The following is a 230,686-nucleotide window of genomic DNA, read 5'->3' on the forward strand; positions in this document are numbered from 1 at the left end:
AAGTCAAGCTGCCGAATGGTGATGTCGTTGTTCGTTATGTCACACCGACCGAAACCGATTTTATTGCTTCAAGCTTGATTGATACGAAAGTTTTAAACAAGCAAGATCAGGCAATCGGCCAGATCAAGGACATTATCATCCGCCAGAATAATGTAGCGGGCATTGTTGTGGGTGTTGGCGGTTTCCTTGGCGTTGGCGAGCGCTACGTTGTGGTTGACCCGACAAGCATTTACATGCGTCACGAGAACGGAGCATGGAAGGTTGTCGTCAATGTCACCAAAGAGAGCCTGATGGCTGCGCCCGAATTCAAATATGAAGAGCATAAGAAGCTCTGATATAACAATTCTTTAGGTGAACTCTTTCCTATCGAAAGCTTGTTGTTTTTCTATGGCCAAGAGTTGAACAAAAGCCATCCGGAAAAATTTCCGGACGGCTTTTATACCATCAGTTTTCGAGATCCTCCCGAAAATATTAGAACCGGATTGTTTATCAAAAAACAGCCGGAAAATGAGCAACACCGGTGCGATTGGTTGTCAGGAGATCAGGAATTATGCTTGAAAAGCATGACATCGCCATCTTCAACAACATAATCCTTGCCTTCGTCTCGTGCTTTGCCCGCTTCTTTTGCCGCAACTTCACCACCAAGATCGACATAGTCCTGATAGGCAATCGTTTGCGCGCGAATAAAACCGCGTTCAAAATCGGAATGGATAACGCCTGCCGCCTGCGGGGCTTTGGTGCCACGTTTGATGGTCCAGGCGCGGGTTTCTTTCGGGCCGCAGGTAAAATAGGTAATAAGATCAAGGAGATGATAGCCCGCGCGGATCAAGCGGTCGAGCCCCGGTTCATGAAGCCCCAGCTCTTCAAGATATTCTTTGGCTTCCGCATCCGGCAACTGGGCAACTTCTGCCTCGATTTCAGCCGAAATAATAACACTTTCAGCACCTTGTTCGGCGGCCATTTTCTCGACAGCTTTCGAAAAATCATTGCCTGTTGCAGCATCGCTTTCGGCAACATTGCAAACATAAAGCACCGGTTTTGAAGTCAACAAATTGAAGGAATCAAGAATTTGCCTATCATCGGCGGAAATGTCTTTGATAAGGAGCCGCACCGGCTTGCCATTTTGTAAAAGCTTCAAAGCCGCTTCCATCATCGGAAGAACAGTCAAAGCTTCCTTGTCTTTGCCGGTTGCGCGTTTTCTCATTTGCACAATACGCCGCTCGAGACTTTCAAGATCGGCAAGCATCAATTCTGTTTCGACGGTTGCTGCATCCGACACCGGATCAATCCGGCCTTCGACATGGGTGATATCTTCATCAATAAAACAGCGCAGCACATGCACAATGGCATCGACTTCGCGAATATTGGCCAAAAACTGGTTGCCTAGTCCTTCGCCCTTGGAAGCGCCGCGAACAAGGCCGGCAATATCGACAAAGCTGATGCGCGTCGGGATAATTTCTTTTGAACCGGCAATCGCTGCAAGCTTTTTTAACCGCGGATCGGGGACAGCAACTTCACCGGTATTCGGTTCGATTGTGCAAAAAGGATAATTAGCAGCCTGAGCCGCAGCCGTTTTTGTCAAAGCGTTAAACAGTGTGGATTTGCCCACATTGGGTAATCCGACGATACCACATTTAAAACCCATGGAAATTCTCGCAATCCGGTAAGCTTTTCAACATGACTGGTTCTATAGCACGTTTTTTAACAGAAACCAGTTAAAGAGCCTATTATGATGCGAAAAAGATACAGCTCATAGATTTTTCCAAGGCTTCTCGTTTTTGCCAAAAACTTGCCTATTTTAACCATTGGCTAAACTTTCAGTGTTAGCAACAATCCGATATTTTGTATGGAGTTATCATGAGGCAACTGTCTCGGCGTACATTCATCATTGCAGCACCTTTGGCTCTTGTGGGCTGCGTAAGCAATCAACCTCAAGTTGAACAGTCATGGCCGGTTCCGGCCGATATCAAAGCGCTCTATGGTCCGGTGATGAACGAACCTTATCCGCTTCCGGCTGTTGATATGAGCAAGATCAACCCGAAATACTGGCGTCAGGAAGTGGCATTTAACGGGCCTTATTCACCCGGAACGCTGGTTGTCGATACGCAGGCACGTTTCCTCTATCTCGTTCAGGAAAACGGGCGTGCACTGCGTTACGGCGTCGGCGTCGGAAAAGCCGGTCTGGCACTCGAAGGTGAAGCCATCGTACAATATAAACGCATGTGGCCGATGTGGCATCCGACACAGGATATGATGGAGCGCGAACCCGACCGTTATGGTCATCTCGGCGATGGTATGCCGGCAGGGCCGGATAATCCGCTGGGTGCACGCGCACTTTACCTTTTCAAGGATGGTCGTGACACATTGTTCCGGATTCATGGCTCCCATGAAGAATGGTCAATCGGCAAGGCTGTGTCGAGCGGGTGCATACGCTTGCTCAATCAGGATATCATCGACCTTTATGGCCGGGTACCCGAAGGAACCCATGTTATTGTTCTACAACATAACGAGCAGGGGCTTTCCTGATCATCTCAAACAAAAGATAACCCATCGGCGGATATAAAAGTTTTTCTTGTCTGAAACGGGTTTGATTTTGATAATCAAAACTGTCGTCGCTATCCCGTTGCGGCTTTATTAAGCTCGTTCACGATAGCTCCTAAACGCCGATAGGGCGCTATTTCAGATAGGCCAAGAGTTTGACAAGCAATGCTTCGGGGTTTTTCTGATGATAGCTGGAACGCGTTATTTGCCAGAAAGCCCGCATTTTAAAATTGGGGTATAGCGATTTATCAGAGTCGTTAAGTCATATCACTTTCGCCTCTTATCAACTTGGTTACAGGCGTTTTGCGGTGATATTGTGAAGGCACTGTTCGAAAATTTGTTTTTTGCGGCTTATCATTTTTGTAACTTATTATTTTCTGCGAATTAAACAAAAGGGATTGTCTATTGCCTTGGTTAGCTCGCTTTTCGCCTCCTTTCTTAAAAATGGCAGAAAAAGTAAATTCCAGCAGGCTTTCATGTCCAATTTCCGGCTTCTGTCATGTCAAAGCGTCAGTCGGTGATTGATGAATCATCATGGCTGCCAACATGGCCCGCCGTATCAAAATAGAAATTGGAACGGGTAAAGCCCCGACAAGTCAAGGCCCGACAATTTAAGGATTTTGACAGTCAAATACCTAGCGCAATACATTATTCTATTTTCCGCCAAGTTAAGAAAAATTCCATTGTCAGCGTTGGCAGGTGAAGATTACCGTGAGGCCGGATATAATCTTTTCGTGTTTGCGGGCTATCCGCTTCGACCGTGTCACGGGGCTCACTTTTTGACTAAAGCCAAGCCGCACATTTTATCGCGTGTATTCGCTTTCAGATGAGTGAAGCGAATTGATCTAGTCATTATTTTTGAACAGTTTTTTTAACATGTCGGCCATCGGGCCGGTGGCAGGAAGCTCTTTTGCCTTGTGCGGGCGGGCTTGCCGGATGTGGCTTTGGCTTTTGGGCTTGTCGCCGCCAGTTTTGTGTTCGTTTCCAGTTTTGTGCTCGTTTATTGTTTCACTCTCGTGAGCCAATGATATACGGTTCATAAACAGGCTGTCTTTGCCGTTTACGAGCAAGCCGAGATTGTCAGCAAGCGATTGGAGAAGGGGATCAAGCCATTCATGATCGGCTTTGGAAAAATTACCGAGTACGTGGTTTGTCACTTGTTCCTTTGATGGGGGATGGCCGATGCCGACACGAATGCGCCGGTAATTATTGCCGCAATGGGCGTCAATCGATTTGATGCCGTTATGGCCGCCGCTGGAGCCGCCGGTTTTGACACGCAATTTTCCGGGGACAAGATCAAGCTCGTCATGAATGACAATGATGTTTTCCGGTTGCAGCTTGTAAAAGCGCATCGCTTCGCCAACAGCCTGACCGGAAAGATTCATATAGGTTTGAGGTTTGAGAAGAAGGACTTTTTCGCCTTCTATCGTTCCACTGGAAACAAGTGCGTTAAACTTTTTATTCCACGATGAGAACTTGTATTTGCGATTGATTTCGTCAACCGCCATAAAACCGATATTGTGCCGGTTATCCTGATATTCGATACCGGGATTGCCGAGACCGGCAATAAGCAACATGGATGAACCTCACTTGCAAAGAAAAGGCGGAAAAAATTTTCCCGCCTTTTTTAAAAAAATTATTCAGCTTTTTCTTCAGTTGTCTCAGCAGGTGTTTCTTCTGTTGCTGCTGTGGCTTCATCAGTTGCCGGTGTTTCATCTTCAACAGGCAATGCAACAGGAGCTGCAATGGTTGCAATGGTGAAATCGCGGTCTTTGATGAGCGGCGTAACACCTTCCGGCAATTTGATGTCGGAAATGTGGACGGAATCACCAACTTCCAAACCGGTAAGATCAACCTTGATAGCTTCCGGAATGTGGTGAGCCGGAACTGCAAGTTCGACTTCGTGGCGAACAATGTTCAAAACGCCACCGGTCTTGATGCCGGGAGCTTCTTCCTCGTTGAGGAAGTGGACAGGAACATTGACGTGAACAACCGATTTCTCTGTAACACGCAAGAAATCGACGTGCATCGGGAAGTCACGAACCGGATCAAGCTGGAAATCGGTCGGCAAAACTTCAATCTTCTCGTTGCCGACTTCGATTGTGGCAATCGTTGTGAAGAATGCGCCACCATGGATCTTGTAAAAGATATCCTTATAGGGAAGAGCAATAGAAAGTGCCGGCTTTTTGTCGCCGTAAATAACTGCTGGAACAAGACCGTTGCGGCGAAGGTGACGAGAGGACCCCTTACCAACCCGTTCGCGTGCTTCGGCCTTGAGTGTGTAAACTTTACTCATGGCTTAAGTCCTTTTCAAAAATTGGAGATCCATGCGGGGAACTTTCAACAGCTCCGGACATGAATATGGAAAAAGGCAAAGATTATCCCTTAATCCATTCCGCGTTGCCTCCAAGGGTGTCGACGCGGATTGGGGTGCTATAATGGAAAGATTGCGAGCTTGCAAGAGTTGTGGGAAAAAATGACGTTTTTTCCACCTTTCGGCAAGGAAATGGTAAAAGGAACCATGCGAAAAGAATCAACCACATTTTATAAAGCGGGTCTATTTCTGTTTCAAAATCCCATTTGTCATGTGATGGGTCGGCAATGACGGTCGATATCAATCTCGGAACCATCTTTGAACGCGGAGCGCTCAAGGGCTCGAAAGTGGCGAGCCTTGATCTGGAAGAATTATTGGCAACCCGCTTATTGGTACAGGGCAATTCCGGCTCGGGAAAATCGCATTTGTTGCGCAGGCTTCTTGAACAAAGTGCCCATTGGGTTCAGCAATGCGTGATCGACCCTGAAGGCGATTTTGTTACGCTTGCTGACAAGTTCGGTCATGTGGTTGTTGAAGCACAACGCACCGAACTCGAATTAACACGTATTGCCGCGCGTGTGCGCCAGCATCGCGTGTCCGCCATTTTGAATCTGGAAGGGCTTGATACCGAGCAGCAAATGCGTGCTGCTGCGGCCTTTCTTGGCGGGCTTTTTGATGCTGAACGCGATTATTGGTATCCGCTTCTGGTGGTGGTTGACGAGGCGCAATTGTTTGCACCCGCTGCCGCTGGTGATGTTTCGGACGAAGCGCGCAAGCTTTCGCTTGGTGCCATGACCAATCTCATGTGTCGTGGCAGAAAACGCGGACTTGCCGGTGTTATTGCCACCCAGCGTCTTGCAAAGCTTGCAAAAAATGTTGCCGCCGAAGCTTCCAACTTTTTAATGGGGCGCACATTTCTTGACATTGATATGGCGCGTGCTGCCGATCTGTTAGGTATGGAGCGCCGTCAGGCGGAAATGTTCCGCGATCTTGAACGCGGTCATTTTGTAGCGCTCGGTCCGGCCTTGTCGCGTCGCCCGCTTCATGTGGTCATTGGCCCCGTGGATACGGCTGCCCGTTCGACAAGTCCGAAGCTTGTTCCTTTGCCGCAAGCGCCGGTTGACGCCGAAGACCTGATTTTTACGCCTTCACCTGAAGAAATGATTATGCCGGTGCGCCGTACACCGCCGCCGACACCTCCCAAACCCACCAATGAATTATTGGAAGAGCTGGTGCGCCAGAAACAGGAAGAGCCGCAAGAACCGCAAAGCCTCTTTCCTGAAATTGACGAAAAGGAACGCGAAGCCGAACTTGATGTGGTGCTGCGCGAAATCGTTGATGACAAGGATTCCTCTTTCCGCTCGATTGCAGTGCTTTATCAGGATTTTCTGGTGCGTTGTCGAATTCATCGTGTTCAGGGTGAACCGCTTGATCTTGCCCAATTCAGGCGCAAGCTTGCTGTTGCACAGGCTGCTATTGACGAAGATATGGCTGCAAGTGAAACCTGGCAAAAGGCTTTAGCGCTTTCCGAAACGCTGACGGATGATATTCAGGGTGTATTTTTGAATGTCGCCGAAGCTGCGGTAAGCGGCAAGCCTTGCCCCTCCGATGCAACGCTTGCCCGCCTTTATGGTACCCATTCGCTAAGCCGTGCCCGTCATCTTCTGACCTATTTCGAAGAACGCGGGCTTTTGGTGGTAAGAACCGATTTCGGCGGTAAACGCATTGCCGCTTTTCCCGAACTTGGGCTTGAAACATTACCGGGAGATCCCGAAGCACCCGATAATCTCGTCAGCAAAGAAGATGCGGCAGAATAGCAATTTTTTGAGCTGACAATTATTCGACAATCTTTTTGTGTCGTGCCGAACGAGGATTTTTTGGAAAATTCCTGATTGCTCTTCTGGTTGGTCGTTTTGTAGAAAACGGGCACAATAGGCGCGATCATGATAGCACTGTAAAAAAATGCGGTGATAAGCAAAGTTTTGTCGTGGGGGGGAAGCGTGAATAATGCTTGCCGATTATCTGGTCTTGATGACTGAGGGCAAAAAGAGGCCGGAAAAATTTTGAATGATGACGTGCGCTATTTGAAGCAGCGTCGCATATCGTCAGATGTTTGTTTTTTATCACGTAAAAAGCTTTTAACGGATGAAAAATTGAAATTTAAAAAAACTGGCGGGAGGCTTGGGAGAGATAAAAGGGAAGAGGTTTTCTTCAAGCTTTTTGACTTATCGGAGAAAGTTTAGGCATTTTAACAAAATTATGAAGAGGTTGGAGACAAAGCAAGAATATCTGGACTATCCGGCAAAACCGGTTTAACAAAATGTGGCAATGAACCGGAAAAAAGAGTGCTAATGAACCGGAAAAAGTTCAGCCGATCAAACAGTCCGGTTTTGATAAAAGGCCGCAGAAACAAAATCTCTGCGACCCTTTTTTCGTTAACAAATGAAACTTTTAATCAAACAGGCTTGAAACCGATTGTTCGGCAGCTGTGCGCGAAATAGCTTCGCCGATAAGGTCGGAAATGGGCAGAACACGGATATTGGGTGCCTGCTCGACTGCGGGGGTCGGCATAATAGAATTGGTAATGACCAATTCTTTAAGCTTTGAAGCAGTGATGCGGGCAATAGCCCCGCCCGAAAGAACGCCGTGAGTTATATAGGCGGTGACGCTTTTTGCGCCTTTTTTCAAAAGGGCTTCGGCTGCATTGCAAAGTGTGCCGCCGGAATCGACGATATCATCAAGCAAAAGACAATCTTTTCCTGAAACGTCACCGATAACATTCATAACTTCCGATTCGCCCGGCCGTTCGCGGCGTTTGTCGACGATGGCAAGCAAGCAATCCAGACGTTTGGCAAGAGAACGGGCGCGAACCACGCCACCGACATCCGGCGAAACAACCATAACATTTTTGAGGGAATAGTTGTTTTTGACATCGCGTGCAATGACGGGAACCGCATAAAGATTATCGGTCGGAATGTCGAAAAAGCCTTGTATCTGGCCGGCATGAAGATCAAGCGTCAAAACGCGGCTTGCACCGGCTTCTGTCAAAAGATTGGCAACAAGCTTGGCCGAAATCGGTGTTCTTGGACCGGGTTTGCGGTCTTGTCTTGCGTAACCGAAATAAGGAATAACGGCTGTAATGCGGCGTGCCGATGCACGACGAACCGCATCAATCATGATGAGCAGTTCCATCAAATGGTCATTGGCGGGATAGGATGTCGACTGGATGAGGAACACATCTTCACCGCGAACATTTTCGTGGAGTTCAACAAAAATTTCCTGATCGGCAAAGCGTCTCACCGTTGCTTTACCCATGGGAATGTTGAGATATTTTGTTACGTCTTCGGCAAGGCGTGGGTTGGAATTGCCGCAGAAAAGTTTCATGGCTTGGCCTCTGGCTCTAAAGAAAACAGACTTTCTGCGTGCGGTTTTAACTTTTTGTTATCAGATTGCAAGGGTTCAAATTGTCACTTCGGCCTTTTTCTATTTGACTGTTTTGTTTTTGCACCGTTTATGAAATGATATTCACAAGTTGCAAACAATCTTCACGTCCATCGGCCTTTTTTATCAACTGTAGAAAAGCAAACTGTTATTATCCGCATTAAACGGCTTGCGGGGAAAATAGAATGCTTTTTGCCGTGGCGTTTTTAAAAAAACGGATTTTCTTTAAAGACAAAAGATTTGAACCGACGCAACCATTAAAAACGAACCCGATCATAAAGATCAGGCGTGACCGTGCTAGTAATCGGCTTTTGATTGGTCGCCATTGAGGCCGGCTAAAGGGCCTTGCTTTATTTTTCCGGTGCCTCATAGCAGAAAAATGGCCGGAACCAACGACGGAATTTCATTATCCAATCTTTGTCCGAATGATGCAAAATTGATTGTTGAATGCTGACGTTTCATCAGAGGCCGAAAAAACGGAATAGCCAGACAAGATTAAGAATGGGGTTGATGCAACAATTGGAATTCGTTGAACCCGCACCAACGCATGAACACAGGCTCAACCAGGAACAAGTTTATTCGAGTGTGATGACCGATATCTGGCGGCCATAATCCGGCTCGTCACGATGTGTCTTGCGACGATAGGAGAAAAACCTTTTCTCGTCACCATAAGTACAAAGCTTCAGGCAATTGCCATGAACGCCGGCATCATCAAGACGGTTTTGAACGAAGTCCCAAAGGTTGAAGAAAAAATGCTCGAAACGGCCGGATGGAACAAAGAATTTCTCGTATGAAGCACATTCATTGACAAAAGTCTCATAAAATTCTTTGCCAACTTCATAATGTTTCGGGCCAATCGACGGTCCTAATGTTGCAACAATATCATTCCGTTTTGCACCCAATGTTTCCATTGCCGCAACGGTGTTTTCGACAACACCGGCGAGAGCACCCCGCCAACCGGCGTGGGCAGCGCCGATCACATGTGCTTTCGGGTCGGCAAACAGCACCGGTCCGCAATCTGCCGATAAAATGCCGAGCGCCAGTCCCTTTTTGTTGGTCACCAATGCATCGGCACGGGGGCGTTCACCTTTTATCGGTTCATTGACGATCAACGCATGCGGGGAATGGATTTGATAGAGATTAACGAGGTTTTCCGGTTTTACCCCCATATAGTCGGCAACAATAGCGCGATTTTTTTCGATATTTTCTTTATCGTCATTAGAGCCGCGCCCGAGGTTCAAGCTCTCGTAAATGCCGCGTGATACACCGCCCTGACGGGTAAAAAAAGCGTGGCGGATACCTTCTTTTTCCAAAACTTTAAGGGATGGTGAAAAAACAGGCGATGGTGATAGTAACATGTGAGCGACCATTGTTATTTCGTCGGCTTATCGTGGCGTTTTCAAAACCGGTTGTCAATTATGGGAAGTATTATTGGCAGTAAACAACCGGTGAAGACCTGTTTTACTGTCGCTTAAGGAAAGTACTTTGAAAAGTTTTCCCATTTCTTCGGGAGCTGCCAATCTTTCAACATCAAGGCGAATTTTTTCCTGTACAGTCGGGCTTTTATTGGCGCCGAGCTGGCCTGCACGCTCGATCAGTCCCATGCCAGTCAGAAATGCGCCTTGTGTGATGACGTCTGATAGAATGCCGTGGCGTTTTGCAATCATTTCTAACGAAGAAAAATCGACATGGCTGGTCAAATCATCTTTTCCCGGCGCGGAAAAAACATTTTTGAATTTGTGACGGGATATAGCCTGTAACGTATCCCCATAGGGAAGACCGGTGCTGCCATAATCAATAAACAGTGCCGAGCCCCGCGCCGTTGAAATATGTTTTAAAACCTGTTCCACAAATTGGATTCTTGCGGGCGAAAGCTCCAAGACCGAACCATCCGGCAAATCCTGATATTTTTTCGGTAAATTTTTCCGATCAAGCACATTGTGACCGACGGCAAACTCCAGTTGATCGTTGTCGTCTATTCCAATAAGCCGTTCGTGCCATTGACCGTCGATTTTGACGAATTGGTCTATCGGCAAAGCATCAAGAAATTCGTTTGCTACAAGAATGAGCGGATCGTCGGGGAGTTTATCGAAATCCTTTAGCCAATGGATTTTATCATCATAAGAAGAAAGAGCCTGTTTTTGAGCTTCTACAAGCTTGTCGGAGGTTTCGACCATGAATACATTCGACGCTTTAAAACATTCGGGCGAAAGTTTTGCAACAACACGCAACAAATCCTGCATGAGTGTGCCGCGGCCCGGTCCCAACTCGCAAAGGCTGAAGGATGACGGTTTGTTCAACTGATTGAAAGTTTCAATCGCCCAGACACCGATAAGTTCGCCAAACATCTGGCTTATTTCAGGTGCGGTAATAAAATCACCTTCTTTACCGAACGGTGTTTCATGTTTGTAATAGCCGTTTTGATCGTCGCTCAAGGCCAGTGTCATGAAGGTACTCACCCGCATCGGTCCCTGAAGGGCAATCAGTTCGCAAATTTTTGTTTTAAGATCAGCCATCGTTTTTTATCGAATGAAGATCGGCCTTGTTTTTTGGAGCGTATTTGAAAGCCCGCCAAATGGCATAAAGGCCGAATAACACCATGGGAAGCGACAATGCCATGCCATAGGTAACGCCGGTGTTGGAAAAAACACTGCTGAACCATTCCGGATCTTCACCGGGTACGCGGAATATTTCCGAAATCATGCGTGCTATACCATAGCCGAAAATGAAGGTGCCTGAAACAATGCCGGGCTTGCGCAAGGCTTTGAATGCAAAAACAAGAATGGCAAGCACGATGAACAATATGAGCCCTTCCATCAGCGCTTCATAAATCTGGCTCGGGTGGCGGGGAAGATAATCGGGATCACGCGGAAAACAGACTGCCCATTGAACATTTGTCACGTTGCCCCATAGCTCCTGATTGATAAAGTTACAAATGCGCACCACACCAAGGCCGACAGGCACACCCGCAGCGATTGTATCAAACATCGTCCAAATGCCGATTTTGTGTTTTACGGCAAACCAGATCATGGCGATAATGGTGCCGATCAGCCCACCATGAAAGGCCATGCCGCCGTCCCAGACGGCAATGATTTCCGCCGGATGGCTGAAATAATATTGCGGATCCCAGAATAAAACCTGCCCGAGACGCCCGCCAACGACAACGCCGATAGCTGCCCAAACCACAAAATCACCCAATAATTGCGGGGTCATTGGCGGGGTTTCATTGTACCAGAGCGATTTGTGTTTTAACAAAAAGGTGCCATACCACCAGGCAAAAAGGATGCCGATAACATAGCCAAGGCCGTACCAATGAAGTGCAACCGGTCCGATTTCTACAATGATTGGATTGAGAAAATCGGGAAATGCAATGGCGGGACAGTTGGGCAAATCGTTCATGACAAACTATTCAATCCTGAATTTTTGTAGCCGAAAATGACCGAGGAACGGGTTCCGGTCAACCCTCTATTGCTTGTAAAGTCAATTGTCAGCTTTTAAAAAAATCTGAAACCATAGGAAGTGGCGTAAAGGACCGTTGCAACTTTGACTCTAAAATCATGCGGTTAAAAGCTTTTATGTTTTTTAGCTAAAAAGTGTTTTTATGTTTATGTTTTGCGATGTGGGGACAAAGAGATGACAAATCGCCTATCCTTATTTTAAAAAAATGTTCTATATGTTAGCCTGAATTGATTTTTTAATGGGCGTCTAAACAGTTTTAAAAAGGATAGGCCAAATGAATAATGGACCCAATCGTGTTCTTGATGAACTTGCAAAGTTGATGACCGATGCAGCCGGTGCTGCACAAGGTGTGCGCAAAGAAGCCGAAACCGCTTTTCGTGCCCAGGCGGAACGTGTTCTCAATAAATTCGATTTTGTTCATCGTGACGAGTTCGAGGTTGTCAAGGAAATGGCCGCCAAAGCACGCGAAGAAGTCGAGGAACTGAAAAAACGTCTGGATAAACAGGAAAACAAATCGGGTTCGAAGGCAAAAACCGCTTCGACTTCACAAGAAGAGCACGAAAAGAAAAAATAATCCCCAGTTTTTATTGGCTGTGAATAAGTCAGAAAAACGCTTAATCCAGAATCTGTTAGGACGGGTCGGACTTTTGTTTCCGGCCCGTTTTTTTATTCTTGAACAGCTTTTTGAATCAGGGGGACTAGCGTTCGCAATTTAGATCAATACACTGAAAATTAAAGATGATTCGCAAAGAAGCCGAAACAGAACAAATGGCAATATTTGCGTTTTATGCAGTTGTTGTGCGTTTTATGCGTTTATGATTTTTGCGGGTAACTTGAACCGTGCGGCAACGCACGGGTGGTATTTTTCGCCGGAATTTTTCTTGCGGAAATGCGCTTTTGGAATTGAGGAATGAAATGAGGCTTGCCGTAGGCAACTTGGAACGGGATCGCCACCCTGTCGATTTGATCGAGCAGGTAGCCAATGGTCATGATTGGTCATTTGAAAGAACGGCCGAAGACGAAATAACAATTTGTGTCGAGGGCCATTGGGCGACTTACCATATTGCGTTCTCGTGGATGGAAAATCAGGAAGCACTGCATCTTGCCTGTGCATTCGATATGTCTGTTTCGCAACAAAGACGAAAAGAACTTCTCAAACTGGTTCTGGCAATCAACGAAAAATTGCTGATGGGGCATTTTGATTTCTGGGAAGATTCTTCGTCGGTCATTTTCCGGCAGGCATTGTTGCTTTCGGGTGGCTTGCATCCGTCGAACGCACAAGTGGAAAACCTGCTTGTCAATGCTCTTGATGTTTGCGAAACGCATTATAGCGCTTTCCAGATGGTGGCGTGGTCTTCCCTTTCAGCAGAAAATGCACTGCAATTTGCTTTGTTCGAAACAAAGGGAAATGCCTAATCGGATAAAGTGTTTGGCAGGCAGTACAAGGAGTTTGTAAGGTGGCAGAAATCAGTTTTGATGATTTTTTAAAGGTTGATATCCGTGTCGGGAAAATTATCGAAGCGAAGGCTTTTCCTGAAGCACGTAAACCTGCCTACAAACTCAAAATCGATTTCGGCAAAGAGATCGGCGTCAAACTTTCATCAGCCCAGATAACTGTGCATTACAAGCTCGACGAGCTTGTCGGTCGTGAAGTTCTATGTGTTGTCAATTTTCCGCCGCGCCAGATCGGCCCGTTCATGTCGGAAGTTCTCACTCTTGGTCTGCCTGATGAAAATGGCGCTGTTGTGCTTCTTGAACCGTCAAAAGAAGTTCCCGTTGGCGGGCGCATATTCTAGAAACAGCAATGCATCGGATTTTTGCAATGCGAAGCGGGTTAATCCAGCCAACCGTGCCACTTGAATGACCAACACTTGAACCAATAGCATTTTGCTTGTGGCCGAGTGAACCGATTACACTTTGTGATGATGGTCGAAGGTCAATGATCGGCATAGCACAACGATTGATCGAAGCGGTGGTGGTTTTGTGTCTTTGGGGGGCTTAAAAAAATCGGTCGCTACATTTTCCAGTTGCCAATTTTTTTTATCAGCGCTTCGAAAATAACAGTTTTCACTATCCGAAATAACATTCGAATGTAAGGATGAGTGGCGCAAGGATAAGTGGTTCGCGGGCAAACTGTTCCCGTCATTGCTACACAAGCCCGCCATCGGTAACCACTGCCGAACGGCATACGAACTGCTCTTCATGGCACGCGTGGCCTGTCATTAACAAGGAACGTTTAATGACAGGGGCAAACGGCCTTCGTCATTCATAAAAATATTAATTTGGTCGTCAGGGAATAATTTTAAGTTGCTGGTGCGACAGTTCTTCCTGACACCGCTTGCCATCACGTGGTCACAAGCGGGTAACAGGAAATAGTTGCGCAAACGGTTTTTTGCCCGTTAAGCTGAAGCCAAGCCCGAGCTTCTATTCTCTGATAGCCATTATTTCCTGATAAGCTCGAGCCAAAGCGTGTAACGAAGTGCCGCTTCTTATTTTTTTGATTTTTTGCCGATGTTATCAGGCAAATCCTTGAGCTTGGTGGAAGCAAAATCTTCAAGCTCGTCTTCTGTCATGGATTGTTCCATTTTTTTGGAAGCCCCCTGCAAAGAGCTCACCGGTCTTTTGCCGCGTTTGGCCGCGAGGGCTGCTCCGGCTGCCTTCTGCTGGACTTTGGAACGTGCTGGCATGATGATTTCCTTTCTCAAAAGAACAGATACATAAGATTGAAACAGTAAAAGAAAGCCGATCTCACTTTCTTCGAGACTGTTTCGAAATGAAATGCCTGTTCTTGTGCATATCGGGCGCTAGAGAGGAATTTCAACAATGACGCGCAAGCCGCCGGTCGGGCTATCACCCAGTACAATATTGCCGCCGTGGCTGCGGGCAATATCCTGTGCAATCGAAAGGCCAAGGCCTGTGCCACTGGCATCCTGATTGCGTGCTTCATCAAGCCGGAAGAACGGCTTGAACACTTCCTCTCGCATATTGGCAGGAATTCCCGGCCCGTCATCGTCGATAATGATGACGAGGTCATCGTCACCATGGACAATGGCCACATCGACGTTTTTGGCATAACGGAAACTGTTCGAGACAAGATTGCTGACAAGCCTTGAAAAAGCCTTCGGTTTCAATTGTACGAGAGGCGATCCTTCCATGTGATAGACAAAGCCGCGATCGCGCAGTTTCGCATCCTTTTGAAGGGTCTTCATCAATTCGCCCAAGTCGAGCTCGCCGACATTTTCGGTTCCCTCGCCACGGGCAAAGGCAAGATAACCTTCCAGCATGTTCTGCATGTCGGCCACGTCCTGTTCAAGGGGCGTTGTATCGAAGCTTCCCTTTGCCAAAGCCAGTTGTAATTTGAAGCGGGTTAAAATGGTGCGCAAATCATGGCTGACACCGGAAAGCATCATTGTGCGTTGCTCGATCTGGCGTTCAATGCGCTTGCGCATGCGCAAAAATGCAGTGCCTGCGCGGCGGACTTCTTCGGCACCTCTCGGTTCGAACCCTTCCGGTAAAGGCAAGCCGCGCCCGAAACTATCGGCCGCAGCGGCCAGCTGCTGGATCGGTTTGATCTGGTTTCTTAAAAAGAAAATAGCAATAATCAATAAAACAAGCGCTGTGCCAACCATCCAGCTCAAGAAAATACCGGTGTTTGATGCATAGGCTTGCGAGCGCATGGCAAATACGCGCAAGACATGGTTATCAAGCCGGATGCGGATTTCCACAAGGTCGGAATCTCCCACTGTGTCAATCCAGAACGGGCGGTTGATCTGGCGGGTGATTTCTTCACTTAAGAAATAATCGAGAATAGCAAAGAAAGGTTTCGGGCCGGGGGGTGGTAATGGTTCGGGCGGCAATATTGATATGTTAAGCCCCATGCGTTGCTGGGCAATGCGCGTAATATTGTTGTAATTATCGTCTTGCGGATAGGTTTCGATAATGTCGATAATGGCGGAAATATCACGAACAACGGCCGTAGACAGGCGTTCGGTTACCATCTGCCAATGCCGTTCCATGAAAACATAGGCAATAACCGATTGCAACAACACCATTGGCGCAATGATGATGATGAGCGAGCGCGCATAAAGGCGCTTTGGCATTTTTTTTGCCAGCCAACGCCCAAAACTATTGATAGGCCCGGCCATTGATCATCCTACTCGATTGAAAGTTTGTAACCGACGCCGCGCACCGTTTGCAAATAAACCGGATTGGCAGGGTCTTTTTCGATTTTGCGGCGCAACCGGTTGATCTGCACGTCAATTGTGCGTTCACCAACTTCTCCTTCACCGGTGGCGAGTTTGTGGCGCGGAATGGTTGTGCCCGCATGTTCGGCAAAGATTGACATAATTTCCTGTTCGCGATCTGTGAGCTTTATGACTTCGCCGGATTTTTTCAGTTCTTTCTTGGCAATCGAAAATGTATAGGGTCCAAAAACCAGTTGCTCTATCTTCGGCTGTCCATTGGTATTACCGCGACGCAAAATAGCATTGACGCGCAGTAAAAGTTCGCGCGGGTCGAACGGTTTTGGCAGATAATCATCAGCACCCGCCTCAAGCCCGTCAATACGGCTATCAGTTTCAGATAAAGCTGTAAGCATGAGAATGGGCACGGTTTTTGTCTGGCGTAGTGACCGCGTCAGCGAAATGCCGTTTTCACCCGGCATCATGACATCGACAATCAAAAGGTCAAAATCAAGTCCGGCTAATTTGCGGCGTGCGTCATCAGCGTTTGCAGCAACCGAGACACGAAAACCGTTCTGGACAAGATATTGCGACAAAAGGCTGCGTATACGCGTATCATCATCAATAACCAGAAGATGGGGGGCGTCATCAGAAAGCTTTGTTGTTTGGTCTGTCATTTTACCTATCCGAATTGAAAAGAGTTTATCGGAAGAATCCGCCTCTGTCGAGAGAACCGGCTTTTTATTGCTCCCAATTTTAGGCTTTTACGTGACAGGACAAAAACGATTGCAAGCCTATTAATTCCGCGTTGCGTGGTCCGACTTCTTTTTTATGTGAATTTCTTTGGTAAGGGGGCGCGGGAAAAAGGCTGTTCAGTAACGAATTTAAAAACGATGATTATGTCTTCACCTAACATTCGCCTTCGGCTTTTAAAATCGCTTTTGTCATGTTTGTAAAGGCTCGAAACTGTTAAGCGCCCGCACGGCACTGTTAAAGGCAAAATATAGATAATCGCTCGGGAAGACGGGCGAGAGGTGTTTTGGGCTGTCCCGTTATAACTCTTGATATTCTAAAGCTTGAAGTCGATATAAATTTAAAATTCCTGCAACCTATTGTCGAAAGTAATTGAATGGGAAAGCTCAAAGCAACAATCATACCGGTCACTGTGTTCCGGCAAAATTGCACTCTCCTTTATGATGATGAAACAATGCGTGGCGTGCTTGTTGATCCCGGTGGTGATTGGCCGAATGTCGCCCAAGCAATAAAAGAAACTGGCGCCCATGTTGAAGCCATATGGATCACCCACGCCCATGTCGACCATGCAGGCGGAGCAATGGAGGCCAAGGAAGCTCTTGGTGTTCAAATCTACGGTTCCAACATTGCCGATAAACCGCTCATGGAAAATCTGGTTATCACAGCACGGGATTACGGAATGAAAGGCGTGCGTAATTGTGTTCCTGACCATTGGCTTGAAGAAGGTGATGTTGTGGATTGCGGTGGCCATAAATTCGAAGTCTTCCACACACCCGGTCATGCACCCGGTCACGTCATCTATTTCAATAAAGAAGCAAAATTGGCCTTCGTCGGTGATGTGCTTTTTCATAATTCGATCGGCAGGACAGATTTTCCCTTTTGTTCTTATTCGGATCTTATGCGCTCGTTGAAAGAAAAGGTTTTGCCATTGGGGGATGACGTTGTGTTCATCAGCGGGCACGGTGAAATGGGCACGATCGGCGAAGAAAAACGCCATAATCCGTTTTTACAAGATATATGAGACGTGAAACAGTCCGGGCTTCAAGATCAAATAGCAAGTGTTTTTGTACTTGCTGTGTCCTCTGCTGACACCGGACTTATAAAAATCGGCGTGTCTCATAGCTTTCCCCGGCAGATAGCATCCGTAATCATTTGATGGCAGAAAATATCCCGCGTTTACTCGCGCCCGCATTCAATCATTCCAGAGGCCTTCCAGCGATTGATTGAACGGCTGATGCCTTTTCGGTTAAAAATTATAACTTCATATGCTTGGGAGATGCGGTCGAATTGATGCTGTTTATCAGGCATTATTTTGAGATCAAGCATTGTTTCGAAGAGGGGTAAAAAAATACCCGACGCGAGGCCGGGTATTTTCTTTTAATCGGATTCCTTCAAATCAATTGGCGTTACAAAAATGGTTGAGACCATCAACGCCACGATATGTTCCAGTCCGCGGATTGAACGAGCGGTATTTGTGCGAGCAATAGGCGCGCCAACCCGGTGTCCAAGGCTGATAAATCGGCTTGTAAGCGGCAGGTGCCGGCGGATAATAGGGACGGGCAGGTGCATAATATCTTGGTGCTGCCGGATAATAGGCCGGAGGCGGGGGCGGAGCCTGATAAATGACCTGAGGTTGTGACGGTTGCGACAAGGCGCTGCCAATCAGCGCACCGGCTGCAAGGCCGACGACACCGGCAGCAACTGCGTCTCCGTGATCGTGATGATGATGGTGGTGATCCCAATAACGCGGACCACCCCAATAACCCGGACCACCCCAATAGTGGTCATGTGCTGATGCGCCAGCAAGCGGGGCCACAACCATCACTGCCGATACGGCAGAAAGCATTGCCAATTTTGCAAAATTTTTCATGGTTGAACTCCTTTGAATTCGGTTCATGAAAACAATTCTATGTCTCATTTTCTGAACGCAGCCTGAACGCTGCTTGTGACTTTCTTATGGTAAATAAGATATTTAACATTTTTTTCCATCACAATTTATATTTTTTTGTTACAGAAAATTTGTCAAAAAAAAACCGGATCGCGAGACCCGGTTTAATGGATGAACGGTCCGGGTTCATCCGATAACTGTGATATTGACCGCTTTCGGACCTTTGCCACGACGGTCAGGCTCGGTGTCGAATGACACTTTCTGTGCGTCGGTAAGTCCAGTCAAACCTGAAGCCTGAACGGCCGAGATGTGCACGAAAATATCAGCGCCACCATCATCCGGCTTGATGAACCCGAAACCTTTATCGTTGTTAAAAAACTTTACTTCCCCGGTCTGTGCCATAGAATGTTTCCTCATTCAGTTACCTGTCGCAACAGGTTTCATAATAAACGCCGCCCCACACACCATGCGCAAAACGGCTCATGCAGGCAGTTCTTGAAGTCTGGAAAGCACTCTATATTACCAGCTTGCAACCGACGGTTACCAATTGAAACCAATATTTCTATTGGCAAAGTGGCTCCGGTTTTACCGGAAATCCAGTTGTTACCAGCCCAAAACTTATAGCGGTTTTGGCACGCCTGTTAATAGTCTTCCAATGTTCGTAAAATGCCCGAACCCGCATAGATTGTATTAAATTCTTGAAATTTGCAAGAGTTTTTTGAATTTATTCTTTAAATTGATTGAAATTAATAGTTTAAATTTTGTCTAAACATAAAGAGACGCAGTTCCATACCCGTTTTTTAAATCGTTATAAAACCATCAAGAGAGGCGATTTGCACTTTTAAAAAGTCGTAAAGCTTGTCCGGTTTTAACCACTTGTTTTACCGATAATTGCGCTTTTTGAGCTCTGAAACAGGAAAAAAGAAGCGTTTTAATTTGAGCGCTTTTCTAAAAACCGTATCAACAGCGATGATGCCGGACCGAAGTCAATTTCAAACAATTGTTTTTATTTCCGGAATTTTTGAACAGAATAAAATATATAATGAAATCATACGGATAATTATATTTTTCACATGAAAAAGCGCGGGAGATCAAAAACGTCCCAATCAAATTTGATAAAAAATAAGTATAATTATGCCTTTTCTTATGAAGAATTATCCAATTCTTTAAATCGATCTAATTATACGATAAATGCGTTTTTCATTTTTTTTAAAAATATTTTTCACGGTAAGCGGCTGTTCAAAGTGGCAAAAGGAAAGATTTACACAAGAATTCACCCTCTCGGTACTATGCCTACTCGTGTAGGAGAAGAGGCCAAGGGCGCTTAACGCCCCGGCCTTCCGGTTTTTCCGGGACGACGGCGTTTGCGTGCAACTTCCACAGGGTCTTCGAAAGAGCCCAAACCAATACGTTCGCGCTTGATCGGTTTTGCACTTTCACCGAGCGGGACTTCGGTACGTTTTACGGTCATTTCATCAAGCGTATTTTTTCTGAACTTTCCGTTTTTCGGGTTTGGTTGGAGAATCCCGACATCCATATTCGGCCCCATATGGTCAAGGTCGGGTTTGGCGAAAAGTCCCTTTTTATTGGCTTTGTCTCGCGACAGTTCGCCACTCTCGATTGTCTTCTCGACATTGCGGGTCAACGGATCATCGGAAATAGCAAGCTCCGTCTGCTGTAAGCGCTTGATCTCGTCGCGCAATTTTGCCGCTTCCTCGAAATCAAGATCGGCAGCCGCGTCGCGCATCAATTTTTCCAGATGTTCGATATGGGCAGCAAGGTTGTTGCCAACCATATTGCCAGCCTCGGCAAATTCGGAAATATCGGCACGAACATGGTCGCGCTCGTAAACCGAGTCGAGAATATCGGCAATGTTCTTCTTCACGCTTGATGGCGTAATGTGGTGTTCGATATTATAAGCCTGCTGTTTCTCGCGACGGCGTTCTGTTTCCGCCAGCGCTCTTTCCATCGAGCCGGTTTGGTTATCGGCATAAAGGATAACGCGGCCATCGACATTTCTTGCAGCACGGCCGATAGTCTGGATAAGCGACGTTTCCGAACGCAAAAACCCTTCCTTGTCGGCGTCAAGAATAGCAACAAACCCGCATTCCGGAATATCTAGGCCTTCACGCAACAGGTTGATGCCGACAAGCACATCGAATGCGCCCAGACGCAAATCGCGGATAATCTCGATTCTTTCCAATGTATCAATGTCGGAATGCATATAACGAACACGGATACCCTGTTCATGAAAATATTCGGTCAAATCTTCCGCCATACGTTTGGTAAGAACCGTTACCAGACTACGGTAGCCTTGTTCTGTGGTTTTGCGGATTTCACCAAGCACATCGTCAACCTGATTGCGGGCAGGGCGCACTTCTACCGGAGGGTCTATCAACCCTGTCGGGCGAATGACCTGTTCGGCAAAAACGCCGCCAGCCTGTTCCATTTCCCAAGCCCCCGGCGTTGCCGAAACAGCAATGGTTTGGGGGCGCATGGCGTCCCATTCCTCGAAACGTAACGGGCGGTTATCCATGCAGGAAGGAAGCCTGAAACCATATTCGGCCAATGTTGCTTTACGGCGGAAGTCTCCGCGATACATGCCACCGATTTGCGGAATGGTGACATGGCTTTCATCGGTAAAGATTATGGCATTATCGGGGATATATTCAAACATGGTTGGCGGCGGTTCACCCGGTTGCCGACCTGTCAAATAACGCGAATAATTTTCAATGCCCGCACAACTACCGGTTGCTTCCAGCATTTCAAGATCGAATGTGGTGCGCTGCTCAAGCCTTTGGGCTTCAAGCAGACGTCCTGCCTTGTTCAATTCGGCCAGACGGTCACGAAGCTCTACTTTTATGGATTTGATGGCCTGATTAAGTGTCGGACGCGGCGTAACATAGTGCGAATTGGCGTAAATTTTAACTGATTTCAGATCACCGGTTTTTTGCCCCGTCAACGGGTCGAATTCGGTAATTGCATCAATCTCGTCACCAAACAAGGAAATGCGCCATGCGCGATCTTCCAAGTGGGCAGGGAAAATCTCGATCGTGTCGCCTCTCACACGGAACGAGCCGCGCACGAAATTAATGTCCTGCCGGCGATATTGTTGCGCAACAAGGTCGGCGAGAAGCTGGCGCTGGTCGAGATGGTCGCCCACCTGCATCTGGAATGTCATTGCCGTATAGGTTTCAACTGAACCGATACCGTAAATGCAGGAAACCGAAGCGACGATAATAACATCATCACGTTCAAGAACCGCACGGGTTGCCGCATGGCGCATCCGGTCTATCTGTTCATTGATCGACGATTCCTTTTCGATATAGGTGTCTGAGCGCGGCACATAGGCTTCCGGCTGATAATAATCATAATAGGAAACGAAATATTCCACCGCATTGTGCGGAAAGAAATTCTTGAACTCGCCGTAAAGCTGTGCTGCCAAGGTTTTGTTCGGTGCAAGAATAAGGGCAGGGCGTTGTGTTTCCTCAATGACTTTCGCCATCGTATAAGTTTTGCCCGAGCCGGTTACGCCGAGTAGAACCTGTGTGCGGTCACCATTTTTGATGCCTTCCACAAGGTCTTTGATCGCGGTTGGCTGATCGCCGGAAGGAAGAAACGATGTCTCCATTTTGAACGGAATCCCGCCTTCCGATTTTTCCGGACGGACAGGGCGATGTGGCGTCCACAATTTGCCGTTTTTAAACAGCGGATTTCCTGAAGAAATGAGCTTGGACAATGCCTCGACGGTCGCCGTTGCACCGCCGGTGGAAATTTTTGACGCGTCTTCAAGCCCGACATCAAGTCCGGCCACGGGGTTAAGGCCGGCCGCAGCACGCTGCTTGGCTGTCGCTTTGCCACCAATCGAAGTGCCGCGCGCTGTACGGGCCCCCTTTGTCGAGGCTTTTTTGGCCTTTACCGGTTTTTTGACTGGCTTTTCGGCAGCCTTATTAATATCGGCTGCCCAGTCTGCTATAGACCCGGTTGCTGCCGCTGCAATATTTTGCTTGCCGGCTTTCGTGGGGGACTTTTTTGCCCCTGCGGATTGATGGTTTTTAGCTGATGACGTCATGATAGAACAATATGGTATTTCAGCCGGAAAATAAAAGGCAATAGCTTAATTTTGTTTGTTTTGTTCATACAATTTTTTACCTTTTGATTTTCTTGATATTTAACAATCAAAAGCGGGCTGGAACATGTTTTGTCTTCTTGAAGCAAAAAGAAATTCCGTTCCATGTTTCTGCGCCGTGAAGTTTTCAGACGACTTATTTCACTTCCATCAAAATTGAACACGGTTCATAAGCACTTGAATTTTGCCAAAACCGGATGTTGCAGGACAAGGTGTAACAATAAACTTTGAATAGTCCTGTAAAATGCGGCTTGGGTAAAGCGCAGCCATAGTAAAGTTTAATTAGAATTCCTTCAGACCGCGCTTGGTAAGTGGGATATCTGCTGCTCTCAAAGAGGTAACAATAAAGGATGAAACCATAAAGGGGCTTCTTTTCCACGCTCCGGTTTACTGTATCGGGCTTAGGTAAGATGGTCAAAACAGGTGTTTTCAAGATCGGATGTTGAATGACGATAAGCGACAAAGTGTTTGAAATGAGGGTAAACAATGACCCACACGGAAAATCAGGTCGCCAAAAATCGGTCGCCAAAAATCGGCCGCCAAAAAACCGGTTGCCAAAAAACCGGCCGCCAAAAACCGGCCGCTTGTCACCAAAACGGCCGGTATAATCAACGTAACGGATAAACCTAGCGTTTGATATCGGGAAAATCTTCCCCGAACCCGCCACCAGGTGCGCTGCCGCCGGGTCTGATATCGGGGAAGCCTCCGCCATGAGAAGGCGGTGGAGTTGCCGGTCTACCCCCACCAGGTTTGATATCGGGAAAACCACCACCGGATCCACCATGAGAAGGCGGCGGGAAGCCTGGTCCACCGGAGCCACCACCAGGCCCACCTGCCGGAAAGTGGCCTCCCGGTCTGCTACCGGGGTAATGCCCATCTGGACCGCCATGAGGAGGCGGGGGCGGCATCCCCGGTCCCGGTCTGAAAGGTGGCGGGCGCATGCCCGGAGGCGGGCGGTGCGGCCTGTCAAATCCCCAATGTGGAGGAGGTGGTGGCGGCGGACGATGATCTCCATGCCAGTGATGCCTGCGATAATGACGGTAATACCAGTCATCATCGTCGTCAAAATAACCACCACCGATAATGACATTATATGTCGGAGAAGGACGATTATAGCTGTTATAAACAGCCTCGCCGTTGCGGAACGCAAGATATGAGGCAGAAGCCCAACCGATACGCGGGCCATAATTGATTTCACACCAATTGCCCGAACATCCGCGCACGCCGACGATTTCACCCGGCGGAATTGTGCCGCGGATAGCATAGGCTGTGCTTGGCCCATCTCTGAAATTCAAAGGCGCGGTTACAAGTGCATCCAATGCCTGCGCTGCCTGTGTCGTTAACAAAAAAGTACCAAACAGCAAGGAACCGAGTATTTTTCGCATTTTACCCTCACGTTCAAGGGGTGAATTTGTCATGGCGTTTTCCTCGCCGATTATTATAGGCTAATTTAAGCGAAATTGTAGCGAAGAGAAAGTGCCCGACAGGAAATCTGAAAATCAAGTTTTGTTAAGAAATGTTTATTCCGCCGCAAGCAATAGCTGTTTTATATGGTGTCGGGCGAGGCGATAATCAGGGCACAATCAAAAGAAAATTTTGGATGAAAAATCTTTTTCCTATGCTATATAATAAGAAGCTAAAAGTTTAGAGACGGGTTCCGGGAGGAGTTCCGGAGGCCGTTTCTTTTTGTTTTCGACGCAAAAACGCGGGAAGGAAAGGATACGATAATGGAAAAATATCCGATGACGACCGGAAGCTATGAAAAGTTGAAAAAAGAGCTTCACTGGCGTCAACATGAAGAACGCCCCCGTATCATTGAAGCAATCGCCGAAGCGAGGGGCCATGGCGATCTTTCGGAAAACGCCGAATATCATGCTGCAAAAGAAGCCCAAAGCCATAATGAAGGCCGCATAGCAGAACTTGAAGACTATGTTACATGTGCCGAAGTGATCGACGTTTCAAAACTCACCGGAGACAAAGTCAAATTCGGTGCAACTGTCAAATTGATTGACGAAGACACCGAAGAGGAAAAAACCTACCAGATCGTCGGTGAACAGGAAGCCGAAGTAAAATTGGGCAAAATCTCTATTTCTTCGCCGATTGCCCGTGCATTGATCGGCAAGGAAAAAGGTGATTCTATAGAAGTGAATGCACCGGGTGGTTCACGCTCTTACGAGATTTTATCCATTGAGTTTATCTGATCGGTTGTTCAATGCGTGTGTCGGTTGACGAAACGGACGTGATTGCGCCCAATTTCAAAAAGCGTTTGTCGGGTGTGACATCGACAATTGTGCAACTCATTCCCTTGCAGCGCAAAAAAGGCATACGCATTTCTACCATTGGACCCGGTCTGCCGGATAGTTTGCCATCTCTTGGTTATTCAAGTTTACTGAAACTCTGGAAACGGCCTGATGGCAAACCGTTTCGCATCTGGCATGCGCGGCGCAATGTCGAAATGGTGGCGGGTATTCTGCTGCGCGACCTTTTGCACATGAAGCTGAAGCTTATTTTTACTTCTGCCGCGCAACGCCATCATAAGCCTTTTACCAATTGGCTTATCAGAAGAATGGACAAGGTTATCGCGACAAGTGCCCGTTCCGGTTCGTTTCTTGAAGTGCCCTATCGGGTCATCATGCATGGCATAGATCTTGACCGGTTTACCCCGCCTGCAACATTTGAAGATACATTCCAATCGGCAAAAGTTCCCGGCAAATATGCAGTCGGTTGTTTCGGGCGCGTACGCCATCAGAAGGGAACCGATCTTTTTGTTGATGCGATGATCGAATTGTTGCCCCATTATCCTGACTGGACGGCCATTATTACCGGCCGCACCACTGCCGAACACAAAGATTTTGAAAAAGAACTGGAACGTAAAATTGCCGCTGCCGGCCTTCAAAAGCGCATTCTTATACTGGGTGAGGTTGATGATATACGCGTCTGGTACCGGCGCGTAACGCTTTACGTTGCACCATCGAGAAACGAGGGGTTCGGGTTGACACCGCTTGAAGCTATGGCTTCCAAAACCGCTGTTGTGGCAAGCGATGCAGGTGCTTACCAGGAACTTGTCACAGAAGGCACGGGAACAGTGGTTCCCGCTGGTGACGGCAAAGCTTTGACAGAAGCGATAAAGCCCTATCTGGCAGACCCTGAAAAAACCATTGCCATGGGCGAAAAAGCCTTAGAGCATGTGCAGAAAGACTTTCCCCTTGATAAAGAAGCAAGCTCGATAGACGAAGTTTATCAGGAAGTTTTCACGCAAAAATAATGCAATAGTTCTTTAGTTCGCGCTGAAGTTAACGGGACTATAGCCTGAAAAATAGCCTCGAGCGCTGGGCGAGAAAGAAAAGTGATGTTTTCCGTGTGTCGCTTCGCGTTTTTTAAAGAATAAGCGGTGGCTCGTCTTTGATGACGCGAATGGTAAGTGCAGTGCGCACGGAACCGACATTGGAGGCAGCTGTCAGTTGCTCAATGACAAAAGTCTGGAAGCTTTTAAGATCGGGTGCCACACAGTGAAGCAGAAAATCCGATTCACCTGACACCATCCATGCTTTTCTGACAAGAGGCCATTGATAGACCATTGCCGCAAAACCACGTAAATCCGCATCGGACTGGCGGTGCAAACCGACAAAGCAAAAAGCCACGAGATCCTGACCGATCATGGCACCATTCAGAATAGCCTGATAGCCTTTGATAATGCCGTCCTGCTCAAGGCGTCTGACACGACGCAGACATGGCGGTGCCGAAATACCGACTTTCGAAGCAAGCTCGACATTTGTCATGCGGCCATTGCTCTGGAGTTCTTTGAGTATTTTCCAATCGATTGAATCGAGATCGGCTTTAATCTGCATTGGGCGTTACTTCACTATTGTTCAATTGAGTGTCTGTCTATCACCGGTTAGGAAAAACGTCACGTGATAAAATCATTTTCTCCAGAATGCCGGCGTGAAAAGAATAATAACCGTAACAATTTCGAGGCGTCCTGCAAACATAAGAGCACTTAAAATCCACAATGCGGCGTCTCCGACTGTGGAAAAATTCCCGTCAGGGCCAATTCTATCACCAAAACCGGGACCGACATTGGAAAGGGCGGTCAATGCACCGGTAAAAGCCGAAACAAAATCAAGGCCGGTGAAAGAAAGCAACATGGCTCCGATCACAAGCGAGGCCATATAGAGGCTTAAAAAAAGTAAAACCGTCTGGGCAAGGTCACCGGAAATATCGGTTCCGCCATAGCGCACTTTGACAACTGTGTTCGGTGAGAGAAGCCGCGTCATGGCGACGCGTGTGAAACGCCAAAGAATTATAAGACGGTTAATTTTGATGCCACCCGATGTTGACCCCGCACAACCGCCAATAAATGATGCGATGAAGAAAAGGCCGATAGCGAAGGGGCCCCACAACAGGTAGTCTTCAGCGGCGTAACCGGTGGTGGTTATCACCGAAACAAAATGGAAAATCGCATCAAGAAATGCGTGATGAAACGAAAATCCGAACTGGAAGCGCAGCCAGATTGCAAGTGCAAAACTTGCAACGAGAACGATGGCCAGAAAAACAACAACCTGCGGGTCGGCCAAACGCCTTGAACGTTCAGGCAAAACAAGTTTGACATAAAGAATAAAGGGGAGCGAAGCGAGCAACATAAAAATTGTCGCAATGACCAGCACCGAAGGCGTTTTGGAAAAATAGCCCAGAGACGCATCATGGGTTGAAAAACCGGCTGTCGCAATTGTTGTCATTGCGTGATTGACTGCGTCGAACATGGTCATGCCGACTGCGAAATAAGATAGCATACATAAAAGCGTGAGCCCGAGATAGGCAATGATAATGCCATTGGCGATCTGGTTGACGCGTGGCAAAACTTTTTCTGCACGGTCGGATGACTCCATATTGAAAAGCTGGATACCGCCAACTCTGAGCGAAGGCAAAAGCAGTAAGGCCAAGGCGATAAACCCGATGCCGCCAATCCAGCATAAAAGTGAACGCCATAGAAGAATGCCCCGCGGCAGCCGGTCAAGTCCGGTAAGTACGGTAGCACCGGTGGTGGTAATGCCGGAAACGCCTTCAAAAATGGCCGCTGCAAGTGACAAGGGCAGTCGAGAAAAATAAAGTGGCATCGCACCGAGCACACAGCCGGTAACCCACAAGCAGACTGTCAGCAAAAATCCGAGTCGTGCCGAAAAGCGGCAATTCGCGCCATTGGTTGCAAGCAGGATCAGCGTTGCAAAAGCAATGGTTGTTGCAGCCGACCGGATGAATACAACCCAGTCGCTGTTTCCTGCCCGCAAATCGGCGAGAGCAGGAAGTAACATGGTTATACCCAGGATCAGCGCAAAACGTGCGCAGACATTGCTGACAAATCGAAAAATGGCAAACCTCGGGACTGAAATGAAGCTTAAGTAAGTGTGTTATGCAATCGTCTACTATTTTATATAAACTTTACCCCGACTGACAATCGCTAAGTTTCACAAAATGTCATGCCTTGTGATTTAATTCGTCAATCTTCTCGACCGCCTTGCAAAAGTCGACTTTAAACCATAAATCAATTGGCAGAAACAACTTCGGAGAAACGCTAGTTCGCGGCTTTTTCCTAAATCGATTTATGAAAGTGGAGTTTCATGTCAGCGCGCCATATTCCTGTTTTGATCGTCGGTTCAGGTCCTGCCGGTTATACGGCTGCAATTTATGCGGCACGTGCCATGCTCAAACCTGTCATTGTCACCGGTCTGCAACAGGGTGGCCAATTGACCATTACCGACGAGGTCGAAAACTACCCCGGTTTTGTAGATCCGATTGGCGGGCCCGACCTTGTCGAGAAAATGGCCAAACAGGCGGTAAAAATGGGAACCGAGCTTGTTTATGACATTATCACCAAGGCCGATCTTTCAAGGCGTCCTTTCACGCTTCACGGTGATTCAGGCACTGTCTACACTTGTGATGCGCTCATCATTGCAACCGGTGCACAAGCCCGTTGGCTGGGATTGGAAAGCGAAAAAACTTTTATGGGCGGTGGTGTTTCAGCCTGTGCAACATGTGACGGTTTTTTTTATCGCGGTAAAGATGTAGTTGTCGTCGGTGGGGGCAACACAGCCGTTGAAGAAGCGCTTTATCTTGCAAACCTTGCAAAAACCGTAACTGTAGTGCATCGGCGGGATTTTTTCCGTGCCGAAAAAATTATGCAGGAGCGTTTGTTAAAACGTGATAATGTACGGGTGATCTGGAATCATGTGGTCGACGAAATCGTCGGTAATCCGCCAAAACCACCTATGGGGGCAACAGTTACCGGTGTGCGTCTTAAAGACACTTTGACCGGAAAATTCAGCGAAATTGAAGCGCAAGGCGTCTTTATTGCTATCGGTCACGCGCCGGCGGTCGAGCTTTTCGAAGGACAATTGCGCCAGAAACCCGGTGGTTATTTATGGACAGCACCGGATTCAACGGCAACCAGTGTCGAAGGCATTTTTGCCGCCGGCGATGTTGCCGATGATACATTCCGTCAGGCGGTGACAGCTGCCGGCCGCGGGGCAATGGCTGCCATTGAAGCGGAACGTTTTCTGGATGAACAGGCCGATTTGAAGGCGGTCGGGAAAGCCGATTTGAAAGTGGCCGGAAAATAGGTCTGGTCGGGTGGGTGGTAGTCACGCTCACGCCGTTAAGATTAGCAGATGTAACCGTTAAAACATTGAGAAGCGGTTTTAACAATTGAGGAGATATGTCGGTGGCTGCGCCGTTGGATTGGGACAAGTTAAGAATTTTCCACGCCGCCGCCGAAGCGGGTTCGTTTACACATGCTGCGCAAACGCTGCATATGTCTCAATCGGCGATCTCGCGGCAAGTTTCGGCGCTTGAACAGGATGTTGGCGTGCCGCTTTTCCAGCGCCACGCACGCGGACTTATCATGACAGAGCAGGGCGAAATTCTTTATCGCACCGCCCATGATGTGTTGATGAAACTTGAAAATGTCCGCTCCAAGTTGAGTGAAAGTCGCGAAAAGCCGACTGGCCACTTATGTGTGACAACGACATTCGGCTTGGGCTCCGGATGGCTTGTCCAGCGTATACCGGAATTTGTCAATCTTTATCCCGATATCCAGATTCAGCTTTTGCTCGATGACGAGGAACTCGATTTAACAATGCGCCACGCCGATTGCGCCTTGCGTTTGCGCCAGCCCCAGCAGCCAGACCTCATCCAGAGACGGCTTTTTACCGTGCATATGCATGTCTATGCATCGGCCAATTATCTGGCCAATCACGGCAAACCGACACAGTTGGAAGAACTTGATAATCATCGCATTTTGTCATTTGGTGAATCGGCGCCGAGTTATCTTGCCGGTTTGAACTGGTTGGAAAGTGCCGGCCGTAACGACGGGTCACAACGTATTCCGTCTTTACAAATCAATAATGTGATTTCCATTAAAAAAGCGGCTATGAAAAATCTTGGTATCGCCGTTTTACCGGATTATATCATTGCGCCTGATGACGGGCTGATAAGGCTTTTCCCCGATCTGACAGAAATACCTTCCTTTGACACGTTTTTCTGCTATCCGGAAGCGCTCAAAAACTCGGCCAAGCTTAACGCATTTCGCGATTACATCTTTGCAAAATCGCGTAACTGGTCATTTTAACCGGGCAGTCCGAATTCCATTATAAGACATGTGTTCCAAGAAAAATCTCCGCATTTTTCTTGAAAATCCTTCATCCACATAAGAGCGAAATAATCTCGCGCTCCGTGACTATTTTTGATTTGGTAATGTTTTAATTTTGGAAGGGAGTGGGCATGTTATTTGTGAAGTGTATATTCTTAAAAATCGCTGTCGGTAAAAAGAAATAGCAATGAACCCATTCTGATACGTGCTACTTCTTTAAGCTTGAATTGATTGTTTTCTATGCAAAATTTGGAATATTTTTGTGCCGGACGTCTAGCGCACTATTTATGCCATTTGTGATCAGATCGATGAATGTGATTTAATAAGCTGTTGTTTTTCAATAATAAAAAATAAAGGTTTGCTTTTTTGTGGCATTTTCAAGGCTGAGCTATGCACTCAGCGCATAGCTGTCGTGCTTAAAATTTGGTTGTTGAATGCCTAAAAAAAGTGCATATTACAAACATCTCAAGAAGACGTCTCCTCCCATTGCGTTTCTTGAGTGTTCCCCTCTGGAGGTTTTGTCAGATCGACTTTAGTCTCTGAAACCTTCAAACTTCAGCCGGACATTTGTCCGGCTTTTTTTTGCTTTTTCTGTTTTATTCTTTCGGCTGGTCTGCATCGGCTTTTCTTTTTGTCAGTGAGAGATAGTGAACGCGACTATTTCCAGTTAAACTTCCAAAGAAAATAACGCTACGCAGGTGCTTTTAACTGCTGGACTTTAAAACGCGGATAGACTGGCAGTTTCGGCTTATTTCCCGATAGGTGCTGTTTCAACTTGGACAAGCGGCAATAGTCCGTTTTCCACGGGACAACAATGTTAAAGTGGTAATGGTATTTTCCGGTAAAGAAATATCAAGAGGTGACTGTTTCCATACTACAATATTACCATTCGCGAATGGTGCCGGTTATCAATCACACTCAAAGCAAGGGGGGGGAGAAATATTGGCTTTTCATCCAACGCTGAACTTTAAAGGAAACTGTTCAACGAAAACAGAACCCCCTGCATTTGTTATAGCAGGTTGTTTTTGAGTCTTTACCGACGATCAACGCACCGTTCCATATGATTGGTTCATTGCTTCGGGACAATGCGATAACGTATTTTATCATGATAGTATCTTCACGCCTTCGGCGTTTACTTTGACAGGTCTTCGACCTTCCATGCTTGAAACGGTAAATATTTTTCTTTTGGGGAGAAGCTTGGCATTACATTCAAAAAAAACCGCCTTCGGAAAAGGCGGTTTTTGAGCGTTTTATGTCGGTGGAAACCTCTAGCGCAAGCTTGCGCAGAAGCGTTGAATGCGCCGGCAAGCTTCTTCCAGAAGTTTTTCAGAAGTTGCATAGGAAATACGGAAAGCCGGTCCAAGACCGAAAGCAGCACCGTGAACAACCGCAACGGCTTCTGTTTCAAGAAGAGCCGTGACAAAATCTTCGTCAGTCTTGATGACTTTGCCTTCCGGTGTTTTCTTGCCAATCAGTTTTGCGCAGGAAGGATAGACATAGAAAGCGCCTTCCGGTGTGGGGCATTCAAGGCCGTTTGCCTGATTGAGCATGGAAACCACGAGATCGCGTCTTGCCTGAAAGATCGCTTTGTTTTTTGCAATGAAATCTTGCGGTCCGTTCAAGGCTTCAACTGCAGCCCATTGCGAAATCGAACTTGTGCCGGATGTCTGCTGGCTCTGGATTGTTTCCATAGCCTTGATAAGCTCGACCTGACCTGCGGCATAGCCAATACGCCAACCGGTCATTGCATAGGCTTTCGAAACACCGTTTACCGTCAATGTGCGCTCGTAAAGCTTGGGCTCTACCGCTGCAGGCGTAGCAAATTTGAAATTGTTGTAAGTGAGGTGCTCATACATGTCATCGCTCATGACATGGACATGCGGATATTTCAAAAGAACATCGGTCAGTTTTTTCAATTCGTCATGGGTGTAGGCAGCACCAGAGGGGTTGCAAGGAGAATTGAAAACGAACCATTTTGTTTTATCGGTAATGGCAGCTTCAAGATCTTCCGGCTGGAGTTTATAGTTGAACTCTTTTTTTGCATCGACAAAAACCGGCGTTCCATTATTGACAGCAACCATTTCCGGATAGCTCACCCAATATGGGGCAGGGATAATAACTTCATCGCCCTTGTTCAGTGTTGCCATGAAAGCGTTGAAAAGAACCTGCTTGCCGCCCGTACCAACGATGATCTGCTGCGGCTTGTAATCAAGATTGTTTTCACGTTTCAGTTTTTGAGCAATGGCTTGGCGAAGCTCCGGTATACCGGCAACAGGAGTATATTTTGTTTTGCCCTGATGGATTGCCTCGATAGCAGCATCTTTAATGTTATCAGGTGTGTCGAAATCAGGCTCTCCGGCACCGAGTGAAATCACATCACGACCAGTGGCCTTGAGGTCACGGGCTTTTTGAGCAACAGCAATAGTTGCAGAGGGCTTGATACGGGATAGCGTATCGCCAATGAATGCCATTCTATTATCTCCTCAGATTGAATAAGCAATGCACTGATTCTTGCATTTGAAGAACATTATACCAGCAATAGTAAATCTATGTCTCATGCGCCTTGAAAGTGCAAGAATTCTCTTCATCAATTTATTGTAGAGAGCACAGAACTATTATCGAAACCGGTGTATTTTTTTCAAGTTTCGCTAAAAGTCCGGATAATTTCCTGCACCTTTATTTTTTTAAATTGTTCATCCTTGCCGCATAATCGTTGCTGCAACTGAACGACGCGTTCCCCTTTGTGCGGAACATGCGTTTGCTAATAAATTCCCGCTTTATTCCCTTTTATCAACGCGGGAAAAGATGTCATCAAAGCGTTTCTTTGCAATGCCCGGCTGCTTATGGTCGCGATAGGATTGCGGCAAAACCTGATCGTCACCCACTTTAATCAACATAATCATACCCATGGCATAATGGGGAATACATTTGATGCCATAAAAGCCCGGCTTATCGAAAGTCACTTGCAGTTCTTCATCGATTTTGCCTTTGAAGGGTGTTGCCCCTTCCGGTATCATATCATCAATCGTTGCAGCGTTATGACTTTTTTGGGTGGCAATAAATTTTACGGAATCACCCGGTTTGATTTTAAGATAATCCGGCTCGAAAACCATGGCGCCACTTGCTCCCCGATTGAGCATTTTTACCTCATAGGTTTCGGCATTTGCAGTCGAGATAAAGGCGAGCAGAGCAACAAAGGCAAACAGTTTTTTCATTTTTCATCCTTTCAAGGAAAATTAAAGCAGGTAGCGTATATGGGGCCTACCGTTTTCAAGCATCTCTATTTCAGCATTGGCATGGAAATTGGTCAATATTGTTTCCTTTGTCAAAACCTCTTCCGGCTTTCCCGAATTTATCAATCGTCCGTGTTGAAGCAAAGCAATGCGATCGCAAAACATGGCTGCATGATTGAGGTCGTGAAGAGCAATCAGCACAGAAAGGCCGAGTTTTCGAATGAGGGAAAGAATTTCCAGTTGGCAACCGATATCAAGATGATTTGTCGGCTCGTCCAGAATGAGGATGCGTGGTTTTTGTGCCAATGCACGCGCAATATGAATGCGCTGTTTTTCTCCGCCCGAAAGGCTGTTCAGGAAACGCTTTTCAAAGCCTTTCATATTGACTTTCAAAAGTGCATCCTGCAACGCTTCCTCATCTTCCGGAAGCCATGGTGAAAATAGGCGTTTGTGTGGTGTGCGGCCGATTTCTAAAGCATGGCGTACGTCGATGCGTTCATGCGGTTCGGCCTGCTGTTCGACAAAGGCAATTGTTTTGGCAAGTTTGCGTCTTGACCAGTTGGGAAAAACAACATTGTCAAGGCTTAAACTCCCCTTTGTCGGTGTGATGAGGCCTGCAAAAACCGACAGAAGCGAACTTTTGCCTGCGCCATTCGGGCCGATAATGCCTAAAATTTCCTGGTCTTTCAATGTGAGCGTTACATCATCAAGAATGGTGTGACGGTCGATTTCAAGTGATATGTGTTCTCCGACAAGCATATCAATTTCCTTTCTGCCGCAAAAGCAACAGGGCAAAAAGTGGTGCACCGATCAATGCGGTGACAATACCGACCGGAAAAGCAAGACCGGGCACGATAATGCGCGAAATAACATCGGCTGCAATCATAAAAAGCGCACCGATAAAAGCGGAAGCCGGTATCAGCAGCCGATGGCGCACACCGACAATAAGACGGGCAGCGTGCGGCACCACCAGTCCCACAAAGCTGATTGTACCCATAATCGAAACCATGACGGCGGTGACCAGTGCCACGACAGTAATGAGTAACATGCTTACATAATGGACAGAAATGCCGAGCGATTTTGCAGCACGCGAGCCGAATACAAAGGCATCCAATATGCGGGAAAAGGCAACGAAAATCAAAAATGCGACAAGTGTCAAAGGAAAAGCGAGCGCCGCATCGCTCCACCTTGCGCCGGAAAGATTACCGATCATCCAGGCAAAAATATTCGAGCGTCCTTCAAGGGGTGTAAAGATCATCAATATGAGCGCCGTCAAAGCATTGAACAGCATGGCGCTCGCAATACCCGCCAGAATAATGGCGGTTGCATTGCGACCGGAATGATAGGCGAGGAACACAACAAAGAAAAACGATAACAGACCACCGATCAATGCACCCGTTGAAAGTGACAGAATACTCAAATTCATGCCGAAAGCGGTAACCAGTGCCGCACCTGTTCCCGCACCCGACGAAATGCCGAGAAGATAAGGTTCGGCAAGGGGATTTCGCAACAAGGCCTGTAAAATAACCCCGCACATGGCAAGACCGGCACCACAACAGGCGCCCACGACTGCACGCGGCAGGCGCCACAGCCAGATAACCCGACTGTGGAATATATCCACTTCATAACCGCTATTGAACAAATGATTGGCAATGGTTTTCAAAAAAGACGAAAACGGAATCGCAATCTCGCCAATTGCTGCACCTGCAACAATTGCGCATAGCAAAAGCCATATGCAGAAAAGCCAGATGATAATGGTGCGGGGCAAATGTGTCACTCTTTTGTGTCACTCTTTTAGAAGACGAAGTTCGACAATGGCATTTGCCAGTTTTTCGATACCGTCAATGGTGCGCATGGTTGTGTTCATGGATTGCACGTCGATGCTGACAAGGCGATCATTTTCGACAGCCGGTAGAAGTTTTGTAACGGGGTCTTTCTTCAAAAAATCACGTTTCACGACAACATCATCGGCAGGAAAACGGCGACGATCCATTTCGGCAAGAACAATAATGGTAGGATTTGCTTTCACAATGGTTTCCCACCCCACGGTCGGCCATTCATAGTTGGATTCTATAATATTTTTAATGCCGAGAATTTTCATAATATAACCGGGTGCACCAAGGTCTCCGGCAACATAAGGGTCAATATCAAGATCGGCACTGGAATACCAGAAAACCGCGCTGATTTTGCCCTTGGGCAAGTTTTTGACCTTGTCGATTGCAGCCTGTTCGCGCTCCTTCAAGTCATGAACAAGTTTCTCTCCTTTGTCCTGAACATTGAAAATCAATGCCAGTTCGGAAATTTCCTGATAGATCAGATCCATAGTGAAAGGGGCTGTGCGCAAACCGTCACTGCCGGCAAGGTTGTCTTTTCCTACGCAATCGGCCGGCGCTGTATAAACCGGAATTTCAAAATCTTTAAATTGGTCATAGGTTGCCGCACTTCCCGCAGGCCCGATAACCCATTCCTGATGACTTGCGACAAGATCGGGTTTTTCGGCAATGATGCTCTCGAAACTTGGAACATCATGGGAAAGCATTTTGACGTTTTTGTTGACTTCGGTAAATTGTGGCAAAACCGGCGAATACCAGAGCGCTGTGCCTTTGACCTTGTCGGATAGCCCCAAAGCATAAAGTATCTCTGTTGTATTCTGGCCGACCGAAACAACGCGTTCCGGTGCTTTGTTAAAAACAAGTGTGCGGCCGCAATTTTTTACCGTTAACGGATAATGCGTTTCGTCAGCAAAAGCATTGCTATGAACAGCAATGGAAACACAGCTTATTGCCGCAGCCAGAATGATCGTCTTCAAATGCATGGTTTTCATGAGTTTACTCTTCTCGTTTAAAGCCGGTGCAAAGCCGTTTTATGAGGACTTTGCCATTTCACGGAATTGAAGTGATTGACGGCGGGCGGCCGGAAATTTTTCAAGCCTGAAAAAGCGCAGCTGCAAAACGAAAAAAGCACTCTCTGGCGAAAAAGACTTGAAGAAAATGCCTTAGATAAAGTCGGGTGTGAAAAAGCATTTATAATCATTGTTCTAAAGTTACAAATTTTTTCAGTTCCGAACTTTTCTGTTTTGGACTTTTTACTTCGGGTCTTTTCACAATCAGAATAATTTTGTTTCAATAGGTCATTTTTACCTTCTCTCCGCTTTGAAAAATGCGAGCAAAACACTTCCAAACTTTTTTGTTTTGAAAAAAGCAGCAAGAGATAAAAGAAAAAACTCTGTCGTAACAATTGTTTTGCTCGAGCAATCAAACCGGACAAGATTATCCGGATGAGCGTGCGAGTGGCGACAAAAATGACGCCTGATTGGATTGCCATGATGACCTTTCCTTTGCACCCACCGTGCGTTAGGGCATTTTATTAACGGGCTTTTAAAAAGCCCATGATTGACGGCAGGTCTCCTGGCTCGCGGCATTTTTATGCACCTTTAACCTTCCCGCTTTCGCAGTGGCCGGGTAAAACCCTTAAAAAAGGTGCTGCCGTTTACAGTTGCGGGGGCAGCCACGGCTGAAATCCCTTGAGTGAGGTCGATTTTTCCGTGTTCCCTATTATTCCCCTTTTGAAGACATCCTGAAGGGGAACCGTCAATAAAATTTATAACTTATCTAAATATAAGTGCAAGCGTGTTGTTGAATTTCCTCGGTTGAACGGGAAATAGTTTAAATGTGCCATTCGGATCATCTTTGAGTGATTGAATGAGTGTCCGAATTCCGGATTAAAAAAAATAGTAAATTCGGAACGAAGTGGCATCAGAACGAGGTAAAAAGTGTGGCAAAGGGGGAAAAAGAGCCATGGGCATAAACGCCGGAAAAGATAAAACCCGAAACGATAATGCCCATTTTTTTCGGGGTTCGAGCTTATTCTTTGAATAATCGGCAAAAAGTTTAGAGGTTTTGAATAGGGGTAAAATCACGCCCGCCGGAAATTGTAATAGGGGAGTGGCGAATGCATCGGGCTTACGATGAAATTAAAGCTAAAAATTGAAAAAGCTCCACCTCGAAAAAGTGGAGCTTTTAAAAACCTGTTTCTTTTATATCCGATTTTGAAATGCCGATAAAACGTTCTGCCGTTTTAGACAAGCATTTCAATTACAGATATTAAAGAGCTGAAAGATTACCTGCAGCAGATTTGCCGGAACGGCGATCCTGTACAACTTCATAAGAGACCTTCTGGCCTTCATTCAGACTGCTCATGCCTGAGCGTTCAACGGCTGAAATGTGCACAAAAACATCTGCACCACCATCATCAGGTTGAATGAAGCCGAAGCCTTTTGTTGTATTGAACCACTTAACTGTTCCTGTAGCCATAGGAAACTCCTGTAATAAGAAATGATTGCATCAACACGTCTTATGTTGATACTTTGGATAGATCGAAATTTAGAAAGGGGAGTTTCGTTAAATAGTGCTTGCTGCACGGTTAAGAAAGTCGCACAACCGAAAATTCGATTGGCGCTTCATTAGACCCTCTCGAAAAAGAAAGCAAGTTGAATTAATATTAAATTTGAAAGCGTTGTCGCTTTTGCTATTTTGATTGCCGACGCTATCTGGTGTATAAAGGGCGGTCATTTTTTTAATTGTCGTCAGAATGTCGCGATTGTCGTAAAAGGGGATTTGAGTGAATGGCCAAAAAAGGCAGCGATATAGACGACAACATGCCTGATAATCCGGTTGATGCAGCTCCCGGTTCACTGCGTGAAGGCATTGTCAAAAATACCCGTTTTTCCCATCAGGCGAAGATCCTTTATATTGCTTTCTGGCATTCGCATACACGCAATACGTTGATTGCGACATTTCTGGGTATACTCGTGCTGATTATTTTAATCGGCCGCGGGCAATTGCAAATCAATGAATGGACAAAGGATTTCTGGAATGCGATCAGCCGCAAAGATTTGCACGAATTCGTTTTCCAGCTCGGTGTGTTCTTTGTCATTGCCTCGGTTCTGTTGATTTTCAACATTATCCAGACTTTTTTAAACCAATATCTCAAAATGAAATTGCGTGAAGGTTTGACCGACGATCTTATCAGTCAATGGATGCAACCAAAACGCGCATTTCGTCTGACAATGGCTGGCGAGGTTGGTGTCAATCCCGACCAGAAACTCCATGAAGATGCCCGACATCTTGCTGAATCAACCGCTGATCTTGGCATCAACCTGTTGCAAGCGAGTGTCACATTGATCATCTTCATTCCGACATTATGGGCAACAACGGCGGGTTTTGTTTTCAGTTTTTCAGGCTATAGTTTTCCGCTTCCCGGTTACATGATCTGGGCAGTGCTCCTCTATGTCGGTGCGGCATCTTTCCTTACATGGTTTGTTGCGCGTAATCTGGTGACGATCAACGCCAACCGTTATGCGCGCGAGGCAGATTTGCGTGCCGCTTTGATGCACACCAACCGCTCGATTGATTCGATAACTCTGATGGGGGCGGAAAAGGACGAGAAACGCTATCTTGATGGCCGTGTGCAAAATGTTTTGAACGCTATTTGGCATATCGTTGTCGCAACGACAAAACTGACAGGCATTACCGCCGGTTATGGCTGGGTATCGAATGTTGCTCCCTATATAATTGCTTCGCCGATCTATTTTGGTGGAGGCATTGATCTTGGAGGTCTTCAGGCTGCTGTTCAGGCCTTCAATCAGGCGCACCAATCATTGCGCTGGTTTGTCGACAATTATGGTGCTCTGGCCGATTGGCGCGCAACAATGCTGCGTGTTGCAACATTCAGGCAGGCTGTTGTGCAAATGGATGGTGTCGACCGCCTGAAGGGCGAGCATATCACGGTCAAAACCAATGATTCCGATATTATGACCTTTGACAATCTGTTGATCCGCACAGCCAATGGCAAATTGACTTTGACACCGGAAAATCTGGCAATCAAGCGCGGGCAAAACACGCTGATCTATGCACCGCAAGATGTTGATAAAACTATTCTATACCATGCGCTTGCAGGGCTCTGGCCGTGGGGGCAAGGCACTGTAGGGCTTCCCAATTCAGGTCTGCCCAATTACATTCCCGACGCACCTTATATTCCGCCGGGCACATTGCGCACGGTTCTTCTCTATCCCGCGACAAATAAAAATCCGACAGATGAAGAAATCGAACGCGCTCTCGAAATCACCGGTTTGAGTGATTATTTTTCCGCGCTTGATGAGGAAAACGTCGATTGGGAAAGACGTCTTAATGATGTAGAACGCCGTTCGATCGCTTTTGCCCGCGTGCTTCTTACAGAACCCGAGTGGATCGTTGCCAATCAGGTGATGGACGGTATTGACGAAACTGTACGAAAACGTATTGCCTCGGTTGTCTTCCAGCATTTGAAAAATACAACTTTTGTCTATATCAGCCGTCGCAATGACGAAAGTTATCTGTTCGACGTGATTGTGGAAGTAAAATTCGAGCCTTCCGAACAGGCTTTGTCAAAGAGTGAAAAAGAAATGCCAAAAAGTGAGCCGACGGATGGCACTTCGGAAGCTCAAACGATAGACACTGAAAAAACGGGCAGCGAGACCACAAAGGCTTCAGAAACTTCGCCTGCAAAAGAAACAGATGAAGAGCCAAAAAAATAAGCCTGGAGATTTGGCTGCTGCTAAACAAAACGGAAAGCCGCTGTGAGGGGCAAAAACGCAAAAACCATTTCTTTTTTGGTCGTTATTCTTATGTGCGGTGGTTTTGTAGAAGTGTCCGTTGCGGATAGCAGTGTTTTGACCAGTGGGAAGCCTTTTACTCATTCAAGAGCAGCCTCAACATCACGCAAAAATAACTTAGCGGCAAGATTGCTGCAACTCAACGATCAGCATTCAAAAACGGCTTTTTTAAAAAATGCTTTTTAGTGAAACGTTGTCCAAGTAAAGTTCTTTTCCGAAAGCTATTTTGAAAGAGAAATGCTTTTAGCGTTTCAAGCGCGCCCCGTGTAATAGGGCCGCGCCCGTATATTTTCATGAACTTCGAATCAAACTTGAAAAGGAGGGAGACGCAAAAGTCCGCTCGGGCAAGTTGTGTTTTGGCCGCTTATCAAGAATGCAATGAAGACCGGCGACATCAAGCGCTATGCGGTTTTAAAAATGCGCCAACAGGCTTTTAGACCGGAGCTGCCGGAAGCAGCCTCGGCTATTTTTTGGGGGGGTAAAAGAGCACCATAGCCCGAGTTATCCCGAGAAAAGTGTTGGAAACATAATTGAGGCCTGAGGCAGAAAGCCAAACAAGTGTTGAAGTAAAGTGGGGGATATCGAACGGGAAACTTTTGGATAAGCAGGCTATTCCTTGAATAACATTATAAACCGTGAAGAGTGCTGTAAATCATGCACAGAATTATGGATGCTGGCTCGCGGGAGAAGACGAGGGGGCGGGTGAGAGAGTTTTTCAAAGTGCCGGATAATATCTTCATTTCCGGTTTTAAAACTTACCAGCCCCAGAACATCAGCCACCATGCATAGACAATGGGGACACAAGAAAGAGCAAAGAGGAAAAAGCTCAAATATTTGCGCAACAGATTCGCTGGTGTTCTTTGTAAAATTCGTGCCGCTAGGTAAAGGCTCCAAAGTGATGTCAAAGCGAGAATGAAAGCACGTGCGTCGGAAAGCCACCAGAAGGTCACACCGTCATACATCAAAAGCTTGACTGTCGTTGCTGAAAGCCCCAAAAATATGCCAGCTGCTGCCAGTGGCAAAAACGCTTGTGCCAGATGATGAAAGAGTGTTGGCGAACGCATAAGCGAGGCAATAGCCCACAGAATGAGCGTTAAAAATGTGCCGAAAAGCACGCCGCTTCCCAGAATGTAACTTGCAACACAAAAACCGTCCACCCAGTTGAAGCTGTCATTATTGGCAGGGTGGTTTGTCAAAATCCACCACGGAGCTGTCGGGTCAAGTGGCCAGTAAATATCATGGTTGACGAGCCATTCGGCTATCGCCTGTTTGAAGGTTACAAACCACGGGCTTACAGTCCATGTAAACGCACCGATCGCAACGCCGATCATGCCGAAAAGCAGTAGCCTTGCTTCCCATGGATTGACGTGTTTATCGCCACCATAGACGACGACTTCTTCCATGACCGAGCGCGGCTTTAACGCCACAGCATCACGAAAACCGGCACAACGCGCACACATATGACAGGCGTTGACGCCATGAAGCTGATGAATATTGATCATTGGCGGGCAATTCGGGTTTTCCTGACGGGCTCCACAATAATGCGCCCATTTTTCCTGATCAGTCTTGAACGAAATAGGAGCAAGGCGGGAAAGCAGGTTGAAAACGCCATTAACGGGACAAAGATAACGACACCAGACACGCGTACCTTTACCAAAGAAAAAGCCGATGGTCATTGCCGCAAGCGTCGAGCCGCCCAGAATGAGAAGCGCTGCTTCCGCATAATCGTAAACGCTTATCAATTGCCCATAAAGTGTCGTGAGAATAAAGGCGACAGTCGGCCAACCACGCCATTTAAGCCAGCGCGGAATGTTGTAATTACGCCCGACCTTGCGGCTGGTATATTCGGCCAAAGCACCTTCCGGGCAAAAAACTCCGCACCACAAACGTCCGATGAACAGCATGGAAAGAATAACGAATGGCCACCAGATTCCCCAAAATACGAATTGGGCAAAAAGAACAAGATTGCCAAGGATATGTTCCTGACGTGGTGGCAGCGGCAGGAATGGCGGGATGACAAGCAAAAAAAGATAAATGGCAACAACACACCACTGGATAGACTGGATCACTGTTCTATGACGTTGCATAGAAGTGCCCAGTTTATAAATGGCAGTGGAAAGAATGCGTGACATTTGTTTTAAAAATTTTGTTTCAGGAAGTTTTCAACGTTGGACGGGCGACAGTTTTCCCCGGTTTCCTGTTGCAAAGAACAATGGCTGCAACCCAGTAGATCGCCAATACAACGACTTGCATCAAAGACGGTTCCGCATGGTAACCTGTAAGACCTGTCAATGTGCTGTTATCGGGAATGAGCCAGCTTGTGCTCCACAACGGATCATCCATGAAGCTATATAGCCATTCCGGTAAATCATAAGCGGAAATTTGTGCTGCAGCTTTATCAAATGCGGTGATAAGCAATCCCCCGCCAATGAGCAGAAGGACGAATTCACTTCCTAAAAAGAACCATCTCCACGGTATGATTTTGGAAAATTTTTGCAAAAGCCAGAAGGTCAACAGCGCCAGAATAAAGCCCAGCACACCACCCAGAATGAACATACCGAGCGACGCGCCATTTTGTTGCGCACCGACACCGGCAAGGAACACCACCGTTTCCGATCCTTCACGGGCAACGGCAATCATGGCAAGAAGCATAATGCCAAAACCACCGGAAGTTTGCAGGCTTTCGGCTGCTTCACGTTCCAAAGTATGTTTCATCGAAGCACCGTGGTGATGCATCCAGACAATCATTTGCATAATGAGAAGGGCAGCAACCGCCATCATGGCGGTGAAGAACCATTCCCCGCCGGGGCCGGCAAACCATGTGCCTGCAACGTAGAAGAGAACGGCAAGAAGACCGGCAAGAACCAGCCCCAAAGCTGTTCCCGTCCACAACCGGTTTTTAAGGGTTAAAAGATTTTCGCGCCGCAACCACGTATAAAGGATGCCGATAACGAGTAGCGCTTCAATGCTTTCACGCCAGACAATGAAAAGAGGTGCACCCATTTTCTGCTCTCCTATTTTACGTTAATGTCAAAACCGGCCATATCCATGTGAAATTCGTCAATAAAATGGTAGCTTCCGGCTTTAAGCGGATGAATAACAACAAAAGATTCAACACCGGCACCTAAAACTTTTTCGACCCGCATGGACAGGTTTTCAAATTCCGCGGGGCCTGAACCGATATTTTTGACTGAAATCTTGAAACGTTGCCCTGCCGGAACCTCGATTGATTGTGGTTCGAAAACGCCATCTTTGATGGTGACATTATAGACCGACATTTCATCCGCTCCGGCAAAGAGGGGAAAAAGACAGAACAACAGAACCAATATTGCACGCATAATAAAACCCTTTTTAACCGAAACAGGCTTGTCGATCTAACGCTTGCCTTTCAAGAACAAGAATGTTGCCTGCTAAAACGACCCCGTTAAAAAGCAAGACCGGCTGTGGAGGTCACAACGGCCGGTCTGCTCGGAGGGTTACTTGTAATTGTGGACGATCGAAAGTAAACCCCGACTTGACAAACAGGTCCCGATCTTTGGGGATAAGGTCAAGAAAAAAGACCTTATCCGCTGATAATTTCAGGCAAACGTTTTTGCCTGTTTCAAAATTAATCAATAACCGCCTTTTTTGCCGGTTCCTGCATAAGTGAAGTCATATTCAACCACACATTTGTCGAACCATGGGCCAACGCCGGTTTCCTTGTCGACATGGCGGCCGAACATTGATTCTTTTGAAGGCGGCAAAATCGTGTATTTCAAATGATATTTGCCTGCGCCATCAAGCTTGATGTTTTCTCCATAGTGCGGGCCATCATTGGCAACCATCGGGTGAAAATGGCCGCTCAAAGGCTCTTTTGCACCTTCCTTGGTCAATTCATAGGAAACCTGAAGATAAGGTGCCCATGCACCTTCCGGAAGGCCGTTCTTGTTGTCTTCTGTTGCATGAATATCAGCCTCGAGATGGATATCCGACTTGGCCGCCGCGAGCATAATGCCTTCCGGTTCCATTTCGATCGGTTGCAGATAGACAGCTGCAATTTCCAAACCTCCGCAATGCTGTGGTTCGCCAATCGGGTATTCCACAGCCAGAGCCGGTGTTGCAAATAGAGTGCAGGAAGTAGCCAAAATAAGTTTGTTTAAACGCATGATATATCCCTCAGAATAAAACATGACTATATATATCATCTTTTATTGAAAGCGCAAATTCAAAATTTACCAGAATTATCAAGTTCATTGATAAAACTTATAAATAACGCAAAAATTTTCTGGTGAATTTTAATTTATTAATTTAAATTTTTGCGAAAATTGAATGATTAGCCGACATAGTTACATCATAAAAAACGTATATCATAATATAAAAATTTTATAGAAAATATTGATAATAAAATTATGAAATAATTATCATTGATAAAATAAAAAACATGAATTGATAAATTCGGAAAATATCATTTCTATATTTTTTAATAAACAAAGTTTACTGATTATTCCACTTTTTTTCGAGAATAGGGATATGGATGACGTAAGTACGAGAAAACCTGAAACATGTTTCGTGCGCGATAAAGGAGCCGACGGGGTAAATGCACTTACGTTACGGAAATAAAAGTCGCAAAAAATAGAAAAGCGTCACGGATATCGGAATGTAAAAGGGCAAAAGTTGAAAAAATAAATGAACAAGAATTTTCGGGCTATCTAATCCTGTTTTCAAAAAACGGGAAATATGAATTTTTTAACCCGTAGAAACACGACTGAGACATCAAACAATGGTGTTTTGGAATGATCGACTGGTAATCAAGAAACAGCTGGAAAACAGAGCGGAACAGGGAAAACAAAAAAGATAATGCCGTTAAAAAATGCCGCGGCAAAAGCGTTTCTCACTTTTGCCGCGGAAAAAAATTATTCGGTATATTCTTGCAGAGAACGCACCTCGATCGTGCCATTCTGCAAAGCCTCAATTGCATCGACAACGGATACAGCACCCGACATGGTGGTGTAATAAGGCACTTTTTGCATCAATGCTGCCCGACGCAGAGACTTTGAATCGGAAATTGCACTGGCTGTGTCGGTCGTATTGAAGACGATCTGAACCTGACGGTTGCGGATGGCATCCTCAATATGCGGACGCCCTTCAAGAACTTTGTTGATCTTCTTGGCCTTCACGCCATGCTGTTCAAGAAATTTTTGCGTACCTGTTGTTGCAAGAATGGAAAAACCGAGTTTTGCCATGCGCTTGACGGCGCCAAGCACGCGGATCTTGTCATCATCCTTGACTGACACAAACAATGTGCCTTCACGTGGAAGATCGTTACCTGCGCCAAGTTGTGCCTTGGCATAGGCAAGGGCAAAGCTGTAATCAAGCCCCATCACTTCGCCAGTCGAGCGCATTTCCGGCCCTAGCAAAGTATCGACACCCTGGAAGCGGGCAAACGGGAAGACAGCTTCTTTCACAGCGATATGCGGTTTTTTCTGAACTTTGGGGTAACCGCCATAACGATTGACAGCGTTTTCAAGTTTATCACCCGTCATAATGCGAGCGGCAATCTTGGCGATCGGCCGTCCGATTGTTTTGGCAACAAATGGAACCGTGCGGGAAGCGCGCGGGTTTACCTCGAGAATATAGATAACGCCTTCCTTCACGGCATATTGCACATTCATCAAACCGCCAACATGAAGCGCTTTGGCAAGCTCAATCGTCTGGCGTTTCAACTCTTCAACGATTTCGGGCGATAATGTGTGAACCGGAAGCGAACAGGCCGAGTCGCCCGAGTGGATGCCCGCTTCCTCGATATGTTCCATAATACCGGCTACGAAAGTATCTTTCCCATCGCACAGGCAGTCAACATCAACCTCGATTGCATTGGTGAGGTAGGTATCGAAAAGAAGAGGATTCTTGCCGAGCAAAGTATTAATCTGTCCGGTTTTGTCATTCGGGTAATGGGCTTTGATTTCTTCCGGCACCAGTTCGGGAACAGTGTCTAGAAGATAGGATTGCAAGTTGCGTTCGTCATGAATGATCTGCATAGCCCGCCCGCCAAGCACATAAGAGGGGCGCACAACCAGCGGGAAGCCCAGATCATTGGCAACAAGGCGTGCCTGTTCAACCGAATAGGCAATGCCGTTTTTGGGCTGCGTCAGATCAAGCTTGATGAGCAATTTCTGGAAGCGGTCGCGGTCTTCGGCAAGATCGATTGCATCCGGCGACGTACCAAGTATCGGAATGCCGGATTTTTCAAGCGAGGCGGCAAGTTTTAGCGGCGTCTGGCCACCGAACTGGACAATAACACCAACAAGCTCGCCTTTTTCTTTTTCCGTTTCTAGAATTGATAGCACATCTTCGGCAGTCAACGGTTCGAAATAAAGTCGGTCGGACGTATCATAATCTGTCGAGACAGTTTCCGGATTGCAATTGACCATAATGGCTTCATAGCCGGCATCATGGAGTGCAAAAGCTGCGTGACAACAGCAATAATCGAATTCGATACCTTGTCCGATACGATTTGGTCCGCCACCAAGGATAACCACTTTTTTACGGTCGGATACATCGGCTTCCGAACGCATCTTGCCGGCGAAAGGAACTTCGTAAGTCGAATACATATAGGCTGTGGGCGAGGCAAATTCGGCAGCACAAGTATCAACACGTTTATAAACCGGTTTTACATTAAGCTCATGGCGCGCTTTTGTGACTTCTTCTGTCTCCAGGCCAGTGAGGCTGCCAAGTCGCGCGTCGGAAAAGCCCATGGATTTGAGCATACGGAAATTTTCCGCGTCTTTCGGCAGGCCTTGTTCGCGCACGCGTTGTTCCATATCGACAATAGATGCGATCTGTTCAAGGAACCAGGGGTCAATTTTGCTGATCTGGTGGATTTCGTTTAACGACATCCCCATGCGCATAGCCTGCGCAACATAACGCAAACGGTCAGGTGTCGGTGTGCCGATCGCCGCACGGATGGCATTTTTCTCGTCGCCTTCTGCGTGTTCGGGAATGGCAATGTCGTCAAGACCGGTCAAGCCGGTTTCAAGACCGCGCAAGGCTTTTTGTAAAGATTCCTGAAAAGTACGGCCGATTGCCATAACTTCGCCGACCGATTTCATCGCCGTTGTCAAAGTATGCGAGGCACCGGGGAATTTTTCAAAGGCAAAACGCGGGATTTTCGTAACAATATAGTCGATTGACGGCTCGAACGAAGCCGGTGTGGCTCCGCCGGTAATGTCGTTTTCCAATTCGTCCAATGTGTAGCCGACTGCAAGTTTTGCCGCGACCTTGGCAATCGGAAAACCGGTGGCTTTCGAGGCGAGAGCGGAAGAACGCGAAACACGCGGATTCATCTCAATCACAATCAGCCGGCCGTTTTCCGGATTGACCGCAAATTGCACATTGGAGCCGCCGGTTTCGACGCCGATTTCACGCAAAACCGCAATCGATGCATTACGCATCATCTGATATTCTTTATCGGTCAAAGTCAGAGCCGGTGCGATGGTAATTGAATCACCGGTGTGAACGCCCATCGGATCAAGATTTTCAATCGAGCAGACAATGATGCAGTTGTCTTTCTTATCGCGTACAACTTCCATCTCGAATTCTTTCCAGCCCAGAACACTTTCTTCAACAAGCACTTCTGTGGTTGGCGAGGCTTCAAGTCCGCGTTCGATAATTTCGTAAAATTCCGAACGGTTATAGGCAATGCCGCCGCCTGTTCCGCCAAGTGTGAAAGACGGACGGATAATTGCCGGAAGCCCGACTACGTCAAGAGCTTGTCCGGCTTTTCCTGTGGCATGGGCAATGTAACGCTGCTTGCGGTCGCTTTCCCCCAGATGCCAATCATGTTCAAGTTTTTCAAGCGCTTTATCAAGCGCATCGCCTTCAAGTTCGGCAATAAGTTTGTCGCGCATTGCGTCGTGGCGTTTACGGTCCTCTTCCTTGATTTCGGTTGCGTTGGCAAGCATCGACTTTGGTGTTTCAAGCCCGATTTTTGCCATAGCTTCACGGAACAATGCACGGTCTTCGGCTTTGTCGATTGCCTTGGCATCAGCACCGATCATCTCGACATGATAGCGTTCGAGAACACCCATGCGTTTTAACGACAAAGCCGTGTTCAACGCGGTTTGGCCACCCATGGTGGGAAGCAGTGCATCCGGCTTTTCCCGGGCAATAATCTTGGCGACAACTTCCGGTGTTATCGGCTCGATATAGGTAGCATCGGCGAGGTCAGGGTCTGTCATGATTGTCGCCGGATTGGAGTTGACCAGAATGATCCGGTAGCCTTCTTCCTTCAAGGCTTTACAGGCTTGCGTTCCCGAATAGTCGAATTCGCAGGCTTGACCGATGACAATAGGTCCCGCACCGATGATGAGAATGGATTTTATATCTGTGCGTTTTGGCATGGCAGCATCCTATCGCAAACACCCGCGCAGAAAAAAACTGGCAGGTTCAACATTTCTTTTTTTAAGGCTAAGCCTGCCTTATAGGTAAAGTCGACAGGAAAGTAACCCCCTAAATTTTGCTTTTCCTAATTTTTTTTGCTTTACTGTCAGGGGAGCCTTCTCTTCTTGGAGGAAGAAGTTATATGCTCTTTAATGAAATAAGCACTGGGAGAGAGGCTTATGCGGTGGGAAGGTGGAAGGCAGAGCGACAATATTGAAGATCGTCGCGGCGAGAAAACGAACGGTGCAAGTCCGGTTTTTCGAACAGGTTTAAGCGTCGTCGGTTTTGCCTTGTTGTCGCGTGGCGGTTTCACGGGAATTTTCATTCTTGTTGTTATTTTTCTGGGGCTCAGCTTCTTCGGCTATAGTCCGACACGTTTTCTATTCGGCGATGGAGCGCTGGTGAATGAACATAGAGCGCCATTTGGCGCAGCAAAAGCGCCGCTTCAAACCAATGACCGGCGTAGCCTTTTTATTGCAACGGTTCTCGCCGAAACAGAAGATACGTGGGGCGAGATTTTCTCCCGCCACAATGCCAAATATAAGCTACCGATCCTTGTGCGTTTTACCGGCGCTATCGATTCGCCATGCGGGCTTGCAAGTACAGCCGTTGGCCCTTTCTATTGTCCTGCCGATCAAAAGCTTTATCTTGATGACGAATTTTTCGACAAATTGACGACCCATTTTAAAGCACCGGGAGAATTTGCCCAAGCTTATGTCATTGCCCATGAAGTCGGCCATCATGTGCAAAATTTGACCGGTGTTCTCGACCGGATGAATAAGAGAAGGGCAAGCGCCGATACGTCGACTGCCAATGCACTTTCGGTAAAAATCGAATTGCAGGCCGATTGTTATGCCGGCGTGTGGGCGCATTCAACCGAGGATGACGGAATTCTTGAAGAGGGTGATATCGGCTATGCATTGAATGCAGCGGCAAAAATCGGTGATGATACATTACAAAAACGGACGCACGGATATGTTGTGCCTGATAGTTTCACTCATGGAACTTCTGCACAACGCGTCAATGCTTTCAAAACCGGTTACCAATTGGGAAAAATGGAATCATGTGACGGATTTTAAAAAATCCACGTTTGAGAGATTTCGTGAAGTTGAAAGACTTTCTATCCAGTATTTTTGCGCTGTCTCCTAGACGTGGTCGTCATCATCCGGTTTTCGCATGCGCGTTCAAGGGTATCTCGTGTCTTTCATAAAGTGACCGGCACAAATCACGGGGTGATGAAAATAGCAAGCAACCATCTTCATCCGAAGGCGGGCTTTAAAACATTTTGGCGTGCACACTTGTGTTTTGTGCGTCGGCAAACATGACCGTTTAAAAAGGCCAAAAATATTAGGGAAAATATCGCCGGTTCAAGCATTTGAAAAGTCTTGATCTTTTACGAAATAGTATAGAGAGCCTCATTGAGGTGCGTTTTTCCCCTTTTCTATTTTTCCCAATAGTCCTATTAGCAATTTCTTGTATAAGCATGGAAATTCGTCATGTCGCAAAGTCTCGATGCAAAATTTGTTCACAAGGGACTTGTTCTGGTCTTCATCACGCTGTTACTGGATATTATCGGCATTGCGATCATCGTGCCGGTTATGCCGGAATATTTAAGCCAATTGACCGGCGACAGTATCAGCCGGGCTTCGGTTGATGGCGGCATTCTGCTGATGGTCTATTCGACCATGCAGTTTTTGTTTGCCCCCTTTATCGGCAATCTTTCCGACCGCTTCGGACGCCGACCAATTTTATTGTTATCCATTATCACCTTCGCGATAGATAATTTTATCTGCGCCATTGCGTGGAGCTATTCCATGCTCTTTATCGGCAGAATTCTTGCCGGTGTTAGCGGCGCGAGTTTCTCGACCTGTTCAGCCTATCTTGCCGATATTTCCGACGATAACACGAGAACACGCAATTTCGGACTTATCGGTATTGCCTTTGGCGTCGGCTTCTTTTTAGGGCCATTGATCGGTGGCGTTTTGGGCGAAATCGGCCCCCGTATGCCGTTTTATTTTTCAGCAGGACTTTCGCTCGTCAATTTTGTTTTTGCCATGTATATGCTGCCGGAAACTCTGCCAACGTCACTGCGCCGCCCCTTCGAGATCAGAAGGGCAAATCCGGTAGGCGCTTTGCTGGAATTGCGCCATTATCCCACTGTGCTTTGGGTGGCACTTGCCTTCTTCCTCTATTGGCTTGCCGAGGCGGTTTGGCCGTCAACTTTGGCTTTTATGGCGAAAGAACGTTATGGCTGGAGTGAATTTTCTATCGGTTTCGCCTATGGCGTTTTTGGCATCGGCCAGTGCATCATAATGGGATTGCTCTTGCCTTATATGACAAGGCATTTAAGCAACTGGAAAATCTCGATGATCGGGCTTATCTTCGCGCTCGTCGGCATGGTCGGCTACACCTTCGCCTTTGAAGGCTATATGCTTTATGTCGTTTACCTTTTTACTATGCCGGAATATATCGCCCACGTGCCAATGCGCTCGATTGCTTCCTCCCAAGTTCCAGCCAATGCGCAAGGTGCCCTTCAAGGCGCTTTGACATCAATAACCTCGATTACGTCGATGATCGGGCCGGTATTCTATACGTCGGTTTTCAGCTATTTCACCAGTGACAGTGCGCCGTTCAAATTTGCCGGAGCCCCTTGTGCAACTGCATTTTTCGTGTTGCTTGCAACAACACTGGTTTTCGGCTTTTTTGTACGTGAAGATAAAAGCCCGCGTTTAACGACATATGAACTTGTGCGAGATCGCGATAACGAGAAAGCGGAAGACAGGTAATTGCGTTAAAAACAACCTCGAAAAGCTCTACATCCCGTTACAAATGTCGAGATCAACTGTCAGAGGTTTCAGACGCTATCACCGACGTTTTTAAAAGCGGAAGATAGTCTTTCTTTGAAAAAGCTCGGAGCAACACTTTTCGGATTTAAAAAGACGAACGAGTTTGTTGAAGATATCGAGATAACCGGCCTCAAAAAACAAACGGAAAAACACGGCAAAAAAGACTGCGAAATGAGGAACGGAAAATGCAGTGTGCTGCGATAGGAGTTGATTGAAGTTCTTTACGATTAAGGAGATTTTTAGCCCGAAGTAAGTTAAGTCCTATCAGGCTGCAGTCTTGAATCTGACGAGGTTATCCTGAATTCAAGGGGAGTAATGTTTGAAACGAAGGTTCACCGCATCAGCAAACAGGTTTCAATTGCTGGTGGCAAATTGAACGGGACAAGTTGAATGAGGAAGAGAGGGCAGTAAAAACACTGTTTTTCCTACTTTTCAGATAAAGCCAGCAAATCGATATTATTGAAAACATTATTGAATACGAAAAAACCCGCTTTTCAGCGGGTTCTCGATTATTTTAAATCTGTCGGAAAGCCAATCCGGAAGCGGTCAATTACGCCGCTTTTTTATGTTCGCGGATCATCTTTGCAAATTGCTGGAAGAGATAATGGCTATCTTGTGGCCCCGGCGAAGCCTCGGGGTGCTGTTGCACCGAAAAGACCGGCTTGCCGACAAGCCTGATACCACAGTTTGAACCGTCAAACAGCGAGATTTGCGTTTCTTCTACCCCTTCAGGAAGGGTTTTTGCGTCAACTGCAAAGCCGTGGTTCATGGAGACAATTTCCACCTTACCGGTTTCTTTATCCTGTACCGGATGGTTTGCGCCATGATGGCCCTGATGCATTTTGACAGTTTTTGCACCCATTGCCAAAGCAAGCAATTGATGTCCAAGGCAAATGCCGAACATCGGAATACCTGTCTCGACGAGTTTTTTAATCATCGGAACAGCATATTCGGCCGTTGCAGCCGGATCACCGGGGCCGTTTGACAAGAAAATACCATCAGGATTTAAAGCTAAAATTTCTTCCGCCGTGGTTTTTGCAGGAACGACGGTGACACGTGCTTCAAGTCCGGCAAGCAGGCGCAAAATATTGCGCTTTACGCCATAATCGACGGCAACAATGTGAATGTCTTTTGTCTTTTCATGACCATAGCCTTCATTCCATACCCATGGCGTTTCATCCCATTCGGATGATTGGCCTTCGGTTACATCCTTTGCAAGGTCAAGCCCGACCAAGCCGCTCCACTTGCGAGCGCGTTCTTTCAAAGCCTCGACATCAAAAACGCCGTTCTTGTCATGGGCAATCACTGCATTGGCAAGACCTTTTTCGCGAATAAGCGAGGTCAAGGCACGTGTATCAATGCCGCAAAGGCCAATGATGCCGCGCTGGGAAAGCCATTTGTCCAGACCTTCGGCCGCACGATAATTCGAAGGGTGGGTAATATCGGCTTTAAAAATTGCCCCCACAGCACCGCTGCGTTGAGCCGGTGTAAGGTCTTCGATATCTTCGGCATTGACGCCGACATTTCCAATATGCGGAAAAGTAAATGTTACAATCTGGTCGGTATAGGAAGGATCGGTGAGGATTTCCTCATATCCGGTCATAGCAGTATTGAAGCAGACTTCAGCTTCAATGGAACCTGTTCTACCCAAACCTTTACCTTCAATGACGGTTCCGTCTGCTAATACCAAAAGCGCAGTGGGTTTCGTGGTGCCCCAAGGTAAAGTCGTTTTTGCTGTATTAGTCATCGCTCACTCTCAATTAAACGTTGGTTTAAAACGGCGCGTTTATTGTTCGCACTAAAAAGCCGCAAGCAAATGGCATCTGCTGGGCGTTCGAGTTTTCCAATCTTCGGCTAAGGTTTGTGATATAGGAGCTTTGATCGGTAAGGTAAAGAGCAATGGAAGTCTTTTTCAAGGCTTTTTCCATTATTTTTAACGCACTCCATTGCATGAGTGACGGCGATTTTGTAGACCAAGACAAATTTCCACAGGAGTGAACAGAATTATGTTGCGTGATGACATTAATAATGCGTTGAAAACTGCTATGAAGGACCATGATAAAGCCCGGCTTTCAACCCTTCGTCTTATCAATGCAGCCGTCAAAGACCGCGATATTGCCAATCGGGGAGAAGGCAAACCCGCCGTTGACGACACCGAATTGCAATCCATTCTCGCTAAAATGATCAAACAGCGCGAGGAGTCGGTAAAGCTTTATAATGAAGGTGGACGGCCGGAGCTTGCAAAAGCCGAAAGCGATGAAATTGCTGTTATCCGTGAGTTTTTGCCGCGTCAGCTTGATGAAAACGAGGTTCAAAAAGCAATTGCCGAGGGGCTTGAAGCAACCGGTGCGGAAAGCTTGCGTGATATGGGCAAAGTTATGGCATGGCTCAAAGAACGCTATAACGGCCAGATGGACTTTGCAAAAGTTGGCAGCACTATTCGCGAAAAGCTGAAATAATTCCAGCACTTTCAAGCCGGTTAAAAAATCAGCCGGAGTTTTCAAACTCTTTAAATAAAGCCATTTGAAAATGACTTGCAAAAGCACTTCCATAAAGGCACCTTTTTCGAAGGTGCCTTTTTTCATTTTTCTCCTAAAAATCCCGGACGACCGACAGAGAATAATCAGCCAGTCTTTGATCGGGTTTTAAACAAAATAAAATTTTACGAGCGTATCAACCGGCCAAGCCAGATCAGAATGCAGGCACCGATAAAGCCGGAAATCAGATATCCGAAACCACCGGCGAAAGTAACGCCGAAAAGACTGAATATAAAACTTGCGAGCGATGCGCCCACAATACCAAGAATGATATTCACAATAAGGCCGGTGTTGCTTTTCATAAATGTTTTTGCTGCCCAGCCAGCCAATCCGCCAATGATGATCGCGGCAATCCAACCTACACTTGCGTCATGCATAGATATCTCCTTCAATCGGAATGAATTTTAATGAAAAAGGTTAGGGCGCGCGTTTTCTTCTTCAAGTATCTTGAAAGTTTCTTCTTGTCTTGAAGCCCTTGTCGGCAAAAGTGCAGTGACAAATGGAAATATCAGCGAAGGGAATTTGAAAAACCAATTCGAGGTGGTTTTGGAAAGGTTAGGCTGATTTTATTTCTCTTTTGAAGTGGAAAGACGAGGCTGTCATATTTCTGGAGTGACCAGACTTAAACGATATAATGAAGCGGATATTTCCTAAAAATTCGGGCAATTTCCGTTCCTGCCGTTTGATCACATTTTAAAACAAATGCTTAACCGTCTTTTCAGTCGGGGTGTTGGATTCAACTGCAACAATGTTTAAGTTAATAGGACTGGAACCGGAGACGACAAGAAGTAATGCGTTTTTCACCCGATTTTCTTGACGAAATTCGTGCACGCCTGCCAATTTCAACAGTGGTTGGCCAGAGGGTGAATTTCGACCCGAAAAAAAGTAATGTTTCTCGTGGTGATTTCTGGGGGTGCTGCCCCTTCCATGGCGAAAAAACGCCGAGTTTCCATTGCGAAGACCGGAAAGGCCGTTACCATTGCTTCGGCTGTGGGGCAAGCGGAGATATATTCACTTTTGTGACCGAGATTGACGGTATCCAGTTTCCCGAAGCGGTCGAGCGTTTGGCAAATCAGGCGGGTGTCCGGATGCCGGCTCGTGACAAGGATGCCGAGAGACAGGAAAAGATCAAAAAAGACCTTTATGATGTCATGAGCCTTGCAGCGAGTTTTTTTAAAAGCAAATTGTATGCGCAAGAAGGGGCTTTGGCGCGAAGCTACCTTGAGGGGCGGCAAATGCCGAAAGCAATGATTGACCGCTTCCATATCGGTTTTTCGCCGGATGCACGTGACGCCTTGAAGGACGCACTGATTGCCAAGGATATTTCATTAAAACAGATGGAAGATTGCGGGCTGGTTGTTGCAGCCGATGATGGCACGGCACCTTATGACCGGTTCAGAAACCGCATCATGTTTCCGATTGCCGATTTACGTGGGCGCATTGTTGCCTTTGGCGGGCGCGCAATGGACAAGAATGTACGGGCAAAATATTTAAACAGTCCGGAAACAGTGCTCTTCCATAAAGGCAAAATGCTTTATAATGCAGCCACTGCCAGAAAAGCCGCACAGGCGAAAGCGCAAGAAAGTTCAAAACCTATCTATGTTGTTGAAGGTTATATGGATGTGATTGCCATGGCCAAAGCCGGTGTCGACACTGCTGTCGCCCCGCTTGGCACAGCTTTGACCGAAGACCAGATTGCACTTTTATGGCGCATGACACCTGATCCGGTCTTCTGTTTTGATGGTGACGACGCGGGTGTTCATGCAGCTTTTCGGGCAGCCGAGCGCATTTTGCCGGTTTTGAAAGCCGGCGTTTCTGCGCGTTTTATTCTATTGCCCGGTGGCAAAGATCCTGATGATATTGTCAAAAACGGTGGGGCGGATAGTTTGAAAGTCGAACTGTCGAAATCCATTCCGCTTGCCGAACTTTTATGGCGTAAATACACTTTCGGCCAGCAATTCGAAACGCCGGAAGCACGCGCCGCTCTCGAGCGCGAAATCAAGTCGGTCATTTTTACAATCAAGGATGAAAGTTTACGGCATTATTATTTACAGGATCTACGCGATCGGCTGCGCAATCTGTTTCGTCCGGCTTTTTTCAAGAATAATGGCAAGAATTATCGTGGTAAGCGGAGTACGAACATAATTGGCGGTGGTCCGAGTGCCAGCCTTGCCAATTCCAATCTGGTCAAAAATTCGACAAGTTTTATTCCCTTGCGTGAAGCTGCAATATTGATGACCTTGGCCTCCCATCCCGAGCTCTGGTATGAGGATTTTGAAACTTTGGCAAAGCTCGAGTTACAAAATCCTGCACTGATCGGCCTTCATCGTGCTATGCTTGAAATAATGGGGGAATGGCAACCCGATGATGCCAATGCCATGATGAAGCTTTTGAAACAAAAGGGGCAGGAGCAAATCCTCAACCGGATTCATGATCTTTTAAAAAATCTTGGGTTCCGCTGTGCTTTTGCCGAAGCGCCGATTGAAGATGCAAGAGAAGCTTTAAAGCAGGCTGTGTACTTGCATCTGCGTGCGCATAACCTACATAAGAGGTTGCGTGACATTGAAGCCGAGCTTTTGGAAAAATCGGATAGCAGTATGTTCACCTTGTTGGGTGACGTAAAAGCAGAGCTCGAAAAGACCGAGGCCGTGGAGGCTTTGATAGATGGTTTCGGACGATGGAAAGAAGACGAATCAGAACCGGATGAGTCGGAAAAACAATAAATGATTCGCTTTTTTGTCGCGAATCAGCCACGAAAGCCCAGATATGCTATAACGAGCGAAAAATCAGGTTAAGGAAGACAGTGCGATTCTAAAAGCGGGTAACGTGTTTCTTAAATGTGAAACGGCGGTCGCACAAGAGCTATGGAACATTTAGGGACGATTGGTGTTGAAGAAAACTCAGGCAGGATTTGACATTATCTTAAAAAGAAATTCTCCTACATTAATCTTTTTTAAAAATCGGCTGCTCTAAGAAGCTTTAAGGATTGGTAACGGGACGCAGATATTGCGGGCGAATTCAGCCAGAAATGGCGGCTTGAAGAGTAGCCGGAAAATGGCTGTGGGTTAAGAATGAGTAGAAAGTTGCAAGACACAATTTTTCAAGTGTGCGATGTGACCGAGCGGAGTTAACACGGAATGGCAACAAAGGTAAAACAGACAGAAAATGCAGAGACCGAGCGCGAAGGTAGCGGCGATGGTCCTCTTTTGGATCTGTCCGATGATGTCGTAAAGAAAATGATCAAGGCTGCGAAGAAGCGCGGCTTTGTCACAATGGATGAATTGAATGCTGTTCTTCCGTCAGAAGAGGTGACTTCCGAACAGATTGAAGACACAATGGCCATGTTGTCGGACATGGGCATCAATGTTGTCGAGGATGACGAAGAAGCCGAAGCCGAAAATGCATCGGAAGAAGAAGAAACCTCTGAAGGCGGTGAGCTGGTAGAAGCCGGTGGTCGTGCTCTGGCAACGACATCAAAACGCGACCAGAATGACCGGACAGATGATCCGGTGCGCATGTATTTGCGTGAAATGGGCGCTGTCGAGCTGTTGTCGCGTGAAGGCGAAATTGCTATTGCCAAACGTATCGAGGCCGGTCGCGAGACGATGATTGCCGGCTTGTGTGAAAGCCCGCTTACATTCCAGGCTTTGATTATCTGGCGTGAAGAGCTCAACGAACAGCGAATTCTTTTGCGCGAGATTATCGATCTTGAAACCACCTATGCCGGCCCGGAAGCAAAACAGGCACCTGTCATCGAGCATATCGAGGATTTGAAGCCGAAGGAAGAAGCGCCGCGCCGTGTTGTCCACGATGATGACGACATTACCGATGTTGGTGGCGAGACGGTCGAACCGGAAGAAGACGACGAGGATGATGACGAAAACAATCTTTCGCTCGCCGCAATGGAAAACGAACTTCGTCCGCAAGTTATGGAGACATTGGACTTCATCGCGGATACTTACGCAAAATTGCGTAAATTGCAGGATCAGCATGTTGAAAGCAGTCTGGCTGACCATGATGAAGGTGCACTCACTCCGGCGCAAAAGAAAAAATATAAGCAGCTCAAGGATGATCTGGTCAAGGCTGTTAAATCATTGTCGCTCAACCAGAACCGTATCGAGGCGCTGGTCGAACAACTCTATGACATTAATAAACGTCTGGTAAAAAGCGAAGGCAAGTTGAAACGTCTTGCCGATTCCTATGGCGTCGGTCACGAGGAATTCCTGAAACAGTATCAGGGCCGTGAAATGGACTCCGACTGGATCAATTACATTTCCACATTGCCTGCCCACGGCTGGAAGGAATTTGCTACACGTGAGGCAAAATCCATTCAGGATTTGCGCAGCGAAATACAGATGTTGGCACAGGAAACGGCTATTTCCATTGGTGAATTCCGCCGCATTGTCAATCAGGTCCAGAAGGGTGAACGGGAAGCTGCCATTGCCAAGAAGGAAATGGTCGAAGCCAATTTGCGTCTGGTTATCTCGATTGCCAAAAAATACACCAATCGCGGTTTGCAATTCCTTGATCTTATTCAGGAAGGCAATATCGGCTTGATGAAAGCGGTCGACAAATTCGAATATCGTCGTGGTTACAAGTTTTCCACATATGCAACATGGTGGATCCGTCAGGCTATTACCCGTTCGATTGCCGATCAGGCACGCACTATCCGTATTCCGGTTCATATGATCGAGACGATCAACAAAATTGTTCGCACCTCTCGTCAGATGCTGCATGAAATCGGGCGTGAGCCGACACCGGAAGAATTGTCGGAAAAACTTGCAATGCCGCTTGAAAAAGTGCGCAAGGTTCTGAAAATTGCCAAAGAACCGATTTCTCTTGAAACACCTGTTGGTGATGAGGAAGACTCACATTTGGGCGATTTTATCGAAGACAAGAATGCGCTATTGCCGATCGACGCCGCCATTCAGGCGAATTTGCGCGATACGACCACCCGTGTTCTTGCCTCGCTCACCCCTCGTGAAGAACGCGTTTTACGTATGCGTTTCGGTATCGGCATGAATACAGATCATACTTTGGAAGAGGTCGGCCAACAGTTTTCGGTTACTCGCGAACGTATCCGCCAGATCGAAGCGAAAGCATTGCGCAAGCTCAAACATCCGAGTCGTTCGCGCAAGTTGAGAAGTTTTCTTGATTCTTGATTATTGTTAAAAAGGCACAGAGCCCGAATGGTTCTGTGCCTTTTCATTCTAATGTTCGGGATAAATCCATGTCATTTTTGCAAAAGCTTTTTGGTAAATCTCCACGCACTTCGAGTGAAAACGCAGAAATTGACGGCGGCCAGACCGAATATAAAGGCTTTATCATTTCGGCGACACCTTACAAAAATGAAGGCCAGTTACAAAGTTGCGGCGTTATTTCGAAAACCGTTAATGGCGAAAAAAGGGAATACCGGTTTATCCGTGCCGACCGTTTTACCAACCTTGATGATGCCGTTGCCATGATCCATATCAAAGGCCGCCAGATTATCGACGAGCAGGGCGAGCGAATTTTTAAATAATATATCCGCTTTGTGTTTCATAAACTGGCATGGATCTTACCTCGGTTTAGCAATCCATCTAACCGGTTCCGGTTTATCATGCTATCAACGTCCGGAAAAACCAGCTGAAAGATTGTGACGTGGATAAAGCTCCTTTTTTTAAAACAAAAACATTGGAACAAATGACTCCCGAAGAATGGGAAAGTCTTTGCGATGGTTGCGGGCTTTGCTGTTTGCAAAAGTTGGAAGATGAAGACACTGGAGAAATCTTTGTAACCGCTGTTGGCTGTCGGTTGCTTGACGCGAAAACCTGCCAATGTAGTGATTATCAAAATCGTAAGTCCATTGTTCCCGATTGCCTTTATCTTGACATTGAAATGGTGCGCTCGGTGCGCTGGTTGCCGGAAACTTGTGCCTATAAGCTGGTTGATGAAGGGAAAGACCTGCCGTCATGGCATCACCTTGTTTCACATAATCGGGAAAGTGTGCACGAAGCCCATATTTCCGCCCGCGATAAAATTCTCGCCCATGAAGATGATCTTATTTCGGATGAAGATTATCTTGATTATATCATCGGCTCGATTAACGGCTGACGGTTAAGACTTCGCAAGCGCTTATTCTTCCTTCTGCTTGTCGGAATATGTCTTTTGAAGAAACGCTTTAGATCTGGAAAAAGAAAATTCCTCCGAAAATCACAAAGACGATCGGCGGCTGAAATGAAGATTTGTTGAAGACTTAAGAGCTTTTCGGAATTTTCGAGCAGAAAGCCCGACAGTTCCTGTATATACCCAATTGACCCCTTATGAAAATACCCCCCTTTGTCCGAAAACTCTCAGAATTTTTAAGGAAAGAAAAATCCTTGAAGGTTGGTCTCGGATTGAATGCCACGCTTCTTTATGGTGCGCCTCATAAGTGACGCGTGTTCTTGTCCGGTAAGGTTGGTATTCGCAACGGCTCTCGCTTGTAAATGCCCTACCATATTGACCGACGAGACCAAGCCACTGACTAACTCTATGGCCGTTTTCCCGATAAATGCTATTCCGAAATATGAACAATAAAGAACAGCGTCAGAAGCGGTTGTCATTATTGTTCGATAGCAAATGTCATTGTCACATTGACCTTGTAATCAAGTTCGCCGGAAGAAAAATTTGTTTCATTCCGATATGCTGTGGCACCAGCCGCCATAAGACGCGGCATCATCATATTGCCTCCGTTGTCTTCAGCAATAGTAACGACGTTTCCAAGTTTTACGTTTGCGCTTTCAGCCAAAGTTTTGGCCTTGGCTATGGCCTCAGCCACGGCTTTTTTCCTTGCATTTATAAGGTAAGGCTTAGTATCGGCATTTGTGAACGTAATACCGTTTACAGAATTGACGCCCAACTTCATCGCTTCATCAAAAATCTTTCCGGCCTTGTTTATATCGCGCACACGCACGCTCAAACTATTGGAAACACGATAAAGAGGCGTATTTGCTTTTTTGGTTTTTTCATTTTCCTCGACACGGTAAATTGCAAGTCCCGAAGTCATCAGATCCGCATTTTCGATACCATCTTTCTTGAAAGCATCAAGAACCTTGTTCATCGTTCCATTATTGGCATTCATCGCAGAATCTGCAGTTTCGCCTTCAGTCTCGACTGCAAGATTGATAATCGCAATATCAGGTTTTGTCTGCTCGTCTCCTGTTGCCTGAACGACAATCACAGGTTCTGTTTTGTTCATATTTATAGATTCCGCATGAAGCGTGAACGGCAAGGCAACACATAAAAGGCCGGCAAGCATTGCCGCAGTTTTTGTATAATGAAAATAAAATTTTGTCATTGTCGTCCAAGCCTCGTTTTCAATCATTTGTTATCATTTAAATAGAGTTTTGCGGGCGAGATAAAAGCTTGAAGTGCTAAAATTTTCAAAAAGGTGAATAAGTTGGCACGGGGGCACTTGTGTTGACAAAATTTTTAGGTTATTGCGGGGCTTCCGTGGGGCCTGTAGCTCAATTGGTTAGAGCCGGCGGCTCATAACCGCTTGGTTGGGGGTTCGAGTCCCTCCGGGCCCACCATCAATAACTTCTCCATTTTGTAATTATAGATAGAGTCATCTCGAGCTGGAATTCGCTTGCTCTTTGTTGAGATTGATTAAATTTCTTATTATGTGATTATGAGCATTTAATTTTGCTTGTTAAGTTACAAGGTTGTCAATCAGCTTAGATTTTGACGGCACTGTTTTGTGGAAAATATGAAAAAATTTCAATTAAAACTGAAAAATATTCCGTTTCCTAGTTCCTATTTAAAACGGATATGTTGAAATTAACAATTGACGACGCCACTTCAGTGGCTAGAATTCTTTTTTCAGAAAGAATTCGCATTGTTTATATTTTCACTTTTTATTTGAGTTAAATTATGTCTCGAAAAATATTGCGCGATATTCCTGTTTCGGAAGATTCTTTTTCTGGACATGGGCACAAGAGAACAGCTTCGGCTTTAGCTAAGACAATAAGGGGATTTGGCGACGACACTTGTGCGATCGGATTGGAGGGGAAATGGGGGGCAGGAAAGTCAACGATTATTGAATTAGCTCGACAGGAACTTGATAGCGACAAAAATGAAAAAAAATACCGAGTTTTCACTTTCGACCTCTGGTCCAATCAAACATCCAATTTTAAGCGTTCTTTCTTGGAGGCATTGTTAAACTGGATTAAAGAACCATCGAATGGTCTCTCTACCAGTGAAGAAAGCAAGATTAATAAGATTTATGATACAATTCGGGGAAAAACTATCAATACCCGAACGACAAATCATAAAATTTTCGATCCATTTGGCATAATTTTTATCATTTTTGCATTGTTTTTGCCGCTCATTTATCAGTGGCTGGGACCAGAGGCCTTAACGGATAAAGCTAATCATGTCATTCCAATATTATGTATGACCAGTATTGTGGTAATTGGGGTAATATTTGTTTGTCGAGTCCTCTACAAACGTTTTAATGAGAACAATAAAAGCTGGATTACTACAATTTCTGAAGCAATAACAATCTTCTCACGAGATGCGGAAACGACTCATGAAGAAAAGACTATAAGAGAACAAGACCCTTCACAAGCCGAGTTTTATGAAACATTCCAAAATTTATTGGATATATATCAAAAAGAAAATAGAAGAATAGTTATTGTTTTTGATAACATAGATCGTTTAACAAAATCCCGTTTAATTGATGCATGGTCGGAAATACGGACTGTTTTAAATGACAATTCCAAGCAAGGAACACAAATACAGAACATAGTGGCTGTAGTACCATATGATAAAGATCATGTTTTATCAGCATTTTCGAGAAATAATACATTTGAAGAAAAACAGAGTACGTTACCCAATGACGATCTTATAAGAAAATCTTTTGATTGTGTCTTTCATGTATCACCGCCGGTGATATCTGATGAAGCGAAATTTTTCAAAGAAAAATTTCGAGAGGCGGGTGGAGCCCAATATGACCATGTTGCCGATCATTTGCACGAAATATTTTTATTATCTATTGCCGAGCAAACTTTTCCACCAACACCAAGACAAATTATTCATTTCATAAATGAAGTAATGATGTTGAGAGACCAGTGGGAAAAAATCCCGATACTTGATGTGGCTGTATTCGTTGCAAATGCGGAAAAATTATATAAAGATCCACTTCTTCTGCAAAAACCAGGTACTATTAAACCTCAATATATAGCCTTAGCAGATTCAAAGGATCTATTCAGAAATTTAGCAGCATTGGCTTATAATGTTGATCCCGAGTTAGCATTCCAAGTGTTGTTATACAAAGATCTAAAAAATCTTTTTACAAAACCGAAATCCGATAAACTTGAAGAGCTTTTGAAATCACCTGGCATTCCTGAAATGTTACGTAAGTTCTTTGAAGAAGAAGTAAATGACTGGATAAAATTAAAGAAGTTCGAAGAATATGGAAATGCTGTTGAAAACCTAAAGCTGAAAGAAATTTCCGATAAACTGAGAAACATTTGTAGCCCTTATTTGATAAATAATCTTGCATCACTGAGCAATCTTGATTGGGGGAACCTAGAGCCCGCTAAGAAGATTTTATCGACGGTTTCCTTAGTTGAAAACAAAAATATTGAATATGTTGTTGAACAAATAAATATTTGGCTAAAAAATAGCATCGCTGGTTACCTACATTCAAATAGCGGAGCCCATGATATTCTATGGTCACTTAAAGTAATGAAATTGGGGAAATCATTTGGGAAACTCATTGGAGAATTGAATAATAAATTACAAAAGAAGTTTGAGACGCCGGAGAATAACAGTAAAGCTGATGATCTCATCAAAAATTTTAGATGGTTAGATGGGCTTCCTGAGCTTGATATTGGTGTGGCTGTTTCGTGGGAGAAGACTAATCTTAGTTTAGCTGATTTAGGCTTTGACCCGAATGAAGCGATATGTCGTAGATTTGTTGAAATGCTAGGCTTTGAGAGTGAAGATATGTCGAAAGCTCTCCACCAATTGATTCCTTATTTTACGGATGAAGAGCTAATTACAATCATACATTCTGCGAGCAAGTTTATTACCGGAAAAAAGGCAGATGAGGTTATAAATCATATAAATATCATTGCATTTATATTGGAAAACAGGTTTATAAAAAACGAAAGTTTACCTCAGGAATTTATTAGGATGGTAAACAGTGGTCTTCCTCTTTTAGTGGCATACACCAATTATCAAAAAGACAATGTTCATCCTGATTATGTTGCTGCTGCCTTAGATATATATATCAAAGTTCATCCTGATTTGTCGGTTAATCAAATCAGTACGGTTGGCACACAGTATGGCGGATTGATAAATGAAAAACAATGGATAAAAGAAGTTAAAAACGATAAAGAATTTTTGCCTGAAATTATCCAAAAATTGGGCAAATTTGTTAACAGCCAGTTGTTAAACACAACTTTATTGAAAGAGTTGATAGATGGCACCGATAAAGAGATCTTTAACGTTAAAGTAATAACTGCCGTTGCCTCACGCGATGAAATTACCCCGCCAGACACTCGGATGTTTATATTAAATTATGCGAAACTCAAAGAAAAATTGCCTGAGAATGTTATAGAACGGTTTTTGGCAGTTGTCGGACAAAATTTAGATTCTTCAATATTTCAAAGCCTCGGTTTGCAAGACATTTCTCCTGATCTTGTCAAAGATATTTTGTTGTCCAAAGAAAAAGGCTGGAAGGAATTTCTGGATTGGCTGGATATGCAGTTCAAAGATACTCAACAGGAGGAGTGGGCGAAATATCTCTCGAACCAACAAGATGTAATAGATATTTTTTCATGTACTTCTAAACGGCGTTCAAAGAATAAAATTGGCAATAGTTTTGCTCATTTAACAAATGCTGTCGTTTCTCATTGTGTTGATATTTGTGTAGTTGACAATCATTCGACCGTTAATTTCAATGATTTGTATGGTGAACTTACGAGTGGGGATAAGGCGACTGTAGGTATGAACTTTCTTGAAGGTCTGAAAGAAAAAACGACAACTGCAGGTGGGATCGTTAAACTTTGGGAGAATTGTCCGCAAATTCTCGAAAAACTAAACTGGAGTCATGATAAAAAAACTATTGTTCGTCGCTTAATAGGTACGATCATTACAAGTTCATTCATAGACAGAAAACAGCTCGTAGAAACTCTATGTGAACATTTGGACGAATTCGTTTCGAAATTAGATAAAGATACTTTCGACGAGTTTAAGCAGCGGATAGACAATGCTTACGTTGATTTGAAAGAAAAAAATGATGAAGCTGGTTTAGCAATCATCAAACAAATCGGCGAACAAGTTGGTATGCAGCTTGGTGAAAAATACCGGTTAAAAAAGCCTGACAATTCGGAGCCGGGTCTCAACTCTGAACTTGGAAATTCACATGATGAAGAAAAATAGACTAGTTTTTCCTTTAAATTCTAAACAGTCATAAAAAATCGATTTGTTCGCCCATCTTTCGAAACGAAATTATGTGCGAAAAGCTGGTAAGCAAAGTTTGCTTAAAGTGATTTTTGGAATCGGTTGGATTCTAGCAGTTTCTCGTCGGGGATTGGGAATAGGCGTTAATCAGTATTGGAACGTGTTGGCAATAAAAGCAAGAAGAAAATAAGGCGACACCAATAACTGATCTGGCTCGGATTGATAGAAAATTCTCTGACTATAAGCATTCAAAAACAGGCCTCTAAAACTCCGATTTTAAAAGCCGGTGACTCTCTTCAGATTTGAAGTTGAAATCCTTGACTCTGGTTCCTGATGGGAACATCACATTCGTGCAAAAGGAGTCAGAAAAGTGAATGAACTAAGACAAAAAGACTATCAACAAGACGAAATTGACCATCTGATTGCTGATTATAATGGTGATGTTAAAACCTTGATTTCAAGGCTTTTGGACGAGCGTCAAATGCTCATCCGCCAAGTTGAAGTTGCTGCCTGTGCCATGTCATTCGGTTATGGGCGCGGTTGGAAACCGAAAATTCCTGTAAAATGAGTCTTTAGTGTTCGCCCCTTTTTCCGTTGCGGTGCCTTTTATTTGAAGCCCGCAAATTCTATGCAAAATGTCGGGGTCAGTTTATTAAAAGAGCGTGGCGTCTATCATTAATAGGCTCGCGCTCTTTTTCGTTTCTCATTTTGAAAATAGGCATCAGGCGCGCTTCAAATCCAGAGGGGACTGCTAAACATTGAAGTTGAAAATAAAGCTTCATTTCAAGTTTGTAATTGTCGGTTGTGGTTCTGTGGGAATTTCGGATTTTTAAGCAGTTTTTCTGCAATTGTCCCGAACGGTATTTTTATAAAAACTATCTGAAAAATCCCGAATTTTGTTGTCGAGGGCGGCATAACTGCTTTTGCCATGATGAAAAATAAACTGCGCCACTTTTGAAGGTTTGCAGAAAAATGGTACAAAAGTGCGGGTGAAAGAGGAAGACGCAGATAACAAACACGTTGGCGACAAGTGAGTTCGTAAAGCTCAAGTTTGCGACAATTACGTTTGCAACGAGCGGGTTTGGAAAAAGCAAGTTTAAAACAATCAAGTCGGAAGCAAGCGAGCTGGTAAATTCTTGAAAGGGAAGAAACGGTTATGACTGTTTGATGAAATATTATTTACCCAGAACTTCATTATAAAGATGAAGATCATTAAGCATTTTATGAAGACGTTTCATATTTTCTTTGCGGTTCAATGAACGGATATAGGTTCTTAAACGCAAGATATTTCTTTCTCCCAATCCGTCGATCATGACAAATTCATAGTGGTTATCGCGCCATGACAGAACCAGATTATCGGCATGAAAGCTCGTGAGAACAACAGGCGAAGTTTCAGCCCAATCACTTAGCGCTTTCAACTCGGGCACATAATGTTTTATATCGTCACCGATATCGTTGATGGTTCTGGCTGGCGAACCGTCCTTATCTTTTTCGATTTCGCAAACCATGCCCCAGCCGAGATCGGTTCTTACGATGCCCAATGTTGTCAGCACATGCGGAGTCTTAAGATTTGTATCGAAATTCAACCGCATGGTTTCGAGAAACTCGTAAATGTTATAGACATTCTCGCGTAGCTGTTTGAAGCGTTTTTTTAAAGCATTGTATCGTTCATACCGTTCAGCCCACCGATGACGCACAATTTTTACGATGAGGTCCGGATTTTGCGGATGCCGGAATATCACGCGGTGCCGACCGTTATCGAATAAAGGGGGTTTATCTTTTAGCTCTAGAATTCCCGAAATCGTCATTTTTTGCTTGGCTTTTGGTTGGTTAAACCTGTTTACGAGTTGTTTCTATTTGTCTTTACATCCTATTTACAAGGTCGTCACTTTATTTATTTGGCCATTATATGAAGATAAGTGGAAACTGAAGCTATAATATTTGGAGTTCAAAATAAATCGACAAAGACATTCACGTTATCGTTATTCCTTTCATAAGCTCAATGATTGGGCAATAGCAACGAGCGGAGTTGAAATGGGGAGGAGGTACGGTTAAGCAATATTTGCATCAGACATAAGTGTTGTTGGTTACAATGTTTTTTGAGAACAGTTTCTTTATTTAGCCCGAAATAGTCCGGTTTGAGTGTAAAAATGCGGGAAAGATCAAATCCCGTTAGAGGAGCGCGGGTGATAGCCGGACAGGCCGACTGAAGAAAAGCTATCGGTTGAAAATTTTCCCGAACAGGGCGGGAGCGCGGTTTTTTATATCTCGGGGTACTTAAAAATATGATCACCCGAACAATCTGTTGAACAGTCATGTCCTTGCCCTCGAACAAAAATACTCATACCATCAATTATGATGATGCAATTGTTTTTTTCAAACCTTGTTGAACGGGAAAATCGCAATAGATGGGGGTAAGGAGGAATATAAAGATGAAACTTTCAGATAAAAGCCTTTTGAAAGACAAATGCCTGATTAATGGACAATGGCTTTCGGCAAAAAACAATGAAACGATTTCTGTTACCAATCCTGCAGATGGTGAGGTTGTCGGCAATGTCCCTTCGCTTTCAGCGAATGAAGTCGAAACGGTTGTAGAGGCGTCGAATGCAGCATTTCAACAATGGAGAAAGCTGACAGCAGCGGATCGTTCGAAAATTTTGCGCAAGTGGTTTGACCTGATGATTGCCAATGCCGATGATCTTGCAATGATTATGACTAGCGAGCAGGGTAAACCATTGAAAGAAGCAAAGGGTGAAATCCTTTATGCTGCCTCGTTTGTCGAATGGTTTGCCGAGGAAGCCAAGCGGACTTATGGTGATACCATTCCTTCCCCGCAAGCCAAACAACGCATCACGGTTATCAAACAGCCTGTTGGTGTAACGGCTGCCATCACACCGTGGAATTTTCCCGCCGCGATGATCACGCGGAAAGCTGCACCCGCACTTGCGGCAGGCTGCACCATGATCGTGCGTCCGGCAAGTCTGACACCGCTTACCGCACTTGCCTTGGGCGAGCTTGCAAATCGTGCGGGCATTCCTGCCGGCGTTTTGCAAATTATTACCGGTAAATCATCTACAATCGGAAAAGTGCTGACAGACAGCAATATTGTTCGAAAATTATCCTTTACCGGTTCGACCGAAGTTGGGCGGACGCTGATGGCCGAATGTGCGCCGACAATCAAGCGAATTTCGCTTGAACTCGGTGGTAATGCACCTTTCATTGTCTTTGATGATGCAGATCTTGATGAAGCGGTTAAAGGAGCAATTGCTTGCAAATATCGCAATGCCGGTCAAACCTGTGTTTGTGCCAACCGTCTTCTGGTTCAGGAAGGGATTTATGACGCATTCACAAAGAAACTCGAACAGGCGGTCAAGGCTTTGAAAATTGGCGATGGACGCAAAGCTGATACGGATATCGGACCGATGATCGAAGAAAGTGCACTGAAAAAAGTCGAAGATCATATTGCCGACGCTGTCAAAAAAGGTGGCAAACTTGTTTGCGGAGGAAAGAGGCTTGGTGGGCTGTTTATGGAACCCGCCATTGTTACCGGCGTCACGCAGGATATGCGCTTTGCGCATGAGGAAACCTTCGGGCCGGTTGCACCTTTATTCAAGTTCAAAACCGAAGAAGAAGCAATTCGTATGGCTAATGATACAATTTTCGGCCTTGCCGCCTATTTTTACACACGCGATTTCAGTCGTGCCATCAGAGTAAGCGAAGCGCTTGAATATGGTATGGTCGGCCATAATACCGGATTGATTTCCAATGAGGTTGCGCCGTTTGGCGGCGTCAAACAATCCGGCCTCGGGCGGGAAGGTTCAAAATACGGAATAGAAGAATATATGGAAGTCAAGTATATTTGCAGTGCCCTTTGAGGACTATCGGTTTAATCCTTAATGGACTTCAAGTTCTTGAAAAAGAGCCACATATCAACTCTTGTGGCTCTTTTTAAAGGGTAAGTTGCAGGCCATTCGGGAATGGGTGAGGAGGAAGAAATGCAAGAGTTCAGTTTCAATGCGGTACCTTCGCTGACTGTCGAATGGGGCGGTGCACAACGTTTGGGAGAATTTGTCGAACGCCATTATCAAGAGCGCAAAGCTCTTATTGTCACTGATAGCAGTCTTCATCAATCGGGCGTTCTGGAACAACCGAAATTGTCTTTGGAACAGGCAGGATTCAAAGTTGCTGTGTTTGACAAAGTTGTTGCCGATCCACCGGAAAATATTGTGCTTGAATGCGTTGAAAAAGCAAAAGCGGCAAGCATTGACATTGTTATCGGCTTCGGTGGCGGCTCATCTATGGATGTTGCCAAACTTTCAGCGGTACTTATCCGTTCCGATCAAAAATTGCAGGATCTTTACGGCATCGGAAAAGTTAAGGGCAAGCGTCTGCCTTTGATCCAGATACCAACAACAGCCGGTACCGGTTCGGAATCGACCAATATTACGATTTTAACCACAGGCGAAACAACCAAAATGGGTGTTGTTGCCAATGAGCTTTATGCCGATCGTGTTCTTCTCGATGGTGAGCTCACGATTGGTTTGCCAAAACTTCAAACAGCAGCAACCGGTATTGATGCAATGGTTCATGCTATTGAAGCCTATACCGGAAAATTGAAGAAGAATCCGCTTTCCGATGCTTTCGCCCGTGAAGCCTTAAGATTGTTGTCGGCAAATATTGTAACGGCTTGCAATAATGGACATGACAAGGAAGCGCGGCAGGCGATGTTGCTTGGCGCAAATCTGGCAGGTCAGGCTTTTGCAAATTCGCCGGTTGGTGCAGTTCATGCTTTGGCTTATCCTTTGGGCGGTCATTATCATTTGCCACATGGTCTTACCAATGCGCTTATGCTCGGGCCGGTTTTAAGGTTCAATATGAAAGCAGCGGCTCATCTTTATGCCGAACTGGGTGATGTTGTCGGGACGCACACAAAAGGCACCGAGATAGAGCGTTCAAAAGCCTTTGTCGAGTTTATGGAAAAATTGATGAGTGAAACCGGCGCACCACGCCATTTGAAGGAAGTCGGTGTTACAGATAACAGTTTGGCATTGTTGGCAAGCGATGCGATGAAGCAAACAAGATTGCTCGTTAACAATCCTGTGGAAGTTACCGAAGCGGATGCTCTCGAACTTTATCGGCAAGCTTTCTGATAAAAGCTTTCTCTCCTGTTGATGTGAAAACAGTCTTATAAACCGCTAAAAAATGGGTTATGAGATTTTTTGCACCTTAAACAGCGGATGAATAGCAGCTTGCCGTTTTTTGCTGAAATCGACGTGTCGAAAATATTTTCGCGATCAGACGGCCAATTGCATCACTTTGTAAGTGATTATTTTGTTTCGAGCTTTAGATAGCAGTTTGATGTTCTTCCATTCATGACAACAGTTTTTATCGTTTATTGGACGGTCAAAACGATAAAATTGTTGACGCTCTAAAAGCCTTTTTGCCATTATGGCTTCAAGGAGAAGAACAAGAAGGCGCAAAACAACAAGGATGAGGGGCATTCATAAACGCCATGGAGATTAAGATTCACACAAAGCGTGTGGCAAGACGGGCAAGCTCGACGGGAAAAATGGGCTGGTAAATCGGGCTGAGCTTTTTTGTCACCGGATCCAAGACAATGAACAGGGTTGTGTAACGCAAAAAGAATGTGGGTGAGGAGGGGTAAAAGCAGAATACCTGCTGACCTCTTTCGCCGGAGCACTTGAAGTAAATTTTTGAGGGAAAGAAAACGGGCAAACAAGCGGGGATGTTTTACCCGCCTTTTTTGTTGTGATGCCCGTTATCTTGAATTCGATTTAGAAAAATCTGCTATTTTTATCCGTTTCTTAATCTACCGACTGATTGACTCCAATGTGCGACCACGCGTTTCTTCTCCTAGCACAATAATAATGATAGCGACCGCCAGAAGCACGCCGGTAAACATTATGAACACGCTCGAAAAAGCATTTGCACCGGCTGTCATCATTTGCGTGACGACCATCGGGGCAACAATGCCGCCAACCCGTCCGATAGCGGAAGCCCAACCGGAACCGAACGCACGAATATTGGCCGGATATTGCTCGGGCGTATAGGAATACAGAACGCCCCATGCACCGAGATTGAAAAACGACAACAAACATCCCCACAAGATGATGAGGCCATCCGATGACGCCTGACCAAAAAAGTAAGCGCATATGGCACAAGCAGCAATGAAGCCCGATAGGGTTGCTTTGCGTCCCAGCTTTTCAATCAACCAGGCTGCAGCCATGTAACCGGGAAGCTGTGCCAGAATAAGGATCAAAGTGTATTTTGATGATTTGACAATGCTGAAGCCGTGTTGTTCCAACAGGCTCGGAAGCCATGTGAAAATGCCGTAATAGGAATAGACAATGCCGAACCATATGAGCCACAGCATGATTGTGCGTTTGGCAAGACCGCTAGACCATAATTGAGTGAAAGATACGTTGTGCTTTTCGGCAACGGGGGCAACTTCAATTTTTTCTACGACCGGAATGCCTGCCTCTTTTTCAAGGCGGCACACGATTTTATGCGCCTCTTCGATACGCCCGCGATTGATGAGGTAGGGGATAGATTCCGGAATTTTTCGCCAGATATAGAACACATAGAGCGCTGGAATGCCGCAGAGAATGAATGCTATTTGCCAGCCATAAGCCGGAATGACAAAAAATGCGACCAACGCGGCAAGTAACCAGCCCAGTCCCCAGAAGCTTTCCAACAAAACGATGAAACGCCCGCGTACGCGCGCCGGTACATACTCACTGACGAGACTGACAGCAACCGGCAATTGACCACCGAGACCGAAGCCGACAACAAATCGGAAAACCAGAAGCCACGACAAATCCGGCGCAAAACCACAAAGGGCAGTTGCTATACTGTAGACAACCAGTGTCGTGGCAAAAACTGTTTTACGGCCGATTCTGTCGGCAATTCCACCTGCTAAAACAGCGCCGATTGCCATCCCTACAAAACCGATACTGACAACCCAAGCCTTTTCCGGAGCTGTCAGCTGCCAACTTTGCGACAAACGAGGCATGATAAAAGCGATAAGGCCGGTGTCCATAGCATCAAACATCCAGCCCAAACCCGTAACCACCAATAATCGGTAGTGAAAACGTCCGAGTGGCAGACGTTGAATACGCGAAACGAGATCCATTATTCCCTCTTCCCTAAATTGAAAATCATGATGTGAGTTTTGCTTTATAAACAACTTTATATAATTATCAATTAATTTTAAATATATATGAATATAATATTTGTAAAAATATTATAAATATAAAAATTATAAAAATTATAAATTGTAAAAATAAATTATATACTCCATTTTATTCGTATTTTTATATTAATATTCTGTTTTGTACGTATGATAGGAAGAAGTGACGAAACTTCGATCAAATGATCGTATCGGCACTGATAAACCCGCTTATACCCGCAAAACAGCATAATACTTTAAATGAAAATAAGGTTTAAGAAAAGATAATTCGTGGAAAATACCACAGCCAAAATGTAGAAATGAACAAGAAAAGGAAAACTTCGGGAAGGTGATACTGAGTGACGCAATCCAGTTATTCCAAAATTGAAATATATATATTAAAATTTTATAAAATATAATTTAAGTAAAATTTCTATAATAATAATTTTGATTAATTTATTATAACAAAAAATATAATAATATGTATTTTTATTATTACAATAATGATAAATAATTAATATTTTTGTAATTTGTTCGCTACGTTTTTAATTAGGTGAAAAACTAAAATAAAAGGTGTTCCCGACAAATATAGGAGGCTTCAAAGAGCGGGAGGAACAATCAATTATTCGGGAAGAGTAGAACTACCGAATAACAGAACTCACAACTCAAACAAAAATTTGCAACGTTAGTGAGATATTGGTGGAACGCAAAAGATGCGTTTCAAGCTTGGCCAAATAATTTGGTTGACACTTGAAATCGTGTGGGCGCCGTTCTAGCGAACCTCGACAGGCACGGTGAGTGAGCTATTCCAACCCTCCGGAGGTGTCGGAATAGGGCTTGATTTTTTGACGATTTGCAAAGCCAGATCATCGATAGCGTGATCACCGGAAGAGCGTGACGTGCGGGCGCTGGTAATGTTGCCTTTCTGGTCGAAACTGAAAGTAACATAGGATGTCGAACGGTTGGATGTGGCCGGTTTTTTCGAACGCGAAGCAATGAGCGCGATACGACGTTGTACCTTGTTCTGCCATGAGGAAACGAGCCGTCCGTCACCACCGAATACACGATTGGTTGTGGGCGCTGCATAGGTTGGCCCTTTCTTTGCAACAATTTCAGGCCCCGAGGCCTTTTGCGAAATGTCGGCCTTTTTAACGTCTTTTTTGGGCTCGACTTTACGCGCTTCAACTTTCGGCTTTTTGACTTCTTTCTTCGGCTCCGGCTTTTTTACCTCTTCAACCATTTCGGATTTTTGTGGTTCGGGCTCGGGCTTTGCCTCTTCTTCTTTCGGCTCTACCTTTTCCTCTACCTTCTCCTGAACCGTTTCTTCTTTAATAACTTCGGAAACATTTTCCGTTTCGGGTGCCATCGGCTCTTCGGCAAATTCAAGCATGATTGCCTCTTGCCCACCTCTTACAACATTGGGATCTCCGCGCATGGCACTCGCCCAAAAGCCCAAACCTGTGTAGACAGAAAGGACAAGGATAGTAGCTCCCACCCAAAGCGGAAGATTATTCGGTTCATGTGTCTCTAAATTCGTCATTTATACGCTGCACCCGAAAGCTCGCAAGTCTGATAGCCGGAGCCGAAATCCTTTACAACCAACAGTATTTTTTCATAAATCCTGTTTTTCATGGTCTTATTGTTTTTCCATAATTGAATGACAGAACTTCCCGATTTTGACCCGTTTGATTGCTTTGCAACAATTCAACAGATTAAGCCAACTAAAGCGTCAAAGTTCGTTGTCATCAATGCGCAATCCATTATCTCTTTTCATCCAGCGCATCTTACAAAATTTTTCACATCGCTTAAGATAACAAGCCACCTGCTGCCCGTCGCAATGCAATTTTTACTCTTTAATCATCTGGATGAAGTGAAGTCACCGTCATTCCTTCTGGTTCCATTTTCCTATTTGTGGATGGTCAAAAAGCCAAGCTTTCAGGAAAAACAAAAATACATGATATTTTTAATCAACTTAAATATTTTGCCTCCCTTGTCAAGTGACTTTGTCGTTTGCTTTTACGTTTTGGAAGTGAATAAGCTTGTGATTGATAAATGTTTGAGGGACTGAACGAGACACCATTTTTAATATGAGGAAAGGGTCTTCTTCCAAAGATAGACTGTATAAAGCAGGCCGCTTACCACAAAACAGGCGGCCACTATCATAACATATGTTTTATTCGGCCACATGCTTCATAAGCTTGTGGAAAAGAGCTGAAGTTTTGCAGTTCGTAAACCCCGATAAATTTTGAAATGCCTATCAGCAAGATTTAATTTCATTGTACTTTTTCAAAAAATTCCAGCACCGTACCGGTTGCGTATTCGGGAGCGATGACAATGTGTTTTTTGTTTATCTCGTTGAATGGAATTGCACTTAATTCAAGTGCACGCTTTGTCTTACCAAGATCGTTTACGTAAATAGCAAGACCGGCATAAGCATTGCGAGCGATTTTTTCGATAACGAAGAACGGGAAATGGTGTTGATAACTTTCCTCTGACAGTATTCGGATGTTGGCCGAATTTTTTCCGGTTGTAACAACGACACTATCATCTTCCTGTTTGACCTTTCCGTCTTTGAAAAGACGTGCGTAGCGTTCTCCGGCCTCTTCCGGTGAAGATGACAATAAAGTTATAGCCTTAAGGCCGATGGCGCCGTTTTTGTGTATCATTAATTCGGGCTGCCAAACCATATCGCGGCTTTTGTGTTCACACATGAATACCTGTCCATTCGGCACTTCGCTTTTTTTAAAAGCGACTGTGGAAAACGCAGCAATACCTGTTTTTCCATCAGGTAACTCTACCGGTCTGGAAAAATTTTGCACCTCGGTTATGTCAAAACCTAATTCGGCAAGACTTTCTTTCGTTGAAAGTGCGCTGCCGATACGTCCGGCTATAGCGTAAAGGCCTTCGCCATATGTTTCGAGGTTATGTTTTTTGTCGCGATTGGCTGGCGTTTCTTCTACAATGCCTAAAAGTTCAAAGTAATCGTCGGGAAATACAACCGTATAATTGGCTGTGCCTTGTCCTTTGCTATGAAGCCCGCGTGGTGAAAGGGTAAAACCCAGCCGGCGAAAGCAATCAGCGCTTTTTTCAAGATTTTTTGCCAATATGAAAACGTGGTCTATGCCTTTTACCGGATGATGATCGGCGGCAGATGATGATCCATCGGCCGGCGTTGAGATGTCATCCGGTTTTACAGCTTTTGACGATTTTTGTGAGTGAGGCATTATTTCATCCTGATTTTCCGTTTTTTTCGAAACTATCACGGAAAATTCAATGCAAACGAGCCAATTTCATGCCGAATTGCCCGAGTTTTTGGATAAAATTTCCTTAGCGTTGCCGGTTTTTTAAAAATCTATATCCGGAAAATGTCGAGCTTCTTCCCTAACTCCAGTGCGACAAAGTAGCAAAATTCTTGAAAGGCATGCGTCCTCGGCTCTCAGAAAACAATCCTGGAATCAAATCAGAAAAATCGGGTTCCAACATCGATTAACGTGGCAGGTATTCAAGTGATTGAAAGGGAGCATTGGCGCTCGTCATAGCGGAGCGTGTGTTGTCATAATAATATGTACTTTATCAAGATTATCCGCTTCTTTTTATCGTTAACGCTCAATCCTGTCCGCGAAGATTCGATCAAACAATACTGAACGCATCCTTCCGTTTTGTCGCAAACAAACCGGCGGAAGTTTTGATGCAAAGAGCTTAAGAAATATGTTTTTCAATTTTTCATTAAGAACAAATTCCACGAGTATTAATTTCCAATCATTCAAATGGATAAAGAATAATTTTTTAACTTTTTGAAAAGTTCAAAAGTGGCATCCGTTCAAAAATTCAACCGTGGCTTTATTCTTGTGAGCCAATAAATGTTCAAACCGTTCAGGTGTATTGTGAGAGATAAGTGTGAAATTATCTTGAACAACAAGATGTAAGGTCACTTGGGCGGAGTTGAAAGAAAAAGAGAGAGTGAAAATTTAAAAAAGGCGCAACAAACCGAAGGACTGCACCGAAATGAAAAATTTGATAAAAAAATTGCTTATTGCTTCATCTGTTGTTTCTGTCCTATCCGTTGGCATGTCGGCGCTTAGGGCAGAAGAACCGGTTGAGGGTGGAACACTGATTTATCTGGACAAGCAGGTGCACACCAATCTTTATTCGCCTCTTGCCGGTACCTATACAAATGGCGGCATTCTCAATCAGATTACCGACCGTCTGACTTATCAAAATCCACAAACGCTTGAAATCGAACCATGGCTCGCCACGTCATGGTCGTTCAATGACGACAAAACCGTTTATGAATTCAAATTGCGGCAAGGTGTAACCTTTTCTGATGGTACCCCGCTTGATGCAGCAATTGTTGCCAAAAACTTCGATGCTTATGGCCTTGGCAATAAAGATTTGCACCAACCGGTTTCGGAAGTGGTGAACAATTACGATCATAGTGAAGTTGTCGATCCTTTGACTGTGCGTTTTTATTTCAAACGCCCATCACCGGGATTTTTGCAGGCAACCTCGACAATCAATTCAGGAATTGTTTCACCAAAAACATTGGCACTTTCCTTTGATGCGATGGGAAATGCAACGAAAATCATCGGCACAGGACCATTTTATGTCGAAAGTGAAACCCTCGGCAAAGAGATCATCCTGAAGGTTCGCAAGGATTATAATTGGGCACCGGAAAAATCGCCCCATCAGGGGCGCGCTTATCTTGACGAGTTGAAATATCTGACTGTTCCGGAAGACAGCGTGCGCATTGGAGCTTTGATTGCCGGACAAGCCAATTTTATCCGGCAGTTGCAAGCCTATGACGAAGAGCGTGTGAAAAAGTCGGGAAATATTGTCTATTCGGTTGGCACGCGCGGCATCAACAATTCGATAATGTTTCGCCCCGATAATGAACTTGTAGCCGATTTGAAAGTAAGACAGGCACTGCGGTTCGCCACCAACAGGCCGGAAATTCTCAAAACGCTTTATTCTTCAAATTATCCGTTGGCCACATCTATTATGGCACATAATGCGTTCGGTTATTCAGATCAAAGTGCAAAACTTCAATTCGATCAGGCAAAAGCCGAGGCGCTTCTTGATGAAGCCGGTTTCAAAAAAGGGCCGGATGGAATTCGTGAAAGAAACGGGAAGAAGCTTGTTCTTGCAGCTTATGAAGCCGTCCAGCAGCCACAAAGCAAAGCGATGTTGCAACTGATTGCCCAACAGTGGAAGCGAGTCGGCGTTATTTTGAACGTCAAAGCTTATGACGGCACCAATGCGGTGATTGACAATCTTGATCCGCAAAAAACACCGGTTATGCCGCATATGGTCGGGCGGGCCGACCCTGATGTTTTAAAAAGCCTGTTTTATCCTAAAAATCGCGACGCGCTCTTACAAAAAGGTGGTTTGAGTGACAAAGTGGTTAGCTTTGTTGATAACAATCTGAACAAACAGCTGGAAGATATTTCGGCAGAAACCGATCCTGTCAAACGCAATGAGGATGTAATTGCTGCAACCGATTATATTCTCGATCAGGCCTATGCCATTCCGATTTTTGAAGAACCACAGGTCTATGGCGGCTCGGTTAAAGTCAAAGGTGTCGGCTTTGAATCTGTTGGTCGCCCGAGTTTTTATAATAGCTGGATAGAAAAATAACATTCCCCACGCCTCAAGCCCCCGCTTTGAAAAACCCATAAAAACTGTTTTGAAGCGGGTGGCAAATTTAAAAGCGGCTTGTTGAAAAAGGTGGTTTTAAAGTCGGCCATCCCAAAAACAAAAGTGCAGGCAATGTGTTTGAAGCTATCTATCGGTTCTCATTTAAAGGTTCAGTGCGTTTTATCGGGTTTGCGTTTTAACGCGTCTCTCGTCGAAAAATCCAAGACCGGATGAGAGGACGAGACCAGAAAACCAAGAAGGTTTATAATGCTAAAAATCGGTTTCTATCGTCTTTTACAAGCCATTATAGTGCTCTGGGCGGCTTTTACTGCGACTTTCATTTTGTTGCAAATTCTTCCCGGTGACGCAATTTTAATCAAGTTCCTCAATCCGGAATACGGGTTGAACGCCAGTGAAATTGCTAATTTGCGCACCAATTACGGCATTGATGAACCTAAAATTATTCAATATTTCAAAACGATAGGTAATTTTTTACACGGAGATTTCGGCTATTCGGTGCAGGCTGGCGTTCCGGTTTCCGATCTCATTGTAACAAATTTGCCAGCGACTTTGAAACTTGCCGGTTCGGGATTTCTAGCCGCGTTGATACTGGCTTTTCTCATTGCTCTCTTGTTCAGTTTTTCTCCATTCCAGTGGCTGCGCAACGTATTTTTCAACTTGCCCGGTCTTTTTCTCGCAATCCCTCTCTTCTGGCTCGGTATCGTGTTTGTTCAAATATTCTCTTTCTATCTGGGGTGGATTTCGGTCATTGTTCCCGGTCCCATAGAAGCAATGATTTTGCCGGTTGCTGCTTTAGCCATTCCGATTTCTGCTCCAATTACACAAATTTTGATGCGTTCTCTTGATGAAATGGAATTAAGCCCGTTCATAATGGTATTGAAATCGAAAGGGGCTTCCCGTCTTCGTATTCTTGTTTGCCATTGTTTGCGCAATTGTGCGCTGCCGGTTTTGACAATTGCGGGACTGCTTTTCGGCGAATTGATAAGTGGTGCGGTGGTAACCGAAACGGTCTTCGGTTTGAACGGCATCGGCAAAATAACCGAACAGGCCGTCCGCTCTCAGGATGTCAGCGTGCTTCAAGCCGTTGTCGTGGTCTCGTCGGCTGCTTTTGTATTTATCAATCTCGTTATTGACCTGTTTTTTCCGTTGATTGACCCGCGGCTTAAACAAAAAAGCTGGAGGCGTTAAATGAGTAAAAGTAACTTGGTTGACATTCCAAATTATTCTCAAAACACAAAATTTTGGACGATCAAACGGAAAGACCCCGGTCTTTTCATTGCTATTGCCGTTCTCGTTGTCGCATTTCTGTTCGTCATTATGCCGTCTCTATTTACCTCTTATAGTCCGGTTGACGAAGTGGGCGAGCATTTGAGCGCGCCTGATTTTGCCCATATCTTTGGCACGGATGAATTGGGGCGCGATCTTTACGCGCGTGTTGTTTACGGTGCCGTCCATTCATTGAGCGGGGCTTTGGCTGCAGTTGTCTTTGGCTTCGTTTTGGGCGGTTTTCTGGGAATGGTTTCGGGAAGTATCGGCGGCCTTATCGACACAATTATCATGCGCATTGTCGACGTACTTTTATCCATTCCCTCACTCCTTTTGTCATTAAGCGTAATAACTCTAATGGGGATCGGGAGTTTACAAGTTGCAGTAGCTGTCGGCGTTACGTCTGTAGCAGGTTTTTCAAGGCTTATGCGAGCAGAAGTGGCACGTATCAAAAGTCTTGATTATATAGAGGCAGCCTATGGTTCAGGTGCGACATTTTTTGCTGTTATACGCCGTCATATCCTGCCCAATGCGCTTTATACTGTTATGAGCTATGCAGCATTGCAATTCGGTCATGCTTTGTTGCAAATTGCCACGCTGGGGTTTCTCGGGTTTGGTGTCCAGCCGCCAACACCCGAATGGGGGCTCATTACCGCCGAAGGGCGCAATTATATTGCAACCGGTTGGTGGTTAACGACAATTCCGGGACTGATCACAATTGCCGTGGTCCTGAGTTTCAATCGCATCAGCCGCTTGTTCGGCGCGAAGGGCAGGTGGTGAAAATGTCGCTTCTTGATGTTCAAAATCTTTCTGTTTCCTATTTTGATAACGGGCGTTGGAACGAGGTAACGCACAATGTTTCGTTCAGCCTCGAAAGTGGCGCGGCCTTGGCACTCGTTGGCGAATCGGGTTCCGGAAAAACCACAACGGCGCAAGCAATACTCGGACTCTTGCAAGAAAATGCACGCATTGAAAATGGCAAAATTTCTCTGAACGGCGAGGATCTCGGATGCTTTTCAAAATCCCGTCTTCAAGCTTTACGCGGGAAAGTTATGAGCCTTATTCCGCAGGATCCGTCTTCTTCGCTCGACCCGTTGATGAAGATAGGCAAGCAGATCGGCGAAATATTTCGCATTCATAAAGCTTGCCCGTCTTATCTTATAAAGTCGCGCGTGGTTGAACTTTTAAGCGAAGTCGGGCTTGATGAACCGGAACGGCGTGCAGAACAATATCCGCATGAATTGTCTGGTGGAATGCGGCAACGTGTTTTAATTGCTATAGCAATTGCACTAAAACCCCAACTCATTATTGCTGATGAACCCACTTCGGCACTTGATGTCACAGTGCAGAAACGTATTCTCGACCTTATCGATGATATCCGTGTCAATTCCGGTGCATCGCTTCTCATCGTCACGCACGATCTTGGCGTGGCATCCGACCGGGCTGATAAAATTGTTGTTATGAAAAGTGGCCGTGTTGAAGAAGCAGGTGAAAGCCAGATTGTCCTGTCATCGCCGAAAGCCGATTACACAAAAAAGCTGGTCGCCAATGACCCATCTTTGACGCTTGTTCCGGCACGTTCTAAAAAAACAAACAATGACAAAACCATCGTCGAAGTTAAAAACCTTGTAATCGAATATCCGGGTAAACAATCATTCCGCGCAGTGGAAAATTTATCTTTCAGCGTAAAACGCGGCACGACACACGCAATTGTTGGTGAATCCGGTTCAGGAAAAACCAGCACAATTCGCGCGCTTTGTGGCTTTATCAAACCGGCAAGCGGGACGATTACGATTGACGGAAGCGATATGGTTCATCTTAAAGGTGAGGAACTGCGCCATTTCCGCCGCCGTATCCAGCTTGTCTCGCAAAACCCGTTCGGCTCGCTTGACCCGCATTATACGATTGGCAAAATTATCGAAGAACCTTTGCTGAACTATCCCCATGAGGATAAGTCGAAGAGGCGCGCCCGCGTTATGGAGCTTCTTGATCAGGTGGAATTGCCAAAAAGTGTATTTGACAGACTACCAAGGGGGCTTTCCGGCGGGCAACGCCAACGTGTGTCCATTGCCCGTGCGTTGGTTCTTAATCCCGATATTGTCGTTCTTGATGAAGCAGTGTCTGCATTGGATGTCACCGTGCAAGCACAAATATTGTCGCTTCTCGACCGGTTGCAGCGGGAACATACATTGACTTATGTTTTTGTCAGTCACGATTTGTCGGTTGTTCGCCAGATATCCGACAGCGTGACAGTGCTACAACATGGCCGCGAGATTGAAGGTGGTGATGTGGAAGAGATATTTGTGCGCCCCCGCGACCCCTATACGAGAGATCTGATTGCCGCAATTCCGGGCAAGAAAAATGCGCTCCATCAATCTCTTCTCGCGGCACAATTATAATCGGCTTTTTGATGCAGATACTCATCGCCGCATTTAATGACAAATGAATGGCTTTCAGATCAACAACCGAAAAGCTTTTTTCTGAAATAAAAGCCGGCGTTGAAAAAAACCGCTGTCCTGCCGGAGAGGTATGCGGGCTTTCAATCCGGTTATTTTCATCCCGTCGCCAAAAACTTTATCTTTATCAAATAAGCTTTTAAACAAATCGCTTTCACGCGCATTCTCCGTTTTTATTTAGCAGTCTGTTGAATGAAAATCAGTCGGTCGGGGTAGGGAGAAATTTTTGAAAAATGGGGTAGGGGGCGCCGGATTAAATGAGAAGATTAAGTGCTGCATCCGGTCTTTCGGTTTTAAGAGTAGGTTCGTCGTAAAATCATGAAGGTACAACACAAACGCGAAACATCATCTTTCTTCAGAGAGTTTCAGGCGATTTAACAATCGGCAAAATTCTTGGAAACAAATTTTCCGGTTCGCAAAAAATGTCTTGAGCCTCACGCAAAGGAAAAGCGGATTAATGGGAATTCTCCTTTGTTATTCATCTAGGAGGCAAGATTTATGAAAATGATTCAAGCAAATTAACTAACTGTTTGAAATAAATAAAGTTTTATAAAAATACGACAGTTAAAATGTAACGTAGAAAGCTAACAATACCGGAATAAAATAGTAGGTTTCGAAAGTTTTTGACAAAAAAATTGCCTGATCGACTACGTTTTCAGGCTCATGTTTTAATATGAAATCCAAAACTTTTGTTGAAAATATCGCAGTTGTGACTGTATGCCATTTGAAATGAATAGCGTTAAGCGTTATAAAACAGATGTCAGATTACGTTGTTCGCTAGACGTATAATTCGTATGATGATGGAAAGTAATATAGCTAAAACGTTGTGTAAGCTTGCGCTGGGGGTGTTAGTGCGCGAACCCTTTGCGGCGTTGAAGATATTTTACATTTTTTTCTCTGCCTTCGGGTGTTTTAGTCGTGTAAGGAAATTTTTCAATGAAAAGATGTATGTCTGTCTTGGCTCTGTCATTGCCACTGACAGCTTTCGCGCTATCGACGGCTGCTTTTGCTGCAAGTAGCGAAAAGGCTTCCCCCCAAGAACCGCAATCTTTATCGGTCGAGATTTACAGAGCCACAGAAAACGGGCTTGGTCATCAAATAGGGCAAGTCACAATTACCGAAAATCGCTATGGTCTGGTGTTTACTCCTGATCTTAAAGAATTGAAGCCGGGGCTTTACGGTTTCCACGTTCACACCAATCCGGATTGTGGACTGGGCGAGAAAGACGGCAAAGTTGTTGTTGCCGGTTTAGCCGGCGGGCATCTGGATCCCCAAAAGACCGAACATCACTCCGCACCTTGGGATGACAGCGGGCATCTTGGTGATTTGCCGCCACTTTATGTTGACGAAAAAGGCGATGCCAAATTGCCGGTTCTCGCACCAAAGTTGAAAAAACTTTCGGATGTGCGTGGGCATTCATTGATGATCCATGTCGGTCACGACAATTATGCCGATCAGCCGGAACCAATGGGTGGTGGCGGCGCCCGTTTCGCTTGTGGTGTTATCCGCTAATTTTAACTATCCAAAAGGCTCCTGATAATGGAGCCTTTTTGTTTATTCTAGGCGGCATTGTCTGATAGCAGCAGTTTTTGAAAAAATGCCGCGCACGAAGTTGCTCTTTTTTCTTTCCCCCATTTTCTCACAGCTATCTTCCCTGTTATCATTGGAATGGTTGTGACTGGACAACTTGCGCCATCATCGCGCTTTTTCACGATGATTTTGAATTTTTCTATTAAATGACCGGTGCACTGGAAAACGGTTTTCGGCACTTCGTTTCCAATTTTTCTATATTTTCTTTCGCTTTGAACAGGGTAGAGAAGGCTGTTCTTCTCGTAGTTAAAATTTTTCGGCAAAGAAGCGACGTTGAAAAGTGTTTTTCCGCCGTCTTTATAAACGGTTTTTTAGGAAAATTTTTACAAAAGTTTTTTAAATTCTGTTTTTAAAGTTATGCCGTTTTGACTTTTCCTGTTTGGCCTCGAAAAGCTTAGCTGTTGCCAACGATAATCTCGTTTGGAACATATTTTGCCGCTTCCCGTTTAGATAGCAAACCTGCAATCGACGATTGCCACTCCACAAACATCCTATGTGGCGAAACAAGTTAGCGCGAAATAGAACCGAGAAAGGGAAACAATGGGCGTTTTTATGGGACGTGATCTATTTTCTGCGCCCACGCAATTGCGTGAGCTACGTGAGCGCGCCGGTTTGTCATTGGAAGAATTGGCAAAAAGCCTCGGGCTACAAAGTGCCGAAGAGCTTGGGGAGTATGAAGATGAAGAAAAAGAGTCAATTGGTTACTTTTCCACCGAACTTACAGAAAAAATGGCTCGCATTCTCATCGGCCTCGGCAAGCCAGCTATTCGTTCGGATGAAGTCTGGGCCTTGTCCATGCCGGACGCGCGCACAAGGTTACTTGCCAATCGTAAGGAAGCTTACAATGAAAGCGTGACCGTGCGTATTCCACCGGAAATAGTAACCGGCCAATTGGCGGCCAATATTATGGAATTGGCGGCTGAAAATGCGGAATCTACCGGAAAGTCGAAGGCTTCAAAAAAGCGGAATGAAAAAACGGTTAAATCTTGCCCCAAGAACCGCCGAAAAAATGGCGACAATGCCGATAGTCCGAAGAGTGACAGGAAGCCGAATGAACAACAAAAATTCAGCCAGTCGAAAGAAAATGCTATGAAAACACATTACCAACCGCTTGTTGTCGATGCGCCGTTCGAGGCTGAAAACGACAGTCGTTTCAACAATGTTGAAGACAACCTTGTAGATTTCGAACAAAACCGCATTTTGCCGGTTTATGGACAGACTGTTGCCGGTGAACATGGCGAGTTCGACCTTGACGGAAATATACTATACGAGGTTGCGTGCCCACCACAACTCAACCATGCGGTTAACGCTTATGCTTTGGAAGTATCGGGCGAAACCATGTGGCCACGGTATCAAGATGGAGAGATCGTCTATTGCGACCCGACACGCCGCGTGAAAAAAGGTGATTTTGTGGTGGCACAAGTTATTGCAGATGATCATTCGGCGGCACCGAAAGCATTTGTAAAAATGTTCTCTCACCATACAGATAAAGAACTGGTACTCGAGCAATTCAACCCGCCAAGAAAACTCGTTTTTCCACATGAGAAAGTGTTATCCGTTCACACAATTACTTTCTCGGGCACAGCCTCGGCTGAAGTCCTTTAGTAGGCTTTGCATTAAAGAATTCCGAATAATTTTTCTCTACCAACTTTTCTCTCTTCTGTTTTTCTCCTTATGTATTCATTCAGGTTTGAATGCAGAAAAACAGGAGGGGGGATTTGTATCTTTTGACGGCGCTTTGCGGGGATTTTTAAGATATTATTCTAACTTATTGAAAGGAAATATTTTTTTAGTAAACTCTTAATTGATAAAATGATTCAGTTTTTCTTATTAACTTATTGTTAACCATAGAAATTAACTGTTTCTTAAAACTTTGTTTAAGCACTGCGGCGAAAGCTCCGATATCAAGGCCTTATCAGGAAAACCGGTTAAACAGGCCGACCGAGCCTGATGAGCAGAGACAAGCCTTGTTTTTACGCCATTTGTGATCACAGATTTTTAATTTTTGGTGACAGGTTTGAGGTGGCAAAGGCTTTCTGATCTTTTGCGCACCGCATATTTTTTCGCTCAAAAGAGTTGCGATGAATGAGGTGAGAACTTCATTCATCGCTGGCCGTTTTTTTAAGTTTGAAGACCGTACTTTTGACGCTTGCGATGTTTACGGTGTCAGAACCAATGATGTAGTTGAAACAAAAACGGTCTAACAACGAAGCTGTTTTGATTTGGCAAAATACTGAAGGCGGAACGGGTTTTTGAAAACCATTTTTATCCATCATATTGTTCGCAATGAACTGCCGATCCGGTCATCTTGACGAAAGACTTGCTCATTGTTCTAATAATGACGGTTTGTAAATTTTTTAAGCGAAATTGAAAATTTCCAGTTTACTCGATTTTTCGATTTGCGTGGTGAAGCCATCTATCAGCTATCAATATCATTGTCATCGAGAAACGCTTGTTCATCCGGCTTTGTTTTGCGTCCAACAATTTTATTGCGTTGTGGAAAGCGACCGAAACGCTTGATAATGTTATGATGGATTTCCGCTTCAGTCAGTAAATCTTGATCATTAAGAGACTTGAACAATTTAATACTTTGTTCCTGATCGGAAAGCTTTTCGGAATGTTCAAAAGGCATATAAAAAAAACCTCGCAGGTCTTTTTCTATACGCTTGTCAGCGTCATTCTCGACAGCAAGCCGTGCAATTTTTAGCGCATCATGATCACTACAAAAAGCGCGGGGGTCATTGTGAAACATTTTGCGTGGAAACTGGTCGAAGATGAGGGCGAGAGCCAAAAGACCTTCATCGGTTTTTTGCCATTCTCTCAATCGGCCTGAAAGTGCCGTTTGCCAAAGCCGGAAAAATTTTTCGTGAATATTTTTGCCAAAACTGTCGTCTTGACCGAACCATTTGTTTCGTCCGGCATCCACCCAGAACTCTATAACTTCGTTCGGTTCAATTTGCTGTGTACCCATTCATGTATCCCCCTGAACATCGGGCATCTTCCAGAACCTGTATAATGCACGCGAAATTAACTGATGAAAAGAGAAAATAATAATAAACAGGGTTTATTTTGGCGGTTATGAGTTGATGTTTCGTAATTTACAAAAGTAAACGTCAATTGAGGTTAGCATAAATTATGTTTTAAAGGTTTCAGGCATTACGCATGTATTTTAGAATGAAGTAACTTTAAAAGAGATCACTTGATCGCCGTTCGGGACAGCGAATAATCGTTTTAAAGGCTTGCTATTTTTTAATGCTTTTTAACTGTCGTGAAATCGTCTTTTCATGAAGCCGGATTTTTAAGCAAATAACTAATCGCATGTTTAATGCGGTGTCGAAAAAAATCCTCGAATTTTCTGCCGAAGAGGAGGGGCTTGCCGTCAGCCGGTTCGTTAGAGAAATATCGGGTGGTTCAAATAAACAAAACAGCGTCATTATCTCTTATGGCTTTTGATTGGAAAGTTCGTATGGCAATTCAGGTGAAAATACGTGCAGAACCGGATACACGACTATTTCCGTCCCAATAATCGTAAATGGTTGGCCTTTGCACATTGTATAAACGTCATCATGAAACGGATATTGTACTGAGATCACATGTTCGTGAACATAAAACGCATATGTGATTGGTATCCTGCTACCGCTTTTCCTAAGTGAAAACCAAGAGATGTTCAGATGTCAAAATCGGATGATCTCTATAAAAGCCGGATAGCCTGATCAGATGAGAGCTATCCGGAATAAAAAGGAGAGTTTAAAATGAAAAGATTAATGCTTGTCGCATCCGCTTTGCTGTTAGGTGTAAGCAGTGCTTTTGCTGCCAATGGTTTTGGTGATGGTAGCCGGGTTAACCAATATGTTCCAGGTCATTCTGCAAATGTTGCGAATGAACAGTTCAAAGGGAAAGACAAGGCCTATTTCTATCGTGGCGATGGTTCGGTTGAAGACTCCTACTATCCGGGGCGTCATCTGAACTCTCCTGTTTCCCGGCATGGTGTGAGTGATCAGGAAATGCATAACTTTGGTGATGGTTCGCCAGTAAACAATAATATGTAATTTCATCATTGCTGCGATTCTTGAAAACCCGGAGGTGTCACCTCCGGGTTTTTGTTTGCGATTTTTGATTATGGCTTTTAAAGTCGCATTCATAGAACCGGAAAAACGGGAGAAAATGGGATTATGACAAAAGTTCTGGTATTGGGTGCAGGCGGGATCGGTGGCTATTTTGGCGGTCGCTTGGTAGAGGCGGGAAAAGATGTAACTTTTCTTGTGCGTCCAAGACGGCAAAAAATACTTCTCGAACATGGATTGCGTATTGAAAGTCCGGCCGGAAATTTGAAAACGCCGGTCAAAACGCTGACCAATGAAGAACTCGTAAACAGGGTTTTACAAGGTGAAACCTATGATTATGTTTTTCTCACAGCAAAAGCCTATGATCTTGATAGTGCAATCAATTCAATACGCCCGGCTATGGGCAAAGACACTGTTCTCGTTCCGGCACTCAATGGTCTTGCGCATATTGATCGACTGAATAAAGAGTTTGACAGGAAAAATGTGCTGGCGGGCTCGGTTATCATCCAGTCGACACTGACGCTAGACGGAATTGTTTTGCATTTGAATGATGATGCAATCGGGTTGTTCGGCTGCCAACAAGGGGGAAAGGACGAACGGGCAATTATTTTTGCAAATCTTTTTGACGGTGCAAAAGGAGTGCAAGTGCATGCTGTTGAAAATGCAATGCAACGCATGTGGAATAAATGGGTTCGCCTTGCTACGCTCGCCGGAATGACATGCCTGATGCGTGCAAATGTTGGCGAAATCAACCGTGCTCCGGGCGGGCAAGAAGCTATGACAGAATTTCTGGAAAAAAATAGCGAAATAGCGAAGGCGGCCGGTTTCCCTCTGCATGAGGGTGCAAGCAACGATATCGGCATTTTTTTCAAGGATAAACAGTCTTTGGCAACTGCATCTATGTTGCGCGATATTGAAGCCGGACATCAGACGGAAGGAGATCACATACTGGGTGATCTGTTAAACCGTGCCCAGCACTTCGGTATCAACCATCCGCTTCTTTCATTGGCTTACACAAATGTTAAAGCTTATGAGCAGCGTCGCCTTTCCGGTCGCGACAGGAAAAACTGATGCCGCGGTTCTCCGGGAGATAATGTTTGAAGAAGCAAAAACCGGTCTCATGATTGTGTCCGTTATTTAAGGCGAAGGAACCATAAGCCGGACGCATGTTACATTATATCGACTGACGTGCATCTGGCGTTGCTCGAAGCTTTTAGGCACATTGTGTATTAACGGGGGCGGGACAAAACCTTGCATTTATAACTCTTACCGGTGTTTATGACGCTTAATCAAAGGGCAAGACAAACTGCACGAAGTTTAAAACTTACGGCGCAATGATTTTCCATCACGTTCCTCACAAAAAAGAGCGGGCTTATAAAGCCCACTCTTTTGAAGAAGATCTATCTTTATCCAATAATATGGCTTCGGCAATCATGGCAATGTTTCGCGGTGCCAGTCGATTGTCAGCTTTTCCTTGAATGCAAAACGCAAAATATGCTGATCGAAAATGCCCTCGGCTTTAATCGCTTCAAACTCGTTAGGCGACATGATTTGCACCACAAGAGAGGATTTTTCAGCAAACATGTCAATCGTGACATCGTCGGAAAAAGGAATATGGGCTTCCTTTTCAGAAGATGTCATATCCGGAAATTTGTGACTCCAGTGTTTTGCAAGTTGTTGAAGATATTTATTGGCATTTTCTGTCTCGATAATTGCACGCGAGCGGATTGTCATTTTATTTTCCTTCAAATTCGCTTGTCATTCCCCGTTCATGTTAGATAGGTATTATTTTTTGTATCAGTTATAGATTTTTTTAAAAATAACGACGCTTTTGTTTGTCGGGTTCTTTCACGCTCGCTGATAACGAGTGAAGAAATCTACTGTTCCTTGAGTGACAATTCTTTTTGCTGGAATTACCTTACTCACTTGAACCGGCTGGCAGCCAACCATTCTCTGTCAACCGGTTCCAATCAAATTTACCGGAAGTCTTATCTTTTTATCGAGAGAAGAAAGCCCTTTATTCCGCTGGCTTGAATTCGGCCTCGATAATCAGATTAACATCGTCACTCAACGGGCCTTCAAGCTCGTTCACACCAAAGTCACTGCGTTTGATTACGGTTTTTGCAGAAAAGCCGAGTGCCGGTTTTTTGGTTATCGGGTGCGAGGCAATCGTGCCGTTCAAGGTCACATCAAGCACAACCGGTTTTGTAACACCGTGAAATGTCAGATTTCCGGTAACTTTACCGGTTTTTTCGCTCGTTAGCTCGATCGCAGTCGACTGGAAGGTGATGCTGTTGAATTTATCGGCATCGAAAAACATCTCTCCGGCAATTTCATCATTAAATTCATTCGGAGTCTTGGGATAGTTTGTATCGACCGATTTCGGGTCTATTGTGACATGCAAAACCGATTTTTCAACATCATTTGCATCAAGATCAAGTTTTGCTTCAATTTTGTCAAAGCGCCCATAATAATTGGAAAGGCCGAAATGTTTTATGCTCCAGAGTAAATTTGTGTGTGCTGCATCGGAAACATAGGCACCGCCCGGAATATCAAGCTTGGCTGCATTTGCTGCCGGGCTTGCAAATAAAATACCGGGAATAATCATTGCAGCCGCAATTTTTGTCTTATTGATAAACATAATATCGCCTCCGTAAATATGTAAAATTTTATTTTAGATAGCTTAGCCGTTTTGAAACATGTTGGCAGTGTCAACACTTACGACAGAATGTTTTTGTTTCATTGACAATATAATATTTCATCAAAAATTCAATTATTATAATATGATATATATTTATTATAAAAACTATTTAAAATTAATTATATTCAATTTTTGTTTGCATAGATATTTTTATGTAAATAATTAATAAATATATATGAATGTATATAAAATTTCATATCAATTTTTTAACATTCAATTATAAATACATTGAATTAATATCATTATGGAATAACTATATACGATATCAATGATATATTGAAGCAAATTTCGATTTAATTTTTTGGTAAAACTGTGTTTTCACGATTCATCTTTAAAAAATACCACCTGGCGAGAGCCGTTTCATGAAAGTCGGGGGGCAGGATGGCAGCTCATTTAAAAAATACTGTCGCGTGCAATGTTTTTGGAATTTTTTTTAACAAGACAGAAAATAACCGTAGGTTGTTTGAGACAAGCTGTTAACCTTCACCGATATTGAGGGAAAAAGCCCCTTGCGTTTTGTTTGTTATGTTTCCATATACACATTGTTTGTGGATCTTTAGTCATGAACCGGTAAACGCCAAGAGCCTTTAAAAGGCTGCTGACAAGAGGGATTATAATGAGCGTTTTACGCTATTTTACCGGCGCTTTTATTTTTACAGTTGTCGGTCTGAGCCTCGGTATGTGGCTTGGCTATGTCGAAACAGGTTCGACAAGTGGCATATTTGAATATCTGTTCATTTGCTGTGTCCTTGGTGTTCTTGAAATTTCGCTGTCATTTGACAATTCCATTATCAATGCACGCATTTTGCGTGATATGAGCCCGGTTTGGGAACATCGCTTTCTTACTTGGGGCATTGTCATTGCGGTTTTCGGGATGCGCGTCGTTTTTCCGCTCATTGTGGTGGCGTGTGCGGCATGGATAAGTCCGTGGGAAGCGCTAAAGCTTGCTATTTGGGAACCCCAACATTATGCCGACATCATGACAAACGCACATGTCGGTATAGCCGCATTCGGTGGTACTTTTCTTTTTATGGTTGGGCTTAAATATTTCTTTGATCCCGAGAAGGATACGCATTGGATTTTATTTCTTGAAGGGCGCGCCAAGAAATATGCGTCCATCCATGGTATCCAGATTGCCATTACACTTGTTCTTGTGCTCATTTTTTCCAGCCTCGTAAAACCGGAAGACGACCATACATTTCTGGTCTCGGCAATTTATGGCTTACTTGCGTTTATTGCTGTCGAAGGCTTGGGCGTGTTGATGGATGCCAGAAAACACACGATGGAAAATGTCTACAAGGGAGGTGTTGGCGCGTTTATCTATCTGGAAGTGTTGGATGCAAGCTTTTCTTTTGATGGTGTTATTGGCGCCTTTGCGCTTTCCACCAATCTTTTTGTTATTGCAATTGGACTCGGGATTGGTGCTTTCTATGTCCGTTCAATGACAGTGCTTCTTGTTGATAAAGGGACACTTGCGCAATACCGCTACCTTGAACATGGGGCTTTTTACGCCATTCTGGTGTTGGCTTTCATTATGTATTTGCAGACCATTATTCACATACCGGAAGTCGTTACCGGCGTTATCGGAATGGTGTTCATTTTGTCCGCACTTTATTCTTCTATCCGGTTCAATCGCAATCATCCTGATTGGCATCTGAATATTCCGAAAGATTAGACGAGAGAAAAAAGTTCAACGGCGTTACCCGCATTCGTAATGCCGTTGTTGGTGATTAATCAGCTTCATTTGTCTTTCGTCTGCTTTAAGTGATCCATATAAAGTTGGTGCGTTTCGCTTAAAACATCGTCACGCCTTTTCCGTGCGACCAGACATTCAATGATTTGGAAGAAGTTAAACCTTTTAAGGCGATCGTCAGGCTGAAAGCTGCCGATAATTGTTGTAACCGGAATAACGCCTGCCCAAATCGAGGCGGTATAATCTTCCTCGTTGTCTTGAGGTCCCGACGCGCGCATTTTTGCTGCCGCTACGTCAATTCGTAATCTCGTTGACAGGCGCGCCGTTACTTTTGTTGAAGAAGCTTTGGCCAATTTTATTAATGGCGGCCACTACGCGCGCCATTTGCGCCGTTCAAGCAAAATTGTCAAAAAGAATCGGGATGCTCTGGTTAAAGGATTGAAAAGCGGAAAAGGGAAAAATCTCATGCATCTCACCGCGCCACGACAAGGGCTTCATCTGGCTCTCTTACTTGATAAAAATATCAACGATGTCACATTGGAAGCCAAACTGCAAAAAGCCGGATTTGCAGTTCGTGCAATATCGCGTTATCGCCGGAATGCACGTGAAAACGGCCTGTTTATTAGGCTATTTGGACTTTTTACCCGAACTTTATGACCAAGCAGGCAAAACGATTTCTGATATCGTCGGTAATTACCAATAACTGTAATTGGTTGTTTTTGACACTCTCGAACAGTTACGACCGCTGAGGGCAGAATGAAGATTATAAAGTGGTTTAAAACAGGCTTACGTGCAATAGATCTTGAAAAGTGAGAGGTAAAACTTAAGCAAGTGATGATTGGGTGAAGAGAGATCAGACAAATGGATATTCTTCCCCCGATATTAATCCATTACCTATGTTTTTCCGGACTGTCTTCGAGTTTTTAGGCCAACAAAGAGCGCTATAAATTTAAAAAACGTGGGAAGGTGAAAAATATAAAACAACAGAACGGAACGTAACCAACTCTAAAACTCCTTGGCACGCTCTTTGGTATTGCCGAAGTCTTTAACGGGACAATTTTATGATTGCCCCGTTTTGACTTTTTTGGTTGGTGGATATTGAACGACTCCAATTTTAAAATCCAAGCGATGGTTTGCAAATGCAATATCGTTCCGAAGTTTTTTGCCTTTAAAGTTTGGTTGACGGAGGTACATCATCCTTCATTGTGGTCACAAATTCAGGGCGCGGAACGGGCTCTGCTTCCGGTAGAGGCGTTGGATTTTGCGGCAAAGGTGGCTGAGGGTGAGCCGGTTTATTAGGCGAATGGTCGGGAGTATGCTTATGGGTCGCCGGATGATGTGGTGCCGGATGAGGTGCGGGTCTATTGGCTTCAGTTTCCAAGCTACCATTTGCAGGCACAAGACTATAAAATTCACGTCCGATGATGATGAAGACAAAACCGATCAGTCCCAAAAAGCCTAGGGAAAGGTAAAGGAGTGTGAAATCGCGAATAGGGGTGTCAAAGAATGTGGCTTCGGCGATTGCTTTTAGATTGGCCGAGACAATGATTGCTGTTGCAAGCGGAGCGAGAAACACCAACACAACGCCGACCCACCCCAGGCCCGTAAATCTTTGCCGTATCAATGTAAATGACAGGTTCGATAATGTTGGCCGCGACTGGCTTTGGCCGGAGAGTGACTGGGTGCTTACGAGTGAATAGAAGAAATATATAAGCACAATTGATGCAATAAAACCTAATATCAAAAATATTAGAGCCATTTTAGGTATCCCTCTCTATAATGAACTTTAAAAAGAATATAGAAAGGTTTTGGATTGTGTCTATAAAATTGATCAATGTACAAGAATAATTCGGGATCTATTTGAATAATCGAAAATTGCTTCTTTGAATATTTTTTATTTGTTTGATGCTCATAAAACTGAATTCATACTTCAAGAGAAAGAAAACGCACTTGACAAAACCCGTATTGAAAAACGTGTAGTCCCTACGTAAAAGGTCGCAATTTGAAAACTTTATATAAACAGCAGAAAAATAACAGCCCACGAGAAAAACGCTGTTTTGTTAAAGTTATTGATCGGGATAATGAATATTGGTGCCAATCGCGTTATGATGTCTTGGCCCGCCTCTGTTTTATGGGAAATTCTCTTAAGACTTTGTTTCCGCTGGCGAAAAGGGTGTTTGCCCGCAAAAATCTTTAAAACTTTAATTTTACCGGAAAGGATAAAATTCCCGAATGGAAAACAGGGGGAAATAGGTTTTTTAACAGTTTCAGCAACCGGTGATGATGCGTTTCATGGACACTTGCGGTTTTCAATGCTATTCAATCTCGCGTAGCATTAGAACAAAGTTATTTAAATGAAACTATCTGTCGTCATTCCCTGTCGTAATGAAGCTGAAAATTTGGCCTTTCTGCTTGATGAAGTCGATAATGCCATGAAAGGACGCGATTACGAGATTCTCGTTGTAGATGACGGTTCGACCGACGACACACCCAAGGTGTTATTTGAACGTATGAGCGAAGGTAAACCTTTGCGCCATATCCGCCATGATCGCTCGGCCGGGCAAAGTGCTGCAGTGCGTTCGGGTGTCTTTGCAGCCTCCGGTGATATTATACTGACAATTGATGGAGATGGGCAGAACAATCCCGTTTATTTGCCGAAGCTTGCCGATGCACTTATTGCAGCAGGGCCGGATTACGGGCTGGCGGCCGGCCAACGTTTAAAACGCACCGATACTAAGTTGAAACAGCTTTCCTCCAAGCTTGCCAATAAATTGCGGCAGGCAATTTTGAAAGATAATACTCGTGATTCAGGGTGTGGGCTCAAAGCAATCCGTACAGAGCTTTTTCGACAATTGCCATTTTTTGACGGTTGGCACCGTTATTTGCCAGCGCTGGTTTTGCGTGAAGGTTTTAAAACCACGCATATTGATGTGGTTGATCGCCAGCGTGTCCATGGCCATTCCAATTACGGCATTCTTGATCGCGGACTGCGCGGCATTCTTGATCTCTATGGTGTCTGGTGGTTGCGTCGGCGGCGCAAAGTGGTTCCCAAAGTGACGGAAATAAAGGCAAAGGGCGAAAAATGAGTGGTATTTTCTCACAATTTACCCAATGGTTGCATGATGTCTTTGTCGCGCAATGGGATGGCTGGATTGTGCTTGGCTTTATTGCTCAGGCACTTTTTATGATGCGCTTTGTTGTGCAATGGCTTGCTTCCGAAAAAGCCAAAAAAAGTGTTATGCCGGTTGCCTTCTGGTTTTTTTCACTTGGCGGCGGCACGCTTCTGCTCATATATGCAATCCGGCAAAAAGACCCTGTCTTTATCGCCGGTCAAGGCTTGGGGCTGATTGTTTATATCCGTAATCTCTGTTTGATTTATCGGGAAAAGAAACACAAACAGGCAAATTCCTAAAAAAATCAGGCCGGTACATAATACCGGTTACACCTGCAGCACGAGCAAACGAGATCATGTTCGTTAACAAATGAGAACGGTTCATGTGCCAAATGCTTTATGCATAGAGCATTTGCATGAGGAGGGGTACTCTTTTATCCGGAAAGCCGGTTTTAAAGCATCGTCAAGGCAGGTAAAGATAAGAAACGATACGTTTGACATCGCTTCCGCCACCAAAGCCGATTTCTATTTGTCCGGTTTTTCCTTCGGTTGGCAGGCCGGCTTTTTTAAGAACATTGCGTAAATCGTCCGGCAGCTTACCGTTTCCCGACCAGAGCACCATAAGCGGAGTTTCAAGCCGTTCTACTACAAATGGTGAACCGATATGGATTGTTTTCAATGTCGGGTCCAACAAGCGCAAATTTCCGGGCAATTGCGGATGACGTGCAAACACCATGGAAAATGGTCCTGCGGCACGAAGTTGTTGGTCAAGTTTTGGATAATCAAATAGCTGTTCGGGCGGGTCAAACCGGTTATAGGCAGTCGCTATATTGAGATAAAGCACAAAGGGGACAACAAGTGCCGCAATAGCACCGGCTATGCCGAAAGCACGCACATATTTCAATGAATAGCAAAGCCGCGAAAGAACGAGGGCAAAATAGGCCGGTGCAAGAAAAAGCAATGGCTGTAACCAGCGGTCTTTGACATTGGTAATGCCTAAAACAATTACAAGGCCGATAATGAGTAGAATTCCGAAAAGCAGAATATGATAAAGGAGATGCTCTGCCTTGTTTTCTTGCCTAGTGGTCAATTGTGAAACTTTTGCATTGGAAAAGGTGTGGAGGCCTGCAAGAATCAGCGCAATAATGAGGGCAACAGAAACAAAGCCCAGACTGGCAACAAAGAAATCGGCAAGTCCCGCAAGCCGGTCAGAAAAGAAATTGCCGGTTTTACCCATTGCAAGCTTGTTTGCCCGTGCAACAACACTTGCCGGATGAGCGAACATATAAATGAAAGCCGGTGCTATCGCGATCAGGGTTGTCAGAATAGCCGCCGGAAAATAGCGGTTTTTCAACGTGCTGCGAAATTCGGCTGTCAACGCTGTGCCGCCGAAAAGAGCGACGAGAAAAAGCGTACCGTTATATTTGCCCAAAATGGCAGTTGCGCATGCAAGTCCGAGAAGAATTGCCCGTCCCCAGGAAGGCTTCCGCGAAAAAAAACAGAATGCGAGAAATGTATAGGCAGAGCCGGCTGTTCCCATGATGGAATGGGTAAGTGCGCGTTGCGATTCCCATCCAATCTGGGGTAGCAAAAACATTGCAAGCATGGATGCACCGGCAACGACAGGACGCACATGAAGAAGGCGCAAACCGAGATAGACGGAAAGAAATGTCGTTGCAAGAAGGCCGAATTTGATAATTTGCAACCAATAAAAATGTAGCCCGAAGAGCTGTTCGACGCCGAAGGCAATCCATGTATAAAGTGGCGGTTGGGAGCCGCCATAGCCCCAATTCCAGAAACTGATATTGGAAGCAAGCTCCGCGTCATCAAGACCGGCACCTTGCGACAAAAGAGTAACGAACAGTGCTTCGAACGCAAAATAAAGAATGATGAAGCAAACAGCAATCGTGCCGTAATCCGGTTTATTATTTGCCATCACACCATCCTTAATTTGCTTGGCAGCATATCAATTAACGCGTTATCGTTGGACAATACCAGCAAATAAACGGGCGTGCGCACCGTTCTTTTGGTTATCTTTGCCTTAATCAACGCCCGATTGACATATAGTCGAGGTCTATATCCTCGAATTCTTCCTTTTTGTAAATATTGCGAAGATCAATGATTTTTCCACCTGGCATCAGTTTGGCAAGTTTTTTTAAATCAAGAGCACGATAGGCATTCCATTCGGTGATAATTGTCAAGACGGCAGCACCTTTGGCCGCTTCATAAGGAGAAGAACACCAGACAATATTGTCGAGAACTTTTTTGGCTTGCTCTTCACCTTCCGGATCATGCGCGCGGACGGTCAAGCCCGCCTCTTGTAAAACCTTGATAATCGTCAAAGCAGGGGATTCGCGAACATCGTCGGTATTGGGTTTGAAAGTAACGCCCAACACAGCAACAGTATCGGCGTTTCTTTCTTTTGCGGCTTTTATGATACGTTCACCCATTTTTACTTTGCGCTCTTCATTGATTGAAATAACGGTTTCTATCAATTGCTGGGGGGCGTTGTAATGAAGACCGGTCGCGGCAAAAGCGCGCGTATCTTTCGGAAAACACGAGCCGCCGAAGCCCGGTCCGGCATGCAAAAATTTGGAACCGATGCGTTTATCCATTCCGATAGCCTGGGCAACTTCCTGAATATTGCCACCGGTTTTTTCGCATAAATCGGCAACCTGATTAATAAAGGTAACTTTCATTGCAAGGAAAGCGTTGGCTGCATATTTAATGAGCTCGGCATTTTCAAGCGAGGTGATGACAAGCGGGGTTTCGCGCAAATAAAGCGGCCGATAAAGTTTGCGCATTGTGTCTCTTCCGCGCTCGTCCTCGACACCGACAACGACTCTGTCCGGACGCATAAAGTCTTCAATCGCCGAACCTTCGCGCAAAAATTCGGGATTGGAAACCATAGAAAAATGGATATCCGGACGAATTTTTTCCATACGCTTGCGTATACGGGAATTGGTTCCAACGACAACAGTGGATTTGATAACGACAACGGCGCCATCCTTCATGGCTCCCGCCACCTGATCGGCAGCTTGCTCGATAAAGTGCAGGTCGGCTTCACCATCGCCGCGGCGTGAAGGCGTGCCGACAGCAAGAAAAATTACATCGGCTTCTTTGACACTGTTTTCGAGATCAGTCGAGAAAGATAGGCGTTGTTCCTTGATGTTTCTCAGCATCATTTCGTCAAGGCCAGGTTCGAAAATTGTGACTTCGCCTCTGTTCAGTCGCGCGATTATGTCAGCATTGGTATCAACACATGTAACATCAAAACCGAATTCGGCAAAACACACGCCAGAAACCAGCCCGACATATCCGCTACCGATCATGGTAATTTTCATTAAAGTCTTCCTTGCAAATTAATCTTGGTATTTGATATGACTGTTTTTATGTGACTGCAACCGTCGACCAGGGGAAATAAGGGGAGAAAAAATGGCTGGTGAGGCACTGATTGTTGTGGATGTGCAAAACGATTTTCTACCCGGCGGTGCGCTGGCAGTTCCGGATGGTGATCTCATTCTTCCGACGGTTTATGCACTGATGATGCGCTTTGACCATGTCGTTCTCACGCAGGATTGGCATCCGCAAAACCATCAAAGTTTTGCCTCCAACCATCAGGGATTTTCTCCATATGATACAATTACCGTTGATTATGGTCCGCAAACACTTTGGCCGGATCACTGTGTACAAGGTTCTAATGGCGCGGCTCTCCATGGTTCGCTGCCCGTTGATAAGGCTGAAATGATTATCCGCAAGGGTATGGATCCGGAAATAGACAGCTATTCGGCATTTTTTGAAAATGACCGGAAAACCCCGACAGGGTTACGTGGCTACCTCAAAGAGCGTGGTTTGAACAAGCTTACATTCTGCGGTTTGGCAACCGACTTTTGTGTAGCCTATTCGGCACTTGACGCCAAAAATTGCGGCTTTGAAGTGTCGGTCGCTCTTGCCGCCTGTGCCGGAATTGATCTTAACGGTTCTCTCGACCTGATGCTTAAGACGATGAATGATTCCGGTGTCGAGCTGCTAATGGGTGCACTTTAGACCAAGGGGTGGAGTTTCCTTATTCAGTAAAGTGCACTGACTTATCGTCGTGATAATGCAATTCTGTTCGGGTCAGCTTAAGTCTATCGGGCAAGTGTCTGTTTTTCAAAATCGGAAATTGCCACTTGCTGAAAATGAGCGCTCGGTGACGAAACCTCGTTGTTGATGAGCTGTTTTCAAACATACCGGATTATTAAGGATAGTTCAGGCTCATCGACCCATTTGCATAATCGGCGTGAAATCAGGATATTTTATCATTCCTCCTGTTGAAGTTTGTAAGATGCTTCAATTGAAAAAGGAGAGGGCAGTTTTCGACATCAGAGTTTGAAACAACAATAGAATTTTATCTCATGTCTTTTTGGTAAGACAATGTCTCGAATAGCTCGATGATAACGGGCTATAAGTTCGAAAAGTGATGCCCTCAACTCGTTCCACTCGAAAGCTGATATTCCGGTTAAAACTTTTTTTACAATTTCAACTTCTTGGCAGGCGCCTTGCGCAGCGGTTAAAGATGCTTTTGACGAATTTGTCTGTTGCATCAATACGATCGCGATTCGTTGAATATTGTTGTTCCTGATAGGCAAGGGTAACAATTTTTCTGTAAACCGGCTCAAGCATTTTCTGGTGCTCGGGAGATTGTTCTTTCAAACCGTTAAGAACAAGCCCCATGGCCTTTTCTATCGGCACACCGCTTTGACGAACCATCATGACAGAGCGGCCGACCTCTGCAACATCTTTGCATGGAATGTCGGTTTCCTGTGAAAAAGCAGTTAATGGAAAAAGAACAAAAACAAAAAAGACGCTAGCAAAACGCATCAAAGTCTCCTGATCGAAAGCGGGGTTCTGTTTGAAACGGCATATGAACTTGAAAAACATTTTATCCAGCTAATGAAGTTAAGAAAAGTCATGTCAAGAGGCACTTTTCCGTCCGCTACCCAAAAAAATTGAGATTTCCTGCTGCGGTGTTTTCTCGTCGAGCCACAAAACCATATTCGCCAATCGAGGCAAATATTGTTTCGATTTTTCTGCAAGATAAAGCCAATCCCCGATTGTAAGCGAAAAATAATCCGCAACTGAAAGGACTTTATGCAATTGTCTCATCAGACGTGGACTGTATACATCCGACCCCATGCGCCGCTTTTCATTTTTTAACCAAAGCCGTGTCGCAAAGTATCGCCAGTTGCTATAATTGTCCGGCCTATCAAGAACAAGTTTCGCAAACCGGCCTTGAGCAAGTGCGGGGATAGCCCAAAATCCCAAGGGAAACGGTGCGTAAACAATGAAATTGTTTTGTGGTCTTGCCTTTTCAAGAAAGATATTGCGTCCAATCCTGTACTGTTTCTTTTCTTGTTCAGAAAATGCTGAAGGTATTTTAAACAAACTGTCGGGCACAAGAAGGAGATTGTCGCTTTCGGCCGAGCTTCCTGTCTTGCCATCGCGATCGAAAACGACCGGCGGCATCAGGTTTTTTTCAAGCGTTAGCTGGTTCTGGACCTTAAGCATTTTTCAACGTGTTTTCATTCACTTTGCTGGAGATATCGAAACATCAAATTTGTGTTTTATATTCTTATTTGTCGAACTTGAAAAAACAATGCCATTATTTAAAAAATCCGGCTTGCCGGGCGAATAATGCAAAGTTTTGTTTTGAAGCTTTCTAAGCCTCATTGTAGCACCCGATTTAAAAGGGGAGGGATAGCAGCGCATTAAATCCCTTTTAAAAAACAGAAAATAGGAAGACGCGTTCCACATCCGCCTGGTTTTAAGAGGTAACAATAACAGCAGATTTATTCGGGTCGGGGGAAGAGGGGTATTATACCCGCCCAAGATAAAAGGGGATAAGCGATTTCGAACCTTTTTGCCTTGACTATAGATTGCCGACCTCGACTCTTTCGGTTAAAAGACAGAAACAACATGGTTTTGACACAGTGTTTTCAATAAAACGCTTGTAAAGGGAAAATGCGAAAAAAGCATTTCAACTCCCGTCAATCAAGGAATGGAAGAATATATATGGCGCGGCAATTTATCTATCATATGGCTGGTCTTAGCAAATCCTACGGCAATAAAAAAATTTTGGACAATATCAATCTGTCTTTCTATCCCGATGCAAAAATAGGTATTCTGGGACCAAACGGCGCTGGTAAGTCGACGATTTTGCGGATTATGGCCGGCATTGACAAAGAATTCACCGGTGAAGCTTGGCTTGCCGAAGGTGCTACTTGCGGATATTTGCCACAAGAGCCGGTTCTCGATGCGACAAAAGATGTCCGTGGAAATGTGATGGAAGGCGTTGCCGATAAAAAGGCAATTCTTGACCGCTATAATGAATTGATGATGAACTATTCTGACGAAACCGCCGAAGAAGGTTCAAAACTTCAGGATATTATCGACAGCCGCAACCTGTGGGATCTCGATTCACAGGTGGAAATGGCAATGGATGCGCTTCGTTGCCCGCCCGCGGATGCCGACGTTTCCAAATTATCGGGTGGTGAAAAACGCCGCGTCGCTTTATGTAAATTATTGTTGCAACAGCCTGATCTGTTATTGCTTGACGAACCGACCAACCATCTTGATGCCGAAACCACAGCATGGCTTGAAAAGCATTTGCGTGAATACCCGGGTGCAGTTCTCATCATCACCCACGATCGCTATTTCCTTGATCACGTAACCGGCTGGATTCTGGAGCTTGATCGTGGCCATGGCATACCTTACGAGGGTAATTATTCAGCCTATCTGGAAGCCAAAGCCAAACGTCTTGCACAGGAAGGACGTGAAGAAGCTGCCCGCCAGAAGGCTTTGACACGTGAACAGGAATGGATTGCATCAAGTCCGAAGGCTCGGCAGGCAAAATCGAAAGCGCGTATCAAGGCTTATGACGAATTGGTCAAGGCTGCCAATGACCGCCGTCCCGGTGAAGCGCAAATCATCATTCCGGTTGGCGAAAGATTGGGACAGGTTGTCATTGAAGTTGAACATTTAAGCAAAGGTTTTGGCGATCACATGTTGATCGACGACCTGTCTTTCAAATTACCGGCAGGCGGCATTGTCGGTGTTATCGGTCCTAACGGTGCCGGTAAAACAACATTGTTCAAAATGTTGACGGGGCAGGAAAAGCCGGATTCCGGGACAATCCGTATTGGTGACACAGTCAAAATGAGCTATGTCGATCAAAGTCGTGATGCACTCGACCCGAATAAAACAGTCTGGGAAGAAATTTCCGGTGGCAACGATATTATCAAACTAGGCAAATATGAAATGAATAGCCGTGCCTATTGCGGTGCGTTCAACTTCAAGGGTGGTGACCAGCAGCAAAAGGTTGGCAACCTTTCGGGCGGTCAGAGAAACCGTGTGCATCTTGCCAAACTTTTGAAAGAGGGCGGCAATGTTTTGTTGCTCGACGAGCCGACCAACGATCTTGATACCGAAACGCTGGCAGCTTTGGAGGAAGCTCTCGAAAACTTTGCCGGCTGTGCCGTTGTTATCAGCCACGATCGTATGTTCCTTGATCGCTTGGCGACACATATGCTGGCTTTCGAGGGTGACAGTCATGTGGAATGGTTTGAAGGCAATTTTGAAGAATACGAGGCCGATAAAATACGCCGTCTTGGACCGGAATCCGTCAATCCGAAACGGGTCACTTACAAACGTTTGACACGCTGAGGTTCGTCATGCTTTCAAGAAACATTATCGTCGGGTTTCGATTTTTATGAGAGAAGAAGCGGGGTTTCCCCGCTTTTTTCATTTTTCCCTGTTTGATCGATTGCTGCCAATGTCGGTGTCGGCCATTTTGCCAACATTTTTACCTGTGTGATTTTCAACCGCGAGACGAAACCATAGAATAAAAACCGGATATAATCCCGATAAAGATCGGCAACAATTTTTCCGGTTAAAATAAATCAGCAGGCTTTCCGGCCGTTCAGGCTTTATCCATTCCTTTAAAATGAAAAAATCTATTCGGTTAAAACCGACTAAGAGAAGGCTGGAAAACTCGGTTATGAGAGATGAGTTAGATGGAAATGAGTTTCGTCAAAATTGAAGCTGTACCAGCCTATTAAAAGCAGGATAAAGGATTTTAAAAACAGCCGTGAAAAAAGCGGTTGAGGCACTCGAAGTACATCTATCCATCCCGACGAACGGTGAAAGAACATGCACAACCCGATATGGTCTTTTCAGATGGATGATGCGAATGAACACAACCGGTGGAGGTTTAAAACCAAGCGTTTTTCACGTTTGAAGAGAAATTCGGACTATATGGGGAATTTTTGACTTTATGGGTGTCTTGACCGCAAAAAGTGGTAAACTGGTTTCACTGCCCGATAAGACAATGGAGAAAATTTATGCAAGATTGGTCAGCACAAGATTATTTGAAATTCGAGGATGAACGTTTAAGACCGGTACATGACCTTGCCAATGCTGTTCCTCTGAAAGAGGTAAAAACCATTGTCGATCTTGGTTGCGGCCCGGGCACTTCAACCGAAGTTCTGTGCGAGCATTGGCCAAGAGCCAAGGTTTCGGGCTTTGACTCTTCTGCCGAGATGATCGCCAGTGCGAAGAAGCGGTTGCCAAAAATCGAATTTACGGTTCAGGATATTGAAAAATGGTCTCCGGACAGCGATGTCGATCTATTATTCTCGAACGCTGTGTTCCAATGGCTGCCAGATCATATTGATGAGATGAAACGGTTGGTCTCTGCCATGAAAAGCGGTGCAGCACTGGCCGTACAAATGCCGGATAACCTGTTCGAGCCACTTCATCGGGCAATGATTCACGTTGCCGAAGACAAACGTTGGAATGATCGTATCGGTGCTGTAGCACGGGAAAAACTCCCGAATGTCTCTGTCTATTACGATGCTTTGAAGCCGCTTGTGCGCTATATTGATATTTGGCAGACAATCTACAACCCGATTATGGAAAATCATGAAGCGATTGTCGATTGGGTGAAAGGTGCAGCCTTGCGGCCGTTTCTGGCTCCATTGAACGACGAGGAAAAGCAGGACTACCTTGCTCTTTATCTTGAACGCATTAAAAAGCTTTATCCGACACAATATGACGGTAAAGTGCTTTTGCGTTTTCCGCGCATGTTTCTGGTGATGGTGAAATAGAAAACAATCGCGATTGTTCTTCTACCGGAGTGATCCCGCCAGGTCAGTGAAGTTTGGAAATGGAAGAGCCATAAACATTTATGACTCTTTTTTGTTGCCCAGCAGACCTAATTCCGCGAATGAAGCTTGCCATTTTAGGGGAATTATTTATTCGGCTAATTAAATGTGATAATATTTTATTGAAAGTGTGGGGCAAATTATTCGTCGGTCATATTGAAATGTTTATCGTCCAAAAGATCACAACCTAAAACAAGAAGATCGCAACACAAAAGAGTGGTGAAAACCGGTCAGCATTTGTAATTATGTCTATAGTTGACAATAGCTGAAATACATTGTCTCAATAAAATTCTTTAATAAACAATATGAGAATTAAATAATGATATATTATTCCAAGCGTATCCACTTGAAATTAAATAATTTATTTTTATAAAATTCTGATTTTATCAAACAAATATGCTTACTCGGCGCTGAAAAAGACAAAACGCATAAAACAAATGAGAAAATAATGTGAAAGCGTTGTTGATTGTTTTTTATCAACGACTAATTGATTCGGAATTTATTGCTAGGGGAATTTATATTTTTAACGGGAATATGGATAGAAAAGGCAAAAAGAGATTCTGTTACTGTTGCATAATTGTCTTTCTGCACAGAAAAATTATCCCGAATGCACTCCAGAAGCTTTTAATAACGCATTTGAAGTTAAAAATACTTTCCATTTAATTAACCTTCTATTAACCACGTTGTACGAGAAAAATACCAGCGGTCAAACGTATCGCAATAACGAGGTTTCTAGACATCAAATGAAATACTTCTGGCAACAAAAAACGGGGCTTGCAGCGGCTCTCGGCATTTTGGGCTTTGGGCTTGTCGGCTGTGCAACGACACCTGCTCCAACAGTAGTGCCGAACGACAATGTAAACGTTGCACCGGCAAAACCGGTTGTCACGTCAACTTTGCTTGGCACCCAATCGGTTTATGACCGTTATGAGCAAACTCCTGACGAGCCATTTAAAATTCCACCGGTTACAGTGAAGATTCCTGAACAATACGAGCGCACGGTTGTTCCTTATCCGACCACCGAGATTCCCGGAACCATTATTGTCGAACCGGAAAATCACTATCTTTACCTTATAACGGGCGACGGTCAGGCTATTCGCTATGGTGTCGGTGTCGGTGCTTCCGGTCTTGGCTTCCATGGTGAAGCGAGGGTTCAATTCAAGCGTAAATGGCCGCGCTGGATCCCGACTGCCGATATGGTCCAGCGTAAACCCCAACAATATAAGCGTTTTGCCGATGGTGTTCCCGGTGGCTTGCATAGCCCGCTTGGCGCCCGCGCGCTCTATCTCTTCCAGGGAAATACCGACACTTATTTCCGTATTCATGGCACAACACAACCTTCAAGCATCGGCAAAAATGTGTCAGCAGGCTGCATCCGTATGTTGAACAAGGATGTTGTTGATCTTTTCGAGCGCGTACAGATCGGCTCAAAAGTGATTGTTCGTTAATTTTTCCTCACAAGCGGTTCATTTGAAAGGGCGGTTTTCCCGCCCCTTTTTCTTTTCCTACGTCGATTGTTTTTTTTAAAACATGTCTCATCGGTTCACAGGATTATATTTTTGCTTATGAAAGCATCAGGCTGGATTTTTAAGCTTTGATAGCCTCACTTATTATCTTCGATGAGGTGATTGAAAAATCACGATGCGATCAGACAAAAGTCCGAATTGTTGCTGATTTTCGTGTAATCCCCATTTTCTCTATGCGATTGGCTAATATCGCTGAAGTCGTTCAAGCGTGTGTTACAATTTGTCTTCTACGTCGACAAAACGGGTTGCCCGCCATTCTGTCAGTTTTTCGTTAATATCATCAATGACAAAAAACCGTGCCGAGTCTTTATCATATCCCTCGTCACGCAATTCATCATAATTTGTGTAATTGTGTCGGATATAGGCAACAGCCGACAGCCAAACCGCAATAGAGGGGGGAAGATGTTTCATATGCGGACTTAACGATGCAGACCTGATCGGTTCGCTATCGGCATAGGGGGCTTGCGGTATCAGTAGCGTCAATTCTTTTGCAACAGCGCGTTGTCTCTTCGTTGTCATGGACAAATAAAAAATTGAACTTGTTTTCTTGTCAAACAGATTTTTGTCATTTGCGTTTATATAAGCTTATAGGTCAAAATATAAAAACAGTTGCACCCACAAACTAGGTTACAATTTTCCATTGATCAAAGGGAAGATTTGCTGCTTTCCATACTCCCGAAAAGCAATTCCTACTTTTAAGATAAAGCTTTTTTGAAAAACAATGTTGGGCCAATCAACAGCCCGAACAGTACTAAAACGGGATTTTTGAAAAATTTAACTGTATGTAGATCGGTAAGCGCTTCCCGAAACAGGGTAAGAAAAACAATTGAAAAAACGGTGCTGAATAACTTCTTTTTATAGGTGTATAAACTCCTTTTTCGCGAAGATTATCTCGGGTTGCATCGCATGGCGATATTCCGTCTATCAAGCAAAACGGCTTCGGATAAAACATGTCCCGACGCAAAAAGATATGTATTGAAGGGGAATTTTCCGGTGTTTGTGGGCATAAGTAATCTCTCTGCTTGACATTTGTGAAATATATAAAGATATCTTTATGTCTACAAGAGCGGAGAAAAGTCATGGTTCGCCAATTGGCGTTGAATGAAATGGTAGACGTATTAAAGGCGGTTGCTGAAACAACACGTTTGCGCATACTGTTTTTGTTGGATAAGGGCGATCTGACGGTTTCCGACATTACAAAAATTCTGGGTCAATCGCAGCCACGTGTATCGCGTCATTTACGGCTTTTAACGGAAGCCCGTTTGATCGAGCGTTATCAGGAAGGTGCATGGGCCTATTTTTCTTTATCTTCTTGTTCGTTACGTCGGGAAATGCTGAAAATAGTGCTTCAACATATTGATGTTGAAGACAATCTTATTAACGCGGATTTGATGCGGCTTGGTGAAGTCAAGAAAGAGCGAAGCCGCGCTGCGGCTGCCTATTTTTCCAAAAATGCGCACGACTGGGATAAACTCAGATTGCTCCATGTGCCCGACAACACTGTCGAACAAACCATGGTAGAACTTGTCGGAACAACGCCGTTCCAATCCATGCTCGATATCGGCACAGGTACCGGATCTTTGTTGAAGCTTTTTGCGCCCCTTTATACACGGGCGATCGGCATTGATAATAATCGCGATATGCTGGCTGTTGCACGCGTCAATCTGGATAAGGCAGGCGTTTCGAACGCTCAGGTCAGGTTGGGAGATGTGGCCAATTTGCCGGTCGAGAAAGAAACGTTCAATCTCGTCACTATTTATCAGGTTCTACATTTCCTGTCGGACCCTGAAGTTGCAATCTTTGAAGCGGCGCGCGTCATGCGACCGGGGGCGCGGCTCATTATTGTCGACTATGCTCCGCATGAACTTGAATATTTACGCGAAAAATATGCTCATGTGCGTATGGGATTTTCCGATTCCCAAATGGAATACTGGCTTGATAAGGCCGGCTTGACATTGGAAAAAACTTTGAGTTTTCAACCCCAACAAAATGGCAATACAAAAGGGCTCACACTCAAGCTGTGGCTTGCCCGTGATCCACGTTTGTTGATTGCCAGAAAAACAACATTTCTAACGGAGACCGCTTAATGTCTGCCCCATCACTTTCCCGCCGCCCCGACTTGGGCGACAAGCTGAAGGTTTCATTTGAATTTTTCCCGCCAAAAACGGAGAAAATGGAAGAAATGCTTTGGCAAACGGTCAAACGTCTTGCACCATTAAAGCCGGAATTTGTTTCGGTAACTTACGGGGCAGGCGGCTCTACGAGGGAGAGGACCGGCAGAACTGTTGAACGTATCATTAAGGAAACACACCTTAATGCAGCCGCGCATTTGACATGTGTTGATGCAACACGCGAAGAAGTCGACGGCGTGGCACGGCAATTTGCTTCCATGGGGATTCATCATTTTGTTGCGCTTCGTGGTGATCCAAGCAACGGAGCGGGCGGGCGCTATCATCCCACTCCGGGAGGTTATGCCAATGCGGTTGAGCTCGTTGCCGGTTTGAAAGCGATTAATCCGGATTTCGAAATCACCGTTTCGGCATATCCCGAAAAACATCCCGAAAGTCCCGATTTTGCAACCGATATTGATCTCCTCAAACGTAAAATAGACAATGGTGCGACAAAGGCCATCACCCAATGTTTTTTTGATAACCACTTTTATGTAGATTACATAGAAAGAGTGCGTAAAGCCGGTATCTATATTCCGATTTTACCCGGCATATTGCCAATCCATAATTTTTGGCAGGTTAAAAACTTTTGTTCGCGCAATGGCACGCATATTCCTGATTGGCTGGCACAACGTTTCGAGGGGCTAGAGAACGACCAGAAAACACATGATCTTGTTGCAGCCGCCGTTGCTGCCGAACAGGTTCTTGATCTTGTCGAACACGGTGTTGAAGATTTCCACTTCTACACGCTCAACCGTGCCGATCTCGTTTATGCCATATGTTATCTCATCGGCATCCGGCCTGAAGCTGCGCTTAAGGCAAATAACGCCAAGTAGTGAGGCGTGGTTTAAACGTTTATTGCAACCGGTAACGTCGGACGCGGACGCACGCCCGTCCCCGTCTGTCTGATTGAATTAAAGCCGGTGCAGTAAAATGACGGTTGCCTGATTTCATGATAACAGCGGCAGTTTTCAAGTTTTCATCCGCTGGTGTCGGGTTTATTGGCACGTTGTTGCTTGGCATGGACGGATTTCGGCGAACCACTTTGGTTAGTATTTCGGCTTTCTCGCTGTTGCAGGCACAAGAGTGTTTTTCAAACGGTTTTTAAATTCGCATTCCGGATTGTTGCATCCGAATGGCAATGTTTAACCCGGAACCTTGTTGCTTAAATGGGATAATTTTCTATCAAAAGAGTTATATTAAACAAAATTGCTTCATTATAATACATTTTAGACATGATTTTATCATAATGGATATAAAACGAGTAAAAAATTCTTAAAATGAAGAGATAATTTTTGCTGCTTTCTTGCTATCGGACGCTGTATCAGTCATATCAATCATGCGCTGTTATAAAAGTGCAAGAGATTGATTAACAACCAGGGAGACCGAGACCCCCCGCAACGGATTTCCCTTGGTTGAGGCCCGACTGGAGCTTGCTCCGGTCGGGTTTTATTTTAAGTATTCTGAGCTAAAAAGTTCATGCTCCCGGCACCCGGAATTATTCTGTTTGCCCTTTGAATGATCCTTTCGGGGTTTTGAATTTGTCTTTAAAATGGTTCATGGCGTTTCAGGTGTCATTATTGCAGTCAATGTTCCCGATAAGTGGATAAGTGCTGACGCTTTTTCCTTTCCTCCGGTGTCGCATTTTTTATGACATCTGACAGTTTATTGGCATCGATTTCAGCGAATTCAAAACGCGATTTTGCAGTCTTTTTGAAAGTGCTGAAATCATGACCCATCGGAAAAATGATTGAGTTCAAGCCTTTATGCGACGACGACGAAAATTTACTTTTTGCAAAGCTGACAAAAGAAGCATTAAAGGCTCTAGAAGGTAACGTCATTTAACGTAAAAAATCATCCAGCACGCGAAAAAGGCAAAATGCATCTGTTGAAGAATCATGGAAATTACAATTAGCGGCAAAGATGCTTGTAAGATGAAAAGGGCAGGGAGGAACCGTATAGTTCCGGAAATGAATACATAAAGCCTTCAACTGCCAATCGTATAAATGCTATCCCCAAAAAAACAAATTCCATAACAAAAACGGGCAAAAATACCCGTCTTGAGATGAGTTAAGTACACTCTTTTTTTGACCACATGGAATGCGGTTCTAAAGCCGGTCGAGCAATTCTTTTGTCGGCCAGGAATCGGCAGGAAGTCCCAAGCGGAGCTGTTCGGTCCGCACCGCGTCGCGTGTCAGGATCCCATAAACCCCGTCGACCTTACCCATATCATAACCGCGATCGGCAAGCTTTTGTTGCAATTGCTTCATTTCTTCAGTGTTCAACCCTGGTTCAGGATGGCCGATGTCAAAAGCCGGTGCACCGGCAAGGCGCGAAGCGAAATAGGCAACGGTCGTTGCATAGACAATCGATTTGTTCCATTCGACAAAAATATCGAAATTGTCATAGGCTAAAAATGCAGGCCCCTTTCGGCCCATTGGCAACATAAGTGACGCATCCCCGTTATCAGGTCCTAACGGGCCGTTAATGCCGGTAACGCCCCAACTGGTCCATTGTGAATGGGGTTTGCGATTTTGTCTGATTGCTTCTTGCCATGGCAAATCATCGCGGGTGAGGCGCACCTCTTCAAGCCACGGTTCGCCACGCCTCCAACCAAGATCGCTCAACATATGGGCCGCTGTCATGACGGCATCGGCAACAGACCCTTTAAGGTCGATTTTACCATCGTCATCGCCATCAACACCCCGTTCCAGATAGTCCTTCGGCAAAAGTTGCATTTGACCGATTTCACCAGCCCATGCACCGGTCGTATCGGCATTGACGACTCCCTGATCGAACAGTTTTAAAAGTGCAATCAATTGCGGGCGGAACAATTCCGGCCGTCTACAATCATGGGAGAGGGTGAAAAGGGCATTCAAAGTATCGAAATTGCCCTGAACCGCACCATAATCGGTTTCTAGCCCCCAAAAGGCTGCAATGACGGGGCCAGGAACCCCGTATTTTTCCTCCGCCTTGGCAAAAACGTCGGAATATTTTTGTAAGTTTTCCTTTCCCTTTTTCAAACGCGCTTCAGGGATGACCCGTTTTGAAAATTCCGCAAATGTGAGATTGAAAATAGCTTGCCCGTTATCACGGTCGATGACCTTCTGATCAATCGTTGCTTTTTTGAGTTCGTCGATCGCGTGTTCGCTTACACCCGCTTTGCGGGCTTCATCAGCCACATTCTCTCTGAATGTTTCGATTGGCGTGCCGCAGGCCTCGCGCGCAACTTTGGTCGCGACATCATCAGTCTGGGTTGCCGCCTCAGGTCCTTCAGCTTGTGAAAGCGGGCAGAAAACTGTCGCAAACAAGAATGTCGAAGCTGCCAGAATTGCTTGTCTTGTCTTGAACATTTATCCTCATTCCTGCACTTTATGACGTTTAAAATGTCTTGTACCATTTTTTATCAGAAATAAAGAGGCATGCGTAATTCGTTTGCAAGTCAAAGCGATATTTGCCCGCTTAAGTAACACGATGTTTGCCCATTGTCTGATTGATATTATTTTCCCGAAACATATTTTTGCCATTCGTCGCGGCTGCCGTAAAAGACGTTGATGTCGGCATCGCCCTTGATACCGGGAACACGCCCCGTTCCGGTGTATTGCCAGAATGTCCAGGGATGGGTGCCGTATTTTTCTTGCGGATGGCCGGCGACTGACCGGAGCCAGAACGAATAACCTTTGATTTGCGACAGGCCGTTCCGATCGAAGAAATCGACCGTCGTATAGATGATGGGTTTCTTGCCATAATATTTTTCAACAATGGATAGGAAGACCTTCATTTCACTACGAACAGTCTCTGCTGGTGGCCGGATTTTGCACGTCGGTGAAGAATCGTTCCACTCCATATCAAGAACCGGCGGCAGGGCTGTCGGGTCCTTCGGTACATTTCTGATATACCATTTGGCTTGTTCGGAAGCCGGCCGACAATAATAGAAGAAGTGATAGGCGCCGCGCGGCATACCGATTTCTTTTGTCCCATCCCAATTGTGGAGAAAATTGTCGTCTACACGGTCGCCGCCTTCTGTTGCTTTGATAAAAGCAAAAGAAATACCGCTATGTTTGACTGCTGCCCAGTCAACTGCCTGTTGATATTTCGAAACATCGGTTCCGTGAATGGGGTAATGCCATGGGGTAAGCTCGGTCCAGTCATGAGGCTTGCGATCATCAAAGCGGGGAGCATTGATTGGTCCCTTGGGTGTTGTGCCGGATGGTGGCACGATATCGCCAAGATCATAAGACAAGGAAGTGCAGCTTGTAAGCAACAGAGCCGAAGCAATTGACGCCAGTAATGTGCGCGCCATTTTTTTTAAATTATCTTTAAACAACAATTCGACACCTATCGGGCTCTAAAATCACTGTTCACCATTGCTAAAAATAGTAAAAGAATGGCATATAAATAAAAACTTTTGGAAAAAATATGAAGAAACTTCGTTGGCGTCGCATCATCGGTCTTGTTATTCTCCTCATTGTCGTCATTGCCGGCTTGTGGTGGGGATATTCATATTTTTTCAAGGATTCCAGTGAAATAAACGGGGAAAAGGGCCTTCCTGAAGGGGCAGCCATAAGTTTGCCAAAAGTGCCGCTTACACCATCGGATATGACGCAAGCACAAAAACAGGATGTCATCAATAAATTCATGGAAGACGCAAAAGCATCTGCCTTGAAAAGTGGTCAGAGTGAAGAACAGGCGGAAAATTTTGCACGTGAAGCGGGTGAAGTTGCCCGTCAGGCAATGAACCGTCCTTCCACAGTTGACGGGGATAAAGAACAATAACAGTCAACTTCATTCATATCGCTTCGTAGTATCAATTATCGGCCTTGGCCAAATAGTTGTTAAGGCGCCCGATCAAACAGAACAGTCTTATTAACTTCAAATTCAGGAAAACGGAATGCCTTCATTATGGACACGTATTGGCGAGCTTATCAGCAACATTGCTGGCGACGCATTGAATGCTATTGTCGAACGTGTACGTACCTTCTTTGAAGGGGATCCTGAAACACGCAGACAGGTTGCATTTTCTGTTGCCATGATTGCTTTATCGGCAAAAATGGCAAAAGCTGATGGTGTTGTAAGCGATCCCGAGGTCAAAGCATTTTATGAAATCTTTTCGGTTCCCGACCACGAGTTTCATAATGTCGAACGCCTTTATAACCTCGCCAAACAGGACATTGCAGGCTTTGACGTCTACGCGCGTCGCCTGTTTCGGCTTTGTCAGGAATCCGACTGTCAGGGACAATTATTGGAAGATGTTCTGGAAGGCCTTTTCTATATTGCCAAATCGGATGGTGTAATCCATCAGGACGAGCTCTTTTTTTTGCGAGAGGTTTCCGATATTTTCGGCTTTTCTCGTGAGCAGTTCAGGGTAATCAGCGCACGTCATGCTGTTGTCGGTGAAAGTGATCCGTGGCTGGTTTTGGGCCTCAAAAAAGGCATAAGCTTCGAAGAAGCACGCAAACACTACCATGATCTCGTGCGCGAACACCATCCTGACAGGGTTATGGCACGCGGTTTACCAAAGGAATTCCTGGCTATTGCCAATGAGCGTCTGGCGGCTATTAATAACGCATGGGCTATCGTGCGTGAGGAGTTTGTTACAGTATGAGTGCAGAAACTTTCAAAGCGGATTATCAGGGAGCAACTGTGTGCCCTTCGCCTAATTTTGAAGAGCGCAAAGATGGCGCCAAACCGCAATTTCTTGTTCTTCATTATACGGGCATGGAAAATGCCGAAAGTGCCGAACGCCTTTTATGTTCGCCGGAAGCAAAGGTTTCAGCGCATTATGTTGTGGAAGAAGACGGGAAAGTTGTGCAACTGGTTCAAGAGGCTTATCGCGCGTGGCATGCCGGTGAAAGTTTCTGGCGCGGTGTCACAGATGTTAATTCCCATTCTATCGGTATTGAGATTGTCAATGGTGGACCTTTGTTGAACTTTCCCGATTATCCGGAAAAACAGATTGAATCGGTCATCAAACTTTGCAAATCGATTATCGAAAAATATTCAATTGAAAAACGGAATGTGCTTGGCCATTCCGATATTGCACCGCATCGCAAAAGTGACCCGGGTGAAAAATTTCCATGGGAAAACCTTTTTAAGGCCGGTATTGGCCATTTTGTGCGTCCGGCCGCAATTTCCGGTGGACGCTTCATGACCAATGGTGAAAGTGGCAGACCTGTTGAAGCCTATCAGTCAATGCTTGCGCTTTACGGTTATGGCATTGATATCACCGGTTCTTTCGACGAACGTACGCAACTGGTAACAAAAGCCTTTCAACGCCATTTCAGACCACAAAAGGTTGACGGTGTTGCGGATGTCTCGACGATTGATACACTTCATCGCCTGCTTGGCACGTTGAAAAGCCTCACCTGAAGCGTAAGGTTCTTAAAAATATAGCCGGAACAATTTAACGTCTATGTTTCGAGCGAATTAGGAAACCTCATATATTCGCAAAACTTATAGTGTTTTTCACTATCCCGCTTTTATTGGACTGGTTATGCCGGGATTAATGCGATCTCATTATATTAAATGATATCGTCTTGATCTTTTAAATTTATCTATTGTCATAATTATAAAATTAACTAGTTTTAAAGGTAGCTCAATACCAAAAATATATACTTTTTATATTTCGTTTTTTGAAAATAAATTTTCAATTTCTGAAATCTTATCAACTAAGTCTTTAAGTTCTGTCCTTTGCTTAAAAATATGATCTGCAGCGGAGGCTGTCTTGGCTTTTTCATTGACACCACAGCCGTTACCTGTATGCCCGCCTTGCGCCATAAAGTGTCGCTTGAGGGCTTGATAAAATCGGGTTTGACTGACGAAGATGTGCTGCATCGCTTATTGAAATGCTGGAATAATTGTATGAAACCGAAGGCACATTGTAGCGTATTCGCGTTTTCCTTTCATTTTTAGGGATGCAAATGCGCCAGGCGCAGTGGAATGAACTCCAGCCTAAAGGTCAGCTCGGCACCCGCCGCGCTGTTTTGTTTCCATAAAAGGTAATTTTCACTTTTGGGATGTATTGTTTGATTGAAGAACACAAAAGTGGTGTGGCGTACCTTACAGAGTTATGCCGGCAAAAGCCTGTTTATAAGAATGTTTATCGTCCTTTCAAATGAAAATACTATTCATCCGGCGTGCATCGTAGCCTCCGGTGAAATATGCATTTATAGATTGTTATTGGGCGACGAGAACTATTCCATCCGCACCTATTGAAGAGGAAGTTGTGAAGCCGGAACATAAGAGGCCGCTCAGGTAATCTTCGTGGCCTGTCTTCGATTCACGGCTTGAAATTGATAAATGCCACTCAAAACAGAGTGATACATTCCTATTATCTTATCAGGTGCCCTGATCTGATAAACAGATTCAAGTTCAGCACGATCTGTTAATGTCGCGCATTGATTTGAGGCCGATAGTTTTCTAACTTCTCGTTACTAAATCTGCCACATTGTTTACTCTTTTTAGCCACCATTTATTGAATTTCATAAGCGGAAGAGCAGCCAATATTGATGATATGAAAGAAACAAAAAAGGCAATGAATGGTGCGCTGTTCGGAAAATCATTATGGAATACCAAAAATATCCAACACCCTAGTGAATAGACGATAGGGATGTGTATAAGATAGAGAGGAAACGAAAGTTCCCCAAGGAAACTGAAAAATTTTAAAACTGAAGGGTTCCTATTTATGATGTCCAAATTGTAGAAAATCGCGATCAGAATCATTCCGCTAACAATGTAGAAATATCCCCTTTTTTCTCCCACAAGGCTATACATCCATTCAAAATAACGAACATCCTTTCCAATGAAGTTCATAAAATAGATTGCTATCAAGACAAGTATGATCTTCAAAACTGAAGGGATGCTGTATGTTTCCGGCAGGAACTTCGATAATGTAATACCGGCAATAAGACCCATATACGTGTAATCTTGGTTGATAATCACACTTGTTGCCAGAAAAACAAACATTAGAAAAATGTAGTTGTTATTTTTGATTGATGACAATAGTGCTAAACTGAACACTACGAAACTGCCTATAAATTCAATCTTCATTGTCCACAGGCTGCTATCATAATATCTATCACCTCGAACAAACGTATAAAATGCGCCTTCCAGTATAGCATCGGCTAACTTGGGCTGAAAATTTTGTCCGTGAGAGTTGGAAAAATTGTAGAGCCATTGTGAGCCCACGATTTCCCCCACTTCGCGATACCTATATAGTTGTAAAACAAACAATAAATAGGAAAATAATACGGTAACGAGAACTGGCCCCATAAGTCGTGGAAGCCGCTTAATCGCACTTTTGTAAATGATTTTAGCGTCCCCGATTAAAAAGAAACCACGGGTCAAAACAAAGCCCGACAGCACGAAAAATATAAAAACCGATGCATGACCATTATATATGAAATACAAAATTTTGGCAGCATTATTCGTCGCATCACGAGTTTGTGGAAAGAACGACAACATGCAGTGCAACAAAAGAACTGCAATGGCCGCAAGTCCGCGCAAACCGTCAAGACTTATATTTCTTTTGTGGCCCGCCATTTATCATCCCTATTACAATGCGAGTTTTATAAAAATCCGGAATATTCTCAAGCGATCACAAGCGTATTTTACGCCGTATATCTAAAGCCAAGTTATTGCGAGTCATTGGTATAAGGTAAATGAACTTATTATAGCAAGTCTTGAAAGAATTTTTGAAACACATTTGAAGGAGGCGTTCGTAAGTAGCAATTAAGCACACAGCATTAGCAATGCTTTGATGGGATACTTAAAACACAAAAAACAGTCTTTCCTAATTGAAAACTTGGTCAATTGCAAAAACCGACCTCACATGTTGCAAGGTCGCGTATCAAGTTAAAGCTGCCGCGTTTCAAATGTCATTCCGATCTATCTTAAATATCGTGACGCACTACAAATCCGTAACGTTTCTTCGACCATAAGGCAGGGGTGAAACTTGTCATAGTTTTGCTATCCGTCGTAAAACAATCAATAGTTTGTTTTGCTTTTAGCCAATCTTCTTTGTCGGATTTAAAAAAACAGCTTAACCGATATTCAGGCCGAATTTTAAAATATTTCATGGACATTCAAGGGGGCAGAACGGTCGGCTTTTGTATCGTCTCAAGTCGTTATTTCGCATGCGAAGCCTGTCTTATGGCATTTGTAAAGTTTAGCAATCGAGTGACCGAAATGACCCCTATCGCCTTCGGTTTTCCGGAATTTTTGTTTTTCAGGTTTTTTAAAAATAGGACTTTGTTCCTTTCAGGAGCGGTTCGCGGAGAGTTTGGCAATGAAGCAGCTTTTATTGGTTTGCAGCAGATTGTTTTTGTTTTATAAAGAGCCCGTCAGTTGGTCGGGCAGCCGCGCCTTCTCAATACCGAAAGGTGAAAGGTGAGGAAAGTCCGGGCTCCATGGAATAACGGTGCCGGATAACGTCCGGCGAGGGCAACCTCAGGGAAAGTGCCACAGAAATATACCGCCTGTTCAAACAGGTAAGGGTGAAAAGGCGGGGTAAGAGCCCACCGCGCATCCAGTAATGGATGTGGCAAGGTAAACCCCACCGGGAGCAAGACCGAATAGGAATGACACGCGAGCTTTGCTTGCAGCCGATTTCCGGGCCTGTCATTCGGGTAGGTTGCACGAGACGGGTGGTAACATCCGTACTAGATGAATGGCTGTCACGCGGAATTTTTAATCAAATTTCGCCATACAGAACCCGGCTTACAGACCGACTGACATTTTTCATTATTTTGTTATAGAATGAATAATCACAACATTTTTGTCTAAAACCGATTGACGGGATAATGCCTTTAGAGCTAATGCAAAGCATTCGCAATTAGAAAGTTTTGTTGCATGTCTCTTCAAGATGATAAATTTTCCCGTAAGTCCTCACTCACCGAACGGACGTCGGAAGGCATTTCTGCAATGCTTGCCGGCAAGCGGAAGGGCGGACGTACATTTCTTCTCATGGTCGGGCCTGCCGTTATTGCTTCGATCGCCTATATGGATCCGGGTAACTTTGCGACCAATATTCAGGCCGGATCGGGCTATGGCTATACATTGTTGTGGGTTGTGTTGCTCGCCAATCTGATTGCCATGTTGTTTCAGGCACTGTCGGCTAAAGTCGGCATTGTAACCGGCCGTAACCTTGCAGAGCTCTGCCGTGATAACCTGTCAAAGCCTGTTGTTGTGGCTATGTGGATTATCAGCGAGATCGCTGCAATGGCAACCGATCTTGCCGAATTCCTCGGCGGTGCTATTGGCCTTGCCTTATTGTTCAATTTGCCGCTCATCGTCGGTATGATTATTACCGCGATTGTTACCTATGCGCTTCTGATGATTGATAGCCGCGGTTTCCGCCCGACGGAAATTCTGATCGGTATTCTGGTTTCGATTATCGGTCTTTGTTATCTTATTGAAATGGTCATAGCGCCGGTTGATTGGGAAGCTGCGGGGTTGCATCTTTTTACTCCGGAAATGCCTGATGCCAATGCTTTGCTTATTTCCGTCGGCATTATTGGTGCCACGGTTATGCCGCATGCGCTTTACCTTCACTCCGGCCTCACGCAGGCACGTGCCAAAGTCCAGAGTGACAAGGATCGTCGCCAGCTTGTGCGCTATTCCAACCGCGAAGTTATTGTTGCTCTTGCTATTGCTGGTATGGTCAATATGGCCATGGTCATTATGGCGGCAAGTACGTTTCATGGTGCGCATAACGACATTGCCGAAATCGATCAGGCCTATTACACATTGACACCGCTTCTCGGTATCGGTGCAGCAGGCGTTTTCCTCGTTTCGCTGATTGTTTCGGGTATTTCAAGTTCGGTTGTCGGCACGATGGCAGGACAAATGGTTATGCAAGGTTTTGTCGGCTTCTACATACCGATATGGGTTCGCCGCCTAGTTACAATGATTCCTGCCTTTATCGTTGTGGCGCTTGGCGTCAACTCGACCGAAGCGCTGGTTGTCAGTCAGGTTATTCTTTCAATATCACTACCTGTCCCTATGATTGCGCTTCTCTACTTTAGTGGTCGCAAATCCATTATGGGGCAATTTTCCAACGGTATTGTTACCCAGATCGTTGCCATTCTTTCGGCAATTGTTGTTTTGATACTGAATTTTGTATTGCTCTTCATGACATTCGGTTTGATACCGGAAATTTCGTGATTGATGAGCCCGATCCTAACACTTCGTTAAGCATAACTGTGCGATAAAGAAGATTGACGCATTTTGACCAATTGAAAAGTCAGAATGCGCCAATCGATTTTTAAACGTGCTGTTAAAAGATAACGATGCCAACTGTTAAGGATACTGTTTTTAAACGTCATATCCCTGTTTTACTTGAACCTGTTCTTGCGGGAATGGATGCTTGCGCCGGTAAAACAATCATTGATGGCACGTTCGGTGCAGGTGGTTATTCGCGCGCACTTCTTGATAAAGGAGCCAATGTCATTGCACTTGATAGGGATCCTGAAGCTATCCGTGATGGTGAAGCTCTGGTTGAAGAGTATCGTCCGCGATTGAAACTCGTTCATACAGAATTTTCCAATCTCGGTCATGTGACAGAAGATAAAGTTGACGGTGTTATTCTTGATATCGGCGTTTCGTCCATGCAGATTGACGAGGCAGAGCGCGGCTTCTCGTTCCAGAAAGATGGCCCCCTTGACATGCGTATGTCGGAAACGGGCTTTAGCGCAGCCGATGTTGTGAACACTATGAAGGTGAATGACCTTACACGTATTTTCGGTCTTCTCGGGGAAGAGCGCCATGCGGCACGCATTGCCAGAATGATTGTCGAAAGGCGTGAGAAAAAACCGTTTTTGCGGACGTCTGATCTTGCAGATGCTGTCGAGACATTGGTGGTGCGCAAACCCGGCGAGCATATCCATCCGGCAACAAGAATTTTTCAGGCCTTGCGCATTTACGTCAATGACGAGCTTCAGGAATTGGCAAAAGCGCTTGAAGCTGGCGAAGCGGTGTTGAAGCCGGGCGGGCGGCTTGGTGTTGTAACCTTCCATTCACTTGAAGACCGCATGGTCAAAAAGTTTTTTGCTTTCCGGTCAAAAGCGCGCGCGCAATCGCGTTATTTGCCGGTTCAACAAACTGAAAAGCCGACATTTACGCTAAAAGTCAAAAGCGGCATTACCGCAGATGAAGCGGAGCTCGAATTCAACCCCCGTTCACGCTCGGCACGTTTCCGTTTTGGCATCCGCACAGATGCCGACATTGCACCTCTTGATAAATCAATATTCGGACTTCCTGAACTAGCCCGATTTAATGCCCGAACTGATGCCCGAAATGATGGTAATGGAAAATGACAGTTTTTCGTACATTTGATATGATCTTGGTGGCTATTATGATTTGTGCAGCCGGTATCACCTACAAGGTGAAGTACGACGCACTGAAACGCATTGGTGAAGTCCAGCGTATCGAACGACAAATTGTTGCCGAAAAAAACACCATCAACCTGCTGCATGCCGAATGGGCAATGATGATAGAGCCAGAACGTATGCAGGTATTGGCCACCCGTTATCAGGACCAACTCGGATTGCAGGTAACCGAACCCCGCCAGATTATCAAGTTGCAGGATATACCGGAACGGCTGCCAGACCAGATCGAAAATCTGATCAAGGATGACGAGCTTGAAGAAAAGAATTCGCTGCTTGCCCGCAACGGCAACGCGAATATCGATAATATCGCAACAGGAAGTGTCCGGCCATGAAGTTTATTCCGTTTTTGAAGCGTAAACTGAAGGCACCTCTCAATCGTTATGAAGAGTTGCAAAAGGCCGAATATCGTTCACGCAGAACCCGCCGCCGACTGATGGTGGTGGTGAGCTGTTTCTTATGTGTTTATGCAGTTATTTTTGCCCGTCTTATCTATTTTGGTATCAAAGGTGGCGAGATAGAAGAAGCCTCCGGCCCCGCGGTCGAACAATCGGCAGCCCGTCCAGATATTCTTGACCGTAACGGACGGCTTCTTGCAACCGATTTGAAAACTTATTCGCTTTTTGCCGAACCGCGCCGCATCATTGACGTTGATGAAACAATCGAATTGATTTCAACGGTTCTGCCCAATCTTGATTGGCAGGAAACCTATAAAAAGCTTAAAAAGAAAACCGGTTTTGCCTGGATTCAACGCGGGCTCACGCCAAGTCAGAAAGAGCAAATTATGGCTCTTGGTATTCCCGGTGTCGGGTTTCGCACGGAAGTGCGCCGCTTCTATCCGGGTGGACCAACAGCTTCCCATATTCTCGGTATGGTCAATGTCGACAATCAGGGCACGGCCGGTATGGAAAAATATATCGACAATGCGGGTTTAAGCGATTTGCGTGCAGCCGGACTTGCCGACGAAACGTCACTTGAACCGGTAAAACTTTCAATCGATATCCGTGTTCAGGCTATTATGCGTGATGTATTGGCAGACGCCATGCAAAGATATCAGGCAATTGCCGCCGGTGCAGTGGTTATCAATATCCACACCGGTGAAGTGCTTGCCATGGCTTCCATGCCCGATTTCGATCCCAACAATCCGGTCGATGCACTTAAAAAAGATCGCCTTAACCGGATGACAGCCGGTACTTTCGAAATGGGGTCGACAATTAAAAGTTTTACCACCGCAATGGCGCTCGACTCGGGAAAATTCCAGCTGAACAGCGTGATTGACGCGTCAAAGCCGCTTGCTGCCGGTCGTGGACATTTCATCCGTGACTTCCACGGTAAATATCGTCCGTTAACCGCTTGGGAAATTTTCATCTTTTCTTCCAATATCGGTTCGGCAAAAGAAGCGTTGACAATCGGCATTGACGGGCACCGCGAATTTTTAAAAAGAATGGGACTTCTTGACCGTATGACGACAGAACTTCCCGAAGTTGCCCGTCCGGTCGAGCCGAGGCGTTGGAAAACTGTCAATTCCATGACCATTGCTTTCGGCCATGGCATGATGACAACACCTCTACAAACCGCGGTCGGCGCAAGCGCCTTGATGAATGGCGGCAGGCTTATCGAACCGACATTTTTAAAACGCACAGCCGAAGAGGCGGAAGAACACTCCAAACAGGTTGTTTCACCGGAAACGAGCCGCGACATGCGTTATCTTTATAAATTGAATGGAGATATCGGTTCGGGGCGCCGAGCCAAGGTTGAAGGTTATCGTGTTGGTGGCAAAACCGGTACTGCTGAAAAAGTCGAAAATGGCAAATATTCAAAAACCAAACGGTTTAACGCCTTCCTTGCGTCTTTCCCGATTGACGACCCGCAATATGTTGTTTTGACAATTATTGATGAACCAAAGGCAGAAGAAGGAAAGTTTGGCGCAACTGCCGGTTTTAACGCAGCCCCGATGGTTGAAAAGATCATTCACCGGTCTGCAACTTTCCTTGGTGTAAGACCGGATTTCAAAGAAGAATATGCACCTGTTCTCGCTTCTTCCGGCAACCAAAAGTTGCCTGAGACGTCGTTCAATGATTAGGCCGAAAGGGGATAACGCATGAAACTTGATCAACTTTTGGGAAAAGCATGGGATTCATCCCTTTCTTCGGTTGAAATCAAGGGTGTTACAGCCGATTCACGAAAAGTATTACCCGGATTTCTGTTTGTTGCACTTAAAGGCAATAAGGGAGATGGCGGCGTTTATGCGGAGGATGCAGCAAAACGCGGCGCAGTTGCAATTCTAACCGACCATGATTTTAAACTGAAGTCGAAAAAAGTGCCGGTTTTGCGAGTTCCCGATGCACGTCACGAGCTTGCCATTGTTGCTGCACGGTTTTTTGGCAAGCAACCCGACACAGTTGTGGCCGTTACCGGCACCAGCGGCAAAACATCTGTGGCGTCATTTACGCGCCAGATCTGGAAGGATGCCGGTTTTGCAGCAGCAACGATCGGCACTATCGGTGTTATTACACCGACAAGAAACGAATATGGCTCACTCACGACCCCCGATCCGGTAAGATTACAACAAACAATGGCCGAACTTGTTGACGAAGGTGTGACCCATGTTGCCATGGAAGCGTCTTCCCATGGCATAGATCAATGCAGGCTTGACGGGGTGAAATTGAAAGCAGCAGCCTTTACCAATCTCGGTCGTGACCATATGGATTATCACCCGACTGTCGAGGATTATTTCAGGGCGAAAATGCGTTTGTTCGACACACTTTTGCCGAAAGATGCACCGGCCGTCATTTTTGCCGATGACAAGTTTTCGGAAGCGGCAATCGAACATGTCAAACGTGCAAAACGGAAAGTTCTGACCGTCGGTCGCAAGGGCGATTTTATCAAACTCCGTCATGTCGAGCATCAACGCTCACGTCAATTTGTCGATTGCATTGTCGATGGAGAGGTTTTCGAGTTCACCTTGCCACTTGCAGGCGATTTTCAGGTTTCCAACGCGCTGGTTGCCGGCGGGCTTGCCCTTGCAACCGGTGTTTCTGCTGCAGCGGTATTCCGTGCACTTGAACGGTTGCAGGGAGCACCGGGGCGTCTTGAACTTGTCGGTACAACAAAAGATAAAGCGGCAATCTATGTTGATTATGCCCATAAACCGGAAGCGCTGGAACAGGTTTTGCTTGCTGTAAAAGCATTCACCACCGGAAGAGTGATTGTGGTGTTCGGCTGTGGCGGTGACCGTGACAAGGGTAAACGCCCGATTATGGGAAGAATCGCTACCAAATATGCCGATATTGTTATTGTGACCGATGATAATCCGCGCACTGAAAATGCTGCCGAAATCCGTAGAGAAATTATGGCAGCAGCAAGCGGTGCCAAAGAGATCGGGGATAGACGCGAAGCCATCCGTTATGCCATTTCTCTGCTTCAGAGCGGCGATACATTGGTCGTTGCCGGAAAAGGGCATGAAAAGGGCCAGATTATCGGAACCGAAGTCCATCCTTTTTCTGACCATCAGGAAATAACGGAGGCCTTGGAAGGACAGCATAAATGATGCCATTATGGACGAAAGCCGAGTTACAAAAAGCAATTGATGGCGAGGTTATCGGCAATTTGCCGGATGAGTTGTCAGGCGTTTCGATAGACAGCCGCACCGTAAAGCCTAACGAAATCTTTTTCTGTATCAAGGGCGAAAAACTCGACGGCCATGATTTTGCGGCGAAAGCTGCCGAGGCCGGCGCAGGCTTGTTGATTATCGAAAAAGCCCACAAAGCGGATCTCCAAAAGCTTGGCGTACCAATGATAGCGGTTAATGATGCGCTGAAGGCATTGGATGAGCTTGCAGTGGCAGCGCGGGCAAGATCAAGCGCAAAAATTATTGCTGTGACCGGATCTGTCGGCAAAACGACGACGAAAGAAGCATTGCGCCACTGTCTTGGAGCTGTCGGAAAAGTTCACGCCAATCCTGCGTCGTTCAATAATCAGTGGGGGGTACCGCTAACCCTTGCCCGTATGCCAGCCGATACAGATTACGGAGTGTTTGAAATCGGCATGAACCATTCTGGTGAAATCCGTCCATTGGTAAAAATGGTGCGGCCTCACTTAGCCATTATCACCAAGGTTGCGGCGGTGCATCTGGGATTCTTTTCAAGTATCGAGGAAATTGCAACTGCCAAAGCGGAAATTTTCGAAGGTGTTGTCAAAGGCGGAACAGCTCTTCTTAACGCAGATGATGATTTTTTCTATTTTCTTTCCGATAAAGCTAAAGCCTGCGGGATTGAAAATATATTGAGTTTCGGCGAAGCCGATTTTGCTGATTACCGTTTGGAAAAACTCCATATGTTGGCCGACTGTTCAAGTATGAGTGTGAAGATTGGTAACGATGAAGCCATGGTGAAAGTAGCCGCTCCCGGGCGCCATATCGTGCAAGACTGTCTGGCAGTGCTCGGCGCATGTGATTGCGTTGGTGCCGATATGGCACATATCGTGATGGCAATGGCAACTTTTAGCGCCGAAAACGGGCGTGGTGCGCGTTATCATCTGGAACTGCCATCGGGCGGTACATTCACGCTGATTGATGAAAGCTATAACGCCAATCCCGCTTCGATGCGGGCAAGTCTTGAACTTTTGAAACAAGCAAAAACCGGTGCACGCGGGCGGCGCATTGCCGTGCTTGGCGATATGCTCGAACTTGGCAAATATAGCGAAAAACTTCACCGCGAACTTGCCGAACCGGTTTTTGCCTCGGGTGCCAATCCGGTTTATCTCATCGGTCGTGAAATCGAACCTCTAAGAGACGAGCTTACCAAAAAGCTCAAAGTCTATTTGAAAGAAAATGTCGAAGAGATTATCCCTCTCATTCTCAAAGACATTCATGATGGTGATGTCATCATGGTCAAATCATCGAATTCTATTCGCTCTTCGCGTGTTGTGTCGGCTTTGCTCGAACGTTATAAGAAAGCCAATTGAAAGTTAAAAAGGCCAAGCTTCCATGTTGATGTATTTTTCATCACTGACCGATATTCTGCCCGGTGTCGGTGTGTTCCGCTATATCACATTCCGCACCGGTGCGGCTTTGCTAACGTCGGGACTTATTGTTTTTCTGTTCGGACCAAGCATTATTGCTTCGTTGAAAGTGCGTCAGGGCAAAGGCCAGCCAATCCGTGCCGATGGCCCGCAAACCCACTTCAAAAAAGCCGGTACACCGACAATGGGCGGTTTGATGATTTTAAGCGGCACGGTGGTTTCTGCACTTTTATGGTGTAACCTTGCCAATATCTATTTTTGGGTTGTGCTTCTCGTCATGTTGGCGTTCGGGGCAATCGGCTTTTATGATGATTATCTCAAAGTTACCAAACAAAGCGAAAAAGGCTTTTCGGGAAAAGCCCGTCTGACACTGGAATTTATCATTGCTATTGTTGCCTCCGGCGTCATTATGCATACAGAATCAACAGGTCTCGCACTTCCTTTTGTCAAAGATTATTTGCTCAATCTTGGTTGGTTTTTCATACCCTTTGCTGCTTTTGTCATGGTGGGATCCGGTAACGCGGTCAACTTCACCGATGGTCTTGATGGACTTGCTATTGTTCCGGTCATGGTTGCCGCTTCGTCATTTGCGCTCATCGCCTATTTGTCCGGCAATATCAATTTTGCCGATTACCTGCAAATCCATTATGTTGCGGGTTCGGGGGAACTTACCGTTCTTCTCGGCGCTGTTGTCGGAGCGGGACTAGGCTTTTTGTGGTTTAATGCGCCGCCGGCTGCGATTTTTATGGGCGACACCGGCTCGCTTGCACTTGGCGGCATGTTGGGTGCTGTTGCGGTTGCAACCAAACATGAAATCGTTCTTGCTGTCATTGGCGGATTATTTGTTATGGAAGCACTCTCCGTCATCATTCAGGTGTTCTGGTTCAAATTGACAGGAAAACGCGTTTTCCTCATGGCACCGATTCATCATCATTTCGAGAAAAAAGGCTGGACTGAAAGCCAGGTTGTAATACGCTTCTGGATTATTTCGATTGTACTTGCCCTGATCGGTCTTTCAACTCTCAAACTGAGATAAGCAAAATGATTATAGTCAATTCTTTCAAAAATAAAAAAGTAGCACTCTTCGGACTCGGTGGTTCGGGTGTTGCAACAGCAAAATCGCTTCTTGCCGGTGGTGCGGAAGTTCTCGCATGGGACGACAAGATGGAGACCGTCGAAAAAACGCGGGGCCAGAATATACCGGTGAGCGATCTTCATAACGTCGATTGGTCAAAAATTTCGGCTCTCGTTCTAGCTCCCGGAGTGCCGCTCACCAATCCGGAACCCCATTGGACAGTCAAACTTGCAAAAGCTGCCGGTGTCGAAATTATCGGCGACATCGAACTATTTATTCGCGAGCGCAACGCTTATCTCAAACATCATAAACTTTCCGACGAGGATATGCCATTCATTGCAATTACTGGCACCAATGGCAAATCGACCACAACAGCACTCATCAATCACCTATTGAACGAGAGCGGAAAATTGTCGGAAATGGGGGGCAATATCGGCACCGCTATTTTGTCGCTTGAAGCATTTGAGAAAAATCGTTTTTATGTGATCGAATGCTCGTCTTTCCAGATTGATCTCACCCCGTCCATCAATCCGACAGTCGGCATTCTTCTTAATATCTCGCCCGATCATATCGACCGGCACGGGACATTTGCGCATTATAGCGAAATCAAGAAACGGCTGGTAAACGGCGCGAAAACGGCACTCGTTGCGGTTGATGATGAAAACTCGACAAAAATCTATGAAGAGCTTTTAAACGCCCGTCATAACGTTTTGCCGGTATCAAAAGACAAGGTATTGAAGAGCGGATATTATGCTGTTAAAGACGAGCTTTTCAGTGTGGAGAATGGCAAACCGGAAGCACGTTTGTCGCTTTCCGGAATTTCCTCGCTTCGCGGCAGCCACAATGCCCAGAATGCGTTAATGGCACTCGCCACCCTTGATATTTTGAAAATAAAACCGGTTGAATTGCAGCGGATCTTTGCCTCCTATGTCGGGCTGCCGCACCGTATGCAGCAGGTCAGAAAAATCGGCAATGCTCTTTATGTCGACGATAGCAAGGCAACCAATGCCGAGGCCAGTGCACCGGCACTTGCCACCTTTGACCATATTTACTGGATTATTGGCGGTCTTGCAAAAGAAGGCGGCATTACCGCGTTGAAAGATTATTTTCCAAAAATCCGTAAAGCCTATCTCATTGGTGATGCTGCGGAAGATTTTGCCCGCACTATCAACGGAGCATTTCCGATTTCAATGTCGGGAACACTGGAAAAAGCTGTTCAGGAAGCCCATCAGGATGCGGGGGCAGACAAAGCCGAAGAAGTGGCCGTTCTGCTTTCGCCTGCTTGTGCAAGCTATGATCAGTTTAAAAATTATGGCGCTCGCGGTGATGCCTTCAAGGCTTTTGTAAAAGCGTTGTAATCTCCGCTTTTGTTTCTACTATATTTTATGGCTTCGGTTTAAGAACGCTGAAGCCATTTTTTTTGTCCAATAATTAAAAAGTTTAGCCGACGTTAACCAACCGGAATCCTTTTCGGCGTAATTTCCATGGGCGAATGAGCAAAAGTTGTGCTTGACTGGATGATAGTGACAAAGGGGTTGAAATGGTTTCTCGTGCCGACCGTGGACCGATAGCCAATTGGTGGTGGACAATAGACCGGCCAATTTTGGCAGCCTGTCTCATGTTAATGGGGCTTGGCATTATGCTTTCCTTTGCTGCAAGTCCCACTGTCGCCAGCAAAATCGGTATTGCAGACAGCTTCTATTTTGTGCGTTGGCACATCATTTTCAGCTTCCCCGCACTTTTTACGATGATTTTTGTTTCCTTTTTTACTCCGCGCAACATTCGCCGGTTTTGTGCACTGCTATTGCTTGTAACGCTTGTTCTATTGGTCGCAACCTTATTATTCGGAGCTGAAGTCAAGGGGTCGAGGCGGTGGATTTCCGTACTCGGCGTTTCTGTGCAGGCATCCGAATTCATGAAACCGGCTTTCGTCGTTATGTCGGCATGGCTTTTTTCCGATCAGACCCGTAAAAATGGCATTCCCGGCTTTTTGCTTGCCATTATTCTTTATGCAACATGCGCATGCCTTCTGGTGCTTGAACCCGATATCGGGCAGACAATGCTGATCAGCGCCACTTGGGGCGGCTTGTTCTTCCTTGCCGGTGTGCCGATTTTCATCATTATTCTGTTCATCGGGCTTGCAATTGTTGGCGGTTTTGGCGCCTATCTTTTTGTTCACCACGTTCAGGAACGTGTCAACGGGTTTTTGACCGGCGAAGGCGATACTTTTCAGGTGGATGTCGGGCGTGAAGCCATTCTTCACGGCGGCTGGTTCGGGCAAGGGCCGGGCGAGGGTACTGTCAAACGGATTGTTCCCGACAGTCACACCGACTTTGTATTTTCGGTGGCTGCGGAAGAATATGGCATTGTTCTTTGCCTGCTGATTGTTGCACTTTTCGCCTTCATTGTTATCAGATCCATGAAAATTGCCATGAATGAACGGGATTCGTTTACACGCTTTGCCATTGCCGGCATGGCTATTCTGTTCGGTTGCCAATCCATGATCAATATGGCAGTGAACCTGCACTTGATGCCGCCAAAAGGCATGACTTTGCCATTTATCTCTTATGGCGGTTCGTCTATGGTGGCCATTGCGATTTCCATGGGAATCTTGTTGAGCTTGACGCGCAGACGCCCTGAAGCAAGGCTTTCCGCGTCGTTACCGACAATTATGCCGGCGGTGTGAGATGACTGATAAAAAAACAATTGTTCTGGTTGCAGGCGGCACCGGTGGCCATCTTTTTCCTGCTGAAGCTTTAAAAGGCGAACTCGTCCGGCGGGGCTATGATGTCCATTTGATTACCGATGACAGGGCGAGACGCTTTGTACGCACATTTGACGATGATCATGTGCATGTCATTCCCTCGGCAACCATAACGAGCAAAAATCCTTTCGCAGTTGCACGAACGCTCTGGCAACTCTTGAAAGGTGTGCGCGCATCACGGCGACTATTCAGGAAATTGCGGCCGGTTCTTGTCGTCGGATTTGGCGGTTATCCCACATTGCCACCGCTTTATGCCGCAAAGTCGATCGGTTTGCGTGCTTTTATCCACGAGCAAAATGCAGTGATGGGGCGCGCCAATAAAGCTTTGGCTGCACGGGTTGATGCGATTGCCGGTGGTTTTCTTGAAGATGAAGGGCAGTATAAAGACAAGATTGTTGTAACCGGCAATCCGGTGCGCGACGCGGTGATTGAAGCCTCAAATCAGCCATATCACCCATCTGACGGCAATGATGTTTTCAATCTTTTGATTTTCGGTGGCAGTCAGGGAGCTTCATTTTTCAACGAAGTTGTACCGGCGGCGGTAAAACTACTTGGCGATGATGTCAAAAAACGCCTCCATATTGTCCAGCAGGTCAGGGGCGACGATAAGAAACTCCTGGAAACTTATCGGAATCTCCAAGTCGAAGCCGAAGTTAAAGAATTTTTCGAGGATATGCCGAAGCGTATTGCCGATGCACATTTTATTATCGCACGGTCGGGCGCTTCTACAGTGTCGGAAATTGCAGCAATCGGCCGACCCGCTTTGCTTGTTCCTTATCCTTACGCACTTGATCACGATCAGGCAGCCAATGCTGCGAGGCTCGCGGCAACAGGTGCCGTTAAAGTGATGCAGCAGAAAGAACTTGATAGCCACGAGCTTGCAAAAATGATTGATGCTGTTGCCAAAAATAGCACTCTTCTCGTTACACAGGCAAAAGCTGCCAAAACTGCAGGTCATAGAGATGCCACAAAAAAATTGGCAGATCTTGCAGAAGCATTGGTGGCGGGCAAAACAGTGAAAGAATATAAAGAAGGAGAAACTTCATGAAAATGCCCTTGAGTATTGGCCTTATCCACTTTGTAGGAATTGGGGGCATAGGCATGAGCGGTATTGCCGAAGTGCTCCATAATCTTGGTTATAAAGTTCAAGGTTCCGATCAGGCGGACAATGCCAATGTCGAGCGTTTGCGCGCCCATGGAATAAAAATTCATGTCGGCCACAGTGCCGATAATCTTGGGCAGGCGGAAGTTGTCGTTGTTTCAACGGCTATTCATAAAAATAATCCGGAATATATTGCAGCCAAAGAACGGCATTTGCCAATTGTCCGTCGGGCTGAAATGCTTGCCGAATTGATGCGTTTCAAACAGGCTGTTGCCATTGGCGGTACGCACGGAAAAACCACGACCACGTCACTCATCGGCACGCTTTTGGAAGCCGGTAATATGGACCCGACTGTGATCAATGGCGGTATTGTCAACGCTTATGGTACCAATGCTCGTATGGGGGAAGGTGATTGGATGGTGGTCGAAGCCGACGAAAGCGATGGTACATTTTTGAAACTTCCTGCCGATGTTGCGGTTGTTACCAATATTGATCCTGAACATCTCGACCATTACGGCACTTTCGAGGCTGAACGTGAGGCTTACTTGCAATTTGTCGAGAATGTCCCCTTTTACGGTTTTGGCGTCATGTGTCTTGATCATCCGGAAGTGCAAGCATTGGTGAGCCGCATTGATGATCGCCGCGTTATTACTTACGGCTCCAACCCGCAGGCGGATGTGCGTTTTCTGAACCACCATATGGAAGGCCCGAAATCGCATTTCGATGTTGTCATCCGCTCGCGTAAAACCGGCGCGGTTATCGAGATGAAAAATCTGGTTTTGCCAATGCCTGGCCGTCATAATGTTCTTAATGCCACGGCAGCCATTGCTGTTGCCCACGAACTTGGCGTTTCTGATGACGCCATTATCAAAGGATTGGCGGGCTTTGGCGGTGTCAAACGCCGCTTTACCCATACCGGTAGCTGGAACGGAGTGGAAATTTTCGATGACTATGGACACCATCCGGTTGAAATAAAGGCTGTGCTCAAAGCTGCTCGTGAGAGTGTAAAAGGTCGTGTGATTGCTATTGCGCAGCCTCACCGTTATACACGCCTTCATAACCTTTTTGACGAATTTGCCACCTGTTTCAATGATGCCGACACAATTCTCGTCGCTCCGGTTTATCCGGCCGGAGAAGACCCGATCGAAGGTGTCAACTCGAAAGCTCTGGTTGACCGCATCAAAACTGCCGGCCACCGTGATGCTCGTTATATTGCCGATCCGAAGGAAATCGCCCCGATTGTCAGAAAAATTGCCAAGCCCGGTGATTATGTTGTGTTCCTCGGGGCTGGCAATATTACCCAATGGGCATATGCTCTCCCCAATGAATTGGCAGATCTTGATAAAAAATAAGTTTTAGTCAGATGATAGATGGCGAAGCACTTTTAAAGCGGTTGCAACCTTCTCTTGAAGGTATAAGAGGGCGAATTCACCCGAATGTGGATATGAGCAAAGTCACCTGGTTTCGCGCCGGTGGCCTTGCCGAGGTCTTCTATCAACCGGCAGATGAAGCCGATCTTGCAGCTTTTTTACAAAAATTGCCGCGTGATATACCGATAACAATTGTCGGTATCGGTTCCAATTTGCTGATACGTGATGGCGGCATTGCCGGTGTAACAATCCGCCTTTCGGCCAAAGGTTTCGGCGAAACCCAGCAAGTTTCTCAAACGCGTATTTTTGCCGGTGCGGCAACGACCGATAAAAGGCTTGCTTCTGTTGCCTTTGAGGCGGGAATTTCAGGCTTTCATTTTTATTGCGGCATACCGGGTGGTCTCGGTGGAGCATTGAAGATGAATGGCGGTGCAAATGGCGGTGAAACAGCGCAACATGTTGTTGAAGTCTATGCACTCGACCGCGAAGGAAAACGCCATATCCTCAATCTATCGGATATGCACTATTCCTATCGTCAATCAAAAGTCGACGATGGTTTGATCTTTGTTGGAGCACTGCTTGAAGGCCAAAAAGGTAATAAGGAAGATATCAAGAAAGCCATGGACGAGGCTATTCGTCACCGTGAAGAGGTTCAACCGATCCGCGAAAAAACCGGTGGTTCAACCTTCCGTAACCCGGAGGGCACGTCGGCTTGGAAAGTCATTGATGAAGCAGGTTGCCGTGGTTTGACAATTGGTGGTGCCGAGATGAGCACCATGCACTGCAACTTCATGATCAACACCGGCAATGCAACTGCCTATGATCTCGAGCTTTTAGGCGAAACAGTAAGGAAACGAGTGTTTGAAAAAACCGGAATTAACCTCCATTGGGAAATCAAACGTATAGGCCAATTTGTGACCGGTAAAGAAGTCAAGCCATTTGTGCCGTCTCCTTCAGATAACGCATAAATAATGGAAGGATGAGCTTATTACGATAGCTCGTTCAGTTACCATAGATGACTGTAAGTGGAAATTATCGCAACAACTAGAATAATTTTTCGGGAAACGGACGGTTGCTCCTCCGGCTATTTCAATTCTTGCGATGTTTGTTCATTCCTATGCTTGTTGCCTTTGAAGCGCCGCAAGTCATCACAAAACGCTTTAATAATTTAAAAATAAATATAATCTGTTTTTTATAAATAAAAGTTATTGCGAATTTTCTTATAAAATAAGAAATGTTTAGCATAAAACCAATTTATGCGTTTGTTATTTTGATTAAGCAAATACAGAATACGATTTAAAGTGTTATTAAATATTAGCGTGGAAAAAATGAAACTGCTTTTGAATAGTTGTGTTTCCTTGCAAACCATTAGGCGAAAACTTTCTGATAAAACTTGGTTATTTATGATTTTTTATTGCCATTACGCATCAAAAAACGGAAACTATTTCGGTGAAGAAAGCAGGCAAACAGTTGGTAGCAATAAATATAGAAAAATTTTCTAAAAATATAAATGTTTCAATTTGAAATTTTCACGTTTTTCAGAGATGCGAATTTTATGCTTCTTCGAAAAAGCCAAGCATGAAAAAAAACTGAAAAAAATCTATGAGTCATTTCAAGGGGATGAACGGAATTTCACCTTACGAATCAGCATCTTGCACTTTGCGGGACTTGTCATGGAAGGCCGATTCTGATTCATTATGGTTAACGCTAGTCCATTGATTCGCAAGGATGATTTGGAATTCAAAACGATCAATTGTATCGGTTTGATGCAAGGGGACTAAATATAGTAGTTGCTGAGGGAGCTTTTGAGCATGGCAAGCAAGCACGTTGCCGTATTGATGGGTGGTTTTTCTTCTGAAAGGCCGATCAGTTTGTCCTCCGGCGCAGCCTGTGCGGAAGCTCTCGAAAGTGTCGGTTATAAAGTCACCAAAGTGGATGTCGGGCGTGATGTTGCTTCGAAACTGGCCGAAATAAAACCTGATGTCGCGTTCAATGCTTTGCACGGAATTTTCGGTGAAGATGGGCGCATTCAGGGCATATTGGAATTTTTGCAAATTCCCTACACCCATTCGGGTGTTCTGGCATCTGCTCTTGCTATGGATAAAGGGCGGGCAAAAATTGTTGCCTCGGCAAATGGCGTCTCGGTGGCACCGTCACGTGTTATGAACCGTTTTGAAATTGGCAAAACCCATCCGATCGAACCACCTTATGTCATTAAGCCTGTCTATGAAGGGTCAAGTTTCGGCGTTGTTATTGTCAAAGCCGGTCAGAATACACCGCCCGCAGAAATAACCGGTTCATCCTGGCATTATGGTGATGATGTTATTGTTGAAAAATACATTGCCGGACGTGAGCTTACATGCACGGTTTTGGGTGACAAAGCACTGGATGTCTGCGAAATTGTGCCGGATAAAGATTTCCAGTTCTATGATTTTCAATCAAAATACAAACCGGGTGGGTCAAAACACGTTTGTCCTGCATCACTTTCACCAAATATTTACCAAAATGTGCAAAGGATGTCGGTAGCGGCACATCAAGCATTAGGGTGCAAGGGTGTTAGCCGTTCGGATTTTCGTTATGACGAGGAAAAGGGTGAGTTGGTCTGGTTGGAAATCAATACGCAGCCCGGAATGACACCGACATCACTTGTTCCCGATATGGCGAAAGTTTCAGGTCTTTCATTTGGTGACCTCGTAAAATGGATGGTGGAGGACGCGTCGTGTATGCGTTGAACAGTCAGAACGGAGATGGTTTTTCGACACCTGTCATGTCGAATTTGCCCCGCCTCTACAGGCGGTTGCGGCGTACTGTCTCGCAACTCGTTTTGGCCGATATCGAGCTGCCACGCCATTTTGGCACGGTTGCAGCAGTTCTTTTTTTAGGAGCAACGGCTCTCTATGGTATTTCAGCCGGTGGTCACACCGATGAGGTGGTGAAAGCGACTACCTCGACATTTGGTTTTGCAGTTGAAGATGTGGAAATTGCCGGCAATAACAGAATGTCGGAACTTGACGTTCTTTCGGCACTTGGACTTGACGGCGAAACTTCAATGATAGGTTTTGATGCTGTTGAAGCGCGTAAAGTTTTAAGCGAATTGCCGTGGGTGCAATCGGTTGATGTGCAAAAAATATATCCCGATCGCGTACGTGTTTCGCTTGTTGAACGCCAGCCATACGCGGTCTGGCAACATGGCGATGACCTTGACATTATCGATAATGACGGCAGAGTTATCGTTCCTTTCAAGCCCGGTCTTGCTGGTGATTTACCACTTGTTGTCGGTATCGGTGCCGATAAAAAGGCTTCCGGCTTTGTGCATGAATTGGCTGCTTTTCCTGAAATTCAGGAACATGTTCGGGCTTATATACGTGTTGGCGACCGGCGTTGGGATGTACTTCTTGATAATGGTGTTCGTATCAAATTGCCGGAAGCCAATGCTATGGCGAGACTTGCCGATGCAGTCAAAGCAGATAAGGAACAAGGGCTTTTTTCACGTGATGTGCTGAGTGTTGATTTACGGCTTCCTGATCGTATTACCGTTGCGCTGTCGGACGAGGCAGTGGAACGACGCAATAACGTTGTTAAGGAAGAAGAGCGTCGCTTGAAGGCGCAGAAGGCAGGTCACGCATGAATTTGCTTGGTTCAGGCCATAACGGATTGCGCAAGGCACGCCTGTTGACGGTGCTTGATATGGGCTCAAGCAAGGTTGTTTGTGTCATTGCCCGTTTGCGCCCGTTCGATCATATGCAATATCTTCCCGGCCGCACGCACCATATCGAAATATTGGGGTTCGGTGTACAGCGCTCTCGTGGAATAAAGTCCGGCGTCGTCATGGATATGGCAGCAGCCGAACAATCTGTTCGCTTGGCAGTTGACGCAGCCGAGAAAATGGCTGGCCTCATTGTCGATTCACTGATCGTCAATTTTTCGTCTGCCCGCTTGCGAAGCGTTGTCGTTCATGGTGAATATGATGTAAGCGGTCGTGAAGTTTCTTTGCGCGATGTCCGCTCGGTTCTGGCGAGTGCTTCGCAAAAGGCTTTCGAGCTTGATCGTCATATTGTTCATTCAATACCTCTTAGTTATTCGCTGGATAGTGAAAAAGGCATTTCCGACCCTGTCGGAATGACCGGTAATTTGCTTGGCGTAGACGTTCATGTTCTAACCGCAGAAACTGTACCGTTGCGAAATCTGGAAGCCTGCATCAATCGTGCCCACATCAGTGTTGAAGCAATGGTTGCAACACCATTTGCAAGTGGCCTTGCAGTTCTGGTCGATGATGAAGCGCGTTTGGGCGCTGCCTGCATTGATATTGGTGGTGGCACCACGACATTTTCTGTTTTTTCGGATAACCGTTTTGTTCATGCCGATGCCATTCCTGTTGGCGGCAATCATGTAACACTTGATATTGCCCGCGGTTTTTCGATGCCTCTTGAAGATGCCGAAAGGCTCAAGGTTATGCACGGGTCGACACTTCCCGGAGGCGTCGATGACCGCCATATGATCAGTATTTCGCCGATTGCCGACGAGCGTAGTGAAATGCAATATCCGCGCGCTGTGCTTACCCGGATTATTCAGGCACGGGTTGAAGAAATTCTTGAAATGGTGCGTGACCGTTTGAACCGCTCGGGCTTCGGTCATGTCATTGGAAAGCGTATCGTGTTGACTGGCGGCGGGAGCCAGTTAACTGGTTTGCCGGAAACGGCGAGGAAAATATTGGGACGCAATGTGCGGGTCGGCCGTCCACTCGGAGTATCGGGGCTGCCGACTTTGGCAAAAGGCTCTGCTTTCTCGGCAGTCGTCGGTTTGATGATCTATCCGCAGACAGCAAGTTTCGAGGAAAAAATTGTCCATACGATCGGTCAACTCAAGACTGGTACGGGGGGACGGTTTCAACGCGTAGGCCAATGGCTGCGCGAGAGTTTTTGAGTTGTTGAGTTATGTTTTTAAAATTCTACCGCTAAGGGCTTTGCGGTGTACTTATTGAGAAGGAAAAGACAATGACAATCAATCTGCACGGGCCAGATATTACAGAATTGAAGCCACGCATCACTGTTTTTGGCGTCGGTGGTGGCGGCGGTAATGCAGTCAACAACATGATCAATGCCGGATTACAAGGTGTTGATTTTGTCGTCGCCAACACAGATGCGCAAGCGCTTACCATGTCAAAGGCTGATCGTGTGATCCAGCTTGGTGCAGCGGTAACCGAAGGTCTGGGCGCCGGTGCACTTCCGGAAGTCGGTCAGGCGGCTGCCGAAGAATGTCTCGACGAGATTGTCGATCATCTTGGTAATTCGCATATGGTCTTCATCACCTGTGGTATGGGGGGTGGCACCGGAACCGGTGCAGCACCAGTGGTTGCCCGTGCAGCAAGAGAAAAAGGCATTCTGACAGTCGGTGTTGTGACCAAGCCCTTCCAATTTGAAGGTGCCCGTCGCATGAAAACTGCCGAAGCAGGCATTGAGGAATTGCAAAAATGTGTTGATACATTGATTGTTATTCCAAACCAGAACCTGTTCCGCATTGCAAATGAACAGACAACTTTTGCCGATGCGTTCATGATGGCCGATCAGGTGCTTTATTCGGGCGTTGCTTCGATCACCGATCTGATGATCAAAGAAGGCCTTATCAATCTTGATTTTGCCGACGTACGTTCGGTCATGCATGAAATGGGTCGCGCAATGATGGGAACCGGTGAAGCTTCCGGTGAAAATCGTGCACTTGCTGCTGCAGAAGCGGCCATTGCCAATCCGCTGCTTGACGAAACATCAATGCGCGGTGCACGCGGCTTGTTGATTTCGATTACAGGTGGTCGCGATCTTACCTTGTTCGAGGTTGACCAGGCTGCGAACCGCATCCGCGAAGAAGTCGATGCCGATGCCAATGTTATTTTTGGTGCCATTGACGACGAGTCGCTTGAAGGTGTCATCCGCGTTTCGGTTGTTGCAACCGGCATTGATCGCGCGAATGTAGAAGGCGCCGATACCGACGGACAAGGAAGCCAAATTGCAAGTCCGGTTCGTAAACTCGAAAATTCGGCTGCTCCGCAAAATGGTCCTAAGGCACAGTTGTCTGGCGCCAAGGCCCAGCCGATGGTCGAAGTTATGGAAGCTCTCGAACTGGAAATGAATAGACCGGTTGAAGAACCGTTCCGTCCGCAAAGCGAAATTTTCAAAACGCCGATGTCGAATGGCAATGCTATTCCGCAGCGCGCCAACCCGCAAATCCAGGCTTCGTCTACAGTGCATGCACAACCGCAGCAAATGCCGCAAACACCGCGTATGCAGCAGGCTCCGCGCATGGCACAGCCGCAAACATCTGCTGCTCCGGTTAACATGGAAGCAACAGCCCGCGTACTCGACGAAATGACGGAAGTGCCGTCAATGCGTGAAAAACAACCGGCACCGCAATCGCGTCCTGCACCTGTCAGGATGCCGGAATTGCGTGATTTTCCGTCGGTTGCCCGCGAAAAAGCCAATGCGGCAGCACATCGTCAACCGGCCCAGCAGGGACCACGCAGCCTCTGGCAGAAACTGACACAGAGCCTTATCCATCGTGACGAGGAACCGACTGCACGGTTGGAACCTCAACGCAAGCAAAATCGTGAGCCGGTCTTGCCCGCACAGGAAAATCGCCGTCAGCTTTCATCTGACGCTGCAGTTTATGCACCGCGCCGTCAGCAGGCGGCTGAACCGCAGATGCGCCCTCAGACGCAACAACGGCAACCTGTCAGTGAAGAAGAACAGTTGGAAATTCCGGCTTTTCTGCGCCGTCAGGCAAACTGAATAAATGGTAATAATAATTCGGCTTTCCGGAATGGAACGCCGATATAATAAAAAGCCCCAATAACCTTCTCAAAATTACCGCTGTTTTTTTAAACAGCGGTTTTTTTTGCGTTTTATAAATTTTTCCTAATTTTTCTTTGGCAATTCGGTTTTTAATGGGCTTGTCATGAACGATTGCTGATTTTATGGCAAGCACGCTCGGGAACAGGTTTTGGAATATATCACGATAGAGACAGCGGAAAATCGACCGACGACCAGTCAATGCATTACCTCTTCGGGAGGTTAATTCATGAAGCTATTCATTGTATCGCGTGACCACGTTTTTGCTTTTTTGTCAATTTTCGAGTTTGATAACTTGCCGAACTTATGAAAGAGTTTGGAAAGAGGCTCAGTCGTTGCATAATCGCTCATTCCAATAAAAATAACAATAAAAGCTTGAAATGGCTAAAGTCGCGCATGCGTTGTGACTACCTTTAATTAATAAACGCAGAAAGAATTTGTTTAACTTGAAGTCAAATCGAGAAAGAGAGGTTGGAATTTTTCTCATTTCAAATTGGTGAAATGCACGCCGATGCGAAAGTGGATTTTCGGATTTTGAACCTGCAAGGAACTGCGGTTCAAAATAGACAGGTTAAAAGATATCCGATGTACAAATTCCGGTAAATCGAAAGGCGGTTTTTGCGTTGAATGAAGAGAAAAGAAATTCAATGTCGAAGATTGTTGCCAATAGTGCTATGTGAAAGAAAGTTTCGATAAGCCTCACAAAGGGAAAATCTTTCAACTATGGTTGGCAAACATAAGAATTCTCATCTTGATCCCCATTACCAGTCGACTTTGGCGAAGTCTGTTACGTTAAGCGGACACGGTGTACATAGCGGGCTTGCCTCGACTGTGACAATCCATCCGGCAGAAGTCGGCGAGGGGATCGTGTTTATAAGATCGACCCCGACAGGTGACAAAAAGAAATTCCGTGCTATCTCGGCAGAAACCGGAGCAACCGAGCGTTCGACAAGCTTGGGATCAGGCGCGGTGTGCGTTGAAACGATCGAACATCTGATGGCCGCAATCAGCGCCTATAATCTTGATAACCTTCATATTGAAGTATCACAGAACGAGCTACCCATTCTCGACGGCGGATCATGGAGTTACTGTGAAGCTTTTGACAAGGCAGGCGTCGTCAACCAGAAGGCCAAGCGCAAATTTATTGTCATAAAAAAACCTGTACGAGTCGAATCAGCGACCGGTTTTGCCGAAATCGAGCCGTTTGAAGGTAGACGTTTTGATGTTTCGATCGAATTTCCAACGCCGATAATCGGAAAGAGTACCTTCGTTTTTGATTGCGAGCCGGAAAAGTTCAAGGAAGCGATTTCAAAAGCTCGTACATTCGGCTTTCTCAAAGATGTGGAAACTTTATGGGCTGCCGGTATGGCGCTCGGTTCATCCCTGGAAAATTCAATTGTTATTGATGCAGATGACAAGGTAATAAACCCCGGCGGAACCTATTATGAAAACGAATTTGTTCGCCATAAATTGTTGGATGCCATTGGTGATACAGCATTGACAGGTTCACCTTTTATAGGTCTTTTCCGTTCTTTTCGTGGCGGACATTCGTTGAATGCAAAGCTCGTAAAAGCGTTGCTTCACGATCCTTCCGCATTCGAGACCAAAGAATTTTGATGGAAATTGACTTCCAATACTTTAGTTTTCAGGGAATTGCCATAATTCAGTCTATAACGAATGATTGACCGATTGAGTAAAAATCGGCTAATCCAATGTTAATGTTATAGGTTGATAATAGCTGGTTATAACCTCCCATGACTTCTATTCGGGCAAGGACATGGTCCCGGTGTTGTCTTTTGGGTTTTGATAAACAAGGGAATGCCGGAAGGCCGGAGAGAGCATGACGAAGTTGAATTCGTATATTATGGATGCTGAAAGCAAAAAATCCACTATCGTACGTAAAGTCCTGATCGGGCTGATGCTTGGCAGCGTTTGCCTGACAGCCGGTTGTTCGAAGAAAGATAAAGATGTCGATTTGACATCCTATGTTGAAAAGATCGATCCGCCGGATGTTCTTTACAATCAGGCTTTGGCCAACCTTGATGCAGGTCGTTTGAGCGAAGCTGCAAAAAAATTCGATGCAGTTGATCGCCAGCATCCTTATACCGAATGGGCTCGTAAAGCTCTGGTCATGGGTGCTTTCACCAATTACCGCAAAGGCAACTATGATGAAGCGGTCAATATGGCCAAGCGCTATATTGCCCTCTATCCGACGTCCGAAGAAGCCGCATATGCCTATTATATCATCGGACTTTCCTACTTCAGACAGATTCCCGATATTACGCGCGACCAGAAAGACACAAAGCGCGCAATTGCCGCTATGCAGGAAGTTGTCGACCGCTATCCGAATTCGGAATATGTCGATGATGCCAAGACCAAGATACGTTTCGGCCGCGAACAGCTTGCCGGTAAAGAAATGCAGATTGGCCGCTATTATCAGGAGCGTAAGCAATATCTTTCGGCTATCAAGCGTTACCGCACCGTTGTCGAAGAATATTCGAATACAAACCAGATCGAGGAAGCGCTCTATCGTTTGACAGAAGCTAACTATGCTTTGGGTTTGACATCGGAAGCGCAAACGGCTGCTGCCGTTCTCGGACAAAACTATCCGGAAAGCAAATGGTATAAGGATGCCTTCAACCTGCTGCAAAAGGGTGGTGTTGCTCCTCAGGAAAATAAAGGATCGTGGATATCCCGCGCTTTGAATAAAACCGGTCTGAAAAAAGGCTCTTGACCCTAGATGCTTGTACAGCTTTCGATCCGCGACATCGTTCTGATCGAAAGGCTCGATATCAACTTTGAAACGGGCCTGTCGGTACTCACTGGTGAAACCGGTGCCGGCAAGTCTATTCTGCTTGATTCGCTTTCTCTTGCACTCGGGGGGCGGGGTGATGCTTCCCTTGTGCGCCATGGTGCAGAAAGCGGGCAGGTAACGGCTGTTTTTGATGCGCCGATTGACCACCCTGCCAGAAAACTTATCAAAGAAAATGGCCTTGATGACGAAGGTGATATTATCCTGCGCCGTATCCAGTCTTCGGATGGTCGTTCGCGTGTGTTCATTAACGATCAGGCGGCAAGCGTTGCTCTGATGCGTGACGTTGGCCATGAGCTTGTTGAAATCCATGGGCAGCATGCCGATCGTGCGCTTGTCGATATTGCCTCCCATCGCGATCTTCTTGATGCCTATGGACGTGTAGACGATGACCTTAAAGCGGTGAGAGAACGTTATCACCATTGGCATGATCTCGAAACAACGTTGAAGAAACATCGCGAGAAAGTCGCAGAAGCTTTGCGCGAGGCGGACTATTTGCGCTCGTCTGTTGAAGAGCTCAATAAGCTTGCCCCCGAGGCCGGGGAAGAAGAAAGCTTGGCAATCCGGCGTACCGATATGATGAAAGCCGAAAAAATTGCAGGCGACATCAATGAGGCCGGAGATATGTTGAACGGCGCGCAATCACCAGTTCCGGTTTTGGCAAATCTCGTTCGGCGGCTTGAAAGGAAAATTCCCGAAGCAGAGGAACTTGTCAAACCAATCGTGGATTCAATCGATAATGCGCTTGAAGCTTTGGGCCTTGCACAGGATAGCGTTGATGCAGCCATGAGCGCTCTCGATTTTGACCCGCAAGAATTAAGCAATGTCGAAGAACGGTTGTTTGCTTTGCGTGCCGCCGCACGTAAATATAATGTTCCCGCCGACAATCTGTCGGAGTTGCGCGACAAGATGGATCAGGATTTGAAAGATCTTGACCAGAGCGAGGAAACCGTCGGAAAACTTGAAAAAGAAGTTGCTGCAGCCCTTGCCGATTATGACAAGGCGGCCGGACGGCTTTCGCAAAAACGGCATGAACGGGCAGAAGAATTGACAAAAGCCGTCATGGCCGAATTGCCGGCTCTCAAGCTTGAACGTGCGGAATTTATCGTCAATATTGAGAGCAACACAGATGAACGTACGCCCGAAGGAATAGACAGGGTTGAATATTGGGTGCGCACAAATCCCGGAACAAGAGCAGGTCCGATGATGAAGGTGGCCTCGGGCGGTGAATTGTCGCGTTTTCTTTTGGCTTTGAAAGTGGCTCTTGCCGATCGGGGGTCTGCTCCGACACTGGTCTTTGATGAAATTGATACCGGGGTCGGCGGTGCAGTTGCCGACGCTATCGGGCAGAGGCTGTCCAGACTTGCCAAAGGTGTACAAGTGCTTTCTGTAACTCACGCGCCACAAGTGGCTGCCCGTGCCGACAGCCATTTCCTGATATCCAAATCCGAACATGGGGATGGTGACCGCCTGATTACGCGTGTCCATAAACTCGACATGGATGAACGCGCCGAGGAAATTGCACGCATGCTTGCAGGCGAACATATTACCGATGAAGCCCGCGCCGCGGCATTGAAACTGCTTAATGCAAAATAGAAAACACCAAATTTAAGTAGCGGCGTAAAAGCTCAACGATTTCAAAGTCTGTTGTTCGGCAATTCGTTTAATCAATCGAAGTCAAGCGGCTGGCTAATTCATCAAGCGGCTGGCTATATGATTTTGAAAAAAGGTGGATCATTCGCATCAGAAAAGCCGGAATGTGTTATAATAGTGCCGCATAATCTCGCAGCAAATCTTGAAGACATAGCTGACTAAAGCCAATAATACGGCCAAGTGAATCCGGAAACAATCAGAAACAAGGAAAGCTCGACCTGCATATTTTTTTGACTGATAGTTTTGTTTCCTTGTCGGATATTCTGGGCACCGTGTTCATCATTCTTTTTAATATTCGGCAATAAAAACAACAACGACTGACCTCTGTTCCAACGGAATTCTATTTTTATCAAAAGTCCGGACATGATGCCGAAGTCGGGAGGATTTGATTTATTTATGAAAAAAGTTCCAGAAAGTCGATTTTGCGAAGTTTTACGTGTCTGTTATTTTGCTGGAGGTATGGTCTTCGAGAAATGCGATGTATTTTCTCATCAAACCGACAGAAAGCAACGAGTTCGATTTTTCCGTCAAGTTGTTCTTGGCTTCAGCGGAATGTCAATAAATTGATAAGATAAAAGTGTGGCACCAATGGTTGGCAGTGGTTCTTTGGTGTTTTATCCGCTAAAGATATGGTCACTTGTTAAAAATGAGCCATATTCAATGTTTGTTTTCATGGAATGAAAAACGGATAACGATCATATTGTCAGGCTCATTTTTAAGAATTCTGGAAACCGATGATGCAAGATATTTCAGTTGATGATCTCACGCCCGAACAGGCAAAACAGGAACTGGAACGGTTGGCAAAAGAAATTGCCCACCATGATTATTTATATAATACCAAAGATCAGCCGGAAATATCGGATGGCGAATATGATGCGCTCAGACGGCGCAACAATGCCATTGAACAGCGTTTTCCGGAATTGATCAGGCCGGATTCGCCTTCCCGCAAAGTTGGCGCCAAGGTTTCCGAAAAATTTGAAAAAGTGCGTCATCGCATCCCGATGCTTTCGCTTGATAATGCGTTTTCCGATCAGGATGTCTATGATTTCGTTGACCGCATCCGGCGTTTTCTGCGCCTCAAAGATAATGACGAGCTTGATATCACTGCCGAGCCGAAGATTGACGGCTTGTCGCTGTCTTTACGATATGAAAATGGAAAACTCGTAACAGCAGCGACCCGCGGTGACGGAACAGTGGGTGAAAATGTCACCGCCAATGCGCTAACAATTTCCGATATTCCACATGTTTTGAAAGGCAATTATCCCGATCTTATCGAGGTGAGGGGCGAGTGCTATATGGCGCACGCCGATTTTCAGGCCTTGAACGAGCGCCATGAAGCTGAAAACAAGCAGGTTTTTGCCAATCCCAGAAATGCTGCTGCAGGCTCCTTGCGCCAGCTTGATGCCAGCATTACCGCGCGGCGTAAACTCAAATATTTCGCATATGCCTGGGGCGAGGTCAGCCGCATGCCGGCCGATACGCAATTGGGTATGATGGATGTTTTCCGCTCTTACGGTTTTACAGTTAATCCGCTGACGAAACTCTTTCATTCGGCCGACGGGCTGCTTGAACATTTTCATGCAATCGAAGAACAACGTGCCGATCTTGATTATGATATTGATGGCGTTGTCTATAAGGTCAATGACCTTGCGCTCCAGCAGCGGCTCGGCTTTATCTCGCGTTCTCCAAGATGGGCAATTGCCCATAAATTTCCGGCTGAACGGGCTATGACCATTCTGAAAGCCATTGATATTCAGGTGGGGCGCACAGGTGCCTTAACACCGGTTGCCAGACTCGAACCGATTACGGTTGGTGGCGTGGTGATTACCAATGCTACACTTCATAATGAAGATTATATCAAGGGTATTGGCAATAAAGGGGAAACTATCCGGGGCGGCAGGGATATTCGCGTCGGAGACACGGTAGTCATCCAACGCGCCGGTGACGTTATTCCGCAAATTGTCGACATTGTCGAAGAGCGCCGCCCGAAGACGGCCGAGCCTTATGTCTTTCCGCATATTTGTCCGGCTTGCGGAAGTCACGCAGTGCGGGAAGAGGGGGAGGCCGTGCGTCGCTGTACGGGTGGCCTCATTTGTCCGGCGCAAGCAATGGAACGTATCCGCCATTTTGTTTCCCGCAATGCCTTTGACATTGAAGGGCTTGGTGAAAAACAGGTGGAATTTTTCTTCAATGCCAAAGACGAAAATTTGGCAATCCGCAGCCCTGTTGATATATTTACTCTTGAAACGCGCCAGAAGACAGCATTGAGTAAATTGGAAAATCTTGAAGGTTTCGGACGCACATCGGTTCATAAACTTTATGATGCCATCAATTCCCGCCGGCAAATACCGCTAAGCCGGTTTTTATTCGCGCTGGGCATTCGCCATGTTGGCGAAGTCAATGCAAGAAGACTTGCGCGGGCGTACAAAAACTATAATGCTTTCGAAAAGGTTGCTTTGGCGGCACGTTATCCTGAAGAAAATAGCGGCGAAAGCGGAAATGATGCATGGAACGAGCTCACCAATATTGAAGGCATCGGCTTTATTGTTGCCGAAGCTGTTGTCGATTTCTATGGCGAGGAACATAACCGCAATATTTTGCGAGCCTTACTTGCCGAAGTCACTCCTCTGGATGAAGTTTTGCCGGTTACCGACAGGTCGCCCGTACAGGGCAAAACAATTGTGTTTACCGGTTCGCTGGAGCGCATGTCCCGTGACGAAGCAAAGGCAATGGCAGAAAGATTGGGGGCAAAAACTGCGGCATCGGTCTCGAAGAAGACAGATCTCGTGGTGGCTGGCCCCGGAGCAGGTTCAAAATTGACAAAAGCACAGGAGTTGGGAGTGCAAATTATTGACGAAAATCAGTGGTTCAAACTGATTGGTGAGGAAAATGCGTAAAGCGGCGCCACCGGAATTTCATGTAAAAATGCCGCCATCGGCAGAGCCACGTTACTTTTTGGGTATTGGCCTTGCACTTGCTGCAACCGTTATTTTTGCCTGTCAGGATGCCATGACCAAAACGCTGGTTCATAGCTATCCGGCTACTTTTATTGTTATGGTTCGTTATTGGGTGTTTTTCCTTGCCGGTGTCTATATGGCTAAAACGGCAAGTGGCGGCCTTATTGCCAATATCAAAAGTAAACGCCCGATTGTCCAGTGTTTGCGCGGTCTGTTGCTTCTTTTGGAACTCATTGCCATTGCCTTGGCTTTTCGTGTCATGGGACTTGCCGAAGCGACATCCATTTTCCAGTCCTATCCGCTTTTCGGTACGATCATAGCGGTATTTCTATTGAAGGAAAAAGTTGGCTGGAGAAGAGTGAGTGCGCTGGTTATCGGTTTTATCGGTATCCTGATTATGCTGCGACCGGGAAGCGGCGTATTGTCTGTCGGCGCAATCTGGGCACTCGTTGCAGCATTATTTTTCGCCCTTTACATGGCTTTGACCCGCCTTGTTGGCGGTATTGACAAGCCACAAACCTCGTTTTTCTATGTCGGGCTTGTCGGCCTTGTGGTTATGAATCTTGGACTTCCGTTCTTCTGGGTTCATATGGATAGCCACTATGTATGGATACTTGTGGCACTATGCTTTACCTCGGTTGTAGGGCATTTTTTGATGATCAAAGCATTGAGCCTTGTACCCCTTACTGTGGTTCAGCCATTCAACTATTTGCAGCTCGTATGGTCGGTTATCATCGGCTATATTGTCTTTGGTGATATGCCGGATATATTGACGCTGGTTGGTGCGGCTCTGGTAGTGGGAAGCGGTTTGTTTGTGTTTTTCCGCGAACAGGTAAAGACCGCAAAAATCGTTGTGAAGTAGCGCTAACGAAGCTTCGTACACTCGAAAGCTTGTCTCTCCCGTCGAGTTATGAAGCGGACTGGCGGTTATAAGGCAAAAATGAGCCGCAATTTCGGGATATTCATCGCTTGATATTTCACCTTTATCGTCTGCGCTCTGCTGAGTGCCGCATTGGAGCCTTAGCCACGTCGGATTGGTGAAAGCGTTCAATTCTTTTGCAAGGATATAGCGATTTATACCCGTACTCAAAATCATTTATGATATGTGGTTTATATTTACGTTTGTTGGCGCCGCTTTTGCGTGGAGGCCAAACGTTTTGCCTCACTCGTTCTTGCTTTTTGGTCTTGTAAGCATAGCCCGTCTCTGAAGACCCCCTTTAGTCTTCAAAGACTACGGTAGTTGCTGAAAGGTTATTGTGCAGTGACAAGTGACCAAACTTGCGGAATGAAAAACGCGAAAGATTTTTCTTTCGCGTTTTTTTCAGTTTCATAGAGGTTGCGTTGCTGCCTCAAGCCATTTGCGATCAACCTCATCAAGGTGTGGTGCGTTTTCTTTCATGACACGGGCATGATAGGCGTTTAGCCATTCGCGTTCCTCATTCGTCAGCATATCAACGGCAATAAGGTTACGGTCGATCGGGCAGAGAGTGAGCGTCTCGAAACCGAGCATATCAATATCGCCACCCTTGACCGGTTTGGCCGGTTTGACAACAAGCAGGTTTTCTATGCGGATGCCGAATGCACCTTCGCGATAATAGCCCGGTTCGTTGGAAACAATCATTCCAGGTAAAAGTTCTTGCCCACCGCGTTTTGAAATGGTTTGCGGGCCCTCGTGAACAGCAAGATAGGAACCGACGCCGTGACCCGTGCCATGGGCAAAATCCAGTCCTGCTTTCCATAAAGCGATGCGCGCCAGAACATCAAGGTCCTGCCCGCGTGTACCTTTCGGAAAACGTGCCGAAGAAAGGTCGATCATACCTTTGAGAACGAGTGTGAAACACCGTTTTTCTTCCGAACCTGCGTGGCCGATTGCAACTGTGCGGGTGACATCGGTTGTGCCATCGCGATATTGCGCACCGGAATCAACGAGATAAAGCTCGCCTTCGTTAAGAGGCCGATTGGTTGCTGTATTGACGCGATAATGGATGATAGCACCATCGCTGCCACTTCCCGAAATTGTATCAAATGACAGATCTTCAAGTTTTGACCCCATCTTCAAGGCAGTGTCGGCACGGAAGCTCTCAAGTTTCGTCGCTGCCGAAATCTCGTCCACTGTGGCGGGTTTCTGCCGTGAAAGCCAAGAGAAAAACCGGCAGAGAGCCACACCATCGCGCGCATGGGCCTGACGGCTTCCTTTAAGCTCAGCCTCGTTTTTGATTGCGCGCGGCAAACGTGCCGGATCGCGCAAATCTTTAATTGTGCCGCCATGATCGACAATCACCTGACGCAATTTCTCGGCTGAAAGTTGCCCGTCAAGTGAAAAGCAAGCTTTCGACTGCGCCTCTTTTGTGATTTCGCCCATTAATGCGGAAGGTTCGAAAATGTCGACATAACGGGCAAGATATTGCTTCTCACTTTCTCCAAGCTTGCGCTGGTCAATAAATAAAGATGGCCGGCCTTTTGCCCGGAGAATAGCAAAAGACAAGGAAAAAGGTGTATTGGAAACGTCATTGCCGCGAATATTGAAAACCCATGCGATCGACGAGGGGTCTGTCAATAGAACGAGATCGCACCCGTCTTTTTTCAAGCTCTCTGCCATCAATTCAAGCTTTTTATCGGCAGGAACACCGGCATAGTCGAGAGGCTGGATTGTGACCGGCGTCAGCGGCGGTTCCGGTTGGTCATGCCAGATGAGATCGACGAGATTTTTTTCCGTACCGACAAGTTTGCCATGTGCTTTTTCCTCAACGGCTTTTTTCAGTGCCTTGACGCCATTAACGGTATGAAGCCATGGATCAAAGCCGATATTCAAACCTTTGGTGTTTTGTTCAAGCCAAAGCGAAGGCGGGCAGGAAATGAGATCGGCATAAGTGAATATTTTTCCGTCTGTCTGGTTGCGCACTTGCAAAGTGTAGCGCCCGTCAACGAAAATAACCGCCTTGTCTTTCAAAATCAGTGCAACACCGGCCGAGCCGGTAAAACCGGTGAGCCATTGCAGCCGCTGCGCATGGGGAGGCACATATTCCCCCTGATGCTCGTCCGCTCTTGGCACCAGATAGCCATCAAGCCCGAGTTTTTCCATTTCTTTGCGTAGCGCGGAAACACGCGGTCTTGCATTATCGGGATTTGTTGCAATTTCAAATGATTGAAACATAAAATCGCCTCTGATTGTCTAGTCGGTGAAAGAATTATAATCGCTATGATCGGGCAATTCTATCACCTGTTATTTTTGTGAAATGGCCAAATGTCCGATTGTTTATTGGCCACCAATTTTATTTGATCGTCACTTATTTCAAATGAATGGCAACCCAGCCTTCATGATGCAAAGTTTTGATGTATTTCGCGCCTTCCGCCTCGAAGGCCTTGACCACGCGGTCATGCTGCTCTTCCAAAATGCCTGAAAGCACAATGGAACCACCTTTTTTAAGCGCAGGAACCATTTGTGGCGCAAGTTCAATCAGAGGATTGGCGAGAATATTTGCAACAATGAGATCAAAGGGTGAGCGCTTTTTAATCTCTTCATCATCAAGACCGGTAGCCGTGATGGTTGTTATTGTTTTGGTGACACCGTTTAAAGCAAAATTTTCTTTCGCAACTTTGATCGCAATCGGGTCAATATCGGTTGCCAAAATTCTGATCGGTTTGATCAAAGCAATACCGATTGCCAGAATTCCGCTCCCCGTTCCAAGATCAAGTGCATTTTGCGGTTTTTCATGTTCCATAACGTCGGCGATAAGTTCAAGGCAGCCGACTGTCGTTCCATGGTGGCCGGTGCCAAAAGCTTGACCGGCATCGATTTCGATTGCGAGATCACCCGGTTTCACCTTGTCGCGGTCATGGCTGCCATGAACGAAGAAACGTCCCGCGCGAACAGGATTAAGTCCTTCAAGACTATGGCTTACCCAGTCAATATCCGGAAGTATTTCTATTTCTATCTTGTTTTCATTGACGCCCAAAACTTGCGCAAAGCGGGGAAGTACCGAATTCTTTTGAGTCTCATCCACATAGAGCGAAACTTCATAAATTCCATTGGCTTCATCTATTTCGGTTATCGCAAGGGGAAAGGCATCATCCTCGAAGGCGTGATCGAGAAGTTCATATTGTTTTTCAGCTTCGCGTTTCGGCGATTTATAATGTAGGCGGATCTGTCCCAAAATTTTTGTCCTTATGTCTTTTATTGTTTTGCCAGACTCTTGAGACGCTCTATAGCAATCTGGTCTTTCAATTCATTTCTGTTTTCTTCCACGCTATAAGGGATGACGCCGGCAAATTGGCCGCCTTTTTTGGTGAGAAGAATTGCCGCTGTGTGGTCGTAGGTATAATCGCCATTCTCACCGGGTACTTTTTCAGCCGCAATATTGAAAGATGATACCAGTTCGTGGACTTTTGCAGGATCACCGCTAATACCAACAACTTTGTCGGTAAAATTCGATAAATAATCGTGAAGAACTTCCGGAGTATCCCGTTCGGGATCCACCGTGATAAACCAGATATTGATTTTATCCGCGTCCGGTCCCAATTCTTTTATCCAATTGGTCATACTCATCAACGTTGTCGGGCAAATATCCGGACACATTGTGTAACCGAAAAATATCGCTGACGGCTTTTCACGAAGTTCAACCTGCGTAACGGTTTTTCCATTGGAATCGGTAAGGCTGAAATCCTCACCGAGTGGCGGACTGACGAAGGTTTGCCAACCAAATATGAATGCCATAAAAACCGCAACCAATAAAACAATGTAAAAAACACTTAATGCAGTCTTTTTACCTTCACTCGTCATTGCGAAAATCCCTTGAATTTGATTGGACCGCCAAAAAAGCCACCTTTGTAACCCGAAGATGATATTTTAAAATATATCGGTATGAAAACGATACTGCAATGAAAAGCGGAATTTAAATTATAATTGTCGGAAAGCTTCGGTCAAATAGTCGGGATTGCACTTCTCCTAACCGCGTTTTATGGTAATTCATCATTCAATATACCGGATTATCATGAGCATATCGCCAACAGACCAACGCTTTCAGGATAGTGAGCCGCGCATCCATTCAACAGCCAAACTCCACGGTTGTAAACTTGGACGTTTTTCCGAAATCGGTGAACGGGTTCTCTTACGTGATGTAACGGTTGGAGATTTTAGCTATTTCGAACGCAATGGTGAAGCAATATACACCGATGTCGGCCGTTTTTGTTCTATTGCTTCGAATGTCCGGCTCAATGCCCTTGAACATCCGATGGAACGGGTAAGCATGCATAAGATGACTTACCGGCCGAATGAATATTTTCGTTTCATGACACTTGATAGCGCTTTTCGCGAAAGGCGACATAATAAACGGGTAACCGTGGGCCATGATGTCTGGATCGGTCATGGGGCGGTGGTGATGCCGGGAATTACCATCGGTCATGGCGCGGTGATTGGTGCCAATGCTGTTGTAACCAAAGATGTCATTCCTTACGAGATTGTCGGCGGCGTTCCGGCCAAGCGAATAAGAATGAGATTTCCCGACTACATTATTCAGGCGCTTCTTGACCTTTGCTGGTGGAATTGGCCGCTGAACACACTTTATGAAGCAATACCCGATATGCAACAACTCTCGGCTGAAGAATTTATCGCAAAGTGGAAAAAGCTTGTCTGAGAGTAGAAAAAATCATCAAAGACACGCGATAACACGAATTTTATTTTCAATTTCTCGTTGTTTCTTTCAATAGTTATTTTGTACTTCAATTTTGAAAGGAAATTGAAAATGTCTTCTAAACGTGTTGGCGAGATTATCGTAGAGACACTGCAAAAAGCCGGTGTGAAACATTGTTACGGCATTGTCGGTGATACACTTAACTATATCACCGATGCGATATATCGCTCGAAAATCGAGTGGGTCCATACACGCCACGAAGAAGCTGCTGCTTTGGCAGCAGGAGGAGAAGCTTATTTGACTGGCGAATTGAGTGCATGCGCAGGCTCTTGCGGGCCGGGGAGCTTGCATCTTATCAACGGAATTTATGAATCAAATCGCAATCGCGCTCCGGTTGTGGCCATAGCAAGCCAGCTTTCAACCGAAGTTATCGGCAGTGAATGGCCGCAGGAAGTCGATTTTCCCGCACTCTATTCACATTGCTCGGTATTTTGCGAGCAAATTTTAAATCCGGAGGAAGCACAACGCATAACCGTCGAAGCATGTCAGGCAGCACTGACAAAAAGAGGTGTTGCTGTCATTGTTCTGCCGGTTAATGTTTCCATGCAAACGGTAAGCCATGTCACGCAATATAGCGTTCATCGGCCGAATCCGGTTATTCGCCCTTCCGATAGCGAACTTGAACAAGTTGCATCCCATTTGAACAAGGGCAAAAAAGTTGCAATCTATGTCGGTTCGGGTGTCAAAGGTGCTCATGATGAGGTGGTCGCTCTTGCGGCAAAGTTGAAAGCACCAATTGGACATTCGTCAAAATCGAAAGATTTCATCGAATATGACAACCCGTATAATATGGGAATGAACGGCATGTTGGGCGGAAAGCCCGGTTTTGACATGGTTGAACATTGCGATACTTTGCTTTTGCTTGGTACCGATTTCGCTTATACGCAATTTTATCCGGACAAAGCGACGATTATTCAGGTAGATGAGGATGGAACCCATTTGGGCCGTCGTCATCCTGTCAATATGGGGTTGATCGGGGATGTCAAATCGACAGCGGCAGCACTTTTGAAATATGTTGACGAAAAAAAAGATACCGGTTTTCTCGACCAGTGTCTGAAAACCAAAGCCGAAGCCGAAAAAGCTGAAGCGAAGGAAACCGCTGTTTCAAAATCGATTATTCATCCGCAATATCTGGTATCGCTTATCAATCAATATGCCGATGATGATGCGCTGGTTACAGGTGACTGCGGTTCGCCAATGGTTTGGTTACTCCGCCATTTCAAAACAAATGGCAAGAGGAGAACGCTTGCCAGTCTTTCCCATGGAACAATGGCAAATGCTTTGCCGCAGGCTATCGGCTTCAAAAAAGCCTATAACAACAGGCAAGTTATCTCGCTTTCGGGCGATGGCGGCCTTGCCATGTTGATGGGCGAACTTTTGACTGTTGTTCAGGAAAAGATCGACGTCAAGATTGTAGTTTTCAACAATTCATCACTCAACTTCGTTGAACTTGAACAAAAGGTTGAAGGACTGGTTGACCATTATACCGATTTACAAAATCCCGATTTTGCAAAACTCGCTGAATCTATTGGCATAAAAGGTTGGAAAGTTGACAAGCCGGAAGAACTCGAAGGCGCAGTCAAAGCCTTTTTGAGTGCCAAAGGTCCGGCACTTCTTGATGTCAAAACCAGCGGATATGAACTGGTTATGCCGCCAAAGGTAACGGCCGGTGAAGTTTCCGGAATGGCACTTTATGGTACCAAGGCGATTATGCAGGGACGTGTGAAAGATGTAACCGATCTCCTCATTCACAATTTCATTAAATAACCGCTTGATTAATTTGATAAAATAAAAGGCAGAAAATTGATTTATTTTTCTGCCTTTTTAAATTTTATGGAAGTTGCAGCAAAACCGGATGATTACGGACAAGCAAAAGATATTCATACTTTTTTGACAAAACTGTCGAGTACGCGCTTTTCGCCTGCTTTGTCAAAAGCGATTGTGAGTTTGTTTCCGTCAATCGCTGTGACATTGCCATTTCCGAATTTGATATGAAAAACCCTGTCACCCACGCTGAATTCGGACGGTTTGTCGGAAACCGATTTGGCGACAAGCTCGCCTTCTATAGTTTTCGAACGCGCTGCCCGTCCTGCACCATAGCCGGAATCAACTTCCCCATAACCGATGCGTTCAACATTGGCGCCCGAACGATTACCCCAATTGGTGCGTGTCGCGTCAGTTGCATTCTTTTTGGCTCTTTGCCAACCAGGTGTTGAATAATTATTCTGGAACGGTTCCTGTCGGTCAAAGCGAGATTGCCCATAACCGCCATAGGACGTTTCAACTTCCGCAACTTCAACATGTTCGTTGGGCAGTTCATCAAGAAAACGGGATGGTATCGTCGTTTGCCACAACCCGTGAATACGCCGGTTTGAAACGAACCAGATGTGAAGGTTTTCCTTTGCACGTGTAAGACCGACATAAGCGAGGCGCCGCTCTTCTTCAAGCCCAGCACGCCCGCATTCATCAAGCGAACGTTGATGGGGAAACAGCCCTTCTTCCCATCCAGGCAGGAATACCGTGTTGAATTCCAGCCCCTTGGCCGAATGCAGCGTCATGATGTTGACTGCGTCCATGTCTTCGTTCTTTTCTGTATCCATGACCAAAGAGACATGTTCGAGAAAACTTCTCAAACTTTCAAAATCTTCCATGGAATGGATAAGCTCTTTCAGGTTTTCAAGGCGCCCCGGAGCTTCGGCAGAACGATCGGCCTGCCACATGGCAGTATAGCCCGATTCATCCAGAATAGTTTCCGCAAGCTCCGTATGAGGGGTATTATCAAGCATATTCTGCCAGCGGCGGAAATCTTCGACAAGCTTTCTTAATGAGCTTCTGGGCTTCGGTTTCAGTTCATCGGTTTCTACCATTTCCTGAGAGGCTTTGAGCATAGGCTCGTTGCGGGCTCTGGCTGTATCATGGATTTGACGAACAGTTGCTTCGCCAAGGCCGCGTTTGGGCGTGTTGATAATACGCTCGAATGCAAGATCATCCGAGGGTTGTGCAACAACACGGAAATAGGCAAGTGCATCGCGAATTTCCTGCCGCTCATAAAAACGCGGGCCACCGATGACGCGGTAATTAAGCCCCAATGTGACAAACCGGTCTTCAAACTCACGCATCTGGAATGATGCGCGAACAAGAATGGCAATGTCATTCAAAGCAAGGCCTTGATGTTGTAATTGTTCGATTTCCTCGCCAATAGCACGCGCTTCTTCTTCCGAATCCCACGCGGCATGGACTTTGACTTTCTGATCATTTTCCGTTTTGTTATCGGTAAAAAGCGTTTTTCCCAACCGGCCTTCATTATGGGCAATGAGATAGGATGCAGCCCCCAGAATATGCGAAGTCGAGCGGTAATTGCGTTCAAGACGGATGACAGTTGCACCGGGAAAATCTTTTTCAAAACGCAAAATATTATCAATTTCTGCGCCGCGCCAACCGTAAATGGATTGGTCGTCATCTCCGACACAACAAAGATTGACAGTTTGTCCGGCAGGGCGTTGTGCCAATAGTCTCAACCACAAATATTGTGCAGTATTGGTATCCTGATATTCGTCGACCAGAATATAGCGGAATTTTTTATGATATTCGCGCAAAACATCGGCGTTTTTCTGAAAAATATGGATGGGATGCATCAACAAATCGCCGAAATCACACGCATTCAGCGTTTGCAAACGTTCCTGATAGGCGCGGTAAAGCTCGCGTCCTTTGCCGTTGCCGAATGAGCGGGCATCGCCTTCCGGTATCTGGTCAGGCGCAAGGCCATGGTTTTTCCACCCGTCAATCATATTGGAAAAAGTGCGCGCGGGCCACCTTTTGTCGTCAAGCCCTTCAGCCTGAATGAGCTGTTTGATAAGCCTTATCACATCATCCGTATCAAGAATGGTGAAATTGCTGTTGAGGCCGACAAGCTCCGCGTGACGACGAAGAATTTTTACCCCGATCGAGTGGAACGTGCCAAGCCACGGCATGCCTTCAACCGCGCCGCCCACCAGTTCACCAATACGGTTTTTCATTTCACGCGCAGCTTTATTGGTGAACGTGACCGCTAAAATCTGGCTTGGATAAGCAAGACCAAGCCGTAAAATATGGGCAATGCGTGTGGTCAGAACCCGCGTCTTTCCGGTGCCAGCACCTGCCAGAACCAGAACCGGACCTTCTGTCGTTGTTACGGCAAGGCGCTGCTCGGGATTGAGTTTTTTAAGATAATCGGCTTCAGTATTGGCATTACGGCGCGCAGCCATAGCGCGTGCAGCCAAACTGCCATCGCCATTGTGAGCTTCATCGCGCACAGAAGATTGCGGCGTTGGCTTTTTCGGCTCATCATCAAAAAACGGTATATCGTCAGGAAAATCGGTCATCATCACCAATCTAATGGTTCAAGATATTTTCTGCTAGGCCAGAATATAAGCTTTTACACGAAAACGATTGCAAAATCACTTTTTTTTGCGTTGTGCTTCATATTGATAGACGCGCCGGTCGGTCAAATTCTTCCGGTTGTCTATGATTGGAGCAACCACCGGTTTCAAGTCCGGTTCGCGTTTGATCAAAGCGACAAGATCATTGAGCTCGTTCATGGCAACGAGTTTTATAATATCATCGCGAATTGACCCGTCTTTACGCCTCGGCAATTGATGCACAACTTGAAGAGACTCGATTTTCTGGTCTTTCAGAAGATTGCGAACAGCTTTTTCATCAAGCTTGTCGGATTCAACAAAAACATAAAGCCCGACACCTTTTGCGGGAAGCGAATAGGTTGCAATGGCGATATCGCCAATATCCGGATTATTTTTCAAAAGATTGCGAATGACCGGCCCCTGATGTTGAACGCGGTCGCCTGTTCCGTCACCATCCGACCATTTGAACATGTCTTTGGTGATAAAATTATAGACACGCTTGCCTGTTGCCAACCAAAGACGCGACGGCCAGGAGCGGTTTTTTAATATCCGCCTTTCTGTTGGCGTCATAAGTTCCGGCGCAAAACTTCTTTTTTGCTTTATAAGATGACGAAAATCCTCATAGGCAAAATAGCGGTAAAGGGCACCTCGGCGTTTATGCACGCTTGCCAACTGGAAATCGATAATCGAGGCTTTTCCGTCGCTTGTCATCAGCCAGTTTTGCGGCTTTGCAAGGTCGTTATGGGTAATGCCCATGCGGCGCAAATTGCGAAGTATTTTAAATGCACTCAAATAAAATTCGGGTTTGTTCGGGCGCGCCAGATGTAGTGGTGTTCCTTCACTCCACGAGCGATATAGCCCGTCTTTATCAACAGCAATAAGCTGTGGTACGCCTTCAAGCCCGCGGACTTTCTTCAATGCCCGTATTTCTCTTCTTGCCAATATCCAGGCAAGCGGGCGAGACCATTTTGGCGCAGCCGTAACAATGCGGCGGATAACGCGTTTATGCGGATCATCAGCAAAATAGCCGACCCGCGTTTCCGAAAAAACATCGCGCTTTAAAACCATCAGAGCCACAAATTCGGTTAAAAATTGTGGGTCTTTCAAAGGCGGCAAGGCGCTGTCTGAATCGGCAAAATGTTCCATAGCGTTGAGTTAGACGGTTGGCTCTCTTCTATCAAGTCCGTTTGTTCAAATCGGTTAGAAATATAAACGACAAAAAGCAGGAAGTAACCATTATTGTCAAATTCGGACAAAAATAGCACATGTCTTCGGCATAACTTCAGAATCGGTGCTTTTCTAAGGCGCGGTCCAACATAAGTCCGGAAAGCGCGCATTGGCTTACAAGTTTCAAGCTTACGTCAAGAAATGAAAGAATAGGCGGGCGACGGAAATTTCGCGTTAGGCCACGTTAGACGATAGTATTTTAAAATGAACCCGCATTACTGATTTTAAAAAACCTGTTTGCGGGGTGCTTCAAATATTTTTTGCAAGCTTCAGGGCAAGCAGGCGCAACGCAGCTGAAAGATTGATTTCGCAAGGTCGTGTCTCGTCGATCAAAGTTACTAGGCTAGCAAAAGAAAGTTCAAGTTTGTTAGCTTCTTGCAGCAGAATATCAATATAGGCCTGCTCAAGTGATATACTTGTTGCATGACCATCAATGCGAACAGAAATTTTCTTTGCCTGCGCTTTCTGCCAGTCAATGGTTCCGATTGACGAGCGCAGGTTATCCTTGATCTTTGTCGTGAGGAATTTTCCTTATATCAAGAAAGCTTTCGGTTTTTTGTTTTTGTCGTTTATCAAATGCACGCTCGATTTTTGTGCGGCCGAATAAAACCCGATTCTCTTCTGCTTCTTTTTCGCTGTTTAGACGTTTCTTTTGTTTGCGAAACTGCCGCAAATTGAAAACTTCAGCCATTAAAACCGCCTCATTTCTTCCGGAAGGCATCAAGCGAGACAACATCGGCGGAAGGCTTTTTTTCTTCTGCACTCGACTTATCATCGCCATCAACGGCTTTTTCGTGTGCTTTTATTTTGCCGGAAGTTTTCTTCTTGCCCTTTTTATCGGCAAGAATGGCAAGTTCACCGCCTTCTTTTTCTTCCGTTATCGTTTTCACATCGGGGCTATCATTGTCACTTTTCGGCATATCGGATGCAAGATCGAACGCAGCTTCGAATGCCGCCGTCGGATCATAAAAAACCTGAACAGCAGAAAATGGAATGACAAGACGTTCGGGAACGTCACCAAACGAGAGGCTTACTTCAAAACCGTTATCTGAAACATTCAAATCCCAGAACTGATGCTGCAAAACAATTGTCATCTGTTCCGGATATCGCTCTTTCAAGCGTGATGAAATTTTTACCCCCGGTGCATTTGTAAAAAAAGTAATGAAAAAATGATGGTCACCCGGAAGGCCGGCTTTTGCTACCTCGGACAAAACTTTACGGATAACACTACGTAAAGCGTCCTGAACGAGAATGTCATAACGGATCTGATCATGAACCATCGAAAACCTGTTCCTTCTGCGATGTGCTTTAACCAAACTTGGCACACATCCTTAATGCAATGTAGCCAATTGTAATGCAATGAGGCAACCAAAATCTCCTCAAAAATTTTCTTGACCTTCGATTGATCACAACCTTCGGTCTCAAACTTGATGAAATGACCACTATGGCTTTCGGAACAAAGACAAATTGAAGCCAAAGTTTCAAACTTGAACTTTCAAAATTAAATGAGTCGATAGTTTTTAAACAGAATGCTGCTGAACAAAATTAGAAGTGAAGGCTTCTGTTGCCAGGTGCCTCCGAACCCCGCTTGGACCGGCGAAGGTCCAAGACTTAATTTGAAGCGTTCGCGCCGCAATTAAGCAGCGAGACGAGCTTCCGCATAGTTGTCATTTGCAACTACTTAAGTAGCCCGATAACGGTGGTACAATGCCGGGTAAAAGAGCAATCTTTACGCCCTTGTCGATCCTATTTCGCCCCCTTCATAACAAAAACAACCAGAATAATGAAAGCTGTTTTGGTTGTGGTGGAGGCGCCGGGTACCGCCCCCGGGTCCAATGGGTTTATTACACTGTCCATTTATTACCATAGCTGGCAAGCCAGCACCGCCAATATAGGTAAAATAGCTCTCATAGAAAAGGGGGGGTGTCCAACTTTTTCGCAGCCCGTTTCAAATAGTGATACAGGCGTTCGGTTAGCTGGTCGGGCTATTTAATTTTAATTATTCCGGATGAAAAATAATGAAGAATCATTGTTTGCCGGGAGATAAAAAATTTTAAAAGGTCGCTGCTCATTCATGACAGGAAAACCGACTTCATGCTCAACCACTTGGGGGCAAATAAATATATGATGCAAATGCGGATGAAGTAGCAGTCAAGCGATGTGACAAGAGATTGCCGTTTAAATTTCAAATACGCGATGCCATGGAGTTGGCTGTAACCGATGGCGCCGTAACGTATAGAAAAGGGCCCTCGAACAATTTACTCAAGAGACAAAAACAAACAAGCAGTCAAGAAACTGTAATTAACTGTCGTTTCATTGAAAAACAGTCGTATGAAAATCGGATGATATGATACTTTTTTGTTGCCGATAAACCCGTTTGCCCGGGCAAAGGCAAAGGCCGGTTTCACGTCCAATCTCGCCGAGGGTCTAATTCCGCCTTTGCGCAAGGAACAGAAGATTATGAGATTTGGTGGAAAGGCGAAGGCGGTAGCCTGTTTATAAAAACTTGGACGGGTCGAATTCAGTGGTCTGGAACAACATCGTTCAGTCCGATTTTGTGGCGATCCGATTCTAAAAAATTTAGCTATCGGGATTCATATGGTCACAAAAAAGCCCCTCGAAAGAGGGGCTTTTCCTAATTCAGCAGGATGTGCTTTTACCGGGCTTCTTCACTTTTTGCTTCATCAACGTGGTGATGCCCGTGTTGGTGTTCATGACCACCCAGTACTTTATGAAGTTGAACCGTATCAAGCTCGTTTTCCCAACGGGCAACGACGATACAGGCTACCGCATTGCCGACGAGATTGGTCAATGCTCGGCATTCCGACATGAAGCGGTCAATACCCAATATGATAGCCATGCCCGCAACAGGAATAGCGGGAACCGCACCAAGTGTAGCGGCAAGTGTGATGAAGCCTGCTCCGGTGACACCGGCTGCTCCCTTTGATGAAATCATTGCAACGATCAGAATAAGCAACTGGTGTTCAAGCGTAAGGTTGATGTCCAAAGCTTGCGCGATAAACAATGTTGCCAATGTCATGTAAATATTGGTTCCATCAAGGTTGAAGGAATAGCCTGTCGGAATAACAAGCCCGACAACCGATTTCTTGGCGCCCGCCTTTTCCATTTTTTCCATTAATGTCGGCAAAGCAGCTTCTGAAGACGATGTGCCGAGAACCAACAGCAGCTCGTCTTTGATGTAGCGGACAACTCTGAAAATCGACACGCCGTTATAGCGGCAGACAGCACCAAGAACGACAACGACAAACAGAATAGATGTCAGGTAGAATGTTGCAACCAGATAGAACAGGTTGATGACAGAGCCGATACCATATTTACCGATTGTGAAGGCCATTGCACCAAAAGCACCAATCGGGGCGGCTTTCATGAGAATGGCAACCAATTTGAAAATTGGTGTGGAAAGAGCATGGATGAAATCCAGAATGGGGCGGCCACGTTCGCCAACGGATCCCAAAGCGACACCGAACAATATGGAAAAGAACAGTACCTGAAGGATATCGCCCTCGGCGAAAGCAGAAACCACTGTCGAAGGAATGATGTTCATCAGGAATTTGACGATTGATGCGTCATGGGCTTTTTCGGCGTAAACTTTGACCGAAGCAGCATCAAGTGAAGCGGGGTCAATATGCATTCCCTCCCCCGGTTGCAGCACATTTCCGATAATGAGGCCGATAATAAGCGCCAGCGTTGAAAATGTAATGAAATAAAGCATGCATTTGCCTGCAACACGACCGACTTTTTTCAAGTCGCTCATACCGGCAATACCGCTTACAATGGTCAAGAAGATAACCGGTGCGATAATCATTTTAACCAGTTTGATGAAGGCATCACCAAGCGGCTTCAACGATGCACCGACATCAGGATAAAAATATCCGAGCAAAATACCACAGATAATCGCGAATATCACCTGCACATAAAGTACTTTGTATAACGCACGACGAGGATGTGGTTTTGTCATTTGTTCAATTTTGTAAGCCATGAAGCCTCCCTCTGATCGACCGCACCACTTTTTTTTAAAATGGTTCCAGCAGCTCCTCGGCTACCTCCCGACCGACCTTTTCCATAAAGTCCTGCAATTCATATGCCAAGTGGCCATTGCTTCGCAAGTTTATTTCATCAAATAACAGCATTTTCAGTCAATAAAATAACTAAAAATCGGGGGAAAAACCATGAATTCACCATAGGTTGGGCTGATATCCTCAATTTTTGATTCAAATGTTTTTTTACCAATTGGGAGAATTCCATTTTATTTCAAAATAGAATGCCAAACAGTCAACTTTCTGGTCTTAATCCGAACTTTTGTTCAGAATAAAAGCAAACTGCTGTCTGATAATAAACTGGGGCTAATCGCATAACGCCACTGTGGCTTGGAAGTTTAGCGCTCCTTTTGCCATTTCCGTTAGGGTGATGAAGAGAAGCTAAAGACGCGAAAAAGCTGAAGACAAGAGGAGGGGACGGTGCCGGATTTTTGGCCTGATATTCAAGGTTGGGTGTTTCAACATACAAAAACGAGATTGTACAATAACAACAACTGTCGACATCATTTTATTCATAAATGGTGGCAAGTGATGATTTGATTGCTTTGTTTAAAATTCTGCCAGCTTTGTTTATAAAATTGCTATCAAACCCGGGAAGTTTTTCCAAATACTCCGGAAATTAGGACTATTCCAATAAGGCCACTCATTGCGGCTTTGATAAAATGAAGAAGTGCATATCGGAAAGTAGAAGACGGATATAGCTGAAAATCCAAAAAGAATTTTTGTTCCGAAAACGCGAAGTTTCGACGTCTACGATAATTTTAACAGTGATTTTTATTCGGCCGGTCGCGCTCCGATATATTTCCAGCCTTCGTCAATATCGTTCAAAGAAAACCATTTTGTTTCGACACGCCCGAAAGGTCTGAAAAATTCGACAGCAAGATTAAGCCAATCAGGCCCTCCGACGATGGCATAGCGTTTCAATTTTTTAAAAGCTTCGGCTCTGATTTTTGCAGTATCTTCATTAAACAGACTTTCCCAATCGATACCGTCATATTCTTTGAAGATAATGATCATATCAATATGATCTTGCCCTTCCGCTTCAGCTTCGAAAAGGCCATAGAGATTTTCAACATCCGAAGACGCAAGCACGCCATTGATCGAAAATGCAATAGCACCGGCGCGATCTGTTTTGATTTTGGAGACAACGGATAGTGTATCTTCCGGCAACATGCTTTTCCCCTTCCTTGAAGCGCAATTAAGTTATATGTAGAAAATTAATGTAGCGTTTCAAATGGTCTTAAGAACGATTTGAAGCGGAATTTATAGGTGTGGTCGATGACAATAAAGCTATCGGTTAATCTTAACGCAATCGCGGTTTTACGCAATCGTCGGAATTTGCCCTGGCCAAATGTCGTAGGCATGGGGCGCATTGCACTTGATGCGGGGGCAGACGGTATCACAGTGCACCCGCGGCCCGATCAACGCCATATAAGATTTAGCGATCTTCCCGACATCCGCCGCCTTATTGATGACGAATTTCCACAACGGGAATTCAATATTGAAGGTTACCCCGACCCAACATTTCTTGATATGGCAGAAACTTATGCCAACCAGATAACATTGGTTCCTGATTCTCCCAAGCAATCAACGTCGGACCATGGATGGAATTTTAGTCAACAGAGCACTTTTTTAGCTCCGATTATCAAACGGCTGAAGGATCGTTCCATCCGCGTTATTCTGTTTGTAAGTCCGGTTCTTGACGGGCTCGAAGAAGCAAAAAAGCTCGGTGCTGACGGTGTTGAAATTTATACCGGCCCCTATGGCGACGCTTATGACAGCGACAAAAAGCAGTTGCAAGCGCTTGAAGCGGTTACAATTGTTGCCGAAAAGGCAAAACAATTGGGGCTCCTTGTCAATGCCGGACATGATCTGACAGTGCCCAATCTTCCCCCCATTGTAAAATGTGTGCCGTGGCTTTATGAAGTCTCGATCGGTCACGGGCTTATAGCAGATGCTTTGGAACACGGTATGAGAAATACCGTTATAAGGTTCAAACGGGCATTAACTGTTTAACCGTCCGTTGCGGCACTGATTTAAGACTATATAAGGCAGGTAATTTTTCCTCCGTTTTTCTATTTCTTCAACAATGAATACTTTCGTCTGAAAGGATTGCGCCATGGCGGACCCTCAAGATATCGACCTTGCGACCGACGATTCTACGCCAGCTGATGAAAGCAATGACCATTCCAAAGAAAGTTTTTTGCTTCTGTTGATCGGCGCCATAGGTGTTGTCTATGGTGATATCGGTACAAGTCCGATTTACGCGTTTCGCGAGGCCTTGCGCGCAGGTGCAGGCAACCATGATATTCTGAAATTCGATGTCTATGGCGTTATATCTCTTATCTTCTGGGCGTTATTGCTTATCGTTACAATCAAATATGTTGTTTTCGTCTTGCGTGCCGACAATAACGGCGAGGGCGGGATTTTATCTTTGATGGCGCTTGCACGCTCGACTTTCCGAAAGAAAGGTGGCTGGGCTCTTGGGATAGGCATACTCGGCGCATCGCTGTTTTTTGGCGATGCCGTCATTACTCCGGCTGTCTCGGTGCTTTCGGCTGTTGAAGGTATGGAAGTTGTGGCGCCCGACCTCGAGCCTTTTGTTGTGCCGCTGACACTCATCATTCTGGTGGCACTTTTTGCTGTCCAAAAGTTTGGAACAGGAAAAGTTGCAATTGTTTTTGGTCCGATAACATTAGTCTGGTTTCTGGCTCTTGGCGGGTTCGGTCTCTTCCATATCTTTGATGATCTGACGATTTTGAAATCATTGTTTCCAGGCTATGCTATTTCTTACGTTGTCAGCAATCCGGCAACTTCATTTGCAGCCGTCGGCGCAGTGTTTCTGGCGGTGACCGGTGCTGAAGCGCTTTATGCAGACCTTGGTCATTTCGGCCGTCGTCCGATTGTTGCAGCATGGCTGTGGATTGTGTTTCCTTGTCTTGTGCTCAATTATCTGGGGCAGGGTGCATTTATCCTTTCCCACGGGCGCAATACGATCAATCCGTTCTATCAGATGCTGCCCGAATGGGCACTTATACCAATGATTATTCTGGCAACGATGGCGACAGTGATCGCGGCGCAGGCGGTGATAACCGGTGCTTTTTCCATGGCACGTCAGGCTGTGCAACTCAATATTTTGCCGCGGCTCGAGATATTGCACACGTCGGAAAAAAATCTCGGACAAATCTATATGCCGCGGATCAATCTTATTTTAGCGGTTATCGTTATTCTTCTGGTGATAGGTTTTGAAAGATCATCCAACCTTGCAGCTGCATACGGTATTTCTGTTACCGGCAATATGATCGTCACAACATCGCTGCTGTTTATCGTCATGAGGCGCATCTGGAAATGGCGGCTCGCTTTATGCCTCTTGCCTACGCTTGCGTTCCTGTGTCTTGATCTTCTTTTCTTCAGCGCCAATCTGATAAAAATCCATGATGGCGGATGGGTGTCCGTTGGGCTTGCCTGCAGCGTAGTGCTGATTATGTGGACCTGGGTTCGAGGTAGCCGGCATTTGTTCAAAAAAACTCGCAAAGCCGAAGTGCCGCTTGATCTGATTGTTAATAAAATGGCCGAAAAACCGCCAATCATCGTGCCGGGGACGGCTGTGTTTTTAACGAGTGATCCGAAAAGCGCACCCAGTGCTTTGATGCATAGCCTTAAACATTATAAAGTTTTGCATGATAACAACGTTATATTGACAGTAAATACAGCCTCGACACCACGTGTATCTTCGGTTGATCGTGCACGGGTTTCCCAGTTCAATGAACGTTTTATGCAAGTCACTTTGACATTCGGGTATATGGAACAGCCGAATATTCCGAAGGCGTTGGCAATTTGTCGCAAATTGGGGTGGAAATTCGACATTATGACCACATCATTTTTTGTGTCCCGTCGTTCTATCAAACCGGCAGCGAAATCCGATATGCCGATGTGGCAGGATAAATTCTATATTTTCCTTGCCAGAACCGCCGCCGACGCAACCGAATATTTCCAGATTCCAACTGGCCGTGTTGTGGAAATTGGCACCCAGATTACAGTTTGAGCGAGATTACGGTTTAAAAAGCAATCTTGCTGTCCAAACCGCCGGCTTTGTTGATGAACTAAAAAGGTGACAAAGCCGGTAAATCCGTTCCACAAATTTCGATTTCTAATAAAAAGAAATTTTTACTGAAAATATTACTTGCTATTGGCAATTTCTCGTAGCATGGTAACGAACCGTACGGTACGGTACGCAAAAACATGAAAACAGCAGACATGCAACAGTCGACAAATGCTCTGGTCAATAATTTGACAGATCGTCAGAAGGACGTTCTTGACGCAGCACTGCAAGTGCTCGTCAAAGACCATCTGGCGTTGACAATGTCGAAAGTTGCGAAAGCAGCAAGCTGCTCGAAGGAAACACTTTATAAGTGGTTCGGCGATCGCAATGCATTTCTTGAAGCCATGGTCGAATGGCAGGCTTCAAAAGTTCGTGCGGTACCGATCAGTCGCGAAGCAGTTGATGAACAAACGCTTTTCAACAGCCTGGAACATTTTGCACGCGACTGGTTGATGGTTCTGACCTCGCCGACATCGATCGCGCTTAACCGGCTTGCCGTCAGTCAGGCGGGGACGGGCAAATCCAATCTCGGAAATGTCGTCCTTTATCGCGGACCGTTTGCGATGGCGCGTCGCTTGAAACCGATTTTGGAAATCGGTCGCGATTGCGGACTTTTACAAATGGACAATCTTGACAACGCATTCCGGACATTTTTCGGCCTCGTTGTTCGTGATGTCCAAATAAGAAAATTGCTGGGCGACGAGTTTCACATGGATGATGAAGAAATCATCCGTGAAGCGCGCACAGCGACCAGACAATTTTTTGCTCTTTACGGGCGAAAAAAAACAGATGAAACACAAAATTAAGGGAGTTTTCCATGCGTGTTTATTACGATCGTGATGCAGATGTTAACTTGATAAAATCCAAAAAAGTCGGTGTAATCGGCTATGGTTCCCAAGGCCGTGCCCATGCTTTGAACCTGAAAGATTCCGGTGTGAAAGAGATTAAAGTAGCTCTTCGTCCGGGTTCAGCGACAGCGAAAAAAGCGCAGGCTGACGGGTTCGAGGTTGTGACTGTTGCCGAAGCTGCAAAATGGGCTGATCTCATTATGATGGTTACCCCTGATGAATTGCAGGCCGACATTTTTAAAGAACAGATTGCTAACAATTTGCGCGATGGCGCGGCAATTGCATTTGCTCATGGTCTGAACATCCACTTCGGTCTGATCGAACCGAAAAAGACTGTGGATGTCATTATGATTGCTCCTAAAGGTCCAGGTCATACAGTGCGCAGCGAATACCAGCGTGGTGGTGGCGTTCCTTGCCTCATTGCCGTTGGTCACGATGCAACAGGCAACGCGCATGATCTTGCTCTCTCTTATGCTTGTGGAATTGGCGCAGGCCGTTCAGGCGTTATCGAAACAACATTCAAGGAAGAGACCGAAACCGATCTCTTCGGCGAGCAAGTTGTTCTTTGCGGTGGTCTTGTCAATCTTATCCGTTCAGGCTTCGAAACTCTGGTTGAAGCCGGTTATGCTCCGGAAATGGCCTATTTCGAATGCTGCCACGAAATGAAGCTCATCGTTGACCTTATCTATGAAGGCGGCATCGCCAACATGAACTACTCGATTTCCAACACCGCCGAATGGGGTGAATATGTCAGTGGTCCGCGCATTATTACGGATGAAGTCAAGGCGAATATGAAGCGTGTTCTGAAAGACATTCAGGACGGTACCTTCTGCTCCAACTGGATGCAGGAATATAAGTCCGGCGCTGTTCGCTTCAAAGCTATCCGCCGGATTAATGACGGCCATCAGCTTGAACAAATCGGTGCAAAATTGCGCGGGATGATGCCGTGGATTAAAGCCAATGCATTGGTCGATAAAACACGCAACTAAGCAAAGCGGTTTGTTTTTATAAAATCTTAACGAAAGAGCCGGTTATACCGGCTCTTTTTTCTTATAAAATTTTACGAAAACTCGATTTGCAGGTTCAATTGCTTATGGCAATTACGTCTGGTCCTTCCGGCGTTATCGCAACGACCTTTAAGAAAGTGACAAGGACCGTTTTCTTTGATCAAGTGGTTGTTCGAGAGAATTCACGTAGATTTTTCTCGGTTAACGCGTTATTTTACGAAAGTCATCCTTTGACACTTGAGCCGATGGAATTTATTCACCTTCATCATCTGTTAGACAAGACAATGGGCTGTCGGAACAAGCTTCAATGAAGGAACAGGTAACAATAATTTTCAATATTTTGAAAATTTATCAGGCATAAAAAGTCTGGTATTTGCTGAAATAGAAAATTTCTATTTTAAATAGGGAGGAAAGCCGCAAACCGCTGCCCATAGCAATTTTGCCGCCTCATAGAGTCATAACAACAATATTTATTTCGGAAATGGTGACTTACAGGTCTGACGCACACCACCACGGTCGATATAAGTGTCATCAGACGAACGATAACTTCTATAACGATCGCTGCACCATTGTTGGTGGTTGATATCCGGACCGGTATCCAATTTATATGTCGGGCCTCCGGGATTTGTCTGTTCCGGTTTATAATTGCGGTTCGGCTTTGGTACCCCATAATGGGCGTGAGGAAGCGGTGCATTTTGCGGACGGGCTATGGGTGCCAGTGGACTGTTAAGTTCAACCGCATTGCCATTCACCGTGCAGGCGAATGACACAAAAAGTGTTGTAATAAAAATACTTGCTAACCGGCAAGACATGGATTTCCTCATTCAAATTCAAAAAACTTCGGCCAAAGCCGATACAGCCATCACGTTTCGTTTCGACGCTAATAAGAATTCAATTCTACTTTGTAAAACTTATTGGAAGACGACTTGTATTTTCAATAATATACGCCAAATTGGGATGAGTTAGTAGAGAAGGAACCACAGTCATGTCACATTTTTTAAGAAATTTTGTTATTGCCGGTCTTGCTGCAGGAAGCGCTTTTTTGAGTATCAATGGCGCATCAGCCGACGATAAAGTCACCATCGGTATGCTCGTTTGTACCGGACAAGGGGCAGAGGGGCACATTTTTAAAGCCACCGAAAAGCTGACCTGTGTTTTTCAACCTAACGACAAAGGTGCACAAACGGATAAATATGTCGGCAAGATTGAACAGCTTGGAATAGACATTGGCAAAGCCGGTGCGGGGCAAATGTCCTGGATGGTTTTGGCCGCCAGCAAAAATGCTTATAAATCCGGAATTCTCGTTGGCAAATATGAGGGGCTTGGCGTGGACGCTGCAGCCGGTGTCGGTGGTGGTGCTAATCTCCTTGTAGGCGATAATAAAGCATTCTCTTTGCAACCGGTGAGTGTCGAGGCTCATGAAGGCGCCAACATTGCTATCGGCGTCTCCAAATTGACATTGACTACCGACAACAAATAATCGGGTGACAAGTCGCTCGCCTTTTTATGCGGGGCATTTTTCAGCTTGTCTTTGACTTGAGATATTTTAACGCTAATAAGGATGCAGTCTTCCAGGCTGCATCCTTTCTTTTCGGGCATATTCAAACTTTACAGTCCTGCCTGTTTTATCATAAGCATAATGAAGCGAAGGTTCGTCTATTCGGGTCTCCAGTCAAAGAGGGGCCAGTCAAAGAGGGGCCAGTCAAAGAGGGATTTGTCACTGTGGCACATAAAGGTCGTTTTTTCGAAGTGTTCGACGTATTCAGTGACACGATTCTTTCAGGAAATCCTGTGGCAATTGTGCATGATTGCAATGGTTTGACAGACCAGAAGATGCAGGCAATCGCTCGCGAATTCAATTTGTCCGAAACAGTTTTTGTGAAATCACCAAAAGACAAAAAACATATGGCGCGTTTGCGCATTTTTAAACCGGACGGAGAAATGGCATTTGCTGGCCATCCGACAATAGGTGCTGCGGTGTCGCTGGCACTTAAAAACGATTGCCGGAACGATTCGCTCATTATTCTGGAAGAGGAAGTCGGTATTATTCGCGCTGTTGTAGACCAGACCGGAAAGGTGGCTTTCGCCGAATTTGATCTTCCGAAACTGCCTGAACAACTTCCGCTTGATACACCGAAAGAAATTTTTGCAGCGGCATTCGGACTTGAAAGCAAGGATATTGGTTTTGAAAATCATGTGCCAGCTTTATGGACCGCCGGCGTACCATTTTTCTTTGTTCCTGTTCGTGATTTGAAAACAATTGCCAGTGCCTTGCCTGATCCGGTTTATATTGCCGAGAATTTCGACAAGTTGAATGTGAAAACCCCGTCATTTTACTTGTACAGTCGGGAAACGCAGCTGTTCCAGAGTGCATTCCATGTGCGTATGTTCCGGCCGGACGGGTTTGAAGATGCAGCCACAGGTTCGGCTGCGTCTGCATTTTGCGGTGTTGTCCAGCATTTTGACCATCCTCTGGACGGAAAGAAAAATATCTGGCTGGAACAGGGTATGGAAATGATGCGTCCGTCGAAACTTCGTCTCGAATGGTATGTAGAAAATGGAACGCTGGTTTCAGCACGCATTGGTGGAACAGCTGTCAAATATTCCGAAGGGCGTATTTTTTGTTGAACATTTCCCAGCTTTCCTGCTGTGATGATAGTGATTGGGAAAGCTTTCTTTTGCTTGAGACTGCTTTCAGCTTTTATGATTGTAGCTCTGCTGTTTTTTAAAATATTTCCCTGCGATAATATGTTAGGTCAGAATAGATTATTTAAAAAATAATCCCGAAGCGCATTGGTCCAATTCCAGATTCAATGACGCGTTTACCAGAAGCATGAAAAGCATTGATTGCCTCATTATCAGCCTCTGATCTCCAAGCTTTATCACTGATAAAGCCATATCCATCCCCGACAACCTTAAAACTACCTTGTTTAAATATCGGGTTACCAGTCATATCGCCTTCAAGGACAATTTCAAATTTACCGGACTGGATAGCTTCGGCTAACCCGGAATCAGTAATTTTACCTTGAGCAATATGGCTTTTCATAACTTGAGTGAATAACTCCTTCAACTCATCATCGTTCATGTTGGGATTTGCTGTAATTGTTCCATCAGCAGAAACAGACGATCCATTCCTTAAAGATTCAGCAATGCTTGTCATAGTATCATGATAAAGAGAACCAGTCTGAACAGCATTAACATCGATTTTGCCTGAGATAAGTTCTTGAATTCTGGATATTGCATCAGATGAAGACGCAGAAAGAGCAGCGTTGCCAGAAGCGGCAACGGTCGGTGAAATACCTCTTGAACCCTTAGTGTCGCTATTGAATTGATTGGTCTCATTGGACTTCAGCAAATGTAGAGCCGTTTCTGCACCTGACATACGGCTATTATTAAACACAGAATTAATCATAACTATCCTCCATAAATTGAAGGCAACTTAAGCCGTCATGTCTTAATACACCTAAAATACAGTATTCCTCATGAATACAAGATAATTATATAATATTATTATTTATAGATACAACTTGTATACTGCCATCCCCGTTTGAGCGGACACATGATCTATTGATTTAGTACCCTTCTGAACATCCTTGGAGAGTTCATATTGAGCGCGGAATGTGGATAGATTTCATTATACTCATCGAGCCATCCATTTATCTGCCGAAGAGCGGACTTCGCATTCGGAAAATCTAACGGCATAATTTTGCAAAAATAACAGTAGCAATCCGGTCAGGTTTGCATAACCTTAAAACATTCATTTTCTAAAAATTTTTTCTAATTGTAACAACGGCTTTAGCAATACGTTTCTTATCTCGCCGCCAAAAATGGAGAAAATGAAAACCTCATTCCAACTATCGTGAAGAGGATCATCATGAAGCGTTATTTTTCCACATTATTGGCTGCAGTTCTTGTGCTTTTTACTAGCGCCGCATATGCTGATCGTCTTGACGACATAAAAAAAGCTGGCGTTCTAAAAGTTGCATCTTTTGATAGCAATCCACCGTTTGGTTTTGTTGATGAAAAAACAAAACAGATCACCGGCCTCGATGTTGATTTTGCTCAAGCTGTTGCTGACAAAATTGGCGTCAAATTGGAAGTTCATCCAACCAATCCGGCAAACCGCATACCTCTTTTGACTTCAGGTCAGGTGGATTTGGTTGTGGCGAATTTTACGGTCACTCCAGAGCGCGCCGAGCAGGTTGATTTTTCCATTCCCTATTTTGCTTCAGGTCAACAATTTATTGCCAAAAAAGGTTTTTTAAAATCAGCTGACCAACTGGCAAATTTGCGCATAGGAGCAGATAAAGGTACAACCAATGAAATCAATCTGAAAAATTTGTATCCGACAGCAACAATTATTACTTACGATGACACGCCATTTGCTTTTGCTGCGTTGCGAAACGGAAATGTGCAAGCCATCACACAAGATGGTCCGAAGCTTGTTGGTTTATTGGCAAATGTCCCGGACAAAGATCAATATGAGGTGCCGGCGTTCACCATTTCTAATGATTACATGGCAGCAGCAGCACCCAAGGGTGAAACTGCGCTTGTGACCGTAGTCAATGAAACTCTGCTGGATTTGGAAAAGACAGGAAAAGCGGAAACAATTTACAATAAATGGTTTGGCCCAGATAGCAAAACTCCGCTCCCCAGATTGTTTAAGATCGGCGCTAAACAATAATTTTCTTCATCCGACATAAAATTTGAGCGAAGGAGCCGACACAATCGGCTCTTTTGTCTGTTCGAAGAACAAAAATTTATACGCAAAACTTTTGAGTAGAGCACATGTTGTCACACGAGTATTTAGGCTGGATATGGAACGGTTATCAGGTAACCATTGCCCTTACTATTCTTTCATGTATCGCCGCCTCATTACTTGGTGCCGTCTTATGCAGCATGCGCATAAGCCCGTTTTGGCCTTTTAATATTTTTTCCAAAGCTTACATAGCGATTTTTCGAAATACACCATTGCTGGTTCAACTTTTCTTTTGGTATTTCGGGGTCAGCCGTTTTGTACCGGATAGCATCAGATTTTGGTTACTGGATGCACATCAATGGGTTTTCGGCCCAGTTATTTTAAATTGGCCGTCATATGAGTTTATATACGGATTTATTGGTTTGGCACTCTATACAGCCGCCTATATCGCAGAAGAATTGCGGGCTGGTATAAAGACTGTACCGATAAATCAGCAATCTGCTGCCTATGCCCTTGGTTTCACGCGAAGTCAGGCATTCCGTTTTATAATTTTACCGCAAGCAGTACGTAACGCCCTTTCACCACTGCTCGGCCAATATATGATGGCTTTAAAAAACTCTTCTCTAACAGCCTCAATAGGAGTTGCTGAACTTTTCTATGTTGCAAGCCAAATTGAAACGCGTTCACTTTTGGCTTTTCCTGTCTATCTTATTTTGACAGTGTTATATTTAATAACCATTGCTCTTATCGAGATAATCGGACGCATTATTGAAACACGTCGGCTTAAAAGCACCGGTCGGAGGGTTCAGGCATGAACTTCTCGTTCATTTTCGATAATTTGGAATATTTGATGATTGGTGCTTGGCCAAATGGGCCAGTAGGCGGCTTGGCTTTAACATTGCTATTGTGCGTTTTTTCAGCTGTCTTATCAGCTTTGTTCGGTCTTTTATCTGGTATCCTGCTTGTTATGTCGGGTCATAAATGGCAGTTGGTTTTGGTTGCTATTCTTGGGTTTTTCCGGGCCATCCCAATTTTGATGTTAATTTTCTGGATCTATTTTTTGCTTCCCATGATGTTTGGCATATCTGCGCCAAAAGTAGAGACTATTGTTTTGGCTTTATCCTTGGTTGGCGGGGCTTATCTTGGTCATTCTGTTGCAGCAGGTTTGCGCAGCGTTGGCGACGATCAATGGGCAGCCGGATTGGCGCTAGGATTTAATAGGTGGAAAGTTTTATGGTTTTTGATTTTGCCACAAGCACTGCCACGTATGGCACCATCATTTATTAACCAATGTATTTCGCTTACGAAAGATACGTCGTTGGCATACATTATTGGTACACAAGAATTTCTGACCTTGGCGCGGCAAATTGACGGTCGCTTGACAGGCGCTTATTCAACAGAAATCTATCTATTCGTCGGGATTGTTTACTTTGTGCTCTGTATGATATTGAGTTTTTTTGCAGAACGCATCAACAAACACTATTCAAAAGATAGGCAGTTTGTCTGAAAGGTATTGCAGATTAAGTTTGTGTTTTGGTTCTGCTGCAATAATTTTAGAAAAACAAGCGAGATCCGTCTAACTATTTCCAAACATTGTCCGAAAATATAGGCATGGCAATGCGTTGTGAAAAACGACAATTGAAATGACAAAACATTATTCACGGTCTGCTGACAAAAGTCGAAAAATGGAAAATGTCGCCAAAATTTTCGACAAGGAAGTGAACAGAAGGAAAACGAAAAGTGTCTACCCTTTGTTATCTGAAAATTTCCTGATCTGACAAAAACACTTATAAATCAGAGGTCTAAATGGTGGGTGATACAGGGATCGAACCTGTGACCCGCTGATTAAGAGTCAGCTGCTCTACCAACTGAGCTAATCACCCATGCGGCGTTGTCAATCAACGATAGCGGTTCTATAGCGTTCCTCATGAATGATGTCCATAGAAAATTTTTATTTTTTCTGTCTTTTCATTCTATGTTGAATGGCCCATTCCGACGATCGAGAAAACATCTTGATCTTCACCTGAAAACGTCTCATTATATAACTTTCATTCATTGCGTGTAACAAAGGTTGTTACCGGTAGAGAGAGGACGATCGAGCGTAATGCCCGACCAAAATTCAGAAGACCCTTCTTGTAGTATCGAGCGGTACAGACCGTTCCGGGGAAAAATTTATTATTATCAATCTATCAATTTTTCTTGTGCGTTGAGATTAACAGCCCGGCGCAACAAAACATTTTTTGCACCCGTTAAAAGGATGGATGTTCTCCGTCGTTTTTCCGGCTACGGCTTTGGGGAATAACATGATCAATATTGGTTGTCCTCAATCTCTCTCCTGTCGTCGACCTTTTTTCGGGAATTGATGAATGTTTGAATGGATCGCAAATCCCCATGCGTGGATGGGCCTTGTAACGCTTATCTTTCTGGAAATCGTTCTGGGCATCGACAACCTTGTCTTTATCGCAATTCTGGCAACGAAACTTCCTCCTAAAGTAAGAAACCGGGCCCGCCTGACGGGGTTGAGCTGTGCACTGGTCATGCGGTTGATACTTTTAACCGCTATGGGCTGGGTGATGACACTTGACCAGCCTTTGTTTTCGGTTGGCAATTTCTCGTTCAGTTGGCACAGTTTGATTCTCATTGTTGGCGGTGCATTTCTTCTCGCCAAAGGAACTCTTGAACTCCACGAAAGACTGGAGGGCGAGGTCGAGGAAACCGGAGCTCCTGTGGCTCACGCGGTCTTCTGGCAGGTCATTGTGCAGATTGTTGTTCTTGATGCCATATTCTCTCTGGATAGCATTATCACTGCAACGGGTATGATACCAAAAGACCAGATGATGGTGATGTATCTGGCGGTTATCATCGCTATGGCCGCTATGATGTGGGGGTCGGGGCCGTTGATGGAATTTGTCAATCGCCATCCCACTGTTGTCATTCTCTGTCTCGGCTTTTTAATGATGATCGGCTTCAGTCTGATCGTGGAAGGATTCGGTTTTCATATTCCGAAGGGCTATCTCTACGCGGCAATCGGTTTTTCCGTTCTTATCGAAGCATTCAACCAGATTGGCCGTCACAACCGAGAAAAACTGATTTCAACAAACGATTTGCGCGAACGCACAGCTGGGGCGGTTCTAAGGCTTTTGGGCGGAGGTAAAAAAGAAGGCAATCTTGGTGAAACTGTTGATTTGATTGCAGAACAAGCAGCCTCGTCGCAAATTTTCAGACCCGAAGAAAAGCAGATGATTCGTGGGGTGCTTGATCTTGCTGACCGGCCTGTCCGTTCGATTATGTCTCCTCGAAACGAGATAGAGTGGCTCGATCTGGATACCAATGAAGAGGAAATGCGTGACGAGCTCGAACAATTCAAACATAGCCGTCTCGTGCTTGCCCGCGAAAAGGTCGATGAATTCGTCGGTGTGGCTTTGACAAAAGATTTGCTGCTTGATCTTGCTGAAGGCAAAAACATTGACTGGCAAAAGGCTATGCGCCAACCTTTGGTGGTTCACGAAAACACAAGTGTTTTGCGTTTAATGGAAAAATTGCGCCGCTCGCCCATACAACTTGCCATTGTTGTCGATGAACATGGCTCGTTTGAAGGTGTCGCAACCCCAACCGATATATTGGAAGCGATCGCTGGCGATTTTCCCGACGAAGATGACGAACCGGTTATAGCCGAACAATTGAAAGATGGCAGCTTTATGGTTGAAGGTTATGCGGATATCCGCCGGTTGAGCGGTTATCTGGACAAGGATTTGGTGGATGAGAATGATCGTTATACCACTCTCGCCGGTTTTATGTTATGGCATTTCGGACATTTGCCCACTACAGGGGAAAATTTTGATGCCGAGGGGTTCAATTTCAAGGTGATTGAAATGGACAGGCGCAATATTTCGAAAGTTTTGATATCGCCAATTAAAAAACAGGACCAGTAATTTTATTGGATAATAATCGGTGTTTGATAGAAACGCGTCATTGAACAAAGACAGTTTTAAAGTATAAAATAGTTTCTCAATCGAAGGGAAAGAAAAAATGAAACCACTTTTGCAGATCATTGTCACATCGACGCGCGCTGGTCGTGTAGGCAAGAAGTTGGGAGACTGGCTCTGTTCATACGCTGAGAGTCATTCAAATTTTGATGTCGAGTTGATTGATCTGGCAACAATCAACCTGCCATTATTTGACGAACCGAAACATCCTCGTCTCCATCAATACGAACACGCCCATACGAAAGAATGGAGCAAATTGATTGCAAAAGGTGATTGCTACATTTTTGTCATTCCTGAATATGATCATTTGCCGCCTTCATCTTTTGTCAATGCGGTTACCTATCTTGCCAATGAATGGAGCTATAAAGCGGTTTCGTTTCTGAGCTATGGTGGTATTTCGGGTGGGCTTAGAGCCGTGGAAACAGCCCGTTTGATGGTCAATGCCGTAAGAATGGTTCCAATTCTGGAAACACTACCAATTCCGCAATATACCCAATATCTTGATGAAAACGGTTATTTCCTGCCGAATGCAGCGATAGAAGGCGGCGCGCAAGCAGTGTTAGACGAGCTATTCAAAATGAATAATGCTTTGAAAAACATCCGCCCCAAATTCTAATCGGACATGAATATCGGAAAATGTGATGACTAAGTTTTTAGTCGCACTTGAAGATCAGAATGACGCGCGGATTGCTTTTAGCGTTCGCGCCGATATTGTTTTGCTGTCGGGCACATTGCAAAAAATACAAAAGCTTTGTTCGACCCTTAGGAACATGCCCGACTATTTTCCGCAAATCTGGGTAAAAACTTCAAATCCACATCTGGTGACCGTCAAGGTTATGGAAAAATGCGGAGCAAACCGGATTGTTGTTTCAGCTTCTCCCGACAAACTTCCTGCATTTCATAAAACACTGGTCACTCAATGTAGCGGTTTTCCTCTGGTAGCGTCGATGGAAGCGGGAGATTCACCAAACAATTCATTGATTCCGATTATTAGCGCATTGGGGTTTGCCGGTATTTTGCTTCAGCCGCGAGATATGGAGCAGACCATTCTAAGCCAGATGAAAATCGAAAATATCGGCCAGTTCATGGAAAAATCACGAGCGTCCAATCTGGAAGCCGGCGTTCTTGGAATGATCGAAGCGCCCGATATACCGCGTCTTTTGCCGTATTCCCCCGACTGGTTGGGATTTGTCGTCAGGCATCCTATCAAGTCCGGCCAATTTGGTGATGATGAAACCAATTCATTAATGCGCGCACTTTTGCCATTTGACAGCGGGCAGGAACAAAGCGATGTCGATACCGGACTTGGAACCGACCGTATCATCATCGAGGATTTTATCCTTCCAATGGAAATTGGTGCCTATAAACGAGAATATGGGCATAAACAAAAAGTCCGTTTCAACATCAAGGCCGATGTTGAACGCTTGTCTTCAAATCCCGAAGATATGCGACATATCTTTTCATATGATCTTATTCTTGATGGCATCAAGAATCTTGTTTCCCTCGGACATGTCGAACTGGTTGAAACATTGGCTGAACGCATTGCCGCACTCATTCTTGCTTATCCAAGGGTTCAAAGGGTGATTGTGCGTGTAGACAAGCTAGAACTCGGCCCAGCTGCCGTTGGAGTGGAAATCGAACGATATCGGAAGAAGGCCTGAACTATCCTCTTTTCAGCCTATGTAATTCGCCTTTTTTGCTGCTTAGCTTCTCAGCTTTTTGACGAGTTGTTTTCGATATTGGAATTGCGCTGCCGATATTGACTGATTTCGAATGCAGCAACGAAGAACAGCGAAATAACAAGCGGAGTGATGAGATAAAGCAGCCGGAATACAATCAAAGCCGAAATAACATCGGCCGGATTCATATTCGGCATGCCGGCCATAAACAGGGCTTCCAATACGCCGACGCCGCCAGCGGGTGCGTTAGATAAAAGTGTGACTGTAAAGGATGCTAGAAAGACGCCCAGTACGACGATAAAACCGGGGTTTCCGACATCAGGCAAAGTCGCGTAGATAACGCCTGCAGCACCGATCAATTCGAGTGGTCCGATGATTAATTGTTGAACGACAATGCTGAAATGGGGATAAGAAATCTGGAACGATTTGCCAATTTTTAAAGGGCGCAACTGCAACAGGCTGCCTAAAATATAAAGCCCGACAAATGTCAGCATGCCTACGCCGATTGTAATGGCGAGCCACGAGGGAATTCCTTCATGGACGAGTGTTACCAGATCGGGGCGGATAACCAGTACAAGGCCGGAAAGAAGAATTGTCCCAAGAGCAAAAGTGAAAGAACAAAAAGCCACGAGCACGGCTATTTCAACGCCTGTCAAGCCTTTTTTGCTGTAAGCGCGATAACGTACAACCGCGCCAGAAAAAACCGATGCGCCGATATTATGGGAAAGCGCGTAAGTGGTGAATGAACAAATGGCGATATAGTGGAGCGGTATTTTCTTTCCCAAATGTTGCAATGCTATGCGGTCGTAGCCGGCAAGAGCCGCATAAGCGAGCAGCGCAAAAAAACCGGCGAGAACCCAGTGATGCGGGCTGAGTGCGCCAAGGCGGTTCGTGATATCGGCAAAGGAAATCGCTGATAATTTATGGTAGAGAATATAGATGGAAACCACCATTGCGATGACGCCGATAAGCGGCCAAATATATTTCTTCAGTTTCATGCGTTTCCACTCGTATTTTCCGGCTTTTTCACCATATCTGGCGATGTCCGGTCTTTAGAAGGCACATTTGTGTCCCCATCGCAATAGCGCAAATGTTTTAACATACCTTTAGCGATTTCTTCGTCATCCGTCACTATGGTATTCGCACCCATATCTTTTAAATAGGCCGTTTCCATGTCCGTTACAGCATGGGCGATGATGTCTATTTTGGCATTTGATTTGCGGGTTTCGGAAACAATCTTTGCCGCATCAATTGCACTTTTCGTTGAAATGACAAGTTGTCGTGCCGTGCTCAAATTGCCGGCTTCAAGCACTTCCGCATTGGCGGCATTGCCGAGAATTGCTTCGTTTTTCTGTTCCTTGGCATTTTTTATGGCCTCGGCATTATTGTCGATAATAACGAAAGGCGTTTCCAAATTTTGAAGAGAAACGGCAATCCTTTCACCGATGTCGCCGAAGCCCACAAGAATTATATGGTTCGTTTTTACCGTTTTGACCAACCCGTTTTCATCGTCCCCGCCAATATCAAGAACCGTATTTTCGCCGTTTTTTGTCTCGAGACGAGAGCGGATTTTATCGGCAACGATAGAGACGAGCGGGTTTAAAAGAATGGATAGGATTGCGCCGCCAACAATAAGGTCACGTGCTTCGTCATTGATAATTCCCAATGCAGTTCCAAGACCTGCAAGAATAAAGGAAAACTCGCCTATTTGCGCAAGACCCGCTCCGATTGTCAGCGCTGTTGCATATGGCCGGTGGAAAAGACGGACAATGGCATAAGCTGCAAGAGATTTGCCACCGATAATGATGATGAGCGTAACCAGAAGGGGGAAAAACGCAGTAACCAATTTTGATGGATCGAAAAGCATTCCGACCGAAACGAAAAACAGAACTGCAAAAGCATCACGTAGGGGCAGGGTTTCTTCTGTTGCTCTCTGGCTAAGCTCGGAGCTGCTCATAATCATTCCGGCGAAAAACGCACCAAGAGCAATAGAAACGCCGAAGAGATGCGCAGAAAAAAACGCAACGCCTAAAGCAATTGCCAGAACGCTCAAGCGGAAAAGCTCTCTGGAACCGGATTGCGCAGAAATTTTCAAAAACCACGGGATAACACGGCGCCCGATGACAAAAGTGATAATGATAAACAGAACGACTTTGGCAATTGTCAAAAGAATTGTTCCGAAGAGCCCCAATTGCAACCATTGCGCCAGCGGGTCGGCTTCGCCCGCAACGTTTCCACCTAACGAAGTTGATAGGGCGGGGATAAGCACCAAGGCGAGAACCATTGCCAGATCCTCGACAATAAGCCATCCGACGGCAATACGCCCGCGTTCTGTTTCAATCAGATTACGCTCCTGAAGAGAGCGTAAGAGCACAACGGTACTTGCTGTAGAAAGCGCTAATCCGAAGACGACGCCACCGCCAAAGCCCCACCCCATGAAAAGACCGAAGCAAAGACCCAACAATGTGGCAACCGCCATTTGCACAATGGCACCGGGAATGGCTATTGCCTTGACCGATAGAAGATCTTTGACAGAAAAATGTAGCCCGACGCCGAACATTAACAGAATGATGCCGATTTCGGCAAGCTGATTGATCAAATGTGAATCAACACGAAAGCCACCGGTGTGAGGGCCGACAATGACACCGGCCAGAAGATAGCCAACCAGTGGCGAGATTCGTAAACGATTGGCGAGAACACCAAACAGGAATGCAAGACAGAGTCCCACAACAATTGTTGTCACCAATGGTGTGTCCTGTATCATCTGTGGCTGATATTCCCTCCCTGACTTTCAAGTTCTGTTATTCTGATATGTAGTGGCTATAGACACGATTTGTGTTAAGCTTATGACATAAGGGAATTATTTTGATTATAAAAAAGCCGGTATGAAGAAACCTGTTCATACCGGCTTTTCAAAATTTTTTATTATGCTTTCTCCGGATTTACATGCGGCTTATCTTCGATAAGATCGCGTCCTTCATGGTGGTGATGCCACCAGTTGCCCAAGAAAAGCAGGATCGGTGCTGCAATGAAGATGGATGACGATGTTGCAATGACAACGCCGACAACCATCGGAACCGCAAAATTGTGAACCGCACTACCGCCCCAGATCGCCATTGGCAACATGGCCAGAACAGTTGTTGTCGAAGTAAATATACAACGGATAAGCACTTGATTGATTGACATATCGACCAATTGCCGCAAAGCCATCTTTTTATAAAGTCGCATATTTTCACGCATACGGTCGTAAACTACGACTTTATCATTGACCGAGTAGCCGACAATTGTGAGCAGCGCCGCAATCGCTGTCAAATTGAAATCAAGCTGGAACAGCGCGAAAAAGCCGACCATTTTCGTTGTATCAAGGACAATGGTAACAATCGCACCAACAGCAAAGAACCATTCAAACCGCCACCAGATATAAAACATCATGGCAATTGCTGCGAGAACGACAGCGGTAAAACCTGCTGTTGCAAGTTCGCCCGAGACTTTCGGCCCGACAACTTCTATCTGGTCGAAAGTGACATCCGGATAGATTGTTTTGACAGAGGTCTTCAACTTTTCAATGGCTGCGGTTTGCTGGGCTTCACCGCCATCCTGCTGTTGAACCCTGATGAGCACGGTGTTCTGGTTGGAAACATTTTGCAAAGCAATTTCACCAAGCCCCAATTGCCCGAGTGTGGAACGCAATGTTGCAAGATCGGCAGGTGCTTTGGTCGTAATCGCCATCTGGCTGCCCCCCATAAAATCAATGCCGAAATTAAGGCCGGGCTTGAAGAACAGAACGATTGACGCGATTGACAGGAAAATGGAAACACCGATGCCGATGAAGCGGGCATTCATAAAATGGAAATTGGTGTGTTGCGGGATAAATTTGAAAAATGAATGGATGTGCAATTTTGTAATTTTCCATTCACGTACCACCCACGACATAATGATGCGAACGATCGTTACGTCGGTAAAGAGCGAAATTACAATACCAAGAAGCATTGTAACCGCAAAACCGCGTATCTGGCCGGTGCCGAACCACAATAGCAAGACGGTGGCAATGGCGGCTGTCACATTCGCATCGATAATGGTGGAAAAAGCATGTTTGAAGCCACGGTCAAGTGCCGCCATTGCCCCCATGCCTTTTTCACTTTCCTCGCGAATACGTTCATTGATAAGAATATTGGCATCAACTGCAATGCCGATGCCGAGAATGATACCGGCAATTCCTGGAAGAGTAAGTGTTGCACCAATAAGGCTTAACGCTGCAAATGTCAGCACAGTATGAAGAGCAAGCGCTATGTCGGCAATAATGCCCCAAAGGCCGTAAAGGAGGAAGATAAAGAGCGCGACGAGAACAAATCCGGCAATACCTGTGTAAAGCCCCATCCTGATGGCATCAGCTCCGAGATCAGGCCCGACAGTACGCTCTTCAATTACCGTTAAAGGTGCAGGCAACGCACCTGCACGTAACAAGGCAGCAAGAGTGGAAGCTTCTTTCGGTGTGAAGTTACCGGTAATCTGTCCGCTGCCACCGGGAATGACACCTTGAATGGTTGGGGCAGTCAATACTTTATTATCAAGTACGATAGCAAACGGCTTTCCTATATTCTGGCGTGTAATTTCGGCAAAGGCCTTGGCACCGATGGTATTGAGTTTGAAAGATATCAGTGATTTTCCTGGTATTTGCGGGTCAAAACCGGCCGATGCATCGGTTAACACACTGCCATCAAGCGAGACTTGATCGTAAATAGGAAAACGTTGGTTTTCGTCGGTGTAGCCAGGCAATATCGAAACGCCGGCGGGCGGGTTGTTCATGTCAATATTGGTTGGAACGAGGTGAAATGTCATTTTTGCCGTCGTTCCCAAAAGATCGCGCAATTGCTTCGGATCCTGTAACCCCGGTAATTGAACTTCGATACGATCAAGACCTACTTTTTGAATACTCGGCTCGGCAACACCTACCTGATCGACGCGCCGGCGGATGATTTCCAGACTTTGGTCAACCGCGTTGTTGACACGATATTTGATGCCTGCATCGGTGAGCGAAACACGGATAGCGTCGTTCTGCTCGGCGACATCGATATCGGAATCGGAAGCACGAAAAGCGCCGGCAGAAATTGGAGTCGCCAACTCTCTCAAGGCTGTCAGTGCGGTTTGGCGCTGCCCTGCATCGGGAATAACGGCGACAATCGAATCACCGATCATACGCACGCTTGTCGATTGGATTTGTTTTTCACGAAGTTTGCCACGAACATTATCAAGAGCTGTTCTCAATTGGTCACGTTTGAGCGATTTTGCGTCGACTTCAAGAACGAGGGAAGAACCACCTCTCAGGTCAAGCCCCAGAACAACTTTTGTCTGACGCATGAATGATGGCAAATATTCAAGCTGTTTTTCAGTGAGCAGATTTGGTAATGCAACCAGAATCCCCAATAGAAGAATGACAAAATATAAAGTTGTTAGCCAGCGTGGTGTTCGCATAAAATCCATCCAATAATTGGCACCTGAAAAACACGTTCTATATTACGATTTGGTGCAGAGAAGAACCATCTTTTTCAATTTTTTAACATTGAGGCTGATAACACGTATTATCGTGTAAGGAAAATTCTATCTACCATTTATTTGCCATCAATTTCCGACACGGATGTCTCATTTCGGCGAATACTGCTCATTTTGATGTCAGTGGCTCACTGAATTGGAACTTGAATTGACGACCGGTTCTTTAACTGTTTTGTTTTTCTAAAATAATTTTATAGTTGGATTTACGATAATTTATTTCAGGACGATATGGTTTTATCGGCTAAATGCAGCTTGCTTTTATAAAACGGGGCAAGCAAAATTTTCGTGCATGAAGCGCTTAGAGAAAGCTTGATGATTGGGCTTTTGTTGCGTCATTTGGGGAAAGCATGGACATTGCAGAAATTCGGAATTGAAATATGATTTAACGAAATGGCTTAGCTTCTTCTTATGTGCGATAAAGCACTATATCGCCGGAAACGCATATCGTCACGTTCAGGTTGCAGCTTGTGCGCCAGCTTATATCTCTCTAAAACTATAATGAGGTGAAATCGATATTTTTTTCAGTTGTGCTCCATTCGTTTATTGATTCAAACGTCGTAAATAACCCATTGAAAAATATGACGTTGTTTCCGGTGGAACGGTTTATTTTCGAAATTATACCAGGATTTAAAGCTTGAATTTGTGACCAAAGAATATTTTGGGTGAAAAATGCACTCAAAACTCATCCGAGAATTCAGAAAATGATTCCGGATTGTCATTCAATGAACTGAATTTACTAAATATTTTTATTTGTGATGGACCGCATTTTGACGGCGTTTTTGAACCTTGGCAAAGGTGATCGTGGATTTGAAGCGTAAAAGCTATTCTACATGCGATCGCAGTGCTTTTGAATAAAGTGGCATTTTTATAATGAAGCCGCTTTCAGAATAAGAAATTCACTTTTCTATGTTGCCAAAACGTCAGTAAATTTTAGATGCAAGAGGGATTGGTAGATATTGATGAAACTGGAAATAATTTTGTTGGCAAATCCAAATTGGGAAGGCTAAATTTAACGAACCTTGGCAACAAAACTTATGAGTTGTCATAGTTTTGCAAAAATCATGTAGGAAAAGAAAAAATAGCAGTTGAGTCCTTCTCGGTCTCTCTACAAATTGCTTTTTTATTTTTAAAACCTATATGCGCGATTCGTAATCTTTATAAGAGTGGTCAGTTCGTTGAACTTTAAAAATTTCATTCGCAAATGCTGTTTTGTTTACGCTCTGGTGTGTGGCTTGTCGGTGGCTGCATTGCCGGTTTTTGCGGCTATGAGCGATGCGGCAGATGCGCAAACACCTGCTACAGCCGATAATTCGGTTTTAAGTCCGTCTGATCTTGTGAAACAACAACAGGCGGTTGTGAATGGTTATAAAGACCAGCTGAAAGAGCTTTTGAAGAATTACGATTCCGAACAGGATGACGATTCAGCTTTAACCGATATCCGCAATAAAGCGCAGGATATAAATGGCAAGATTATAGGGACAGCGCTTCTGTTTCGCTCGCCCTTGAATGACATTAACCTGCGTCTCGACCAATTGGGTGAACCGCAAGAGGGCGTGCAGGAAGCTAAAACTGTAACCGACGAAAGAAACAATCTTCGCCAGCTCAAAGTTAAAATCAATACTCTGGTTGGTCAATTGGAAGACTGTTCGATTGATTCCAATCGTTTGGTTGAAAGAACAATTGCCCAGTCACGTGAACTCTTTGCAAGAACTTTGACCCACAGGGTCGAGTTCTCGTCACCTTTGGGTACTCAAATTGCCCAATCTGCAAAAGATGCGGGCGCGGACTTTTTCTCTTTAATTTTTTCCTGGTGGCAATTTGTCTATCAATTCAAGCTGTTAGCCCTATGTGCTAGCATTTTGATTCCGTTTTTTGTCGCGTGTATTCTGGCGATTTCAACGCATAAACTGATTGGTCGTGTGAAACACGAGGCAACGAAAGAAGATGAAGATGCTTCCTATTTGAAGCGTTTGTCGTTTGCATTCGTTGCGACGCTTGTCCCGACGATGATATGCGCGGTTTTTGTGATCCTTGTTCTGATATTTTTCAATTATCTCGGAATAAGTTGGACAAATCTTGATCCCGTTTTCCGCTCTGCTGCCGATGTTGTCATGCTGGTATTTTTCATTGCCCGCATGTCGTTTGTCATTCTCTCGCCAAAGCTGCCGGAATTGCGGTTGATGAGAATTGCTCCGCGGCCTGCTCGTTTGCTGATTGTGCTATTGACATTATTGGCTTTGGTGATGGGGCTCGATTATTTCCTGAATGCTGTCTATCGGGCGGTATCGGCACCTCTTTCGCTTGCAATTGCCAAGAGTTTTATTTCCGTTATCCTTGTTGGTATTATCATTCTTGCCATTTCGTTTGTGCGCGCAAGAACCAGCACCGAAGATGACAAGAAGGTTACATCGTGGCCGCTTTACATCCGCATTCCGCTTATTGTGGTCGGGCTATTACCTATTTTGACGGCTCTTGCAGGTTACGTCGGTATGGCACGGTTCATTTCCCAACAGATCGTGGTGAGTGGTGCTTTTCTCGTTTTAATGTATCTGGGCATTCAAACAGCACGTACAACGGCGGCGGAAGGGGCATTTGCTAAAACTTTTATCGGGCGCCGTCTGGTACAACGGTTCAATATTGATGACAGTACAATGGATCAACTTGGACTGGTTGCCGGTATCCTTCTCAACATCGTTGTGATTGTTGTTTGCGTTCCTCCGATCATTATGCAGCTCGGCTTTTCGGCTGCCGATATTTTCTCTGCTTTTATTCACATAATGACCGGCTTCGAGATCGGAAATGTTTCGATATCGCTCGTTGGTATTTCAATCGGCATTATATTTTTCCTGATCAGCTGGTTCCTGATCCGCTGGTTTATCGGCTGGCTTGACGGAACGGTTCTCGCGCGCGGAAAAGTAGATTCAGGTGTAAGGAATTCAATTCGCACAGTTGTCGGTTATGGGGGTATTGCACTTTCCGCGCTGATCGGGCTATCGGCGGCAGGTTTCAATTTGAGTAGTCTGGCACTGATTGCCGGTGGCCTTTCACTTGGTATCGGCTTTGGTCTTCAAAATATCGTCCAGAATTTTGTCTCCGGTCTTATTCTGCTTGCTGAACGTCCGTTCAAGGTTGGCGATTATGTCGAGACAGGAACAATCGTCGGAATTGTCAAACGTATCAGCGTGCGTGCAACAGAAGTCGAGACGTTGAAACGGCAAACAATCATCGTGCCGAATTCGAGCCTCATCAACAATAACGTCGGCAACTGGACACACCGCAATAAAATCGGTCGTGTCGACGTCACTTTTACTGTTCCGGCTATGTCTGATCCTGAACATATTGTCGATGTGTTGATGGAAACGGCTAATAACACTGAGGGCGTTCTAAAAAATCCTAGCCCGTGGGTCAGCTTTTCAAGTTTCGACAGCAACAATTTCAATTTTACACTGGCAATTTACGTGCCCGATATCACATCAACAATTGCCGTTACAAACAAGGTTCGCTTCCAGGCCTACAAGCGTTTCTCTGACGAGGGAATTACCTGATATGAAAAAATGGTTTTTTGTCATCGTTGCTTTGCTATGTCTTGGCTCTCAAGAAGGATTCGCCGCAACGATAAAAAATACCGATCAAAAGACACAGTCTCTCGTGGTTGCCGAAGGCAGTTCCCGCCGCGACGTTTCTTTGAAGGCCGATCAGACAGTCGATATCTGCCCCAAAGGATGTTTTGTGACTTTTCCGAATGGTGACCGGTTCGCAATCAAGGCGACAGATACGATTGAAATCAACGGAAGTCGGGCAAGCTTCAAATAAGCGGCCGGCTATATTGGCAATATCAATATCATGATGAACGTCACGCGGTTTTTGCAGACGATAGAGTCGTTGTCTCCAAAACCGGTTGTTTTCTATTGCATGACGTGTTTTACCTGATCATGTTCAATGCATAACGGAACGGAAAGGGCTCACAGCCAAGTGTGGTATCACGCTTGTCTGTCAAGATAAACGTGTTGATGAGAGAGTCCTTAAAGATATATCGTCTGGCATGAAAGGCGCGTTGCCTGGAACTATTTTGTTTTTAAATTCTATTGAAGCGGTAAATGCTTTCGTTTTTTTTGGAAAGGTCTGATTTTAAGAAAAGGTCCGATCCCGATTTTTCGCTGATTAGCCACTAAAATGAAATCTCCAAAATCAAGCTCATGGATAATCACTACCGGAAAAATTTAAATTTCCGAGAATGCATATGAACGTTACGCCTGATGAACCATCATCTTGATGCAATAACCCGAAACTGCGTGAAAGGGAGTAATAAGTGGTGCGGACGGCGGGACTTGAACCCGCATGATCTAAAGATCGAGGGATTTTAAGTCCCTAGCGTATACCAATTTCGCCACGTCCGCAGCACCTGTCCTTATAGGGAACGAAGAACAAAAAGAAAAGCCAAAATTTCGATTAAAAACGTCGTGCTCCTGATAGCCACAACATTTGTAAAAAGCCACGACATCTGTAAAAAATAAAAGGCAACCGCTAGCCAGATAACCTCGCTGTTATGATATTGCCGAATTTTCCGATAAAATTCTATGGCGCCGAAATTCTATCACCTGAGAGGCCTGTATATTGCTCGTTTAAAGGACTTTGCAATTTTTTTTATACTATTAAGGCGTATTTTACAAAAGCTAGTCAGTGGTTAAGAAATATTATTTCAATTTGTATGAGCTATATTTTTGGACAGAATATGTAAAACGTAAAATATCTCTTTGATATAATACACGCGTTTTTATAATATTAATGCTATCGAAGGACCTATATTGACATTGAATTTTAAAAAAATTTTATTGACATTGATAAGAAAATCAGGTGACGAATTCTCGATCTGTCGTTGTCAATAATTCTCTTTTTCGTACGAACACAATTTATGAGCAATTCTATTGTCAATCAACATGAAGAGTGGCTTCAACCCGATTGATTTGGAAGCAGTATTTTTTGTGCCTCTGATGCTTTTTAATGCGAATTTTTGTTGAATATAATCCTGTTTGTTCTAATCTGCCAAAGTCGGCTTTGTGAAAAAGGCCATCTCGAATTTTATGAAATAGAAAGCATTTTATATCATGAGTGAGTTTGTTCAAGACGTGGCAAAAGCTGCCAAAGCTTTGCGCAGTCTTTTTGATGAGACCCCGCTTCAGCGGAATGAATATCTAAGTCACAAGTATGGTGCAGAAATTTACCTCAAGCGTGAAGATCTGACTCCGGTTCGCTCCTATAAAATTCGTGGTGCTTTCAATTTCATTTCGCAGATGCTCGATAAGGTTTCGCCCGAGGCTGCTTTTGTTTGTGCTTCAGCCGGTAATCACGCCCAAGGTTTGGCTTTTGCTTGCCATCATTTTAAACGTAAGGGCGTCATCTTTATGCCGGTAACAACGCCGCAGCAAAAGATCGACAAGACACGTACATTCGGTGGCAAATATATTGAAATTCGTATGATCGGTGACACATTCGACGAATGTTATGCGGCTGCCAAAGCGTTTGTTGCCGATGGAGGCGGGGTCATGGCACCGCCTTTCGACGATATGCGGATTGTGACCGGACAAGCGACTGTTATGTATGAAGCCGCTGAACAGTGGAAGGAACTCGTTGGCGACGAAAAGCCGGATTTGGTCATAATTCCGGTTGGCGGTGGCGGTCTTGCTGCAGGCATCAGCCATTTTATTCGTGAAAGCGGTTGGACAAAAACCCACATCCACTTTGCCGAACCGGAAGGTGCCGCCAGTCTCTATACCAGTCTGAAAGAAGGTAAACGCGTCAAACTGGAAGATGTCGATACATTTGTTGACGGCGCTGCCGTTGCGCAGATTGGTGAATTGAATTTCAAGATGCTGAAAGGTTTTTCGCCTTTCGATGTTTCGATTGTTCCGGAAAATCGTTTGAGCGCAACAATGGTTGAAATGCTGAACGTCGAAGGCATCGTTCTTGAACCGGCCGGTGGCCTTTCGATTGACGCATTGAAGAGCATTTCTCCTCAGGATTTGAAGGGTAAAAAAGTTCTTCTTATTATTTCTGGCGGCAACTTCGATTTTGAACGTTTGCCGGAAGTTAAAGAACGCGCATTGCGCTATCAGGGCTTAAAAAAATATTTTATTTTCCGTTTTCCGCAACGCCCCGGTGCATTGCGCGGCTTCCTCGACCAATTAGGGCCGGATGATGATGTTGCGCGCTTCGAGTATTTGAAGAAATCGGCGCGTAACTTCGGTTCCGTTCTTATCGCTATCGAAACAAAGCGGTTCGAGAATTTCGCGGTTCTTGAAACCAAATTCAAAGAACTTGGCTGGGCTTATCGTGATATCACCAATGACAGAGTATTGTTTGATTATATTATTTAAAAAAAACCAAACAGTTATATTGAATAAAAGGTGTTTTCAATGAAGTTTCTTTCGTCACTTATTTTCGGCCTGACAATTTTCTTATCAGGCGCGGAATCAGCAAGTGCTGCCGAACCGGATTCTATCCAGAAGGCGGAACTTAACGGCCTTGTTGCGGAAATTAATAATGCAGCACAAAGAAAAGATGTGACCTTCATTGCAAACAATATGCCCGAGCGCCTTTTCAAAGAAATGGCGCTCAGGCTGAAGACTGATGAAGCAACGCTGAAGCAAAGTTTCGTAAAACAACTGGATAGCCAGTTCGCAAGTCTTCCTGCTAACGCCTATCACCTTGATGGCGATAAGATAGAATATCGCCAAACTTCAAAGGGGGTTCCTTATGCACTCGTTCCAACGCGGATCGAGACGAAGGAAACAATTGCTCAATATCCGACATTGGCAATTCTTGATAACACCAAATGGCACCTGATTTATGGCGGGCAGAGAACAGTTCAAAATCCTGTATTTCTGGAGATTTATCCGGATTTTCAGGATGTGAATATCCCCCAGGAAACAATTACACGGAAATAAGCTGGTCGATAAACGACGCTTGAATGCAGACGCTTGAATGCTTTCGTGACGTTGCGTGAATGTTTTTTCCTCTCGGGGCCTTTTTCTGTCAGATGTTGAAATCGGTAAAGCGACAAAACAGCTTTCTCCGGATATTGTTTGGCCGGTTTTCTTCCTGTGTGAAGATTTGACGTCGGGAAGTGTTTAATTTCTTAGTGGCAAGAACGTGTGACTTCCTCTGCGGTCGCGCGACAATCAATTTTATCGTTCATGAGAATAACTACCAGCGCCAATATGAAGATCACATATGTGACTAGTCCCATGTGTGCGGGTAAATGATCCAAATTGGAACGTGAGTGGTGTGAAATTCAATTCAACCAACTCGCGTTTTTATGAAAAAATTTATTATTGATGAAACCGGTTGCTTTTTCGGTCGCTTTGAACGATAAGACGCCTTGTGATGCTTGGGTTGGATTGCCAACTTTCTATTTAAGAGACTTCGTAGCATCATTCACCTCGGTTGAGGTGTTCATTGGTCGCGCAAGTCGCTTCAAGGTTTATCCTCAAGCGTTTCGTCCTTATTTTTTGACTGTTCCTGACTTCCGGTTGCGCGGAAGGCAAGGATTCTAAATGGCCTGCCCAAGAAAACGCGGCAGGGAAAGATTATATTTTGAAAACACAAAATTCGAATGCCTTCGAGGCATTGGGGGTATCACCGGTTCTTGCTAAAAATTTGCTGAAAGCCGGTATGACTGACCCGAAACCGATACAGGAAGAAGCTATTCCTTCCATGCTTGCAGATTGTGACCTGCTAGGCATTGCACAGACAGGCTCGGGCAAGACACTGGCTTTCGGTCTTCCGGTCTTGACGAAAATCCTTTCAATGGGCGACAAGCGCCGCCCGAGAACGGCTCGTGCTCTAATTCTGGCTCCTACGCGCGAACTCGCTGTGCAGATTGAAGAGGCTATCCATATGGTCTCGAAAGGTACTCATCTGTCGACAGCTCTTATTCTTGGTGGCGTTTCCAGAAATTCACAAATCAAAAGAATGGCGCAAGGTGTTGACGTTCTCATTGCAACGCCCGGAAGGCTCATGGATTTGGTCCATGAAAAGAGTGTTGATCTGTCAAAGACGGACTTTCTTATTCTTGATGAAGCCGACCGTATGCTTGATATGGGATTTATCAAGGACGTTCGCCAGATCGCAAAACTTGTTGCCAAAGACCGTCAGACGGCACTGTTTTCCGCTACCATGCCGAACGAGATTGAAAAGCTTGCCGAGACGCTTCTTCGTGACCCCGTCCATGTTGAGGTTGCCAAACAAGGAACGACGGCTGCCGAAATCAATCAGGTGTTGCATAAAGTCGACCGGCGTGACAAAAAAGATGTCCTTAACAAACTTCTGACCAATCCGGCATTAAGTTCGGTTATTGTCTTCACGCGTACAAAGCATGGGGCTGATGCCGTAACGAGAAATCTTGCTAAAACCGGCTATTCAGTTGCGGCAATTCATGGCAACAAATCACAAAATGCTCGGCAAAAAGCGTTAAAAGGCTTTCGGGATGGAACTGTTCGCGTTCTTGTCGCTACCGATATTGCAGCGCGAGGCATTGATGTTCCGGGTATAAGCCACGTTATCAATTACGAGCTTCCTGACGAAGCTGAAAGCTATGTGCATAGAATAGGGCGCACGGGGCGTAATGGCGCTCATGGTGAAGCCATTACACTTTATGACGAAAGTATCGAGAGCGCGCGGTTGAAAGCTGTTGAACGCGTTATCCGTATGAAATTGCCACGCGAAGATGTTCCGCCGCAGTTTGGTCCTTTGCCGGAAAAACCGCATAGTGATCGTGAGGGTAGTGAACAACAAGCTGGTGACGATAGTCATAACAGTGGGCGGGAAAAGAACAAGGCTCATCGCCTCAAACGTGTTTTTTCAAAGGCCACAGATCATAAACAGGGTTCACGGAAGGATGCACCTCATAACGCATCTCATAGCGAAAGCGCTACAAAGGAAGACGGTTATCGTGTTTCCAATAAAAGTTGGAAAGGAAACGGCAGCAGGAGAAATAGCGAAAAACTTGATGCACGTAGCGATAGACCGGCAAACCCCAAAAGAAAAAAGTCGAACAACCGTAAAAAGCCGGTTAGATTAAGGAAATCGGTAAGGCGTGCAGCTTGAATTTTTTGAAAATTGCTATTGATCGGTATGCCCATAGGAGGACAATAAAACCGGTTTTGATGCGTTTTTTTAAAAATTGAAATTATGATTTAAGCCCGAAAGAATATAGCGTCTTTCGGGCTTTTGGTTCTTTAAGACAAGAAAAGTCGTGCGGGTAAAGTCTTCAGCCGTCATATAAGGAAAACTGTTTGCGACGAAGATAAAATAAATATCGTTCTTCCAATAAAATTTTAGAAAACGGCATTGAATTTTCTTAACGCGGCTTGGGCAATTTGTTCCAACGCTCATGGAGAAAAACGGAGGCAATTGTTCTTCATATTATCTGATTTGATCGCTATGGGCCTTGCATCGCTTCATAACTTGTCTAGTATATTTTTGACAATTTTTGAAACCGGTCAACATCGGTATAAGGTTCCGGATAGCAAGAGGGCCGTGATTTGTGATGAAAGAACAGAGTGAATTTATTGTCTCGGACGATTGGTTGAAAGCGCGTCTTGGTGATTCCAAACTTTCAATTCTTGATGCTTCATGGTATTTGCCGGCGGCAAAACGGAATGGACGTGAAGAATATGAAAAGGCGCATATACCGGGCGCTGTATTTTTCGATCATGACAAGGTTTGTGACGAGACTTCAGGTCTTCCCCATACGCTTCCGAGCCCTGACAAATTTGCACAATTTGCAAGTGATATGGGGGTTAATGCAGACGATACGATTGTGATTTATGATAGTATCGGCTTTTTTTCGGCACCACGCGCATGGTGGATGTTTCGTGTCATGGGGGCAAACAACGTCTATGTTCTTGATGGCGGTTTTGCAGGCTGGAAAGAAAAACATTATCCGGTTACGAGCGAGCCGACGAAAATCAGGAAAACATTATTCAAAGTCAACTTTGACGCTGAAAAAGTTGTACTTATCGACGAAATGCGTGAACTCGTTGATGGTAAAACCACGCAGATAGCCGATGCGCGTAATCATAAACGTTTTTTGGGTGAAGAAGCCGAACCACGGCCGGGAATGCGCTCGGGGCATATGCCGGGTGCGCACAATATTCCTTTTGCGACATTATCCAAAGATGGCAACTTCAAAGACTTGAGTAAAATTAAAACAATTTTCAAGGATGCAGGCATCAATGTTGCCGCTCCGGTTGTAACGACGTGCGGTTCCGGCGTTACGGCAGCTGTGCTTGCCTTGGCGCTTGAATCACTGGGTAACCATAATGTAAGGCTTTATGATGGGTCATGGAGTGAATGGGGGTCTAAAAAAGATACGCCGGTTGTTACAGGCAATAATGGGGATAAATAATATGCCACATTTTCTCAATGCGCGCGTCACACATCTGGAAATGTACGAGCGACCGAACATAACCGTGCCGTCACCGCTCAATATGCAAATTGCGATAATGCGTGCCCATCATATGCCTGTTCATTTTTACCGTTATCTCTATGAGCAGATTGGCAAGGCGCATCACTGGAATGTGCGCCGGAAGATGACCGATGATGCGTTGCGCGACCTCATACAGTCGGAAAACACCGTTATACAGATTCTTTATGTCGATGGTTGTCCGGCGGGATTTGCAGAAACAAATCTGAAAGAATTGCCGAAGTCGGCCGAAATTGTCTATTTTGGTCTTGTTCCGGATTATCAGGGTAGGGGATTATCCTATTTCTTTTTTAATGAAATTTTGCATTCCGTGTGGGAAACAAATCCGGATAAAGTCATCATTCAAACCAATACATTGGATAGCCCACGAGCTTTGCAGCTTTATCAAAAATGCGGCTTCACGCCGGTGAGCTATAATGATGTTATGATCGAGCGTTGGGATTGATTGTCCGGATAAATGATCTGACTGTTATCGTACCGTTACAGCCCCATTTTGTGAGGCAAACGACAAACCGGATTCATTCTGGCAATATAATTTTACGTAAGCCTGCTTATTTCCTGATATGCGCCCTAACAACGGGATCATAAACGTTCACTGATCGAATGATTATAGTGAGAGTGTGGATACTTTGCCGAAATATTGATTTTTGGAAATATTTTTCATCAATCCCACGCTTTTGATGCAATGGCTTCTTCTTACTGCGGCGAGAAGCGTACTTACCTTACGTAACGTGTATTCCGAAACTTATAATCTCTGTTTTTCAAAACCGGCACAGGCAGACAGAGTTAGTGCAAACTTCCGACACCGAGCAATTGTTCGATAACATCATGTTGACCGGATAATTCAACAGGTGTGCCGGACCATGCTATTTTCCCTCGTTCAAGAATAATTGCATGTTCGGCAAACTCTAATGCCGGTTCAATACGCTGTTCGACCAGTAGCACTGTCATATCATGGGTTTTCCCCATTTGTGCAAAAGCGTGCATCAATTCTTCGCAGATGACGGGTGCCAAACCTTCCAACGGCTCGTCAAGGAGAAGAACTTTCGGCTGTCCCAACATAGTGCGGGCGGTTGAAAGCATTTGTTGTTCTCCTCCGGAGAGTTGCCCGCCGAGATTTTTTCGCCTTTCTTTCAGCCGAGGAAACATGATGTAAGCTTCCTCAATGGCTGATACAGAACGTTTTTTTAAACCGGTCATGAGATTTTCTTCAACCGTGAGGGTTGGAAAAATATCACGCGTCTGCGGGACATATCCAAGACCTGCCATAGCTCTTTCCGAGGTCGAAAGCCTTGTCACATCGGTGTCGCCCAACATGATGCGCCCGCCGAGATAGCGGGTCAGACCCGCGATTGATGCAAATAGTGTTGTTTTACCAACTCCGTTTCTTCCCAAAATGGCAAGACGGGAGCCTTTATCCACCGTAAAGCTGACGTTCTCAATGACTTTTGTCTGCCCGTAACCGGCTTCGAGCTGCTCTATTTTCAACGACAATGCCGTCATTGCGCATAACTCCCCAAATAGGCAATGCGCACGCGCGCATTGTTGACAACATCTTTTGGTGAACCGTCAAATATCACTGCACCGGCGGCAAGAACTATGACGCGGCTTGCAAATCTGAACACAAGATCCATGTCATGTTCGATCATGAGAACAGAAAGATCTTCCGGTAAACGGGCGAGAGCATCTTCGATGCGTCCGGTTTCACTCTGTGGTACACCGGCGGCCGGTTCATCCAATAATAAAACTTTGGGGCGCAAAGCCAAAGCCAAAGCGATTTCAAGCAAGCGTTGTTGGCCATAGGCCAGATTGGCAACCTTTATCCTTGCAAGCGTTTGTAAGCCGAGCGTGGAGAGGATTTCATAGATTTCGTCCATAATATGGGACATGCGACGATAATTGCCAAATATATAGCGTGCTTTTCCTTCCACTTGTAACAATGCAAGCGCTATATGTTCTTCCGGTGTCATATCGCGGAACAAGCGAGTAATCTGGAAACTTCGTACCAACCCTTTCCTGACGCGTGAAATTGCATTTACAGACGTGATATTTTCGTTGTCGAGAAAAACGCCGCCACTATCAGGTCTGAGGTGACCGGTTACCAGATTGACGAAAGTTGTTTTTCCTGCACCATTGGGGCCAATCAATGCAACGCGATCACCTTTATCCAATCCGATTGAAACATTATCCGTTACTGTCAAACCGCCAAAACTCTTCTTCAGGTTCGAGACCTCGAAAATCTTGCTCATTTTTCTCTTCCCCTCATGCGGTTGCGCCACAGGGTAAAAAGTCCGAAAAGGCCTTTTGGTGCAAAAAGCACGGCAACAATCAGCAATATTCCGACAATCGACATCCAGTAAAACGGATTGATAGCGGAGATAATATTTTCAAACCAGAGATAAGCAGCCGAACCTATGAGCGCACCATAAAGTGTTCCGGTTCCTCCGATAACAAGCATAACCAATGCTTCTGCCGACATTGTGAAGCTCAGACTGTCCAAACCGACCACCTCGGTAGAAATTGCGTTCAACGCTCCGCCAATACCGGCAACGGCGCCGGAGATGATAAACATTACCATTTCATTTGAGCGGACTGAGGCTCCCATTGCTTCGATGCGGACAGGGTCCTCTTTGATGCCGCGACACAACATACCGAAAGGTGACCGGACAATGAGGCTAAGCAAAACGATAACCACAACCAGCAAAGCGGCCGAATAGAAGAATGCTGTGACCCCCCATAAATCGAACTCGAACATGCCGAAGAGGGGGCTCACGGTAATCCCCGAAAGACCATCACTGCCGCCGGTCCAAGACGATGCTTTGTTGGCAAATTCGTGAAAGAGATGAACCACGGCAATAGAGAGAACCAATTGCGCCAGACCTTTCGCTCGAAGGATAATCAATGCGGAAAAAAATCCTGCTATGGCACCTGCAGAGAGGCCAACGATTGTCATTAAAATCGGATCTGTTATGGAAAAGCGCACCGAAGCGATGCCCGCAGCATACGCACCGGCACCAAAAAGTGCAGCGTGGCCAAGTGTGGCTATTCCACAATAACCGGTTACCAGATCCAATGACAGAACGAGCAAAGCGATAGAGATAATCCGTGTGAAAAGTGCGAGATTATCAGGAAAGAAAAAATAAACCGCGGCGGTAAATATTGCAATAATACCAACAGCTGAAAGTATAGAACGGTCGCGGTTCGGGGTTGCTTGTAAAACGTTTATATTCGACATTTATTTCATCCTCCCGGCCAGTCCGCGAGGAAACAGCGTAACAATGAAAATAACAGCAAAATAAAAGAAGAATTCACCGAATTCCGGCGCGATATATCGACCTGTCGTGTCAATGACACCGAGCAACAGGCTGGAAAAAAGTGCACCGGGAATGGAACCGGCACCGCCGATGGAAACAACTACCAGAAATACAACCATGTAACGCAGTGCATAATAGGGATCGAGCGGGAGGAGTTCGGAACCGATGATTCCACCCATTGCAGCAAGGCCGATAGCAATGGCGAAACTTACCGCATAAATGATCTGTGTTCTAATTCCCAGCGCTTGAGCCATATTGGCATTATCGACAGCAGCGCGTAATTTTATTCCGAAATTGGTTTTTTCGATGAGAAACCATAAGCCTGCCGCAACAACCATGCCGATGACGATCAGAAACAGACGTTGTTTTGGCAATGCGCGAAAACCGATGTCGACCGAACCGGTTAGAAAATCGGGTAAGGGAATGGTTTTCAGCGTCGGACCTGCGACATAATTTGTGACCCCGATGACAAGAAAAGTGATGCCGATTGTCATTAACACCTGTGTGAGTTCCGGTGCGCCATAAATCTTGCGATAGAGAAACCGTTCGGCGGGAATTGCGATGAGAATAGTCAGAACAATTGCAAGGATCATTGCAACAAAATAATGAAGCCTCAACTCCGTAACGCCGTAAGAGGCAAGGTATCCCCCTATCATGGCAAAAGCACCATGCGCGAGATTCACCACGCGCATGAGTCCGAGCGTGACAGAAAGCCCGATGGAAATAATAAAAAGAATGGTTCCATAGGCAAAAGCGTCAATCGCAATGCTCGCTAAAGTTTCCATAAGTTCCTCCCGCAAAAACGCGTTTAATCGGCGTTTTTCAAGCCCGGATCACCTTGATGCTCAAAGGTGCGGATTTCTTTATTATAATAGGTTCCGTCTTCCGCTTTCGTTACTTCACGCAAATAGATGTTTTGTGTCATGTGGCGGGTTTTCGGGTCGATAGTCACCGGACCGCGAGGGCTCATCCAACTCATTCCTTTGACTGCTTCAACAGCTTTTTCCGCGTCTTTCTTGCCATTTGTCGCTTCAATCATTTTGTAAATGACATGTATCGCGTCATAAGCGCCGACCGCTGTGAAATTCAGTTCTTCGGGTTTGCCAATTGCTTTTCTGGCGTGTTCGACAAAGGTCCGGTTTTCTGCGGAATCATGCGATGTTGTGTAATGGAAAGTTGTAAGTGTACCGAGCGCGTTTTCTCCTAAAGCCGGTAAATCGGCATCCTGCAGGAGATCACCGGGTGCAAAAAACTGAATATTTGCAGCCTTTACGCCATTATCGACATACGACTTCATAAAACTCAAAGTTGTCGGCCCTGCCGGTAAAAAAGTAAAAACACCTTCTGCTCCTGAATCTTTTATACGTTGCATAACCGGACTGAAGTCATTTGTTGTCAGAGGCACACGAAGCGACTGAACGATTTTTCCACCGGCTTTTTCGTAGGCCTCTTTAAACGCGGTTTCAGCGTCGATACCGGGACCATAATCGGCCACCACTGTAGTTATTTTTTTCGCTCCTTTGTCAAAGGCAACCTGTCCCAGGGGATAAGAGACCTGCCATTGGGTAAAGGAAGTGCGCACAATATAGGGACTTTGTGTCATAATCGTCGAGGTAGCGGCGTTCATGATGACCAAAGGCACATTGCCCTGTTTCAATAAAGGTGCCACTGCCATAGCATTGGGTGTGAAGAAAAAGCCGCCAATATATTGAACTTTTTCTTTGACAATCAATTCCTGTGCCAAAGATTTCGATTGTGCCGGATCGGTAAGCGGCAAATCGCGATAGACAAACTGGATTTCGTGGCCACCAATTTTGGAACCATGGTCGGCGACATAGGTATCAATTCCGGCTTTAAAATTTTTCCCTTGCAACGCATAAGGGCCGGAAAAGGGGCCGATAATGCCGACTTTGATCGTATCGGCCGCCGCACCGGATAATAAAAATCCGAAAAGAATGAGAAATGTGACGATAAGTTTATTCATAATACCTCCCGAAATTATGATTCGCTCGTTGATTGTCAGATTTTTAAAATGCGAGACCAGTATAGTTTTCTGCAAATACTGTTTGAGCTGATTGCGAAGAGACAAGATAATCATATTCCGTACGCTGCATACGCTGGTCGAATGCACTATAATCGGGAAAGCGATGCAACATCATTGTTGTCGCCCAGGAAAAACGTTCGGCTTTCCAGATACGAGCCAAAGCCTTTTGTGAATAATGATCGATTCCGGCAGTCGAATTTTCGGTATAAAATTCGATCAATGCATGGGAAAGATAGCGCACATCACTTGCGGCAAGGTTGAGCCCCTTGGCGCCGGTTGGCGGCACAATGTGGCCGGCGTCACCAGCAAGAAACAGACGGTCGAAGCGCAACGGTTCGGCTACAAACGAGCGAAGCGGTGCGATGCTTTTTTCAAGACTGGGCCCCGTTGTCAATTTATCCGAAAGAGATTGGGGAATGCGGCGACGCAATTCATCATAAAAGGCTTCATCTGTCCAATCTTCGACATGATCTGTCAGAGGAACCTGAATATAATAACGGCTTCGTGTCAACGAACGTTGCGAGCATAATGCGAAACCACGCGGTGAATTCGAGTAGATAAGTTCGTCGTAAACCGGCGGTTGGTCGACCATAAGTCCCAGCCAGCCGAACGGGTAAACGCGCTCGTATTCTTTAACATATTCAGAAACAGTACGCCGGCTTACACCATGGAAACCGTCGCAACCGGCAATAAAATCACATTCGATAATGTGTTTCTTTCCACCCTTATGATAGCTGACGACGGCCCTATTGCCTTGATATTGGTCGATCGTGACATCTTCCGCTTCATAGACGCTGGGCGCGCCCGATGCTTTGCGTTTGTCCATAAGATCACGGGTCACCTCGGTTTGCCCGTAAACCATGACCGAACTTGAAACCAGCGATTTGAAATCTATTCTGTGACTATGCCCGTCATAGGCTAACATAACCCCGTGATGAACAAGCCCTTCGCTTTCCATGCGCTTTCCTGCTCCAGCTTCATTGATGAGCTCGCGTGCACCATTTTCGAGAATACCGGCACGAATGCGGCCAAGAACATATTCGGGAGTTTTGCGTTCGAGAATAATCGTTTCAATGCCCTGATTGTGCAGGAGTTGCCCTAACAACAAACCTGCGGGGCCTGCACCGATAATGACAACTTGTGTTTTTTCCACCTTTTCCTCCTCCATTTTATGACTGGATCGTCATCTTCATAAAAAATATTAAAGCACAACAAGAACAGCAGGGGCGAACAGAGGGTTAACCGACAATATCCGCTGCTATTTCTTTATTCCTCAGTGTGCCGTAAAGATGCCTGTTCGTTCACTCGATTGATTGCTCTTCGTAGTTCTCCCGCAATTTCATCGCGATAACGGGTACTAGGTTCTCACCTCCTGAAATGACATCGTTTCCATTAGCTGCCGCATCTCTAACAAAGCTCCTCCCGATGTCACCGCCATTTGCGGCAAAACCAGCCATTCCAAGCTCCATGCAGCGCCAGATCTTTCATTTTCATGGATGAGAGATTGTGCAATTGTGCCGAGAAGTCCGGCTTGCAGCCGCGCTATAGACACGAGAATTTCAGCCTTAACAGGATTGTTTTTATGAGGCATTGCAGAAGATGTTCCGCTCTTTGCCAGCGCGATTGCGTGTACTTCGTTTTGCGCCATTAAAACAATATCCTGACCGATTTTTCCGAGTGTTCCCGCAATGAGACAGAATGTTTCGGCAATGTCGATAATCCGGCTACGGTCCGTCTGCCAGCTATTTCCATAATTGAGATCAAGCTTCTCAGCCATCAAGCGGACAATATCGCGACTTTTCATGCCGAAATCCGAATTATTGCCGATTGCTCCGCCGGTTTGTACAGTAAAAAAAGTCGATTGCGCGTGGGAGAGCCTTGATTGATCGGCTAAAAGTACATTCTTCCAGGACGAAAGCTTGTCGGAAACGGTCATCGGACGGGCAATTTGCATGCGTGTATGGGCGATATAAGTTTGCGTTCCGTAACGCTTTACCAAGTCTCCAATTAGCTCAAGAATGATGCTTAAAGATTGTTCCAATCTTTTAAAAACACGTTTTAACCTCAACATAAGCGCAGTGTCGACAATATCTTGACTGGTTGAACCTTTGTGGATTGACGTATCAAATGGCGCTTCGGCTTTTTTGCGAAGCTGTTTGACGAGTTCGGGAACGGGAACGCCGTCACGTTGCATCGCTTGTTTTATGGCTGCAACATCAGGCTTGAAACCGGCGTAGAGTTTTTCAAGATAGGTTCCATGCGCTTCAGGAATAAATCCTGTTTCTTTCTGCGCAAATGCCAAGGCAGCTTCAACATCAATCATAGATTGCAATTCGGCGTCGATCGAAAACAGCTTTGAAATTTCGGGGTCCTCAACCAGACAATCAATCAGTTTTTCCAAAATCGCACACTCCCGATAGCTTCAAATTGTTTGTAACTTTCTAGCAAAGCCTTTTTATATTCGTTTTACGTCCAATTAGGCCAACGAACCTATATGCTCTGTTTCGTTCAGCTTAAAAATTTCCGCATACAGAATTTGTCATCTATAAAAATATAGTTTTATCTTGATCCGTTCCGGTTTTTGACCGGATTGCTTGCGGCATATTGGCATGAGATCGTGATTTCAGAGATAAGTTACGCCAATGGAATGAAAAAACGTTCCATTGGCGGCCATGCTTTTCCAGCTTAAATATCCAGAAAAACAGTTTCATTTTCACCTTGAACGATAATATTGAAGGTGAAGACAGTGACATTATCGCGTTCGGACTTTTTTGCGATCAACGTATTGCGACGTTTTTCAGAATCAATCCGGTTGAGGAGGGGGTCCTGTTTGTTCAATTCCTCCATATCGGAAAAATACGCACGCGTATGAAGGCCGATATTGATACCTCGTGCGCCGACCCAAACTGTTATATGCGGTGCCTGTTTACGTCCATCGGGGTAGGGAGTAACGCCCGGCCGAATTGTTTCAAACCGGAAAAAGGCTTTATCGGCTGATGCCGGCTGCCGTCCCCATCCGGTGAAAGTCAGGTCGGCTCTGCCCCGCGTCTCGTTGACAGAATTATAAAGCCCGTTGGCATCGGCTTGCCAGATTTCAACCAAGGCGTCTTTAATCGGCTCGCCACCACCGTCAAAAACTTGTCCTTCGAGAATAATACGCTCGCCTTTTGTTTCATCTGTCAACATTGTCGAACCGAGATCATGGGGATAGACACCATGAATGCCGACATAATTGGGTGTTGCACCGATATGGATGTAGGGGCCAACGGTTTGCGAGGGAGATTCTTTAAGATAATGAAATTCCTGAACCATATTAATTGCCCTCCATACGATTTTCAAACATTGTCGAACGACGCCCGCGAAGCACAATGTCAAACTTATAAGCCAAAGCATCCATCGGTATTGTTGCATTGCGATCAAGTTTTGCTATCAGGCGGCCGATGGCTTCCGGATCGGGAATTGTTTTGACAATCGGGCACTGCCATATCATCGGATCACCTTCAAAATACATTTGGGTAATCAAACGTTGCGCAAATGCATGACCGAATATCGAAAAATGGATATGAGCCGGACGCCAATCATTCACACCGTTCGGCCACGGATATGCACCCGGTTTTATTGTACGGAACATGTAGAAGCCGTTTTCATCGGTAATGGTGCGCCCGCATCCACCAAAGTTCGGGTCAATCTCGGCAAGATAGGTTTCTTTTTTGTGCCTGTAACGGCCGCCGGCATTGGCTTGCCAGAATTCAAGTAAAGCACCGGGAATGCCGTTGCCGTTTTCGTCAAGAACACGCCCGTAAACCACAATGCGCTGGCCAATCGGCGAACCTGTCTTGGCATAATTGCGGATAAGATCGTTATCCAGTTCACCAAGTAAATCGTGGCCAAAAACCGGACCTGTCATTTCCGAGATCGTCGGTCCCAACGAAAGCAAAGCATTGCGAGGTGACCGCAAAACACTGGTTTTGTATTGAGGTGTATATGCTGGTGGATGCCAATCTCTATCCCGCTGGATGAAACGTCCATTCATTTTTTCCTCCTCCTATCAATTCAACTATTGCTGAACACCAAGTTTGTGTAATTCCCTCTTGGCAATCTTGATTGCGCTATTGGCGCTTGGAACGCCCGCATAAACCGCCACATGCATGAGTGTTTCAATGATGTCCTGAGCGGTAGCACCGGTGTTTTGCGTGGCATTGACGTGCATGGCAAATTCTTCCTCGTGTCCCAAAGCTGCCAATAAAGCCAATGTCACAATCGAACGTTCCCGTTTGCTGAATTGTGGACGGGACCATAAACTACCCCATGCGCCCTCTGTTATGAATGTCTGGAAATCGCTATCAAACGGCGTTGTATTGGCTACAGCCCTGTCAACATAGGAATCCCCAAGCACCTGCCGGCGTGTAAGCATACCTTTTTCATAACGCTCGTTTTTTCCATTTTCAGCCATGCAATTTCTCCGAAATAAAACTTCTCAATGCCTTTATGGTAAGCTCCGGCTGCTCTATACATGGTAGATGTCCGCAAGCAGCGATGGTTTGATAATCAGCATTGGCAATGAGATCAGCTGTTTGTTTGACCAATCGCGGTGGTGTCGATAGGTCGTTTTCTCCGACAATAACCAGTGTTGGCAATTTCAATTCAGCAGTCTGTGATGTGAGATCACTATCACGCAATGCAAAACAGGTGGCGCAGTAAGCTTTGGAACTGGTCCGTTCCAACATATTGCGGTAACACGCATAAGCATCGGGTCTTTTCTGCTTGAAATCGTGCGTTAGCCAGCGAGTCATGATATTTTTGCCGACAGCGGGAATTCCCCGTTCACGAATAATAGCAATCCTCTCGTTCCATGATTTATCGTCGCCAATTTTGGCAGCCGTATCCATCAATACAAGTCCGGCAACTTTTTCCGGATGATGATAAGCAAAATTTTGTGCGATAAGTCCGCCTACCGATAGTCCCACGAGTATGAGGTCGTCTTTCCATGAGACAGTATTGAGGAGTTCAAACAAATCTTTGGTCAGAAGATCAATCGAATAAGCTTCGTCTTCACCACCGGAAAGTCCATGACCCCGCTTGTCGTAACAAAGGCACCGGTAATCCTTTGAAAGATCGGTAAAGACATCATCCCAAATGCGTAAATCTGTACCCAGCGAATTGATAAAGACGATGTGACGACGTTTATCAGCTCCGCTTATAGAATAATTTACCGCTATGTCATTTGCAAAACAGAATTTCATATCGTCCCCTCCAATGATGACTTTAAAAAAATTAAGTGATTATGTAAAATGATAAATTATGCTTGTAATATAACTAATGGGTTATAAAAATGATAGCCTTCCAACAGATCAGGCTTCGCCATTTGAAGACGTTTCAAGAAGTTGCGAGGCAGAAAAGTATAAGTGCCGCTGCAGATGCATTGGCAATTACACAACCCGGCGTTTCCAAGACCATTCGCGAATTGGAAACCATTCTTGATACAGAACTTTTCGACCGCAGTCATAGAACACTCCGTCTGACACCGGTTGGCAAGCGCTTTTTGACGCATATAGAAAATTCTATGCTGGCATTGCGTTTGGGCGTCGAAGAAATTGAAGAAACGCACTCGCCGGAAGCAAAGCCGCTCCATATTGGTGCATTGCCAACTGTGTCTGCGCGTCTGTTACCAAAAGCTATACAACGTTATATTGCTCGTAAAATAGGAGGCAGGCCGGTTATCGTAACGGGACCGAATAATTATCTGATCAATCAGTTACGCGATGGCAGGGTTGATATTGTCATAGGCCGGATGGGCGAACCGTCAGAAATGATTGGATTGCGTTTCGAGCATCTTTATTCAGAAAAAATCTGTTTTGCAGTACGTCCGGATCACCCGCTTTTGAAACGAACCAATTTCGATCGTGCAGCGATGGGGCAATATGATTTTATCCTGCCAACCCAACAATCGATTATTCGTCCGGCAGTAGAAAAACTATTGCTGATTTCCGATATGCCTCGCCTCAATATCGTTGCAGAAACTGTCTCAACTGCTTTTGGCCGTTCATATACGCGCTCAAGTGATGCAATATGGGTGATTTCCGAAGGGGTAGTTCTGGAAGATATTCGTTCTGGTTCTTTGGTGGCCTTGCCGGTTGATACGTCGGAAACTTTGGGCCCGGTAGGCATGACATTGCGAACGGAAAGCAATGTTTCACCGGCTCTTGAATTTGTGATGAATGATATCCGTAGCGAAGCAAACAATTTTCATCCTTGAAGCGGGATCAAGAAAAAGCTTTAACCATCTTGTTTTTAAACGTTTTTCGTCAACAACGAAAGGAATGGAATGCTGTGCCGAACATCTGCCTGAGATGGAATTTGGTAAATTTGGCTAATACTGGTTATGATTATTGAAAGAGGCCTATGCGTCGGTATTGAAGCGGCGCATTGGCATGACTTGCTTGCTCTCCCAACTGTTTGATTTTCTTGTGAAATGGCGATTTGATGCAGGCGGGATCGGTTGCTGAAGCATCGCCTGCCAATGCCAGTGCCTGACAACGACAGCCACCAAAATCTATATTACGTCTTTTGCAGGAACGGCATGGCTCAGGCATCCAGTCAAAACCACGGAAGGCATTGAACGCACTTGAATTATGCCAGATTTCGGAAAGTGTTTTTTCTCCGAACTTGTCAAAATGTAATGTTTTTATTGTTCTTGCCGCATGACAGGGTAGAACTGTGCCGTCAGGGATGACGACAAATGCATCGCGAGCCCAGCCGCCCATGCATGGCTTGGGGTAATCGGCAAAATAGTCGGGAATGACATAGTCTATATTGATAACACCCCGTAGCTTTTCGCGATATTTTTCGACCTTTTCCATCTGTTTTTCAAAGTCTTCACGCTTGGGCATCAAGGCGTTGCGATTGAGTAATGCCCAGCCGGAATATTGAACATTGGCGATTTCGATGCGTTCGGCGTCAAGCTTGAGCGCAAGATCGAAATAGGCATCAAGTTCGTCAATGTTGTAACGATGGATCGGAGCATTCAATGTAAGGGGCAGCCCCAGTTTACGGACAAGTTTTGCAGTTGCGATTTTCTTCTCGAATGCGCCTTTATAATGGCCTATCAATTCTGTTGTTTGCGGCGTTGTACCCTGTAGTGATAGCTGCACGTGATCAAGGCCAGCCTCTTTCAAAGCTTCCAATTTTGCTTCGGGCAAAGCAACGCCGGCGGTAATAAGGTTCGAGTAAATGCCGTTATCGTGAACGGCTGCAACGATCTCTACAAGATCTTTTCGCAATGTCGGTTCGCCACCGGACAAATGCGCTTGTAACACGCCGAGCTTTGCTGCTTCTTTGAAAAGCTTTTCCCAAAAGTTTTTATCCTGTTCCTGATCGGCTTTCATGAGTTCCAGAGGGTTGGAACAATAGGGACATTGAAGCGGGCATCGATAAGTGAGTTCCGCCAGCATACTGATGGGAGGGAAAATTTCTACAGTCATATTTTTACGACAAGTTGGTCGGCCCAATCTTGTAAAAAGTAGTAAACATCGTCAATGATTTCGTGAACCGGAGCATCATAGGTTTCGGATAAAGAAAGCGCAATCTCGTGTGCAGTTTTCGTTCCATCACAAAGCCGTAATATATCAAGTCCGATTTCATTCGGCCAAAATACTTTTTCCGGCGAAAGAAGTGCATAAGCTTTTCTCACCGGTTCATACTGAATTCGCACGTGATGGAACAATTCCGGGCGACTTTTGTCGCTCAGAATTTTTCTTTGTTTTGTCAAACGGTCCGCCATCATTCGTTTGATGTACCACGAAAAGCACCGGGGGGAATGCGTCCGGCTTCACCGTAAGCATAATCCAGCGCATCAAGCATTGACCAGAGCACACCGGTTTTAAAGATCAAAGCATCTATGACGGCCTGCTGTTTTTCGGGCGTATTTGCATGTTCGCGCACATAGGCCAATGAAAAACTTGAATCCTTCGGTGCCTGCGTCAATCTCGGTTTGAAATAGGCCAATGTCTCTTCGCTCACATAAGGATATTTTGCCAAAATACCCGGAACACGTTCGGCAATGATTGTCGGTGAAAACAACTCCGTTAATGAAGAGGCAACACCTTCGAGAAGCGGCCGCTGGCGACAAAAGTTGACATAAGCTTCAACAGCAAAACGTGTTGACCAAAGAGCCTGTCTTTCGCTTTTGACCACCTCTTCATCAAGTCCCAAACCGGTGGCAAGTTTCAACCAGCGCGCAACGCCGCCATCCAGTCCGTTTGTGCCATCATGATCGCTAATTCTGCGGCGCCATTCGGCGCGGAAAACCGGATCTTTGGAATTCATCAGAATTGCCGCATCCTTTCGCGGAATGGCTGCCTGATAACAATAGCGGTTCAATGCCCAGGCTTGAAGTTGCAATTTCGTCATTTTGCCAGCCATCATCATTTTATGATGGGGGTGGTTGATATGGTAACGTTCTTTGCCTATCTGACGTAGTATTTTTTCAAGCTCATCAGGTGTCAAGCCATTGCGGGCGATATTATGATAATCAGTCAAAATTTATCTCCATTCCGTCAAATGCAACTTCCCAGCCGGATTGTTCGACTTCATGACGTTCAGCCGAATGATCATCAAGGACCGGATTACTATTGTTGATATGAATAAATATTTTTCTAGAAACTTTTGCGTTACGCCAGGCTTCGATAGCGCCGTCTGCGCCCGATATCGACATATGCCCCATGCGTTGTCCGGTTTTGGGGCCAAGGCCGGCTTTTATCATCTCGTCATCGCGAAATAACGTGCCGTCAAAAAACAGGCAATCGCTATTTTCTGTCTGATTTTTGACCAAGGAACTTACCCTTGCACAGCCGGGAATATAGGAAACCGAGCGATTGTTTTCCTTGTCAAAAATCCTGACGCCGATTGTATCTTCGGTTTCCGAACCAAAATTCTTTTTCTTTTTGTCTTCCAGAAAAAGTGCAATTTTCCCCGGAACAGGAAAAGCCCTGATATCGAGGCCGGTTGGTTCATTATTGACATCGGAAATCGTCGTTAACCTGTTAAGCGGCAATATTATTTTCTTGACTATAGCCGGATCCAGAATGTTGAAAACGGGATTACTGTCGAGCACATTAATAACCCGTTCTGTTGCGTAAATGACAAATGGTTCTCTTTCCCGCATCGTTAAAAGGCCTGCGATATGATCAATATCGGCATTGGTGAGAACAACTGCTGAAATCGGTGTTGAACGCAACAGTCCATTCGGGTCGGGGAAAAGTTCCGGAGTGGAATTGATTTGCTGGCGTAAATCGGGCGAGGCGTTGAAGAGTATCCAGTGTTTTTTATCTACCGAGGCAATGATGCTTGATTGCGTGCGGGGTAAGAAACCCGGTTGATGGTTGCGCGCATTGCGGCTCAGATAATAATTGCAATTCCATTGCGGAAAGCCGCCGCCTGCTGCTGATCCTAAAACTTTAATATACATAATGAATTGTCTGATTTGGCGTTTTTATTAGCTTGGCGATATTGCCAAAACTTTGAAACAACCGGCATTAGAAATATTCTGCAAAAATATTGAATATGAATATCCGGTCAATTCATATTTTAAACTTTACGGGTTAGATGCCGAAATGTTGTATCAGCCGACATAAAACCGAATGAAGTGCTACGCCTGCAGAAAAGGCTGCAGGCGTCACAGTCATATCAACGTTTGTTCTTTACTTCCGCCGGCAAGTAACGGGAAATTTCCATTCCTGCTGCGACTTGACACATAGACGGTTTTTTCCATGTTTTTTTCACGGTTTTTCTCCTTCAATATTCGGGTTTATTGCTTCTGCCGGATAGACCGGAAGAAGCTTTTTCTAAAAAGGGCGGAATGTCCCTTTTATTTGTTATCCGGCAAGCTATAGGCGATGACCAGATCGGAACGGTTTTTGTTGGTTCCTGTCCGTGTGGCACCGCCCACAACGGCAACGATATACTGTTTGCCATCCTTGCCGATGTAAGACATTGGTGCGCCTTGGCCACCAACGGGCAGGCGCCCGCGCCAGAGTTCTTTTCCTGTGTCGCTATCAAATGCACGGATGTAATAATCAAGCGAACCGTGGAAGAAGGTCAATCCACCGCCGGTAACAAGCGGCCCGCCCATTGTCGGCATCCCGAGCGGAATGTAAACACCAGGAACAAATCCATGAACCGGTGCATCCTGAATGGAACCCAGCGGTACTTGCCATTTTGTTTTTCCGGTAACAAGGTCGATAGCCGTCAATGAACCGAATGGTGGTTTAAAGCACGGTACACCGAGTGGCGAAACAAACATAGAGCGTTCAACACCCCAAGGCGTGCCGGTTTGCGTTGAATATTCGCCTTCAGTTGTCGGCTTCAAACCGATTTTCTTGGCGACATCCTGTTTAATGAAACGGCCCCATTGTGCCATACGGATATCATTGACGATAAGCGTACCGGTTGAAGCGTCGATTGCGCCGCCACCCCAGTTCATGCCGCCATAATAGCCGGGGAAAATAAGAGTACGTTTCTTATCCGATAATGGTGTCCATTCGCCTTCCCAACGCATCGATTTGAATGCGATACGGCAAACGAGCTGATCGAAGATTGTGGCACCCCACATATCGGATTCTTTAAGTTTTTCTGTACCGATTGAAAGAGCCGAGAAAGGTTGTGTCGGTGCAACATTCATGCCCGGCATCGCATCTGTGGAGACTGCACGTTGCTCGACCGGATAGACCGGTTGTCCATTGCGACGGTCAAGAACAAAAATCTCGCCACGTTTTGTCAACTGGATGACAACCGGTACAACGGAACCATCGGGTCTTGGGAGGTCATAAAGAATAGGCTGGGAAGAAACGTCATAGTCGAACTGGTCGATATTGGCAGTTCTAAAATGCCAGGCTTCCTTACCTGTTTTTATGTCTACCGCGACGATAGAGTCGTTATATTCATCCGAATAAGGGTGGCGATTACCTGTCCAGAAGTCCGGTGTCTGGTTACCTGTCGGGAAATAGACAAGGTGGAGCTTCGGATCATAGGCGGCTGTGCCCCAGAAATTCGGTGTTTCAGGCGCATAGGTCTGACCTGCAGGAAGCGGAGTGCTGTCTTTTGCACCACGTGCTGCATCCCATGCCCAGAGAATTTTACCGGTAATGGCGTCAAAACCACGAACAACACCGGAAGGTTCACCAACCGTCAGGTTATCGTTCAAACGTCCACCAACGACAATCACGCCATCGGCAACAAGCGGAGCGGAGGTGATATTGTACGAGCCCTGATCGCTTGTCGGCGGCTCTTTTGTAAGACCAACAGTCAGGTCAACAAAACCATTGTCGCCGAAGCCGTCACAAAGCTTGCCGGTTTCCGCATCAAGTGTGAAGAGACGTGCGTCAATTGTGGTTACAACAATACGTTTGTGGCAAACTGTCGGAAGGGCAGCCTGAGTATTGCTGCTGTGTTCATTATCACCGTTTGATGCTGAATGATTGGCAGCAGCTTGTTCATACTGCTCAGTGAGGTCCGTATAGCCAACGCCACGGCATCTCTTCCAGCCTTTTGTACTCTGGAAGATTTTCGGCTTCGGATCATATTTCCATTTTTCAGTTCCGGTTGTTGCATCAAGTGCAATAATCTTGTTGAGCGGCGTGCAAAGGTAAACTGTGTCATCCACTTTCAGCGGAGTGACCTGATATTCCGCTCCGTCGATTGCAAGATCGCCTGTATGATAAGTCCAGGCAACTTTCAAATCCTTGACGTTGGATTTGTTGATCTGGTCGAATTGTGCATAACGGTTGCCTTTGGTGTTGCGCCCCCATGCAGGCCAATCATTTCCACTGTCCTTGCCGGCATCGCTATAGACAACCGGTGACTTTTCGCCACTTGCTGTTACCAATGCATGCGGACGCGGCATATTGGCGAGAACCGCAATAACAGCGATGGCGAGTACAACAGAACTGATCGTTGCGAACATTGCTGAAAATGACTTTGCGCCATTTTTCTTGAGCAATGCCGGCGAAATAATGGAAACGACCAAAGCAAAAACAAGAAATACCATAATTCTTGGCACAAGTTGCCAAAAATCAAAGCCGACTTCCCAGAATGCCCATAAAAGATCAACTATGAGAAGTCCGTAGGCAACCCATAAAGCCGTTGAACGGCGTCTATAGACATCAAAGCCGATGACGATCATGGCTATACCCGCAATGGCATAAAACCAGGAACCGCCCAATGCTATGAGCCAAACACCTCCAAAGGTGAGCGCCAACCCTAAAAGTAGGGCAATAATACCAAGGACGCGAAGCGCCCAAACTTTCCAATTCGTCATTTATACTCCCAATCTTATTGGATTACCCCAGCGTTTAATCAAGTAACGAACAAATTTTCGGCGCATTGCTTCGCTAGATTTTGCCCGCTTGCTTAACCGACTAGCAATTACATTGAGAAAACAAAGGTCTAAAACCTTTCAAAATGCACTCAGCCTGAAAATACTTGGACCCTATTTAAGCTGCGACATTTTGTCTCTAATTTTGTCTAGTCTGACAATAGCAGAGCGGCAAGATGTGCTGCTTCACTAAAATGACGCAATTGCCGCAATTAAAAACTTGCCTTTTCAGATATTTGTTTTGCAAAAAATTTTGAACTCGGGCTGCTTCAGATGCATGCCATGATTTCCCGCCAAAATCGGGGCTGCTGCATTGGCTATTGCCCATGCAACTTGTGTGTCGGCATCTTGATCAAGAACGAAGTCAATCACGTCTTGTTGAAGGAGCAGCTTGTGCTTATCACTCAACTCATGGCTGATCCACTTTGGCCGGTTCGGCATTTTTTTCAAAATATTGCCGATAGCGTCCGGTGAGTGGACTGTTGAATATATTCCTACGATATGATGCTTTTTGAATGTCTCGAGCACAATTCTACTCGTCATATCGTCATCTTCATTGGTTTCGTGAATGATGACCGGATAACGCTGGTCGATTATTTTCAGAAAGCCGACAACTCGATCGCGATGTTCCCGCCTTTTCATCGAGCCTTGAATAACAAGAATCTCTCCGTCATCACGTAATATTCCATTCATCAAGTGTCCGGCAGTTTGTCCCTGAACAAAATTGTCAACGCCGCCATAAAGATGGTCGACATCAATCGGTACGTCATTGACAATAGTAACAATTTGCTCGCCACGTTTCGCCACTTCAAGAAGTGCGGGGATAGCAGCTTCATCCGATCCGGCTGCTATAATCAGTGCATTGCGTTGAAAAGGGGGCGTCAGAATTGCTTTATAAAGGCCGTCATGGTCACCTTCGGGAATGAGTGTACGGTGCAATGAAATATATGACGGTAAATTGCGGGCGTGAATTTGCGCAAATGAATCAATTTCACCCCACAAGGGTGAATGGTTGTGGAGCCCGTTTTTAGGAATAATAAGTTCGATGCGGTATGTACCATGCCAGAGATCCGGCAGAACGCGTTTTATGCCAAGTTCCCGTGCAGCAGCAATAATTTTTTTGCGGGTTACTTCCGATACGCTTCCACGTTCGTTCAAAACACGATCGACCGTGCTTCGGCTCATCCCTGCCAGCCTTGCAATATCGGATGTATTTACACGTTTAATGGCTGCTTTTCCCAAGTTTGAATAGGCTATGGCTGACAAAAACTCTCCTCCCGAAAATATATCCCGAAAATTGATATCGAAATTGCATTGAAGAAATACTGCAATCCTTTTTCAAAGACCTGAAAACACACTGAAGCAGATCAAACGTGTCCGGAATTAGGAATATCTAGAACACGATGAGCTTTTCGATTGACGTTTTGCATCTCTTTAAAAATGGAGTTTAATAATAACATAAAGCTTGATTTGAAAATCTGTTTTCCCGCCCTGTAACAATTTTTTGAAGAGATGAAATATTTTTAGAAACAAATATAATATTGTGAATGGCTATTAATTCAAGTAAATAAACGTGAATAAATTATCTAATATATATTATGAAAAACAGATTAAATTGGATAGTATTATTTTTTATTATTAAAATATATTAATATGTAATCAATTTAAAATTATAAAAATTCCTCTCATATTATTATTCGGTTTTTCAAATTGCAAAACCTCGCAAATTCTCGGGGCGTTATTCAACCTGTTCACCCTGATAAATGATAATGCCGGACAGGATGCTTTCCGGAGGTTTTGCCTGAAATTTTCATGACCCATATGTTTTTTATGGGCTCTTTTTGTCGGCTCCTTTATATCGGCTACGCTTGTAGATTGGGTATTTATAACGCCGTCTATTTCAATTTCTATCATCACCTCCACATGTTGGCTTTATAGAGTCTGCGAAACGTGTAATTTTTAACCTCGTTCCCACAGAACGCGTCACACCTTATTTCATTGCAAATCGCTTTTGTGAGGCACAACAGCGATAGTTTAATCTGATCTTCATCCGGTTTTCGACACCAGCAATTGGTGAGTGATAAACTTCAATCAATCGGGATTTTTTAAAAAATTCAGCTCGTTTTAAAACAGGTGGCGAGTAATCGGATTTTTGTCCGGTTAAAACAAGCTTGAACATTGCTGCCGACAGATCGGACGTATCTGAAAACGCGTTCAATAACGGTCATCAGGTCGGTTATCAATAACATTTTGAATCGTTGGATCAGCTCTTGATGCGTCGCGAAAGCGATTTCTGATTTAATCGAATTGGTTATTGTCTGAAAGTATTAGAGATTCGCTATGAAGGCGCGAAGCTTTGATATTGAATATTGACGATCAAAAACATAATCCACTCTAGGTTGATTTATCTGTTTGAATGCTAGAAAAACCAAAAAATGACGATTTTTCATTATTTTATAGAGATTTAGATTATAAGAAGAAGAATTTTTTCAACTATAAATGAAAAAAAACTGTGATAAATTAGCCAAAGAACAGCATAAAATTAACTAAAACGATTTTTTTCTGCTTGTTCTGCACTTGAATTTATGTGCGTGTTATGCTTCTGAATTTTAAAAGGAGCTGGTCTGTCGTTATCAGCAAATAATTCTCAACGGGGCATTTTTACAATGAGTAAAAAATATTTCAGTACAACAGTGTCTGCTTTAACATTGGCATTGGCATTTGCGGGGTCGAATACGACTTCAGCGTGGGCTGGAACAATTAATTATAATGGTACTCAAGGCGATTACGACACATACCATAGTGAAAAAAACGGAACCTACGTGACAATTCACGAGAGTGACGTGAACAATATAGTTACAGTAGATAATCCGAGTAAGTTAACAGATGACTATAAAGCTCCTGATACCGTTGCAGGAGCATCGGCAACTAATGCTTCAGGAAATACCGTTAATATCCAGGGAACTGCGAAAGTTAATGAGGATGTTTATGGAGCAATCGTCGGAGACGGTGTTGCTGAGAAAAATAAGGTTGTCATAACCGACGGCCAAATTGGGGGCCGGGTAATGGGCGGCACTTCCAATGCCGGCAGTGCCAACAATAACAGCGTCGAGTTCTCAAAAGGCAATGTTACCGGAATGATATACGGTGGATTTGGGAAGACCGGTTCATCTGGCAACACTGTGACACTAGATGGAGGAACAGCGTCCGCAATTATTTTGGGTGGTGCTTCGTCAAGTGGAGATGTTAAAAATAATTCGGTTGTGGTCAAAAGTGGCAGCTACGGAAAGAATATTTACGCCGGTTACACGGACGCTGAAGGCGTAGTTGACAACAACACATTAACCCTGAGTGGTGGTGAGACTACTGCTTTTGTTGCAGGCGGTACATCTTCCAAGGATGCATCTGTTTCCAATAATCACGTCATTATGGATGGAACGGCAAGAGCATCAGGCATTGCAGGGGGATTTATTTTCGACAAAGCTGAAAAAAGCGATGCTATTGGAAATAGCGTAACCATTTCCGGCACCAGCGAAGTAACAGAAACTGCTTATGGCGGAATGGTTGACGTAGGTAATGGTTCAGCAAAAGATAATGTGACAACGATTTCCGGCGACGCAAAGGTTGTTGAAGCCGGGGGTGGTAATGCGCTAAATGGCGCAGCACAAGGAAACAAACTCGTCATCAATGGGGGAACTGTTACACTTGGCCACGGCGGGTTTTCACAGACCGGTTCGGCGTTACAAAATACGGTTGAAATGTCGGGGGGGACAGTAGAAAACCAGATTATTGGCGGGCGTTCGCAAAGTGGCACCGATCCGGATGCTATCAGCGTGTCAGGTAATCAGGTTACCATTACCGGTGGAACTGTCAAGAAAGATGTTATTGGCGGCGGAGCCGACACAGCGGGTAATGTGACAGGTAATGCCGTTACCATGAGTGGTGAGGGAACAAACGTAAAGGGAAATCTCGTTGCCGGTGCTAGTAAATTGGGCGATGTAACCGGTAACACTGTCAATTTAAATGGCGGTTCGGTCGAGAATTTCGTTTACGGGGGGCAAGCAACGAATGGTCGTGCCGATCGTAACATAATAAATGTTACCGGAGGGTCTGTCGGACGCAGCATTGTCGGCGGAGAAAGTAACAAGGGTACCGATAAAAATCAGATTCATGTTTCTGGCGGGACAATCAATGGGCAGATTACAGGGGGATATTCAACAGACAGTGCAAGCACAAATAATGTTGTCACGGTCAAGAATGTCACTGTTACAGGTAATCTAACTTCCGGCTACGTTGAGAAGTCGGAGAATGGCGAAGTATCGGGTAACGCCGAAGGCAATTCGCTTACGATTTCTGATAGTGCGACTGTTAATCAGGTTACCAGTGGTTATACACAATATGGCTCGGCGTCAAACAATACTTTGTTGGTGACCTCGAATGCAACAGTCAATACGTTTGCCGTGGCAGGTGCTTCCGAAAATGGTAATGTGAGCGGAAATTCGCTCACTATTAATGGGGGGGCACATTTGGCTGATTATGGCGTCGGTGGTAAAACACTTATTGGTGATGCGACAAATAACAGCGTGTCGATCGAAGATGCGACTATTGATGGCAATGTTTACGGTGGTGTTACGTCAAATGGTAATGCCACGAATAATTTGATCACTTTAACAGGTGGAAATGTAAAAATCGGCGGCACTGTTTATGGTGGTTTTTTTGACGGCGAGGTCAGATCGTCTGCAGATGTCTTTACCGGCAATACATTAAATCTCAATCACTTCCGAGGCGAGTTGGAGGGCATTGAAAACGTACAAAATTATAATTGGATTTTGCCGAAGGATGTTGTCAATAATGATGCTCTGGTTCGCATTACCGGCGAAAACCCCGTTAATCTTGCCAACACGACGCATAAAGTCGCAATTGACAACGATGGTAATCGCCTGACTGTTGGCGACAAAATTACGCTTATTGATAAAACTGCCAACGCGCCGACATCTGTTATGGAAGTCAAACAAGGCAATTTTCTGATCTATGACATGAAGGCAGAACAATCCGACAATGGTTATGTTCTAACCGCTCAAAATAGTCAGGCTGTGAAAGAGGAGCACTCTGGCGATAGCAACAATGTAGGAAACAACGGCGGAGAGAATACGTCCAACAATAGCGGAAGTAATAATGCCAATGGTAGCGGCAATAATAGCAACAATGCAGGTTCAAACGGCGGAGAGAATACAGTAGGTAACAGCGGCGATACCGGTGCTAACAATGGGACCAATGCCAATCAAAACAATGGCAATTCCGGCAACACTTCTAATACCGACAATTTGCCTAATGTTAATATCGGTGGAACTAACAACACCGGAAATACAGCGCATGGTGAGCAGGGCGAAAGCGGCAACCGCGAGCTTGCAGGTCGTATCAACCCGCAAACAAAGGCCTTTTCTGAGGGGCGTGTAGCATCTCTGGGCTTCTTGAATCAAGGAGCAGATTTGATTGCAAATTCCGGCATTCGTGCAGCCAAAAGTTCTGTTGCAGAGGGGCGCAGTAATCCATGGCAGATGAATTTGATGCCGTTCTTCGTTATTGACGGTAGCTCGAACCGTTATGAAACGGGAAGCCATGCAAATGTTGACGGTTTCAATATGGCTGTCGGATTGGCAACCGGCTTTGACCTTGCAGACAAACATCCGGTAACGCTCGGTGCATTCTTCGAATATGGCCGCGGTACATATGATACCTATAACAGCTTTGCCAATTATGCATCGGTTCATGGTGACGGTGACACGCACTATACCGGAGGCGGTGTTCTCGGCCGGATTGATTTTGCCGGAACAGGTTTGGGGCTTGTCAACAAGCTTGACGCAGGTCAGGCAGACGGGCTTTATGCAGAAGCATCGTTCCGTGCTGGTCATCTTGACACCGATTTTGACACGGATGACTTGTTGGGTGAATTCGGCGAGGGGAGTGATTACGACAGTGGGGCGGACTATTACGGCCTACATGGTGGTGTCGGTTATGTCATGAATTTTGACGAACGCAATTCGGTTGATGTCTATGGCCGCTATTTCTGGACAAAAGTCGATAGCGAAACCGTTGATGTCGGTCGTGACCGTTTGCACTTCGATGAAGCAGATAGTTCGCGTTTACGCATCGGTACCAGATATACGATGATTTATAACCAACAGCTCAAGCCATATGTCGGTATTGCTTACGATCATGAATTTGATGGTGAAGTTGCAGCCCGTGCTTATGGATTGAAATTGGACAAGCCATCTCTTGAAGGTGACACAGGCATTGTGGAAGCTGGTATTTCTATGAAACCGGTTAGCACGATTGATGCTTTGAGTGTTGATGTCAGCGGTCAAGGATTTATCGGCAGACGTGAAGGCGGCGGTGGCGGTCTCAAGATCAAATACCAGTTCTGATCAACCTTCATCAATTTTGATTTTAATAAACTATTTTCCGGAATTTCAGGAAAATTGAATATTGAAAGCCTGTGCTTTTTCAACTGGAAAGAGTGCAGGCTTCTTTTTTATAGTTGTTTATGCTCGATTATTTCCTGTTTTCACCGAGTGATATGAATGGAGGGAGTGTCGAAATTTTAAAACGAAAATTTGTGATTCCACGAAAATCAAAAAATTCTATTTGGAAATTGTTCCAATCCTGATAATATTTGTATATTAAAAGTATTCATAAATATTTACAAAAAAGTATATTTAATCTAAAAAATAATATAGAATCTATAAAATTTAATATATTATAGTTATTTAAAGATATATGTGAAAATATAATATATATTTTTATATATAGAACAAATAATTTTATTTTTAATTTTTTTATGGATGCTTTTTGAGCGATAATTTTGAGCGATAAATTGCGAAAAGGCGTTTCATGCAGATATTTTTAAATGTGGGAAATAAGGAAATTGGTATTGCCGGGTTTATGCAGGATGCGGAAATATGCCGGTTTGCTAAAATTGCGGCACCGGCATTGAGACCGGCAGCAATCGAAGTTATTAAAGCCTGTCCAATGTACCCCGTTTCATTAAGTTTTATGTCGGAGCTCAAAAAAATGTTCAAACTTGCACATTGCAAACAAAAACTATTCCTCATGGTCGCTCCGCCCGTGGGTTCTTATGAAAACATTGGCGATAGAGTTTGAAGAAATAAAACATTATTTCAAGCAGGATAATTATAGTCAGTTTAAAGTTTTTTTCACCTTCGGCAAGAGTTCCGGTTCTTATTGATGGCACGATCACTGTTTGGGATAGTCTTGCGATAACAGAATATTTGTATGAAAGTTACCACAATGTGTGGCCGACAAACCGTGTTGCGCGAGCTTGGGCGCGTTCGGCCGCTGCTGAAATGCATTCGTCTTTTCAGGCGTTAAGGGCACAATGCCCGATGTCGGTAGGTGTTATTGCGAAACTGAAAAAACTAACTCCGGAACTTGAAAATGATATTCGTCGCGTGGATGAACTCTTTGTATCCGCACAAGAAAAATTCAATGGGCCGTTCCTTGCCGGAGACAGATTTACTGCTGTTGATGCGTTTTTCTGCCCGGTGGCATTCCGTATCAAAAACTATATCCTTAAATTAAGCAGGAAATCGATGGGCTATATAGAACAACTCATTGCACTCTCTTCTATGCAGGAATGGTTGCAGCTAGCATTGGAAGGGCAGGAGACGGATCCGATGGAGGAGCAACAACTTGATCGATACGCTATTCGCATTAAAGATCTCAGGGACATTTGAAACGCCGTATAGAGACGCGTCTAAAGCCCGTGCGATACCGCAATAATACCGACCCGATCAGCAACCTGAATTCGAAGAATTGCTGCGTAGCCTTAACTCGACGAATGGTCACAGAAGAGCTTGAAAAGCAACTATACTTGCTGTGGAGACAATTTAAATCCGTTTTAATGATGAAATTGCACGGATCACATAATAGAACATTCTAAACCGGAAAAGAGCCGGATAGCTTCTGCCCTGTGGTTGTAAACGCTAGGGCTTTAAAAAAAGCCGAGCAAATCAAATACTCAGAACATTCAAGGTAAATAACCGGTTCAGCAATTGACGACGCATGTTATGCTGCCCATGCACATGCCTAAAACAAACCGCTTTCAATATGAACCATGTCCGCCTATGACCTGAAGTGAAGAGAGCTATAATGACCGGGAAGATTAGCACAAGAAGCAATCACAAAACTTCGGGAAAACTGCAACGGTTTTTTATTTTCGCATCTCTTCCAACAATTTCCGCTTTAAAAATTTCACGGTAAAACAACAATTTATAAACAGGAAGAAGAAAAATGGCTCCCCGGGCCGGATTCGAACCAGCGACCAACCGGTTAACAGCCGGTGGCTCTACCACTGAGCTACCGGGGAACGATGCTCATTTGTGTGATGCAGCAGGGCTATAGCAAATGAATTTATGTTTTGCAAATAGGGAAATGCTATTTTTTAAAAAAAATCTGAATAAGTGTTCGGGATACTGCATTTATAGCACTCACACAGGGGGAAAAACGCCATTCTTGCTTGTATGTCGAAGAAGCAAATAAAGCGTGACGAAGGAAGAAGTAGGGCGAGGCTCATGCACCGAAGTGGTGGTGAAGCCATAAGGAACCCCCGTTGCACGTCCCAACCGTATTTTAAGAGATAACGGGAGATAAATTTCGTCATTAGAAATAAACGAAATTCAGAGAATATAACATCGTTTAGAGAAGGCGGCTTGAGGACAGCAATTCGAGTCTCATGCGGGAACTATTCGTTTGTCGAAATTAACTCATTATCCGGATGAATAAATTTGATCATTGCATTGATAACACGGATTGCAAAAAGAACTTTTCAGCACAGACAATTTTTTAAACGTTAGGGTTATGTTGATCGGAAATGCAATCGGATAAAAGGTCAGAGAATAATTTGGAAGATAAGCATGTGACACAAACGATTAGCGAAAACAGATTTGAGTCCGCTGTCGAATTTGTCTTCCAATAATGTGCAAGATTTAACAGAAAATCCGCATATTCAGTTATAGGGTGTCTTGACGGAAGCGTTTGCTTAACTTAATGACCTACGTGCATTTTATGAGGCCTCGTGGCGGAACGGTTACGCAGAGGACTGCAAATCCTTGTAACCCGGTTCGACTCCGGGCGAGGCCTCCATTTAGTTCCCCCCCATTGGATCGGTTTTTCTGAACAGCCAGATTCTTCTACAAGTAGCCGATGTCTACATGCGATTTGCCTGACCGGCTTTTAGTTCCTTAAATTTCATCAACATCCGGTGATGCGGCACTATAGTTTAAGTCTGTCAGACGGAAGATGTTTATTTCAGAAAAATTGTGAAATGATAGCTGTTTCCAATCGACCGAATCGTCAATTTCATTTTCATTCGGAATATTCAATCGGAAGCAAAAATGTTGGCTTGTTACACCGACTTTTGTTGAGCTGTCCGCTGTTGTCGGTCTTAAGAATTTAGGTTTATAACTCTATGCTTTCAGGCTTTTGTAAAGTCGGACATTCTCGAACTCGGCAACATGAATGAGTGTCAGTAAAAAATTGACTTAATTCTATCGTGCTTATCACTTGATAGATTTTCTCAGAACTTTTTCATGCGTATTTTATATATTTATGTTATAGCTACGCACAATTGGATCACAAAGGTCTGATGACGTATTCCACTTGATTTCGCTAGTGAAACAACGAGTTTGCCAATGTTGTGATTGACTGAAGCGATGTTTTTTGCGACATCTCGTCGGGTTATATATATTTCCGTTAAAATGTTGCGTAGTGGGTATAAAAAGGAAAATCGGTTATGGCAGCAGATTTTGCAATGCTAAGGCAGAGAATGGTCGATGGGCAGATTCGTACAGTTGATGTGACGAAACTGTCCGTGCTCGCCGCTTTTTTGTCTATTCCCCGCGAGAAATTTGTCCCCGCGAAATTTGAAGAACTCAGTTATTCGGACGAGACAATTCCGTTGGCAGCGCCTCGTGCAGGCGGGTGCGGACGCTATTTGATGAAACCGGCGGCTCTGGCTAAATTGCTGCAGGCAGCAGATATTAAATCCGAAGATATTGTGCTCGATATTGGAGCAGGTACAGGTTATAGTGCCGCGCTTTTGTCAAAATTGGCAAGCTCTGTTATCGCACTGGAGCAGGATGAAAAACTTGCTGCAATTGCCAATGAAAATATGCAAAAAGGCGGCTATGACAATGTTGTTGTCGTAAGTGGCGAATTGACCAAAGGCTATGCTGAAGAAGGTCCGTTTGATGTAATCCTCCTTGAAGGGGCGGTTGATTTTATTCCGGAGGCGCTATTTGCACAATTGAGGGAAGGCGGTCGTCTCGTGGTTGCTGAAGGGCATGGAAATTCTGCTGTTGCGCGGGTCTATATGAAAGAAGACGGAGTCGTTTCTGCACGTCGAATATTCAACCTCGCAATCAATCCGCTGGAAGGTTTTCAGAAAACCCCGGAATTTGTTTTCTGAGATATCTTTGAAGGGTTGCGCTTGTGCAACGTTTAAGATTTTTAATGAACTGACGCATTGCATTTTTTGGACGGTCAGGTAAATAGTAGCAACTCGTCCATGCAAGATGGATGATTGTGAATTTATATGAATAGAGGTGTAGCTGTGGTGAAAACAAAAAAAGCTCTGTTATCGGCTTTGTTGCTATCAGGCGTTGTTTTTGCGTCGCACCCTGTGCATGCCGAAACGCTAATGGGGGCTCTTGCCAAGGCTTACACAAATAATGGTAATCTGAACAGTGAAAGAGCGAGCGCGCGTATTCTTGACGAGGATATAGCTATCGCAAAATCCAATTTCCGCCCGCAAATCGAGGGTTTCGGTTCTTATGCCCGCGGCCGTAGTGCTGCCACGACCTATTATACAACGACCGGGTCGTTGGGGGTACAATTAAGCCAGAAAGTCTTTGATGGCTTTGTTACCAAGAACACGGTCGCTTCAGCAGAGGTCAAAGCACAGGCCCAGAGAGAATATTTGCGCAATACCGAGCAGAATATGCTGGTCAATGCTGCAACCGCTTATGCAAATGTTTTCCAATACAGGCAAATTGCCGAATTGCGTCGGCAGAACCTTGCAGCGCTTGAAGAACAGGTTCGCGCTGACAAGGCCAAACTTGATGTCGGTGAAGGAACACGTACAGATTTGGCTCAATCCGAAGCAGCCCGTTCAGTTGCAGTCTCCGAGCTCAGCCTTGCACGTGCCGATGTGAAGTCGGCAGAAGCTGTATATCGTCAGGTTATCGGGGCTGATCCGGATAAACTCGAACGCCCGCCGGTTTCTAAAGCACTGCCGGGTTCGCCGGATGCCGGATATAAAATCGGTGCAGCGACTCACCCTGCAATTTTATATTCAAAATATCTGATTGACGCGAGCTCCTACAATGTAAAAGCCAAAGAAGGCGCTTTGCTTCCTCAGGTGGATTTGTCCGCAAGTACATCTTATAACCAGATTTATAATGGTCCCGGTGACGGTGGTCGGTCGAATTCCGTTGGCGTGTCGATCAATGTTCCTATCTATCAGGGTGGACGGACGTCGGCACAAATACGCCAGTCAAAGGAACAGCTCGGTCAGGCAAGAATACAGCTTGATTTGGCACAAGATAGCGTTCGTGAAAATATGTCGTCATCCTGGTCGCAATTGGAAGGGGCTCGTGCTTCTGTCATAGCCTATCGGGATAGTGTTCGTGCTGCGGAAATTGCACTTGATGGTCGTGTTCAGGAAAACCGCGTTGGACAAGCGACTACATTGGATGTGTTGAATTCGCGCACGCAGCTCATTGATGCCCAGATTTCTTTGGTAACGGCAGAACGTAACGTAGTTGTCGCAAGCTACAATGTCCAATCGGCAATTGGCAAAATGACAGCTGATCAATTGGGACTCCGTGTTGTCAAATATGATCCTGAAGAACACAACAAAGCGGTGAAGGATAAATGGATCGGCGTACGTACACCGGATGGCCGGTGAATTTTCCGGTCCAATAAAGTTTGTTGAATAACCAACGGGATATCCGACCCCGACAAAATTCTTCAACTGATTATAAAAAGGCACATTTTTTTAAAATGTGCCCTTTTGTTTTTATAGTTGCTGCGCCGGAACTGATGGTTCGAATGCCATTATCAGTTGAAGAAAAACGGATAACATCCTCTGGATTCATCATTTTGTCGACAACGTGCCGACTCGTTCCATCATGATAAAAGCATATGGCTCGCAAAATAAAAATCACGGAAAGCATTGGTTAATCGTGGACACATGTTTGAAAAGTTAAATTCGCAATACCAATAGAAGACCATTCATCAGTGGGTCATCGTACGCTATTGAAGTTTTTTTTCTTCCATTTCCGAAATTCTCATTTTCATGACACGGTATCGGACAACTGATGCTGTTTTCGGAATTACCAACAATCAAAGTAGCCAATTCTGTAAAAATCCCACGATGACTGACTTACATTTCCGGTCATTGTTCGATTTTTAAAATTGTCATTTATTCGGCATTTATTAGCTTGATTAAAGCTAACCGGATTTTACAGTAATGAATGTGATTTATCCGATGCAACAGCTAATCCGGGAAAGAGCAAATTATCTATCCGATGAAAACTGTTTGAGAAGGCTGAACAATTTATCGCTAAACGATTGAGATAGATAGAGTACTGCAATTTTCCATCTATGTTTCAAATTGCCCATTGAATTGCCTAATAACTTGTTTTCCGAAGGATACCGGCCTTGTCTGGATGAACGTATCGCGGGTATAACAAGGGTATCAACCTAGCGTAGGTTGAAAAAGAAGAGAAAGCTGTGCGTAGTGTACCGGAAATTTTGCTCAATGATTTTAGCAAGCTGGATGATTTGCTAAGTTTGGCCTACGATTCTGGTTGCTAGTTGGAGTATGAGGTTTAAGAGTATGGCACAAAGTTCAAACGCGGCTAAGGAACCGACAACAGACGAGATACTCGCATCAATACGCGAGATCATCGAGGAAAATACAGGACACGTCACTCCGCGTGTGGCCGCGAAAAACCAAAGTGAAATTCGCTCTGGAGCTCATAATGATTCCGCCCCCGCGACAGCGCAAATGAGACCGGAGGCGAATACAGATTCTTTGAACGTTGATGATGCCATGAAAGCTTTGGCTGCCCGCATCGGTTTGAGCGAGCAGGCTAACCGGAACGAGTTCGATAGCAATGCGGGACAGCCGGTCAATAACAATATGGAAGCCGTTGCCGATAGCACAACGCAACCGGTTATGACCGACGTTCCGGCCGGACAACAAGAGAGGGTAGAGTTCGAAACAGCTCGTCCGGTAGAGGAGGCGACAGGCACGTTCCAGAATACGTTGTCTCCGAATACTTTATCACAGGATTCTTTGTCTCAAGATGCTTCGCCTCGGGATTCGTCTATGACCGGCGTCTATCAACCGGCTGGAAGTGAAGACTTTTCTGCTCGTGAGGAAGTTGAAAACGCCCCCGAAAGAGAACCGCAACCGGTGACTCAGGGTGAAGAAATTTATGCCGACATGCAGTTCAGCCCGAAATTTTGGGAAAGTGTCGACTCTTTGGCCGAACAGGCATTGCGGCCGGTACTTGTGAAATGGCTGCAAAAACGTTGGCCTGTTCTTGTGGAAAAGATTTTGCGCGAAGAAATAACCACTGCGTTTGAAAAGAATTTTCCCTCCGATCGTGGATAATATACCGGCGAATTAGTCTTCGTGACGAATAATCGGCGCTCTTTTGCTATTTACTGGTTCACCGGTTTTCCGGTTAACGAGGTTGCGGTCAAATGCGTTTGATGCAGGGGGGCGTCAACGCTTAACGGTCAAAGCAATTGAAATCGTCGAAAATGCGTAAAGTCCATATTAAATCAAGAAATTTTATCGATTCATTCTATTATTTTTTGAAACCTGTTACGAAGTCGGTTAAAACCGGTTGAAAATGTGTGTTCAAACGGAAGCCGGATATCTTTTGCACGACAGCAACGAGATCGCCCGTTTACCGGTGGAAATTGGAAAAGAGAATGTTAGACAAAACTTATGATGCCGGCTCGACCGAGCCCCGTATAGAAAAGCAATGGGAAGACAATGGTGTCTTCAAGGCTGGCGCAGGGTCCAAGCCCGGTGCCGAGGCTTTCAGTATTGTCATTCCGCCGCCCAATGTCACCGGCTCGTTACACATGGGGCATGCGCTTAATAATACCATTCAGGACATCATGGTTCGCTTCGAGCGTATGAGGGGCAAAAATGTTTTATGGCAACCGGGAATGGATCATGCCGGCATTGCCACCCAAATGGTTGTCGAACGGCAACTCGCGCAAAGAAAAGAACCGACACGCCAAGAAATGGGACGTGAAAAGTTTGTCGAACGTGTTTGGCAATGGCGCGAAGAATCGGGTGGTAAAATCGCTCACCAATTGCGGCGTCTGGGCGCCTCTTGTGACTGGTCGCGCGAGCGCTTCACTATGGACGAAGGATTGTCGCGCGCAGTTCTTGAAGTTTTTGTTACTCTATATAAAGAAGGGTTGATTTACAAAGATAAGCGCCTTGTCAATTGGGATCCGAAACTGTTGACAGCCATTTCCGATCTTGAGGTCGAGCAGAAGGAAATAAAGGGGCATCTTTGGCATTTCCGCTATCCTTTGGAAGGCAAAGTCTTCAATCCGGATGACCCAAGTACCTTCATTGTTGTGGCAACAACACGGCCCGAGACTATGCTTGGTGATACCGGTATTGCAGTCAATCCGAAAGACAAAAGATATCAGGCACTCATCGGCCACCATGCAATATTGCCGTTTGTCGGACGTAAAATTGAAATTGTTGGTGACGATTACGCTGACCCCGAGGCAGGCACAGGTGCGGTTAAAATCACACCGGCGCATGACTTCAACGACTTCGAGGTCGGTCGTCGTCATAATCTGAGAATCATCAATATCATGACAGAAAATGCGAAAATTTTTCTGCGTGACAACGAGGATTTTTTAAAAGATCTGGAACAGACAGACGAGCTCAAGAAACTTGTTGAAATATTCGACCAGATGGATCGCTTTGCGGCACGGGAAAAAATAGTCGAGATGATGGAAGAGGGCGGCTATCTTGCCGGCGTGGAAGATCATACGCATATGGTTCCTCATGGCGACCGTGGTGGTGTACCGATTGAACCGTTGTTGACCGACCAATGGTATGTCAACGCGGCAAAACTAGCAAAACCGGCCATTGATGCCGTTAAAAACGGCAAAACGACGATTATTCCCAAAAACTGGGAAAAAACCTATTTCAACTGGATGGAAAATATCGAACCTTGGTGCATTTCCCGCCAATTATGGTGGGGGCATCAAATTCCCGCCTGGTACGGGCCTGATGGCAAGGTATTCGTCGAAAAATCGGCGGAAGAAGCACAGAAGGCTGCTGACGCACATTATGGAAAGTCTGTTGAACTGCGGAGAGATGAGGATGTGCTCGACACGTGGTTTTCTTCGGCCTTATGGCCATTCTCGACGCTAGGTTGGCCGGATAAGACAAAAGAACTGGAAAAATATTACCCGACCAGCGTTGTGGTAACAGGTTTTGATATTCTATTTTTCTGGGTTGCCCGTATGATGATGATGGGGCTGCACTTCATGCATGATGTGCCGTTCCACAACATTTATATGCATGCGCTGGTTCGTGATAAGCACGGCGCTAAAATGTCGAAATCGAAGGGCAATGTGATTGATCCCCTCGACCTCATGGACGAATATGGTGCCGATGCTTTGCGCTTTACGCTGGCTATAATGGCGGCGCAGGGACGCGATGTAAAACTCGATCCCGCGCGTATTGCCGGATATCGTAATTTCGGAACGAAACTATGGAATGCCACGCGTTTTGCTGAAATGAATGGCGTTGCCTATGATCCGTCATTCAAACCGGAATCGGTCAAACTCTCGCTTAACCGCTGGATTTTGACTGAACTTTCGAAAACAGTTGAAGCAGTCACCTCCGGAATCGAAACTTACAAGTTCAACGAAGCAGCGGCGGCTGTCTATCGTTTTATTTGGAATACGCTTTGCGACTGGTATCTCGAACTGTTGAAGCCGATTTTTCAGGGCGAAGATGAAAGTGACAAGAAAGAAGCACAGGCCTGCGTCGCCTGGGTTCTTGAACAGGTCTATAAAATTCTCCATCCCTTCATGCCTTATATGACGGAGGAATTATGGAGATTGACGGCAACGGATCAGCATAAAAGAGACACTATGTTGGCACTGGCAAGTTGGCCGGATATCAATTTCCGTGATGAAAAGGCAGCCGAAGATATCAATTGGCTCATTGATGTTGTGAGCGGAATCCGTTCTGCCCGTGCAGAGATGAATGTTCCGGCGGGAGCAATGGCACCATTGGTTATTGTTGAGGCTGGCAAGCAAACAAAAGAACGCGTCGAACGTCATGAGGCAGCAATTAAGCGCCTTGCCCGTATTGAAAGCATTGAATTCGCTAACAAGGTTCCTGAAGCGTCGGCCCAGATTATTCTTGGCGAGGCAACCTTCTGCATGCCATTAGGTAAATTGATCGATTTTGATGCCGAGCGCGCAAGGCTTGAAAAAGAGATGGGTAAAATTGATCTTGATATCGAAAAGGTTGAAAAGAAGCTCAATAATCCGAAGTTTGTACAAAATGCCAAGCCGGAAATCGTCGAAGCCGAACGCGAACGGTTAAGCGAACTTGAAGCAGCTAAAGAAAAACTTGTTGTTGCCATGAAGCGCTTGGGTTGATTTCACAACAACTTTAAAAAAACGAAAACCGCCCTGACATCCGTTAAAGGGCGGTTTTCTTTACCTTTAACCGTTTCCGCTTCCATTGCCTGTTGATGAAGCATAATTTTTTCGCATGGCAGGGGCTGGCTCGGGGATATCGGCAGGATTTAATGTTCGCCATTGGCGTTCTCCGTTATCGCCAAGATACCAGTAACCAGTGGAAGCTGAATGTTCATCCGTTGCTGCGATTTCCGGCTTTTTCGTAACAGAACAACCCGATACAATAGCCGCGCAAAGAGCGAACACTATAATACTCGTTTTACTCATCATTGTTTCGACTCATTAAAATCAGTTTCGATTTGGAAAATCAGTTTCAAGTTGGCAAATAACGTTGAAGTTGGCAAATCAGTTTCATGTTGGCTATGTTTGTTCAAAAAAACAATCAAGCTTTATAATTATCAAGTTTTAACGGCTTTATTAACTTATTCTACATAATTGCGATCCTGATGCAATTTTAAATGAAATAATGCGTTGCATCGAGTTAACCATAGCAAGGTGATTTTTACGTGTTGCTTTGAAGCAACACCTTTATGATAGTTGATATGCTAATAATACCAGCAAAGTTGGTGCCTCATTCCCACCACAAAGAAAGAGCATTTTAGCAAGCATTGATAGCATTCGTGTATGAAGACGGGCGAGATAGGAAAAGTTCATATGAACAGGTGCAAAGAAGGTTGGTTGGCCAGTGTGACTGCGCTCACATTGGGAATCTGTCTTTCAACAGCATCTGCTTTGGATGTGAACCACACAAAAAGCGAGTCCGACAGTCCGTTCGAGTTTTTTAAAAGCGGCATTTCAGCCTATAAAAATGGCGATAAAGGTCAGGCTGTCAAGGCGTTGAAATATGCGGCCGATATGGGGCATCCGGGTGCCAATTGGAAGCTTGCCCGTATGTATGCGGATGGAGATGGTGTTGCAGAAAACGACTACGCCGCTTACAAGTTTTACGTTCGCATTGTTCAGGAAGGTGCCGATCCCGGTTCGGAAGATGAAAGCTATCTTTCGGACGCACTTGTTGAAATAGCCGACTATCTCGTAACCGGAATTCCGAATTCTCCCGTTAAACAGGATATGCCTCAAGCGCGTAGCCTTTATTTGCAGGCAGCAACCAATTTCGGCAACCCCGAAGCCCAATATCGGTTGGGTAAAATGCTGCTGAATGGTGATGGCGGTGAAAAGAATCCTGTTCAAGCTGCACGCTGGTTCCAACTTTCGGCGAGAAAAGGTAACCCGGCGGCACAAGCAATGCTGGGAAACATGCTTTTTCAAGCGGGCAAGACGGTGCGTGGACTTGCAATGATGACCGCCGCGTATGAAAAAGCCGGGCCACATGATCAAATATGGATAAGACAGTTGCAAGAGCGTGCTTTTGCTGTTTCCGGAGAAGCCGATCGTCGTACGGCTATTTCGCTTGCAAGCGACATTGTCAGAAATGACAACGGTTTCTGATTAAAACTTTGTTTGCAATTTTATCGATTTCCCATTAGCCAATTCGTTTAAAAAGTATGGTTTCCGGCCTCGGGATAAACTCAAGAAATCCGAATTAAAGCAGTCCTGCCAATTCCGATTTCCGTCCTTAAAGTTGCCTGATACCGATTAACTTACTCGGCGGATAGTCTGGCGGTTTTGCTAAACCCCGTGTTGATAGCACTCATTGTTCTCCCGACATCTCTTTTGCTGGTGTTATATTGCACGACCTCTTAACGCTTTTTTATTCGATAAAAAGCGTCGGTTTATTGCGGTTCTTAAAAATCTGACATGAAAAGGAAAACAACGCGACGGATTTTTCAATAACTATCCTTTAAACCGGATATCGGAATTTATCTGATTAACTTGCCTAATTCTAGAAGTTGAGAGGGAATGGCAATCCTATTGATGTTGCCTCTGTGGTCGGAGCAAAGCGCTAGAAACTTATCTCATTAAAAGGACCACAATTCGGATTTTGAAAATGCCAATTCTATGTAGGTGAAAAACACGTTCTTGAAAAAGCGCAATAAAAGACGGAACCCCGACTTATGTGCAAACAACCCGATATAGAATTGTTAAAGCCGGAAAGGTTTAGCAGGTGCTTAAACCTTATCCGGCATTCTAAGAATTATATTTGGTTAAAACGATCAATGGCTCAGGATTTTCGATAAAAAATCGCGGGCGCGTGGGGTTCTTGATTCCGGAGAAGCAAAAAACTCTTCGGAAGTACAATCTTCCAATATTGTTCCGGCATCCATGAAAATGACTCTATCGGAAACTTTATGGGCAAATCCCATTTCATGGGTTACGCAGATCATGGTCATACCGTCCTGCGCAAGTCCCACCATGACATCAAGAACTTCTCCGACCATTTCTGGGTCAAGGGCTGATGTCGGTTCGT

At 45.4% G+C, this 230,686-nt stretch carries 183 protein-coding genes, 5 tRNA genes, 2 other RNA genes and 1 riboswitch (2 of these 191 only partly in view); of the genes, 102 read left to right on the forward strand and 88 right to left on the reverse strand.

The window, feature by feature from the left end; all coding sequences use genetic code 11:
* Positions 1–335 carry the 3' portion of a PRC-barrel domain-containing protein gene (locus H3V14_RS04390; RefSeq protein ID WP_075868913.1) on the forward strand. 106 nt of this gene lie to the left of the window's left edge, so 335 of the gene's 441 nt are visible here — the last part of the coding sequence; the start codon falls outside the window, past its left edge; the stop codon is at positions 333–335.
* Positions 336–541: 206 nt separating this feature from the next.
* On the opposite strand, the gene ychF is transcribed toward H3V14_RS04390, so the two are convergent.
* Positions 542–1,645, reverse strand: a complete 1,104-nt coding sequence (ychF, locus tag H3V14_RS04395) for a redox-regulated ATPase YchF (RefSeq protein WP_075914138.1) — start codon at positions 1,643–1,645, stop codon at positions 542–544.
* A gap of 212 nt (positions 1,646–1,857) precedes the next feature.
* On the opposite strand from ychF, the gene H3V14_RS04400 reads away from it, so the two are divergent.
* The gene (locus H3V14_RS04400; protein ID WP_198226910.1) at positions 1,858–2,526 is read left to right on the forward strand and encodes a L,D-transpeptidase; all 669 of its coding nucleotides are present in this window, start codon (positions 1,858–1,860) and stop codon (positions 2,524–2,526) included.
* Positions 2,527–3,386: 860 nt separating this feature from the next.
* On the opposite strand, the gene pth is transcribed toward H3V14_RS04400, so the two are convergent.
* Positions 3,387–4,118: an aminoacyl-tRNA hydrolase gene (gene pth, locus H3V14_RS04405; RefSeq protein WP_198226912.1), complete on the reverse strand. Its 732-nt coding sequence runs from the start codon at positions 4,116–4,118 to the stop codon at positions 3,387–3,389.
* A gap of 59 nt (positions 4,119–4,177) precedes the next feature.
* Positions 4,178–4,837 carry a 50S ribosomal protein L25/general stress protein Ctc gene (locus H3V14_RS04410; protein WP_075868909.1) on the reverse strand — a complete coding sequence of 220 codons (660 nt, stop codon included), beginning with the start codon at positions 4,835–4,837 and terminating at the stop codon, positions 4,178–4,180.
* A 305-nt stretch (positions 4,838–5,142) separates the two neighbouring features.
* Between H3V14_RS04410 and H3V14_RS04415 the strand changes: the two genes are divergently transcribed.
* Positions 5,143–6,672, forward strand: a complete 1,530-nt coding sequence (locus H3V14_RS04415) for an ATP-binding protein (RefSeq protein WP_198226914.1) — start codon at positions 5,143–5,145, stop codon at positions 6,670–6,672.
* A 634-nt stretch (positions 6,673–7,306) separates the two neighbouring features.
* Here the strand turns inward: H3V14_RS04415 and H3V14_RS04420 are convergent.
* From H3V14_RS04420 to lgt, 4 genes are all read right to left on the reverse strand, one after another.
* On the reverse strand, positions 7,307–8,239 hold the full coding sequence (locus H3V14_RS04420) for a ribose-phosphate pyrophosphokinase (RefSeq protein ID WP_075868906.1): 933 nt from the start codon (positions 8,237–8,239) through the stop codon (positions 7,307–7,309).
* Between the two features lie 632 nt (positions 8,240–8,871).
* On the reverse strand, positions 8,872–9,654 hold the full coding sequence (gene pgeF, locus H3V14_RS04425; RefSeq protein WP_198226916.1) for a peptidoglycan editing factor PgeF: 783 nt from the start codon (positions 9,652–9,654) through the stop codon (positions 8,872–8,874).
* Between the two features lie 54 nt (positions 9,655–9,708).
* Positions 9,709–10,812 (reverse strand): class I SAM-dependent methyltransferase, encoded by a 1,104-nt coding sequence (locus H3V14_RS04430; protein WP_198226918.1) that lies wholly within the window; start codon positions 10,810–10,812, stop codon positions 9,709–9,711.
* Positions 10,805–11,695 (reverse strand): prolipoprotein diacylglyceryl transferase, encoded by an 891-nt coding sequence (gene lgt / locus H3V14_RS04435; protein ID WP_198226920.1) that lies wholly within the window; start codon positions 11,693–11,695, stop codon positions 10,805–10,807. The genes H3V14_RS04430 and lgt overlap by 8 nt, the downstream gene beginning before the upstream one ends.
* A gap of 334 nt (positions 11,696–12,029) precedes the next feature.
* On the opposite strand from lgt, the gene H3V14_RS04440 reads away from it, so the two are divergent.
* From H3V14_RS04440 to H3V14_RS04450, 3 genes are all read left to right on the forward strand, one after another.
* Positions 12,030–12,329 carry an accessory factor UbiK family protein gene (locus H3V14_RS04440; RefSeq protein ID WP_075868897.1) on the forward strand — a complete coding sequence of 100 codons (300 nt, stop codon included), beginning with the start codon at positions 12,030–12,032 and terminating at the stop codon, positions 12,327–12,329.
* Positions 12,330–12,670: 341 nt separating this feature from the next.
* Positions 12,671–13,171 (forward strand): YbjN domain-containing protein, encoded by a 501-nt coding sequence (locus H3V14_RS04445; RefSeq protein ID WP_075869838.1) that lies wholly within the window; start codon positions 12,671–12,673, stop codon positions 13,169–13,171.
* 41 nt (positions 13,172–13,212) lie between these two features.
* Positions 13,213–13,551, forward strand: a complete 339-nt coding sequence (locus H3V14_RS04450) for a tRNA-binding protein (protein WP_075868895.1) — start codon at positions 13,213–13,215, stop codon at positions 13,549–13,551.
* A gap of 693 nt (positions 13,552–14,244) precedes the next feature.
* Here H3V14_RS04450 and H3V14_RS04455 read toward each other — a convergent pair.
* The 3 genes from H3V14_RS04455 to H3V14_RS04465 form a co-directional block, all read right to left on the reverse strand.
* A complete protein-coding gene (locus tag H3V14_RS04455; RefSeq protein WP_198212173.1) occupies positions 14,245–14,442 on the reverse strand; it encodes a DUF3008 family protein in 198 nt (65 codons plus the stop codon).
* Positions 14,443–14,559: 117 nt separating this feature from the next.
* Positions 14,560–15,900 carry an ATP-binding protein gene (locus tag H3V14_RS04460; protein ID WP_198226922.1) on the reverse strand — a complete coding sequence of 447 codons (1,341 nt, stop codon included), beginning with the start codon at positions 15,898–15,900 and terminating at the stop codon, positions 14,560–14,562.
* Positions 15,901–15,908: 8 nt separating this feature from the next.
* A complete protein-coding gene (locus tag H3V14_RS04465; protein ID WP_198226924.1) occupies positions 15,909–16,613 on the reverse strand; it encodes a response regulator in 705 nt (234 codons plus the stop codon).
* Between the two features lie 452 nt (positions 16,614–17,065).
* Between H3V14_RS04465 and H3V14_RS04470 the strand changes: the two genes are divergently transcribed.
* Positions 17,066–17,710 (forward strand): MBL fold metallo-hydrolase, encoded by a 645-nt coding sequence (locus tag H3V14_RS04470; protein ID WP_198226926.1) that lies wholly within the window; start codon positions 17,066–17,068, stop codon positions 17,708–17,710.
* A 375-nt stretch (positions 17,711–18,085) separates the two neighbouring features.
* Here H3V14_RS04470 and H3V14_RS04475 read toward each other — a convergent pair whose 3' ends face one another.
* The 4 genes from H3V14_RS04475 to H3V14_RS04490 form a co-directional block, all read right to left on the reverse strand.
* Entirely contained in the window at positions 18,086–18,559 is a 474-nt protein-coding gene (locus H3V14_RS04475) for a BA14K family protein (RefSeq protein WP_075868885.1), read from the reverse strand.
* 204 nt (positions 18,560–18,763) lie between these two features.
* The gene (locus tag H3V14_RS04480; protein WP_075868883.1) at positions 18,764–18,979 is read right to left on the reverse strand and encodes a cold-shock protein; all 216 of its coding nucleotides are present in this window, start codon (positions 18,977–18,979) and stop codon (positions 18,764–18,766) included.
* Positions 18,980–19,901: 922 nt separating this feature from the next.
* On the reverse strand, positions 19,902–22,577 hold the full coding sequence (gene uvrB / locus H3V14_RS04485; RefSeq protein ID WP_371809442.1) for an excinuclease ABC subunit UvrB: 2,676 nt from the start codon (positions 22,575–22,577) through the stop codon (positions 19,902–19,904).
* Between the two features lie 755 nt (positions 22,578–23,332).
* Positions 23,333–24,124 (reverse strand): SH3 domain-containing protein, encoded by a 792-nt coding sequence (locus H3V14_RS04490; RefSeq protein ID WP_198226930.1) that lies wholly within the window; start codon positions 24,122–24,124, stop codon positions 23,333–23,335.
* Between the two features lie 309 nt (positions 24,125–24,433).
* Between H3V14_RS04490 and greA the strand changes: the two genes are divergently transcribed.
* Both greA and H3V14_RS04500 read left to right on the forward strand, forming a co-directional pair.
* A complete protein-coding gene (greA, locus tag H3V14_RS04495) occupies positions 24,434–24,907 on the forward strand; it encodes a transcription elongation factor GreA (RefSeq protein ID WP_075868874.1) in 474 nt (157 codons plus the stop codon).
* Positions 24,907–25,971 carry a glycosyltransferase family 4 protein gene (locus H3V14_RS04500; RefSeq protein WP_198227146.1) on the forward strand — a complete coding sequence of 355 codons (1,065 nt, stop codon included), beginning with the start codon at positions 24,907–24,909 and terminating at the stop codon, positions 25,969–25,971. Before greA ends, H3V14_RS04500 begins: the two co-directional genes overlap by 1 nt.
* 112 nt (positions 25,972–26,083) lie before the next feature.
* On the opposite strand, the gene H3V14_RS04505 is transcribed toward H3V14_RS04500, so the two are convergent.
* Both H3V14_RS04505 and H3V14_RS04510 read right to left on the reverse strand, forming a co-directional pair.
* Positions 26,084–26,554, reverse strand: a complete 471-nt coding sequence (locus H3V14_RS04505) for an Lrp/AsnC family transcriptional regulator (RefSeq protein WP_077972104.1) — start codon at positions 26,552–26,554, stop codon at positions 26,084–26,086.
* 72 nt (positions 26,555–26,626) lie between these two features.
* A complete protein-coding gene (locus H3V14_RS04510) occupies positions 26,627–28,015 on the reverse strand; it encodes a TrkH family potassium uptake protein (protein ID WP_198212184.1) in 1,389 nt (462 codons plus the stop codon).
* 306 nt (positions 28,016–28,321) lie between these two features.
* Here H3V14_RS04510 and trxB point away from each other — a divergent pair, with 306 nt between their 5' ends.
* Entirely contained in the window at positions 28,322–29,320 is a 999-nt protein-coding gene (gene trxB, locus H3V14_RS04515) for a thioredoxin-disulfide reductase (RefSeq protein WP_198212185.1), read from the forward strand.
* Positions 29,321–29,421: 101 nt separating this feature from the next.
* Positions 29,422–30,327: a LysR family transcriptional regulator gene (locus tag H3V14_RS04520; RefSeq protein WP_075914308.1), complete on the forward strand. Its 906-nt coding sequence runs from the start codon at positions 29,422–29,424 to the stop codon at positions 30,325–30,327.
* 1,289 nt (positions 30,328–31,616) lie between these two features.
* Here the strand turns inward: H3V14_RS04520 and H3V14_RS04525 are convergent.
* The 5 genes from H3V14_RS04525 to H3V14_RS04545 all read right to left on the reverse strand — a co-directional run bounded on the left by H3V14_RS04525 (position 31,617) and on the right by H3V14_RS04545 (position 36,405).
* Positions 31,617–32,819, reverse strand: a complete 1,203-nt coding sequence (locus H3V14_RS04525) for a pyridoxal phosphate-dependent aminotransferase (RefSeq protein ID WP_198212189.1) — start codon at positions 32,817–32,819, stop codon at positions 31,617–31,619.
* 306 nt (positions 32,820–33,125) lie between these two features.
* Positions 33,126–33,563: a pseudoazurin gene (locus tag H3V14_RS04530; protein WP_246785010.1), complete on the reverse strand. Its 438-nt coding sequence runs from the start codon at positions 33,561–33,563 to the stop codon at positions 33,126–33,128.
* A gap of 21 nt (positions 33,564–33,584) precedes the next feature.
* Entirely contained in the window at positions 33,585–34,340 is a 756-nt protein-coding gene (locus tag H3V14_RS04535; RefSeq protein WP_198226932.1) for an ABC transporter ATP-binding protein, read from the reverse strand.
* A gap of 1 nt (position 34,341) precedes the next feature.
* The gene (locus H3V14_RS04540; protein ID WP_369522668.1) at positions 34,342–35,358 is read right to left on the reverse strand and encodes a FecCD family ABC transporter permease; all 1,017 of its coding nucleotides are present in this window, start codon (positions 35,356–35,358) and stop codon (positions 34,342–34,344) included.
* Positions 35,359–35,367: 9 nt separating this feature from the next.
* Positions 35,368–36,405, reverse strand: a complete 1,038-nt coding sequence (locus H3V14_RS04545) for an ABC transporter substrate-binding protein (RefSeq protein WP_198226934.1) — start codon at positions 36,403–36,405, stop codon at positions 35,368–35,370.
* A 75-nt stretch (positions 36,406–36,480) separates the two neighbouring features.
* Here H3V14_RS04545 and H3V14_RS04550 point away from each other — a divergent pair, with 75 nt between their 5' ends.
* Positions 36,481–36,696 carry a hypothetical protein gene (locus H3V14_RS04550; protein ID WP_198222645.1) on the forward strand — a complete coding sequence of 72 codons (216 nt, stop codon included), beginning with the start codon at positions 36,481–36,483 and terminating at the stop codon, positions 36,694–36,696.
* A 264-nt stretch (positions 36,697–36,960) separates the two neighbouring features.
* Positions 36,961–37,188: riboswitch (cobalamin riboswitch) on the reverse strand.
* 496 nt (positions 37,189–37,684) lie between these two features.
* On the opposite strand, the gene H3V14_RS04555 is transcribed toward H3V14_RS04550, so the two are convergent.
* Positions 37,685–37,894, reverse strand: coding sequence for a cold-shock protein (locus tag H3V14_RS04555; RefSeq protein WP_198222647.1), 210 nt, complete (start codon positions 37,892–37,894; stop codon positions 37,685–37,687).
* A 311-nt stretch (positions 37,895–38,205) separates the two neighbouring features.
* Between H3V14_RS04555 and H3V14_RS04560 the strand changes: the two genes are divergently transcribed.
* Together H3V14_RS04560 and H3V14_RS04565 are read left to right on the forward strand one after the other, a co-directional pair.
* The gene (locus tag H3V14_RS04560) at positions 38,206–40,155 is read left to right on the forward strand and encodes an ABC transporter ATP-binding protein/permease (protein WP_198226936.1); all 1,950 of its coding nucleotides are present in this window, start codon (positions 38,206–38,208) and stop codon (positions 40,153–40,155) included.
* Between the two features lie 42 nt (positions 40,156–40,197).
* Entirely contained in the window at positions 40,198–40,419 is a 222-nt protein-coding gene (locus tag H3V14_RS04565) for a hypothetical protein (protein WP_198226938.1), read from the forward strand.
* A gap of 569 nt (positions 40,420–40,988) precedes the next feature.
* Here the strand turns inward: H3V14_RS04565 and H3V14_RS04575 are convergent.
* The 5 genes from H3V14_RS04575 to carB form a co-directional block, all read right to left on the reverse strand.
* Positions 40,989–42,320 carry a 4Fe-4S binding protein gene (locus H3V14_RS04575; RefSeq protein ID WP_246785012.1) on the reverse strand — a complete coding sequence of 444 codons (1,332 nt, stop codon included), beginning with the start codon at positions 42,318–42,320 and terminating at the stop codon, positions 40,989–40,991.
* A 64-nt stretch (positions 42,321–42,384) separates the two neighbouring features.
* Entirely contained in the window at positions 42,385–43,236 is an 852-nt protein-coding gene (locus H3V14_RS04580) for an FTR1 family protein (protein ID WP_198222656.1), read from the reverse strand.
* Positions 43,237–43,247: 11 nt separating this feature from the next.
* Positions 43,248–43,571, reverse strand: a complete 324-nt coding sequence (locus tag H3V14_RS04585) for a cupredoxin domain-containing protein (protein ID WP_075914164.1) — start codon at positions 43,569–43,571, stop codon at positions 43,248–43,250.
* Positions 43,572–43,844: 273 nt separating this feature from the next.
* Entirely contained in the window at positions 43,845–44,378 is a 534-nt protein-coding gene (locus H3V14_RS04590; protein WP_075869835.1) for an iron transporter, read from the reverse strand.
* 747 nt (positions 44,379–45,125) lie between these two features.
* Positions 45,126–48,611: a carbamoyl-phosphate synthase large subunit gene (gene carB, locus H3V14_RS04595; protein ID WP_198226944.1), complete on the reverse strand. Its 3,486-nt coding sequence runs from the start codon at positions 48,609–48,611 to the stop codon at positions 45,126–45,128.
* Positions 48,612–48,830: 219 nt separating this feature from the next.
* On the opposite strand from carB, the gene H3V14_RS04600 reads away from it, so the two are divergent.
* Positions 48,831–49,730, forward strand: a complete 900-nt coding sequence (locus H3V14_RS04600; RefSeq protein ID WP_198226945.1) for a neutral zinc metallopeptidase — start codon at positions 48,831–48,833, stop codon at positions 49,728–49,730.
* 417 nt (positions 49,731–50,147) lie between these two features.
* Complete coding sequence (locus tag H3V14_RS04605; protein WP_198226947.1) at positions 50,148–51,437, forward strand: TCR/Tet family MFS transporter; 1,290 nt, start codon at positions 50,148–50,150, stop codon at positions 51,435–51,437.
* A gap of 610 nt (positions 51,438–52,047) precedes the next feature.
* Here H3V14_RS04605 and carA read toward each other — a convergent pair.
* On the reverse strand, positions 52,048–53,244 hold the full coding sequence (carA, locus tag H3V14_RS04610) for a glutamine-hydrolyzing carbamoyl-phosphate synthase small subunit (protein ID WP_198212214.1): 1,197 nt from the start codon (positions 53,242–53,244) through the stop codon (positions 52,048–52,050).
* Positions 53,245–53,503: 259 nt separating this feature from the next.
* On the opposite strand from carA, the gene H3V14_RS04615 reads away from it, so the two are divergent.
* Complete coding sequence (locus tag H3V14_RS04615; protein ID WP_078039747.1) at positions 53,504–53,956, forward strand: GatB/YqeY domain-containing protein; 453 nt, start codon at positions 53,504–53,506, stop codon at positions 53,954–53,956.
* Positions 53,957–54,159: 203 nt separating this feature from the next.
* Here the strand turns inward: H3V14_RS04615 and H3V14_RS04620 are convergent, their stop codons facing one another.
* Complete coding sequence (locus tag H3V14_RS04620) at positions 54,160–54,411, reverse strand: GlsB/YeaQ/YmgE family stress response membrane protein (protein WP_075868829.1); 252 nt, start codon at positions 54,409–54,411, stop codon at positions 54,160–54,162.
* A 414-nt stretch (positions 54,412–54,825) separates the two neighbouring features.
* On the opposite strand from H3V14_RS04620, the gene dnaG reads away from it, so the two are divergent.
* The 4 genes from dnaG (at position 54,826) to H3V14_RS04640 (ending at position 60,127) form a co-directional block, all read left to right on the forward strand.
* Positions 54,826–56,757, forward strand: a complete 1,932-nt coding sequence (dnaG, locus tag H3V14_RS04625) for a DNA primase (protein ID WP_075868827.1) — start codon at positions 54,826–54,828, stop codon at positions 56,755–56,757.
* Between the two features lie 414 nt (positions 56,758–57,171).
* A complete protein-coding gene (gene rpoD / locus H3V14_RS04630) occupies positions 57,172–59,196 on the forward strand; it encodes an RNA polymerase sigma factor RpoD (protein ID WP_075868825.1) in 2,025 nt (674 codons plus the stop codon).
* Positions 59,197–59,264: 68 nt separating this feature from the next.
* The gene (locus tag H3V14_RS04635) at positions 59,265–59,555 is read left to right on the forward strand and encodes an HlyU family transcriptional regulator (protein WP_198226949.1); all 291 of its coding nucleotides are present in this window, start codon (positions 59,265–59,267) and stop codon (positions 59,553–59,555) included.
* Positions 59,556–59,674: 119 nt separating this feature from the next.
* Entirely contained in the window at positions 59,675–60,127 is a 453-nt protein-coding gene (locus H3V14_RS04640) for a YcgN family cysteine cluster protein (protein ID WP_369522667.1), read from the forward strand.
* Positions 60,128–60,375: 248 nt separating this feature from the next.
* Here H3V14_RS04640 and H3V14_RS10770 read toward each other — a convergent pair whose 3' ends face one another.
* Entirely contained in the window at positions 60,376–60,618 is a 243-nt protein-coding gene (locus H3V14_RS10770) for a hypothetical protein (RefSeq protein WP_198237171.1), read from the reverse strand.
* Entirely contained in the window at positions 60,618–61,352 is a 735-nt protein-coding gene (locus H3V14_RS04645) for an SIMPL domain-containing protein (protein WP_198226951.1), read from the reverse strand. Before H3V14_RS04645 ends, H3V14_RS10770 begins: the two co-directional genes overlap by 1 nt.
* Positions 61,353–61,510: 158 nt before the next feature.
* Between H3V14_RS04645 and H3V14_RS04650 the strand changes: the two genes are divergently transcribed.
* The 3 genes from H3V14_RS04650 to H3V14_RS04660 all read left to right on the forward strand — a co-directional run bounded on the left by H3V14_RS04650 (position 61,511) and on the right by H3V14_RS04660 (position 66,035).
* Positions 61,511–61,587: transfer RNA gene (locus H3V14_RS04650), tRNA-Ile, on the forward strand.
* A 340-nt stretch (positions 61,588–61,927) separates the two neighbouring features.
* The gene (locus H3V14_RS04655; RefSeq protein ID WP_198226952.1) at positions 61,928–65,446 is read left to right on the forward strand and encodes a P-loop NTPase fold protein; all 3,519 of its coding nucleotides are present in this window, start codon (positions 61,928–61,930) and stop codon (positions 65,444–65,446) included.
* Between the two features lie 391 nt (positions 65,447–65,837).
* Positions 65,838–66,035 (forward strand): hypothetical protein, encoded by a 198-nt coding sequence (locus H3V14_RS04660; RefSeq protein WP_075868817.1) that lies wholly within the window; start codon positions 65,838–65,840, stop codon positions 66,033–66,035.
* Between the two features lie 607 nt (positions 66,036–66,642).
* Here H3V14_RS04660 and H3V14_RS04665 read toward each other — a convergent pair.
* Positions 66,643–67,275 (reverse strand): YrbL family protein, encoded by a 633-nt coding sequence (locus H3V14_RS04665; protein WP_075868815.1) that lies wholly within the window; start codon positions 67,273–67,275, stop codon positions 66,643–66,645.
* 624 nt (positions 67,276–67,899) lie between these two features.
* Here H3V14_RS04665 and H3V14_RS04670 point away from each other — a divergent pair.
* Entirely contained in the window at positions 67,900–69,342 is a 1,443-nt protein-coding gene (locus H3V14_RS04670; RefSeq protein WP_198226954.1) for an NAD-dependent succinate-semialdehyde dehydrogenase, read from the forward strand.
* Between the two features lie 120 nt (positions 69,343–69,462).
* Positions 69,463–70,617: an iron-containing alcohol dehydrogenase gene (locus H3V14_RS04675; protein WP_198226956.1), complete on the forward strand. Its 1,155-nt coding sequence runs from the start codon at positions 69,463–69,465 to the stop codon at positions 70,615–70,617.
* 680 nt (positions 70,618–71,297) lie between these two features.
* Here the strand turns inward: H3V14_RS04675 and H3V14_RS04680 are convergent.
* Both H3V14_RS04680 and H3V14_RS04685 read right to left on the reverse strand, forming a co-directional pair.
* Positions 71,298–72,620, reverse strand: coding sequence for an MFS transporter (locus H3V14_RS04680; RefSeq protein WP_198226958.1), 1,323 nt, complete (start codon positions 72,618–72,620; stop codon positions 71,298–71,300).
* 808 nt (positions 72,621–73,428) lie between these two features.
* Positions 73,429–74,196 carry an energy transducer TonB gene (locus tag H3V14_RS04685; RefSeq protein ID WP_198226959.1) on the reverse strand — a complete coding sequence of 256 codons (768 nt, stop codon included), beginning with the start codon at positions 74,194–74,196 and terminating at the stop codon, positions 73,429–73,431.
* A gap of 117 nt (positions 74,197–74,313) precedes the next feature.
* On the opposite strand from H3V14_RS04685, the gene H3V14_RS04690 reads away from it, so the two are divergent.
* Positions 74,314–74,724 carry a hypothetical protein gene (locus H3V14_RS04690; RefSeq protein ID WP_198226960.1) on the forward strand — a complete coding sequence of 137 codons (411 nt, stop codon included), beginning with the start codon at positions 74,314–74,316 and terminating at the stop codon, positions 74,722–74,724.
* A gap of 205 nt (positions 74,725–74,929) precedes the next feature.
* Here H3V14_RS04690 and H3V14_RS04695 read toward each other — a convergent pair whose 3' ends face one another.
* Positions 74,930–75,880: a VOC family protein gene (locus tag H3V14_RS04695; RefSeq protein WP_198226961.1), complete on the reverse strand. Its 951-nt coding sequence runs from the start codon at positions 75,878–75,880 to the stop codon at positions 74,930–74,932.
* Positions 75,881–76,661: 781 nt separating this feature from the next.
* Between H3V14_RS04695 and H3V14_RS04700 the strand changes: the two genes are divergently transcribed.
* The 6 genes from H3V14_RS04700 to H3V14_RS04725 all read left to right on the forward strand — a co-directional run bounded on the left by H3V14_RS04700 (position 76,662) and on the right by H3V14_RS04725 (position 85,228).
* Positions 76,662–78,290: a TIGR04028 family ABC transporter substrate-binding protein gene (locus H3V14_RS04700; RefSeq protein WP_198226962.1), complete on the forward strand. Its 1,629-nt coding sequence runs from the start codon at positions 76,662–76,664 to the stop codon at positions 78,288–78,290.
* Positions 78,291–78,557: 267 nt separating this feature from the next.
* Entirely contained in the window at positions 78,558–79,499 is a 942-nt protein-coding gene (locus H3V14_RS04705; protein WP_198226963.1) for an ABC transporter permease, read from the forward strand.
* Positions 79,500–80,357, forward strand: coding sequence for an ABC transporter permease (locus H3V14_RS04710; protein WP_198226964.1), 858 nt, complete (start codon positions 79,500–79,502; stop codon positions 80,355–80,357).
* 2 nt (positions 80,358–80,359) lie between these two features.
* Positions 80,360–81,976, forward strand: a complete 1,617-nt coding sequence (locus H3V14_RS04715; RefSeq protein WP_198226966.1) for an ABC transporter ATP-binding protein — start codon at positions 80,360–80,362, stop codon at positions 81,974–81,976.
* Positions 81,977–82,969: 993 nt separating this feature from the next.
* Entirely contained in the window at positions 82,970–83,545 is a 576-nt protein-coding gene (sodC, locus tag H3V14_RS04720; protein ID WP_281432013.1) for a superoxide dismutase [Cu-Zn] SodC, read from the forward strand.
* Positions 83,546–84,175: 630 nt separating this feature from the next.
* The gene (locus H3V14_RS04725) at positions 84,176–85,228 is read left to right on the forward strand and encodes a S24 family peptidase (protein WP_246785014.1); all 1,053 of its coding nucleotides are present in this window, start codon (positions 84,176–84,178) and stop codon (positions 85,226–85,228) included.
* Positions 85,229–86,042: 814 nt separating this feature from the next.
* Here the strand turns inward: H3V14_RS04725 and H3V14_RS04730 are convergent.
* Entirely contained in the window at positions 86,043–86,594 is a 552-nt protein-coding gene (locus tag H3V14_RS04730; protein ID WP_198226968.1) for a DUF924 family protein, read from the reverse strand.
* Between the two features lie 781 nt (positions 86,595–87,375).
* On the opposite strand from H3V14_RS04730, the gene H3V14_RS04735 reads away from it, so the two are divergent.
* Entirely contained in the window at positions 87,376–87,672 is a 297-nt protein-coding gene (locus H3V14_RS04735; RefSeq protein ID WP_075868783.1) for a hypothetical protein, read from the forward strand.
* A gap of 123 nt (positions 87,673–87,795) precedes the next feature.
* Positions 87,796–88,758: a ketopantoate reductase family protein gene (locus tag H3V14_RS04740; protein WP_198226970.1), complete on the forward strand. Its 963-nt coding sequence runs from the start codon at positions 87,796–87,798 to the stop codon at positions 88,756–88,758.
* A 360-nt stretch (positions 88,759–89,118) separates the two neighbouring features.
* Here the strand turns inward: H3V14_RS04740 and H3V14_RS04745 are convergent, their stop codons facing one another.
* Together H3V14_RS04745 and H3V14_RS04750 are read right to left on the reverse strand one after the other, a co-directional pair.
* A complete protein-coding gene (locus tag H3V14_RS04745) occupies positions 89,119–89,421 on the reverse strand; it encodes a DUF2218 domain-containing protein (RefSeq protein WP_198226972.1) in 303 nt (100 codons plus the stop codon).
* 283 nt (positions 89,422–89,704) lie between these two features.
* Positions 89,705–90,328, reverse strand: coding sequence for a YceI family protein (locus H3V14_RS04750; RefSeq protein ID WP_198226974.1), 624 nt, complete (start codon positions 90,326–90,328; stop codon positions 89,705–89,707).
* A gap of 676 nt (positions 90,329–91,004) precedes the next feature.
* Here H3V14_RS04750 and H3V14_RS04755 point away from each other — a divergent pair.
* Complete coding sequence (locus H3V14_RS04755) at positions 91,005–92,063, forward strand: DUF475 domain-containing protein (RefSeq protein ID WP_198212265.1); 1,059 nt, start codon at positions 91,005–91,007, stop codon at positions 92,061–92,063.
* Between the two features lie 65 nt (positions 92,064–92,128).
* Here the strand turns inward: H3V14_RS04755 and H3V14_RS04760 are convergent, their stop codons facing one another.
* Positions 92,129–92,434 (reverse strand): hypothetical protein, encoded by a 306-nt coding sequence (locus H3V14_RS04760; RefSeq protein ID WP_198226976.1) that lies wholly within the window; start codon positions 92,432–92,434, stop codon positions 92,129–92,131.
* Between H3V14_RS04760 and H3V14_RS04765 the strand changes: the two genes are divergently transcribed.
* The gene (locus H3V14_RS04765; protein ID WP_198226978.1) at positions 92,427–92,738 is read left to right on the forward strand and encodes a hypothetical protein; all 312 of its coding nucleotides are present in this window, start codon (positions 92,427–92,429) and stop codon (positions 92,736–92,738) included. The genes H3V14_RS04760 and H3V14_RS04765 overlap by 8 nt on opposite strands.
* A gap of 511 nt (positions 92,739–93,249) precedes the next feature.
* Here H3V14_RS04765 and H3V14_RS04770 read toward each other — a convergent pair.
* Complete coding sequence (locus tag H3V14_RS04770) at positions 93,250–93,840, reverse strand: hypothetical protein (RefSeq protein ID WP_198226980.1); 591 nt, start codon at positions 93,838–93,840, stop codon at positions 93,250–93,252.
* 595 nt (positions 93,841–94,435) lie between these two features.
* Here H3V14_RS04770 and H3V14_RS04775 point away from each other — a divergent pair.
* Positions 94,436–95,167, forward strand: coding sequence for a glycosyltransferase family 2 protein (locus tag H3V14_RS04775; protein ID WP_198226982.1), 732 nt, complete (start codon positions 94,436–94,438; stop codon positions 95,165–95,167).
* Positions 95,164–95,493 carry a lipid-A-disaccharide synthase N-terminal domain-containing protein gene (locus H3V14_RS04780; protein WP_075868759.1) on the forward strand — a complete coding sequence of 110 codons (330 nt, stop codon included), beginning with the start codon at positions 95,164–95,166 and terminating at the stop codon, positions 95,491–95,493. The genes H3V14_RS04775 and H3V14_RS04780 overlap by 4 nt, the downstream gene beginning before the upstream one ends.
* A gap of 163 nt (positions 95,494–95,656) precedes the next feature.
* Here H3V14_RS04780 and H3V14_RS04785 read toward each other — a convergent pair whose 3' ends face one another.
* On the reverse strand, positions 95,657–97,129 hold the full coding sequence (locus tag H3V14_RS04785; RefSeq protein WP_198226984.1) for a glycosyltransferase family 39 protein: 1,473 nt from the start codon (positions 97,127–97,129) through the stop codon (positions 95,657–95,659).
* A gap of 109 nt (positions 97,130–97,238) precedes the next feature.
* Positions 97,239–98,537 carry a UDP-glucose/GDP-mannose dehydrogenase family protein gene (locus H3V14_RS04790; RefSeq protein WP_075868755.1) on the reverse strand — a complete coding sequence of 433 codons (1,299 nt, stop codon included), beginning with the start codon at positions 98,535–98,537 and terminating at the stop codon, positions 97,239–97,241.
* A 91-nt stretch (positions 98,538–98,628) separates the two neighbouring features.
* Between H3V14_RS04790 and pncA the strand changes: the two genes are divergently transcribed.
* Positions 98,629–99,240 carry a bifunctional nicotinamidase/pyrazinamidase gene (pncA, locus tag H3V14_RS04795; protein ID WP_198226986.1) on the forward strand — a complete coding sequence of 204 codons (612 nt, stop codon included), beginning with the start codon at positions 98,629–98,631 and terminating at the stop codon, positions 99,238–99,240.
* Between the two features lie 474 nt (positions 99,241–99,714).
* On the opposite strand, the gene H3V14_RS04800 is transcribed toward pncA, so the two are convergent.
* On the reverse strand, positions 99,715–100,056 hold the full coding sequence (locus H3V14_RS04800) for a hypothetical protein (protein ID WP_143238461.1): 342 nt from the start codon (positions 100,054–100,056) through the stop codon (positions 99,715–99,717).
* Between the two features lie 93 nt (positions 100,057–100,149).
* On the reverse strand, positions 100,150–100,743 hold the full coding sequence (locus tag H3V14_RS04805; protein ID WP_198226988.1) for a hypothetical protein: 594 nt from the start codon (positions 100,741–100,743) through the stop codon (positions 100,150–100,152).
* Between the two features lie 504 nt (positions 100,744–101,247).
* On the opposite strand from H3V14_RS04805, the gene ettA reads away from it, so the two are divergent.
* The 3 genes from ettA (at position 101,248) to H3V14_RS04820 (ending at position 105,844) form a co-directional block, all read left to right on the forward strand.
* Positions 101,248–102,897, forward strand: a complete 1,650-nt coding sequence (ettA, locus tag H3V14_RS04810) for an energy-dependent translational throttle protein EttA (protein ID WP_198226990.1) — start codon at positions 101,248–101,250, stop codon at positions 102,895–102,897.
* Between the two features lie 677 nt (positions 102,898–103,574).
* Complete coding sequence (gene tam, locus H3V14_RS04815) at positions 103,575–104,339, forward strand: trans-aconitate 2-methyltransferase (protein WP_198226992.1); 765 nt, start codon at positions 103,575–103,577, stop codon at positions 104,337–104,339.
* Positions 104,340–105,139: 800 nt separating this feature from the next.
* Positions 105,140–105,844, forward strand: coding sequence for a L,D-transpeptidase (locus H3V14_RS04820; protein ID WP_198212283.1), 705 nt, complete (start codon positions 105,140–105,142; stop codon positions 105,842–105,844).
* Between the two features lie 291 nt (positions 105,845–106,135).
* On the opposite strand, the gene H3V14_RS04825 is transcribed toward H3V14_RS04820, so the two are convergent.
* A complete protein-coding gene (locus tag H3V14_RS04825) occupies positions 106,136–106,447 on the reverse strand; it encodes a DUF2293 domain-containing protein (RefSeq protein WP_198222711.1) in 312 nt (103 codons plus the stop codon).
* A 554-nt stretch (positions 106,448–107,001) separates the two neighbouring features.
* Between H3V14_RS04825 and H3V14_RS04830 the strand changes: the two genes are divergently transcribed.
* The gene (locus tag H3V14_RS04830; protein ID WP_075914204.1) at positions 107,002–108,009 is read left to right on the forward strand and encodes a metalloregulator ArsR/SmtB family transcription factor; all 1,008 of its coding nucleotides are present in this window, start codon (positions 107,002–107,004) and stop codon (positions 108,007–108,009) included.
* Positions 108,009–108,926, forward strand: coding sequence for a methylenetetrahydrofolate reductase [NAD(P)H] (gene metF, locus H3V14_RS04835; protein WP_198212287.1), 918 nt, complete (start codon positions 108,009–108,011; stop codon positions 108,924–108,926). Before H3V14_RS04830 ends, metF begins: the two co-directional genes overlap by 1 nt.
* A 1,272-nt stretch (positions 108,927–110,198) precedes the next feature.
* Here metF and H3V14_RS04840 read toward each other — a convergent pair.
* Together H3V14_RS04840 and H3V14_RS04845 are read right to left on the reverse strand one after the other, a co-directional pair.
* Positions 110,199–111,443 (reverse strand): lytic murein transglycosylase, encoded by a 1,245-nt coding sequence (locus H3V14_RS04840; RefSeq protein WP_198226994.1) that lies wholly within the window; start codon positions 111,441–111,443, stop codon positions 110,199–110,201.
* A 146-nt stretch (positions 111,444–111,589) separates the two neighbouring features.
* Positions 111,590–112,393, reverse strand: coding sequence for a GH25 family lysozyme (locus H3V14_RS04845; RefSeq protein WP_198226996.1), 804 nt, complete (start codon positions 112,391–112,393; stop codon positions 111,590–111,592).
* A gap of 116 nt (positions 112,394–112,509) precedes the next feature.
* Here H3V14_RS04845 and H3V14_RS04850 point away from each other — a divergent pair, with 116 nt between their 5' ends.
* From H3V14_RS04850 to H3V14_RS04860, 3 genes are all read left to right on the forward strand, one after another.
* Entirely contained in the window at positions 112,510–112,866 is a 357-nt protein-coding gene (locus tag H3V14_RS04850; protein WP_198226998.1) for a hypothetical protein, read from the forward strand.
* 115 nt (positions 112,867–112,981) lie between these two features.
* Positions 112,982–113,695, forward strand: coding sequence for a DnaJ family molecular chaperone (locus H3V14_RS04855; protein ID WP_198227000.1), 714 nt, complete (start codon positions 112,982–112,984; stop codon positions 113,693–113,695).
* Entirely contained in the window at positions 113,692–114,459 is a 768-nt protein-coding gene (locus H3V14_RS04860; RefSeq protein ID WP_198227002.1) for an N-acetylmuramoyl-L-alanine amidase, read from the forward strand. Before H3V14_RS04855 ends, H3V14_RS04860 begins: the two co-directional genes overlap by 4 nt.
* 249 nt (positions 114,460–114,708) lie before the next feature.
* Here H3V14_RS04860 and H3V14_RS04865 read toward each other — a convergent pair whose 3' ends face one another.
* Positions 114,709–114,867: a hypothetical protein gene (locus tag H3V14_RS04865; RefSeq protein WP_198227004.1), complete on the reverse strand. Its 159-nt coding sequence runs from the start codon at positions 114,865–114,867 to the stop codon at positions 114,709–114,711.
* 642 nt (positions 114,868–115,509) lie between these two features.
* On the reverse strand, positions 115,510–116,631 hold the full coding sequence (locus tag H3V14_RS04870; protein ID WP_198227006.1) for an acyltransferase: 1,122 nt from the start codon (positions 116,629–116,631) through the stop codon (positions 115,510–115,512).
* A gap of 405 nt (positions 116,632–117,036) precedes the next feature.
* On the opposite strand from H3V14_RS04870, the gene H3V14_RS04875 reads away from it, so the two are divergent.
* From H3V14_RS04875 to H3V14_RS04985, 23 genes are all read left to right on the forward strand, one after another.
* A complete protein-coding gene (locus H3V14_RS04875; RefSeq protein ID WP_198227008.1) occupies positions 117,037–117,423 on the forward strand; it encodes a hypothetical protein in 387 nt (128 codons plus the stop codon).
* 8 nt (positions 117,424–117,431) lie between these two features.
* Positions 117,432–117,826, forward strand: an RNA gene (gene rnpB, locus H3V14_RS04880) — RNase P RNA component class A.
* 113 nt (positions 117,827–117,939) lie between these two features.
* The gene (locus H3V14_RS04885) at positions 117,940–119,253 is read left to right on the forward strand and encodes an Nramp family divalent metal transporter (protein WP_075914211.1); all 1,314 of its coding nucleotides are present in this window, start codon (positions 117,940–117,942) and stop codon (positions 119,251–119,253) included.
* A gap of 125 nt (positions 119,254–119,378) precedes the next feature.
* A complete protein-coding gene (gene rsmH, locus H3V14_RS04890) occupies positions 119,379–120,404 on the forward strand; it encodes a 16S rRNA (cytosine(1402)-N(4))-methyltransferase RsmH (RefSeq protein ID WP_198227010.1) in 1,026 nt (341 codons plus the stop codon).
* The gene (locus H3V14_RS04895) at positions 120,401–120,808 is read left to right on the forward strand and encodes a hypothetical protein (protein WP_075868720.1); all 408 of its coding nucleotides are present in this window, start codon (positions 120,401–120,403) and stop codon (positions 120,806–120,808) included. Before rsmH ends, H3V14_RS04895 begins: the two co-directional genes overlap by 4 nt.
* Positions 120,805–122,556 carry a penicillin-binding protein 2 gene (locus H3V14_RS04900; protein ID WP_198227012.1) on the forward strand — a complete coding sequence of 584 codons (1,752 nt, stop codon included), beginning with the start codon at positions 120,805–120,807 and terminating at the stop codon, positions 122,554–122,556. The genes H3V14_RS04895 and H3V14_RS04900 overlap by 4 nt, the downstream gene beginning before the upstream one ends.
* Before the next feature lie 18 nt (positions 122,557–122,574).
* Positions 122,575–124,023: a UDP-N-acetylmuramoyl-L-alanyl-D-glutamate--2,6-diaminopimelate ligase gene (locus H3V14_RS04905; protein WP_075868717.1), complete on the forward strand. Its 1,449-nt coding sequence runs from the start codon at positions 122,575–122,577 to the stop codon at positions 124,021–124,023.
* A complete protein-coding gene (locus tag H3V14_RS04910) occupies positions 124,020–125,438 on the forward strand; it encodes a UDP-N-acetylmuramoylalanyl-D-glutamyl-2,6-diaminopimelate--D-alanyl-D-alanine ligase (protein WP_198227014.1) in 1,419 nt (472 codons plus the stop codon). Before H3V14_RS04905 ends, H3V14_RS04910 begins: the two co-directional genes overlap by 4 nt.
* A gap of 22 nt (positions 125,439–125,460) precedes the next feature.
* Positions 125,461–126,531 carry a phospho-N-acetylmuramoyl-pentapeptide-transferase gene (gene mraY / locus H3V14_RS04915; RefSeq protein ID WP_075868714.1) on the forward strand — a complete coding sequence of 357 codons (1,071 nt, stop codon included), beginning with the start codon at positions 125,461–125,463 and terminating at the stop codon, positions 126,529–126,531.
* Positions 126,532–126,536: 5 nt separating this feature from the next.
* Positions 126,537–127,928, forward strand: a complete 1,392-nt coding sequence (gene murD, locus H3V14_RS04920; protein WP_198227016.1) for a UDP-N-acetylmuramoyl-L-alanine--D-glutamate ligase — start codon at positions 126,537–126,539, stop codon at positions 127,926–127,928.
* A 182-nt stretch (positions 127,929–128,110) separates the two neighbouring features.
* Positions 128,111–129,256: an FtsW/RodA/SpoVE family cell cycle protein gene (locus H3V14_RS04925; RefSeq protein ID WP_075916732.1), complete on the forward strand. Its 1,146-nt coding sequence runs from the start codon at positions 128,111–128,113 to the stop codon at positions 129,254–129,256.
* A gap of 1 nt (position 129,257) precedes the next feature.
* The gene (murG, locus tag H3V14_RS04930; RefSeq protein ID WP_198227018.1) at positions 129,258–130,382 is read left to right on the forward strand and encodes an undecaprenyldiphospho-muramoylpentapeptide beta-N-acetylglucosaminyltransferase; all 1,125 of its coding nucleotides are present in this window, start codon (positions 129,258–129,260) and stop codon (positions 130,380–130,382) included.
* The gene (gene murC / locus H3V14_RS04935) at positions 130,379–131,788 is read left to right on the forward strand and encodes a UDP-N-acetylmuramate--L-alanine ligase (protein ID WP_075868706.1); all 1,410 of its coding nucleotides are present in this window, start codon (positions 130,379–130,381) and stop codon (positions 131,786–131,788) included. Before murG ends, murC begins: the two co-directional genes overlap by 4 nt.
* Positions 131,789–131,799: 11 nt before the next feature.
* On the forward strand, positions 131,800–132,774 hold the full coding sequence (murB, locus tag H3V14_RS04940) for a UDP-N-acetylmuramate dehydrogenase (RefSeq protein WP_198227020.1): 975 nt from the start codon (positions 131,800–131,802) through the stop codon (positions 132,772–132,774).
* An 843-nt stretch (positions 132,775–133,617) separates the two neighbouring features.
* Entirely contained in the window at positions 133,618–134,538 is a 921-nt protein-coding gene (locus H3V14_RS04945) for a D-alanine--D-alanine ligase (RefSeq protein WP_198227022.1), read from the forward strand.
* Entirely contained in the window at positions 134,505–135,434 is a 930-nt protein-coding gene (locus H3V14_RS04950; protein ID WP_198227024.1) for a cell division protein FtsQ/DivIB, read from the forward strand. Before H3V14_RS04945 ends, H3V14_RS04950 begins: the two co-directional genes overlap by 34 nt.
* Positions 135,431–136,729, forward strand: coding sequence for a cell division protein FtsA (gene ftsA, locus H3V14_RS04955; RefSeq protein WP_075868696.1), 1,299 nt, complete (start codon positions 135,431–135,433; stop codon positions 136,727–136,729). Before H3V14_RS04950 ends, ftsA begins: the two co-directional genes overlap by 4 nt.
* A 71-nt stretch (positions 136,730–136,800) precedes the next feature.
* Positions 136,801–138,585 (forward strand): cell division protein FtsZ, encoded by a 1,785-nt coding sequence (ftsZ, locus tag H3V14_RS04960; protein WP_198227026.1) that lies wholly within the window; start codon positions 136,801–136,803, stop codon positions 138,583–138,585.
* A 783-nt stretch (positions 138,586–139,368) separates the two neighbouring features.
* The gene (gene lpxC / locus H3V14_RS04965) at positions 139,369–140,262 is read left to right on the forward strand and encodes a UDP-3-O-acyl-N-acetylglucosamine deacetylase (protein ID WP_198227028.1); all 894 of its coding nucleotides are present in this window, start codon (positions 139,369–139,371) and stop codon (positions 140,260–140,262) included.
* A gap of 301 nt (positions 140,263–140,563) precedes the next feature.
* Complete coding sequence (locus H3V14_RS04970; RefSeq protein ID WP_371809443.1) at positions 140,564–141,379, forward strand: outer membrane protein assembly factor BamD; 816 nt, start codon at positions 140,564–140,566, stop codon at positions 141,377–141,379.
* 6 nt (positions 141,380–141,385) lie between these two features.
* Complete coding sequence (gene recN, locus H3V14_RS04975; protein ID WP_198227030.1) at positions 141,386–143,053, forward strand: DNA repair protein RecN; 1,668 nt, start codon at positions 141,386–141,388, stop codon at positions 143,051–143,053.
* 794 nt (positions 143,054–143,847) lie between these two features.
* On the forward strand, positions 143,848–146,007 hold the full coding sequence (ligA, locus tag H3V14_RS04980) for an NAD-dependent DNA ligase LigA (RefSeq protein ID WP_198227156.1): 2,160 nt from the start codon (positions 143,848–143,850) through the stop codon (positions 146,005–146,007).
* Positions 146,000–146,929, forward strand: a complete 930-nt coding sequence (locus H3V14_RS04985) for a DMT family transporter (RefSeq protein WP_198227032.1) — start codon at positions 146,000–146,002, stop codon at positions 146,927–146,929. The genes ligA and H3V14_RS04985 overlap by 8 nt, the downstream gene beginning before the upstream one ends.
* Positions 146,930–147,394: 465 nt before the next feature.
* Here the strand turns inward: H3V14_RS04985 and H3V14_RS04990 are convergent, their stop codons facing one another.
* The 3 genes from H3V14_RS04990 to H3V14_RS05000 all read right to left on the reverse strand — a co-directional run bounded on the left by H3V14_RS04990 (position 147,395) and on the right by H3V14_RS05000 (position 150,847).
* Positions 147,395–149,221 carry an aminopeptidase P family protein gene (locus tag H3V14_RS04990; RefSeq protein ID WP_198227034.1) on the reverse strand — a complete coding sequence of 609 codons (1,827 nt, stop codon included), beginning with the start codon at positions 149,219–149,221 and terminating at the stop codon, positions 147,395–147,397.
* 133 nt (positions 149,222–149,354) lie between these two features.
* Positions 149,355–150,224: a 50S ribosomal protein L11 methyltransferase gene (locus tag H3V14_RS04995; RefSeq protein WP_198227158.1), complete on the reverse strand. Its 870-nt coding sequence runs from the start codon at positions 150,222–150,224 to the stop codon at positions 149,355–149,357.
* A gap of 17 nt (positions 150,225–150,241) precedes the next feature.
* Positions 150,242–150,847 carry an SCO family protein gene (locus H3V14_RS05000; RefSeq protein ID WP_075914229.1) on the reverse strand — a complete coding sequence of 202 codons (606 nt, stop codon included), beginning with the start codon at positions 150,845–150,847 and terminating at the stop codon, positions 150,242–150,244.
* Between the two features lie 211 nt (positions 150,848–151,058).
* Between H3V14_RS05000 and H3V14_RS05005 the strand changes: the two genes are divergently transcribed.
* Positions 151,059–151,700, forward strand: coding sequence for a DapH/DapD/GlmU-related protein (locus tag H3V14_RS05005; protein ID WP_075868669.1), 642 nt, complete (start codon positions 151,059–151,061; stop codon positions 151,698–151,700).
* Between the two features lie 108 nt (positions 151,701–151,808).
* Positions 151,809–153,524 carry a thiamine pyrophosphate-dependent enzyme gene (locus H3V14_RS05010; RefSeq protein ID WP_198227036.1) on the forward strand — a complete coding sequence of 572 codons (1,716 nt, stop codon included), beginning with the start codon at positions 151,809–151,811 and terminating at the stop codon, positions 153,522–153,524.
* Positions 153,525–153,637: 113 nt separating this feature from the next.
* Here H3V14_RS05010 and H3V14_RS05015 read toward each other — a convergent pair whose 3' ends face one another.
* From H3V14_RS05015 to H3V14_RS05050, 8 genes are all read right to left on the reverse strand, one after another.
* On the reverse strand, positions 153,638–156,118 hold the full coding sequence (locus H3V14_RS05015; protein WP_198227160.1) for an ATP-dependent helicase: 2,481 nt from the start codon (positions 156,116–156,118) through the stop codon (positions 153,638–153,640).
* Between the two features lie 75 nt (positions 156,119–156,193).
* Positions 156,194–157,300, reverse strand: a complete 1,107-nt coding sequence (locus tag H3V14_RS05020; protein ID WP_198227038.1) for a serine/threonine protein kinase — start codon at positions 157,298–157,300, stop codon at positions 156,194–156,196.
* Positions 157,301–157,630: 330 nt separating this feature from the next.
* Positions 157,631–157,891: a ribbon-helix-helix domain-containing protein gene (locus tag H3V14_RS05025; RefSeq protein ID WP_371809444.1), complete on the reverse strand. Its 261-nt coding sequence runs from the start codon at positions 157,889–157,891 to the stop codon at positions 157,631–157,633.
* A complete protein-coding gene (locus H3V14_RS05030) occupies positions 157,881–158,072 on the reverse strand; it encodes a DUF4169 family protein (RefSeq protein WP_198227040.1) in 192 nt (63 codons plus the stop codon). The genes H3V14_RS05025 and H3V14_RS05030 overlap by 11 nt, the downstream gene beginning before the upstream one ends.
* Before the next feature lie 10 nt (positions 158,073–158,082).
* Positions 158,083–158,661, reverse strand: coding sequence for an SspB family protein (locus H3V14_RS05035; RefSeq protein WP_198222736.1), 579 nt, complete (start codon positions 158,659–158,661; stop codon positions 158,083–158,085).
* A 270-nt stretch (positions 158,662–158,931) separates the two neighbouring features.
* Positions 158,932–159,302: a transfer-messenger RNA gene (gene ssrA, locus H3V14_RS05040) on the reverse strand.
* 735 nt (positions 159,303–160,037) lie between these two features.
* On the reverse strand, positions 160,038–161,381 hold the full coding sequence (locus tag H3V14_RS05045) for a dicarboxylate/amino acid:cation symporter (protein WP_304504617.1): 1,344 nt from the start codon (positions 161,379–161,381) through the stop codon (positions 160,038–160,040).
* Between the two features lie 832 nt (positions 161,382–162,213).
* The gene (locus tag H3V14_RS05050) at positions 162,214–162,612 is read right to left on the reverse strand and encodes an STAS/SEC14 domain-containing protein (protein ID WP_198227041.1); all 399 of its coding nucleotides are present in this window, start codon (positions 162,610–162,612) and stop codon (positions 162,214–162,216) included.
* 105 nt (positions 162,613–162,717) lie between these two features.
* Between H3V14_RS05050 and H3V14_RS05055 the strand changes: the two genes are divergently transcribed.
* The 4 genes from H3V14_RS05055 to ilvC all read left to right on the forward strand — a co-directional run bounded on the left by H3V14_RS05055 (position 162,718) and on the right by ilvC (position 167,378).
* Positions 162,718–163,455: a pyridoxine 5'-phosphate synthase gene (locus H3V14_RS05055; RefSeq protein ID WP_198227043.1), complete on the forward strand. Its 738-nt coding sequence runs from the start codon at positions 162,718–162,720 to the stop codon at positions 163,453–163,455.
* Positions 163,456–163,558: 103 nt separating this feature from the next.
* The gene (locus tag H3V14_RS05060) at positions 163,559–165,484 is read left to right on the forward strand and encodes a potassium transporter Kup (protein ID WP_198227045.1); all 1,926 of its coding nucleotides are present in this window, start codon (positions 163,559–163,561) and stop codon (positions 165,482–165,484) included.
* A gap of 212 nt (positions 165,485–165,696) precedes the next feature.
* Positions 165,697–166,347, forward strand: a complete 651-nt coding sequence (locus tag H3V14_RS05065) for a TetR/AcrR family transcriptional regulator C-terminal domain-containing protein (RefSeq protein WP_246785056.1) — start codon at positions 165,697–165,699, stop codon at positions 166,345–166,347.
* A gap of 11 nt (positions 166,348–166,358) precedes the next feature.
* Positions 166,359–167,378 (forward strand): ketol-acid reductoisomerase, encoded by a 1,020-nt coding sequence (gene ilvC / locus H3V14_RS05070; RefSeq protein ID WP_075868645.1) that lies wholly within the window; start codon positions 166,359–166,361, stop codon positions 167,376–167,378.
* Between the two features lie 488 nt (positions 167,379–167,866).
* Here ilvC and H3V14_RS10985 read toward each other — a convergent pair whose 3' ends face one another.
* Complete coding sequence (locus H3V14_RS10985; protein WP_075868643.1) at positions 167,867–168,208, reverse strand: BA14K family protein; 342 nt, start codon at positions 168,206–168,208, stop codon at positions 167,867–167,869.
* 173 nt (positions 168,209–168,381) lie between these two features.
* Between H3V14_RS10985 and H3V14_RS05080 the strand changes: the two genes are divergently transcribed.
* Positions 168,382–168,876, forward strand: a complete 495-nt coding sequence (locus H3V14_RS05080) for a DUF992 domain-containing protein (protein ID WP_198227049.1) — start codon at positions 168,382–168,384, stop codon at positions 168,874–168,876.
* 242 nt (positions 168,877–169,118) lie between these two features.
* Positions 169,119–170,024 (forward strand): PhzF family phenazine biosynthesis protein, encoded by a 906-nt coding sequence (locus H3V14_RS05085; RefSeq protein WP_279110509.1) that lies wholly within the window; start codon positions 169,119–169,121, stop codon positions 170,022–170,024.
* Positions 170,025–170,166: 142 nt separating this feature from the next.
* Here the strand turns inward: H3V14_RS05085 and H3V14_RS05090 are convergent, their stop codons facing one another.
* Together H3V14_RS05090 and H3V14_RS05095 are read right to left on the reverse strand one after the other, a co-directional pair.
* Positions 170,167–170,808 (reverse strand): hypothetical protein, encoded by a 642-nt coding sequence (locus tag H3V14_RS05090; RefSeq protein ID WP_198227053.1) that lies wholly within the window; start codon positions 170,806–170,808, stop codon positions 170,167–170,169.
* A 152-nt stretch (positions 170,809–170,960) separates the two neighbouring features.
* Complete coding sequence (locus tag H3V14_RS05095; RefSeq protein ID WP_198227055.1) at positions 170,961–171,098, reverse strand: integrase core domain-containing protein; 138 nt, start codon at positions 171,096–171,098, stop codon at positions 170,961–170,963.
* 172 nt (positions 171,099–171,270) lie between these two features.
* Between H3V14_RS05095 and H3V14_RS05100 the strand changes: the two genes are divergently transcribed.
* The 3 genes from H3V14_RS05100 (at position 171,271) to H3V14_RS05110 (ending at position 173,602) form a co-directional block, all read left to right on the forward strand.
* A complete protein-coding gene (locus H3V14_RS05100; protein ID WP_198227057.1) occupies positions 171,271–172,080 on the forward strand; it encodes an ABC transporter substrate-binding protein in 810 nt (269 codons plus the stop codon).
* Positions 172,081–172,184: 104 nt separating this feature from the next.
* Positions 172,185–172,910 carry an amino acid ABC transporter permease gene (locus H3V14_RS05105; protein WP_198227059.1) on the forward strand — a complete coding sequence of 242 codons (726 nt, stop codon included), beginning with the start codon at positions 172,185–172,187 and terminating at the stop codon, positions 172,908–172,910.
* 35 nt (positions 172,911–172,945) lie between these two features.
* Positions 172,946–173,602: an amino acid ABC transporter permease gene (locus H3V14_RS05110; protein ID WP_246785017.1), complete on the forward strand. Its 657-nt coding sequence runs from the start codon at positions 172,946–172,948 to the stop codon at positions 173,600–173,602.
* Between the two features lie 300 nt (positions 173,603–173,902).
* On the opposite strand, the gene H3V14_RS05115 is transcribed toward H3V14_RS05110, so the two are convergent.
* A tRNA-Lys gene (locus tag H3V14_RS05115) sits at positions 173,903–173,978 on the reverse strand.
* Between the two features lie 483 nt (positions 173,979–174,461).
* Here H3V14_RS05115 and H3V14_RS05120 point away from each other — a divergent pair.
* The 3 genes from H3V14_RS05120 to H3V14_RS05130 all read left to right on the forward strand — a co-directional run bounded on the left by H3V14_RS05120 (position 174,462) and on the right by H3V14_RS05130 (position 177,742).
* Positions 174,462–176,027: a TerC family protein gene (locus H3V14_RS05120; protein WP_198227063.1), complete on the forward strand. Its 1,566-nt coding sequence runs from the start codon at positions 174,462–174,464 to the stop codon at positions 176,025–176,027.
* Positions 176,028–176,124: 97 nt separating this feature from the next.
* Entirely contained in the window at positions 176,125–176,697 is a 573-nt protein-coding gene (locus tag H3V14_RS05125) for an NADPH-dependent FMN reductase (protein WP_075868620.1), read from the forward strand.
* 25 nt (positions 176,698–176,722) lie between these two features.
* A complete protein-coding gene (locus tag H3V14_RS05130) occupies positions 176,723–177,742 on the forward strand; it encodes a dihydroneopterin aldolase (RefSeq protein ID WP_198227065.1) in 1,020 nt (339 codons plus the stop codon).
* A gap of 50 nt (positions 177,743–177,792) precedes the next feature.
* On the opposite strand, the gene H3V14_RS05135 is transcribed toward H3V14_RS05130, so the two are convergent.
* From H3V14_RS05135 to secD, 3 genes are all read right to left on the reverse strand, one after another.
* A complete protein-coding gene (locus H3V14_RS05135) occupies positions 177,793–178,758 on the reverse strand; it encodes a YbhN family protein (protein ID WP_198227067.1) in 966 nt (321 codons plus the stop codon).
* On the reverse strand, positions 178,755–180,524 hold the full coding sequence (gene ybaL / locus H3V14_RS05140) for a YbaL family putative K(+) efflux transporter (protein WP_198227069.1): 1,770 nt from the start codon (positions 180,522–180,524) through the stop codon (positions 178,755–178,757). The genes H3V14_RS05135 and ybaL overlap by 4 nt, the downstream gene beginning before the upstream one ends.
* Positions 180,525–180,685: 161 nt before the next feature.
* The gene (gene secD, locus H3V14_RS05145) at positions 180,686–183,232 is read right to left on the reverse strand and encodes a protein translocase subunit SecD (RefSeq protein WP_198227071.1); all 2,547 of its coding nucleotides are present in this window, start codon (positions 183,230–183,232) and stop codon (positions 180,686–180,688) included.
* 1,316 nt (positions 183,233–184,548) lie between these two features.
* Between secD and H3V14_RS05150 the strand changes: the two genes are divergently transcribed.
* Positions 184,549–186,855 (forward strand): mechanosensitive ion channel family protein, encoded by a 2,307-nt coding sequence (locus H3V14_RS05150; protein ID WP_369522673.1) that lies wholly within the window; start codon positions 184,549–184,551, stop codon positions 186,853–186,855.
* 1 nt (position 186,856) lies between these two features.
* A complete protein-coding gene (locus H3V14_RS05155; RefSeq protein WP_075868605.1) occupies positions 186,857–187,123 on the forward strand; it encodes a hypothetical protein in 267 nt (88 codons plus the stop codon).
* A 497-nt stretch (positions 187,124–187,620) separates the two neighbouring features.
* Here H3V14_RS05155 and H3V14_RS05160 read toward each other — a convergent pair.
* Positions 187,621–187,707: transfer RNA gene (locus H3V14_RS05160), tRNA-Leu, on the reverse strand.
* A 708-nt stretch (positions 187,708–188,415) separates the two neighbouring features.
* Here H3V14_RS05160 and ilvA point away from each other — a divergent pair.
* The 5 genes from ilvA (at position 188,416) to H3V14_RS05185 (ending at position 194,241) form a co-directional block, all read left to right on the forward strand.
* The gene (ilvA, locus tag H3V14_RS05165; RefSeq protein ID WP_075868601.1) at positions 188,416–189,684 is read left to right on the forward strand and encodes a threonine ammonia-lyase IlvA; all 1,269 of its coding nucleotides are present in this window, start codon (positions 188,416–188,418) and stop codon (positions 189,682–189,684) included.
* A 39-nt stretch (positions 189,685–189,723) separates the two neighbouring features.
* Entirely contained in the window at positions 189,724–190,254 is a 531-nt protein-coding gene (locus H3V14_RS05170) for a hypothetical protein (protein WP_198227073.1), read from the forward strand.
* 649 nt (positions 190,255–190,903) lie between these two features.
* A complete protein-coding gene (locus H3V14_RS05175; RefSeq protein WP_246785021.1) occupies positions 190,904–192,415 on the forward strand; it encodes a DEAD/DEAH box helicase in 1,512 nt (503 codons plus the stop codon).
* 442 nt (positions 192,416–192,857) lie between these two features.
* A complete protein-coding gene (sseA, locus tag H3V14_RS05180; protein WP_198227075.1) occupies positions 192,858–193,718 on the forward strand; it encodes a 3-mercaptopyruvate sulfurtransferase in 861 nt (286 codons plus the stop codon).
* A gap of 1 nt (position 193,719) precedes the next feature.
* Positions 193,720–194,241 (forward strand): N-acetyltransferase, encoded by a 522-nt coding sequence (locus H3V14_RS05185; RefSeq protein WP_075868589.1) that lies wholly within the window; start codon positions 193,720–193,722, stop codon positions 194,239–194,241.
* Positions 194,242–194,582: 341 nt separating this feature from the next.
* Here the strand turns inward: H3V14_RS05185 and H3V14_RS05190 are convergent, their stop codons facing one another.
* The 11 genes from H3V14_RS05190 to pcaD all read right to left on the reverse strand — a co-directional run bounded on the left by H3V14_RS05190 (position 194,583) and on the right by pcaD (position 204,397).
* On the reverse strand, positions 194,583–195,299 hold the full coding sequence (locus H3V14_RS05190) for an ABC transporter ATP-binding protein (protein ID WP_198227077.1): 717 nt from the start codon (positions 195,297–195,299) through the stop codon (positions 194,583–194,585).
* Positions 195,296–196,045: an ABC transporter ATP-binding protein gene (locus tag H3V14_RS05195; RefSeq protein WP_198222773.1), complete on the reverse strand. Its 750-nt coding sequence runs from the start codon at positions 196,043–196,045 to the stop codon at positions 195,296–195,298. The genes H3V14_RS05190 and H3V14_RS05195 overlap by 4 nt, the downstream gene beginning before the upstream one ends.
* Entirely contained in the window at positions 196,042–197,031 is a 990-nt protein-coding gene (locus tag H3V14_RS05200; RefSeq protein WP_198227079.1) for a branched-chain amino acid ABC transporter permease, read from the reverse strand. Before H3V14_RS05200 ends, H3V14_RS05195 begins: the two co-directional genes overlap by 4 nt.
* Positions 197,032–197,895, reverse strand: a complete 864-nt coding sequence (locus tag H3V14_RS05205; RefSeq protein ID WP_075914257.1) for a branched-chain amino acid ABC transporter permease — start codon at positions 197,893–197,895, stop codon at positions 197,032–197,034.
* Between the two features lie 23 nt (positions 197,896–197,918).
* Positions 197,919–199,094, reverse strand: a complete 1,176-nt coding sequence (locus tag H3V14_RS05210; protein ID WP_198227081.1) for an ABC transporter substrate-binding protein — start codon at positions 199,092–199,094, stop codon at positions 197,919–197,921.
* A 43-nt stretch (positions 199,095–199,137) separates the two neighbouring features.
* Positions 199,138–200,307, reverse strand: coding sequence for a 4-hydroxybenzoate 3-monooxygenase (gene pobA, locus H3V14_RS05215; protein WP_369522666.1), 1,170 nt, complete (start codon positions 200,305–200,307; stop codon positions 199,138–199,140).
* Positions 200,308–200,511: 204 nt separating this feature from the next.
* The gene (locus H3V14_RS05220) at positions 200,512–201,555 is read right to left on the reverse strand and encodes a 3-carboxy-cis,cis-muconate cycloisomerase (RefSeq protein WP_198227085.1); all 1,044 of its coding nucleotides are present in this window, start codon (positions 201,553–201,555) and stop codon (positions 200,512–200,514) included.
* A 284-nt stretch (positions 201,556–201,839) separates the two neighbouring features.
* On the reverse strand, positions 201,840–202,466 hold the full coding sequence (gene pcaG, locus H3V14_RS05225) for a protocatechuate 3,4-dioxygenase subunit alpha (protein ID WP_198227087.1): 627 nt from the start codon (positions 202,464–202,466) through the stop codon (positions 201,840–201,842).
* A 1-nt stretch (position 202,467) separates the two neighbouring features.
* Entirely contained in the window at positions 202,468–203,187 is a 720-nt protein-coding gene (gene pcaH, locus H3V14_RS05230; protein WP_198227089.1) for a protocatechuate 3,4-dioxygenase subunit beta, read from the reverse strand.
* Positions 203,188–203,211: 24 nt separating this feature from the next.
* On the reverse strand, positions 203,212–203,607 hold the full coding sequence (pcaC, locus tag H3V14_RS05235) for a 4-carboxymuconolactone decarboxylase (protein WP_198227090.1): 396 nt from the start codon (positions 203,605–203,607) through the stop codon (positions 203,212–203,214).
* Positions 203,600–204,397 (reverse strand): 3-oxoadipate enol-lactonase, encoded by a 798-nt coding sequence (gene pcaD, locus H3V14_RS05240; protein WP_198227092.1) that lies wholly within the window; start codon positions 204,395–204,397, stop codon positions 203,600–203,602. Before pcaD ends, pcaC begins: the two co-directional genes overlap by 8 nt.
* Positions 204,398–204,486: 89 nt before the next feature.
* Between pcaD and pcaQ the strand changes: the two genes are divergently transcribed.
* Positions 204,487–205,410 (forward strand): pca operon transcription factor PcaQ, encoded by a 924-nt coding sequence (gene pcaQ, locus H3V14_RS05245; RefSeq protein ID WP_210326546.1) that lies wholly within the window; start codon positions 204,487–204,489, stop codon positions 205,408–205,410.
* Between the two features lie 130 nt (positions 205,411–205,540).
* On the opposite strand, the gene pqqE is transcribed toward pcaQ, so the two are convergent.
* The 6 genes from pqqE to H3V14_RS05275 form a co-directional block, all read right to left on the reverse strand.
* A complete protein-coding gene (pqqE, locus tag H3V14_RS05250; RefSeq protein ID WP_198227094.1) occupies positions 205,541–206,635 on the reverse strand; it encodes a pyrroloquinoline quinone biosynthesis protein PqqE in 1,095 nt (364 codons plus the stop codon).
* The gene (pqqD, locus tag H3V14_RS05255) at positions 206,632–206,937 is read right to left on the reverse strand and encodes a pyrroloquinoline quinone biosynthesis peptide chaperone PqqD (RefSeq protein WP_198227096.1); all 306 of its coding nucleotides are present in this window, start codon (positions 206,935–206,937) and stop codon (positions 206,632–206,634) included. Before pqqD ends, pqqE begins: the two co-directional genes overlap by 4 nt.
* A complete protein-coding gene (pqqC, locus tag H3V14_RS05260) occupies positions 206,934–207,692 on the reverse strand; it encodes a pyrroloquinoline-quinone synthase PqqC (protein WP_198227098.1) in 759 nt (252 codons plus the stop codon). The genes pqqD and pqqC overlap by 4 nt, the downstream gene beginning before the upstream one ends.
* Entirely contained in the window at positions 207,685–208,620 is a 936-nt protein-coding gene (pqqB, locus tag H3V14_RS05265; protein WP_198227100.1) for a pyrroloquinoline quinone biosynthesis protein PqqB, read from the reverse strand. Before pqqB ends, pqqC begins: the two co-directional genes overlap by 8 nt.
* A gap of 399 nt (positions 208,621–209,019) precedes the next feature.
* Entirely contained in the window at positions 209,020–211,467 is a 2,448-nt protein-coding gene (locus H3V14_RS05270; RefSeq protein ID WP_198227102.1) for a membrane-bound PQQ-dependent dehydrogenase, glucose/quinate/shikimate family, read from the reverse strand.
* 285 nt (positions 211,468–211,752) lie between these two features.
* Positions 211,753–212,790, reverse strand: a complete 1,038-nt coding sequence (locus H3V14_RS05275; RefSeq protein WP_198227104.1) for a LacI family DNA-binding transcriptional regulator — start codon at positions 212,788–212,790, stop codon at positions 211,753–211,755.
* Positions 212,791–214,190: 1,400 nt separating this feature from the next.
* Between H3V14_RS05275 and H3V14_RS05280 the strand changes: the two genes are divergently transcribed.
* From H3V14_RS05280 to H3V14_RS05290, 3 genes are all read left to right on the forward strand, one after another.
* Entirely contained in the window at positions 214,191–217,949 is a 3,759-nt protein-coding gene (locus tag H3V14_RS05280; protein ID WP_198227107.1) for an autotransporter outer membrane beta-barrel domain-containing protein, read from the forward strand.
* Between the two features lie 466 nt (positions 217,950–218,415).
* On the forward strand, positions 218,416–218,685 hold the full coding sequence (locus tag H3V14_RS05285) for a hypothetical protein (protein ID WP_198227109.1): 270 nt from the start codon (positions 218,416–218,418) through the stop codon (positions 218,683–218,685).
* A gap of 242 nt (positions 218,686–218,927) precedes the next feature.
* On the forward strand, positions 218,928–219,278 hold the full coding sequence (locus H3V14_RS05290; RefSeq protein WP_198227111.1) for a hypothetical protein: 351 nt from the start codon (positions 218,928–218,930) through the stop codon (positions 219,276–219,278).
* A gap of 557 nt (positions 219,279–219,835) precedes the next feature.
* Here the strand turns inward: H3V14_RS05290 and H3V14_RS05295 are convergent.
* A tRNA-Asn gene (locus H3V14_RS05295) sits at positions 219,836–219,910 on the reverse strand.
* 702 nt (positions 219,911–220,612) lie between these two features.
* Here H3V14_RS05295 and H3V14_RS05300 point away from each other — a divergent pair.
* From H3V14_RS05300 to H3V14_RS05320, 5 genes are all read left to right on the forward strand, one after another.
* Positions 220,613–220,686 (forward strand) — tRNA-Cys (locus tag H3V14_RS05300).
* A 649-nt stretch (positions 220,687–221,335) separates the two neighbouring features.
* The gene (locus H3V14_RS05305) at positions 221,336–222,010 is read left to right on the forward strand and encodes a protein-L-isoaspartate O-methyltransferase (protein ID WP_198227113.1); all 675 of its coding nucleotides are present in this window, start codon (positions 221,336–221,338) and stop codon (positions 222,008–222,010) included.
* A 126-nt stretch (positions 222,011–222,136) separates the two neighbouring features.
* The gene (locus H3V14_RS05310) at positions 222,137–223,510 is read left to right on the forward strand and encodes a TolC family outer membrane protein (protein ID WP_178391748.1); all 1,374 of its coding nucleotides are present in this window, start codon (positions 222,137–222,139) and stop codon (positions 223,508–223,510) included.
* A gap of 933 nt (positions 223,511–224,443) precedes the next feature.
* Complete coding sequence (locus tag H3V14_RS05315; RefSeq protein ID WP_198227115.1) at positions 224,444–225,226, forward strand: DUF2497 domain-containing protein; 783 nt, start codon at positions 224,444–224,446, stop codon at positions 225,224–225,226.
* A gap of 326 nt (positions 225,227–225,552) precedes the next feature.
* Positions 225,553–228,276: a valine--tRNA ligase gene (locus H3V14_RS05320; RefSeq protein ID WP_198227117.1), complete on the forward strand. Its 2,724-nt coding sequence runs from the start codon at positions 225,553–225,555 to the stop codon at positions 228,274–228,276.
* A 66-nt stretch (positions 228,277–228,342) separates the two neighbouring features.
* On the opposite strand, the gene H3V14_RS05325 is transcribed toward H3V14_RS05320, so the two are convergent.
* Positions 228,343–228,588, reverse strand: a complete 246-nt coding sequence (locus H3V14_RS05325; protein WP_075868544.1) for a hypothetical protein — start codon at positions 228,586–228,588, stop codon at positions 228,343–228,345.
* A 384-nt stretch (positions 228,589–228,972) separates the two neighbouring features.
* On the opposite strand from H3V14_RS05325, the gene H3V14_RS05330 reads away from it, so the two are divergent.
* Positions 228,973–229,767, forward strand: coding sequence for a tetratricopeptide repeat protein (locus H3V14_RS05330; RefSeq protein WP_075869813.1), 795 nt, complete (start codon positions 228,973–228,975; stop codon positions 229,765–229,767).
* A 665-nt stretch (positions 229,768–230,432) separates the two neighbouring features.
* On the opposite strand, the gene H3V14_RS05335 is transcribed toward H3V14_RS05330, so the two are convergent.
* A protein-coding gene (locus H3V14_RS05335; RefSeq protein ID WP_083639705.1) for an amino acid ABC transporter ATP-binding protein crosses the window boundary here: on the reverse strand, positions 230,433–230,686 show its 3' portion. The gene runs 493 nt beyond the window's last position; only the last 254 of its 747 coding nucleotides appear in the window; the start codon falls outside the window, past its right edge; its stop codon occupies positions 230,433–230,435.

This window comes from Bartonella sp. W8151 (assembly GCF_016100385.1).
In the GTDB taxonomy this organism is placed as follows: domain Bacteria; phylum Pseudomonadota; class Alphaproteobacteria; order Rhizobiales; family Rhizobiaceae; genus Bartonella; species Bartonella apis.

Excerpts from the sequence above, each read along its gene's own strand:
- secD (WP_198227071.1), bottom strand. The coding sequence starts at position 183,232 with ATGCGAACACCACGCTGGCTAACAACTTTATATTTTGTCATTCTTCTA.
- H3V14_RS05090 (WP_198227053.1), bottom strand. The coding sequence starts at position 170,808 with ATGATTAATTCTGTGTTTAATAATAGCCGTATGTCAGGTGCAGAAACG.
- H3V14_RS04690 (WP_198226960.1), top strand. The coding sequence starts at position 74,314 with ATGACAGAACTTCCCGATTTTGACCCGTTTGATTGCTTTGCAACAATT.
- tam (WP_198226992.1), top strand. The coding sequence starts at position 103,575 with ATGCAAGATTGGTCAGCACAAGATTATTTGAAATTCGAGGATGAACGT.
- H3V14_RS05325 (WP_075868544.1), bottom strand. The coding sequence starts at position 228,588 with ATGATGAGTAAAACGAGTATTATAGTGTTCGCTCTTTGCGCGGCTATT.
- H3V14_RS05200 (WP_198227079.1), bottom strand. The coding sequence starts at position 197,031 with ATGTCGAATATAAACGTTTTACAAGCAACCCCGAACCGCGACCGTTCT.
- H3V14_RS05155 (WP_075868605.1), top strand. The coding sequence starts at position 186,857 with ATGAAAAAATGGTTTTTTGTCATCGTTGCTTTGCTATGTCTTGGCTCT.
- H3V14_RS04885 (WP_075914211.1), top strand. The coding sequence starts at position 117,940 with ATGTCTCTTCAAGATGATAAATTTTCCCGTAAGTCCTCACTCACCGAA.
- H3V14_RS04745 (WP_198226972.1), bottom strand. The coding sequence starts at position 89,421 with ATGACAATCCGCTCGCGTGCAATTATCGAGACAGAAAATGCCAATAAA.
- H3V14_RS05110 (WP_246785017.1), top strand. The coding sequence starts at position 172,946 with ATGATTGGTGCTTGGCCAAATGGGCCAGTAGGCGGCTTGGCTTTAACA.
- pcaD (WP_198227092.1), bottom strand. The coding sequence starts at position 204,397 with ATGAAATTCTGTTTTGCAAATGACATAGCGGTAAATTATTCTATAAGC.
- H3V14_RS05185 (WP_075868589.1), top strand. The coding sequence starts at position 193,720 with ATGCCACATTTTCTCAATGCGCGCGTCACACATCTGGAAATGTACGAG.
- ybaL (WP_198227069.1), bottom strand. The coding sequence starts at position 180,524 with ATGATACAGGACACACCATTGGTGACAACAATTGTTGTGGGACTCTGT.
- H3V14_RS04770 (WP_198226980.1), bottom strand. The coding sequence starts at position 93,840 with ATGGCTCTAATATTTTTGATATTAGGTTTTATTGCATCAATTGTGCTT.
- pcaQ (WP_210326546.1), top strand. The coding sequence starts at position 204,487 with ATGATAGCCTTCCAACAGATCAGGCTTCGCCATTTGAAGACGTTTCAA.
- H3V14_RS05080 (WP_198227049.1), top strand. The coding sequence starts at position 168,382 with ATGTCACATTTTTTAAGAAATTTTGTTATTGCCGGTCTTGCTGCAGGA.
- H3V14_RS04420 (WP_075868906.1), bottom strand. The coding sequence starts at position 8,239 with ATGAAACTTTTCTGCGGCAATTCCAACCCACGCCTTGCCGAAGACGTA.
- H3V14_RS04725 (WP_246785014.1), top strand. The coding sequence starts at position 84,176 with ATGGGACGTGATCTATTTTCTGCGCCCACGCAATTGCGTGAGCTACGT.
- murB (WP_198227020.1), top strand. The coding sequence starts at position 131,800 with ATGATAGATGGCGAAGCACTTTTAAAGCGGTTGCAACCTTCTCTTGAA.
- H3V14_RS04555 (WP_198222647.1), bottom strand. The coding sequence starts at position 37,894 with ATGGCTACAGGAACAGTTAAGTGGTTCAATACAACAAAAGGCTTCGGC.
- H3V14_RS04530 (WP_246785010.1), bottom strand. The coding sequence starts at position 33,563 with ATGAAAAAACTGTTTGCCTTTGTTGCTCTGCTCGCCTTTATCTCGACT.
- H3V14_RS04945 (WP_198227022.1), top strand. The coding sequence starts at position 133,618 with ATGGCAAGCAAGCACGTTGCCGTATTGATGGGTGGTTTTTCTTCTGAA.
- H3V14_RS04910 (WP_198227014.1), top strand. The coding sequence starts at position 124,020 with ATGATGCCATTATGGACGAAAGCCGAGTTACAAAAAGCAATTGATGGC.
- H3V14_RS04665 (WP_075868815.1), bottom strand. The coding sequence starts at position 67,275 with ATGACGATTTCGGGAATTCTAGAGCTAAAAGATAAACCCCCTTTATTC.
- H3V14_RS04505 (WP_077972104.1), bottom strand. The coding sequence starts at position 26,554 with ATGCAGATTAAAGCCGATCTCGATTCAATCGATTGGAAAATACTCAAA.
- pqqE (WP_198227094.1), bottom strand. The coding sequence starts at position 206,635 with ATGACTGTAGAAATTTTCCCTCCCATCAGTATGCTGGCGGAACTCACT.
- H3V14_RS04780 (WP_075868759.1), top strand. The coding sequence starts at position 95,164 with ATGAGTGGTATTTTCTCACAATTTACCCAATGGTTGCATGATGTCTTT.
- H3V14_RS05285 (WP_198227109.1), top strand. The coding sequence starts at position 218,416 with ATGCAGATATTTTTAAATGTGGGAAATAAGGAAATTGGTATTGCCGGG.
- H3V14_RS05105 (WP_198227059.1), top strand. The coding sequence starts at position 172,185 with ATGTTGTCACACGAGTATTTAGGCTGGATATGGAACGGTTATCAGGTA.
- H3V14_RS04460 (WP_198226922.1), bottom strand. The coding sequence starts at position 15,900 with ATGGCCGGGCCTATCAATAGTTTTGGGCGTTGGCTGGCAAAAAAAATG.
- H3V14_RS04685 (WP_198226959.1), bottom strand. The coding sequence starts at position 74,196 with ATGACGAATTTAGAGACACATGAACCGAATAATCTTCCGCTTTGGGTG.
- H3V14_RS04950 (WP_198227024.1), top strand. The coding sequence starts at position 134,505 with ATGGATGGTGGAGGACGCGTCGTGTATGCGTTGAACAGTCAGAACGGA.
- pgeF (WP_198226916.1), bottom strand. The coding sequence starts at position 9,654 with ATGTTACTATCACCATCGCCTGTTTTTTCACCATCCCTTAAAGTTTTG.
- H3V14_RS04735 (WP_075868783.1), top strand. The coding sequence starts at position 87,376 with ATGAAAAGATTAATGCTTGTCGCATCCGCTTTGCTGTTAGGTGTAAGC.
- carB (WP_198226944.1), bottom strand. The coding sequence starts at position 48,611 with ATGCCAAAACGCACAGATATAAAATCCATTCTCATCATCGGTGCGGGA.
- H3V14_RS04575 (WP_246785012.1), bottom strand. The coding sequence starts at position 42,320 with ATGCAACGTCATAGAACAGTGATCCAGTCTATCCAGTGGTGTGTTGTT.
- H3V14_RS04925 (WP_075916732.1), top strand. The coding sequence starts at position 128,111 with ATGGTTTCTCGTGCCGACCGTGGACCGATAGCCAATTGGTGGTGGACA.
- H3V14_RS04585 (WP_075914164.1), bottom strand. The coding sequence starts at position 43,571 with ATGCGTGCAATATTGGTTCTGTTGTTCTGTCTTTTTCCCCTCTTTGCC.
- H3V14_RS04455 (WP_198212173.1), bottom strand. The coding sequence starts at position 14,442 with ATGCCAGCACGTTCCAAAGTCCAGCAGAAGGCAGCCGGAGCAGCCCTC.
- H3V14_RS04805 (WP_198226988.1), bottom strand. The coding sequence starts at position 100,743 with ATGCTTAAGGTCCAGAACCAGCTAACGCTTGAAAAAAACCTGATGCCG.
- H3V14_RS05095 (WP_198227055.1), bottom strand. The coding sequence starts at position 171,098 with ATGCCGTTAGATTTTCCGAATGCGAAGTCCGCTCTTCGGCAGATAAAT.
- H3V14_RS04850 (WP_198226998.1), top strand. The coding sequence starts at position 112,510 with ATGAAGAAACTTCGTTGGCGTCGCATCATCGGTCTTGTTATTCTCCTC.
- sseA (WP_198227075.1), top strand. The coding sequence starts at position 192,858 with ATGAAAGAACAGAGTGAATTTATTGTCTCGGACGATTGGTTGAAAGCG.
- pcaH (WP_198227089.1), bottom strand. The coding sequence starts at position 203,187 with ATGAATGGACGTTTCATCCAGCGGGATAGAGATTGGCATCCACCAGCA.
- H3V14_RS04440 (WP_075868897.1), top strand. The coding sequence starts at position 12,030 with ATGAATAATGGACCCAATCGTGTTCTTGATGAACTTGCAAAGTTGATG.
- H3V14_RS04905 (WP_075868717.1), top strand. The coding sequence starts at position 122,575 with ATGAAACTTGATCAACTTTTGGGAAAAGCATGGGATTCATCCCTTTCT.
- H3V14_RS04750 (WP_198226974.1), bottom strand. The coding sequence starts at position 90,328 with ATGTTTATCAATAAGACAAAAATTGCGGCTGCAATGATTATTCCCGGT.
- pqqB (WP_198227100.1), bottom strand. The coding sequence starts at position 208,620 with ATGTATATTAAAGTTTTAGGATCAGCAGCAGGCGGCGGCTTTCCGCAA.
- H3V14_RS05015 (WP_198227160.1), bottom strand. The coding sequence starts at position 156,118 with ATGACCGATTTTCCTGACGATATACCGTTTTTTGATGATGAGCCGAAA.
- pncA (WP_198226986.1), top strand. The coding sequence starts at position 98,629 with ATGGCTGGTGAGGCACTGATTGTTGTGGATGTGCAAAACGATTTTCTA.
- H3V14_RS04480 (WP_075868883.1), bottom strand. The coding sequence starts at position 18,979 with ATGGCACAGACCGGGGAAGTAAAGTTTTTTAACAACGATAAAGGTTTC.
- H3V14_RS04600 (WP_198226945.1), top strand. The coding sequence starts at position 48,831 with ATGCGGTGGGAAGGTGGAAGGCAGAGCGACAATATTGAAGATCGTCGC.
- H3V14_RS04840 (WP_198226994.1), bottom strand. The coding sequence starts at position 111,443 with ATGTTCAAGACAAGACAAGCAATTCTGGCAGCTTCGACATTCTTGTTT.
- rpoD (WP_075868825.1), top strand. The coding sequence starts at position 57,172 with ATGGCAACAAAGGTAAAACAGACAGAAAATGCAGAGACCGAGCGCGAA.
- murG (WP_198227018.1), top strand. The coding sequence starts at position 129,258 with ATGACTGATAAAAAAACAATTGTTCTGGTTGCAGGCGGCACCGGTGGC.
- ettA (WP_198226990.1), top strand. The coding sequence starts at position 101,248 with ATGGCGCGGCAATTTATCTATCATATGGCTGGTCTTAGCAAATCCTAC.
- lpxC (WP_198227028.1), top strand. The coding sequence starts at position 139,369 with ATGGTTGGCAAACATAAGAATTCTCATCTTGATCCCCATTACCAGTCG.
- ilvC (WP_075868645.1), top strand. The coding sequence starts at position 166,359 with ATGCGTGTTTATTACGATCGTGATGCAGATGTTAACTTGATAAAATCC.
- H3V14_RS04860 (WP_198227002.1), top strand. The coding sequence starts at position 113,692 with ATGAGTGCAGAAACTTTCAAAGCGGATTATCAGGGAGCAACTGTGTGC.
- H3V14_RS04615 (WP_078039747.1), top strand. The coding sequence starts at position 53,504 with ATGTTGCGTGATGACATTAATAATGCGTTGAAAACTGCTATGAAGGAC.
- H3V14_RS05010 (WP_198227036.1), top strand. The coding sequence starts at position 151,809 with ATGTCTTCTAAACGTGTTGGCGAGATTATCGTAGAGACACTGCAAAAA.
- H3V14_RS04430 (WP_198226918.1), bottom strand. The coding sequence starts at position 10,812 with ATGGCTGATCTTAAAACAAAAATTTGCGAACTGATTGCCCTTCAGGGA.
- H3V14_RS04710 (WP_198226964.1), top strand. The coding sequence starts at position 79,500 with ATGAGTAAAAGTAACTTGGTTGACATTCCAAATTATTCTCAAAACACA.
- sodC (WP_281432013.1), top strand. The coding sequence starts at position 82,970 with ATGAAAAGATGTATGTCTGTCTTGGCTCTGTCATTGCCACTGACAGCT.
- H3V14_RS04475 (WP_075868885.1), bottom strand. The coding sequence starts at position 18,559 with ATGAAAAATTTTGCAAAATTGGCAATGCTTTCTGCCGTATCGGCAGTG.
- H3V14_RS05120 (WP_198227063.1), top strand. The coding sequence starts at position 174,462 with ATGTTTGAATGGATCGCAAATCCCCATGCGTGGATGGGCCTTGTAACG.
- H3V14_RS05195 (WP_198222773.1), bottom strand. The coding sequence starts at position 196,045 with ATGAGCAAGATTTTCGAGGTCTCGAACCTGAAGAAGAGTTTTGGCGGT.
- lgt (WP_198226920.1), bottom strand. The coding sequence starts at position 11,695 with ATGAACGATTTGCCCAACTGTCCCGCCATTGCATTTCCCGATTTTCTC.
- H3V14_RS05330 (WP_075869813.1), top strand. The coding sequence starts at position 228,973 with ATGAACAGGTGCAAAGAAGGTTGGTTGGCCAGTGTGACTGCGCTCACA.
- H3V14_RS05305 (WP_198227113.1), top strand. The coding sequence starts at position 221,336 with ATGGCAGCAGATTTTGCAATGCTAAGGCAGAGAATGGTCGATGGGCAG.
- H3V14_RS05100 (WP_198227057.1), top strand. The coding sequence starts at position 171,271 with ATGAAGCGTTATTTTTCCACATTATTGGCTGCAGTTCTTGTGCTTTTT.
- ftsA (WP_075868696.1), top strand. The coding sequence starts at position 135,431 with ATGAATTTGCTTGGTTCAGGCCATAACGGATTGCGCAAGGCACGCCTG.
- H3V14_RS04970 (WP_371809443.1), top strand. The coding sequence starts at position 140,564 with ATGCTTGGCAGCGTTTGCCTGACAGCCGGTTGTTCGAAGAAAGATAAA.
- H3V14_RS04705 (WP_198226963.1), top strand. The coding sequence starts at position 78,558 with ATGCTAAAAATCGGTTTCTATCGTCTTTTACAAGCCATTATAGTGCTC.
- H3V14_RS04990 (WP_198227034.1), bottom strand. The coding sequence starts at position 149,221 with ATGTTTCAATCATTTGAAATTGCAACAAATCCCGATAATGCAAGACCG.
- H3V14_RS05060 (WP_198227045.1), top strand. The coding sequence starts at position 163,559 with ATGGCGGACCCTCAAGATATCGACCTTGCGACCGACGATTCTACGCCA.
- carA (WP_198212214.1), bottom strand. The coding sequence starts at position 53,244 with ATGACTAATACAGCAAAAACGACTTTACCTTGGGGCACCACGAAACCC.
- H3V14_RS04900 (WP_198227012.1), top strand. The coding sequence starts at position 120,805 with ATGAAGTTTATTCCGTTTTTGAAGCGTAAACTGAAGGCACCTCTCAAT.
- H3V14_RS05210 (WP_198227081.1), bottom strand. The coding sequence starts at position 199,094 with ATGAATAAACTTATCGTCACATTTCTCATTCTTTTCGGATTTTTATTA.
- pth (WP_198226912.1), bottom strand. The coding sequence starts at position 4,118 with ATGTTGCTTATTGCCGGTCTCGGCAATCCCGGTATCGAATATCAGGAT.
- H3V14_RS05045 (WP_304504617.1), bottom strand. The coding sequence starts at position 161,381 with ATGGCTTACAAAATTGAACAAATGACAAAACCACATCCTCGTCGTGCG.
- ftsZ (WP_198227026.1), top strand. The coding sequence starts at position 136,801 with ATGACAATCAATCTGCACGGGCCAGATATTACAGAATTGAAGCCACGC.
- H3V14_RS04855 (WP_198227000.1), top strand. The coding sequence starts at position 112,982 with ATGCCTTCATTATGGACACGTATTGGCGAGCTTATCAGCAACATTGCT.
- H3V14_RS05130 (WP_198227065.1), top strand. The coding sequence starts at position 176,723 with ATGACTAAGTTTTTAGTCGCACTTGAAGATCAGAATGACGCGCGGATT.
- H3V14_RS04400 (WP_198226910.1), top strand. The coding sequence starts at position 1,858 with ATGAGGCAACTGTCTCGGCGTACATTCATCATTGCAGCACCTTTGGCT.
- H3V14_RS05055 (WP_198227043.1), top strand. The coding sequence starts at position 162,718 with ATGACAATAAAGCTATCGGTTAATCTTAACGCAATCGCGGTTTTACGC.
- H3V14_RS05290 (WP_198227111.1), top strand. The coding sequence starts at position 218,928 with ATGTCGGTAGGTGTTATTGCGAAACTGAAAAAACTAACTCCGGAACTT.
- H3V14_RS05320 (WP_198227117.1), top strand. The coding sequence starts at position 225,553 with ATGTTAGACAAAACTTATGATGCCGGCTCGACCGAGCCCCGTATAGAA.
- H3V14_RS05065 (WP_246785056.1), top strand. The coding sequence starts at position 165,697 with ATGCAACAGTCGACAAATGCTCTGGTCAATAATTTGACAGATCGTCAG.
- trxB (WP_198212185.1), top strand. The coding sequence starts at position 28,322 with ATGTCAGCGCGCCATATTCCTGTTTTGATCGTCGGTTCAGGTCCTGCC.
- H3V14_RS04680 (WP_198226958.1), bottom strand. The coding sequence starts at position 72,620 with ATGGATCTCGTTTCGCGTATTCAACGTCTGCCACTCGGACGTTTTCAC.
- ychF (WP_075914138.1), bottom strand. The coding sequence starts at position 1,645 with ATGGGTTTTAAATGTGGTATCGTCGGATTACCCAATGTGGGCAAATCC.
- H3V14_RS04560 (WP_198226936.1), top strand. The coding sequence starts at position 38,206 with ATGGCCAAAAAAGGCAGCGATATAGACGACAACATGCCTGATAATCCG.
- H3V14_RS04985 (WP_198227032.1), top strand. The coding sequence starts at position 146,000 with ATGCGTAAAGCGGCGCCACCGGAATTTCATGTAAAAATGCCGCCATCG.
- H3V14_RS04415 (WP_198226914.1), top strand. The coding sequence starts at position 5,143 with ATGACGGTCGATATCAATCTCGGAACCATCTTTGAACGCGGAGCGCTC.
- H3V14_RS05005 (WP_075868669.1), top strand. The coding sequence starts at position 151,059 with ATGAGCATATCGCCAACAGACCAACGCTTTCAGGATAGTGAGCCGCGC.
- H3V14_RS04800 (WP_143238461.1), bottom strand. The coding sequence starts at position 100,056 with ATGCGTTTTGCTAGCGTCTTTTTTGTTTTTGTTCTTTTTCCATTAACT.
- H3V14_RS04870 (WP_198227006.1), bottom strand. The coding sequence starts at position 116,631 with ATGGCGGGCCACAAAAGAAATATAAGTCTTGACGGTTTGCGCGGACTT.
- mraY (WP_075868714.1), top strand. The coding sequence starts at position 125,461 with ATGTTGATGTATTTTTCATCACTGACCGATATTCTGCCCGGTGTCGGT.
- H3V14_RS04510 (WP_198212184.1), bottom strand. The coding sequence starts at position 28,015 with ATGTTACTTCCTGCTCTCGCCGATTTGCGGGCAGGAAACAGCGACTGG.
- H3V14_RS04470 (WP_198226926.1), top strand. The coding sequence starts at position 17,066 with ATGGGAAAGCTCAAAGCAACAATCATACCGGTCACTGTGTTCCGGCAA.
- H3V14_RS05310 (WP_178391748.1), top strand. The coding sequence starts at position 222,137 with ATGAATAGAGGTGTAGCTGTGGTGAAAACAAAAAAAGCTCTGTTATCG.
- H3V14_RS04490 (WP_198226930.1), bottom strand. The coding sequence starts at position 24,124 with ATGACAAATTCACCCCTTGAACGTGAGGGTAAAATGCGAAAAATACTC.
- H3V14_RS05035 (WP_198222736.1), bottom strand. The coding sequence starts at position 158,661 with ATGGTTCATGATCAGATCCGTTATGACATTCTCGTTCAGGACGCTTTA.
- H3V14_RS05205 (WP_075914257.1), bottom strand. The coding sequence starts at position 197,895 with ATGGAAACTTTAGCGAGCATTGCGATTGACGCTTTTGCCTATGGAACC.
- H3V14_RS05270 (WP_198227102.1), bottom strand. The coding sequence starts at position 211,467 with ATGACGAATTGGAAAGTTTGGGCGCTTCGCGTCCTTGGTATTATTGCC.
- H3V14_RS04605 (WP_198226947.1), top strand. The coding sequence starts at position 50,148 with ATGTCGCAAAGTCTCGATGCAAAATTTGTTCACAAGGGACTTGTTCTG.
- H3V14_RS05135 (WP_198227067.1), bottom strand. The coding sequence starts at position 178,758 with ATGAAACTGAAGAAATATATTTGGCCGCTTATCGGCGTCATCGCAATG.
- H3V14_RS05190 (WP_198227077.1), bottom strand. The coding sequence starts at position 195,299 with ATGACGGCATTGTCGTTGAAAATAGAGCAGCTCGAAGCCGGTTACGGG.
- recN (WP_198227030.1), top strand. The coding sequence starts at position 141,386 with ATGCTTGTACAGCTTTCGATCCGCGACATCGTTCTGATCGAAAGGCTC.
- H3V14_RS10985 (WP_075868643.1), bottom strand. The coding sequence starts at position 168,208 with ATGTCTTGCCGGTTAGCAAGTATTTTTATTACAACACTTTTTGTGTCA.
- metF (WP_198212287.1), top strand. The coding sequence starts at position 108,009 with ATGTCTGCCCCATCACTTTCCCGCCGCCCCGACTTGGGCGACAAGCTG.
- H3V14_RS05125 (WP_075868620.1), top strand. The coding sequence starts at position 176,125 with ATGAAACCACTTTTGCAGATCATTGTCACATCGACGCGCGCTGGTCGT.
- murC (WP_075868706.1), top strand. The coding sequence starts at position 130,379 with ATGAAAATGCCCTTGAGTATTGGCCTTATCCACTTTGTAGGAATTGGG.
- H3V14_RS04790 (WP_075868755.1), bottom strand. The coding sequence starts at position 98,537 with ATGAAAATTACCATGATCGGTAGCGGATATGTCGGGCTGGTTTCTGGC.
- pqqD (WP_198227096.1), bottom strand. The coding sequence starts at position 206,937 with ATGATGGCGGACCGTTTGACAAAACAAAGAAAAATTCTGAGCGACAAA.
- H3V14_RS04655 (WP_198226952.1), top strand. The coding sequence starts at position 61,928 with ATGTCTCGAAAAATATTGCGCGATATTCCTGTTTCGGAAGATTCTTTT.
- H3V14_RS04830 (WP_075914204.1), top strand. The coding sequence starts at position 107,002 with ATGGTTCGCCAATTGGCGTTGAATGAAATGGTAGACGTATTAAAGGCG.
- H3V14_RS04465 (WP_198226924.1), bottom strand. The coding sequence starts at position 16,613 with ATGACAGACCAAACAACAAAGCTTTCTGATGACGCCCCCCATCTTCTG.
- pcaG (WP_198227087.1), bottom strand. The coding sequence starts at position 202,466 with ATGGTTCAGGAATTTCATTATCTTAAAGAATCTCCCTCGCAAACCGTT.
- H3V14_RS04645 (WP_198226951.1), bottom strand. The coding sequence starts at position 61,352 with ATGACAAAATTTTATTTTCATTATACAAAAACTGCGGCAATGCTTGCC.
- H3V14_RS04820 (WP_198212283.1), top strand. The coding sequence starts at position 105,140 with ATGAAATACTTCTGGCAACAAAAAACGGGGCTTGCAGCGGCTCTCGGC.
- H3V14_RS04535 (WP_198226932.1), bottom strand. The coding sequence starts at position 34,340 with ATGCTTGTCGGAGAACACATATCACTTGAAATCGACCGTCACACCATT.
- H3V14_RS05170 (WP_198227073.1), top strand. The coding sequence starts at position 189,724 with ATGAAGTTTCTTTCGTCACTTATTTTCGGCCTGACAATTTTCTTATCA.
- H3V14_RS04635 (WP_198226949.1), top strand. The coding sequence starts at position 59,265 with ATGTCATTTTTGCAAAAGCTTTTTGGTAAATCTCCACGCACTTCGAGT.
- H3V14_RS10770 (WP_198237171.1), bottom strand. The coding sequence starts at position 60,618 with ATGACAACCGCTTCTGACGCTGTTCTTTATTGTTCATATTTCGGAATA.
- H3V14_RS04590 (WP_075869835.1), bottom strand. The coding sequence starts at position 44,378 with ATGCGTTTAAACAAACTTATTTTGGCTACTTCCTGCACTCTATTTGCA.
- ilvA (WP_075868601.1), top strand. The coding sequence starts at position 188,416 with ATGAGTGAGTTTGTTCAAGACGTGGCAAAAGCTGCCAAAGCTTTGCGC.
- H3V14_RS04700 (WP_198226962.1), top strand. The coding sequence starts at position 76,662 with ATGAAAAATTTGATAAAAAAATTGCTTATTGCTTCATCTGTTGTTTCT.
- H3V14_RS05315 (WP_198227115.1), top strand. The coding sequence starts at position 224,444 with ATGGCACAAAGTTCAAACGCGGCTAAGGAACCGACAACAGACGAGATA.
- H3V14_RS04445 (WP_075869838.1), top strand. The coding sequence starts at position 12,671 with ATGAGGCTTGCCGTAGGCAACTTGGAACGGGATCGCCACCCTGTCGAT.
- H3V14_RS04675 (WP_198226956.1), top strand. The coding sequence starts at position 69,463 with ATGCAAGAGTTCAGTTTCAATGCGGTACCTTCGCTGACTGTCGAATGG.
- H3V14_RS04670 (WP_198226954.1), top strand. The coding sequence starts at position 67,900 with ATGAAACTTTCAGATAAAAGCCTTTTGAAAGACAAATGCCTGATTAAT.
- H3V14_RS04785 (WP_198226984.1), bottom strand. The coding sequence starts at position 97,129 with ATGGCAAATAATAAACCGGATTACGGCACGATTGCTGTTTGCTTCATC.
- H3V14_RS04755 (WP_198212265.1), top strand. The coding sequence starts at position 91,005 with ATGAGCGTTTTACGCTATTTTACCGGCGCTTTTATTTTTACAGTTGTC.
- H3V14_RS05050 (WP_198227041.1), bottom strand. The coding sequence starts at position 162,612 with ATGTTGCCGGAAGATACACTATCCGTTGTCTCCAAAATCAAAACAGAT.
- H3V14_RS05030 (WP_198227040.1), bottom strand. The coding sequence starts at position 158,072 with ATGGCTGAAGTTTTCAATTTGCGGCAGTTTCGCAAACAAAAGAAACGT.
- dnaG (WP_075868827.1), top strand. The coding sequence starts at position 54,826 with ATGCGTTTTTCACCCGATTTTCTTGACGAAATTCGTGCACGCCTGCCA.
- ligA (WP_198227156.1), top strand. The coding sequence starts at position 143,848 with ATGCAAGATATTTCAGTTGATGATCTCACGCCCGAACAGGCAAAACAG.
- H3V14_RS04740 (WP_198226970.1), top strand. The coding sequence starts at position 87,796 with ATGACAAAAGTTCTGGTATTGGGTGCAGGCGGGATCGGTGGCTATTTT.
- H3V14_RS04695 (WP_198226961.1), bottom strand. The coding sequence starts at position 75,880 with ATGCCTCACTCACAAAAATCGTCAAAAGCTGTAAAACCGGATGACATC.
- H3V14_RS05280 (WP_198227107.1), top strand. The coding sequence starts at position 214,191 with ATGAGTAAAAAATATTTCAGTACAACAGTGTCTGCTTTAACATTGGCA.
- H3V14_RS04865 (WP_198227004.1), bottom strand. The coding sequence starts at position 114,867 with ATGGCGCAAGGCGGGCATACAGGTAACGGCTGTGGTGTCAATGAAAAA.
- H3V14_RS04730 (WP_198226968.1), bottom strand. The coding sequence starts at position 86,594 with ATGGGTACACAGCAAATTGAACCGAACGAAGTTATAGAGTTCTGGGTG.
- rsmH (WP_198227010.1), top strand. The coding sequence starts at position 119,379 with ATGCCAACTGTTAAGGATACTGTTTTTAAACGTCATATCCCTGTTTTA.
- H3V14_RS04580 (WP_198222656.1), bottom strand. The coding sequence starts at position 43,236 with ATGGGTGCACCTCTTTTCATTGTCTGGCGTGAAAGCATTGAAGCGCTA.
- H3V14_RS05020 (WP_198227038.1), bottom strand. The coding sequence starts at position 157,300 with ATGGAACATTTTGCCGATTCAGACAGCGCCTTGCCGCCTTTGAAAGAC.
- H3V14_RS04410 (WP_075868909.1), bottom strand. The coding sequence starts at position 4,837 with ATGAGTAAAGTTTACACACTCAAGGCCGAAGCACGCGAACGGGTTGGT.
- H3V14_RS04545 (WP_198226934.1), bottom strand. The coding sequence starts at position 36,405 with ATGAAAACCATGCATTTGAAGACGATCATTCTGGCTGCGGCAATAAGC.
- H3V14_RS04845 (WP_198226996.1), bottom strand. The coding sequence starts at position 112,393 with ATGGCGCGCACATTACTGGCGTCAATTGCTTCGGCTCTGTTGCTTACA.
- H3V14_RS04775 (WP_198226982.1), top strand. The coding sequence starts at position 94,436 with ATGAAACTATCTGTCGTCATTCCCTGTCGTAATGAAGCTGAAAATTTG.
- H3V14_RS04715 (WP_198226966.1), top strand. The coding sequence starts at position 80,360 with ATGTCGCTTCTTGATGTTCAAAATCTTTCTGTTTCCTATTTTGATAAC.
- H3V14_RS05000 (WP_075914229.1), bottom strand. The coding sequence starts at position 150,847 with ATGACGAGTGAAGGTAAAAAGACTGCATTAAGTGTTTTTTACATTGTT.
- murD (WP_198227016.1), top strand. The coding sequence starts at position 126,537 with ATGATTATAGTCAATTCTTTCAAAAATAAAAAAGTAGCACTCTTCGGA.
- greA (WP_075868874.1), top strand. The coding sequence starts at position 24,434 with ATGGAAAAATATCCGATGACGACCGGAAGCTATGAAAAGTTGAAAAAA.
- H3V14_RS04525 (WP_198212189.1), bottom strand. The coding sequence starts at position 32,819 with ATGGCATTCATTGGCGATACGCTATCCCGTATCAAGCCCTCTGCAACT.
- H3V14_RS04620 (WP_075868829.1), bottom strand. The coding sequence starts at position 54,411 with ATGCATGACGCAAGTGTAGGTTGGATTGCCGCGATCATCATTGGCGGA.
- pcaC (WP_198227090.1), bottom strand. The coding sequence starts at position 203,607 with ATGGCTGAAAATGGAAAAAACGAGCGTTATGAAAAAGGTATGCTTACA.
- H3V14_RS04895 (WP_075868720.1), top strand. The coding sequence starts at position 120,401 with ATGACAGTTTTTCGTACATTTGATATGATCTTGGTGGCTATTATGATT.